This window comes from Vibrio sp. 10N.286.48.C11, assembly GCF_041469805.1.
GTDB lineage: Bacteria > Pseudomonadota > Gammaproteobacteria > Enterobacterales > Vibrionaceae > Vibrio > Vibrio crassostreae_C.
On sequence record NZ_JBFRLK010000011.1, the window covers coordinates 1 to 189,654 of the forward strand.

Below are 189,654 nucleotides of genomic sequence, written 5' to 3' on the forward strand. Positions count from 1 at the left end.
TCCTCCTACTCGATTCTGAAGTAAGGCGCAGGAACGTTTCACTCCGAGATGCGAGTACGCTGCGCTCCGGGATACGAAGAGCGAGTGCTAAAAACAAAAAAGGATTGACGCAATACGCCAATCCCTAAGTTTTTTTCGAAGACCGAATTTCAAATCTATTTATAAATGCACAGCATGTTCAAATAGCTATCCGTTAAGCTTGAAAGCTCTTCTGGCGTTTCTACACGTTTCGCTTGGATGAATAGCGAGTAGCAAATGCCGTGGAATAGATTCGCTAGATGTTTAGGGTCGTGATCGTCACAGACTTCGCCGCGTTCAATCGCTTTGCTAAACATGTTTTGTACTAACATTTGGTTAGTGCGGTTCGTTGTTACGAATAGCGGCCATACTTCATCACGAGTCGAAGCGCTCCATTCGAACCATACATTTAACCAATGGCTATCTTGAGCCACTAACGTCACCATTTCAGTCGCAATATTATGTAGGTTTTGTTTTGCGTGAATATCCAGATCGATATTGTCTGAAAGGAAGTTAGAGAATTGGCGTACAACGTGATTTAGTACTTCATCAACCAGATCTTCACGGGTTGGGAAGTAGTTAAATACCGTTGCGACAGACACCTGAGCGATGTCTGCAATATCAGCGTGTCCACCACGACCGATGCCGCGGCGAGAGAATACCTCAAGAGCGATTTCCATCAATTGAAGTTTTCTTTTTAAAGGTGAAAGCCTAGTTCTAGGTCTCTTAGATATTGAGTCCATTTTATTTTCCTTGCCAACGAAATTTTTATATTAATGATTTTATTATTATTTAAGCCAAGATGAGTGTAATGGTGCATATGCGAATGGTCAATCCTTTCAGCTTGTTTTATAGACAGTTACATCAAACTTGATACATAAAGCGTGATCAGCATTGATGTGAAAGGAGACGAGTATTGGATAAGGCACCAGCGCACATTTCGTGGAGAATCTGACAGTAAATTCGAACCATAAGGTGGTGTGGGTATTTGAGCAGTGCTAGACTTACGCACAAAATTGAGCGACACAACTGACGAAACTGTCAACATTCGTCGCAATCACCAAATAGAATGAGAGCAGTATGAAGCATACAGTTGAAGTCATGATCTCTGAGCAAGAAGTTCAGGATCGAGTGAACGAACTAGGCAAACAGATCACGGAACACTACAACGGTAGTGAAGATCTAGTTTTAGTTGGCTTATTGCGTGGATCTTTTGTCTTTATGGCAGATCTTGCTCGTGCTATCGATTTAACTCACCAAGTTGATTTCATGACCGCGTCTAGCTACGGCAACGGCATGGAAAGCTCACGTGATGTTCGTATTTTGAAAGATCTTGATGATGATATCCAAGGTAAAGACGTTCTACTTGTAGAGGATATTATCGATACAGGTAACACGCTGACTAAAGTAAAAGAGATTCTGAGCCTACGTGGTCCTAAGTCTATCGAAATTTGTACGCTATTAGACAAGCCTTCTCGCCGTGAAGTGACGGTAGATACTAAGTGGATTGGTTTTGAAATCCCTGACGAGTTTGTTGTTGGTGTTGGTATCGACTACGCACAAAAATATCGTCACCTACCGTACATCGGTAAGGTAGTACCTCAAGAGTAATCATTACGCTTGTGGTTTAGAAGTCATTAAAAAGCCCGCTTGATGCGGGCTTTTTGTATATATGACGGAATGGGTTAGCTTTGTTGACTAAGAAGAGGCGTCGTTAAGATCTTGTTTAATGCATCTAAGTGACTGTTCTCTAAAGTATCGTTACTTGAGCAACGTACGCCAAGGTCCTGTAGCTTGCCATCGCCAATACCATAAACCACACCATGGATTTCAACGTCTTGGCCACGCTCCCACGCATTTTGCATAATGGTTGAGTTACCTAGGTTATAAACCTGTTCTGCGACGTTAATTTCGCATAACTTGTCACCCCATTGCTCACGAGGAAGCCCCTCGATTTGCTTGCGGTATTTTAGGTAATTGTCACGGATGTGCAGTAACCAGTTGTTGATAAGACCAAGTTTAGGGTTATCAATCGCCGCGTTAACACCGCCACAACCGTAGTGACCACAGACAATAATGTGTTTCACTTTAAGCACATCTACTGCGTACTGAACAACAGATAGACAGTTTAGGTCTGTATGAACCACTTGGTTGGCCACGTTTCGGTGAACAAACAGTTCTCCAGAATATAAGCCAGTCAGGCGCTCGGCTGGAACTCGGCTATCTGAACAACCTATCCATAGAAAACCAGGGCTTTGACCCTCTTCAAGCGTTGTAAAATACTCAGGTCTTTCAGAGCGAATTTCTTCAGACCATTTGGAATTGTTCTCAAAAAGCTGTTTTATTTCTGGCATCTTGCTTCTTACATCCCTCAATTAAGATGCTTAACTATACACAATGTTACAAATTCAATCTCGTAAAAACTGCGTCAAAATGTACTCATCTGACGTGTTCTAGTACGGAAAATCATAAACTTAGCCCACTATCAATAATCCGGTTATAAGACATGAATAATGTGATTGAATTAACACTTTCTGAACACTTGATACATTTGCTAAAGTGATAAGGTTTGTCATTTCATCATCAGGAAGGTGTGTTTTGTTTGGAAGTCGTTTTACGGATATCAATCTCAAAGGGGATATGTTTGGCGGTGTAACTACAGCCATCATCTCGTTACCTTTAGCATTGGCATTTGGTGTTGCTTCTGGCGCGGGAGCTGAAGCTGGCTTGTGGGGCGCCATTATGGTTGGCCTATTTGCAGCATTGTTTGGCGGTTCGAGTAGTTTGATTTCTGAACCTACCGGCCCGATGACGGTGATCATGACTGCCGTAATGACGAGTATGGTTGCTAAATATCCTGAAACGGGTATGGCAATGACCTTTACTGTCGTGATGATGGCCGGTGCATTCCAGATATTACTTGGTACGTTAAAGCTAGGAAAATACGTCACTTTGATGCCATATAGCGTGATCTCCGGATTCATGTCGGGCATTGGCGTTATTCTGATTATCTTGCAGCTGTCTCCATTGTTAGGGCATGCCGCTCCATCCGGTGGTGTAATGGGCACGCTCTCTGCTTTACCTGATACGCTAGCAAACTTAAAAGTGAGTGAGCTATTTCTAGGTGCTCTGACACTCGGTATTCTTTTTGGCTTCCCCGCTAAGTATCGTAAGTATGTGCCTGCTCAACTGGTCGCGTTAGTGGCTGTAACGCTCTTGTCCGTCATTATTTTTGATACCGACTCTATTCGCCGTATTGGTGAAATCCCAGCTGGTTTACCTTCCCTCGTTATCCCTACGATCAGCGCTGAACAGTTTACTACTATGGTTATCGATGCCTTGGTGCTTGGTACATTAGGTTGTATTGATACGCTTTTGACCGCGGTTATCGGAGATTCATTGACTCGTAAAGAGCATGACTCAGACAAAGAGCTTCGTGGCCAAGGCATTGCCAATATGATCTCTGGCCTGTTTGGTGCACTACCTGGCGCGGGTGCCACTATGGGGACTGTAACCAATATTCAGGTGGGAGCGCGTTCTCCGCTTTCAGGTGTTATTCGAGCTTTAGTACTTGCGCTCGTGGTATTGGTTGCAGGTGGTTTAACAGAACCGATTCCTATGGCAGTGCTGGCTGGTATCGCGATGTATGTTGGTTTCAATATCCTAGATTGGAGCTTTATCCAGCGCGCGCACAAGGTTAGCTATGCCGGCATGGGCGTGATGTACGGCGTGATGCTATTGACTGTGTTTGTTGACTTGATTATTGCCGTTGGACTGGGTGTGTTTATCTCGAATATTCTGATTATTGAAAGATTAAGCCGAGAGCAAGCCAGACAAGTTAAGGCGATCAGTGATGGTGATGATGAAGACGATATCCCATTGACTGATAGCGAACGTCAGTTACTCGATAGTGCCAATGGTAAGGTGCTATTCTTCTACCTATCAGGGCCGATGATATTCAGCGTTTCAAAGGCGATTTCACGTCAGCACTCAAGTATCTCTGACTATGAAGCGATGATTCTAGACCTGACAGATGTGCCTATGATTGATGTCACTGTTGGCCTAGCGCTAGAGAATGCGATTAAAGATGCATTGGATGCGCAGTGTGAGGTGTATCTGCTGTGTCCTAATGAGAATACTCGTCAACAACTAGAGAAGTTCCACGTGATTGACCTAGTACCTGAATCCAACACTTATCGATTCAGATATGAAGCCCTGACGGCAGCAACAAGCTATGTCGACAGAGATGAGCATCAATTTGAGTCAGTTTAATTTTTCAGTAATAAGCTGATATGAATGACCTGATATGAATAAGCCATAGACGCTCACTTCAAGACTGATCATTAATGCCGTTAAGTGAATCACTTAGCGGCATTTTTATATTTATTGAACGTTGATTTAGTCTTCACGTAGCCAAGACGCTTATTTGTTTTCGAAAGAAACTCTCACACGATATTTGTATTAATCGTCAATCAACGATAAACTTGTTTGCAAAATGGCCGAGTTAACAAGTTTGGGTTAGTTTTCTGCTAGCTCGTTTTAAGCATTACTCTCTTCCTCAAGCTCGGTCGTCTACATCTTATCTATAGCAAATGGCAGTCTATCTCTATGTATGCATTAGAAATTGAGCAATTAAGAAAAACTTATGCTGGGGGCTTCGAGGCTCTTAAGGGCGTTAGTTTACAAGTAGAAAAAGGCGACTTTTACGCACTACTTGGTCCCAATGGTGCGGGTAAATCAACCACCATTGGTGTTATCTCTTCACTGGTAAATAAAACGTCAGGCAAGGTTAAAGTGTTCGGCTACGACATTGATACCGATCTGGAATTGGCGAAGCAGAACTTAGGCCTTGTGCCTCAAGAGTTTAACTTTAACCCGTTTGAAACCGTTGAACAGATCGTGCTGCAACAAGCGGGTTATTACGGCGTGCCAAAAGCATTAGCGAAAGAGCGAGCGAAAAAGTACCTATCTCAACTCGATCTGTGGGAAAAGCGTGGCGAACGCGCGCGTAACTTGTCTGGTGGTATGAAGCGTCGTTTGATGATCGCGCGTGCATTGATGCATGAACCTCATTTGTTGATCCTTGATGAACCGACAGCAGGCGTTGATATTGAACTACGTCGTTCAATGTGGGAATTCCTAAAAGAGATCAATGAGAAGCAGGGCATTACCATTATCTTGACCACGCACTACCTAGAAGAAGCAGAAATGCTGTGTCGCAACATTGGTATCATCAATCGCGGTGAGCTGATTGAGAACACAACAATGAAAGCGCTGTTGGGCAAATTGAGTGCTGAGACCTTTATTCTGGATCTGGAAGAGGGCACGACTGAACCTAAGCTTGAAGGCGTGAATAGCCAAGTGATGGTCAATGGCTCGCTAGAAATCGAAATCGACAAGAACCTAGGTTTGAATACCATCTTTGCTCAATTGAGCGAGCAACAGGTTAAAGTCCTCTCTATGCGTAACAAAGCAAACCGTCTAGAAGAGCTATTTGTGAGTATCGTCCGTGAGGGGAGTAAATAATATGTACAGCCTATATTGGACCGCTTTCTGCAGTTTGTTGACCAAAGAGATCAATCGCTTTACTCGTATCTGGGTGCAGACTCTGGTGCCGCCAGCGATTACCATGACGCTTTACTTCATCATCTTCGGTAACCTGATTGGTGCGCGTATTGGTGAAATGAACGGCTTTAGCTACATGGAATACATTGTTCCCGGTCTGATCATGATGTCGGTGATCACCAACTCATATTCCAACGTTGCTTCATCGTTCTTTAGTGCCAAGTTCCAGAAGAACATTGAAGAGCTGCTTGTAGCGCCTGTTCCTAACTACGTGATTATCGCCGGCTTCGTAATGGGTGGTGTGGTTCGTGGATTGTTAGTGGGTACCATAGTAACCTTCGTGTCGTTGTTCTTTGTCGACTTACAAGTTGACCATTGGGGCGTGATCATTGCGACGGTATTTTTAACGTCGGTAGTATTCGCTTTGGGTGGCTTGATTAACGCGGTATTCGCACGCACGTTTGATGATATCTCTATTATCCCAACCTTTATCTTAACGCCGCTGACGTACCTTGGTGGTGTGTTCTACTCGATCAGTCTATTGCCTGAATTCTGGCAAGGTGTATCGAAGTTGAACCCTATCGTGTACATGGTTAACGCGTTCAGATATGGCTTCTTGGGTGTGTCTGATGTGGGGATCGTGACGTCGTTTGGCGTACTAGGTGTGTTTATCGTGCTGTTGTATGGCATTGCACACTACCTAGTGACAAAGGGTATTGGCTTACGTAGCTAACCTTTGGTTCATCTAAGTAACAGGTAAAGAAAAAGGTCGATATAACATCGACCTTTTTTTTGTTTTGCGTTAAGAGCAGAAGCCGACTATTCAGTCGTTTCTTCTTTCACTTCTTCTTTGGTTTCCGTTACCAAATCGAGAACTTGGTTATCGATAAGACGCGTCTTACCTAGGAAAGCCGACATTAGAATCACTGCTTGAGTTGATTCTGAAGTGATCGCTTGCAGAGTTTTAGCATCACAAATGAAGATTTCGTCAGGTTGAAGATCTGCAGCGCGTAGCTGGTCAGTAGCATCTTCAATCACTGATGCGTAATCATCGCGACCACCACGAATAGCGCTGCTGATCCAGCGCATAGTACGCGCTAAAACGGGCGCTCGTTGGCGCTCGTCAATCGTTAGGTTGCTATTGCGAGAGCTCATTGCCAAACCATCCATTTCACGAACGGTCGCAACGCCGACAACTTCAATGTCTAATGCTAAATCAGTGGTCATCTGGCGAATAACAGCAAGTTGCTGAAAGTCTTTCTCGCCGAAGCATGCAAAGTCTGGCTGAACGATATTAAACAGTTTAGTGACAATGGTTGATACACCACGGAAGTGACCTGGACGAGAGGCACCTTCAAGCATGTGAGATATGCCAGGGACCTCAACAAACGTCTGCTTGTCTAATCCATCTGGGTACATCACCTCTGGCGTTGGTGTAAATACTAGCTCAACCCCTTCACCTGTTAGTTTGCTTAAATCTGCTTCTAACGTTCGAGGGTAGTTGTTTAGGTCGTCTGCACGGTCAAACTGCATTGGGTTTACAAAGATGCTTACCACAACGATGTCGGCCAGTTCACGAGCTTTCTTTACCAGAGTCAGGTGGCCTTCATGCAGGTTTCCCATTGTCGGTACAAAAGCAACCGTACGTCCATCACGCTTAAACTGTTTAATCTGCTCACGAAGAGCCGCTATTTCAGCAAAAGTTTGCATACTTACTCCTAAGCGATTGTATGAGCTTCATCAGGGAAGCGCGCGCTCTCTACTTCTTCTTTGTATAGAGCTACTGCCTTACGCATATCACCTGTTTCTGCTAGGAAGTTCTTAGAGAACTTCGGCATGTAGTTCGCAGAAATACCGAACATGTCATGCATAACCAAGATCTGACCATCGGTAACATTACCTGCGCCGATACCGATAACCGGTACGTGACAAGCTTCTGTAATTCGTTTTGCCAATGAAGCTGGCACACATTCAAGTAGAACGATTTGAGCGCCTGCGTTTTGCAGTGCTAACGCGTCAGCAACCATTTTGTCGGCTTGCTCGTCGTCACGACCTTGAATCTTGTAACCACCAAAAATGTTCACAGACTGGGGCGTCAAGCCTAAGTGTGCACATACTGGTACTGCACGTTCTGTTAGCATCTTCACAGTATCAACCAACCAGCTTCCGCCTTCGATTTTTACCATGTTCGCACCAGCACGCATCAAAGTCGCTGCGCTCTCACAAGCTTGTTCTGGCGTCGCGTAGCTCATGAAAGGCATGTCAGCCATAAGAAGACAATTTGGGCTACCAGCACGCACTGAGCGAGTATGGTAAGCAATGTCTTCAACGGTTACTGGTAATGTATCGTTATGGCCTTGTAAAACCATACCCAGTGAATCACCGACAAGCAGTACTGGCATTTCTTGGCTTTCGAATAATTGAGCAAAGCTCGCATCATAAGCTGTCGAAGTCGCAAATTTACGGCCTTCACGTTTGCATTTGATCAGGTCGTTAATGGTTACTTTTTTCATTGGTTTTCCTTAATGCGCTTGGCTATTGTTGCCAAACATTGAGCCCGTTCTTATCTACTATTTTCAGTAGTTCTGTCAGCTCAGTCCCATCAGGGAGTTGTAAACTTGGTGCGATTTCAGCAAGCGGGTAGAGTACAAACTCTCGTTCTTTCATTCCATAATGAGGAACGATTAAGCGCTCTGAATCGATCACCTCATTGCCGTATAGCACAATGTCGAGATCCAAGGTTCTTGGTCCCCAACGTTCGTCTTTACGGACACGCCCTTGCTCTAGTTCGATCTTTTGAGTGCAATCAAGCAGTTCAATTGGCGTTAATTCGGTTTGGATAGCGACTACCGCGTTGATGTAGTCTGGTTGATTTTGCGGTCCCATTGGAGTGCTACTATATAGCTGAGAGGTCGCAATAAACGTTGATCGCGGTAGGCTTTTTAGCGTTTCGATAGCCAAATTTGCTTGGCTAACTGGGTCGGCAAGGTTGCTGCCGACCGCAATGTAAGCAGTTATCATTCTGATTGCTTACTCTTTTTGTTTCGGTAAGTCTTACGGCGACGATGGCCTGACTTTGATGGTGCTGCAACGTCGTTAGCCATTGCTTGACGCATGTTACGACCTGCAGTCTGATAACGCTCCCACCATTTTGCTAACTCTTTGGTTTCGCCACCTTCAATCTCACCACGCATTTCTAGGAAATCGTAGCCTGCACGGAATTTGTTTAATTCCATTAGACGAACAGCGCGTTTACCGTTGCGACGAGGCAGTCGAAGTTGCAGTTGCCAAACTTCGCGAATGGTTGCTGTGTGACGACGAGGAATCGCAATAGACTTTACTTGCTGATCTAGAATGATGTTACTCGCTTCCATGATCGCATCGTAGTGTGCCATACCCTGTTCAGCGACAAGTTTGTCTGCCAGCTTGTTCATTGGGTACCAAAGCATCGCTGCGAACATGAATGCTGGGTTTACTCGCTTACCATCTTCGATGCGAAGGTCGGTTGAATCGAGAACCAAATCAAGCATCTGCTCTGTGTGTGAGTCGTAATCTTCAGTGAAGTGCTCCGCTACCGCTGGGAATATCTGTTGGAATAGATTGTACTCGCGCATCAAGTGATAGGTTTCTAAACCGTGACCTGATTGCAGTAATTTCAGAGACTCTTCGTAAAGGCGCGCTGCTGGGATATCTCTTAGAAGGTGAGCTAACTCTTCAATCGGGTCAGCCGTGTCTTCTTCGATGTCGAAATCCAGTTTAGCGGCGAAGCGCATTGCACGTAGCATACGTACTGGGTCTTCGCGGTAACGCGTTTCTGGATCGCCAATCAGGCGGATCAGTTTATCTTCTAAATCTTCTACACCACCCGCGTAATCGTGGATGCTGTAGTCTGCAATGTTGTAGTACATCGCGTTGATTGTGAAATCACGACGCTCTGCATCTTCATCAACACTGCCGTACACGTTATCGCGCAGCAGCATGCCTTCTTTCGATTGTGCAGAAACGTTTTTTGATGGTTCTTGGTGGTGACCACGGAAAGTTGCCACTTCAATGATGTCACGACCAAACATGATATGTGCCAAGCGGAAACGGCGACCGATAAGGCGACAGTTTCTGAAGAGGTGTTTGATCTGCTCTGGCGTTGCGTTGGTCGCAATATCAAAATCTTTTGGCTGAGAGCCTAATAAGATATCGCGCACACCACCACCGACTAGAAATGCGTCAAAACCCGCACCATTCAGGCGATATAGCACTTTTAGTGCGTTGTCGCTGATCTGCTTGCGTGAAATATTGTGCTCTTGACGAGTATAAATATTCAGAGCTAATTCGTGGAATCCGCGTTGTTCGCTTGGGGTATTGTCGTTTGTATTCATTAGTTTAGAACAAAGTAGGTATCGCCAACTTTGTTTTTCTCTTAGTCCAAAGTGGTAGTGCAGAGTTTAATTGCGGCTAATAATAGCTTAGCGCGAGCCATTTGAGAACATCGTCTGCTTAACCACATTGGTTGGTTATGGCATTTTTATGTGTCGTTTTTGCTATTTGCCGTGAGTTTCGAGCTAATTACAGTGCTCTTTTTGTAAACTATCAGGTAACTGACTGACGTTCCATTGCTGGCAGCCCCACAATAAAATCTCATCCATTGAAGCCTCACAAAGAGCCGTCGGGATATCAAAACCTAAGAATCGCATCGCGTTGAGTAACGTTGGTTTTGGGGTGTCGAGATCTATCGCGGTGGCATGGTTCTGTTTTGACAGTTTATTCCCCAAGCCATCGGTTGCCAATGGTAAGTGCAAGTAGCTCACTGTTTTTTGCTTGAGCGTCTTATACAAACTGATTTGTCGACCGGTGGGTTCTATCAGATCTGCGCCTCTTACGACTTCTGTTACTCCTTGTTCGATGTCATCAAGGACAACGGCCAAGTTATAGGCAAACAATCCATCTCTGCGTTTAATAATAAAATCTTCTACAGCTAGTGCTTTAGGGATTTGAATGGTGCCGTGGCGAACATCATCAAAGGATTCTACTGGAAAGTCCATGCACAAGCGCACCGCCTGTTCACCTGAATCGATTAGGCCTACATCTCGACAGTGACCATTGTAAAAGCCGCCCAAAGCCTTTATCTGCTTGCGGGTGCATTGGCAGTAGTAGGCTTGATTGTCAGCAACCCATTGATCGATTTGAGCTTGATACAAGTCATGACGTTGGCTTTGATAGACGACTTCACCATCCCAAAATAGATGGTAAGCCTCAAGCGTCTTAAGAATGAGGTCTGCAGCGCCGGCCATTTCTCTTGGCGGGTCGAGGTCTTCCATACGAACTAACCATTTTCCTTGGTTAGATTTCGCTTGAAAGTAGCTACCAAGAGCAGCAACAAGTGAGCCAAAATGAAGAGGACCTGACGGTGATGGTGCAAAGCGCCCGATATAATTCATGAGTGAACAACCTAATCTAAATGGTACCGCAGTAGCCGATTCTTAAGACGTTTGACAAGAGCTTTAATGCCTAGAACTAAGCTTCAATCTATAGAACAAGGTTTGATGTATAGAACTAAGGCTTAAAGCTGCTATTTACTATCAAGCGTGTGAAATACTTCGCTTGGATAACAAACAAAAAAGGGAGCCAAGGCTCCCTTTCTTTACATCTGCAAGAATTAACCTTGCATCTGTTTTTCTTTGATCTCTGCAAGTGTTTTACAGTCAATACAAAGATCAGCAGTTGGACGAGCTTCAAGGCGACGAATGCCAATCTCGATACCGCAAGAATCACAGAAGCCGAAATCGTCTTCTTCGATCTTGTCTAATGTCTTCTCAATTTTTTTGATAAGACGACGCTCACGGTCACGGTTACGTAACTCTAGGCTGAATTCTTCTTCTTGAGAAGCACGGTCAACTGGGTCTGGGAAATTCGCTGCTTCGTCCTGCATGTGGTGCACAGTACGATCAACTTCTTCCCTGAGCTGGTTGCGCCAAGCTGCTAAAATTTTTGTAAAATGTTCCGTTTGCTCAGGTGACATGTACTCTTCACCTGGCTTCTCTTGGTACGGTTCAACACCTGCGATGGCTAGGATGCCTAGCGCTTTTTTCTTAGATTCTGGCATACAGCATCTCCTATTTACACCTAGTCAACTGCAAAGCAGCTAATTTTAAGGCGGGTATCTATAGCAGAAAGAACGAATGGTGGCAAATACTCTTATTCAAACTTGCAATCAATGTGATTAGTTCAGCATCTTTGCCTAGCTATTGATAAATTCAACAGCTTGTTTTAGTTGTATTTGAGTACTGCTGAGCTCTGCTTTATAGCAAAGCACTTGAACTCCAGCGTCTTGTGCTTGTTTTAGTAATAACGAATATTTGGCGTCTATATGGTGTGCCGCAGACACTTTTTCAATACCTGAATGTAAAACAGTGAATAAAAGTACGGCTCTATTTCCAGATTCGACCATTTCTGTGAGTTCACGCAGATGTTTTTGGCCTCTGGTTGTGACCGCATCAGGGAAAAAACCTTGCCCTTTAGTTGACGTTTCTAGCTCGTCGAGCAAAGTGACGCTTTTCACTTCGATATAGCAAGGCGGCTTTTCGTTATCTTCAAGCAGAATATCAATGCGACTATTCTCACTGCCATATTTCACTTCGGTTCGTAACGCGTTATAACCTAAGAGTTCAACTATAGTCCCATTTTCAATTGCTTCCACTGCTAGCTGGTTTGCCCGCGCAGTATTTACACAAATACGATGACCTTTGTCTGTTTCTGAGATCTCCCAGCTGTTTGGGTACTTTCTCTTTGCATTATCGGAGGTTGAGTACCACACCGTATTGCCAGGAGTCGCACATCCTGTCATCGCTCCAGTGTTAGCGCAGTGAATAGTACGCTCGCTACCGTCAGGAAGTTGGATGTCAGTGAGGAAACGTTTATAGCGTTTAATAAGAGTCGCAGGCTCTAATGGCGGATTGAAGTGCATATTACTTATTTAGACAGGTAGGTTTTTATGTACAATGTTGCCAACATTACACCACAAGGTTCTCCCATTGCCACAACTGCCCATAGAAGCTGTGATGCCAGATCTGCTCGCTGGCGTAGAAACACACACTCAACTTATTCTAAAGGCCGCTCCCGGTGCGGGTAAGTCAACATTCTTCCCTTTACAGTTAGTTAAGACCAACGCCGTTCAAGGCAAAATCATCATGCTTGAACCGAGGCGTTTGGCTGCAAGGAATATTGCTACTTACTTAGCGAGCCAATTGGGAGAAAAGGTGGGAGAGAGCATTGGCTTTAGAGTTCGTGGTGAATCTAAAAGCAGCAGTACGACTCGCTTAGAGATTGTTACTGAAGGGATCATGACAAGAATGATCCAAACCGACCCTGAATTGACAGGGGTTGATATGGTGATCTTTGATGAATTTCACGAGCGCAGTATTCACGCCGATACCGCATTGGCGTTTAGCTTAGAGATCCAAGAGGCGTTGCGTGACGATCTGAAAGTGGTAGTGATGTCGGCAACTTTAGATCAACAAGCTCTGCAAACTTTGCTGCCGAATGCCAAATACGTTGAATCACAAGGTCGCACCTTTCCGGTCGATTTCCGTTATCAGCCTCTTAACGCAAATGAATATCTAGCCCCTAAAATGGCTAACGTGATTCGCTCTCTGATGGAGAAAGAGTCAGGCTCACTTCTGGCCTTTTTGCCGGGCGTTTCTGCGATTAAGCAGGTGGAATCTCAACTAGAACAATTCGCCAATGATATCGATGTGTGTCCTCTGTATGGGCAACTCAGCTTTTCTCAACAGCAGAAAGCGATCGCGCCATCAGAGAAAGGGCGTCGAAAGGTGGTGTTAGCGACCAATATTGCTGAGACTTCTTTGACGATTGAAGGTATTCGATTGGTGGTTGATTCTGGGCTTGAACGTGTGGCGAAGTTCGATCTGAAAACCGGTATTACTAAGCTTGAGCAAGTGAAAATCTCGCAATCTTCAGCTGAACAACGAGCGGGCCGTGCGGGACGAATTGAAGAGGGCTTGTGCGTTCGTTTGTACAGCGAAACGCAGCTGATGCAGCAACCAGCTATACCAGAACCTGAAATTCTTCATTCTGATTTGTCTTCGCTGGTGTCTGAATTGACGCAATGGGGCGCTGCGAGTGCTGATGAACTGCAATGGTTAGACGTTCCACCCAAAGCTTCTATCGGGCAAGCCAAGCAACTCTTACAGACTCTTGAATTGTTAGACGATAATGGTCAATTTACGGCATTAGGAAAACAGGTCCAACGTTTAGGTCTAGAGCCTCGTATTGCCAGCATGTTGGTTAAAGCGCAGCAAGGTAGTCCTGCTCTGTTGAATGTCGCGATTGTTGCTGCTGCTTTGCTGGAAGAGCCGGAGCGCAATGTGACGGATATTCAACACTCTTTGCATCGACTTAAGCAAAGAAAACATTCCAAAAATAGCGTTGTGATGCAGCGAGCGAAAAGTCTCGCGAGCAAACTCAATCATCACTTAGATTTGTCACAAGCTGACGAATCATTGCTACCATTAGTGCTTTGTTTTGCCTTCCCAGACCGGATTGCACAAGTGAGAAGCGCGACCAGCAGTGCTTTCCTTTTGGCGAATGGCCACGGTGCTGAGGTTCGTGATGATGATCCACTGGCGAACAATAACTATATCGTAGTGATTGATTTGATGCGCAGCACAGGGCGAGCCAGTCAGATTTTCTTAGCCACCGCGGTTGATATCGCACAGTTAGAAGCTGAATTTCCAAAACTGTTTGTGCGTTCCGATTACGCCGATTGGGATGAGAAACGTGGCCGTTTAGTTGCTGAGCAGCGTGTATCTCTGGGCAAGTTGATTATCAGCACCAAAGCTTTACCTGATCCCGATGCGAATCAGGCGAGCCAAGCGCTGCTCAATTATGTCGCTCGATGTGGGTTGGATCGCTTAAATTGGACAGCTTCGGCTAAGCAGTTGGTTGAGCGTGTACGCAGTGCAGAGCTTTGGATGCCTGAGCATGATTGGCCAGCGATGGACGATGCGAGTTTGATTGAACACCTTGATGAGTGGCTATCTCCCTATCTGAATGGCATTAAGTCGGCAAAAGGACTGTCTAGTGTTTCGATTGAGCAAGCATTGTCGGCTTATCTTGGTTGGCCTTTGAATCAAGAAATCGACCAATGGTTGCCAACGCACTATCTGATGCCAACAGGCAGCAAGAAGGCCATTCGTTATCAATATCAATCTGAACCAGTGATCTCAGTGCGAATGCAGGAAGTCTTTGGCGAACAAGACTCGCCATTGATCGCGCAAGGGCGTAAAAAAGTAGTGCTTGAGCTCCTTTCTCCAGCACAGCGACCACTACAAATTACTCAAGATTTAGCTGGCTTTTGGGCTGGCGCGTACAAAGAAGTACAAAAAGAGATGAAGGGCCGTTACCCAAAACATCCTTGGCCGGATGACCCTGCTAACCATGTAGCAACCACTAAAACCAAACGACAGTTGAATCGATGATGACCAAAATGTTAACGCCAAAAAAGGCACCACCTAAAAAAGCGCCAGCAAAGAAGTCACCAGCGACCAAAGCCAAGCCAAGAAAACCAAGAGCGGCTGCGAAAAAGACCAAACCTAAGGCTAAGAAATCTGGCAAAAGAGGTTGGTTGAAGATCCTATGGGGCATTTCTTGGAAAGCGGGCTTAGCGCTTGCGGCATTGCTGTTGTTCGTCGGTATTTATCTTGATTCTGTGGTCAAACAGCGCTTTGAAGGTCAGCTGTTTGATTTGCCAACCGTGGTTTATGCGCGAGTGCTAGACCTGTCTCCGGGAACTCCGGTGAGTTTGGTTCAGGTTAAGAATGAGCTCGATGTACTTAATTACCGTAAGGTGAACGCGCCTCGTCACCCAGGCGAATACTCTTCTTCTTCGACCAAGATTGAAATGATTCGTCGTCCGTTCGAGTTTGTTGATGGACCGGAAGCGGATCGTCATGTGATGCTGCACTTCAATGGTAACGAATTAACTCGCATTCAGTCGCTGGAGAAGAAAGGCGACATGGGCTACCTGCGTGTTGAACCGAAAATGCTTGGCATGCTTGAGAAAAGTAACGATGAGCAGCGCCTGTTCTTAAAACGCAATCAGTTCCCAGAAGTGATGGTTGATGCCTTACTGGCAACCGAAGACCGAAACTTCTATCAACACGATGGTGTGTCGCCACTGGCCATCGCTCGTGCAATGGTCGTTAACGTCAAAGCTGGGCGAACGGTACAAGGTGGTAGTACGCTGACACAACAGTTGGCAAAAAACCTGTTCCTGTCCAGTGAACGTACATTGTGGCGTAAGGTTCGTGAAGCCTACATTGCACTTATCTTAGACCATCGTTACAGCAAAGACCGTATCCTAGAGGCTTACTTAAATGAGGTTTATCTTGGACAGAATGGTGGGCAAGCGATTCATGGCTTCGGTTTAGCGTCTCGTTTGTATTTTGGTCAACCTATTCAAGAGCTGCGCATCGATCAGCTAGCACTGCTGGTGGGTATGGTGAAAGGACCGTCGTATTACAATCCGGTTCGCTATCCTGAGCGTGCTAAGACTCGACGCGATCTGGTTCTTCGCTTATTGATGCAACAAGACATCTTAACTCCGCGACAATACGAAGAGGCGGCGAGTCGTGATTTGGATATTCAAGACAACCCACGCATTGCTAGCCGTCAGCCCGCTTATTTCCAACAAGTAAACATTGAGCTTAAGAAGTATGTCGGCGATCGATTTGAGGCGAAAAAAGGGATTCGAGTCTTTACCTCTCTGGATCCGGTATCTCAAGACAAGTTAGAGAAGTCGATTGCTCGTAAGGTGCCTGATTTATCGAAAACCGCAGGTAATAAGCTGGAAGCAGCAGCTATTGCCGTGGATAGAAATACCGGTGAAATCCGGGCGATGGTCGGTGGTAAGCGTACTGGCTACGATGGCTTTAACCGTGCCTTGAACGCGAGTCGCCCAATTGGTTCTTTGGTCAAGCCTGCAATTTACTTAACCGCACTAGAGCAGCCTCAGAAGTACACGTTGGCGACAACATTGAAAGACACGCCACTGAGCTTGAAAGGCAGTAAAGGTAGCGTGTGGAGCCCGAGAAACTTCGATCGTAAGTTCCGTGGCGATGTGCCTTTGTATGTGGCGCTTTCTAAGTCTTACAACGTACCTACTGTTCGTTTAGGCATGCAATTAGGCATTGATAGTGTCTCGGATACGATTGGAAAACTGGGGGTCGATAAAAATGAGATTCGCCCAGTGCCGTCGATGTTTTTGGGTTCGTTCTCACTGACTCCGTTCCAAGTTGCGCAGATGTATCAAACCATTACCAATTCTGGGCGTATAGCACCTTTGTCTGCGCTTCGCTCAGTTGTTGATAACGATGGCGAGGTTCTGTATCAGTCGATCCCTCGTGTATCACAAAGCGTTGACCAGCAAGCCGCTTGGCTTACAACCTATGCAATGAAACGTGGCGTGTCGGAAGGCACGGGCCGTTTCCTACAAGGTCAGTTTGCATGGGCAGGGTTAGCTGGTAAAACTGGCACTAGTAATGACAGCCGAGACAGTTGGTTCGTGGGCGTAGATGGCCGTGAAGTGACGACCATCTGGCTAGGACGTGATGATAATAAGCCGACTAAGCTTACTGGTTCGAGTGGTGCGTTACGTGTTTATGCCGATTATCTCAAACAGAGAACACCCGAGCAGTTATTACTGCCTTGGCCGACAGGAATTGTCACCGCTAACTTTACTCGAACTTCTGAAGGGGCTTTAGAGTTTGATTGTGATGGTGCAGTTAAACTGCCACTTTGGGATGAGGGTGGAAACATTAAAAAGGGCTGTGAAAGTCAACCAAAACAGTGGCTAAAGAAGCTTTTTCAGTGGTAAAGTCGTAACAAGAAAGAATGACAAGGACAGTTAACATAATGATTTCTCGTTGGTTAGTGAGTGGCTTAGGTGTTGTCGGTACTGTGATCAGTTTTCAGCTGTTTGCATCCACCGCGACACAGATTGATCAATCTCAGCAGGCTGAACAAGCTCATAAAAGGCCAACCGTTGCTGTCGTTCTTGCTGGTGGTGGGGCAAAAGGTGCAGCTCACATTGGTGTGCTTAAAGCTCTAGAAGAGATGCAAATCCCGGTTGATTACATTACCGGTACCAGTATGGGCTCATACGTTGGTGGTCTTTATGCGACAGGGATGAGCGCAGACGAGATCGAGAGCTTTATTTATACGGTTGATTGGAATCGCGGTTATCGTGATCGCGTTAACCGTAGTGATCGCCGCGTACGTGACAAAGAATATGAAGACCGCTACCAACTGAACACCGATCTCGGCTTAGGTTGGGGCGAAATCAAAGCAAGGAAAGGGGTGGTGCAAGGCCAGAATATGTTGCGTATTCTGCGTGAGACCACGGGTAATCTATCCTCATTCGATTCTTTCGACCATCTTGCTATCCCATACCGTTCAGTCGCAACTGACATTATCGAACTTGAAGAGGTGGTCATCGATCATGGCCACCTTGTTGATGCCATGATGGCGAGTATGTCAGTTCCCGGCGCGCTTCCCCCTTATGACCTCGATGGTCGAATGCTGGTTGATGGTGGTGTCACCAATAACATGCCCGTCGACGTAGCCAGAGCGATGGGTGCAGACATCGTCATTGCGGTGGATATCAGTACCAACTACAAAGGCAAAGATGATTTCACGAATTTTCTAGCCGCAGCTGACCAACTCTCTAATTATCTTGTTCAACGCAGCACCCAAGAGCAAGCTGAAACTTTAACAGACGATGATGTCTTCCTGCGCCCAGATGTTGGGGAAATGGAGACGACAGAATTTGATAAAATGCCATCGGCTTTCCTCGCGGGCTATGAAGCTGCTAAGCAGCATACTGATGAACTTTCTAAGCTATCGCTCTCAAATGCCGATTATCAGCATTATATCGAGGACAAACAAAAAGCGCGCAGACAGCTAAAACACGGCGATAAGACCGTCGTTGACCGAGTTGTTATCAATAACAATACCCACTATTCCGATAAGCTGATCGAAAACCGTTTAAACCTTGATTCAGGTGAGATTCTGAAGACCAGTGAAATTGAATCTAAAGTACAAGACCTCTATGCGCTAGATAGATTCGAGTTGGTGACTTATGAATTTGACACGGTAGATGGCGAGGAGCAACTGCTGGTCGATGTGAACGAAAAATCTTGGGGGCCAAACTACCTCAACTTTCGATTCTTTCTTGAAGATGATTTCTCTACTACAAGCCAATACTCGCTCGGTGTCTCAGCCAACTTTACTGATATTAATAAGCATGGTGCAGAGCTAAGAACCAATATCGAGATGGGAACGGACAAGCGAATTGAAGCGGAACTTTACTCGCCATTCTTTTCGAGTCAAAAGCTGTTTACTTCGGCATCGGTTGTTTACAGCAAAGAGAACAGAAACCTACCCGCAGATATTGATGATATTGAAGAACCGACACTGGACGTAACGAAAGATTATCTCCCTATGACGTATAGTGAATATGTCGGTGAATTGGCATTAGGCTATCAACCAACCTTGTGGCAGGAGCTGACATTTGGTGTTCGTTATACAGATGGGGATGTTGAGGTTTCTTCGTTACCTTCATTGGGCAGTGGTGGCTACAAGCGTATTGGTGGCTTCATGGGTTACCGACTGGATACTTTGGATAATTTCAGCTTACCGACCAAGGGTTACTTTGTAGATTTAGAGTACCTCGTTTCTCATGATGATTTTGATAATGACAGCTCTCTTGGTGAATCGGATTTAACGTCTGAGAGTGATACGGTTTATGAGTTTTCGGCCAATTTCATGGCAGCAAAGAGTATTGAGAAGCATACTTTAGTCGCAAAGCTGGATTACGGTATTGTAGAGAGCAAAAATTCGATTTTCCCTATTGATCCCAAAGAGCTTGGTGGCTTCTTAAACCTGTCAGGTATTCCAAGGAATAGTATGATTGGTCAGAACTTGGCTTACACCAGCCTTATTTATCGTTATAAGTGGTTTGAAAATGACTTCGGCCTTTTTAAATCACCATTCTACGTGGGCGCATCCATTGAGCATGGTGGTGTCTGGTCGAACAATGATTTGAGTATTGATGAAGCGCCAATGTACACCGCGGGTTCTGTTTTCGCGGGTGTTGATTCTCCAATCGGGCCGATCATTTTAGCTTATGGCCGAACCGAAGATAATTTCGATTCGGTGTATCTGATTGTAGGTACGTCCTACAAATAATCATGCGCAGAGTCGCCATTTAAGTGCGTAATTAGGCAAAAATAGTGGGACTTTCGTCTTAACTTGCTATGTTGGTCAAAATGATAAGATTTTAATTTAACGTTAAATTTGCTATTCTACCGCCCACAGTTTGGCCTCTATGACGCCGCTCATCAATACAAATTGAATGACAAAAATGGCAATGGAGAGCCAAGTTTCCAAGGATGTTCACTTCTTTATTTTACTAACAATTATGAAGGGAAGAAGTGAACCGCAATGAGAGGAAAAAAGTCGTGCTTGAAGCCTACCGTAAACACGTCGAAGAACGTGCTGCCGAAGGAGTTGTTCCAAAACCACTAGATGCTGAGCAGGTAGCTGGCCTAGTTGAACTTCTGAAGAATCCACCTCAAGGTGAAGAAGAAATCATTCTTGACCTACTAGAAAATCGCATTCCACCGGGTGTAGATGAAGCTGCTTACGTAAAAGCTGGCTTCCTTACGGCTATCACTAAAGGTGAAGTAGCTTCGCCACTAGTAAGCAAAGCAAAAGCTGCAGAACTGCTTGGTACCATGCAAGGCGGTTACAACATCGAATCTCTAGTATCTCTACTAGACGATGCTGAGCTTGCTCCAATCGCTGTTAAAGCGCTATCTCATACTCTACTGATGTTCGATGCGTTCTATGACGTAGAAGAGAAAGCGAAAGCTGGCAATGCTGCTGCACAACAAGTACTTCAATCTTGGGCTGATGCTGAATGGTTTACAGCGAAAGATAAAGTAGCAGAAAAAATCACAGTAAAAGTATTTAAAGTCACTGGTGAAACGAACACCGATGACCTATCTCCAGCGCCTGATGCATGGTCACGTCCTGACATCCCAGTACACGCGAAAGCGATGCTGAAGATGGAACGTGATGGCATTACTCCTGATGAACAGGGTAGCGTTGGTCCAATCAAACAAATTGAAGAAATGCAAAAAGATGGCATTCCACTGGCTTACGTTGGTGATGTTGTTGGTACAGGTTCTTCACGTAAATCGGCAACAAACTCAGTACTTTGGTTCATGGGTGAAGATATCCCATTCGTACCAAACAAGCGTACTGGCGGTGTTTGTCTTGGTGGTAAAATTGCACCAATCTTCTACAACACAATGGAAGATTCAGGCGCACTACCCATTGAACTGAACGTACAAGACATGAACATGGGCGATATCATTGATATCTACCCGTACGAAGGTGTTGTTCACAAGAACGGTTCTGTGATCTCAAACTTTGAGCTAAGCAAAGTACTTCTTGATGAAGTGCGTGCTGGTGGCCGTATTCCACTGATCATCGGTCGTGGTCTAACGGGTCGTGCTCGTGACGCTCTAGGTCTAGCTGAAACGGATCTGTTTGCTAAACCAATCGATCCATCTGCATCTGATAAAGGCTACACGCTAGCTCAGAAGATGGTTGGTAAAGCATGTGGCGTTGAAGGTGTGCGTGCTGGTCAGTACTGTGAACCTAAAATGACGACAGTGGGTTCTCAAGATACGACCGGTCCTATGACTCGTGATGAGCTTAAAGATCTGGCGTGTCTTGGTTTCTCTGCAGACCTTGTAATGCAGTCTTTCTGTCACACATCGGCATACCCGAAACCTGTTGATGTAAACACTCACCATACGCTACCTGATTTCATCATGAATCGTGCGGGTGTTTCACTTCGTCCGGGTGATGGCGTTATCCACTCATGGCTAAACCGTATGCTTCTTCCTGATACTGTAGGTACAGGTGGTGACTCGCATACTCGTTTCCCTCTAGGTATTTCATTCCCTGCGGGTTCTGGCTTGGTAGCATTTGCTGCAGCAACAGGCGTTATGCCTCTTGATATGCCTGAATCTATCTTGGTTCGCTTTAAAGGTGAAATGCAACCGGGTATCACGCTACGTGACCTAGTACATGCCATTCCTCTTTACGGCATCAAGCAAGGCCTACTAACGGTAGAGAAAGCAGGTAAGATCAACGAATTCTCTGGTCGTGTACTAGAAATTGAAGGTGTTGAGCACTTATCTGTTGAGCAAGCATTTGAGCTTTCTGATGCATCTGCTGAGCGTTCTGCTGCAGGTTGTACCGTTAAGCTTTCTGAAGAGTCTATCTCTGAGTACTTGAACTCGAACATCGTGATGCTGAAGTGGATGATCGCTGAAGGTTACGGTGATGTTCGTACGATTGAGCGTCGTATTACAGCAATGGAAGAGTGGCTAGAGAACCCTGAGTTGCTATCTGCTGATTCAGATGCGGAATACGCGCACGTTATCGAGATTGATCTTGCTGACATCGATCAACCAATCCTATGTGCACCAAACGATCCAGATGATGCTCGTCTTCTTTCGGACGTTCAAGGTACTGAGATTCAAGAAGTGTTCATCGGTTCTTGTATGACGAACATCGGTCACTTCCGTGCTGCAGGTAAGATGCTAGAAGAGTTTAACGGCTCGCTAAATACTCGCCTATGGGTGGCTCCGCCAACGAAGATGGATAAAGACCAACTGACAGAAGAAGGCTACTACGGCATCTTCGGTCGTGCTGGGGTACGTATCGAAACTCCTGGCTGTTCACTATGTATGGGTAACCAAGCTCGTGTTGCTGATGCTTCGACGGTTATGTCGACGTCAACGCGTAATTTCCCGAACCGCTTAGGTAATGGCGCGAACGTTTATCTGGCTTCTGCTGAGCTTTCTGCTGTTGGCGCGATTCTAGGTCGCATCCCAACGAAAGAAGAGTACTTAGAGTACGCTGAGAAGATTAATGCAACCGCTGCTGATACATACCGTTACCTGAACTTCCATAAAATGGGTCAGTACACGGAAAAAGCAGACACGGTTATCTTCCAAGAACCAGCTTAGTTCCTCGTTATATTTGTAGCTGCAGCGTTGTTGACTGCGTACGTTCACCGGAGCGCCGGCCGCCTTAATTACATAGAGCTTCTATGCTCATAGGGATGAACGAACTTGTCGCCTAACTGCAACTCCAACTATTTAGAGGAACCCAAATGATAGAACGTCTACTTCGGTAGGCGTTTTTTTATGTCTGAAGACTGGACGACGAGCGACTCGATCTCTTGATGACTTCGCTATATACTCTCGCCTCATTTTTGCCACAACCCTTTTATTGAGTCTCTTTTTATTAGAGCTTTGGAGCCTTATGGAATTCGAATTTACTAGAAACACTCTAATGGGTGAATACTATGTGAAATGCAGCATGGGCCATGAGATTGTTGGCCGTTGGCTTCAAGAAGAGATCGGTAAAGATAAGCAAAAATTAGATCATGTGATGGCGTTGATTGAGCAATCTCGACAGGACTTGAGCAATGAAGTGACGTTGCTTGGCAAAGAGATTAGCCTTGCGATTAATGAAGACGAAGTAACGATTCAAGAAAACGTGTTAGCGCATGAGCAAGAGATGGAAGAGGGCAGTGAGTTCGACTTCTATAACTGTGAAAGCCAAGCAAGCTGTGGAATCGACGATTTCGAACTGCTCATCGAACGCTGGATGGATTTTTTAGGTTACTAGTCCTAAGACCTATTTGTTAGTCATTCAGAGCTTTGAAGGCTCCGTTGCCCAAAACTGGAGCAATAAGAGCATCGCGCATTAAGATAGTGAAAAGGCTGCACCATGTTGGTGCGGCCTTTTTCGTTATTACGACCTTATTATCTTCATCTTATTTAAAATCAAGCACTTAACTTTTTGGCACGCTACTTGGATTGTAATAAGAGAATTAACGGATTAAGTAAGAATTTAAGGAACGAATATGAAATTAATAAATGCCATTGTTAAGCCATTCAAATTAGACGATGTACGCGAAGCGCTCTCTGATGTGGGTATTGAAGGTATGACTGTTTCTGAAGTGAAAGGCTTTGGTCGTCAGAAGGGACACACTGAATTGTATCGTGGTGCAGAGTACCAAGTGGATTTCCTACCAAAGGTGAAGCTAGAGATTGCTACCCAAGCTGAGAATGTTGACCGAGTTGTTGAAGCGATTAGCCAAGCGGCACACACCGGAAAAATCGGCGACGGCAAAATTTTTGTGTATGACCTAAGCCAAGCCGTACGAATTCGTACTGGTGAAATGGATGCTGAAGCACTTTAAAGAATTACAAGGACTGGAGACTTTAATATGGAACTTACAACAACAGTAACGGAACTGCGTTACGCACTAGACACTTTTTTCTTCCTCATTTCAGGTGCGTTGGTAATGTGGATGGCAGCAGGCTTCGCGATGTTAGAAGCTGGCCTAGTTCGTTCAAAGAACACCACAGAAATTTTAACTAAGAACATCTGTTTGTACGCAATTGCTTGTACAGCTTTCTTAGTGGTTGGTTACAACATCATGTATGTCGACAACGGTGAAGGCGGTTGGTTGCCATCATTTGGTACTCTAATTGGTACACAAGGTGAAGGCGCAGATCACTCTCTAGAATCAGACTTCTTCTTCCAGGTAGTATTCGTTGCAACAGCAATGTCTGTAGTATCTGGTGCGGTTGCTGAGCGTATGAAGCTTTGGTCATTCCTAATCTTCTCTGTAGTACTAACAGCGTTCATTTACCCTGTTGAAGGTTATTGGACTTGGGGCGGTGGTTTCCTATCAGAAGCGGGTTTCAGTGACTTCGCAGGTTCAGGTATCGTACACATGGCTGGTGCAGCAGCAGCGTTAGCTGGTGTTCTACTACTCGGTGCTCGTAAAGGTAAATACGGTAAGAACGGTGAAATCTACCCGATTCCTGGTTCAAACATGCCACTTGCAACGCTAGGTACATTTATCCTTTGGTTCGGTTGGTTCGGTTTCAACGGCGGTTCTCAACTGATGGTTTCGGATTTTGAGAACGCAACAGCAGTAGGTCAAATCTTCCTTAACACCAACGCAGCAGCAGCAGCAGGCGCAATTGCAGCACTACTAGTATGTAAAACAACTTGGGGTAAAGCAGACCTAACAATGATTCTTAACGGCGCGTTAGCTGGCCTAGTAGCAATCACTGCAGACCCTCTATCACCATCACCTCTATTTGCTGTAGCGATTGGTTCGGTATCTGGTGCATTGGTTGTATTCAGCATCATCGCACTAGACAAAGCTAAGATTGATGATCCAGTAGGTGCTATCTCTGTACATGGTGTATGTGGTTTCTTCGGTCTAATGGCTGTGCCACTAAGCAACGCTGATGCAACGTTTGGTGCTCAGCTAATGGGTGCAGCAGTCATCTTTGCATGGGTATTCGGTGCTAGCCTAGCAGTATGGGCGGTGCTTAAAGCAACAATCGGTATCCGAGTAACGGAAGATGAAGAACTTGAAGGTATGGACATGCACGATTGTGGTGTCGGCGCTTACCCTGAGTTTGTATCAGTAAAATAATCAACAGTCGTCGCCTAATCTGAATGGGTTAGGTTGGACAAAGAAAGCCCCGCAACTCTTGTTGCGGGGCTTTGTTGTATTTACGGTTGCACAATATATAAACACGAACGTTGAAGTTAGGCTCATTGTTTAAGGGGAACGACAAGACACAAAGTTGAAATGGTTTGTTACAAAAGTGAGAGTTTGAATGGTCTGAGTAGACGGATTTTTTGTTGGTCGTCATTGTAATTATGTTAATGATGAATATAATAACGCAACTGATAGACATTATCATTTCGATATAAAGGATTTTACAATGAAGAAACTGCTAACACTTTCAGCTCTAGCGTGCGGTGTAATTGCCCCGACAGCAATGGCTGCGGAAGAAGTAAACGTATACTCTTACCGTCAACCTTTCCTTGTTGAGCCAATGTTCAAAGAGTTCACAAAAGAGACTGGTATTAAAGTAAACGTTAAGTTTGCTAAAAAAGGTTTAGCAGAGAAGTTAGCTCAAGAGGGTGAATACAGCCCAGCTGACGTTGTCTTAACTGTAGATATCAGCCGTCTATCTGAATTAACTAAACAAGGTCTAGTTCAATCTGTAGAGAGCGATGTACTTGAAAAGAACATCCCAGCTCAATACCAAGATACAGATAACGAGTGGTTCGCTCTAACAACTCGTACACGTAGCGTTTATTCTTCACGTGACCGTGTTGGTCGTCTAGGTGAAGAGTTCACTTACGAAGATCTAACTAAGCCTGAATTTAAAGGCAAAATCTGTACTCGTAGTGGTAAGCACCCATACAATGTTTCTCTAGTATCTTCGATGATTGCTCACAAAGGTGAAGCTGAAACGAAAGAATGGCTAGAAGGCGTAAAAGCAAACCTAGCACGTAAGCCTCAAGGTAACGACCGCGCACAAGTTAAAGCGATTAAAGAAGGTCTATGTGATGTTGCTCTTGGTAACAGCTACTACCTAGGTAAGATGGTTAATGATAAAGAGCAAAAAGCTTGGGCTGACTCTGTTTACATTAACTTCCCTAACCAAGAGACTACAGGTACTCACGTAAACATCTCTGGTATGGCAATGGCTAAATACTCTCCAAATGAAGAGAATGCCGTTAAGCTGATGGAATTCCTGTCTGGTAACACAGCACAAAGCATGTACGCAGAAGTGAACTACGAATACCCAGTGAAAGCAGACGTTAAACCTTCTGAGCTTGTTGCTTCATGGGGCGAGTTCAAAGCGGATACTATTTCTCTAGATGAAATTGCAAACCACCACGCGGCTGCAATCAAGCTATTAGACGAAGTTAAGTTCGATCTATAATTTATTACGGTAGGCTCCGGCCTAAGTAAAATGACAACCTCAAGTCGCCATTTTGGTTACTTGGGGTTGTTTGTTATTGGAAAATCACTTTTTGATACAAAGCACCCCGTTGATCCCTTGAGTTATTAGCATCTCACCTTGAAGTCATTAGAGTATATGGGTATAAATAACCCCACCATTAAAAGGACATGAGATGTATTTGCAAATGCATTTGTGTTTCATTAAGCCTCTTTGTAGTTAGGCGATGAAAGAAAAGAATTATTTATGGAACACCAGTAGCGGCATTATTGCTGTATTACTGGTTTTACCGATCTTAGCGATTTTTACGACGGCTGTTGGAGAAACAGATGAGCTATTTTCTCATCTGATGTCCACAGTAATGCCCACCTATGCTTACAATACGGTGGTTTTAGTCATGGGAACCTTATTCCTGTCTTTGGTTTTTGGTATTCCGTCTGCTTGGATTATGGCAATGTGCCGTGTTCCGGGAGAGTGGGTTTTGCAATGGGCGCTAGTACTGCCATTAGCAATGCCAGGCTATATTGTTGGGTATATATTCACCGATTGGTTCGACTTTGCTGGGCCTGTTCAAGTTCTACTGCGAGATCTTACTGGGTGGGGACCCGGTGAGTATTGGTTCCCGGATATTAGAACCTTATCTGGTGCTATTATTGTTCTGTCTCTCGTTCTCTATCCTTATGTTTACTTGCTGTGCCGCGCCGCATTTATGGAGCAAAACGTCTCCTTACTGCAATCCGCTCGGTTGCTAAAATGCTCACCTTGGGAAAGCTTTCGTCGTATCTCGTTGCCACTTGTTCGCCCATCAATGGCGGTAGGTCTATCGCTTGTTGCGATGGAAACTATCGGTGATTTTGGTACCGTGAGTTACTTTGCAGTCAACACTTTAACGACAGCGGTTTACGATACCTGGTTAGGTTATTCAAGTTTAACGGCTGCTGCGAAAATATCGGCAATTATGCTAGTTATCGTGATCTTGCTGTTGAGTTCAGAGCGCTACAGTCGTCGTAAACAGAAACTGTTCCAGAATCAATTCAGCAGTCGTGAAGACTTTCGTTACGACCTATCCGGTTGGAAGAAGTGGTTGGCACTGTTTTGGTGCTGGGGATTAGTGTGCGTTGCATTCTTATTCCCTCTGGGTCAGTTGATGATCTATGCCTACAAATACTTTGCACAAAGTTGGACGCCTGAATTCAGAGAGTATTCTGTTAACAGTCTTTATGTGTCAGTAATCGCGGCGATTATTGGCGTTATCATTGCGATGATTGTGAACTTTAATCAACGTGTCAGCCCGAGTAAGAAAAATCAGGCTTACATGCGTATTGCTTCGATGGGCTATGCTGTTCCAGGCACTGTGTTGGCGATTGGTGTGATGGTGCCTGTGTTGTTCATGGATCACTTAGTCAATGATATTGCCAAAGTGATGGAGTGGGGACGTCCGGGGCTGATTTTCTCTGGTTCCATGTTTGCTCTTATCTTTGCAATGGTGGTGCGTTTTTCTGCAGTGGCGATTGGCAGTATTGAAAGTAGCTTGAGTAAAGTATCTCCTTCATTGGATATGGCTTCTAAAACCATGGGTTGCAATACCAACCAGATGTTACGTCGTGTTCATTTACCTTTGATTAAACGCGGCGCGCTGATCGCCGGTTTACTGGTGTTTATCGAATCAATGAAAGAGTTGAATGCGGCCTTGCTGCTGCGTCCTTTCAACTTCGAAACATTGGCGACTTATGTTTATAACTATGCCTCAGATGAGCACCTAGAATTGGCGGCGATGCCTGCTGTATTATTGGTGTTGGTGGGTTTAATTCCTCTGATCATCGTAAACCGTTCCTTGGAGCAGAAAAACTAATGAGTTGTGCATTATCAATTAAAGATCTGACTTGTAAGTATGAGTCGCAAACCATTTTGGAAGCGCTCTCGTTAGAAGTTGAGCATGGTGAAATTGTTTGTCTTCTTGGTGCGAGTGGCTGCGGTAAAACGACCTTACTGAAGGCGATTGCGGGCTTACTTCCATTGAGTAGCGGTGTGATGAGTTTGAACTGTCAAACCATTGATGATGGCGAGAATTGGTTGCCACCAGAGCAGCGTAACATTGGTATGATTTTCCAAGATTACGCCCTGTTTCCGCACCTGACGGTAAACCAGAATGTCGGCTTTGGCTTGAAAGACCTTTCTGAGCAGCAAAAGAAAGACAAAGTTCAAGAGATGCTGGAGTTGGTTCACTTAGGTGAGTTCGGTGACCGCTACCCACATCAACTTTCAGGTGGTCAACAGCAGCGTGTCGCTATTGCCCGTTCTTTGGCGTACAAGCCAGACTTGCTACTGTTAGATGAACCATTCTCAAACATCGATACTCAGGTTCGTCATGAGCTGATTTCTCAGATTCGCAAGATTTTTAAGAAGCAGGGTGTTACAGCTATCTTCGTAACTCACAGCCGTGAAGAAGCGTTCGCATTTGCAGATAAAATGGCAGTAATGAACCATGGTGTGATTGAGCAGTATGGTTCGGCATCTGAGTTGTATTTCCATCCTTCAAGTAAGTTTGTTGCAGACTTTTTGGGTGGCGGTAGCTACCTCAATGCACAGCGTATTTCGGAGCATGAATTTGAAACCAGTTTGGGTATGGTTGAAGCCAAACCGCAAACGGAGATTGAGTTCGGCAATACATGTGAGCTTCTGCTAAGGCCCCAGCATATCCAAGCAAGTTACGAGCAAGATAGTGCTATTTCGGTGCTAGAACAGCAATTTATGGGTGATCACTGTCGTTATGTAATCGAAGCGCATGGTCAGAAGTTATTAGCAACCTCGTCAGAAGCACTTGAAGTGGGTATGCCGGTCAACGTAAAAGTCGATACCAAAGGCGTATTGGCTTTTTAAAGAGATATAACGCGATACTAATCGTTACAAGAATCGCGATAAAAAAGCCCAGCACTTTAATCAAAGTACTGGGCAAGAGTTCTTCACTTATAGGCTTTAACAAGGCAGTGATTTGTTAAGTCCCATACAAAACTGCTGCACTCTATAAGCCTATAGAGAGAGGAAGTCTTTCACTTTTTGAAGAACACGTTCTGCAGTGTCTTTATCTTCCATTTCTGCGAAGATTCGTAGTAACGGCTCTGTTCCTGAGAAGCGAGCAATGACCCAGCCGCCATTCTTGAAGTACACCTTGGCACCATCTTCATAGCTGACTCTTTCAATTTCGTATTCAAATTCAGGCAGTTGCTTCTCGACGTAGATCTTAGTGTAGAGCGCTTCTTTCTCTGAAGGTTTAAACTTATAATCGCCTTCTGCGGTGTAGGCATAGCCATATTTAGAGTAAATCTCATCAAGTAATTCAGACAGCTTCTTGCCTGTCACACTGATCATCTCAACCAGTAAGCTTGAAGCAAATACGCCATCCTTACCTTTGATATGACCACGAATGGTTAAACCCCCCGAACTTTCGCCGCCAATCAGAGAGTCATCGGCCTCCATTTGTGAGCTGATGTGCTTAAAGCCTACAGGAACCTCAAAGCTCTTCTCACCATGATCCGCCGCGACTTTATCCAGTAGATGTGTGGTTGCGATGTTACGAACGACAGAGCCCTTCCAACCTTTGTATTCCAGCAAGTAGTAGTAAAGTAGGAGTAGTACTTCGTTAGGGTGAATGAAGTGACCTTTCTCATCGATGATTCCCAAACGGTCGGCATCGCCATCAGTACCAATACCAATGTCATAGCCTTCTGCTGCAACTAAGTGCTTCAAGCGATAGAGCGTTGCTGCGCTAGGAGAAGGCATTAGGCCACCGAAGTCTGGGTTTTTACCATCGTTGATTACGTCGACATCACAACGACCGTTGATAAGAACCGTTTGCAGAGCGTTTTTCGCCACACCAAACATTGGGTCGATCAGCACGCGTAGATTCGCTTTCTTAATCGATTCAATATCGATGGCATTAATGATGGAATCAACAAAGGCGTTCATCGGGTTGATGATTTCGATCTCTTTGTCATTCAACGCTTGCTCGAAATCGACACGAATAATATCTTCGTTGGTCAGTGTTGCGATTTGCTGTTCGATCTTCTCTGTGATGATCTCATCAGCATCACGGCCACCTTCAATGAATACCTTGATGCCATTGTAATCGGCTGGGTTGTGAGAGGCGGTAATACACGCCGAGTAGGTGCATCCCATCTCTTTTGCTTGGAACATCACGATAGGTGTTGGAACAAACTTATCGATGAAGCTTACTTTGATGTTGTTCGCCGCAAGTACTTCTGCAAACCAACATGCGGCTTTATCGGAAAGGAAACGACGGTCATAGCCGATCACAAACCCATTCTTGGCTGCATCTTCGTTGTTAATGATGTTAGCGAGCGCTTGCGCTACCAAACGGACGTTTTCTCTAGTGAACTCTTCACCAATGAAAGCGCGCCAGCCACCTGTACCAAATTTAATCATTAGAAAATCCTTTTAGTCTCATTGTCTCAAGCCCGTAAAGACTTGAGACAAGAGCTGTTCGTTAAATTGCGTGACTAGCCTAGAACAACGACAACATCGTTCACGCTGCCTTCTGCTTGTACTGGGATTGCGCCTTCAACTGACTCACCATTGATAGTGATAGAGGCAACGCCTTTGCTTACTGCATTCGGGTTTTGCACTGTGATGTTGTAAGTTGCGCCACGCCATTGACGAGTAACCTCGAACTCTGGCCAATCAGTCGGGATACAAGGATCAACCGTTAAGCCTTCAAAGCCTGTACGAACACCAAGAATGAAGTTGGTTACCGCGAAGTAAGCCCAACCCGACGTACCCGTTAACCAAGGGTGGTTTGCACGGCCGTGGTCTTGGTGATCTTTACCCATGATGAACTGCACGTACGAGTATGGTTCTGCGTAACGTGTTTCAATCATGTCGTTTTGGTTGTACGGGTTCAGTGCGTCGTAGAATTTCATAGCACGGTCACCACGACCTAGTTTCGCTTCTGCTACCCAAGCCCATGGGTTAGGGTGAGAGAAGATTGCACCGTTCTCTTTTACACCTTGGTAAACGCGAGTTACGAAGCCGATATCATCGTTTGGTGTTGCGAATGAAGGAGAGTTTAGGTGTAGGCCGTATTCAGAGAATAGGTTCTCATCGACTGCGTCCATCGCTTTCTCACCGCGTTCTTGAGATACCGCACCAGATAGAACCGCGAGCGTGTTTGACTCAAGGTGCACACGACCTTCAGCTTGTTGTGCTGTACCGATCTTGTCGCCATTTTTAGTCAGACCACGGATGTACCAGCCACCTTCGTCATCCCAAAGATGCGTTTCACATGCTTCACGAACGTTAGCAGCCATTTCAGTGTATTTCGCAACGTCAGCATCGTTATTACGGAACTTAGCAAGATCTAGGAATTCTTGTAGCGCCCAGAAGTGTAGGAATGAAACCATTGATGATTCACCGCCACCTAGGTTCAAACAGTCATTCCAGTCAGCACGAAGGCCTTTACAAATACCCGTTTGACCCACGTATTCAGCAGAGAAGTTCAGTGCCGCTTTCATGTGTTCGTAAACTGTCGCGTCGCCACCGTCTGCGTATGGGATCACTTCATCAAAGAAGTCGTGCTCACCGGTTTCCATTACGTATTTGATAATGGTCGGAACGATCCATAGGTGGTCATCAGAACAGGTATCGTCAATGCCGTGGATCTTGTCGTCATCTGACGGTGTTGGAACAACTGTTGGTGATTTTGATGGCTCAACGTCGGCTTTCTCTGGATCGAACCAGTCAGGATCGAACAAGTGTAGACCGTAGCCCGCTTTCACTTGGCCGCGAAGCAGGTCGATAATACGTTTCTTGGTCATTTGTGGGTTGGCATGGGGTACTGAAATAGCATCTTGAGCCGTATCACGGTAACCAAGACCAGTACGACCGCCAACTTCGATGAATGATGCAAAGCGTGACCAAACCACACAGGTTTCCGCTTGGTATAGCGTCCACGTGTTGATCATTGTGTCTAAGCCTTCGTTTGGCGACTTAACTTGGAATTTGTTGCAACGCTCGTCCCAGTGATCTTTGATGCCTTGGAAAGCGGCGTCTACGTTTGCTGTGTCTTGGTACTTCTCACGTAGGCGTTCACCGTTGCCTTTACCGATACCGAGTACATACGCAAAGCGAACTTCTTCACCGGGTTGAATCGTAAATTGCTTGTGCAGAGAACCACAGTGGTTGTAACAAGTTTGAGCGCTGTTAGAACACTTACCGTTTTCAACCGCAATTGGATTTGCTTCATCACGGTACATACCAAGGAAGTTATCACGTTGGCCATCGTAGCTGTCTGGTGAGAAAGTTGAAGCTAGGTAGTAGAAGCCTTCAAAGTCGTTAGTGTTGTAGTACAGGTCGTATTCCAGAACACCTTCTTGGTAAGACGTGCCCGCAGAGTACAAAGACATCTGATGGTTTTGATTGTCTGATTGAATATGGCTGAAAGAGAACTCAACAAACGAGAAAGTGCTGATAGTACGTGGCTTGTCAGTGTTGTTCTTTAATACAACGTCCCAAACTTCTGCATCTTCACCCTTAGGTACGAATAGCGTCTTGGTTGCGGTAATGCCGCTGTATTCACATTTGAATTTTGAGTATGACAGGCCGTGACGAACTTCGTAGTTCGCTTCATCTAGGCTCTTTGCCACTGGTTGCCAAGAGATAGACCAGTAATCACCCGTCTCATCATCACGCAGGTAAACATAGTGTCCTGGGCGGTCAAAGGTGCCGTTTGGACGGAACTTAGTAACACGGTTGTATTCCGGAGAATTGTAGAACGAGTAACCGCCCGCATTGTGCGAAATCACGGTACAAAACTTTTCAGTACCTAGGTAGTTTGTCCAAGGTGCTGGTACATCAGGGCGAGTGATGACGTATTCGCGATTGTCGTTATCGAAATAGCCGTATTTCATTGTCATTTCCTTTTTAACAAACTGCATCTATGCAGCTAATTTTTAAATAGTGATGCTGAGTCGTATCTAACTGAGCACCTTAATTTGAGTCAGCAACCACTCGATATGAGTGTCGCTTTGGTTTGTTTTATTGAGCTTTCCAAGGGTTGCGATAATCAACATTGAGTTTGTCGAGTAATGGCAGATGCCCCTTTAGGCGAGATAGGTAATCTAGCCAGTTTCGGTTGTTTTTATGTGTCCAACATCCTTCAGCTAAAGCGCTAATTCTTGGGAATACCATGTAATCCATACGCTTTTGGTTGGTGACGATCTCACACCATAGAGCACACTGAATTCCGCGGATCCGCTTACGAATTGGGTCGGTGTCGGATATCTCAGCAAGCGCTTCGTAGGTATAAGCTTGTTCTAATGGGATAACGGCAGCCCAATCTACGCCCGGCTCTTCCGGTGCATAATCTTGGGTCATGTCGAGATAGGTAAATTGTGCAGGTTGCAATACCACATCAAAGCCTTGGCGAGCGCAATTGACAGCCGCTTCTTCACTGAGCCATGAATAGATGATGGTCTCTTTGCTCACCTTGTCGCCGTGCTGAGCTTCTTCCCAGCCCACCATGCGTTTGCCGAGTTGCTTAAGCTTATTCTCGGCATAGCGGAATAGGTGACCTTGTAGGTCTTTGCTGTCTTGGTACTGGTGTTCTTTCATCAACGCTTGAGCAGCAGGGCTGTTGCTCCACACTCCCGGTGGCACTTCGTCTGCACCCATGTGAATTAATTCGCTCGGGAACAGCTCTGCGACTTCTTCAATAACTGCATCTAGAAATTGGTAAGTGCCTGGTAAACCTGGGTTTAGGACGTTGTCGTTGTAGTGCTGAATGCTTTTGTATTGAGTAGTGTCAGCTTGCTCTACCAACATGTCAGGCAGTGATTTGATTGCGGCACGGCAGTGTCCCGGAATATCGATCTCTGGGATCACCGTGATGCTGCGTTGCTCTGCGTATTCAATGACTTCGCGAATCTGTCGTTGTGTGTAGAAGCCGCCATAGTTGTCCGCAATGTGGGTATATTGCGGCTCTAGTGCATGATCAGGGCCACGCCAAGCGCCAATTTCTGTTAGCTGTGGCAGGCTCTTTATCTCAATTCTCCAACCTTCATCGTCAGTTAGGTGCCAATGAAATACGTTGAACTTGTAGTGCGCCAGTTGATTGATTAAACGCTTCACTTGCTCTACTGAGTGGAAGTGACGAGCGCAGTCCAACATCATGCCGCGGTACTTAAAGCGCGGTTGGTCGGCTATCTTGCAACATGGTAGAGAGAAGTTCTCTGCGTCCAGTTGTTGAACTAGTTGAATCAAGCTTGCCACAGCGTGTGTAAAGCCCGACTGGCTGCCTGATTCAGCAATAATCTGTTGTGCAGTGATGGTCAGTTTGTATTCGGCTTCATCTAACGTCGGGTTGCTGCGAAATAGAATGTTGCCGCTTTCGTCTTTTGAAAGTTCAGCTGAAAGCGCGGTCGAAAGAGACAGCTCAAAGGTCGAGAGCAACTCTTGCTGGAACCAAGAGACTGCCTTATCAGCAAGATGAGATTGAACCTCAATTCTGCAGTCGTTATTTAGCGCGAAACTACTTTGCTGAAATTCGATCTGATTAGGCTGAGGAATCAATGCAATCTCAGCAGCGTTAACTTCAGGTATTTGATTGCGTTCACGGTATGGCGAAGCCAGTACTATGGGTGATATCGCGACAGGCAGTACCGATGTTTCTCCATCATTATGTGACTGGATAAAGGCATCGTTAAGGCCATCAGAATAGAAGCGGAATGGTGCGCTTTGAATACTGAATTCAAGGTAGTAATGGTTGTTGGCCTTTAACACTGACGAACTTGGTGTGAATGAGCAAAAGCTGCCAACTTGAGTCAGCTCTCCTTGCGATAAACTCTCTGGAAGGATGAAACGATCAAATGCAAAGTGCAGAGACCAATCTTTTACGTCGAGGTCACTTAAGTTATGTACCGTAAGGCCAAATCGGCAGTTATTTTTTTGTTCAGAAAGAACAGCTAAGTCGATGCGATAATTCATATAACTTCCCTGCTAAGCCTGTTGATACAAGTTGTGTTGTGGTTTTCCGGCAAACATCAATGCGCCTTCAATAGCGTCGAATTGAGGTTTAACGATCCATTGTTGTACTGGTGGTGATAGCCAGTTGAGAATACGCTCAGCGATACTTCCCATTAAGCACACCTTGTCAGCGCCTTTTCGATGCAGCGCTAAGACAAACATTTCGATATCAGCCGCGGTTTGCTTGAGCATATCGATAGCCAGTTCGTCACCTTCGTTAGCGAGTTGAAAAATAACTGGTGAGAATTGACCGTAATCCTTTGGAATAGCACCTTTTGACCATTCGACAATGGCATCCACATCATTATTAAAGTGATTCATCACATGTAGAGTCAGCGGGGTTTTGTTGCGAATACCGTCTTCTGCAAGCAAGACTTGTTGAATCAAACGTAAGCCCATGACTGCGCCGCCGCCTTGATCTGAAATCGGAAATTCACGACCGCCAACCACATATTGCTCACCGTCTTTTAGGAAGATACCGCAAGAACCCGTACCACCGATCATGATTGCGCCGTCTTGGCCATTGTGAGCACCAATGCAAGCGCCATAAGCGTCGGTATTTAGTGTCATGCTTGCGAAAGGGTGTGGTTGAGCCATGAAGTCGAACCATGCTGATTTTTGCTCAGCGCCAGCCAGCGCTAGGCCAACATGCATATTTGAAAAATGGTCTGAGTTGAGTTGCCCTTGTTGTGCCGCTTTTGTGATGGCATCAATAATTGAGCTCATCGCAACATCAACACCCAAAAGGATGTTGCCACTGCCACTTTTCGCTTCACCAATCAGTTTGCCTTGAGCGTCACGAATACGAGCACGACAAGAAGTACCACCACCATCAATACCGACGTAGTAAAGAGTCATGATTATTGCTCCTTACGCTGAGCTAAGAAGTTGAACTGTGCAGCGGTTGCTAATAAGAACCACGCACCATGAGGGATCCATTGCTCACCCCAGCGCCAGTTTTGAAGCATGTCATCTTTTTGTGCTGGTGGATTGAACGCAATGTCTTGTTCATCTTCAAAACCAGCTGTGATGCCATTACAGATACCGCCTTTCGCATTGAAGAACCCAAGCTGAGGTAGGTAGTCTGGGTTGTTATGGCCATGACCATCGAGCATGCACATGTGGTATGGGTTGAGGCCCAAGATCCAATCAAGGCTATTTTGTGAAAGCTGGATTAAGCGCTCTTGAAGTTCGCTATCTTTAATGTGCGGTTGAACTAGGTAAGCCATGGTTGCGAGTGAGCCAAGGCGTGCGTTCTCGCCTTGCCACCAGTAACCGGTTTCGTTCTGTTGAGCGACGAAGAAGGCATCACGTTTATCACCATCGACAGATTTAACGTATTGTCTTGGATAGCCAAATGGGTTGGTGACTTTGTCGGTGATGTTGATTTCGAACTGACAAGCTTGTTCAACAACTGTGCGCGCCTGTTCTTTTAATTCAGCATCGGTTTCATTGTCGATGTATTCACATAGTGCAATCACAGGAAGACCGGCTTCAGCTGCGTGAAAGTATGGACGAGAGCCATCAGAGTTTGCCGACCAGAAGTGCTCAAATGAATCATCGGATTGCTGACGAGAGATTAAACGAGTCGCCCAAGTTCTTGCTTCTGATAGGTATTGCTGGTCTTGTGTTACGCGATACAGCTCATTGGCTGCGAGTAGGGCGCAATACTCATCGATGATGTTCTCTTCACCATCGTTTAGATACTGGAGGTTGTACTCTTTTAGATGCCAGTAACCCTTAACCGCCATTTCAAGGTATGTGTGGCTCGAGTAGCTGCCAGAGATTTCAAGCTCAGAAGCTGCGGCTAATGCTGCGATAGCAACACCTGCACCTTGTCGGTAGCCCGCTTGTAAGTCCGTTGATTTATGACCTTCTTGAGTCGCATAAGCGCAGATATCGCGTTGGTTGATATCTTTGCTCCATTTGTCGAATACCGTCATATAGAAGTATCCGTCAGCGTCTTGCATACGCACTAAGAAGTCGGCACCGAACAGAGCCTCTTCCGTTAGACGAGTCATGGAGAATTTCGGGAAGTCTGGGTTATGGCTAGTCAAGCGTACGCTTTTTAGCATGTTCCAAACGACCATCGGAATTTGTTGTGGGTTTAGGTAGTTACCATAAGACAGGTGGCTAAAATATTTACTGACATCACCTGATGCGTCATACCATCCACCGTGGACATCGACGTATCGGTCGGTACCTAGAATTTGTGCTTGTCGATCTTTTTTGTCGAAAATACCGCCACAGCGTTGTGACTTCAAGTAATGAAGCACATCAGAAAACGTGTGGTTCATTAATAGGTTGCTACCAATCTCAAATACTTCTGAACGCAGGTTGTCAAAACGTAGGTAGTAGCGACCAGATTCAGTGACTGAACTGAAATCAATAGTGAAGAATTGCCCTTGATGCCAATTTGCTACGCGGCCTTGTTTAACCACATCAAAATTTCCGACAGTCATATGGTTGTCAGCACAGACGAGTAGAGCCGTAGTGCTTGATAGGCGAGCTTTCTTAGTTTGTAGGATAGCTTGCTTCGGGCCTGTGGACTCATAGCCAATATGGTTGGTCAATAACAGCATCAATATTCTCCGACAGTCCTAGTTTCTATTGGCTAGGTACTTGAATGTTTTGGATATAAATAGTTAGGGTCCGAAGACCCTAACTTGGGTTTTATTGCTTAGCTTTCGTGTAGGTAACAGCGCACAAAGTGGTTATCAGCGAGCTGCGTAACCCCTGGTAGCTGCTCTTTGCACTTATCCATTGCGTGAGTACATCTGCCTGCAAATGGGCAGCCTGCTGATACTGGTGTCCACAGAGGAATCTCACCTTTGTTGCCTGCAAGTTGCTCGTGGATCGACTTCTTAGGATCTGGAACGGCCGAAACAAGCAATTGGGTGTATGGGTGCTGAGGGTTAGCAATCACGTCATCGGTATCGCCCCATTCCACCATGTGTCCCACGTACATCACCGAAAGGTCTTCAGCGATGTAACGAGCGGTTGCGATATCGTGAGTGATGTAAAGCAGAGACATTTGCTTCTCGAACTTCATCTCTTCCATCAGGTTCAAAACACCGGCACGAATCGATACATCAAGCATTGAAGTTGGCTCATCGGCTAGTACAACTTCGGCACCTACCGCGATGTTGCGGGCTAGGTTGACACGTTGACGTTGGCCGCCAGACAGTTGGTGAGGGTACTTCTTCGCCGTCTCTTTTGGTGGGATCAGGCCCACTTGCTCTAAAAGATCGTAAACACGTTCTTCTAGCTCTTTCTTGTTGCCCGGAGATACTTTCTTGTGGATCAACAGTGGTCGAGCAATGTGGTGGAAGATATTGTGCGTTGGGTTCAATGAACCAAACGGGTCTTGCCATACCATCTGCACGCCTTCACGGTAGTGCATAAGATCTTTTCTGCTTGAGATCTCTTGGATATCACGACCTTTGTATTCGATCGTGCCGCCTGAAGGTGCGTACATTTTTGCGATCATTTTTGCGGTTGTTGATTTGCCTGAACCAGACTCACCAACCACTGCTAGGCCACGGCTTTTGTACATCTTGAATGACACGTCGTTAATCGCACGCATCATTGGGGTTTGAATGGTGGTACTGCTTATTGGGAAGTCTTTTACGACATTCTTGCCTTCTACCAATAATTGACCGAAATCTTTGCTCATAATTGTCTCCAGAATCCTTATTCGCTTTGCTTGTTTTTAGGCGGTCGAGCCGCCTTGTTCGTTATTCACGCAAGCTATAGCTTCCTTTGTACTATTGGGTCACCGTACAGGTGGCAGTTAGACAAATGTCCCGGGTCGATAGAACGCAGCTTGGTTGGCACCTTGGTACACTTTTCATGTACACGGTCACAACGAGCTTGGAAACGACACCCTTCAGGGATCTCTAACAGGTTCAGAGGGTTACCCGGAATACCTGCTAACTTTGTCTTTGGCCCTGTCAGTGGAGGGAAAGAATTTCCCAGCCCTTTGGTGTAAGGGTGGTAAGGGTTTTCTAGAATATCTTGAGAGTTAGCCACTTCGATTAGCTCACCTGAGTACATGATGCCGATGCGGTCAGAGAACTCGACCATCAATGACAAGTCATGGGTGATGAACAGAATTGAGAAGCCAAATTCTTCTTTTAGTGCATAGATCTTTTGTAGGATTTCGCGTTGCACAACCACATCAAGTGCGGTTGTCGGCTCATCCATAATGATCAGCTTTGGATTCAGTGCTAACGCGATAGCAATAACCAAGCGCTGACGCATGCCGCCAGAGAATTGGTGAGGATAGTCACTCAATCGGCTCGGGTGAATATCGACGATTTCAAGTAGACCTTCAGCACGCTGCTTAGCTTGCTCGCGAGTCATGTTGGTGTGACGCATGATTACGTCACAGAACTGCTCTTCCATCGGTAGTACTGGGTTGAGTGCGTTCATCGCGCTCTGGAATACCATCGACATCTCACTCCAACGGAACGACTGCATACGGTCATCACTGTATTCAAGGATGTTCTCACCGTTGAAGATAACCTCACCACCACTGATGTAAGCGGGCGGCTTATGAAGACGCATAAGAGAGAAAGCGACCGTTGATTTACCACAGCCAGATTCACCAGCTAGGCCGAAGACTTCACCTGGAGCGATGTCGAAACTTACGTTGTTACACGCACGAACATCGCCAGACTCTGTGATGTAATCCACGCATAAGTTGCGGATAGAAATTAGTGGTTCAGACATGATTATTTATCTCCGCTCCAAAGTGCATTTTGTGGTGGTAGTTCTGGTTCACGTTCTTCTTTGTCTTGAGCTGCTAGTTTCTTCCAACGCTTCATGCCTTTGTGAGAACGCAGTTGCGGGTTAGCAATTTCATCGACCGCGAAGTTAAGTAGAGCAAGGCCAGTTACAAGTAGTGTCAGTGCGATACAAGGAGCCAGCAGTTCCCACCAAGCGCCAATCAGCATTGATGAAGAGGTTTGAACGTTGTAAAGCATGATGCCCCAGCTGATTGTGTTCGGGTCACCAAGACCTAGGAACGAGATGGTTGCTTCCATCATGATTGCGTACATCACCGAACCGATGAAGCTTGCGCCAACGATAGAGATAAGGTTTGGCAGAATCTCTACGAAGATGATGCGGAATGAAGATTCACCCAAAACTTCAGCGGCTTTTACAAACTCTTTTTCACGCAGTGCTAAGGTTTGGGAGCGAACAACACGGGCACCCCAAGCCCAAGACATAAAGCCGATAACCAAGGTTATGGTGAGTGGCCCTGCCTCACCGATAAAGGCTGCTACTACGAACAGTAATGGGTATTGAGGGATTACCAGCATGATGTTCATTGCGGCTGTTAGAACGTCATCGACACGGCCACCGAAGTAACCTGCAGAAACACCAATAACAGTTGCGAGTAAACATACGGTTAGACCCGCACCAAAACCTACAGCAAGAGATACGCGTGCGCCGTATACCACTTGAGACCAAACGTCACGACCCATACGAGTTGTACCTAGTACGTGGTCTGCCTTTTTAGACATGATCAATGTACGACGGTCGTCTGCTAGATTTTGAGCAACCCAGCCATCAGGGTTAGTTTGTGCAGACTTCACCACGAAACCAGGATATTCGTGTGGGTTACCTGTACGCTTGTCTGGTACATGTTTGGTGATTAATGGAGCTGCAATCGCGCCAAGAATAAAAATACTTAGGATGATGACGCCTGTTAGGGCCATCGGGTTACGCCAAATGAGTTTTAAAAAGTCTTTCATGATTATTTACCACCCTTACGAAGACGAGGGTCAAGAACAACGTAAAGCATGTCTGCAACTAGGTTAAAGAACAGCATGAATAGCGTCATGATAAGCAGCTGACCTTGCAGTACTTGGTAGTCACGAGCGTTAATTGCGTTGAAAAGTACGCTGCCAAGACCTGGGTAGTTAAAGATGATTTCGATAATTAACTGACCGCCGATTGCCATACCTAGCGACATTGACAGGGCTGTCACACTAGGTAGCATCGCGTTACGAGCTGCGTAGTTGAATACCACTCGGTTTTCGCTCAGGCCTTTGCCTTTCGCCATGGTGATGTAGTCTTCGGCTAATAGGTTGATCATGTTGTTACGCATGTTTACTAGGAAGCCACCAATTTGAACAACAGAAGCACAGAACAGTGGTAAGAAGGCGTGGTAAGCGACATCTTTAATGAATGCCCAGCTTGTCCAATCAGGTATAGTACCAGCGGTGTAGGCATACCCTGTTGGGAACCACTTCAAGCCAATTGCAAAGGTAAATAGTGCAATCATCGCGATAACAACTTGAGGAACGGCTTGTAGAATCAGCATCCCTGGCGTTACGAAGGCATCGTACTTACTGCCGCGTTTCCACGCTGCGAAAATACCTAGGATTGAACCAATCGAGAAAGAAAGAATAACTGCGGTGCCGGCTAAGAAAAGCGACCAACCGAATGCTCCACCCAACAGTGTGTTTACAGAAAGTGGGTAGAATTGAATTGATGTACCAAGTTCCCAGCTAAGAATGTTCTTCATGTACGCCACGTATTGAACTAAGTAGCCACCATCAACGAAGCCTAATAGTTCTTTCATTGCAGCAATACGCTCTGGAGTAACTTGTACAGAAGCGTTCGCAAACATCATGGTAACTGGGTCACCAGGCATTGCTCTTGGAATAATAAAGTTTAACGTCGCAGCAACTAATAGCGCGACAAAATAAAATGACAAACGTCTTAAAAAATAACCCATAACTCACACCTTACTCACCCAGATTGTTTCCCTGTTTCTGGATTCAGGTCGCTCCTAGCGAAATTTGGAACGAAAAATCCCCTGACGACTAGCGCCATACTTTCAATTGAGAGTGTGGGGATTTTTATAAGCGGCGTAAGAGGTTACGCCGCAAGGATTGAACGATTACTTATTTAACTGGTTTTAGGTCCAGTACATGAAGTAGACGCTCTGGAATACCAGCCCAAATGTTTGGACGGCCTTTTGGATTTTCTTCGTTCCACCAACCAGTGAAGCGAGTTGTGTTGTATTGGTACATGTAAGCACCAGACATCACAGGGATTGTCACTTGGTCTGCAGCGATGATTTGCTGGATACCGTGTGCAATGTCTAGCTGCTCGTTCTTATCAGCTGTTTTGTAGAAGCTGTTTAGAAGACCATCTAGCTTGTCGTTTTTGTAGAAGTGCATTGCGAAACGAGGCATACCATCACCAGATTGTAGTGATGAGTTGTAAGCACTGTTCCAGTACGTGTATGGATCCGCACCGTGGAAGTAGTTTGTGTATGCTACGTCGTATGTACCTTCAAGCATTGCTTGGTTGTAAACAGAGAAGTCAGGTGTACGAGCTTTTGCTTTAATACCGATTTCGTTTAGCTGTTCTACCGCTAGTTGAACTGTGTTGTTGAAGTCAGTCCAGCCGTTTGGCGATTGAATCATTAGTTCGAAAGACTTGCCTGATGGAGTGTCAACAAAACCATCTTTGTTTACATCTTTGAAGCCAGCGTCAGCAAGAAGCTTCTTCGCGCCTTCAGCGTTGTAAGTGTTGAAGCCTTTGTACTTGTCATGAGTTTTTTCATCAGACCAAGCTTCAAACGCGTAGCCAAGACCCGATGCGAAATCGTTTACAGTACCGCCACCGTAGAATGCGATGTCGATGATAGTTTGACGGTCAAGAGCCATAGAGAAAGCACGACGGAAGTCAACGTTGCTCAATGCTTCATGCTTCGCAGCATCAGGGTGCTTGAAGTTAACGATGAATGCCTGTGTACCTGCTGGCGGGTACCAGTAGTGGTGTTTAGGGCTAGCTGCTGCGTATGTACGATCGATATCTGGAACGAAAGAAGACGTCCAGTCCATTTCACTGTTTACAACTTTACCTAGGAATTGGTCGTTGTTCGCAATTTGTGGAACACGTAGACAGTCAACATCTAGGTTGTCTGCATCCCAGTAGTTCGGGTTTGCACACTGGATGTATAGCTGCGCTGTAAACGTATCGATTTCTGTAAATGGACCAGAACCTACCGGGTTCTCATTGGTAAACGTTGATGGATCTTTAACGTCTTTCCAGATGTGCTTAGGTACTACAGGTACTTTAGCAATCTCGTAAGGTACGTTTGAGTTTGCTTCTGTTAGTGTGAACTTAACTTGGTTGTCGTTCAGTTTTTCTACAGAAGTTACCCAAGAGTTGATACCAGATTGGTCAAGCTCTGGCTTCTCTTTTACAAGGTTGAAAGAAAAAACAACATCATCAGCAGAGAAAGTTTCTCCGTCTGACCATTTAACACCCTTACGAATGTCGAAAACAACGCTCATCAGATCATCTGACATCTTGAAGTTTTCAGCTAGACGGAACACTGGAGTGTTACCGTGCATTTCGTTAAATACTACTAGCGGCTCATACATGAAGTCAGTTGTAGTATGTAGGTTAGTAGCACCAAGGTACGGGTTAAAGTTACGTACGAATGTAGTGTACTCTTTCGGGTGAACGGTCAGTTCACTGCGTTCTGCAGCGGTTGCTACTGATGCAAAACCTGTTGTAGCAGTTGCAATAATTGCTGTTGCTATTGCTGTTTTTTTTATATTGGCAAGCATAGCTGTTCCTTACTATTTGCTTTCATTTCACTAATGGATTGAATGTTATCTGTCGCTAAATTGTTTAGTAGATACACACTCTGGTTAAAGGCCTACCTCTTCTTCGTTGCTCCAGATTCATCGTTGATTCTGAGAAGTGGTAAGAGTGGCCTGTAGGCCTTTGGCAGGAGTAAGAAAACACCTTATCGATGAATTAATCAAACTCGTTTCCCGTCAAAAACGTTAAAAACACACAACCCCACGTCATTAACGTCAAAATAGGTTGCTTTGGTGGTTTTTCGTACGCAATTGTTAAAGTGATGTGACTCGCATTTGGTTTTGAGGTTCTTGCAGGTTGTAAGTGGCCACTAACTTTAAAGGCTTTTTATTATAATGCCTTACCCTACGTTGGTATAATTGTAGATCTCGGTCACTTGCCAGTTTTACGTTAAATTTCCCTAGAAAATTAAATCTGCCGTTCTGTTGTGACTCGCTTCTCAAACTGCAACAAAGAGTCAGATAACGGTCAGATATGATTGAGAATAGAACGAAAAGTACTGACGGTTACCAGCTCGCACTGTGAGTAATTAGCGTGAATTTCCCCTTGTTTAAAGGCGTAAAAAAAGTGCATTGCAAGCGTTGGGATTCTACTTTTTGTGATTATTAGGCGTACAAAAAAGCCCACGCTAGGTGGGCTCCATTATTCAAAGTATCGTGATGTTGGTTCAGGGTTTAACTGGTCAGTAGTTTCTGCAGTTTATCTCTTAGCATCTCAATGTGGGTTCTTTCTGGTGTCTGTTCTTTGCAGTGTTCCAGAATGAATTCGATTGAGCTCAGTACCGTTCGCCAGCGAGGCGTTTTCGGTAGGGTTTCTACGCGTAGGTATTTGTCTAGCGTTCGAGTTTGCAGCGTACTGCGGTCTAAGTAGACGCGCCACAAGCCACTCTTCTCGGCGAAAGCAAACTTGGTTTCACCAGTCACCGATTCCCAGTAGATGATGGCATTCGTCATCGCATCGACCAGTACCTCACGCATTAACTCTTGCTTGTTTTTACCTTCACCGGTTGCCTTGTCAGCAAGACGAGTAAATTCTCCGCCAAGCTCTTTCAGCTGCTGTAACTTATCTTTGTCGCCTTCAAAGGCATAACTAGAGAGAGCCTCAACCGCCGTTTCAAGGTTATTGATTCGGTTTGAGTTAACACCACCACCTACATTAAAGATATACATGGTGTCGAGCCCTGAGCCTTCAGGCAGCTTAAGGATGTCACTTGGTATGCGCTGACGTGTATCGTCTATATAGATATCAATATCACCGCAGTAGTGGGCTTGTTCTACCTTAAGGTATTTAGGTGCAATGATCTCGTCAGCCATTGAGCGTTTGAGTTGCTCCTGTCCGCGTCTGAATAGCTTCGCCGCGGCTTCGTTAGCAAAACGAATGCGTTGGTCATCGCGAATACAGATGATGGCTTCAGGTGCCGATTCTAGCTGCTCTAATAAGCGGCCTTGAGTTTCTAACAAGTTAGCTTCAACCATCGCTCTATGTTTGAGTTCGAGTTGCAGTTGATCGTTTTCAAGGCGTCTCTGTTCAGCTTTGCTTGCTGATAGATGTGCTGTAATTCGAGCCGCCAGTTCTTGTTTGTTGAACGGTTTAGACAAGTAGTCATTGGCACCCGCTTCGAAACCTCGAACACGGTCTTCTGCTTGGTTGAGTGCCGTTAGCATGATGATTGGCAACTGAGCATGATCGTATTGCTTTCTCAGTGCTTCACAAACCTGATAGCCGCTCATTCCTGGCATCATGATGTCGAGTAGAAGCAGCTCTGGCTTCTCTTTTTCAATCAGTTCAATGGTTTCAGGGCCATCACATGCAGTACGTACTCGATAACCTTCTAACTTCAAGAAGCTGTCTAATACTCGCAGGTTAACCGGCTCATCATCGGCGATAACCAATAACGGGCCATCTGGGTTTTCACTGATAACACTGTTTTCTTGTTGGCTGTTATCAATTAAATCAGGCGCTTGGAAGTGCGAGTAATGACCGGATTCGTTGTAACTGTCCAGCTCACCTTGAGTCGCTAGGGGCAGGGTAAAGCTAAACGTAGTGCCAAGCATTGGTTGGCTACTTACGTACAGTGAACCGCCCATTAGCTCGATCAACTGACGGCTGATCGATAGTCCAAGCCCTGCACCTTGGCGGTAGTTACTCGCATCTTGGCCTGCTTGAATCAATGGCTCAAAGATGTGCTCAAGGTACTCGGCCGGTATACCTTGGCCAGTATCGACAACTTGCACACGAATGTTGTCATCGATAACGCTGGCAGAGATAACAATTTTACCTTCTGAGGTGTACTTGATGGCATTGCCGACCAAGTTATACATCACTTGCTCAAGTCGTTGAGGATCCGATGAAACCAGACCTAAATCACTTGGGACTTGGTTAATAATACGGATTGGCTTATTGCCCAATAGGTGATGAGACAACTCTAGGACCAAGCTGGTGGCTGCCGACAAATCAACGGCTGATTTCTTAATATCTAAGCTGCCATAGCGCATCTTGTGATAATCAAGCAGATCATCAACCAAGGTCGCCAATCTCTGACCGCTATTGATGATGATATCCAACTGATATTTCTGATTAGCAGGAATAGGGCCGTTAGCTCCAGATATCAACGCTTCAGCGATACCCACCATGCCATGCAGTGGTGTTCTCAATTCATGTGAAGTAGTCGCTAAGAACTCATCTTTGAGTTTATTTGCCAGTTGTAACTCTTCGTTTTGCTTTTGAATGGTCTTAAGGTTGTCCTCAAGCTCATCGTTTTGGCTTTTGATGAGCTGCATTTTTTCACGAATAGATCGCTGCATTCTTTCGAAGCTCACCGCGAGTCGGCCTATCTCATCTTTGCGCTCGGTATTGATCATGGTTTCATCGAGATCACCCGCCGATACTTTTTCGGCAGCCCACGTCAGTTTAAGCAGTGGGGATGTGATGAAGTTAGACAGATAGTGCGATGCAACGACTACCAGAATGATCGCCGTTAGCATCACGATCACGAAGATCTTTTCTAACTGATGAATACGGGCAAACGCCTCTTTCTCTGGCAGCTCTACGACAAGAGCCCATGTTGCGTATTTCAGTTCAATTGGCGTATATGCCGCGATGATCGCTTGATCTAGGGTGTTGTCGAAGGTGCCAACCGCTGTTTCGCCAGCCAATGCTTTATCGACAACATCAAGGCTCAAGTTGATAGATTCTTGTGAATGAGCAAGGCTACGCGGCAGGTGATCATCACCTACAAGCAGCGTTTGAATATTCGAACTCTTGTTGAGATCCGCAATCAACTTAGTAATGCCGTTGATTGGTAGCCTAAACATCGCGTAACTGTGTAGGTAGCCTTGTTGAACGATAGGTGCGCCTAGCCATGCGGTCTGTTTGCCATTCTCGTCTTTAAAGTCAGAAACGATAACCGGCGTGTAATCTTCGTTAGATTTGCGTCGGTCGGTTACGTCTTTGGCTAGTCGTTGAAAGGTAATACCTAGGTTGGAGTCCTTGTATTTTCCTGTCAGCAGATTGGTGCCGTAATCGTCATTTTTAAAGACGGAATAAGCGACGTTACCGTTGATATCAACTAAGAGAATATCGTCAAAATCAGAGCGTTTAAGCAGTTCTAGGTAAGCATTATGGTAGCGCTTGTGGAGCAGGCGATAACGCTCGCTGCCAATAAAGCTGCTGGATTCAGGGAGGATCGACGTTTTGATTTGATCGCCAGAGCCTTGAATATAGCGCTGCTGTGCATTACTGCGTGCCTCGTCAATATCTAACCCCAATCGTTGAAATGCATTGATCAAACCATAAAATCGCCCGCCACTGGCATTGGCCAATTCTGAGCGAACAAAGCCCATCACTTGGGATTCTTGAGCTTGTAGGTAATCGACAATTTGCTGCTGCTTAGTATCACGAACCGAAACAAGGTGTGAGGTGCTTTGTTCCTGGAGATCCTGACTGTGCGATTGGAGGAAAAATATCGCGATAAGTGTCACAGGGGTAATACTGAGGACAAGAAATGCCAGCATTAGGGTATTTTGAAGGCGCTTAAACTTCTGCTTACGATAGAATCTAAACATAAATTGGGTACTACTTTCCTTTGATGTACTGCTAAAAGGGGCGAAAACAAGTACAGAGAATAGAATTAACGGGTTCCAATTTAACGAAATTAACGAGTTTTTTTACTTTGACAAGTAAGTGGTATTTAAAGCGTGTGCAAAAGCTCATTTTTATAGAGTTTTGACAAAAATATGAACAGACAGCGCAGATAATGACCCTGCGCTGTGCTAGAGAGGTTATTTGTTTGCGTGATAGATCGCGAATTTAGTGGTCTTATTTAGAGTCGCGCATTTTCCAAACGCTTGTTCAATAATTGGAATGTATTTTAAGAAACTATTCGCAACAATAATCATCTCACCAGAACGCTTCAAATGCTTAGGAGCCTGAGAAAGTAAGGTCTCAGTCGCGCTGTAGCTAGTGTCTAAACCTGAATGGAATGGTGGGTTACTGATGATGAACTGATAGTCTTCTGCAGTATCAGAATAGACATCGGATGCGAAGACTTTACCCGTTAAACCATTCGCTTCTAGCGTTGCTTGGCTTGATGCCACGGCAAATGCACTGATGTCGCACATTTCTAGCTCGATATCAGGATTACGAGATGCCATGACCGCGCCTAAGACGCCTGCACCACAACCAAAATCCAGTACCTTGCCTTTTAGTTTTGGCAGAGTATCCAACAGAAGTTGGCTACCGACATCGAATTGACCGTGACTGAAGACGCCAGGAAGGCTTTTTACCGTCAGAGGTTGTTCATCAATGTTAACCGTGTAGGTCTTAAACCAGTCTTGCAGGTTGAACGCTTGTGGTTGCTCGAAGCATTGACCCCAGTAGAAAGAGCAACGACGCGCTGAATCGTATTTAACAACTTTGCCGTAAGGAGCAAACATCTTCTCGATGCTTTTCACGCCTGAACGGTTTTCACCAACCACGACGATCTCGGTATCTTTACCTAGCTTGGCAAATAGCATCGCCAACAGAAATTCCGCTTCTGCTTTGGCTTTTGGCCAGTACAGCATCACTAAGTCGGCTTTGGTCTCTTCGGTAAACTCAGCCCCGTAAAAACGTTGGATGGTGTTGCAACCCTCCAGTTGACGGTAGTAGCTGTAATTAGAAGTAAACACAGAGACAGATTCACAATGCTTCGCTAACTCAACAGGGAACAAGTCTTCTGCCTCACCGGCAACTAAAACATGTTTGCCTTCAAAGTAGGCGAGTTGGCGTTGAGCAATCTGGCTTGGGGCAATATAAGCTGACATAGGACACTCTGTTGAATCGTTAGCAAAAAATGAGGGCGGATTTTCGCATAATCCGCCCAAAGCTTGAAGTGTTTAATACTCGTTCGCCAATCAAGTTGACGTCAAGTTCGTTAACTCTTGTCTTGCTGGTTTAAAAAGTCCTTAAACTCTTCATCGTAGATGTTGAATAGGACAATGGTAATCGCAAAAATCAATGGTCCGTAGATAAGACCAATTAGGCCAAACAGTTGAATACCACCCAATAGTGAGAAGAAGATCATCAGGGTATTCATGCCTGCACTGCCTTGCATTAGCAGCGGACGCAGAAGGTTATCAATTGAACCAACAATCGCTACACAGTAAACCGTTAGGAAAATCGCCCACGTGGTATCACCAGTTAGGAACAAGTAGGTTGCTGCTGGAATCCAGATTAATGCGGTACCCACAACTGGGATGAAAGAGGCAAAGCCCATCATAGTACCCCAGAATAGACCTGGGAAACCGGCAATCCACATACCTAAACCGCCGGCAAAACCTTGCGCGATTGCGGTTAAGAATGAGCCCATTACTGCTGATTTAGATACTTGTTCTATCTCTGTTAGAAGTTTGTCTTCTTGGCTACGAGACAGCGGCAGAATATGACGAACCACACTGATGATTTTGTCATGATCTCTTAATAAGAAGAACAAAACGAACAGCATCAAGAAGAAATCCATCAAGAAATTGGTTGCGTCACCTAAGATTTTGGCACTGATACCAACTAGCTTAGAACCAAAGCTGGTCGCAAACTCACCGACTTTTTGTGCGATGGCTTGGGGATCAATGTTGTCGAAAGGCAGGTAGTTATTCACAAATGACAGCGCTTTGACCACTAACGGGTGAGCAAACAGAGTCTGAATGCCACCGTGGGTCACCCATTGGTAAGTATTCTGAGAGAACAGAGAACCTTGCTGAACAATTGCTGCGAATACTGCCAATAAAGGGATAACAATAATGAAGGTCAGTATGATACAAGACAGCAAAGAGACGATGTTTTCTTTATTCGGGAGCTTTTTTTCAAGCCACTCATGGATTGGGAACATCAATAGTGAAATGATAAAGGCCATCACGATAGAGTTAACGTATGGCTCGATAAGCAAGTAACAAGCATAAGCCGCCGCGAGTAGGGCAATGATGATCACCCAGTGGCTGGAATTGATTTTGAGTTTTTCTGACACGGTAATGGTCTCTATATTTGCGTTCTGAGTTTATAATGGCTGCAAAACAGAGAGTTAGCAATGAGGAGTTTTGATAATGGGATGCTGTAATAAAGATAAGAAATGCCAAGACGAAGAACAGCAAACAAAAAAAGAGATCCCTTGGTTCAGAATGTTCCTTGGTACCTTGATGTTGTTGGTTTTTCTTTTCTGGGAACGTTAATCGCTTTTGGTTCAGCTTTAGCCTTAGTCGACGGCTAAATAAGCTGTCATATTTTTTGGCTGGTGAGCGCGATATATAAAAAGGGCTGCATTTAATGCAGCCCTAAATTCAATCGGTTAGCGACTTATAAAGTGCTTTCGATTATTTGCTTTCAGCAGCAATGATCGCAAGAGAGCGGTCAGCAGCTTCTAGTGTTGCATCAAGTTCTTTTGAACCATGAGCAAGAGAAGTAAAGCTTGCTTCGAATGCTGAAGGTGCAAGGTAAACACCGTGATCTAACATTAGGTGGAAGAAGCGCTTGAAGCGTTCTACATCACACTTAGTTACATCTTCGTAGCACGTCACAGTTTCTTGATCTGTGAAGAAGAAACCAAACATACCGCCAACTTGATGAACTAGCATCGGGATGCCGTGCTTGTCAGCAAGTTGCTTGAAGCCTTTTGCCAACTGCTTAGTTTTTGAAGCTAGACGCTTTTCGTTGCCTTCTTCTCGTAGAAGGTTCAAACATGCGTAGCCAGCAGCCATTGCAACAGGGTTACCTGAAAGCGTACCCGCTTGGTAAACAGGGCCAGTTGGTGCGATGTATTGCATCACGTCTTTACGACCACCGAAAGCACCGACAGGCATGCCGCCGCCAATCACTTTACCAAGACACGTTAGGTCTGGCTTGATGTTGTAGTAAGCCTGAGCACAACCTTCAGCAACGCGGAAACCTGTCATTACTTCATCAAAGATTAGCAATGCACCTTCTTGATCACAGATTTCACGTAGACCTTCGTGGAAGCCTTCTACAGGAGGGATACAGTTCATGTTACCCGCTACTGGCTCAACGATGATACAAGCGATCTCGCCTTTGTTTGCTGCGAAGATTTCACGTACTGAATCTAGATTGTTGAAGGTTGCTGTTAGCGTTAGTTTCGCAAAATCAGCCGGTACGCCTGGAGAGCTTGGTTGACCTAAAGTCAGTGCGCCAGAACCAGCTTTTACAAGTAGGCTGTCTGCGTGGCCGTGGTAGCAGCCTTCAAACTTAAGAATTTTGTCACGACCAGTGAAGCCACGAGCTAGACGAATCGCGCTCATTGTTGCTTCTGTACCTGAGCTCACCATACGTAGCTGTTCCATTGATGGAACCATCTCAGATACCAGTTCAGCCATTTTGATTTCAGTTTCGGTTGGAGCACCGAAGCTAAGGCCGCGTTGAGCTGCTGCAATAACTGCGTCACGAATAACCGCGTGGTTGTGACCAAGGATCATTGGACCCCAAGAGCCAACGTAATCGATATACGCTTTACCATCAGCATCAAAAATAAGTGGGCCATCAGCGCGTTCAACGAAGATTGGAGAACCACCTACGCCATTGAATGCACGAACTGGAGAGTTTACGCCACCAGGAATAGTTTGCTGTGCTTTTTCGTACAGCTCTGCTGATTTGGTCATTGATATATCCTCTTTTGACTGTCGGACCAATTGGCACGCATTGTACCTATCCCTAATCCAACTAGGAATGCTTTCGCCCAGATAATCACCCGAATCTGGTTGTTTTGTGTGGTTACACGTTTTAATTGTTAGATATTGGTGAGTTTACAGCAGTAAAAGGACCGATCCTGTGGTGAATACTTGAACGTTTCAGTCAGGTATTAGATAATCACCGGAATATAAGAAAATACTCAACAACTATGGTCTCGAATTAGATTTGTATCATGTTGTTTTTGACACAGGTAAGAGAGGTTGTCGTGAGCGAAGTAAATATCCCATTGTCTTTTTCTGATGCAGCAGCTACCCGCGTACAAACGCTAATTGCTGAAGAAGAAAACCCAGAACTAAAACTGCGTGTATACATTACAGGTGGTGGTTGTAGCGGTTTCCAATACGGCTTCACATTTGATGAAAAAGTAAATGATGGCGACACTACAATTGTAAACAGCGGTGTAACGCTGGTTGTTGATCCAATGAGCCTACAATACCTAATGGGCGGCATGGTTGATTACACTGAAGGCCTAGAAGGCGCACGCTTCTTTGTGAACAACCCGAACGCTACAACAACATGTGGTTGTGGCGCATCATTCAGCGTATAGCATGAGTTGAAAATAGCTTGAGCTCAAAGCTGTATTAGATACATTTCAAACGCCGAACTTATGTTCGGCGTTTTTGTTTTTACTTAGTAACTTATTACTTTTCAAAGCATTCCTCTCATTTTTAGTACACGGCATATTTTTTAAACTGTCGATAGCGTCCAACTTCGTTGAGGATTGGTCTGTTAAGGTTACCTTTGTGCATAAGGAAGTTGCACATCACGCTATTAAGCCAACTAGCGCGCCTGAATGACATCGGACAAAAGGATTTGTTATGCCCACTCTATTTTCTAACTCACCACTTTTTCAGAAATTGAAGCAGCCGTGGCTGGTTTCTCTGACTCTAGTCGTGTTGTTGTCGATCTGGCTTGGTTTAGGCGTAGGGCAAGCAGAAGAGTCACCTGAAAAAAAGGCAACAGAAATTCCGCTGGCTAAGGTTTCCTTTCAAACCTTCACCTCATCACCGACCTTTAAAACGATTGATCTCTATGGAAGAACGGCGCCCGATAGGCATGCTCGTCTAGGTGCAGAAGTCGCGGGTAAGATTGTCAGATTGAATGTTGTTAAGGGGGGGATGGTTAAAGCAGGACAAGCCATTGCCCAGATAGATAAGGGTGATTTAGAGATTCAACTAGAGCGAGCATCTGCGTTATATCGCTTGAAGCAGAAAGAGTTCAAAGCGGCGCAGTCACTGAAGAAAAGAGGACTGCAAGGTGAAATCGCCTACACCACAGCTGAGGCTTCATTAACAGAAGCAAAAGCCATGATGCGCAATGCGGAATTGGCTTTAAAGAATACTGTGATTACTTCGCCTTTTTCGGGTGTGGTTCAAGATTTGATGGTGGAGCTCGGTGATTTCGTTAGTGTTGGCGATCCTGTTGCTGGCGTGATTGACCTCGATCCTTTGGTTATTGAGGCGGATGTCAGTGAGCGTCATATCCAACATTTGCTAGTCAATCAATCTGCTTTGGTTCGTTTGTTAGGGCGAGAAGAAGCGGAAGGCCGTTTACGCTATGTTTCTCGTATCTCTTCTGTTGCTACTAATACCTTCCCAATCGAGATAGAAATCGATAACTCTAAAGGCCTATTACCAGCAGGTGTCAGTGCCGAAGTTAAACTCAACCTAGAAACAAGAGATGCAATAAAGATAACACCGGCGATGCTAGCATTGGATGAGGCGGGTAACCTAGGGGTCAAAACCTTGGTTTCAGTCGATGACTCACCAACGGTGAAGTTTGTAGGCATTCAGCTAGTAAAGGCCGAACAAGATGGAGTGTGGCTCACGGGGCTAGGTCAACGCGTCGATATCATCACAGTAGGCCAAGGGTTTGTGCGTGATGGTGATTCGGTGATTGCTGTTGAGCAAGTCGCTGAACTCTCTAACGTAACCGCAGAGTAGGAGATAACCGATGTATTCAATTATTGATGCAGCCTTGTCTCGTGCTCGAACAATGCTCTCCCTTTTAGCGTTAATCCTTGTAGCCGGTGTCGTCACCTATATCACGATACCTAAGGAATCGAGCCCAGACATTACCATCCCAATTATCTATGTTTCGGTCGGGCACCAAGGGATCTCGCCAACGGATGCAGAACGTTTATTGGTTCGACCTATTGAGCAAGAGCTGAGGTCGATTGAAGGCGTAAAAGAGATGACAGCAACCGCAGCAGAAGGGCATGCCTCTGTTGTGTTGGAGTTTAATGTTGGCGTCGATCTCACCAAAGCAATGGCCGATGTGCGTGACGCGGTTGATCTGGCTAAACCAAAACTACCAGAAGACAGTGACGAACCGACCGTAAATGAGGTGACGCTGGCTTCTGAGCAACCTGTTTTGTCTGTTGTGCTATTCGGTACCGTTCCTGAGCGCACCATAGTGCAAATTGCCCGAGAGCTTGGAGACAAATTAGAAAGCTATCGCCAAATCCTTGAAGTCGATATTGCGGGCGATCGCGCTGACATCGTCGAGATCATTGTCGATCCGTTATTGATGGAGAGCTACAGCTTAGATCAAGCGGATATCTATAATCTGATCGCTCTGAACAATCGAGTGGTGGCCGCAGGTTTTGTTGATACTGGCTACGGACGTTTTTCTGTCAAAGTCCCTTCGGTATTTAACTCCTTAAAAGACGTGCTTGAGTTGCCTATTAAAGTGGATGGCAAGCAGGTGGTCACTTTTGGCGATGTCGCTACGGTTCGTCGAGCGTTTCGAGATCCTGAAAGTTTTGCTCGTTTAGATGGCAAATCTGCGGTGGTGTTGGATATCAAGAAGCGTGCAGGTGAGAACATCATCGAAACCGTTGAGCTAGTCAAAGCGGTAATGGCTGGTGCTCAGCAGCAAGCGGAATGGCCAAATAACCTGTTGGTCAAATACACCTGGGATGAATCTAAAGATGTGAAGATCATGCTTAATGATCTGCAAAACAATATCTTATCCGCCATTATTCTGGTGGTGATCGTTATCATCGCGATTCTTGGTGTGCGTACCGCTTTGTTAGTGGGTATTTCCATTCCAGGCTCATTCCTAACCGGGTTATTGGTTCTTTCGGTGTTTGGCTTAACCGTCAACATCGTAGTGCTGTTCTCTCTGATTATGGCGGTGGGGATGCTAGTAGACGGTGCGATTGTGGTGACCGAATTTGCAGACAGGCGAATGCAAGAGGGTGAAGGGCGCAAAGCCGCTTACCGAGATGCAGCGAAACGGATGGCGTGGCCGATAACCGCATCGACTGCCACAACCTTAGCCGCATTTGCTCCGTTACTGTTTTGGCCTGATGTGACGGGCGAATTTATGAAGTTCTTACCACTAACTCTGATCGCGACTTTAACTGCATCATTGATCATGGCGTTGTTGTTTGTGCCCGTGCTGGGCGGTTTGATTGGCAAACCTCAATACGTATCGTCTAAAAGCCAAGCTCGAATGGTCGCACTGCATAATGGTGACTTTTCACAGGCTACTGGTTTAACCAAGGCTTACTACCACACGCTTTCTTTAGCGATTAAACACCCCTTTAAGATTTTGTTCAGTGCGGCACTGCTCGCGGTTGCAGTTGGTTTTACTTATTCAAAAGCGGGTCTAGGTGCAGAGTTCTTCCCAGAAGTTGATCCGCCATTCTTTAATGTCAAAGTTCGCTCGCATGGGGATCTGTCTATCCAAGAAAAGGATGACATCATGCGTGATATTGAACTGATGATGCTCAATCATGATGAGTTCGATACCGTTTACACGCGTACTGGTGGTGACGACCAGATTGGTTTGATCTCAATTACGCCTGTTGACTGGCAATATCGACGCAGCGTTAAGGCGATTATTGATGAGTTGAAGGTACAAACCGATCAATACGCTGGTGTTGAGATTGAATATAAGTTCCCTGATGCTGGGCCTCCGGTTGAAAATGACTTAGTGATTGAGCTGTCGGCAAGAACTCCAGAGCAGCTCAATCAGGCTGCAAAAATTGTGAGAGGTTGGGCTGATGGAAATAAAGCACTGACCAATATCAGCGATACTGCGAGTAAAGATGGCATCGATTGGAAGGTGGATATTCGCCGCGACGATGCTGCGCGCTTTGCAGCTGATGCGACCTTAGTGGGTAATACCGTTCAATTCGTGACTAATGGTCTCAAGATTGGTGATTATCTGCCCGATGACTCTTCAGAAGAGGTCGATATCTTGGTGCGCTACCCTAATGATAAGCGTGATATCGGGCGCTTCGACCAGCTTAGGGTGAAAACGCCAGCAGGTTTAGTACCTATTACTAATTTCGCTCAGATCGTTCCCGACCATAAGCAAGACACCATTAAACGCCTTGATGGCAAGCGTGTGGTGAACATCATGGCGGATATGGAAGAAGGGTATAACCTAGCTCTCGAACTACCAAAGATCGAACAAGCATTGAGTGAGCTAGGGCTGCCGAGTAGCGTGGAATTTCGCATCCGTGGTCAAAACGAAGAACAAGAAAACTCGTCAGCCTTTTTACAAAGTGCTTTCTTGGTTGCTTTGGCGGTAATGGCTTTGATTCTGATTACTCAGTTCAATAGCTTCTATCAAGCGTTTTTGATTCTGAGTGCTGTATTGTTTTCGACCGTTGGCGTGTTCGTTGGCTTACTGATCTTCCAACGTCCGTTTGGCATTGTGATGTCGGGAATTGGGGTAATAGCGCTCGCCGGCATAGTCGTGAACAACAACATCGTGTTGATTGATACTTATAATCAGCTCATCAAAAGAGGCTTGGACAAGCGAGATGCGATTCTAAGAACCGGTGTTCAGCGTTTAAGGCCAGTAATGCTCACGACGGTTACGACTATCTTAGGTTTAATGCCGATGGTGTTAGAGATGAACATCGACCTGATTAATCAAAAGATAGAGTTTGGCGCGCCAAGTACACAATGGTGGTCACAGCTTGCGACCGCTATTGCTGGTGGTTTGGCGTTTGCCACGGTGCTGACTTTAGTATTAACCCCTTGTTTGTTAATGCTTGGACGGAACAACAAACCTGAAAAACAGTAGCTAGTTGTGGTATGTGAGCATAAAAAAGAGCGCCTTGATGGGCGCTCTTTGCATTTTTCTATTTTGCAGTGAAGCTACAAACGCCTAGTTAGTCGCTAGTAACTGACCGTATCGCTCAAGGTTTCTTAATCGAATCTCTGAGTTGGCAATAAAGGTTGCTTTTGCTTTACCAGTTAACGACTTGGATTGAGGCAATTTCACGGTACGCGCATTTTTATGTACGCCATTAACCAAGAATTCATAATGTAAGTGCGGGCCAGTCACACGGCCTGTACCGCCCAAAGTACCAATGGTTTGGCCTTGTTTTACGCGCTGACCGGTTTTCACCATACGTCGCTTCATGTGCAGGTACTTGGTGATGTAGGTGTTGCTGTGGCGGATGAACACGTAGTTACCATTGAATTGGTTGTAACCTGACTTCTGAACAATACCGTCACCGGCTGCCCAGATAGGCGTGCCAACAGGGGCTGCGTAGTCAGTACCGCGGTGAGCTCGAATCTTACCGGTTACTGGGTGTCTCCTGGTAGGGTTAAAGTTCGATGTTACGCGACGAAAATCAATTGGTGAGCGCAAGAACGCCTTCTTCATCGCACGACCATTTTCATCGAAGTAGTTGCCGCTTTTATCATCCAATACCGCGGTAAATGAATCGCCTTGGTTTTTGAACACGGCTGCCATGATCTTACCGCGACCAACTACTTCACCTTCAACCACTTTCTCTTGGTATAAGATTTTGAAGCTGTCGTTCTTACGAATATCTAACGCAAAGTCGATATCCCAACCGAAGATGCCGGCCAGTTCCATAATTTGGTTTGCGGTTAAACCCGCGCTGACGCCAGCGTTCCAGAAGTTAGAGGTGATGTTGGCTTCGGCATAATTGTATTGGTATACCACTTCTTTTTTGTCGAAACTTGATGAGAAAGAATCGCCAGATTTAGTGATCTTGAAGCTTTCAAACGCACTAAGTTGTCGTTTTAACTGAATAAGGTCGTTGTTTTCATCAAAGCCGAACTGCAAGACATCACCAGGTCTTAGGTTAGACAGCTGCTTCTTAATATCATTATTGGTATTGAGTAGCGTGATCAGCAGACGGTATGAGAGGCCAATACGTTCAAATAAAACAGAGGTGCTTTCGCCAGAGCGAACGGTGTATTTCTCCCAATTGAGCACTGCCGTCGGTGGAGCGTCACTTGAGCTAATAAGTGCAGAGGCATTGATAGTCAGTGGGTAATGTTTTCCCACAACTAAAGCGCCCGAATCGTCACGTAAACTGTTGACGTCGGGGAGTAAGAAAATCGCGACGAAAATTATGGCACTAAAAAATGCGATAAAAGCCCGGTGCAAAATAGGAAGGCGTGCAAAAATAGACAACATGTTCCGGTTCGTTCTGTAAATATTATGAAAATCGACGACGGAATAGTGTAACTGGTTTCAAAATACATCGCTATTCAAGTAAGATGTCTAATTAATGTATTTTTGCCAAATCTGTGGGAGTGAACAAGAATGGCGAGTATTGAAGCTGCACTAGCCGAGATCAAACGTGGCGTAGAAGAACTGATTCCAGAAGACGAACTGATTGCAAAACTAAAAGAAGGTCGTCCTTTACGCATTAAGCTGGGTGCCGATCCAACAGCTCCAGATATCCACCTAGGCCATACGGTTATCTTTAACAAGCTTCGTGCTTTCCAAGAGCTTGGTCATGAAGTGACATTCCTTATCGGTGATTTCACTGCAATGGTTGGTGACCCATCAGGTAAAAACTCAACACGTCCACCGCTAAGCCGCGAAGACGTATTGAAGAATGCTGAAACTTACAAAGAGCAAGTCTTCAAGATTCTAGATCCTGCGAAGACGCAAATTCGTTTCAACTCTGAATGGCTATCTGAGCTTGGCGCTGAAGGCATGATTCGTCTTGCTTCTAACCAAACTGTTGCTCGTATGCTTGAGCGTGATGACTTCAAAAAGCGTTACGCTGGTGGTCAACCGATCGCAATCCACGAATTCATGTACCCACTTCTACAAGGTCACGACTCTGTTGCACTAGAGAGCGACGTTGAGCTTGGCGGTACTGACCAGAAGTTTAACCTTCTAATGGGTCGTGAACTGCAAAAAGCAGCAGGTCAAAAACCACAAGCGGTACTAATGATGCCACTACTTGTTGGTCTAGACGGTGTTAAGAAGATGTCTAAGTCTGCGCATAACTACATCGGTATTAGCGAAGCACCAAGCGAGATGTTTGGTAAGATCATGTCTATCTCTGACGATCTAATGTGGAGCTACTACGAGCTGCTGTCTTTCCGTCCTCTTGAAGAAGTTGCGGAACTGAAAGCTGGCGTTGATGCAGGTAAGAACCCGCGTGACGTTAAAGTGCTTCTTGCTAAAGAGATCATCGCTCGTTTCCACAGTGAAGCAGATGCTGAAGCCGCTGAGCAAGAGTTCGTTAACCGTTTTGCTAAGAACCAAGTTCCTGATGAAATGCCGGAGTTTGAATTCGAAGCAGGCCTGCCAATTGCGAACGTTCTAAAAGAAGCGGGTCTTGTAAACTCGACTTCTGATGCGATGCGTATGATCAAGCAAGGCGCTGCTAAGCTTGAAGGCGAGAAGATTGAAGACAGCAAATTCGTGCCTGAAGCAGGTACTGCCGTTTACCAAGTAGGTAAGCGTAAGTTTGCTCGTATTACTATTAAGTAATAATGCACATCAATAATTGAACCAAAGGCATCCACGGATGCCTTTTTTATTGACTTAAAATTGACGAAACTTTGAAACGCCTATTGCTACACTATGCGCGCTGTCAAATTGACAGTAATTCTGGAGATTTTTATGAACAATACCGACCATCCTCCTAGTTTGAATGGAGAAGAATAACCTGTCTCGGTATTGATCTATTGTCCTGCCGTTCAGGTAGGGTATCTTTGTTTTCCCCCGCATTCTTTTCCACACACTAGATTCTAACAAGTAGACACATCAGTAGCTTTCAGCTCTTGGTGCGCTTAGCTGTACGCTCTTGGTGTATTAGCTATAGGCTATTTGTTTTGATGGTCGTTACCTTTGCCAATCGGGAGATTCGCCATGACGGTAATGAACAACACTTTTTTATCTATTGAAGCTCTGTACTCAGAGCAAGACATCCAAGCTGTATCGAATGCATTTCAACAGTACGGACGTGAACAACAAATTAATCTTTTGAATCGAATGCCGCTCGAAGATGCGGTGCTAGTGCTGGGGCAATGCTCTTTGAGTACGATTCAGACTTTACTTAGTGAGCTAGAAGAGCAGGGCTTTGAGAAGCGCTCTCGACATCTAGCTCACCAACTAGGGCTGATCTACTCTGAGGTAGAACCTCAACAGGGTTACCTTTCGACTGGCGTCATGAGCCACGTCAGGCAGCGTATCGGTTGGATTATTGCGTTAGCACTATTGGGAATCGTCTCAGGGCTTATCATTGCTCAGTATGAAGACATTCTCAGTCAATTGGTACTTTTGGCTATCTACATGCCGGTAATTGCTGCTGCTGGTGGTAACACCGGAACACAAGCCGCGACTTTGGTTATCAGAGCCTTAGCCACAGGTGAGTTGAAAAAACGCCAATGGGCTAACGTTCTGTGGAAAGAGTTTAGAGTTGCTATTTGTTTAGCTCTAGCGATTGCCGTAGTGATGATTGGGCGTATTCTGCTATTCAGTGAAAACCAATCGACAGGTGGTTATGATATCAACATGATTGCGTTAGCGATTGCGGTAGCGCTGTTTATTCAGGTGACCATATCTACCGTACTCGGCGGAGGGTTACCGATAGTTGCTAGGCTATTTAAGCTTGATCCAGCGGTGTTAGTGAGCCCAGTACTTGCATCGATAGTGGATATCTCAGGAATGTGGATCTACTTCACTGTCGTGAACTCATTCCTAGGAATCGCTTAAAAGCTGATAAAAATAGCTAAATACATCTGAGAAATAAAATTGGCGCTGAAGATTGAAGGTCTTCAGCGCCATTTTTGTTATTAAAGTAGAAGTTTACACAGAGCTAAGCATTACTTAGATTTGCTTTGTGTTTGACTGAACTCGACCACATCTTTGTAGAAAGCACGTTCAAACTGGGTGATTGGTGCTTCCACTTGTTTGTCTGGATCTTGTTCTTCAGGGAAGTAATCACGAACAAATTGTACGAACAGAGAGTTCGGTTTTCCCGCTTTATCTAATCCGTATCCCGCCATGTTGTAACTGCCGTATAGAGAACCACTTTTGGCGATAATGTTGCCTTGAATCGGTGCTTTTCTCATGCTTTGACGGTATTTGAGCGTTCCATCAGTGCCTGATGTAGGCATAGCCTCAATCAGGTTGAGCTGTTGATCGTTTTCCCAGATATAACGAAGCACTTGAGCCATGGTCTGTGACCTCATTCGGTTATTTCTAGATAGCCCTGAACCATCGACGAGCTGCGCTTTACTGAGGTCAATATTAGCCTTGGTTAGCAAGACCTGCTTAATCGCTTCAGTACCGTTATTGAAACTGCCCGGTTGAACATAAAATGTGGCTCCTAGCGTTTTAGTTAGATTGTCTGCGATAAGGTTATCTGACTTCTTGAGCATGATATCTAGCAGTTCAGGAAGCTTTTCTGAGTTGTGACTAGCGACTAACGTGGTTTTGTCTGCTTTCGCTTTTTTACCAATAATCACATCACCTTTTACTCCGATTTTCAGTTCTTTGAGAAGCGATGTAACAACTTGATAAGTGTAAAGCTCTGGATTTTGAATCGCGAACTTGAGTGGCAGTGGCTTTTTACGTTCAACTAAGCAACCAGAGAGCTTGTAAGCGTTATCTGGTGTGGTGGTGAGCTCTAAGTCGCATTGTGTCGCCTTCTGCCCAGAGCGAGTTACCGTGGCGGCAGTGGTTGTCACGTCTATCGGGTAGTGAGCGGGAATATAAACGCGTGTCGCACCATTATCTTTTGTATAAATAGAGGCTTGTGCGCAGTTGCTGTCCAAGGTCATTGCACTAGAAGGCGCGCTGTAACAAACCCCTAGAATGTCCCAAGGCCACCCCACCGCTCGCTGATAGCCGGTATAAGCTGTGTTATCCAGATATAAATTGCCCTTGATGGTTCTGGATTGAGACTTAGCGTATTGAGTTAACAGGCTTTTTAGATGTTCTCGTTGTAGCGTTGGGTCACCGCTGAATGAGATCACAACATCTTCATTAGAACGAGCTATGTTGGTCGTGTAGTGAAAGTCATCCCCCAATTCCAACTTGGCTGCCAAAGCCGTAACCAGTTTTAAAGTGCTGGCTGGTGGATAAAAGCCATCAGTGTCGGTATTCATTCCATTTGAATTACCACTCAATGATTGCAGTATTAAGCTTGTACTACTGCCATCGGGCAGTTTATCAAGAGGGGCATATGCGAAAGCGGTAAGTGAGTAACTACCAAGTGATAAGCTACATAGAAGTAGAGTGGATAGAAGGCGCATAGAAGATTTCTTGGATGGCTGATGTTTTCAAGTATACAGATATAAAAAACGCCCGCTAGGTAGCGGGCGTTTTGATTCTCAATTAACTAATTAATCAATTAGGTAATCAGAATTAGAAGTCGTAACGTAGACCTAGAGCGATTTCGTCTTCAGCGTCTGCAGAGCTTGCTTTGCCGTTTTTCACTAGGTTTGTTGTACCGATCTTGTCGCCTTCAGAGATTAGGTTGAAGTTGTACGAGATGTAAGTACGGAAGTTAGGCTTGAAGTAATAAGTTGCATCAATTGCAACGTTATCTGCAGAAGTTTCACCGTCAGTTTCTGCGTTGTTGTACGTTAGAGTAAACGCTGTCTTATCTAGCGTGTATGCAGTTGCAAATTCGTAACCTGTGTAGTCTACAGATTTGTTGCTGTACTCAAAAACGTTACCTTGTGCATCTTCAAAAACTGCTTGTTTTTCACCATCAGTAAATACACCAGCGAAGTAGAAGTTGCTCATGCGGTAAGATGCAGAAAGCATGTATTCATTAGATTGATCTTGGTCTGCGTAACCAGCACCTAGCTTAACGCCAGAATCACCGATTGCGTAGATAGCAGATAGAGAGTAGCCATCTTTACCGTTGTCGTTGAACTCATCGTTAGCGTCAACATCACGGTCAGCGAAGCGGTAGCTTGCTTTTAAGCCTAGGTCTTGGAATTGACCTTTGTAAGAAAGCATGTTGTCTGAACGGTCAGCTACTGCGATTTTGTCTGCCGCTGAGTTACCGTGGTAAGACATGATATCGGTAAAGTCAGTGATAACGCCTAGCGCACCGTCGTTTTTGCCGTATGTAACTTCACCGAATGTACCGCCAATACCAGCGTATGTGTAACGGTTTGTGATGCTGTCGCTGTTGCTGTCTGTAGCACCACCGTTTTCAGCAGTTGTGAATTCGCCTTCGTAGAAACCAACGCCGTATAGGCCGTCTTGGATTTCAACTTTACCTAGGAAGTTTAGACGCACACGAGAGTTGTCTTGAGCTTTGCCATCTTTTAGAGATAGACGAGCTTCAGCACGACCACCGATTTCTAGAGAAGTGCCGTTTGAGCTGTATACAGAAGTACCGGCAATATCACCAGCTTGTTTACCGTCGGCTGCCACTGCGTTAGTAGCAAGAGCTGCAGCAGATACAGCAAGCGCGATCATAGTCTTGTTCATGTTATTATTTCCTAATTACTGTCCATAGAAGTTTTATTAAGGATTTGAACCCTTTTGTGTATTGCCTGTATTAATCAGGCTTCATAATCATGATTAGGACAGAAGTCTGAAAATGCCAGTGCAATCCATGGGTTACTTTTTACCTCTAAAGTTCCATGGTCAGTTAGTAAAATGATATAAAACTAAAAAATGAACACTGTTTTATTATATCTTTTTTGTTTAAGTGGTTGTTTTTGAATGTATTTTATAAAAGTGTGATCTGTGTTTATTTTGTTTGTTTTTTGTTTTTTTAGGTATTTAGCTCTCCACTTATTGATGGGGAGGTTATTATTCATTTTTGTGATGTCTGTAATTTAGACCTAGATAAAGCTTTTATAACGCAAAGTGGAATAAAGGTGATTTAGCCATAAAGTTTGTTTACACTAAGCCAAATCGTTTTGTTTCTATCACCCAATAAATACGTTGGGTGTATTTATGTTGGCCAAAGAAAGCTTTGGCATAGAGGTAAAAAATGGAAAAGGTTCCAATGACAGTACGTGGCGCTCAGCAGCTACGTGACGAATTAGATCGCCTACTTAAGCTACGCCCTGTTATCTCAGCAGCTATTGGTGAAGCACGTGAACTAGGTGACCTGAAAGAGAATGCTGAATACCACGCCGCTCGTGAAGAGCAGGGTATTTGTGAAGCTCAGATCCGTGATATTGAATATAAGCTATCACTGGCTCAGATCATCGATGTAACGCAAATGGATAATACGGGCAAGATTATCTTTGGTACGACAGTGACACTGATTGATGTGGATACCGATGATGAGTTCCGCTACCAAATCGTTTCAGAAGACGAAGCAGACATCAAAACGGGTCGCATTTCTGTGAAATCGCCAATTGCTCGCGGTCTTATCGGTAAAATGGAAGGCGACGAAGTCATGATCTCTACCCCTGGTGGTGACAAAGACTTCGAAATCGACAAAGTAGAATATATCTAATTGAATTTTCTTTGTTTCTGATAAGTAAAAAGGTCGCTAAATGCGACCTTTTTCGTTTCTCACGCTACACTAAAAGATAAGCGCTGTGGCTTCCTATTAGTGAAGTTAGCTTATATCAAACTCGCTTATTTACGTGGAATCTCGATTTTACGTGCTTCTGACTGGCGGAACAGTACTAGAACTTTACCGATAGTCTGTACTTTCTCAGCTTTAGTTTCACGTACAATTGCATCGATAATCAGTTGCTTAGTCTCACGGTCTTCTGATGCAACTTTAATCTTGATCAGTTCGTGGTGGTCTAGAGCTAATTCGATTTCCGCTAGAACAGCTTCAGTAAGTCCATTTGCGCCCATTAGCACAACAGGTTTTAAACTGTGAGCTAGGCCCTTTAGATGCTGCTTTTGTTTGGTACTTAGGTTCATTACGCGGCCAATTTTCTTTACTATTAGGGTTGAAAAAACCTATTTTAACGCCATCTAAAGCTGAAGACTATAATTTATTCAGCAATTAGTACTTTCCTCCAATTTAGGTATCCAATGAGCAAACAGAAACACTCGGCCAGTTCAGGCCGTTGGTTGAAGGAACACTTCGACGACAAGTACGCAAATGAAGCAAGAAAGAAAGGCTATCGTTCACGTGCTTATTTCAAAATGGAAGAGATTCAAACGAAAGATAAATTGCTGTCTCCTGGGATGACCATTGTGGATTTGGGTGCAGCACCTGGCGGTTGGTCTCAATATGCTGCTAAGATTGTTGGAGACAACGGACAAATCATTGCGTGTGACTTGTTACCAATGGATCCGATTGCTGGTGTTAGCTTTTTACAAGGCGATTTCCGCGAAGAAGCTGTGCTAGATGCCTTGTTGGAACGTATACAACCAAACATGGTTGATGTCGTGATGTCAGATATGGCACCTAATATAGCAGGCAACAATTCTGTGGATCAGCCAAGAGCTATGTATTTAGTTGAATTAGCTTTGGATATGTGTCGACAAGTTCTAGCTACCAATGGTAGTTTTGTTGTAAAAGTATTCCAAGGCGAAGGGTTTGACCAATACGTTAAGGACGTCCGTGAGATGTTTAAAACAGTAAAAGTTAGAAAACCCGACTCTTCTCGAGCTCGATCTCGTGAAGTGTTTATCGTAGCCACTGGTTACAAAGGTTAACGATTCTCTTCCAAGAGTGAGAGTTAACAACATGGCTACAGGTTACAAACTGTAGTACCCTACCTTTAATTACAATTAGTTATCGAGAGGCTTACACCTTGAGTGACATGGCAAAAAATTTAATTCTGTGGCTTGTTATCGCGGTAGTGTTGATGTCGGTATTCCAGAGCTTCGGCCCTGGGGAAAGTAACGGCAGAGCAGTAGATTACACCACGTTTGTACAGGAAGTTGGCCAAGGCCAGATTCAAGACGCACAGTTCAATAACAGCGAAATCACTTTCACACGTCGTGGTGGTGGTTCTAAGTATGTAACTTACATGCCTGTTTATGATCAAAAGCTACTTGATGACTTAATTAATCAAAACGTAAAAGTTCAGGGTACACCACCTGAAGAGCAGAGCCTGCTTGGCACTATCTTCATCTCATGGTTCCCAATGATCTTACTGATTGGTGTATGGATTTTCTTCATGCGTCAAATGCAAGGCGGCGGCGGCGGTAAAGGCGCGATGTCTTTCGGTAAGAGTAAAGCTCGAATGATGAGCGAAGAACAAATCAAAACCATGTTTGCGGATGTTGCTGGTTGTGACGAAGCAAAAGAAGACGTGAAAGAGCTTGTGGACTACCTTCGTGACCCAAGCCGCTTCCAAAAGCTAGGTGGTAAGATCCCGACAGGTATCCTGTTGGTTGGTCCTCCTGGTACGGGTAAAACATTGCTTGCAAAAGCGATTGCCGGTGAAGCGAAAGTACCGTTCTTTACTATCTCTGGTTCTGACTTCGTTGAAATGTTTGTTGGTGTTGGTGCATCTCGTGTGCGTGACATGTTCGAACAAGCGAAGAAAGCGGCACCTTGTATCATCTTTATCGATGAAATTGATGCTGTAGGTCGTCAACGTGGCGCTGGTGTTGGTGGTGGTCACGATGAACGTGAACAAACACTGAACCAAATGTTGGTTGAGATGGATGGTTTCGAAGGTAACGAAGGTATTATCGTTATCGCTGCGACTAACCGTCCAGACGTACTAGACCCTGCATTACTTCGTCCTGGTCGTTTTGACCGTCAAGTTGTGGTTGGTCTACCGGATGTACGTGGTCGTGAACAGATTCTTAAAGTACACATGCGTAAAGTGCCACTATCAGGTGATGTTGAACCGTCGCTGATCGCTCGTGGTACTCCAGGCTTCTCTGGTGCAGATCTTGCGAACCTTGTGAACGAAGCGGCGCTATTTGCTGCTCGTGGTAACAAGCGCAATGTATCTATGGTTGAGTTTGAACTTGCGAAAGACAAAATTATGATGGGTGCAGAGCGCCGTTCAATGGTTATGTCTGAAGAAGTGAAAGAGTCAACGGCTTACCACGAAGCGGGTCACGCAATTGTTGGTCGTTTGGTACCTGAACACGATCCAGTGTACAAGGTGTCAATCATTCCACGTGGTCGTGCGCTTGGTGTAACCATGTACTTGCCAGAGCAAGATCGTGTGAGCATGTCTCGCCAACATCTAGAGTCTATGATTTCTAGCCTGTACGGTGGTCGTCTTGCTGAAGAACTTATTTACGGTAAAGACAAAGTGTCAACTGGTGCGTCTAACGATATCGAACGTGCAACTGATATTGCTCGTAAGATGGTTACGCAGTGGGGCTTCTCTGAGAAATTGGGTCCTCTTCTTTACGCAGAAGAAGAAGGTGAAGTTTTCCTAGGTCGCGGCATGAGCCAAGCTAAGCACGTTTCTGATGACACGACTAAGCTTATCGATGAAGAGATTCGTATCCTTATCGACCGTAACTACGATAGAGCTAAGAAGATTCTTGAAGATAACATGGATATCATGCATTCGATGAAAGACGCTCTAATGAAGTTCGAAACGATCGATGCAGGTCAAATTGATGACTTGATGGAGCGTAAGCAAGAGATTCGTGATCCAGCTGGTTGGGGTGATCAGGTAAAAGCTGAACCTACAAAGGAAGAAGCAAAACCTGAAGCTAAGGCAGAAGAAGCTAAAGCGGAACCAAAAGCTGAAGAGTCGAAAGTTGAAGAAGTTAAATCTGAAACAGATGATGCTCAAAACAAAGATTCTTAATCGCTAAGTTATAAATTAAAACCCTGAGTACGCTCAGGGTTTTTCTGTTTCTAGCCCTAGATGTTTTTACCTTTAAGACCCACCTTCCATGATATTAAAAGCACATAATAAAACGCTCGTTTTAGACCGCCCACATGTGATGGGTATCCTCAATGTTACGCCTGACTCTTTCTCTGATGGCGGAAAATTCAATTCATTAGATAGTGCTCTACTGCAAGCAGAGCGAATGATTCAAGCTGGTGTTAGCATTATTGACATTGGTGGTGAGTCAACTCGCCCGGGAGCACCTGATGTACCTTTAGAAGAAGAGCTCGCTCGCGTTATTCCTGCCATTAAAGAAATTCGCGCTAAGTTTGATGTGTGGATCTCCATTGATACCAGTAAAGCTGAAGTGATGCGCCAAGCCGTTGAAGCGGGGGCTGATTTGATCAATGATGTGCGCGCACTACAAGAGCCCGGAGCTCTGGAAGCGGCCGCCGATGCTAATGTGCCAGTTTGCCTGATGCACATGAAAGGTCAGCCAAGAACCATGCAAGCTAACCCTAATTACGATGATGTCCTAATGGATGTTGAAGCGTTCTTAAAAGAAAGGGTGGAGGCTTGTGAGGCTGTTGGTATATCAAAAGATCAGCTGATTCTGGATCCTGGTTTTGGTTTTGGTAAAACCATTGAGCATAATTACCACCTATTAGCGCACCTTGAAAAGTTTCACAGGCTTGGGTTGCCAGTCTTAGCGGGGATGTCGAGAAAGTCGATGATCTTTAAGCTACTAGACAAAGCTCCAGCAGATTGCATGGTTGCTAGCGTCACTTGCGCTACCATCGCTGCAATCAAAGGCGCACAAATTATTCGCGTTCATGATGTTGAAGATACATTGGAAGCGATGAAGATAATCGAAGTGATGAATAACAATCACTAATCATAATTAAGGAAAATCAATATGTCTGATAAGAGACGTTACTTCGGCACAGATGGTGTACGTGGCAAAGTAGGCCAGTACCCGATTACACCTGATTTTGTTCTGAAGCTTGGCTGGGCTGCGGGTCGTGTTCTTGCGAAGCAAGGCACAAAGAAAGTCATCATTGGTAAAGATACTCGTATCTCTGGTTACATGCTTGAGTCAGCGCTAGAAGCTGGCCTTGCTGCTGCTGGTCTTCAGGCTACGTTTACTGGCCCAATGCCAACACCTGCTGTGGCTTACCTAACTCAAACCTTCCGCGCTGAAGCCGGTATTGTTATCTCTGCATCACACAACCCATACTACGATAACGGTATCAAGTTCTTCTCTTCTGAGGGAACAAAACTGCCGGACGATATCGAGTTGGCAATTGAAGCTGAATTGGATAAAGACATCGAATGTGTTGATTCATTTGAGCTTGGTAAAGCAGTACGTTTGAACGATGCGGCTGGCCGTTACATCGAGTTCTGTAAGAGCACATTCCCAAATCAGATGACGCTTGCAGGAATGAAAATTGTTGTCGATTGTGCACATGGTGCGACTTACCACATAGCTCCTGCCGTATTTAAAGAGCTGGGTGCTGAAGTTATTGCGATTGGTGTTGAGCCAAACGGTACTAATATCAACCACGAAGTCGGTGCGACAGATGTACGTGCTCTGCAAGCAAAAGTGGTTGAAGAAAAAGCGGCATTAGGTCTTGGCTTTGATGGTGATGGTGACCGTATCATCATGGTTGACGAGCTAGGTAACAAAGTTGATGGCGATCAAATCGCTTACATCATTGCTCGTGATGCACTGCGTCGCGGTGAGTTGAAAGGTGGCGTTGTTGGTACACTAATGACCAACCTTGGTATGGAAAATGGCCTTAAGCAGTTAGGTATTCCGTTTGTTCGTGCTGCTGTTGGTGACCGTTACGTAATGGAACAGCTTCTTGCTAAAGGCTGGAAGATCGGCGCTGAAAATTCGGGGCATGTTATCCTACTAGATAAAGTGACGACGGGTGATGCTATCGTTGCTGCTCTGCAAGTTTTGGCTTCAGTTGTTGATAGCGAAATGACACTGAATGAGTTGTCTCAGGGCATGACGTTGTACCCTCAAGTTCTAGAAAACGTTCGTTTCAGCGGAGATTCAAACCCACTAGAAGCCGAAGCGGTAAAAGCAGCGGTTGTTGAAGTAGAAGCAGAGCTTGGCGAGAAAGGCCGTGTACTATTACGCAAGTCTGGTACCGAGCCACTACTGCGTGTCATGGTTGAAGGCGAAGATGCAGAGCTTGTTCAAGCATCAGCGCTTAAGATTGCAGATGCAGTAAAAGCAAACTGCTAATTTAACCTTTTACTTAGCTGGCGCAGCGAATAGCGCTTGTGATTAGAAGTGGTTGACTTATATCACGGTCAAAAGATATAACGGTCAAAAGAGACATAAATGAGTTTTGTGTCGCTTTTGACCTTTTTTTGACCATTCACTTGGTAAAGGCTTATTTTTTAGCAAATTCTCCTTGTCAGCCATCGTCGCATTCGCTAGTATTGCTCGGCCTTCAGTTAGGAGGTCGCTAGCCTTGTTCTTAAAAATAGTTTTTTGAACGGCGCTGGCTCAACAATTAGGAACATAGGTGGAAAAATGTTTACAGTTCTACTTGTGATTTACCTGTTGGCAGCGCTTGGTGTAATTGGCCTAGTGTTGATTCAACAAGGTAAAGGCGCAGATATGGGAGCCTCTTTCGGTGCTGGCGCTTCAAACACTGTGTTTGGTGCTGGTGGCTCAGGAAATTTCCTTACCCGAATGACTGCAATTTTTGCAACTACATTTTTTATCCTTAGCTTAGTGCTTGGTAATATGTCTACACATAAAACTGAGTCACAATGGATTGACCCGACCCAAGGTCAGGTGATTCAACAAGCTGATGATGCAGTGAGTGAAGTTCCGGCGCAAGGCGACGAAATTCCACAATAATCTGTAAAGATTTGATGCCGAGATGGTGAAATTGGTAGACACGCTAGCATGAGGTGCTAGTGCCTTAGGGTGTGAGGGTTCGAGTCCCTCTCTCGGCACCATGTTTACAAACTTGTAAAACATCTTGTTGGGCGTATAATGCTCGCAAGTCGGACGCGGGATGGAGCAGTTTGGTAGCTCGTCGGGCTCATAACCCGAAGGTCGTCGGTTCAAATCCGGCTCCCGCAACCACATTTCAATGCTATTATATAGCTTGTATTGGTAGCAAGTTTGCACAGTGTGAACCTCACTGTGAGTTAGGTGCGATATCGAATGTGATGGCACTTAACATATAAGGGTCCAGCAACAAAAACCCCGGCTTATACGGGGTTTTTTGTTATCTAAGCATTTGTAAATGTATTTAGATAATGTTTGCTTGGAATTTAAATTGGGCTTTGAGCCCTTTTTTTGTTTCTGGAGTGGTTAAATGACTGGTTTAGAAAGACAACTTACTGAAATGCTTGACGCTCCAGTAGCAGCATCAGGTTATGAGTTAGTTGGATTAGAATTTATTCGTGCTGGTGAGCACTCAACGCTACGTATTTACATCGATTCACCAAACGGTATCAATGTAGATGATTGCGCTGAAGTTAGCCACCAAGTAAGTGCCGTAATGGACGTTGAAGATCCAATTTCAGTGGCTTATAACCTTGAAGTGTCTTCACCAGGTTTAGAGAGACCACTGTTCAAAGCAGAGCATTACCAACAATTTATTGGTCACGAGGTAAGCATCGTTTTGAAAATGGCTGTCGGCAACCGTCGTAAATGGAAAGGTGATATCCAATCTATCGAAGGCGAGACAGTGAAAGTATTGGTTGAAGGACAAGAAGAAGAATTCGTCCTGAGCAATATTGCGAAAGCTAACCTGATCCCTAAATTTTAGTTCTCCTAGAGAGAAGAGCTTAAGAGGCTAGATTAATGAACAAAGAAATTTTGGCGGTAGTAGAAGCTGTTTCAAATGAGAAAGCAGTTCCTCGTGAGCGTATTTTTGAAGCGCTTGAAATCGCGCTTGCAACGGCAACAAAAAAGAAAAGCGAACTAGAAATTGAAGTTCGTGTTGAAATTGACCGTAAAACGGGTGATTTCGAAACTTTCCGTCGTTGGGAAGCTGTTGAGGAAGTTGAATTCCCAACAAAAGAAATCTCTATTGAAGCTGCAAAGTACGATGACCCAGAGATCGAACTTGGCGGTTTCATTGAAGATGATATCGAATCAGTAACGTTTGACCGTATTACGACTCAAACGGCTAAGCAAGTTATCGTACAGAAAGTACGTGAAGCTGAACGCGCTCAAATCGTTGAGCAGTTCATCGATAACGAAGGCGAGCTAGTAACTGGCGCAGTTAAGAAAGTTAACCGTGACACTATTATTCTAGACCTAGGTAACAACGCTGAAGCGGTAATCCTTCGTGATGACCAACTTCCTCGTGAAAACTTCCGTCCAGGTGACCGTGTTCGTGGTCTTCTTTACGCAGTTAAACCAGAAGCTCGTGGTTTCCAGCTTTTCGTTACTCGTTCGAAGCCAGAAATGCTAGCTGAACTATTCCGTGTTGAAGTGCCTGAGATTGGTGAAGAGCTAATTGAACTTAAAGGTGCTGCACGTGACGCTGGTTCTCGTGCTAAAATCGCTGTGAAAACAAACGACAAACGTATTGACCCAGTTGGTGCGTGTGTTGGTATGCGTGGCGCACGTGTACAAGCTGTTTCTAACGATCTTGGTGGTGAGCGTATTGATATCGTTCTTTGGGATGATAACCCGGCTCAATTCGTAATCAACGCAATGGCTCCTGCTGATGTTGCTTCAATCATCGTTGATGAAGACGCACACTCTATGGATATCGCTGTTGAAGCGGATAACCTAGCACAAGCGATTGGCCGTAGCGGTCAAAACGTACGTCTAGCGTCTCAACTTACTGGTTGGGAACTGAACGTAATGACTGTTGCTGATCTTGAGAAGAAGCACCAAGAAGAAGCAGTTGCTTCTATTGAAAACTTCATGAAGCACCTAGACATTGAAGAAGACTTTGCTCAAATGCTTGTTGAAGAAGGCTTCTCTACGCTTGAAGAAGTAGCATACGTTCCTGTGAACGAGCTTCTTGAAGTCGACGGTCTAGACGAAGGTATCGTTGAAGAACTACGTAACCGCGCAAAAGACGCACTGACTACTCTAGCGCTAGCGAAAGAAGAAACTTTCGACGGTGTTGAGCCTGCTGAAGACTTACTTGCACTTGAAGGTCTTGAGCGTGAAATGGCTTACAAGCTAGCAGCAAAAGGCGTTGCGACACTGGAAGACCTAGCTGACCAAGGCGTTGATGAACTAGAAGGCATCGAAGACCTAACTGCAGAGCGTGCAGGCGAGCTAATTATGGCTGCGCGTAACATCTGTTGGTTCGGCGACGAAGAATAATTCAGCAAGGAGAGAAAGCGGTATGACACAATTAACAGTTAAAGCACTGAGTGAAGAGATTGGTACGCCAGTTGACCGCTTAATTGAACAACTTGCTGATGCAGGCATGAAGAAAGCAGGGTCGGATCAAGTGACTGATTCAGAGAAGCAAACATTGCTAACGCACCTTAAAAAGGAGCACGGCGATACTTCAGGCGAAACAGAACCGACTCGTTTAACTCTTCAACGCAAGACCCGCAGCACGCTAAGTGTTGCCGCTGGAGGCGGTAAGAGTAAGGATGTTCAAGTAGAGGTACGTAAAAAGCGTACTTACGTGAAGCGCAGCACTATTGAAGATGAAGCGAAACGTGAAGCTGAGGAAGTAGCTAATCGTGAAGCGGAAGAGAAAGCACAACGCGATGCTGAAGAGCAAGCGAAACGTGATGCTGCAGAGAAAGCACAGCGCGAAGCTGAAGAAAAAGTAACACGTGAAGCGGATGCAAAACGTGAAGCTGAAGAGAAGGCTCAACGCGCACAAGCTGAAAAGGCTAAAAAAGACATGAATTCAAAAAATGCAGACGCTAACGCACAAGCGAAAAAAGAAGCGGATGAACTTAAAGCTCGTCAAGAGCTAGAAGCAACTCGTAAAGCAGAAGCTGAAGCAGCTAAGCTTGTTGAAGAAGCTCGTAAGTTAGCAGAAGAGAACCAAGAACGTTGGTCTGAAGAAGAGAAGAAGAAGAAAGAGCAAGAGAAATCTGCGGATTACCATGTGACTACTTCTACTTACGCTCGTGAAGCTGAAGATGCGGCAGATAAGAAAGATGAGAAAGCACCTCGTCGTCGCAAGAAGAAAGCAGCTCCTGCTAACCAACCTGCAAACAACCGTGGTGGTCGTAACCAGCGTGGTCGTGGCGGTAAAGGTAAGCTTGCTAAACCAACTTCAATGCAGCAAGGCTTCGATAAGTCAGCAACTGTTGCTAAATCTGACGTTGCTATCGGCGAAACTATCGTTGTTTCTGAACTGGCTAGCAAAATGTCAGTTAAAGCAACTGAAGTTATCAAAGTAATGATGAAGATGGGCGCTATGGCGACTATCAACCAAGTGATCGACCAAGAAACAGCACAACTTGTTGCTGAAGAAATGGGTCACAAGGTAATCCTACGTAAAGAAAACGAACTTGAAGAAGCAGTACTAGCTGACCGTGATAGCGATGCTATCGCTGAAGGTCGTGCTCCTGTTGTTACTATCATGGGTCACGTTGACCACGGTAAAACTTCAACACTTGATTACATTCGTAAAGCACACGTTGCTTCTGGCGAAGCTGGCGGTATCACGCAGCACATTGGTGCTTACCACGTAGATACTGACAACGGTATGATCACTTTCCTTGATACTCCTGGACACGCGGCGTTTACAGCTATGCGTGCTCGTGGTGCTCAAGCGACAGATATCGTTGTACTTGTAGTTGCAGCAGACGATGGCGTAATGCCACAAACAATCGAAGCAATCCAGCACGCGAAAGCGGCAGGCGTTCCTCTGATTGTTGCTGTGAACAAGATCGATAAAGAGGGTGCAAACCCAGACAACGTTAAGAATGAGCTAGCTCAATACGACGTTATCCCTGAAGAATGGGGCGGTGAGAACATCTTCGTTCACATCTCTGCAAAACAGGGTACAAACATCGATGGTCTTCTAGAAGCAATCCTTCTTCAGTCTGAAGTTCTTGAACTTACAGCGGTTAAAGAAGGCATGGCGTCTGGTGTTGTTGTTGAATCTCGTCTTGATAAAGGTCGTGGTCCAGTTGCAACAGTACTAGTACAGTCTGGTACTCTAAACAAAGGCGATATCGTTCTTTGTGGTCAAGAGTACGGCCGTGTTCGTGCAATGCGTGATGAAAACGGTAAAGACATCGAAACTGCAGGTCCATCTATTCCTGTAGAAATTCTAGGTCTTTCTGGTGTTCCTTCGTCAGGCGATGAAGCGACTGTTGTACGTGATGAGCGTAAAGCACGTGAAGTTGCGAACTACCGTCAAGGTAAATTCCGTGATGTTAAACTAGCTCGCCAACAAAAAGCGAAACTAGAGAACATGTTCGCGAACATGACGGCTGGCGAAGTTGCTGAGCTTAACGTGGTACTTAAAGCTGACGTTCAAGGTTCTGTAGAAGCGATTGCTGACTCTCTACTGAAACTGTCAACTGACGAAGTGAAAGTGAACATCGTAGGTTCTGGTGTTGGTGGTATTACTGAAACTGATGCAACGCTTGCTGCAGCTTCTAACGCTATCATCCTTGGTTTCAACGTTCGTGCTGACGCAACTGCGCGTAACACGGTTCAGAACGAAAACCTAGATCTACGTTACTACTCAATCATTTACCAACTAATTGACGAAGTTAAACAGGCGATGGGCGGTATGCTTGCTCCTGAATTCCGTCAAGAGATCATTGGTCTTGCACAAGTTCGTGACGTATTTAAGTCGCCTAAACTTGGTGCAATCGCTGGTTGTATCGTGACTGAAGGTACGATTAAGCGTAGCAACCCAATCCGTGTACTTCGTGAAAACGTTGTTATCTACGAAGGTGAACTAGAGTCACTTCGTCGCTTTAAAGATGACGTTCAAGAAGTTAAGAACGGTTACGAGTGTGGTGTCGGCGTTAAGAACTACAACGACGTTCGCGTTGGTGACCAGATCGAAGTATTCGAAATCGTTGAGGTTAAACGTACTCTAGACTAATCAGTCTGTACGACTCGACATATTGACTAAGGTTACTAACATTACTAGTAAAGGTAATAAGTAATCGGTTGTTGAATACACCATGGGGGGCTGGTAATTACCAAGCCCCCCATCTTTCTAAGTGAGAAAAGAAAATGTCAAAAGAATTTAGCCGCACACAACGTGTGTCTCAGCAGCTTCAAAAAGAGCTTGCTCTTATCCTACAACGTGAAGTTCGTGACTCACGTATTGGTATGGTAACTATCTCAGACGTAGAAGTGTCTCGTGACCTTGCTTACGCAAAAGTGTTCGTGACTTTCCTGTGTGTTGGTGAGCAAACTCCTGAATCATGCCTTAAAGCTCTTAAAGAGCATGAAGTGCCAGTTCGTATGGCTCTTGGTAAGCGTATTCGCCACCGTCTAACGCCTGAAGTTCGTTTTACTTACGACAACACACTAGTAGAAGGCATGCGTATGTCTAACCTAGTAAGTGAAGTTCTGAACGATGATAAGCGTAAGCAAGAAGAAGCTGGCCGCACTGACGAAGCTCAGTCTAAGGGCGAAGAGTAATGGCTCGCCGTCGTAAAGGTCGCCCTATCAACGGGGTAATTCTATTAGATAAGCCGACTGGTATTTCGTCTAATGATGCACTGCAAAAAGTAAAGCGTATTTACTTTGCAGAGAAGGCAGGGCACACCGGTGCTCTGGATCCTCTTGCGACTGGCATGCTGCCAATTTGTCTTGGTGAAGCGACGAAGTTCTCTCAGTTTCTTCTAGATTCTGATAAGCGCTACGTTGTTATCGCTAAGCTTGGTGAGCGTACCAATACCTCTGACTCTGATGGTGAAGTGGTAGAGACACGTGATGTTAACGTGACTCAAGAACAGCTTGAGCGTTGCATTGCGAGCTTCAAGGGTGAAACCGATCAGATACCATCAATGTTTTCGGCATTGAAGTATCAAGGTAAGCCTTTGTACGAATACGCACGTGCAGGTATCGAGGTTCCTCGTGAGTCTCGTAAGATCGCTGTGTACTCTATTGAACTGCTTCGCTTTGAAGGTGATGAAGTTGAAATGGAAGTGCATTGTTCGAAAGGCACATACATCCGCACAATTACCGACGACCTTGGTGAAATGCTAGGTTGTGGTGCTCACGTGACCATGCTTCGTCGTACAGGTGTCGCAAAGTACCCATACGAGCGTATGGTGACTTTGGAGCAGTTAAACGAGATCCTAGAGCAAGCACAGGCGCAAGAAATTGCACCGAAAGAGCTGCTTGATCCACTGCTGATGCCAATGGACACTGCCGTTGAAGACTTACCAGAAGTAAACCTGAACGCGGAACTGACTGACCTAGTTCAGCACGGTATGCCAGTTCAGGTTGCTGGTGCGCCAACTGAAGGCACGGTTCGTATGACAAGTGGCGAAGAGAAGCTGTTTGTCGGCGTAGCTCAGATTGCTGAAGATGGCCGAGTTGCACCGAAGCGTTTGGTTGTTTTCAGAGATGAAGAGCCACAAGCGTAGCGCTTACATCGGATCTTAGCGCTGAGTCGTGAAAAGCGAGCAAATAAGATAGAAAGCGAACGCCTAATTTAGGTGGTTCGCTTTTTTCGTTTTTAATGGGTTCGATTGTTATTGCACCAACTGACAAACTTCCCTATAATCCTCGGCTCGCGTAGCGGCTGAATCAGAGATTGGCTGCTACAAATATAAACTTACTCTTATCAGGAGAGAATTATGTCTCTGAATGCAGAAACTAAAGCAGCAATCGTTGCAGAATACGCACAATCTGAAGGCGACACAGGTTCACCAGAAGTACAAGTAGCACTACTTACTGCTTCTATCAACCACCTACAAGGTCACTTCAAAGCGCACAAACACGATCACCACAGCCGTCGTGGTCTACTACGTATGGTTTCTAGCCGTCGTAAGCTTCTTGATTACTTGAAAGGCAAAAACCTTGCTCGTTACCAAGACCTAATCAAGCGTCTAGGCCTACGTCGCTAATAGCGATGTCTGCAAAGACAGTTTGAAGAAAAGGAGCATTTATGCTCCTTTTTTTGTGCCTGTAAGAAAATGCTAGGCTGGATGCTCAGAATATCATCTGGCTTTTTCTGATAGGAAATATATCTCCTAATAAAAATAGTTTATACTACGCCCGCCTATAGCGTTTTCAGCGTTTGGCAATCAACCTCTCAAGAGATTACAGTCACAGATGTCGGCCAATAGGTCGCGACTATTCAAAGGCGGATTTGGTCTTAATTCGGCGTATGAACACATACAAAGAGTCACCATCCTAAGTCCCTTTTCACTAGTCGCGATTGGTAATGTCTTGAGTCATTATTCACTTAATCTAAAGTCTGACTTTAGAGCTAAGGATATACAATGTTTGAAAAACCAGTTGTAAAATCGTTCCAGTACGGTAACCACACCGTTACTCTAGAAACGGGCGTAATTGCACGTCAAGCTACTGCTGCTGTAATGGCGACTATGGACGATACTTCAGTATTCGTTTCTGTTGTTGCTAAGAAAGAAGCAGTTGCAGGTCAAGACTTCTTCCCACTAACAGTAAACTACCAAGAGCGTACATACGCTGCGGGTAAAATCCCAGGTGGTTTCTTCAAGCGTGAAGGTCGTCCATCTGAAGGCGAAACACTAACAGCTCGTCTGATTGACCGTCCAATTCGTCCACTTTTCCCAAGTGCGTTTAAAAACGAAGTTCAAGTTATCGCTACGGTTGTTTCTATCAACCCTGACGTAAACCCAGACATGATCACTATGATCGCAACATCTGCTGCGCTTGCTATCTCTGGTGCTCCATTCAATGGTCCTATCGGTGCTGCACGTGTTGGTCACATCGACGGCGAACTTGTTCTTAACCCATCAAATACTGAGCTTGAAAACTCTAAACTAGACCTAGTTGTGTCTGGTACAGAAGGCGCAGTACTTATGGTTGAATCTGAAGCAGATAACCTATCTGAAGAAGAAATGCTTTCAGCTGTTGTTTACGGTCACGACCAACAACAAGTTGTAATCAAAGCAATCAACGAGTTTGCTGCTGAAGTTGCAACTCCATCTTGGAACTGGGAAGCACCAGCAGTTAACACTGAGCTTAAAGCTCAAGTTGCTGAACTTGCTGAAACTCGTCTATCTGACGCGTACCAGATCACTGAGAAAATGGCTCGTTACGAGCAAGTTGGCGTAATCAAGAACGACGTTGTTGAAGCTCTAATTGCACAAGACGAAAACCTAGATGAGCGCGAAATCCGCGGCATGCTTGGTTCTCTAGAGAAAAACGTAGTACGTAGCCGCATCATCGCTGGCAACCCACGTATCGATGGCCGTGAAAAAGACATGGTTCGTGCGCTAGACGTACGTACTGGTGTTCTTCCACGTACACACGGTTCTTCTCTATTCACTCGTGGTGAAACTCAAGCACTTGTTACTGCAACGCTTGGCACACAACGTGATGCTCAAATCATCGACAGCCTGATGGGTGAGAAGAAAGACAACTTCCTTCTACACTACAACTTCCCTCCATACTGTGTAGGTGAAACTGGTTTCGTTGGTTCTCCTAAGCGTCGTGAAATTGGTCACGGTAAGCTTGCTAAACGTGGTATCCAAGCAGTAATGCCTTCTGTTGAAGAATTCCCATACACAGTTCGTGTTGTATCGGAAATCACAGAATCTAACGGTTCTTCTTCAATGGCTTCTGTATGTGGTACATCTCTAGCTCTTATGGATGCTGGTGTTCCAATCAAAGCTTCTGTTGCGGGTATCGCAATGGGTCTTGTTAAAGAAGGCGACGACTTCGTTGTTCTTTCTGACATCCTTGGCGACGAAGATCACCTAGGTGACATGGACTTTAAAGTAGCAGGTACTAACGCTGGTATCACTGCACTTCAAATGGACATCAAGATCGAAGGTATCACTAAAGAGATCATGCAAATTGCACTTAACCAAGCGCAAGGTGCACGTAAGCACATCCTTTCTGTAATGGATGAAGCTATCTCTGGTGCTCGTGAAGATATCTCTGAATTCGCTCCACGTATCCACACAATGAAAATCAGCTCTGATAAGATCAAAGATGTTATCGGTAAAGGCGGCGCAGTTATCCGTGCTCTTTGTGAAGAAACTGGTACTACAATCGAAATCGAAGACGATGGCACAATCAAGATTGCTGCTACTGAAGGCGCAGCTGCTAAAGAAGCTATCCGTCGTATCGAAGAGATCACAGCTGAAGTTGAAGTTGGCCGCATTTACCAAGGTAAAGTTGCTCGTCTAGCTGACTTCGGTGCATTCGTTACTATCCTTCCAGGTAAAGATGGTCTAGTACACATCTCTCAAATCGCTGACAAGCGCGTTGAGAAAGTGTCTGACTACCTAACTGAAGGTCAAGAAGTTCCTGTTAAGGTTCTTGAAATTGACCGTCAAGGCCGTGTACGTCTAAGCATGAAAGAAGCAGTTGAAACGCCAGCTGAAGGCGAAGCACCTGCTGCTGAGTAATTCTCAGTGTGTCGATGGTGATATCGCTTTTTAGTGATTTCTAACCTATCGTCAACAAAGCATGTTATAAAGGGGAGCATATCGCTCCCCTTTTTTATTGCGGTCATAACAGGAGTAATTATTTGTGAAATGGTTTCAAACCGCGAGTATGTGTTTACTGCTTGTACTAACAGGTTGTGCGACAACATCAGATAACACCTCAAGTTGGGTTTATCCACCGATGGCTGTGCCACTGCAACCAAGCGTTCAGCAAGAAGTTCAAATTGCACGTCTTAGTCAGTTATTACAGCGCCCAGATTTGAACGATGAAGTTCGAGCTAAGATGCTGTTTGAACGTGGTAACTACTACGACAGTGTTGGCCTGCGTGATCTCGCGCGTCTCGACTTCAACCAATCTCTTTCATTGAACCCTGCTCAACCTGATATCTTCAATCTTTTGGGTGTTTACTTTACGCAGGTAGGGGAGTTTGATGCGGCTTATGAATCTTTTGATTCTACGTTAGAGCTTGATCCTGCAAACTCTTACGCAGAAAGGAACCGCTCTATCGCGCTTTACTATGGCGAGCGTTACGACTTAGCCAATGAAGAGATGATGAAGCACTATGCCGACGATCCTAGCGATCCGTTTCGCGCTCTGTGGTTGTACATCATTCAGCATGAGCTGACGCCAGAGCAGGCTAAGCTTGATTTGCAAAAACGTTACGAGAGCCGTGATGAGCAGTGGGGTTGGGTATTAGTCGCGATTATGCTTGATGACATTACTGAAGAGCAGGCTTTCAAGGCGATCTTAACCGGTACTCGTGACAACACGTTACTTGCGCAGCGTCTAACAGAGACGTACTTCTACCTTGCTAAGCGTTACCATATGAATGGTGATTACGCGAATGCTATCTCTTTGTACAAGTTGTCAGTCTCTTTTAACGTGTATGAATACGTAGAACATCGTTACTCTTTCTTAGAGTTAAGCCGTATCTTCACCACACTTAAAGCTGAGCACTTAGCGCAAGTTAAGCTGGCTGAGGCCGAAGAAGAAGCCAACGCTAAGTAAGCAACACATTTTGATTCCGAAAAGCCGCTGTCTGTCAGCGGTTTTTTTATGCTCCTTTTTTATGATCTTCATCTCGTTTTGATTGCTTTTTATTTAAACAACACTAAAATAGTTAGCCTTGCTAACTAAATGCTATTCTTTGATTAGGTGAGTATGCTGAACCAGAATTTAGAAAAGATTGAGCGCTTCGCCTCTAAGATATGGCGCACTCAGGTAAATGAAGATCCTATTTGCCAATTGAGCTTCAATGAATATGACTATTTGAAGGTCATTCAAGCCTCTCCTGAACCGATCCGATTGACAGATCTGGCGATTGAAATGCAAGTAACCAAGCCTTCAGCAACTACTATGGTTCAAAGGTTAGAGAGAAAAGGTCTCGTTGAGCGTAAAGCTTCGCTCGAAGATGCGAGGTCTAAGTTGGTCGTACTGACCAGCAAAGCGGAAGTCGGCTTGGAAGAAGAAAGTAAGATCTATCAGGTCATGGCACAGATACTGGAAAGCCGTTTGTCTGAGCAAGAATCTCAGCAGTTAAACCTATTATTAAATAAAGCTTTAAAGTAAATAATTTAGATATTTAGTTAGCCTTGTTAACTAATTTTTCGAGTCATATCTTGTTGATATGCGACTCACAAATGAAAGTAGAGTAAGAAATGAGTAACTCAATTAGTCGTCAATTTTGGCGATACACAATCCCTACCGTGGCGGCCATGTTGGTTAATGGCCTGTACCAAGTGGTGGATGGCATCTTCATTGGCCGCTATGTGGGGGCTGATGGACTTGCAGGTATCAATGTTGCGTGGCCTGTGATTGGTTCGATTCTTGGTATTGGTATGTTGGTGGGTGTGGGCACAGGTGCGCTTGTCTCGATTCGCCAAGGTGAAAAAGATACTCAAGGCGCTAAGCAGATCTTAGCAACGGGCTTAACCTTGTTGTTAGCGATAACGCCTATTGTCTCTGCATTGCTGTTCTTGTTTGCTGATAACTTCTTGCTTTGGCAGGGCGCTGAAGGGCGAGTGTATGAACTTGGTCTGCAGTACTTACACATTCTGATTGGTGCTAGTGTCTTCACGCTAGGTTCGATCGCGATGCCGTTTCTACTGCGTAACGATGACAGTCCGAACTTAGCGACGATACTGATGATCGTTGGTGCGGTGATTAATATCGTGCTCGATTACCTGTTTATCGCTCTCTATGGCTGGGAGTTGATGGGTGCAGCATTAGCAACAGCGATTGCCCAGTTTGTAGTAACGGCTCTCGGCTTGGCTTACTTCTTCTCGCGTCGAGCAAACCTACGTTTACGTTGGAATGAGTTGAGATTGAAGCTGGATGTGATTCCACAAATCTTCGCCATTGGTACATCAAGCTTCTTTATGTACGCTTATGGTTCGATGATGGTGGCGTTGCACAATGCGTTGTTCTCTCAATATGGCGACCAGTTGATGATTGGTGCTTACGCGATTTTGGGCTACATCGTGACGGTTTATTATCTCACGGCTGAAGGTATCGCCAACGGCATGCAACCATTGGTGAGCTACAACCATGGTGCGCGTAACCAAGCAAACATCCGCAAGCTACTTAAGATTGCGATGATGAGTTCGGTATTGATTGGTGTGGCGTTCGTGCTGCTTCTCAATGCGTTCCCACGTGAGTTTGTATCAGTATTTAACTCAGACGAACCTCAGTTGGTTGAGTACACCGTGTTGGGTATTCGCCTTCACATGTTTGCACTGGCGCTGGATGGCTTCTTGGTAGTCGCAGCTGCTTACTATCAAGCGGTGAACAAGGGCAGCAAGGCGATGTTTGTGACTATAGGTAATATGCTAATCCAACTGCCGTTCCTGTATATCATGCCTAAGTTGTATGGTGTGCCGGGGATCTGGATTGCGTACCCACTGTCTAACATCGCGCTAAGTGTGGTGGTGATGGTGATGCTCTACAAAGATATAAAGAAGCTCGATGCCTCACCGATGGAAACCGCGGCGGCATAGGTCGCGTTTCTTAAGTCGAATAAAATAGGTCTAGCGAATGCTAGACCTTTTTTGTATTTGTTACTGGTTAGTCCAATGCGAGGAACTAGATGTTCTTAACGTCTAAACCTGCAAGCTGATGCCAATACCCATTACATTGGCGGCTTTCAATCTTCATCGGTTTTTGACCTTGCTCGTTCGCTCTGAAGTTATTGATTTCAGAGAAGGTATCGATACCGAGAGGGCTTAAACGAACCACATCAACCAGGTCGTGCATGTTCGGTAAATCATTGACTAGGTTGTAGCAGTAGCCTGATTGCGTCTGAATACCGTTAAGGTTGAAGACTGATTGGCCTTCTTGGCTTTCTACTTGTAGCCCTGTTGGGTACTTGATACAGCAGGTTTCGCAATCGTCTTTAGCTTTGTTTTCAGCGCGAGCGGTAAAGCAGCGTGCTGAGTAAGCAAGCGGCAGGTAGCCGTGGCTAAACACTTCAACTTCGAACTTGTTACGAATATTTAGCTCTTCGCACTGGGTCATTACGTTGCTTAGCCATTCGCGAGAAAGCTCAACCGGCATACACCAACGCGTCATGCCTTGTTTCAAGAATAGGTTCAGGGTGCGTGCGTTGTAGGTGTTTACTGCCGGGCCAACCACGAAAGGTACTTTGCTTTCGCTGGCCAGTTGAATTGCAGACACATCATTGGCTTCGATCGCAAAGTCACCGTTATCGATGTACTTCTTCATGATGTTGACTTCGCTTGGTGCTTCTAGCAATGCCATGGTGGAAAGTACGACTTGCTTACCTGAAGCAGACAGCTCTTTAGCAATGTCCATCCAGTGTTTCGCTTTCATCTCACGACGCTTTGAACACACCGCTTCACCTAGGTAGATGATATCGGCAGAGCTTGATTTCGCTTGCTCATAGAAGCTTTCAACGTCTTGTTTTGGCCAAAAATAAAGTAGAGGGCCTAATGCGTATTTCATTGAGTTCTCCATTTGGCTCTATTGCCATTTACGGTGATAAGCGCCAAGCGTGGTTTGTGTACCTTCCGATACATTCGCCAGTGTCGCATTCCAAGCTTGTTCCACTTGGTATTGTTCTGGGTTCGCTAAGTAGCGATCGATAGCTGCACGCCACGTACGAGTGACTTGTTCAACATAAGCCGGGCTGCGTTGGCGACCTTCAATCTTCACTGAGGCAACGTTCGCCGCGAAAAGCTCAGGCAACATGGATAGCGTGTTGAGGCTGGTTGGCTCTTCAAGTGCGTGATAGCGCTTACGTTCACCATCGATATCTGCTTCAAAGCGGCCTTTACACAGCGTTGGGTAACCTGCGTTTTCACCTGCTTCATATTTATCGATAAGGATTTCGTTCAAGCGAGATTCGAGGCCAGTTTCTGTTTCTTGCCAGCGAACGTATTTCGCCGGAGAACAAGCACCAACAGTATTTGGTGATTCGCCTGTCATGTATGAAGAGAGGTAGCAACGGCCTTCTGCCATGATGCACAAGCTACCAAAAGCGAATACTTCAAGGTCAACGTCAGAAGTGATGTTACGAGAAAGCTGTTTGACCTGATGAATCGACAACACACGCGGTAGTACGACACGCTTAACGTTGAAGTTTTTATGGTAGAAGTCGATAGCCGCCGCATTGGTCGCAGATGCTTGCACTGATAGGTGCAGTTCTAGATCTGGATACTTATTTGCTGCGTACTCAAGCACCGCGATGTCTGCGATGATCAGCGCATCAACACCCAGAGCAGCGGCGTTGTCTACGGCATTAGTCCAACGGTCGAAGCCATTTGGGTGAGCAAACGTATTTAGGGCAACATGAATTTTCTTGTTGTGGTCATGCACATACTGCACAGCACGATCGAGCTTTTTACCCGCAAAGTTTAGGCCTGCAAAGTGTCGGGCATTGGTATCGTCTTTGAATCCGATATAGACAGCATCCGCACCACAATCAATAGCGGTTTTCAAAGCAGGTAAGTTACCCGCTGGGCATAAGAGTTCCATTTGCTCACTACCAGTAGAATTAAGTTGAAGCGAGCATTTTATGAAGAATTGTGAATGACGGAATTGATGTAAGGCAGGTTTAGATGGATAAATCTGCTTTTACTCCGTTTGAAGTACTGACGAGTGAACGTTTTACATGTTGGCTTGGTTTAAATATGAGGTACTTGATTAGTTCTTATGACGGCGGTTTTGGGCAAACAACTCTTCGACATCTTGTTTTGGTTGCGGACGGTAGAAGTGGAAGCCTTGAATCGAACTACAGTTGAGGTTCGATAATAGAGTCGCTTGCTCACTGGTTTCGACACCTTCAGCAACCACGGTCAAATCGAGAGATTTACCTAGGTTGATGATGTTTTCAATTACGGTGATTTGCTTTGGTAGGGTATCGATATCAGAGATGAAAGCACGGTCTATCTTAAGCTCATCAATTGGGAAGCGAGCAAGGTAAGACAGTGAAGAGTAACCTGTACCAAAATCATCAATGGAGAGAGCAAAGCCAAGTTTCTTGATGGCGTTAAGCATTTGGAGTGTGTGTTCACTATCACTCATCACCGCACTTTCCGTTAGCTCGAACGTAATCGCACTTGGATCAAGCTCGGTCGAACGTAGTAGCTTTTCCATGTAATCAATCAGCTTTGGGTTACCAAACTGTTCTGGTGAAAGGTTGATAGCCACTCGACCTGGAAGGATACCTTGCATCTTCCAGCGTTTAACCGTAGCAAACACTTCGCGCATTACCACTCGGCCAAGTTGTTCGATAAGACCAGCTCGCTCCGCTACAGGAATGAACGCAGCAGGACTGATATAACCTTCGACAGGATGCTTCCAACGTACCAGAGCTTCAGCGCCGTTGATGGTGAAATCACGGGCATTCACTTTTGGTTGATACCAAACCTCAAGTCCATTCTGTTGCAGCGCTTTTTGTAGCTCTATCTCAAGCCACAGTCGCATGCGCGCTTCTTTGTTCATCTGTTCGTTGAACTTGATCAGGCGGTTGCGACCACGATCTTTGGCTTCATACATTGCTGTGTCTGCATTTTGCAGCAAGATACGAGCATCAGTCCCATCTTGAGGAAAGCTCACGCTACCAATTGAGCAGGCTAAGCGTTTGCTAAAGTGGTGAAGATCGAAGGGTTGGTTGATAAGGGATATGATCTTTTCAGCGAGCATTTCAGGTGTTCGCTGATGTTCAGGTTCTGGCAAGATAATACCAAACTCATCCCCGCCTAAATGCCCAATCACGGCCTTACGAGGCAGTAAGCGTTTAAGGCGCGAAGCGACCTCTTTTATCACCTTGTCACCGATGTGATGACCAAGTGAGTCATTGATATTCTTGAAGTTATCAATGTCTAAGTAGAGCATCACCACCGGCGTATCGTTGTGAATGAACTGCTCAAGACGCTTAGTAAACCCAACTCGGTTGTAGAGCTTGGTCAGTGCATCGATGTAGGCATCTTCACTGTTTGCCGGTGTGTATTGTTTTGCGGTTTCTTGTGCGTCTTGGATAAGCACCAACTGAGTGTTGCTTCCAAGAACAGTGGTGGAGTCGATGTTGAGCTGAACCTTACGTTCAAAGCCGCATCGTGCACCCGTTAAGCAAACCAAACCAGACTCAGAAATAATAGAGCTGAGGTTATTATTGAAGACTGTTTTGGTTTGTTCATCGATAAATAGGCGTCCCAACTCTTCACCAATTAACTCTGTGGTTGAGTTAAAGCCAAGCAAGCGCGCTGCTGCTGGGTTAGATGACAAGATGTAGTCACTTTCAACGAGCAGTAATCCATCTGGAAGTAGTTGAGATAGTTTGTGGAATTTGGCTTCGGATTCTTCTAAAGAACGGACAAGTACTTGGTTTTCTGATGTGTCGAAGGCGTGAAAGACGATGTAGTCGGTTTTGTTGCCATTGGTAAGCGGAGATAGGCTGAAATGAAGGCTGGTATCGAGGTCTGTTTCGTTGAGGGTGACTTCGGCCTCAATCGTTTCGCCACTGAATGCACGCTCATAGTAAGGCTTGAGATGTTGGTAGAACTGTTCGCCCAATGTTTGGCGATCATTCATGCCTGCAAGCTCTGTTTGACTCAAACCAGCAATATCGCAGTAACGCTCATTCACCATAAAATAGTTATGTTGAGCATCAAGTACTGCAAAAAAGAACGGACTATTTGCAGTTAGCTGGGTAAACCAATGTTGTAGTTGTTGGGGAGGCATCAAAGTACTACCAATTCTCCAAGAGCTTGAATATTCACTATCGATAAATATTTATTACTTTTTGTGTGGCTATCGATATTTACCTGTGAGTGCAGCGATCCGCTGTAATTCTCATTACCTGAGTTACTATAACTGTGATTTTCAGGATATTAAAGGTCGAGTATCAAACAGAAGTTAATTTGATACATAACAGTAACTGAGATCTCAACATCATCTATGATGCATTCCATATTATTGACAAAGTTACGGATAAGTCACGTGATAAACAAGATTCGCACTCAACTAGTTCAAAATGCCGCATCAATTTTGCGATCTCCAGTCCAGTTATTGCCTAAAACAGTACAAAAAAGAGCCTTATTGGAGGCGCTTAAGAATGTATTCAAGGAAGCTTTAGAGGACGGTGACTTTGAGTTTTTAGAAGACAAATGGCTGAAAGTCTCAATAAAAGACATGGGGTTAAGTTGGTGTATTAGCTACAAAAATGAGCAACTGGTTGTAGCTGATAATGAGGTGGTTGAAGATGTAAGCTTTAGCGGCAATCTTAACGATCTTGTGTTGATTGCGGGACGTAAAGAAGACCCAGATACGCTTTTCTTCCAACGTCGACTGTCTATTGAAGGTGATACAGAGCTCGGTTTAGAGGTCAAAAACTTGATGGATAGCGTAGATTTGGACTTATTGCCGACTCCTATGAAAACTTTGTTAAATCAATTAGCTGATTTTGTGCAGAAGGGAGTACAATCCCCAGATACACAAAGTGAGGTAATGAATGCTTATTCGAACTGAAGCACCGGCAGATATACTTGTCATTGATCGTTTATTGAAATCTGTTTTTGAAACGGATGCAGAAGCTAATTTGGTTATGAGCTTGCGTGAGAATAGTCATTTAACGCTATCGCTGGTGGCTTGCTCCGACGAAGGCGAGGTGGTTGGTCACCTGATGTTTAGCCCAATTACCCTTAAAGGTGACGATCACAACTGGCAGGGGCTTGCACCACTTGCTGTGAAAGAAGAGTTCCGCAACCAAGGCATTGCTAAATCACTGGTTGAAGATGCTTTCTCTACTTTGGTTGATTTTGGTTACCCAGCCTGTGTCGTGCTTGGTGATCCTGCCTATTACGGTCGCTTTGGTTTCAAGGCTGCGAGTGAATTTGGTTTGAGCTGCACTTGGGATGTACCTGAAGGAGCTTTCCAAGCTATCGAGTTAGTTGAAGGTGCGCTTGCAGGGCATTCTGGTGAGATTGCTTACAGTCCTGAGTTCAACGACTTATAAGCTGATTTATCACGCAACAAGATACAAACTGATTTAGTCTAAATAAAGGAGCTTGATGCTCCTTTATTTTTTGTTAGTATCAGCCCTGCTCTAATAAGCGCTCTTTCAATAGAGGCAGCTTTCACAAAACTAGTTCTAAAAAACTTCTGGTTTCAATAAACTTTGGCTCCAATAAACTTAAGGTTACTACCGCTAGATATGTCACAAACACACGCGCAATACCTACATGAGATGGGCATTAGCCAATGGGAACTAAGTCACCCAGAGCGTTTAGCAGGTTATGAATCTGAATTGACTCCGCTCTCGAGCGATTGCAAGTTACTGTTGGTTTCGCCTGAAAAACCTCAGGAAGATCTCGCCGTGATGTTTGAGCGAGTACTCAAAAGTATCAAGCTCGACTTATCTCAGGCTTTACACCTTCAACCGCAACACTTGTCTACTGTGGATTTAGGTTCGGTTGAGTGGATATGGTTTGCTGGTTGTGAGTCGGCTCAAGAGCTGAAGGCTAAAACACTTCAATCGCCATTACTGTCTGACATTAACGGTAACAACCAACACCGCCGCGACTTATGGCAACAAATTTGTGCTTATGACTAATCAATTTTTACCGACTTCACAACAACACCTAGACGCCATTTGGAAGATAGAGCAGGCCGCGCATTCTCACCCTTGGTCTGAAAATATGATCCGAGATCTTGATAGCCGAGGCGCTTGTCATCATGTCCTTGAAGTTGATGGACAAGTGGTGGGCTATTTCTTCGCTCAAAATATTGTTGGTGAAGTGACGCTGCTTAATATTGCGGTAGACCCAAGCAAGCAAGGCAAAGGTTATGGTAAGGCACTAACTGAACATTTCCTTGATATATGTGAACAAGCTGATGCTGAAAGCGCTTGGCTGGAAGTTCGCGAAAGTAATGTGAACGCGTTTAATCTTTACGAAAAGGCAGGCTTCAACGAAGTTGATCGCCGTCGTAATTACTATCCAACTAAACAAGGCAACGAAGATGCCATCATTATGAGCTATCTTTTTATGTCTTTTAGCTAGTCATGTTACGTCTTTTCGCTAACTAGATAGCTAATCACAAAATTAGCCAAAAAATAGGGTGTAAACTGACCCTTTAGAAAGTGATACGCTTTCTGTATAATCCGCACACAGAATTCAAGGGCAAGTATTATCTACTTGCCCTTTTTACGCTTTAGATCAGCAAAGGGCGACTATGTCTTTCCAACAAGAAGTGAGCAAACGTAGAACGTTTGCGATTATCTCTCACCCGGATGCGGGTAAAACCACGATTACTGAAAAAGTTCTTTTATTCGGAAACGCGATTCAAAAAGCGGGTACCGTAAAAGGCCGTGGCTCTAACCAGCACGCTAAATCTGACTGGATGGAGATGGAAAAAGAACGTGGTATCTCGGTAACTACGTCGGTAATGCAATTCCCATACAATGATTGCCTAGTAAACCTACTCGATACTCCAGGACACGAAGATTTCTCGGAAGATACGTACCGTACGCTAACAGCGGTTGATTCTTGTTTGATGGTTATCGATGCTGCTAAAGGTGTCGAAGACCGTACTCGTAAGCTGATGGAAGTAACACGTCTGCGTGATACTCCAATCGTAACGTTTATGAACAAACTTGACCGTGATGTTCGTGACCCGATGGAAGTGCTTGATGAAGTGGAAAGCGAGCTAGGTATGGCCTGTGCTCCAATCTCATGGCCAATTGGTTGCGGTAAAGAGTTTAAAGGTGTTTACCACATTCACCGTGATGAAACGATCTTGTATGAATCTGGCCACGGCCACGAGATCCAAGAAGTTCGTATCATCAAAGGTCTAGATAACCCTGAGCTAGATGAAGCAGTAGGTGCTGATCTTGCGGAAAGCGTACGTGAAGAGCTAGAGCTTGTTATCGGTGCTTGTCCTGAGTTTGACCATGAATTATTCCTAGCGGGTGAACTAACGCCGGTTTACTTCGGTACTGCATTGGGTAACTTTGGTGTTGACCACATGCTTGATGGTCTAACGAAATGGGCTCCAGCACCTCAAACGCGTCAAGCGAACGAGCGTGATGTTGAAGCGACAGAAGAGAAGTTCTCTGGTTTCGTATTTAAGATCCAAGCAAACATGGACCCTAAACACCGTGACCGTATCGCATTCATGCGTATCGTTTCGGGTACTTACAACCAAGGTATGAAGATGAACCATGTTCGTACAGGCAAGAGTGTAAGTATCTCTGATGCGGTAACCTTTATGGCGGGTGACCGTGCACGTGCTGAAAAAGCATACGCGGGTGATATTATCGGTCTACATAACCACGGTACTATCCAGATTGGTGATACCTTCACTCAAGGTGAGAGCCTGAAGTTCGCTGGTATCCCTAACTTCGCACCTGAGCTATTCCGTCGTATTCGCCTGCGCGATCCACTTAAGCAGAAGCAACTTCTAAAAGGCTTAGTTCAGCTTTCAGAAGAGGGCGCAGTACAAGTATTCCGTCCTATGCAAAACAACGACCTGATCGTTGGTGCGGTTGGTGTGCTTCAGTTCGACGTGGTTGTAGCGCGCTTGAAAGCGGAATACAACGTAGAAGCTATCTACGAAGGTGTTAACGTTGCAACAGCTCGCTGGGTTGAATGTGATGACGCTAAGAAACTAGAAGAATTCAAACGTAAGAACCAATCTAACCTTGCGCTAGATGGCGGTGACAACCTGTCTTACATCGCACCAACTATGGTGAACTTGAACCTAGCTTCTGAACGTTTCCCTGAAGTTCAATTCCGAGCGACGCGCGAGCACTAATTTCTCCGCGATCTATTAGAGTTAAACAAAAACGTCTATTGTTCTGCAATAGGCGTTTTTTAATGCGTTTTATTTAAGGTTTAAAGGCTGAGACTTGAGGTAAGTATGTTGGGTTGGATAAAAACTTGGGTTAAAAGATACGATAAGTGGTGTGAAGAGCTTGGGTTAACGCCTGAGAACAAGCGCAGTTGTGTTGCTTATCGCCGTGATCCTCAAGGGCAGAAAGCTGAGAGTGGGAAAGATGACACAGCAAACAAGTGATTTTCCGCTATTTGATACACATTGCCACGCAGACTTTGAGGCGTTTGAGCAAGGTTTTACCCATGAGCTGAGCATTGAGGGATATATCAAAGAGGCAAAACAGGCTCAAGTTGAGAAGTTACTCATCCCTTCTATCGGTCAAAATAACTGGCATAAGCTTGAGAAAATTGCGCAATCTCACCCCAATGTTTACTACGCATTAGGCTTTCATCCTTACTTTTTAGAGCAAGCGGATGAGATGCAATTTGAAGAACTTCACCAACTACTCGCATCAAAAACACGTCAGTGTGTGGCCATTGGTGAGTGTGGGTTGGACTTTTTTGTGGATGTGGAACAGGAGAAACAAGAGCGCTTTTTCATCCAACAAATGGAACTTGCCAAGGCGTTTGAGCTGCCTTTAATCATCCATGAGAGGAAGTCTTATAACCGACTTATCGAGCTAATAAAGCAGCATAAGTTCACCTTAGGTGGTGTGATTCACGGCTTTTCAGGGAGTGAACAGCAAGCTTTAGCGTGGATCAAGCTCGGTTTCTATATTGGCGTCGGTGGAACGATAACTTACCCAAGAGCGCAAAAAACACGCACAACCATGGCAAAATTGCCCCTTGAATGTCTGGTATTGGAAACGGATGCTCCGGACATGCCCATGTATGGAAACCAAGGAAATGTTAATCATTCCAAATATTTAGTTACGATCTTAAATGAACTTTTTTTGCTTAGAAAAGAGCCAAAGCAATCGATTGCAGCGCAAATTTGGCAAAATAGCCATCGCGCATTCGGTATATGTGAATGAAATCGAAGGTTTTTGTTTATCGTTTGCGTAAATTGCACTGAGCTTGTGATTTGGGTCACATTTGCGTGTGAATGGTACATGAATCTTCTACGAAAGTGTGAGGACGGCATTACTTTATTAGTGGTCGCATGAGTATAATTGCCTCCGCTTTATAGCCCCATTTTGTAACACGCCAATAAATAACTAATAAGGAAGTCATAAACTATGAGCCTGTTTATGAGCCTAGTCGGAATGGTTGCACTGATCGCAATCGCAGTACTACTATCTGACAACCGCAAAGCTATTAATCTAAGAACAGTGGGTGGCGCTTTCGCTATCCAATTCGCACTTGGTGCATTCGTACTTTACATCCCTTGGGGTCGTGATCTACTTGCAGGTTTCTCTGCTGGTGTAGCAAACGTGATCGACTACGGTAAAGACGGTACTGGTTTCCTATTCGGCAGCCTAGTTAACTTCTCAGTTGACGGTATCGGTTTCATCTTTGCTTTCCAAGTACTACCAACTCTGATTTTCTTCTCTGCACTTATCTCTGTACTTTACTACATTGGTGTTATGCAAATTGTAATCAAAGTTCTTGGTGGTGGTCTTCAGAAAGCTCTAGGTACTTCTCGCGCCGAGTCTATGTCTGCAGCAGCAAACATCTTCGTTGGTCAAACTGAAGCACCTCTAGTTGTTCGTCCATTTGTTCCTAAAATGACTAACTCTGAACTATTCGCAGTAATGTGTGGTGGTTTGGCTTCTGTAGCTGGTGGTGTACTAGCAGGTTACGCATCTATGGGTGTACCTCTAGAGTACCTAGTTGCAGCGTCATTCATGGCAGCACCTGGTGGTCTACTATTCGCTAAAATCATCAAGCCTGAAACAGATACGCCAGACGACAACATCGCTGACGAAATGGACGGTGGCGATGACAAACCAGCTAACGTTATCGACGCAGCAGCAGGTGGCGCATCAGTTGGTCTACAACTAGCACTTAACGTTGGTGCAATGCTACTAGCATTCATCGGTCTAATTGCTCTAATCAACGGTATCCTAGGTGGCATCGGTGGTTGGTTCGGTATGGAAAACCTAACTCTAGAACTTCTTCTAGGTTGGATCTTCGCACCGCTAGCATTCATCATTGGTGTTCCATGGGAAGAAGCAACTATCGCTGGTTCTTTCATTGGTCAGAAGACAGTTGTTAACGAATTCGTTGCATACCTAAACTTCGTACCATACGTTGGTGAAAACGCTCAAGTTGTTGCAGCAACTGGTCAAGTGATGTCTGAGAAGACTCAAGCTATCATCGCATTCGCACTATGTGGTTTCGCAAACCTTTCTTCAATTGCGATTCTTCTAGGTGGTCTAGGTGGTATTGCACCAAGCCGTCGCCACGACATCGCACGTATGGGTGTTAAAGCGGTAATTGCTGGTACTCTATCTAACCTGATGGCAGCAACAATTGCTGGCTTCTTCCTGTCTTTCTAATTAGTTAGAAATCGATATATAGACGCCATAATAATATCGCCCCGTAGCAAGAAATTGCTGCGGGGCTTTTTTGTTTTTAGGCCTGCCGTTTTTAGTATATGCACGCGCTTATGCTTAGATTCGATGTAGGGTCTAGAATGTTTTTTTGAGATACAAACCGTTTGCGTTCTAAGGAGCACTACAATTTATTGATGGATACCTATAATGTATAAGCTAAAGGGATAGGATGTCTCTGTTGGCAAGAAAGTAACCTCGAAATCAACTCGAACGTTATTCTTCTGGGATTAAGCCAAAATTAGCGATACGCTATAGATGTTAGACACAACATGACTGATTTGTTGTGCCATAGACCAAACTGGTACTGTGCGGTGACAAGGATTGCAATTGGTAGCGAAAGTTATCAAGTCTTCAGGGAACCAAGTCCGTTCATTTGTGGCTACTGAGCATTACTAAAATATCCATCTATACTGGATGGAGGGCGAAGTAGTTAACTATTTGAATATATTGATCGGAGATAGAAATGAGCGATTTAAAAGCAGCAGCTCTACGTGCACTTAAACTTATGGACCTAACTACGCTAAATGACGACGATACTACTGAAAAAGTAGTGGCGCTTTGTCATGACGCGAAGACTGCAGTAGGCAACACCGCTGCAATCTGTATTTACCCTCGCTTTATCCCAGCAGCTAAGAAAGCGTTGCGTGAGCAAGGTACTCCAGAAGTACGCATTGCGACTGTAACTAACTTCCCTCATGGTAATGACGACATCGAAATTGCTGTTGCAGAAACAAAAGCAGCGGTAGCGTACGGCGCAGACGAAGTTGACGTAGTATTCCCATACCGTGCTCTTATTGCTGGCAACGAAGAAGTTGGCTTTGAGCTAGTTAAACAGTGTAAAGCAGCTTGTGGTGACATCACGCTTAAAGTGATCATCGAAACAGGTGAACTGAAAGAAGAAGCACTAATCAAGAAAGCTTCTCAAATCTGTATCGAAGCAGGTGCAGACTTCATCAAAACTTCAACAGGTAAAGTGCCAGTAAACGCGACTCCAGAGTACGCGCGCATGATGCTTGAAGTTATTCGTGACATGGGTGTTGCTAAAACAGTTGGTTTCAAACCAGCTGGTGGCGTACGTACTGCTGAAGATGCAGCACTATACCTAGCAATGGCTGATGAGCTACTAGGCGCTGAGTGGGCAGACAACATGCACTACCGTTTTGGTGCTTCAAGCCTACTAACTAACCTTCTTAATACATTAGAAGTGACAGACCAGACTGCTGATCCAGCAGCATACTAATTTACTCGTCATATTTGACACCGCAGCGTTGTTGACTGCGTAAGTTCCTCCTAATCACATAGAGCCTCTATGCTCATAGGAATGAACTCACTGGTCGCCTAACTGCAACGCCAAATATTTAGAGTATTGAACATAATAAGTCTGTTTGATGGAGTGGCGTCAAGCCACTCCATATTACCTCTTTTCCCTACAAACCATACTCACTAGAGTTTGGGAGGCACTAATGTATCTACCTCAAGAAATTATTCGCAGAAAACGTGACGGTGAAGTCCTAACAGCTGAAGAAATTAACTTCTTCATTCAAGGTGTGGCTAAGAACACGGTTTCTGAAGGCCAAATTGCCGCATTCGCAATGGCTATCTTTTTTAATGAAATGACGATGCCAGAACGTATCGCACTAACGTGTGCAATGCGTGATTCAGGCATGGTGATTGACTGGAGCCACATGAACTTTGATGGCCCAATCGTTGATAAACACTCTACTGGTGGTGTTGGCGACGTTACTTCTCTGATGCTTGGCCCAATGGTGGCAGCATGTGGCGGTTTCGTTCCAATGATCTCTGGTCGTGGTTTAGGCCACACTGGCGGTACGCTAGACAAGCTGGAATCTATTCCGGGTTACAACATTACACCAACCAACGATGTGTTCGGTGAAGTAACGAAAGATGCTGGCGTGGCTATCATCGGTCAAACAGGCGATCTAGCTCCTGCTGACAAGCGTGTTTACGCAACTCGTGATATCACAGCAACAGTCGATAACATCTCGCTGATCACGGCTTCAATCCTATCTAAGAAACTGGCTGCGGGCCTTGATTCTCTAGTGATGGATGTAAAAGTAGGTTCAGGCGCATTCATGCCGACTTACGAAGCATCTGAAGAGCTAGCGAAATCTATCGTTGCAGTAGCAAACGGTGCGGGTACTAAAACAACAGCAATCCTAACGGACATGAACCAAGTGCTGGCTTCTTCAGCGGGTAACGCAGTAGAAGTTCGTGAAGCGGTTCAGTTCCTAACGGGTGAATACCGTAACCCTCGCTTGTTAGAGATCACTCTAGCATCGTGTGCTGAAATGCTGGTGCTCGGTAACCTAGCTAAAGACTCAGACGAAGCGCGCGAAAAACTGATGGCAGTACTGGATAACGGTAAGGCAGCAGAGTGCTTCGGTAAAATGGTAGCGGGCCTTGGTGGTCCAGTTGATTTCGTAATGAACTACGATAACTACCTAGAAAAAGCAGACATTATTAAGCCAGTGTACGCGTTAGAAAGCGGTGTGGTATCAGCAATGGATACTCGTGCAATTGGTATGGCTGTGGTTGGTATGGGCGGCGGTCGTCGTGTAGCAACTGACAGCATTGATTACGCAGTCGGTTTTGATCACTTCATTCGCCTAGGTGAAGTAGCAAGTGAAGATAAGCCATTAGCAATGATTCATGCTCGTAACGAACAACAGTGGCAAGAAGCTGCAACAGCATTACAAAATGCAATCACTGTGGGCGGAGAATATACAGCAACGCCAGACGTTTACCGTCAGATTCGTTCTGAAGACGTGTAAATAACCGTTATCGGTATGCCTCGCGTATACCGATAAACAGAGTTCTGGTGCAAAGAGCAATAAGTTGGTGAAGAAAATGAAAAGAGCATTTATTTTAGTTTTAGATTCATTCGGTATCGGTGAAACAGCGGATGCAGACAAATTTGGTGATGTAGGTTCTGACACTATGGGCCACATCGCAGATCATTGTGACCAAGGTCTTGCAGACAATGCAGATCGTAAAGGTTCACTGACATTGCCAAACCTGTCTAAGCTAGGTCTAGCGATGGCTCACAAAGAGTCTACAGGTCGCTTTGCTCCTGGTATGGATGCAGACGCTGAGATCATTGGCGCTTACGGTCACGCTGCTGAGCTGTCTTCTGGTAAAGACACGCCATCAGGTCACTGGGAAATTGCGGGTGTTCCTGTACTGTTTGACTGGGGCTACTTCACCGACAAAGAGAACAGCTTTCCAAAAGAACTGACTGACCGCATCCTTGAGCGTGCAGGCCTGTCTGGTTTCTTAGGTAACTGCCACTCATCTGGCACGGAAATCCTAGATAACCTAGGTGAAGAGCATATGAAGACTGGCTTGCCTATCTTCTATACTTCTGCAGATTCTGTTTTCCAGATCGCTTGTCACGAAGAGACATTCGGCCTGCAAAACCTATTAGACCTTTGTCAGATTGCTCGTGAAGAGCTAGAAGACTACAACATTGGTCGTGTTATCGCTCGTCCGTTCATTGGCCCAGGTAAAGGTCAATTCGAACGTACTGGTAACCGTCGTGATCTTTCTGTTGAGCCACCTGCAGCCACCATTCTTCAGAAGTTGGTTGATGAGAAGGGCGGTAACGTTCACTCAATCGGCAAGATCTCTGATATCTACGCGGGTTGTGGCATCACTCAGAAAACCAAAGCAACAGGTATTCCTGCGCTATTTGAAGCAACCAAAGAAGCGATCAATGAAGCAGGCGACAACACTATCGTGTTCACTAACTTCGTTGATTTCGACTCAGCTTACGGCCACCGCCGTGATGTTGCTGGTTATGCAGCGGCACTTGAGTACTTCGATGGTCGCATCAATGAAATCATCGATATGATGAAAGAAGATGATGTGCTTATCCTAACGGCTGACCACGGTTGTGATCCAACATGGCCAGGTACAGACCATACTCGTGAGCACATCCCTGTGATTGTTTACGGTCAGAAGGTTCCAGCCGGTTCTTTAGGCCGTCGCGATACGTTCGCTGATATCGGTCAAAGCTTAGCGTCATACTTTGGTACATCGCCAATGGGACACGGTACAAGCTTTCTATAATAGTTAACGAAGAGAGAGGGAAACCTCTCTCTTCTTTTTTTGTTTTGAGATTAAGGATATTTTCAATGGCTACTCCACATATTAATGCTGAAATGGGTGATTTCGCTGACGTAGTTTTAATGCCAGGTGACCCGCTACGTGCTAAATACATCGCTGAAACCTTCTTAGAAGAAGTGGTTCAAGTGTGCGACGTTCGCAACATGTTTGGTTACACCGGTACTTACAAAGGTCGTAAGGTTTCGGTAATGGGACACGGTATGGGCATTCCATCTTGTTCTATTTACGCGACTGAGCTGATCAAAGACTTTGGTGTGAAGAAGATCATTCGTGTGGGCAGTTGTGGTGCAGTGAGCGAAGATATCAAAGTGCGTGATGTGGTGATCGGTATGGGCGCATGTACTGACTCTAAAGTGAACCGTATTCGCTTTAAAGATCATGACTTTGCGGCTATTGCGGATTACAAAATGGTGCGCGCGGCAGAAGATGCAGCCAAAGCTCTCGGTGTCGGCGTAAAAGTCGGTAACCTGTTCTCGGCTGAGCTGTTCTACACGCCAGATCCAGAGATGTTCGAAGTAATGGACAAATACGGCATTGTTGGCGTAGAGATGGAAGCGGCTGGCATCTATGGTGTATGTGCTGAATACGGCGCAAAAGCTCTAACGATCTGTACTGTTTCTGACCACATCAAGACTGGTGAGCAAACGACATCAGATGAACGTCAAACGACTTTCAACGACATGATGGTTATCGCACTAGACTCAGTGTTGCTTGGTGACCAAGAATAATCTTGATTTGTCTTAGCTTGATAAGTTAACAGATAACAAAAAGCCCCGTTGCTGCCTGAGCGTCGGGGCTTTTTATTGGATTGCTGTACTTATTCTGAGTCTAGTATTTATTGTCAGCCTAGTGTGTTTATGAGCTTACATTTTTCAATAGTAAGTTCTCACCAGACTTAGTTGGTCTTCTGCGAATCAGCATGATGAACAACACGCCACTCACAAACCCCATCAACACCATACCGATCATGTAGCGATCACTTTTACGGTAGTGGTGATCAGAAATCGCCGTCATCTTCCCGGTTTCAAAAGTCACTCGAATAAAGCCGATGATCGTCTTCTCTGGTGAATAAATAGGTTCAACTAATTGTTGTCTGCCGATACTTGCTGTTGAAAGTGGCGTATCTAAGCCAAGAACCTCACGTACCGAGAGGGCTTTTTCGCTCGAAGCCAGTCGAATACCCTCTGCATCATAGATGGTGGTATCGAACACCAGTCGGTCTTGAGATAGCTGGTTAGTCAGATCAAGCAATCGCTCTTGGTCTTGTTGCGTGATCATCTTGCTGGCTGAAAGTGATGCCTGAGAGATAAGCAGCTTGGTAAGAGTTTCCAACTGTTTTGCTTGGATCTTCTCGTTACCTTTACTGATCACGACCGTATTTTTAATCGTTACAACGAACATGGTAGCCAACAAAATGAGGGCTAGCATTCGTAAAGCGTTACGTATTGAGAACAATGATTCATTCATGTTTCACGAAGCCTGAAATAAACAAATGTTATGATTAAGACATATTGAGACTTGCGTTTTCAAATTGCAATAGGTTAACGTTTAGCATAGTTAATTAGGAATCATACACATGGACGCTCAGAAATATCTGCCGATAAAAAGGCATACGACATTATTAACTCGACTCCCCGAGACTCGTTTCGCTTCTCAACTCGCTAAATCCAAGGCCAATTGGATTGTGTTTGGTGAGTACCTATCTCCACAATCTTTCGATGACATCGACTTTTTCACTGGCACTTACAACACCATCCTCGATACGTGGAAGGTTGGGCATTATGAAGTGGCTTTGATGTCAGGCAATCTAACGCCAGCACACGAAGAAATCCTCCAAGCGCTAAAGCTTGATTATGCTTGCCTTAGCGAGGTCCCAGACTTATCTAAGCCAGGTTTGATCGTGATGGATATGGATTCCACAGCGATTCAAATTGAATGCATTGATGAGATTGCCAAGCTAGCTGGAGTGGGAGAGTTAGTCTCTGAAATCACAGAACGAGCGATGCAAGGCGAGCTCGACTTTGAACAGAGCCTGCGCCAACGAGTAGGAGCACTGAAAGGTGCGGATGAGTCGATATTAGAGCAAGTGCGTCAGTCATTGCCATTCATGCCAGACTTGGTCGGGCTGGTGAATACTCTAAGTAAGCTTGGCTGGAAAACAGCGATTGCATCAGGCGGTTTTACTTACTTCTCTGACTACCTGAAAGATACCCTTGATCTAGACCATGCTCAATCAAACACGCTTGAGATCGTTAACGGTAAGTTGACGGGTGAAGTCTTAGGCGATGTTGTTTCGGCGCAGACCAAAGCGGATATCTTGGTAGAGTTGGCTGAAGAGTACGAATTGGAACTACATAATACCGTTGCCGTTGGTGATGGTGCCAATGACTTGGTGATGATGGGCTCTGCAGGTTTAGGCATTGCCTACCACGCAAAACCAAAAGTAGAGCAGCAAGCTCAAACTGCTGTTCGTTACGCAGGTTTAGGTGGTGTGCTGTGTATCTTGTCGGGTGTATTGGCTAAGCAACAGAAGATCAGCTGGCAAGCGAAACCTTAGGGGCTCTACCTAAGTGCTATTGGCTATGTATCTTATTTAGCAATAGTGGCTCAGACACAAAAAAAGCAGGCTATCAGCCTGCTTTTTCAATTTTCATGCTTAAGTTAATACGCCACTCGAGGCTAGCGTGTTAGCTCCAATCGAATCAGCACTTCATCGGTAATGTCCTCTATCTCGCCATAACCGATAAACGCCGTCACCTCATTCTCTAGCTTCTTAGCTTGATGCATACTGATGCGTGAAAGCTCTTCTAAATCCGACTGGAATAAACTCGTTAGCGGATTAAAGATAGGTGCCGTGGTGACTCGCAATACATACACATCACCTAAGTGCTGCGCTTTCTTGATGAATAAGATGCGTTCCTTTGCTGAGGCGAAGTCTTTGACCAACTTGGTGTGTACCGAATGGATTTTGTCGCCAAACTTCACTGCAGCAATGTACACGTCATGATGCTTAGGCTCCGCACCTTCAATTCTTTTTAGTGGCTCAGCCAACAGTGAGTTGGTGTGACCCTTGAAGATTGGCTCGAGTGAGAACTTTTGGTTGTGACCAAGTTTAGCAAGTAACGTTAGATGCTTATTCAGTGGGAAATTCACACCAATGATCTTACAGCGCAGCGTTGAACTTGGCTTATCAATGAATATTGGGTTACTGACCATCTTGCTCAACAAAATGTTGTGCAGTGATTCGAGTAGCGAATGTGTTGGCAGTATCTCTTGCTTCTTAATCAGCTTACTTTGGTTTTGATCGATAAGCCCATTAAGGAAAGCGATGGTACGCATTGTCTTGGCGTTCTCGGCAATAACCAACTGCACGTTGCGACCATTCGGACTCACTCGAATTACGTGGTAAGGCACTGTGCTCAGTGGCAGGTTCTTGTCATAGAGCTGCAGTTCATTGAAGTTCACTAATACCGGATCATTAATCTTGAGTACCATTGGGTGTTCAAGGCTAATGCTCAGTCCACGCTTCGAAATATCTAAGGTGTGTCCGTTCGCCGCTGCGCCATCTTGTGATGTAAGTTGCAACGGTGACTTAAATTGGTATCTCGGCTCTTTACGACGAGTCTGAGAGTCAAAGTAGATGCTTTGAATATTGCCGACGACAGTACGCGGGTGACGGAAGCGGTTCAATTCACTGCTTGGAATGCGTGGCTTTTCACTCAGAAGATAGTCCGCCGCACTTTCGTGATCGCCAATCTCTTGCAAGATTCCGCAATGCGTCAGTTGAGCTGAGCTTTGAGCCAGCGTATCCGAGTGTTTAGCTAATGCTTGTCGCTCAGTGTCTGAAAGTTCGAAAACCGAGAACTTGAACGCCTTCCAACTTTTACGTTTGCCACCGATGTGCCAGAACAGCTGTCTTTGTTCACGAGAGGCTTCAGGCAGCATCATTGAATAGAACAAGGTCTTGTTTTGGTGTTCATGGGTAAAAGAGTAGATAACGTTACTGGTTCCCTTCACTCCTGGTTTCGCCAACAGGTTCATACGTTGCTCGTTGAACAGGGTACCCAGCGCTTGTTGATTTCGTTCGTCGTGCCAATATTGCCATAATGGATGGTTGTTATCCGTCAGTAGGGCAAGCTTTAGTTCGCTGCCGCTGAAAAACAGGGGTAGGTTACAAGTATGCTTTAGATAGGTATGTTCGATTCCTCGAGTACGAGTTCGAATAATCCTATCTTGATTCTCATGGCTGGTTTTCTTACTGGTGCTATTTAAAGACTCATCGAGTAAGCGAGCCACAATATTGTTGTCGCTTACCTTGATGGTTCTTAGAAATTTGACCGCGTTGTTCTCATAAGATTCGTCGATACCCAAAACACGAAATTCAACCGCTTGGTTAACATCGTTTTCTTGGGACTTTTCGATAAGCTCTGAGAACTTAACGCTGATGATCTCGCCGAGGTTGTATCGAAAGGCGCTCGGTACTTTGAACTTTGCACCCGACGGGGAGATATCAACCGTTACACCATGTAGGCTTTGCCCTTTCGATGTGGTGATCTCGACCTGCGAGCTAATCTTGAGTCTGTTCTCTTGGCGTTTTAAGTCGTAACCTAGGTTAATAGCTTCCGCTTCGTACGGGCTATTGGCGCTAGTAATGTCGTGGTTACCTTGAGAAGATGTTTTAACAACGCTCAGAGGCTGAGTTCGCGGAGTCATTACTAACTCCCATGCGCCTTCTGTGTAACCTTTAAACTTTTTCGTACCACGTTGATATGCGTTTAAAGCGATATCATCGAGCCAGTGCTTACGGCCGTCTAACGTGAACTGACGACATTCATTATCAATGCGCCCACGTAAATCAATGCTCTTTGTACACGGAGCCATGATACGATTCAGTTCCATTTTAACCAGCAGTTTTAGAGACGGAGATTCGCCTTCTGTCATTTGAGAAAGAAGGAATTCGAAATCTTCGGCGTGGTAGGCCGGGATAAGACGTTCTGCTACAGATAGAATTTCAGATTGCTGCATACTTTTCTTGTTAGAATGGACGGTGCATTTATGTTATCGACTAGTTTAAATCGATCTTTAAGTATAAGTGGTATGACTGCAACGTTTATTTTCACCCGTACGGTCAAATAAGTCACAAATTGACAACATCATTGTGTAACTGAGTAAATTATTGAGGTTTTATGGCTAAGGCAAAACGAGCTTATGTGTGTAATGACTGTGGTGCTGACTTTCCACGTTGGCAGGGGCAGTGCAACGCATGTGGTGCTTGGAACACGATTACAGAAGTTAGGTTAGCCGCTTCACCTCAAGTAGCGCGCAATGAAAGATTATCTGGTTATGCAGGTGCAGTAACAGAATCGAGCGTTCAGACATTATCTGAAATTAATCTACAAGAAGTACCACGCTTTAGTAGTGGCTTCAAAGAACTCGATCGCGTACTCGGTGGTGGTGTTGTCCCTGGGGCTGCGATCCTGATTGGTGGTAACCCGGGTGCCGGTAAATCAACGCTGCTATTACAAACCATGTGTCAGCTTTCTTCTCAATTACCGACTCTCTATGTAACCGGGGAAGAATCTCTGCAACAAGTCGCGATGCGTGCGTCTCGACTTGGATTGCCAAAAGAGCACCTAAAGATGCTCTCAGAAACGAACGTGGATAAGATTTGTCAGGTTGCAGAAAAAGAACAACCTAAGATCATGGTTATCGACTCGATCCAAGTTATGCACGTTGCGGATGTTCAATCTTCTCCGGGCAGTGTTGCACAGGTTCGTGAATCGGCAACCGCATTAACGCGCTACGCAAAACAGAATAACGTTGCTGTGTTCTTAGTTGGACACGTAACTAAAGACGGCACCTTAGCAGGGCCAAAAGTACTTGAGCACATTATTGACTGTTCTGTTTTATTAGATGGCGGAACCGATAGCCGTTTTAGAACGCTACGCAGCCACAAAAACCGTTTTGGTGCAGTGAATGAACTGGGTGTGTTTGCGATGACAGGCCAAGGGCTAAAAGAAGTCAGCAACCCATCCGCTATCTTCTTGTCTCGTGGTGAAGAAGAAACCTCGGGCAGTTCTGTCATGGTGGTGTGGGAAGGGACGCGTCCACTTCTTGTCGAAATCCAAGCGCTGGTGGATTATTCACAGCTGGCTAACCCACGTCGCGTCGCTGTCGGCCTAGAGCAAAACAGGCTTTCTTTGTTATTAGCGGTGCTGCATAAACACGGCGGCTTACAAATGGCTGACCAAGATGTGTTTGTGAATGTCGTCGGTGGTGTTAAAGTAACCGAAACCAGTGCTGATCTTGCGTTGGTGATGGCTCTACTTTCTAGTTTCAGAGACCGCGCATTACCAAAAGATGTGGTGGTATTTGGAGAAGTAGGCCTAGCGGGTGAGATTCGACCTGTACCGAGCGGACAAGAGCGTTTAAATGAAGCATTTAAACACGGCTTTAAGAAAGCGATTGTACCGGCGGCTAACATGCCTAAAGGTGGCATTCCAGGAATGCAGATCCACGGTGTGAAAAAATTATCGGAAGCAATTAATGCTTTTGATGAGTTGTAATTGAACTCACTTCAGCTACTCTATACAGCAGCAATTCAGCCTAACCTTAACGCCGATTAGGCTTTAGGTTAGCACTATAATTAACAATCATTTAGATTGTTACTACTGAGTGCCTTTTTCTATATGTTAGAAAAAGGCAAAGTTTTTTAGTCCCAAATGCATGCAAAGCTATCAGTCTTCACAGATTGTGATATACTCTGCGCGCATTTTATATCCTATTAACAGAGTAAGACAATGGCAGATTTATCGAAATACAGAAACATTGGTATTTTCGCGCACGTTGATGCGGGTAAAACAACTACCACTGAGCGTATCCTTAAGCTAACTGGTCAAATCCACAAGACTGGTGAAGTACATGATGGCGAATCAACGACTGACTTCATGGAACAGGAAGCTGAGCGCGGTATTACTATCCAATCAGCAGCTGTAAGCTGTTTTTGGAACGATCACCGTCTAAACGTTATCGATACTCCTGGACACGTTGACTTCACAGTTGAAGTATACCGTTCTCTTAAAGTTCTTGATGGCGGTATCGGTGTATTCTGTGGTTCTGGTGGTGTTGAACCTCAATCAGAAACTAACTGGCGCTACGCTAACGAATCAGAAGTATCTCGTCTGATCTTCGTTAACAAACTAGACCGTATGGGTGCAGACTTCTACAACGTTGTTGACCAAGTTAAAAACGTTCTAGGTGCAACTCCTCTAGTAATGGTTCTACCAATCGGCCGTGAAGACGAGTTCGTTGGTGTTGTAGACCTACTAAGCCGTAAAGCATACGTTTGGGATGACACTGGTCTTCCTGAAAACTACGAAATCAAAGATGTTCCAGCGGACATGGTTGATGACGTTGAGCAATACCGTGAAGAGCTAATCGAAACTGCTGTAGAGCAAGACGATGACCTAATGGAAGCTTACATGGAAGGTGAAGAGCCTTCTATTGAAGACGTTAAGCGTTGTATCCGTAAAGGTACTCGTGATATCGCATTCTTCCCAACGTTCTGTGGTTCTGCGTTCAAGAACAAAGGTATGCAACTTATCCTTGATGCTGTAGTAGATTACCTACCAGCACCAACTGAAGTTGACCCTCAGCCTCTAATGGATGAGAACGGTGAAGAAACTGGCGAACACGCTATCGTTTCTACAGATGAGACTTTCAAAGCGCTTGCATTCAAAATCATGGATGACCGCTTCGGTGCTCTAACTTTCGTTCGTATTTACTCTGGTAAACTGAACAAAGGTGACACGATTCTTAACTCATTCACTGGCAAGACTGAACGTGTTGGCCGTATGGTTGAGATGCAAGCTGATGACCGTAACGAACTAACTAGCGCACAAGCTGGTGACATCATTGCGATCGTTGGTATGAAGAACGTGCAAACTGGTCACACTCTATGTGATCCTAAGCACCAAGTAACGCTTGAGCCAATGGTATTCCCAACTCCAGTAATCTCAATCGCTGTATCTCCAAAAGATAAAGGCGGTTCTGAGAAAATGGGTATCGCTATCGGTAAAATGGTTGCAGAAGATCCATCTTTCCAAGTTGAGACTGACGAAGAGACTGGCGAAACTATCCTGAAAGGTATGGGTGAACTTCACCTAGACATCAAGGTAGATATCCTTAAGCGTACATACGGCGTTGACCTAACTGTAGGTGCTCCTCAAGTTGCTTACCGTGAAACTATCACTCAAGCAATTGAAGATAGCTACACGCACAAGAAGCAATCTGGTGGTTCTGGTCAATTCGGTAAGATCGATTACCGTATCAAACCAGGCGAAGCAGGTTCTGGCTTCAAGTTCAACTCTGTAGTTGTGGGCGGTAACGTTCCTAAAGAATTCTGGCCTGCAGTTGAGAAAGGCTTCGCATCTATGATGGAAAACGGCGTACTAGCTGGCTTCCCAACTCTAGACGTTGAAGTTGAACTTTTCGATGGTGGTTTCCACGCAGTCGATTCATCTGCTATCGCATTTGAAATCGCAGCGAAAGGCGCATTCCGTCAATCTATGCCTAAAGCTGGCGCGCAACTTCTTGAGCCAATCATGAACGTTGACGTGTTCACTCCAGACGATCACGTTGGTGATGTTATCGGTGACCTTAACCGTCGTCGTGGCATGATCAAAGATCAACAAGCTGGCGTTACTGGTGTTCGTATTAAAGCTGACGTACCTCTTTCTGAGATGTTCGGCTACATCGGTCACCTACGTACTATCACTTCTGGTCGTGGCCAATTCTCTATGGAATTCGCACAATACGCACCATGTCCAACTAACGTTGCTGACGAAGTGATTGCAAAAGTTAAAGCAGAAAAAGAAGCTGGTAAGTAATTAGCCCTTTTCTCAATTAGCTAAAAAAGCCCCGCAAGTGAAAGCTTGCGGGGCTTTTTATTTTCAACAAAACTAATTCTGCTCTCTTATCTTAAGTGCTTATATCCAAAAACTTAAAGTTACAGTGATGCATTAATTTCTTTTCATAGGATAGTGGTAGAGCCATATACGGTGTTCGTTAATATTTTTAGCTGTCCACTGACTAAACCGTAGGTTTCTTCATCACGTGTATCTATGGCATAGCTTTAACTTCAACCGTTATCGTATCTTGATATTTACCAGCTCTCGCAAAGTCTATGTTACCTAGCATTACTTCAAGGGGGAGCCCCCAACGCTTGGTTTCATCATTGTTTGAGAAGGTATAAACTGACTTCCGGTTTACCAAAGCATTATTAAATCGCAACGTATATGGGATCGAGATATTGGGTTCCGACTTCTGCTTTAACTCTCCATATTTTTGCTTTACAACTAACCTTACATTCGAGTTTGAAAGAAGATCAAAATCAGAACGGTAGGTGCGGTTAGATTCAAGATCACCAAGTTGGAAGCGATAACCTGAGCTCCCTGAACGTTGAACGTGTGGCGCATTTGGCACTGAGTTGAAAGCTACAAACGCTGGGACTTTGAGTTTAACTTTGGCATTTTTGGTCTCTTGCTTTCTATCTAAGGAAATAGAGGCTTCAAGAAGTCCGTTATAGTTACCAGATGCTGCTACTTTAGCTTCTGGTACCTTTATCCAAAACTTCGTCCTTTGGCTATTATCCAGAGGTAGTTGAAAACCTTTGCTAGGAAAGTGACTCAATTGACGGAAGTTCTTGTCCAGAATAGTAAGGGGCAAATTCGTTCCAATTGAACTTAAGTAGCTAGATTGTTTATTGTTGACCGATACTATGGCCATTGGGAATCGACAGTTCTGAATATCACGTGACAACTCTAAATAAACAGGAATATAAGCGCCTAAATCTCGCTTAAATTCAACATTGCTTCTGTCGATGTTTAGCATCCACTTGCCATTGCATTCGGCGGCCCAAATTGGTTGAGATAACATGGCTAAACCGAACACTGAGATCTTTAGAAAGTGTTTCATGGTTTATCCCTCTTTAATAAGTAAAGTTGGTAGATAAATCAGGTTGTCATTGATTTCTGGGACGTTCAATTTTGTTGGGCTAAAGCCATCTATGACGATGGTGTAGTTGCCCGGTGCAACGCCTTCCACAACGAACCTGCCTGATCGATTAGTGAAAAATTCATACGTTTTCTGTTGTCCAACCAACTGACCTTGGAAGAGCTTTAATGGTTTTTCTTGTCCGATCTCAATTTTACCAATGATGGTTTTCGATGCTGCCGATCCGATTTTTATTAGATGGCCTGTTTGTGATCCTGGCGTAATGCTGTACTCGTGGTCGCCAAAGTCATAACCTATCGGTGCGTCTGGCACATCAATGTAGATACTGGACAATTGGTGCCCTCCAGACAACTGAACGGCATTACTAATAGTATAGGTAGATATTGCTTCTGCAGGATCATCTGCAACCGCATTAATTTCTACATCAGCATCTAACGAGTTATGAACGGCAATAATTGCCACTGGACCATTGATGGGACGTGACCAAGCTAAGTTACCGTCAGCCAGGGTAAGCGCTGTACTTGCTCGTAAAGAAGCGGTTTGGTAGTTTGCTGAGTTATCAAATGCTAGGTGAGAAACCTTAGCATCTGTGATAAAACGGTTTGCCACATAATTACCCTCGAAAGAGTAAGTTTGAGAGTCGCTCTCGCCTTCAGCAGTCATCGCATAGCCATAACTGCCCGTATAGTCCTCTGATGGGCGTTGAAATTGAGCTCGATAGGTATCTGGTTCGTTGGAGTAGGATATATTTGCATTGTATTCTCCATTGTCAGAGTTCCAGTCCCAATCTGCTGAAAAAGTAAAACGGGTTTCGTCAATGTTTTCATTTGGGTTATCTTCTTTCTCTATACCAGCAGAGAGTGATATATTATAAAATTGCCAAGCAACTTCAGTAGAAGCCTGCCATTGCACTTCAGCCTCTTCAAAATCACGATAGTCACCGCTCAGGATTAAACTAAGGTTATCCGTAATACTGAAAACGTAGTTTGAAAAGACACGAAGTCCAGTACTCGCATCTGCAATCTGCCAGGGTAGTGCAAAATAATTATCCTGGTATTCACTACCAAGGCGAAAGTTTGGGGAGCCATAACTGTCTGTTCCCCATAGTTGATGGGAATAATCTAAGCTGTAGATGCTACCTGTATCGTTATTGGGCTTGTTGTTTTGTGCTGAAGCTCTAACGCCTAAATTCCCCCAATCAGAACCTATTGTTGCAATCACGCCTAGTTGCTGTCCTTCAGGGTGATACAAAGCGTTTGCACCGGCTGTTAAGGTATCGCTAATACCATAGTCATAATAACCAGAAGTTACCCATTGCTCGTCGTCATACTTAAAGTTGTTATCTTCAATCGTCGACGTTAAACCAGAGTAGAATCCAAAATCTGAAATACCTTCGCGTAACAAACGCGAGTTAAAGAACTGGCTATAAACGATGGTATCGGTTCGACCTGATTGATAACTAATATCCAACCGAACATCATTGGTACCAGAAACGAGAGGCAAGTCGTCTAGTGTATATCGACCTGGAGGTAAGCGAATTTCAGTGAGAAAAACGTCGTTAATATAGACTTCTATATCAGCACTCTCATTCAGTACCAGTGGTTGAGTTCCGCCATTTTGGATATTCCGGGTAGGTTGTAAGTCTTGGTACAAACGTTCAAAAGCAAGTCCACCGAGAGGTGTACTAGGAAGGTGTCCGGCACTTGCTTGGGTTACATCGCCAAAGGTAAGTCGAAAAGGGGTTGTCGGTTCATCGAAGAAAAGACGAGCTTCGCCACGATAGACGTCAGAGTTGATATCGTTACCACCAGTAACAAAACCGGAAATGTCAATATTAGCGCCTCGAACGCCGCCAATATTGGTTTTTAATAACCATTCACCAAGCCACGTTTGGGTGTCCTCTGTATTAGAGTCGTTAAACAAGGAGTAGTCAGTACTGGCATTTAATGTATTTTGCATTGTCCAAAAAGCGCTTTCTGAGTATTGGGCGGGTTCATATTTGCTACCAAACGAAAGCAAAAACTCAGCAGCAGCGGTTTCATCAATAACTAGGTTAATATTTTGATCGGAGGAATTGAAGGTTGCACTGATACCCATATGGTTCAGTTGTTCTATCGTAATGTACTCTTCGGAGAAATTTCGTAGCGCCACCAATGTCTCAGGGTTGATCAGCTTTTCAGTTGCCTGCACAAGCTGTTCTACGTTAATGGATCCAACAGTCATACCATCAGAATACGCATTTACTTCGCCGATAGTGTTTTCCCCCCAAGTTACTGGGAATGGGAACAACCAACTTTGCGCGAGCGCGGTTTGTATAACAGTAATGAGAGTGAGACATAAAATGAGATTTTTCATGAAAACCTCACTAGTCTATTGTTTTAACAGAAACTTTCTCTGGCTGCCCTAATTCACTTGGTAAGGTGTACTTGACGGTTGTTCCTGGCATTAAGTAAGCGCTTGTCTTTTTACTTAATACTTCCCAATCGACCGTTTTGTTTGCTTTGTCACCAGAGAAGCTGAACTCCATACCATTCATGTTCAGTACTCGTTTGCCATCGTTACGGATAGCAACCTGGCGATTTTGGAGTGTAGTAGTTGGAATTGATTTACTGGATGTGGGAGAGACAAAAACCAAAGTCGCAAACTCTAATAACATGGAAATAGAACTGTCGTCATCTTCCTCAATTTGATTTTCTAGTTCAATTTGCGAAAAGACGATACGGTAGGTGACGGTTTGTTTTATAGGTCCTGTTGGCATGTAACGTACGCGGAAAGTCTGAGATTTTTGCCCGTCAATTTTAGCTTGAGGTGGAAGGACGAGAAACTCATCTTCCGATGGTGTTAAAATTTCTTCGCCAGTAGAAAAATCAGTTTGATAGACATTTACTTCTAAGAGGATTGGTTCTTCTTCCACATTAGTCACTTTATACAAGCCTTGTGCATTTCGACCAACATCATCAAGTTCTAGATAGATTGGGCTGACTTCGTACGCGAAAAGGGCTGAGCTGAACAATAAAGAAAATAGAAGAGTTATAATCCTAGTCATTGATATTTCTCCATAAAATAAACTTGGCTCGAGAACCGAGCCAAGTTTCTTGCCTAAAAGACATTATCCATAAAGCGTCATTCGGTTATTAGCTTGCTGGACCTGCTGCAGCAAGACTCACTTTGATTTTACCTTTATATTTACCTGCTCGTGCAAAGCCTGAATCTTCAGGTTGTACATAAATTGGATGCTTGTTGATTTTGTTCACCAAGTGTTCGCCCAATGATGGAATTGGCGACGCCGTTACCTCCATGCCATGGTCGTTTTCGGTGTTCGCCACCGTATCTGAACCAATTTTCACTGCGTAGTTAATTTTTTCACTCATATTGTGCTTGGTTACGCCGTTTAGCTGGTAAGCTGTTACTGAAAACTCCAAATCAGTTCCGTAGTTACACCATGCACGCAAGTTACCTACCAAAACTTCCTTATTGTTGAAGCCATTGGACCATGAATCCTCGTGCACTTTGTTCGCTTTGCGTAGAACGTTATTCTTCACATCTTTCTTACCTATTCGCAGTAGACAGCGTTTTGGAACTCGGCCTTCAATTCGAATCGTTTTTTGGTCCGTGTTACTCAGTGTCGTAAAGTCCACAGCATTATTAAATTGAACCGCAGAAGCGCCAAAAGAAAGTGAAGCGGCTGCTACAGCAGTAGCAAGAAGTAACTTTTTCATAACTCAATCCCTCGTTAGTTAAGATGCATATCTGTGCATCGCCTCTAAAGACTACGAGGGAACGGTTAGTCAAACCTCATCACATGGAGTGAAAAATATCGTTTGCATAGGGTGAGTTTAGAATGAGTTTTGTCATAATTCATTTTTCTTTTGATTTAACCTTGTTGCTACCTAGTTAGCGCTTTTTACTTGAGCAAGAAGTTCATATCTCGATCGTAAGTTTAATTTACGAAGTAAGTTTGATGAGTGAGTTTTCACTGTATTGATACTGACGTGCTGCTGAGATGCAATCTGAGAGTTTGAAAGCCCCTTTAGCATCAATGTGCAGGTATCCCTTTCCTTTTTAGTTAACTCTTTGTAATTGATTATATTTTCGCAAGCTGATTCATAATTAGGCTCATTGCTTTGATAGGAAGAAACCAGCTTATTTAACACTGACCTTGGGAACCATATATCTTCTTGATAAACAGATAAAATTGCTTTCGATATAAACTCAAAGTGCTGACCGACTTGCCCTGAAAAGCCTTGCTCTAGCCATACTGTAGAGGTATTGTCATTCACATTGACTGCTAACCAAAATTCGTTTCGTTCATGTAGGATAAATCCGTATCTTTTGGGGCATGGCATTGTTTGAATATCAAATAAAACAACCGTTTCAGGTTCGAGTTTCGGTACTTGCACAAAGCATTGGGAATGAGTGATTTGCGCGCTAGGAATAGATACCGAAAGTAGGTCTTTTATCACCCTATAGTATGAATTATTGCGGGTAAGGACATGAATGTCTAACGCGAGTTCAGAATCAACTTCCATGATTGACCTCTCTATTTACTCATACACAAAATCTTTATTAATCGCTAGGTTAATGGGGAGTTATCCCACTGTCTCTGGTTCAATAATATTAGTATTGATTGAGCATTATTCAATGGAATGGATGTGCTATTTGTTTTAATTATTGATTTTCAAAGGAAAATAATAAAATTGAATGGAATGCGCACCAATGGGTTCATACTTTAGTACCGTAAATGGTGCGTTTGTTAAAGGTAGGGACTAGCTAGTTTTTAGTTGGATGTAGATTTGCTCTACCTTGGTACGTGCCCAATCTGTTTTACGCAAAAACTTTAAGCTCGATTTAATGCTTGGGTCTTTTTTAAAGCAGTTGATATTAACCATGTAACTCAACTCTTCCCAACCGTAATGTTCAACCAATTCAGTTAGCAGCTTTTGAAGCGTGATACCGTGAAGTGGGTTATTTGCTTGTGTCATGAGATTTACCCGTCATTTATTTGCTCTCAGTATATCAGCTTAGCCATCAGAGTTTCCCGACCATTTCAATGAGAAGTCGGTATCGACGATATTGAGCATTTCCCTTCCTTTGTTACCAAACTCACTGACCTGCGTTTCTATCCATTTGGAGAAGCGTTGAATCTTATCGCGATGAAAGTATCCCGGTGGCGCACATAAGAAATAGTTGTATTTTGGTCTTAGCGCTGTATGACCAATTCTAACTAGCTTCCCTTCTTGCAGGTATCGATACACCAAGCTGTGTTTGACTAAAGCGACTCCTTGAACAGAGAGTGCCCCTTCTAGTACAAAGTGAGAGCCATCAAACTGCAACGTGGTGTGACCGCCTTCAACGCCTACTTCATTAAGCCATATTGACCAATCCATGTCTGGCCATCGGTCTTCAATAAGTTCCGCTTTATGCAGATCGTCGATGTCATAGATACCATGTTTCTCTTGATAAATAGGGTGGCAAACCGGGTAAATGACCTCGTCCATCAACCAACGTGATTCGATGTTTGGGTAGTTACCATGACCATATCGAACACAGACATCGACAGCTGAGTCTTCAAAGGTAACCAGTTTGTTGGTCGGTTCTATTAACATAGATAAATCTGGGTGACGGTCGCGGAAGTCGCCAATTCTAGGCACTAACCAATGTTGTGCAAAAGAGGGTACGGTCGAAATCGATAACTGAGTGGGGTTGGGGTCTTGGTTTATTCGTCTTACTCCATCTTGAATATGAGCAAAGCCTTTCTTCGCTTGTAGATAGAGCACTTCACCTTCATGAGTTAATACTATTTTTCGGTGCTGGCGAATAAACAGGTCTGCGCCTAACCATTCTTCAAGTTGGCGAATTTGTTGGCTGACTGCTGCAGCCGTGACAAATAGCTTTTGTGCTGCGAGCTTGAAACTGCCAGTTTCAGCCGCCGTGTAAAAGTAATAGATCCCTTGGAATGGTGGGGTTCGTTCTCTCACATTAGTTTTCCTTAACTGAATGCCAGTATCGGTGTTGTTCGATTATCGAACAGGTTGTTTTCATAATAGCGATAAATACAAAGGGAATACAAGAGAGAGAACATGAAAGCAATAACCTGTTGGGTCGGAATATTTGTTACTCAGGTACTTAAAATCAATGATAATACTAAGGTGAGGAAGGGGGCTAAATCTAGACAAGTTGTTTGCTCTAAATCGTTAAGTCATCGAATGAAAAAGGATGTCGGTTTAGATTGCGAGAGTAGTGATGCTGCGGATTATACTAAGTACTTATAATGTGAGCTTACAAAAAAGGAGCCATAATGGCTCCCTCTCGATTTTAATTATTCTTCCCAAACCACCAATTTATCTTTCGGCCAGTTATGACCAACTTCATGGTATTTCTGCTCAAGGATATGTCGCTTGATTTTGAGAGTCGGGGTTAACACGCCATTCTCAATGCTCCATGGTTCCTTAATCATCAATACACCTTTGATCTTCTCGTGTGAACCAAGCTGCTCGTTCATTTTCTCGATAACGCGCTTTGTCGTTTTCTCATAGCGAGCTCGATCGAAATTAGGGAAGTCATGCGGTACCACAAGTAGGATTGGACCAGGTAGGCCAAGACCTATCAAACACATCATTTCTACGCGGCTGTACTCAAACAGTTTGTTTTCGATTGGTACAGGGGCAACAAACTTACCTTTAGCGGTTTTAAAGGTATCTTTCTTACGCCCACGAATCGTTAGGTAACCTTCACTATCGATATCACCGATATCACCGGTATGAAGCCAACCATCCGAGTTAAAAGACTCTTGGGTTGCAATATCATTCTTGTAGTAACCAGAGAATAAGCCTTTGCCTCGAACTAGAATCTCTTCATCTTCAGCTATTTTGAGTTCGATCCCTGGACCTGCATTACCAACCGTACCAATTTTATCGGCTCTGAATGGGTAGTTGAGCGTGCTGTAGGCGAAAGACTCTGTCATGCCCCATGCCTCGGTAATGTGCAGGCCAACACTCTCATACCATGCGAGTAGAGCGGGTGATACAGGTGCAGAACCACATCCAAGAACGCGAGCTTGGTCTAACCCTAAGCCATCAGCAAGTTTCTTCTTAATGATGTTGTTGATAAACGGAATCTTCAGTAAGAAGTTCAGTTTCTTCTGTGGCAATTTGTCTTGGATTCGCTGCTGGAACAGAGTCCATAAGCGAGGAACTGAAATAAACAGCGTAGGGCGATGCATTTTCACATCATCAATAAAGGTGTCTAAAGATTCAGGGAAAGCCGTAACCACGCCCCCCATTACTGAAGAACCAAAGATGTAAACGCGTTCTGTAATATGAGCAAGCGGTAGGTAAGAAAACAGGCGATCGCCAGGTTGGATCCCAATATGGTCAATCAACCTTTGAACAGACCAAGTAAACGCGCCGTAGGTGAGCATTGCGCCTTTTGGTAACCCTGATGTACCCGATGTATAAACAAGTGACATCAGCTTATCGTCGTGATGCTGAGGGCGTTTGGTTGATGGTTCATGTGTCTCAATGAGCTGCTCGAAAGTGTGTTGGCACTTCGCTGCGCTGTCGTATGGCAGTGAAATACTCACCAAGCTCGGGTTGTCATCAAGTACTTTTTGAGTGGCTTTAGGATCGTCAAGCTTACCCGCAATCACAATTTTACATTCACTGTGTTCAATACAGTACTGAATGGTATCTGCACCTGCTGTTGGAAAGATTGGGACGCTGACAAAATCTCCTAACATCATGGCAAGATCGCAGATGAACCACTCTGCACAGTTTTTCGATACGAGAGCGACTCGATCGCCAGGTTGGGCTCCGAGTCCTTCTAATGCTGACGCCAGTTTCAGTGCTTTGTCGGCTACTTCTTTATAAGTAAATTCGACAAATTGGCGGTTAATAATCTGTTTCAAATAGACTTCGTTTGGGCGTTCTTCTGCCCATTTTAAAATCATGTCATTGGGTGTAGGGAGAGCTGTTGCTTGTTCTTGGCTAAACTCGTTAGGCTGAATCATTGTCTAACTCCATGTTTTTCGCTAAGTTATTTTTGTTAAAATCATGTTAAATGTACCATGGTTTTTTCTTTTAGGGAGTAAAATTAGCGTTTTCTGTTATCTGTGCAGGCACGCCTGTAACTTGCTGGGGTTACACCTGTCCTTTTCTTAAAAATTCTCGAAAAATACGACACATCCTTGTATCCACATTGATAGGCAATTACAGCAATTTTTGACTCGGTATCCGCCTCAATCAACTTTTTAGCTAGTAGAACTCTTTTGTCACAAACAAAGTCTCTAAAGCTTACCCCAAAGTGTAGATGAAACTTTTTCGAAAAGTAGGTTGTTGAACAATGGCACTTCTCGGCGATCTCCGTTTCTCTGATTTCTTTGTTTATGTTATCCATAACATAGTTAACAACCTCAGAAGTAAACAATTTGGTAGGCAGTTGATTGTTGTTATTTATGTCTCTGTCGAGATCGAAGTGAGGTTCGAAGATATGCTGTGTTTTACGCTTAAGTTCTTCGAATGTACTGGTCAGATGATTGCTGTTTGTTTCTATAATGAAAAATATATTCTTATGATTTCGAACGATATTAGGTAACTGGTCCGAGCAAATAATGACTATTCGCTTGTTCAAGTTTTCACAAATAGATAATGCCATTGTAAGTAGTTGAAGTTTATCCGGTCTATTCAAGATGAAAAATACCAGTCTGACATCTAAGTTACTGATTATAGATATATCTTGCTTATAATTTTCAATGGGGAAGTAGTGGTTTATTTTATTAATAATAACAGCATTAAATTCACTGTCTTTATCTGATAATAAAGGTGTGACTACTTTCATATAAATACCAACTCTATTTTATATTCAACTTCGAGTTTAAAAATAGATAAATTAAGATGCGTAATAATTAGATTAGAAGTACCACAAAAAAGTGCAAGTGAATGGCAAAAAAATCCTAACCTAATATATCTCTCACCTCTAGATTTAGTTTACAGGTAAACAAAGCCTGATACGTAAATCAAGGAGAGGTTCTCATGGATAAGTTTTTGAATAATTGTAAAGAATTCATGAAAGATGAAGAAGGGTTGACCGTTATCGAGTATGTAATCGGTGCAGCTCTATTGGTTTTAGGCTTAACAACTGTATTTTCTGGTTTGGGGAATACTCTAGCAAATAAATTAAATAACATTGTTGCGAATGTTGGTACTACGGGTACTGGTACTGGTACAGGGGCTCAATGATATCTTATGGACATCAAGAGAATTAGAAGCCAAGCTGGATTGACTACGGTCGAATACGTGATCGGTGCTGCTTCACTTGTTCTTGCTGTTGGATTCGTTTTCTCTGGGATGGCAACAGCCTTACTCAGTAAGTTCCAGAGCATTATATCGAGTGTATAAATAGAAAATATGATTAATGAGCCTTCAGTTTTTTGGGCATTACTAATTGCAGTTTCGGTATACGATGTTGAGAAGCATCGTATACCAAACAAAATATTGGTTCTTTTTTTGTTTGTGTACTTCTTATCAATGTTTAATAGCAATTTCACTTTTGATGTTTTTTTAATGTCCTTGTTTGGGTTGGGGGCGTTTTTTTGTTTTGGGTTACTCTTATATTTTGTAAGAGCAATGTCTGCAGGAGATGTGAAGCTATTAGGTATTGTAGGGATGTATCTTGGGTGGGGACAATTACTTGATGCGTCGTACTTTATCTTACTTTCTTCTGGAGTGATCGGGACATTCTACTTGCTATATAACTTTTCCAACTCGAGCAGTCTTAGTATCAAAGGCTATTTTGAAAATAAGATGATTGCGCTTGGTGGTGTAGCCCCAGTACTAGATAAAAGTTCGATTTTACACGCTAGGTACTCAAATAAGGCGACGATGCCTTTTGCTCCTTCTGTTGTCATAGGGTTAGCGATGTATAGTTATTTTACTTAAAAATGTTGTTGGTTAGTTCTTATGGAGAGGAATAATAGATGGATATTATAAGGCGTACTGCTCCAACAACTTTGAAGCCTCAAATTTCAGCCCCAGCCGTTCCTACATCTATTGATATGTTGGGTGTTCCTGAAGTTGTTATAGAAAACCTTGTGTTGAAGCACCTGTCAGCCTATCCCAAGTCGGATGTTTTAGAGCTTTCTAACTATTTGTGTGTTGTGACACATATTGTTGAAAGTGCCTTGGCGGTGTTGAGAACAAAGTCATTGATTGAAGTTTTTCAACCAACCTCTAACCTTTCTCTCTCATCTGCATCTCATAGTCACGTTCGCTATTCCCTTTCTGAGAAAGGACTTGAAGAAGCTGATTTAGCTTTCAAGCGAGACGCATATTTAGGTCCTGCCCCCGTTTCGCTTACTCAATATAGTGATGTGGTAAAGCAGCAGGATCTAAGAGCAGAGCTAGTGACTCGGCCACATGTCGAAGCAGCACTGAATGATGTATATGGTGTCGACAAAATGATTTCGGTATTGGGGCCTGCAATCAATTCTGGACGTGCCTTGTTACTGTATGGGCATGCGGGGACGGGGAAAACATTTGTAGCTTCACGTATTGTCAATGCGCTGCATACGTCTGTTTTTATCCCTTATGCCGTTTATGCGCTTGGCAATATCATCAAGGTTTTCTCTGCACAACACCATAAACCTTTAGATAGAAACGGCAGTACCAAAGCTATCTCGCTAAAAGATCAATACGATAAGCGCTGGCTTAACTGTGAGAGACCGAATATCCAGGTCGGTGGTGAGCTCACCATGGATATGCTTGAGGTGAATCACTCAGAAAACAGTCGAGTCTGGTTAGCCCCGGTACAGATGATGGCAAACAATGGAATTTTCGTGATAGACGATCTTGGCCGTCAACCTATGCCTGTAGACACATTGCTGAATCGATGGATAGTGCCGATGGAGTACGCTTTTGATTATCTATCGCTGCCCAACGGTCAGCAAATTACGATGCCGTTTGTTTTAACTCTCGCCTTCTCTACCAACTTAAATCCAAAGAAGATCAGTGATCCCGCATTTTTGCGTCGTTTAGGTTACAAAATTGAATTTAAGCCTCTTATGCAGCGTGATTACGAAGCATTGTGGATGAATGTTGCCGCAGAGAAAGAGGTTGAACTTCAAGATGGTTTCTTTGAGCGTTTATCCCAAATGCACACTTTATACAAAGTGCCATTTTTCCCCTGCTTGCCGAAAGATCTGGTAGGTATAAGTAAAGATATTCTTTCGTTCGAGCAACTCCCGCCTGTTATCACATTCGATATTCTTTCCATGGCTTGGGAAGTTTATTTTACCTCTGATGGACATGAGGAATAACACATGAATAAGAGTCAAGTTTTCCTACTATTTTTACTGTCCGTAGTATTTGGTTTAGCTGCTGTTTTTTTCGCTAAACAATGGATGGAAAATCAAGTACAGCCAACAGTCGAAGTTGAAACTGTGGAGCGTCATCCAGTAGTTGTGGCCTCACAAGAGATTGAAGCTGGAACGATAATTGAAGAGCAGTTCCTAACCACGAAGTTAATGGAAGTTGATTGGATTAACGAGAATAACTACTCCGATGTTTCAGAACTCGTTGGCAAGGTGGTTGCGAATACCATTTATGCCGGAGAGGTTCTCCACAAAATGCGTTTTACTGTTCCTGGTGAAGGTTCAACATTAGCGGCATTGATCCCTGAGAATAAGAGAGCGGTAACGATCCGAGTTGATGACGTCATAGGTGTCGCTGGGTTCCTATTACCTGGGAATAAGGTCGATATTCTTAACACCGTTTCTTATAGCCAAAATTCAGCGTCGACTCGAACAGTATTGAAAGACATTAAGGTCTTGGCTGTAGACCAAACAGCTAAAACGAAAGAAAACAGTCCGATTATCGTGAGAGCTGTGACGTTAGAGGTTTCTCCCCAAGATGCTGAAAAATTACTGACTGCAAAGAGTAAGGGGAGTATCCAACTAACTTTGAGAAACCCACACGAAGTCGAGAAAAAAGTGGCTCGTCGATATGTACCTAGACCAAGTGTAACCATCATCAAAGGTACTCAAGCATCTAGTGTTCGCGTCAAGGATTGAGGTGAGATATGAAAATAATATTAACGTGTGTTTTGAGCCTAGTTTGTTTTTCTACATTGAGCTTTGCCGCTCTTCAAACTGGGAAAACCGTCACGGTTCCTCATCACAAATCAACGCATGTCGTTTTATCGGGTAAGGCTAGCAAGGTGTCACTTGGTGACCCTGATGTCCTTGATATTGTGATGCTTAAATCTAACGAGTTATTTTTGATAGGTAATAAATTAGGTGCTACCAACCTAATGGCTTGGGACGCTCGAGGACAGTTGATTGAGTCTATCAATATTGAGGTTACTCATGATCTTAATAGTTTAAAGGCGAAGTTATATGAGTTCCTTCCTGATGAAACTATCGAAGTACATAGTGCGCAAAACCGTTTGTTGCTGAGCGGTCAGGTGAGCAATCAACAGCAGATGAATGTCGCGATGAGAATTGCAGAAACTTACTCCTCCGGGCAAACCGCAGATGAGTCAAAAGAGAGTGGTAGTGAGCAAGCTGCGGCGACTGGGGTCATCAACTTAATGTCGATTGGTGGTGCTCAGCAAGTCATGCTAGAGGTCACTGTCGCTGAAGTGCAAAGAAGCTTAGTTCGAAAATTCGATGCTAACTTCCATTTCTTCCAAACCAGTGGTTCTGATTTTTCATGGGGAGCGTCTTCTGTGCCTGCTGGTGTATTGGGTGCAACGCCGATTTTTGATATTCCCACCTCAACAGATTATGGGATTTTAGGTTCTTTTATCGATAGCAATACATTGTTTACCTTTGCTTTGGATGTTGCAAAGCAGAATGGTGTAGCCAAAGTTTTGGCTGAGCCGAATCTAACCGCGTTAAGTGGTTCAAAAGCTGAATTTTTAGCGGGCGGTGAGTTCCCAATCCCTGTGCCTGATGAAGACGGCATCACCATTGAATACAAAGAATATGGTGTAGGGCTGAAATTCATCCCAACGGTTCTTAGTGATAAAAAAATCAACCTGAACTTGGCTGTTGATGTGAGTGAAATTGCGAATAGTAGCTCGCTAACGATTGATCCTGGTACTACCAACGCGACTTACTTCATTCCACCTATTACGCGTCGTAGTGCATCTTCAACTCTTGAGTTAGCAGATGGCCAGACTATCGGTATTGCAGGTTTACTGAGTGAGAATGTGAGAGATATCAGCAACAAGATGCCAGGCTTTGGTGATGTGCCGATTTTAGGGCAGCTTTTCAACAGCCAAGAGTATGTATCTGGCGAAACCGAACTGGTTATTCTTGTGACTCCAAGGCTTGCCAAGCCAATCGACCGCACGAAAGTGACATTACCAACAGATGCTTTCGTCGACCCTAATGACTTGGAATATTATTTGTTAGGCCGAAGCGCTTACATTGCTGAACCGTCTGAATCCACTTCAGAGCAATCTCAATCAGCACAGGCCGTATCGCCAACCGACGGCGGTAGTGAAGGCTCATTTGGTCATGATTTATAAGGAGATAGATATGATTAGAATAATGATGGTCTTTCTCGTGATGGTGCTAGTTGGCTGTGCTAATGATGCCCGTTTGGGACATTCAGTAGCACTAGTGAAAACAGAACAAACATATAACCCTAATGCGACCCAAGAGAATCTACTCGAAGTACCGGACGGTACAGGGGAGCGGATGCAGGCTGGTTACGACCGATATGTTGGCAGAGGTGAAAATGATCTGTCCGGAAGCAGTAGTAGCCAGATCCTAGAAGAGTTTAACTAAATCTGGAGGTACTCACATGTTGTATCGAGTATCACAAAGCCCCAAAAAGCAACAAGGCTTAGTCGTAGTCATGATTACAGCCGCTTTGTTGGTTTTTTTAGCTGTCTCAGCGTTAGCTGTCGATATAAACCATATGGTTGTGAATAAAACGCGGTTACAAAATGCAGTCGATTCTGCTGCGCTAGCTGCCGCAACTATTTTAGACAATAGTAAGGATAAAGATGCCGTAGATGCAGAGGTTGGCACCGCATTAAATGCTATGGCAGCCGCCACAGGTAATCATGAATTTGATTTTAGTACGGCTTCTGTAAACATTGATTATTCAAATGATCCTAAGGATTTTACAGGAACAGCAACGTTCGGTGCAGATGATGATGTCTATGTGCGTGTTCGTGTCGATTCCTTGGATATGGATGAGTTTTTCATTCAAATGTTTGGACTAGAAAAAACCGTTTCGGCGAGTGCGGTTGCTGGCCCTAGTTCTGGTCAGGTCGTTGTTAATAATGTTGTGCCAATTGGTGTGTGTATTGGTGATGGCACGTCGGATAATGATGTCTCACCAGAAGATGGGTACCATGATGTTACTGGTGAGGAAATAACCAGTGTTTTTGGTTATGAAGTTGGCACCGTTCATGCGTTAAAGGTCGGCGACAGTAGCTTATCTGAAATGGGGAACGGTAATTACCACCTTCTTGATTTTGGATCTGGTGGTAAAACGGTGAAAGAAGGTTTAGGGGGGGACTATAGTTATCCTGTTGCAATAGGTGACGATATAACCACCAAACCAGGAGGAACGGTTGGTCCTACCGGTGATGGCTTAAATACTCGATTTGGTGATTATGGTGGAGGATTATCGGCATCAGATTACCCCACTGATTATGTAACGACTGAGCCTACTAATGAGATTACGATCGATGCTAGTACGGGAGATATCGATTTTGACGGCAGTTATACCTATGCTCAATATGAATCAGCGACTAACACATGCATAGCTAATAATGGTTCTGGGTGTGCGGCTAATGGTGTTGCTTGGCGTCGTATATTACCTATACCTATGGTGGATTGTTCAGGTAAAAGTGGTGGTGCGACTGAATTTACGGTGAACAAAATTGGTTGTTTCTTCTTGCTACAAAAAGCGCCGACAAATAATTCAGGTACTCCAGCCGTATTTGGTGAATTTATTCACTCCTGCAGTGTGACAGGTGGGGCGGGTAGTACGACCTCTACAACAGAAGGGACTTATAGGATTGTTTTGTATAAGGACCCTGATAGTGGGGAGTCTTGATTATGAAACGGTTGAGAAAACGACAAAGCGGTTTTGCAGCTATCGAGGTGGTACTGGCCACACCCGTATTATTGTTCTTTATGGTATTGGTGCTTGAATTCGGAAATATATTGATTCATTACAATGTCATTTCAAAGTCAGTGCAAAATGGAGCGCGTTATGCGGTTAGTGAAGTTTATGGGACTGTTGGCGGCACAATAGCCCCTACGTCAGAAATTCAGAATGTAGTGGTCTATGGTCAAAATAGTGTGGGCACGGCGGTACTCTCTTCATTGACGACAGCAGATGTCACTGTCACTCAGCCATCTGGTGATAGCTATGTGCGAGTAAGTGTTACCTATGATTATGTTCCACATTTCTTGTCTATTCCCTTTTCGTCGGAGAGCTTTGCCATTCCATTAAGTGTGACTTCGGTTATGAGGGTGCTGTGATGAAAAGGCTAAAAGGGCGTATTAAAGGACTTGCCATCGTTGAATTTACATTAGTGTCATGGCTGATTTTTCTTTTGATTTTTTTAATCTTGGCATTTGGTGCTTATATATTTTCACTACAAATGGTCAGTGAAGCGACAAGGAAGGCGGCTAGACTGGCGACAGTATGCTATGTCTTAGATAGAGATAATATTGGTGCAATGGTGGTGGATGAGATCCCGCTGGTTGGGTTTTCTGGTGCTAATTTAGAGGTGGCTTACCTTGATGCGAGTGGAGGGGAGATAGCATCAGATTTCGAAGATAACTTCGATGATATTAAGTTTGTACGTGCCAGAGCGACTGGCTACGGCATTCAGTTGATTAGTAACCTAAGTTTCTTAGGTAACAATGGGTTTCTTGCTGCCCCTGCATTCGAAACAATTTTACCGGCTGAAAGTTTAGGGGTTGTTAGGGCAGATTCTGACATTAAGAATCGATGTCCCGAAGTCATCTAGTACAGGAGTTTGATGTATGGGGGAAGCAATTCAAATGACGCCTAATGAGGGTGACATTACGCGTTTGAGAACTAATTTAAAGGTCTGGTTAATATACAATACTGAGGCTTTTCATTCGCATATGAGCCACGAATTGAAGAAATGCCGAAACGTACATGTGACGGCTTTTTCTCTTGCGGCAATGAGTGAGGAGTACTTAAAAAGTGCGGATGTTCCAGAGCTTATTTTCGTTGAAGCTCACGGGAATTGGGCGCAAAAAATGGTTGAGCTGCAAGGGTATGATTTGTCTTTAGAAGACAAGGACTTGTCTTTAGTTGTGCTCGGTGATGAAAGTGATAATGGGTCACTAAAAATCGCACTGCGTTTAGGAGCTTCAGATTTTTTGTCTCACAATGTGACCCTATCTGACCTACTGCCACTCTTGAAGAAAACGGCCTCTGAAAAGCTTGAGAACTCCAGTTACGGAGAGTTTATTTTGTTTTTGAATACGAAAGGGGGGATGGGGGCGACAACTCTGGCTTTGAATACCGCTATTGAGATGGCCAGTCAGCATCCGAATGAAGTGCTTTTGCTCGATATTGATCTCCAATTTGGAGTAATTCCTGATTACTTAAATATTATTCCCACCTACAGCGTTTCTGATGCAATAAATAGCGCGAATGACCTAGATGAAATCTCCTTAGGTACTTTGGTCAATAAACATGAATCTGGTCTTCATGTTCTAAGCTTTAAACATGAAAACAATGCTGATGATTTCGAGCAGGCACAAAAAATAGGCAGACTGCTGCCTATATTGCGCCGTTTTTACCCTTATGTGGTGATCGACCTATCTAGAGGGTTAGATCATGTATTTGCATCTGCTATATCACCTGCAACGAAAGTGCTTCTGGTTTTACAGCAGAGTTTAGTGTCAGTAAAAAACACAAGTAGATTAATTAAGTCTCTGAAGTTTGAGTACGGCTTACAAAGCGACGCAATAGAGGTAATCCTTAACCGTTACGAAAAACGACATTCTATAAAGTTAAAAGACATTGAGCAGGCGGTGGGCAATCACGACATCCACCTGATGCCTAATGATTTTAAAGTGGCACTAGAGAGTGCCAATTTGGGGCAACCGTTAGTTCAGTCGAGAAAGAAAAGCTCAATTACTCGTTCTATCATCGATTTGTCTCACGTTCTTTCACCACCAGAGCGAGAAGAAAAAGGCTGGTTGAAAAAGTGGTTTTCATAACGGGTAGATGAATAGTGAACACGAGGGATTGTGATGTTCTTTAAACGAAAAAATGTAAATCCAGAGTTTGAAAAAAGAGTAGAACAGATTTCGCATGACTCAGAAGATACCAACCCTGTTGAGCGTTTATCCAGTGTTGATACGTCTAGTCAATCTCGCAGTTCTGAAGCGAATGTAGAAAAGGAAAAGGCGATTGATGAAGCTCGAAAAGTGTTAGAGCAAGAGTTATCAATCAAACACTTTTTTCATAAGCAACTGCTTGAGACCCTAGATTTAGGATTACTCTCCAGTTTGGAAAAAGAGCGGGCTAAGGTTGACTTGCATGAAGCCATTTTACAGTTGATGGCTGACGATGGTAGTCATGCGCTGAGTGCTGAAGGGCGAAAGCGGGTTATAAAGCAGATAGAAGATGAGGTGTTTGGTCTTGGGCCGTTGGAGCCTTTACTCGCTGACCAAACCGTTTCAGATATCTTGGTCAACGGTCCTAAAAGCGTTTATGTCGAGCGAAGAGGTAAACTTGAAAAGACGCCGTATACTTTTCTTGATGATCGCCACTTAAGAAATATCATTGACCGTATCGTAAGCCAGGTTGGTCGCCGAATCGATGAAGCATCACCTATGGTAGATGCGCGCTTGGTTGATGGCTCACGTGTGAACGCTATTATCCCTCCTCTCGCACTTGATGGCCCTTCTGTTTCTATCCGCCGTTTTGCTGTGGATCGCTTAACGATGGATAACCTTATTGACTACAATTCAGTTTCACCCCAAATGGCTAAGTTTGTTGAAGCTGCAGTAAAAGGCGAGCTCAATATATTGATTTCAGGTGGTACAGGTTCAGGAAAAACCACCACGTTAAACATATTCTCTGGCTTTATTCCACGTGATCAACGAATAATTACCATTGAGGATTCTGCGGAGCTTCAACTTCAACAACCTCATGTTATTCGATTGGAAACTCGCCCAGCAAACCTTGAAGGTAAAGGCGAAATCAGCCAGCGAGAACTCGTAAAAAATACCCTGCGTATGCGCCCCGACCGAATCGTGGTTGGTGAGGTTCGTGGTAGCGAAGCGGTTGATATGCTGGCTGCGATGAACACGGGCCATGATGGATCTCTTGCTACTATTCACGCGAATACCCCCCGTGATGCTTTGAGTCGTGTCGAAAACATGTTCTCGATGGCTGGGTGGAACATATCAACCAAAAACTTACGAGCTCAAATAGCTTCGGCTATCCACCTCGTCGTACAGATGGAACGACAAGAAGATGGTAAGCGTCGTATGGTGAGCATCCAAGAGATCAATGGTATGGAAGGTGAGGTGATTACGATGTCGGAAATTTTCCGTTTCCAACGTCAAGGTATTGATGAAGATGGCAATATTATCGGCTATTACACAGCAACGGGGGTAGTTCCTCAATATCATGACCAGTTAGTCAAACGTGGACTCGACCTGCCTTTCGAGCTCTTTACTGAGACTCACGGTTAAGGAGAGGTTATGGATAATGTAAGCGTTTCATTAGGTCTGTTATTCATTGCGGTGCTTTTTATCTCTCAAGCTTTGTTATTACCTGCTGCAGGGAAAAAAGCGAAGCATAAAGAGTTGTCTCGGCGTTTGAAGGAGGCGCAACGTAATATCGATGAAGAGAGTCTATCTTTATTAAAAGAACATTATAACAAAGAATTATCTCCTATAGACCGTAAGTTAATAGTTATTCCATACTTTGCTGGATTAAAAAAAATGTTGGAATTAGCTGGTTTTAAATTAGCATTGAGCCGGTTTTTACTTATTGTTTCTCTTTGTGGTGTCTTGCTCACATTGATATCAATAATGACCAATCAAGAATGGTTTATTAGTTTAGCAGCATTCATTTCTGTTTGGGTTATATCTTATCTGTATGTACAAAATCGAGTGGCTTATAGAATGGCTCGATTCGAAGAGCAACTTCCAGAGGCTTTAGATATTATCCGACGAGCACTGCAAGCAGGGCAACCGCTTGTTCAATCATTTAATGAAGTTGGTGAAGAACTTCCTGAACCTATCGGTGCTGAGTTTAAAAATACCTACAACTTACTTAATTACGGTTATGACTTACGTTTAGCTATTTTACAGATGGCAGAGCGAGTTCCCACCGTATCAATGTTGGCTTTTTCTAGTGCAGTAATGCTACAAAAAGAAACTGGGGGGAATCTATCAGAGAACCTGCAAAAGGTATCTGAAGTACTAAGAGCCCGCTTTAAGTTAGAAAGGAAAGTAAAAACGCTCTCTGCTGAAAGCCGTCTGTCAGCATGGATCTTAACCTTATCCCCTTTTGGTTTATTTTTTGCCTTAAAGGTAGCCAGTCCTGAATATATCGAGCCACTTTACAAAGATCCTCGCGGTCTATCGATGGTCAGTGTCGGTATTGTTCTCTTGGCGATCGGAGCCTTGTGGATTAAAAAGATCATCAGTATAGAGATTTAACTTATGGAATTATTAAATATTGAAGTCTGGAAGCAGATGTTAGCAGAGTTTGGGATCAGCTCTCAGGCTGTTATCTATGCGATGATTTTGCTCACTACTGTCTTATTAACATTGACTATTGGGTTCTTGTTTTTAGGTGCTAGATCTCCTTTAGATAAGAAGCTAAGACAAATATCTGAAGAGGGGAGTACTGGTGGTCGAAAACCTTATGATTTTTCTAATACGTTAGAATCATTAAGCCCCTTTATAAGTAAAGGTAATAAAAAGGACAATGAAACTTACTCAGAAAAGCTGATGCATGCTGGGTTCCATGAGAAGAGCTCGTTATCAGTTTTCTACGCGTTGAAGGTTTTATCTAGTTTAATAGGCATCGTCGCTGCTTTTATGGTCTATTACATATCGTTGGGTGGAGATTACAATAATTTACTCATCATGACTTGTGTTTTTCTCGGAACATTTACGCCAAATATTATTCTGAACAAGTTACAAAAAGAGCGTCAGAAAAAAATAAGAAATGGTGTCCCTGATGCGCTTGATCTTCTTGTTGTGTGTACCGAGTCTGGGCTTGGTTTTAATGCAGCCCTTGGACGTGTCGCATCTGAGATCTATGTCTCTCAGCCGGAACTTGCGGATGAACTAGAGACTGTGTTTGCTAAAATCCAAGCGGGTGTCACTATGCCTGATGCGCTTAGACAGCTTATCGAGCGAACCGGTTTAGTCGAATTGGAAGGGTTGGTTTCTTTGCTTTCTCATGCATCGAGAATGGGCGGTAGCTTAGCGCAAACGCTTCGTGATTATACTGAAGACTTTAGAGATAAACGTCAGCAAGCCGCTGAAGAAATTGCGGCGAAAATACCGACCAAAATGTTATTTCCTATGCTGATTTTTATTTGGCCTTGTTTTTTCATTGTTGCACTTGGCCCAGGACTACTTATCGTAATGGACGCATTGAGTGCGCCGGGAGCAAGTTTATGATGTTATACAATAAGTTCCTTCTACTTTTCCTACCAATACTACTACTCGGTTGTGCATCATCTGATGAGCCAACGAATCAATTTGATGCAGAACTGTATTCCGGTAAACCGATAGATACGTTAACGAATGATGACCCTCCTTTGAGTGAGAAAGAAGCGATCATGCGTGGTGATGTAGCATTAAGGGACAACAACATCGATCTAGCCTTGTATGAATACATCCGCTCTCTGTCTTTTCCTGAGCAAGAGTTTCACGACAAAACGCTGTTTACTATAGGTAAAATCCATTCATCTCGTGGCAACTCGGCGCTTGCCGAGAAAGCGTATTTGGCGGCCTTAGATTTCAATCCAGCACATACCGAGGTACTGGAGGAATTAGGCGTTTTGTATACGAAGCAGCGACGAACGGATGAAGGTCGAAGTTATTTCTTTAAAGCGATTAATGCCGACCAAGTTCGTTTGAAAAGCAGTGAAACGATTAAAAACCACCAAGCGTTAAGCCAAAGTGAAGTCGCTAGCTTGAAGGTTGACAGTATGTCTCCTGCATCAGCATATATGGGAATTGGTGTGTTGGAAGATGTCGACGGAAAGCATCAGATAGCTCAAGAGTACTTCAAAAAGTCACTGCAGATAGACAAAAACTCATTCAAAGCTCTGTTGAATATGGGCTACTCCCATTACATGTACGGCAATTACAAGGAAGCGTATCAGTACACGCGTTCAGCTCTAGAGTTAGAGCCAAATAGTGAGAAGGCCCAAAACAATCTAGCCCTCATTTATCTGGCTTCCGGTGATGTTAAGAAAGCCACTAATATGTTTATGCGACATATGGATACGCCTGAAGCGTTGAATAATGTAGGGTATTTCCTAATATTACAAGGTAAGCCGGATGAAGCCGTTCCTTACCTTCAGCAAGCAATAGACAAGAAACCATCGTATTACAGAGTTGCGAACGAAAACTTAAACAGAGCACTAGCGGAAGTGAGAGAGATGGAGCAATAGTCGTTTAAATTTTGGCTCAGTGAAAAGGATATTCATGTCGCCTAAAAGTGAGAGTTTTAATAAAGATATCATTGTTATCTCTGTCATTTGGCTAGTTTGTGCCACAGTGATCTTTATTTACAAGTGGGAGAGTGTTTCAGCTCTTAACCTGAATGATAATGACGACTATATGCGTTTCGTTCAATTTCAGGATTGGATGGCAACTGGACATTGGTACCTAGAGCCAATGAATAATTTTAATGCCGCTGATGGCATTGTTATTCATTGGTCTCGCTTTCCTGATTTAATCTTATCGCTCGTAGCTTTTCCATTGTTGTTTATCGTCGATGATAATCTTGCTTATACAATATCCATTTCTCTTGTCCCTCTGCTTTACTTGCTACTTTTTTCGCTGTCATGCTTTTACCTAGCTGACCACCTCTTCGGTGCCAAGTATCGCTTTATTAGTATGATGTTTGCGATTTCTTCGCCTTCAATTATCCATTTTTTACCCGGTTCTATTGATCATCATAATATTCAGCTGGTCTTCGCGGTCCTATTTCTAGCTTTAACGCCATTGAATCATGAGCAGTTGCGCCATGCGTGGCGTGTGTATGCGCAATCTATCTTGCTGTCTCTATCTTTATGGACTGGGCTTGATAATGTTTTGCTATTCATGTTTTTTTTCGCGATTTACACCGTGTATTACGGTCTTGTTCGCCATGAGTGGTTTGGCTATATCTCTAAGTTGTATGCGAGTTCCGCTCTGTTTGGGATTTGTGCGGTTTTATTAAATCGGCCTTACGATGAGTTTTTCGTTTTTAAGTACGACGAAATATCATTTGTTCTCATCATCCTTTTCTTCTGTGGCTGGCTTTTCGTTAATGTTTATCATCGGTTTATGAATGAAGATAACAGTCTACTGCAAAAGGTTTTTCTGTTCGTATTTCTAGCTGTTCTATTTTTAATCCCAGTGGCAGTGCTTTATCCATCACTCAGCAGTGCGTTGTTAATTGATTACCCTCCAATACTTAAAGTCTATTGGTTAGACCAAGTGACGGAAGCGAAATCGGTCGTTAGATATGTCGCAAGTCATGGTTTTTTCTCGATAGAGAATTACGCTTTGCTCGTGATTCCTGCCACTTTGTATCCACTTTTTAAGCGTAAAAATCACCACTGCGCAATTTTGTATCTCATCTTTATGTTCAATTTAGCCCTTGCGATCTTTTGGCAGATTAGAGTCATGAGGTTGTGTTTTGTGCTAGCGGCTCCCCTCCAAGCATACGTGATTCTTCAGTTAGCAGATTACATCCGTTCCTCCATCATAAAAGCAGCGGTTATTACTTCTGGAGCACCACTAGCGGTCGCCTTTGTCATTCTCGCGTTGTCGCCAACCGAAGAAATTACAACTACTCTTGATCAAAAGGAGCAATCTCTGAAGATTCATAAGGTGTTAAAAGATAACGATATAAATTCGCACACCATACTTTCAGGGATTGAAACGGGGGCTCCAGTGTTGGCAAAAACGGATAATCGAATTATTGCTGCTCCTTACCATCGAAATATTGTTGGGAACCAATTTCTTATTGAAGTAATGCTAGAGGAAGATCTGAGCTTAGCCGAACGGAAAATCATAGAGAAAAGCATCGATATCATTGTTATTGGCAATGATCCGCATTTGTTGATTTTAAAGGACTCGGCTAGCGAGGAGGCATTGATCAATAAGCTGTACAGCTCAGATACGCCAACTTGGTTAGATGTTGTGTACGACAATATTGAAAATGGGTACCGAGTGTTTCGAGTCAGGGAGAGCTCATGAAGAATCAAACCATAGCGGTGTTACTCCCGTGCTATAACGAAGCCGGAGCGGTTGGAAAAACGGTGGCTGACTTTCAACGTGCACTACCAAGTGCGACGGTTTATGTGTACGACAATAACTCTACTGATGGCACGGTCGAAGAGGCGCTGCAAGCTGGTGCTGTTGTTCGCCATGAGTATCGTCAGGGCAAAGGTGAAGTTGTGCGACGGATGTTCTCAGATATTGATGCTGATATTTATATTATGGCTGATGGTGATGATACCTACGACGCCTCCATTTGCCCTACACTGATTGAACAACTGGTTACTGAACAGCTCGATATGATCATTGGCAGTCGAGAGCGCTCTTCCGAGGCTTATCCTGCAGGACATATTTTGGGTAATAAGATGTTTTCGACTCTGATAAATAAAGGGTTCAATGCTCAATTGAATGACGTTTTCTCTGGCTATCGAGTGATGAGTCGCCGGTTTGTAAAAACGGTCCCTATTTTCAGTGACGGCTTTCAAATTGAGACGGAACTAACCGTGCATGCATTGCACCACAATATGTCGATCAAAGAAGTACCCACTCATTATCACTCAAGGCCTGAAGGCACGGCGAGTAAGCTGAATACATTGAGTGATGGGATCAAAATCCTCAACTTTATTTTGTTCCTGCTACGAGACGTAAAGCCGATGTTTTTTTTCGGTGTGTTGTCAGTGTTGCTTTGTTTTATTTCATTAGGATTAGGGATTCCCGTTATTATCGATTTTATTGATACCGGGCTCGTTGAAAGAGTCCCAACAGCTATTCTGTCTAGTTCAATTGCACTTATCGCGGTGATGTCTTTCTTTTGCGGCTTGATACTCGACAACGTGTCGCGCGGCAGACGAGAGATGAGGATCCTTTCAATATTAAGAAGTCACGATCACAAGCCATCTCAATAGGATTCAGGAATGAGAATAAACAAGGATGAAGACAAGGAGTGGCTCGATTATTTGTCCCGTTTCAGTGATGAATATGACGAGCGAGTCTACGAAAGCAGTACAACAGGCTATGTGATGAGGGCGGGTCATATAGCGTGTGAGAAGCCTTTCAGTAACAGAGATCATTTCTCGAAGGTGCTAGAAGTGGGTTCAGGAACGGGTGAACACTTGAGACATGTTCAGCATAGTTTTGACGAGTATACGGTCAGTGATGGCGATTCTGCCGCACTTGAAGTGGCAAAAAGGCAACTCAGTAACACCAGTACTTATGACAAGCTCGTTTTTAATGTAACGAATGCACGAGCGTTAGACTTTGAAAGCAACTGCTTTGATCGTGTTATTGCGACACATATATTGGAACACCTTTATGAGCCTCATCTTGTGATTAAAGAATGGCTTAGGGTATTAAAGCCGGGCGGCACTTTGTCCATTTTGATTCCTACAGACCCAGGTATTGCATGGAAGGTTGGTCGTTATATGACGACAAGAAAACTTGGAGTGAAAAAGGGGTGGAACTACGATTACATTATGGCGAGAGAACATGTTAATCCCTGCAATAATTTGATCGCCTTTTTAAAGTACTATCTCCCTGATAATAAACACTCTTTTTGGCCGTTAAGCCCAATCCCGCTAATTGATTGCAATTTGTTTTTTAACTTCCATGGAATCAAGCCTGCTAGTTAAAGGTTCGACGGCTCCTATCGTTCAGTCGTAAGCAAGAAGTTAGGTATTCACTAACTTCTTGCTTCGGTTAGATCTTTAGTTAACAAAGCCAGTAAGAGCGCCGAATAGCATAAACATGCCGACAAGCCCTACGATTGGCATCTTGACCGTTTTCAGTAGCCACACACCTATGATGATCAGAGCGAAGTCTAAACCGCCACTCACCGCACTTGTGAAGATTGGCTGATACAGAGCCGCAAGTAGTAACCCGACTACCGCTGCATTCACACCGGTAAGTGCACCAGCAACTAATGGTTTGCTTGCAATCGCCTGCCAGTTTTTCAATATACCGAGTAGCAATAAGAAGCCCGGTAAGAACACAGCAATCGTTGCGAGTAGTGCGCCTGTGATCGGTGCCGATGGCATCAATACATAACCTAAGTAAGTCGCAAGTGTAAACATAGGCCCTGGTACTGCCTGTGCTGCTGCATAACCTGTTAGGAAGGCATCTTGAGACAGTTGGTCACCAATACCATTTTGTAGCAACGGAAGTACCACGTGGCCGCCACCGAATACTAAGCTACCTGCTTGGTAGAACAGGCCAAACACTTCAATACCTTGAGAGTAAGCACTGAATAGAGGCAGACCAACCAGCAAAGCAACAAAAATCACCAGAGGCGTTACCGATATTTTTTGCGTTGAAGGTATCGTTTTGAGCTCTTGAGACGTCAAGAACTTACTGCCAACCATTGCTGCAAATAGAAGCACTAAAACTTGAGGCCAGATGCCTGGAATCAGTAGTAGTACAATCGCGGTAATCACACATAAGGCGGTCGCTATCTTCGATTGGCAAAAGTTCTTGTACATACCAAAGGTTGCATCAGCTACAACCACTACCGCTAATAACTTAAGCCCGTGAATGATTGAATTGAAAAGTGGATCTTCCAATAGCTGGTTGCTGACTAACGCCAATATCAGCATCAGAATCACAGATGGGGAAGTGAAGCCGACAAATGCAGCAATAGCACCTGTTAATCCACCTTTCTTGTAGCCGACCGCAAAGCCAACCTGACTTGAACCTGGGCCCGGTAGAAATTGACTAAGAACGACAATCTGCCCGTACTCTTCGTCGGACAACCAGTTCAGTTTCTCAACAATGGTTTTACGGAAGTAGCCAATGTGTGCCGCTGGTCCACCGAAGCTAATCCAGCCAAGCCAGAAAAAGGTTTTAAAAATTGAAAGCATGATCGATTCCAGATAAATGTTTAGCGTAATTTAGGTGGAGTTGAACTATGATTCAAATTAATTGTTTTAATTATAATTATGAATGATATGGGATTGATTTGTGGCTGATTTTAACTGGAAAGGGGTCGACCTTAACTTGTTGATTGCACTGCAGGCTTTGTATAAAACGAATAGCGTGAGTAAGGCTGCTGAGCGTTGTTATGTCAGCCAATCTGCGATGAGCCATAGCTTACAAAGGCTACGAAAGTTGTTTGATGACCCTTTGTTTGAGCGTGTAGGTAGCAAGATGGAGGCGACCGACCGAGCCATTGAACTATCAAGTACCGTGGACGCGCTACTGAATACCATCCAGTCTGAAGTTCTGTTATCTAAATCGTTTGATGCAGAGACTTATAAAGGGACTTGGAAGATTGGTCTCACTGATTATGCCGAGCAGATGTTCGCTCCAATATTGTTTGACCTGATTAAGCAATCCTCTCCTTATTCTCAAGTAGCGTTGTTCAATGTAAACCTGAGTAACTACCAGCAAGTCTTTGACGATGCCAAGCTTGATATGACGATAGGCAGCTTTGGTGAGGTACCAAAGCAATATCGAACAAAGCATTTGTATACGGAGCAACATGTTTGTTTACTTGATCAATCGGTTCTATCTATTGAGGAGCCGATGTCGCTAGAACAATTTGTTGCTGTCGAGCACGCGCTTGTTTCCCCTGCAGGGGCTTTAAAGACGGGAGTGGACACTCGTTTAGGTGAACTCGGCTTAAGCCGGAAAGTCGCGATATCTTCCAGTAACTTTTTAACTGTTAAACGACTCATTCGTGGCAGAGAACTATTGTGTATTGTCCCCAAGCTAGTCGCGCGCAAGGATATTGATAGTGAAGAAACCTTACTAGCTGTGAAGCCACCTATTGATGTTCCAGATTTTGATATCCAGCTTGTTTATAGAAAGGCAAAGCATTTAGATGATAAAAATAAACTACTTAGAAAGTTGATTACTAATGCGATCTCATCTGTGATTTCCGAATAGTTTATTGTGTCGGTTAATCGTCAAATTCATATGAATTAATTTTAGAAAAATCCGGTTTATTATAAGAACCCGACTATACTTAATTTACGACTCAAGGCAGTCGTAAAGAATAGGCTTTTTGATTTACCTAAGTAAAAAAATTGGTTATATCCTCATGATATAGCTTAAAAAACTACCAGGCTAAACGGACTTAGTTGGTCTTAAAGCGCTAGCTCCCCCTAGCGCTTTTTCTTTTATGTCGATTCTGGCAAAAGGGTCTGAATTCTTTTCAGCAGTTGCTCGATCTCTTGTTTTTCATAGTGAGCCGTCACCTTAGGTTGGCTACTTTCTCTTGGGAGTAATGCAGTTTCGATATGGTGCTGCAGTAAAGCATCTTGTGAGTTAGCGTTGAGCTTCTCTGCAAGTACCACAGCTTGTCGACCAATCGTGGTGAAGTCTTGTTTGATGGTGGTCAGTGGTGGATTAAAAAACGCACTGTCCTCGATGCCATCAAAGCCGACGACCGCAACCTTGTCAGGGACTGGAATCTGCAGTTCTTGCAGTGCGCGTAAAACCCCTAATGCCATTTGATCACTGGCGACCAACACAGCATCAAATGGGATTTGTTTCGCAACGGCGTCTCGAATGCCAAGGTAGCCACTTTCCGCTTGCCAGTTTCCTTGATGTTGAAACTGTACCTGACAGTTTGCATCTGATAGCACACCCAACCAACTCTGAAGACGGATTTGTGAGGCACTGGATTCGTTAGGCCCGCTGATCAACAAGTATTCAGAGCGACCATTTTCAATAAGATGCTGAGCCGCCAGCTTTGCGCCCTCGGCGTGATCGCCGCATATATAGTTAACTTGGCTGTTAGAAGGGACATCAATGAAGATGAGGTTCAAGTGTTGATATTGTTCTACCAGCAATTCGGCGTCTGCACTCTTTAAAGGCACATTGAGAATGATGCTGTCGACCTGTTGAGCCATCAGTTCACGAATAGCCTCGCGGGTGTTGGTGAGGTTCGGTTCGGATACTACAGAAAAAGCGGTGCCATACCCCATATCGTGAGCCTGCATTCGTACACCGTTAGCGATCATTGCGGCGCCATGCAGTGCCATATCGAGCGTCACTAACCCTATGCTGGTGGACTTGGAACGGCTGAGCATTTGAGCCCCTTTATTGGGCACATATCCAAGCTTCTTTATCGCAGCATTCACTTTGTTTCGAGTGGATTCTGCGACATCTTGCGAACCGTTCGTCACCCTTGATACTGTTTGAGTCGATACGCCAGCCAGCTTCGCCACATCTTTAAAAGTTACACTCATCACACCGTCCATCGAATATTCCCGTCGTTCGATGAGCTTATCCAATTTAGCGAAATGAAACTCTGCTCCCTTTCAAAAAAATGTCATTTGAAACATTAAATATGTTTCCGGAAACAGTCGATCTTGTGCAAATTTTAGCAACGAATAAGTGTTTTTAGATCACGTTATTTAGCCTTTTTAGTACTAATTTCAGTCTTCAAGTTCACTATTAATTTTAGTTTATGTTTACGAAAACAATATGAGATTGGCTATGAGCGAATTTATTCATCTAACAAGTAAAAACCACAGTTTGATCATCAAATCGGGCCGTACTCCAGAGGTTCTTCACTGGGGCGCAAAGATCGCCAGTATTGATGAAGATCTTTTGTTATCAACCGAGAGACCGATCTCTCAAGCACGCCTTGATGTCGATGTACCGCTTTCTCTTTGTCCTGAATTGGGTAGCGGTCATTTTAATGCGCCGGGAATAGAAGGGCATCGTGATGGTTTTGATTGGGCACCCGTTTTTAATACCGTCCGCGTGGAAGCTCAGGTTCAGCAAGCCACTTTTGTTCTAGAAGACACCGTGTCTAAGCTTGAATTGACGGTTGAAATTAAACTGGATTACGAATCGGATGTGGTTCAAAAGCGCATCACAGTAACCAACAAAGGGGGCAGTAAATACTATTTAAATAAGCTGTCATCAACGTTGCCGCTGCCAAACCACGCCAATGAATTGATGACGTTCCATGGTCGTTGGTGTCATGAGTTCCAAACGCAACGTCAGCGTTTTGAGCATGGTGGCTTCATGCAAGAGAACCGTCGCGGCCGTACTTCACATGAAAACTTCCCTGGCATGTTTGCAGGAACGCAAGGTTTCTCAGAACAGAATGGTTTGGTGTGGGGCTTCCATTTAGGTTGGAGTGGTAACCACCAAATGCGTGCTGATGTTCGCAGTGATGGCCGCCGCTTTGTACAAGCGGGAGAGTTATTGTTAGCGGGTGAATCGATTCTAGAACCAGAGGCTACTTACCAGACACCTTGGCTCTATGGCTGTTACAGCAACTCTGGTTTGAACGGTATTGCTCAACGTTTTCAGCAGTTTGTTCGTGACAACATTATTCAATTCCCTACCGATAAACCTCGCCCTGTGCACTTAAATACTTGGGAGGGCATCTACTTCGACCATAAACCGGAATACATCATGCAGATGGCAACCGAAGCCGGCGCAATGGGTGTTGAACGATTCATTATTGATGATGGTTGGTTTATTGGTCGTGATGGCGAACGAACGGCCTTAGGCGATTGGTATCTCGATGAAGTGAAATACCCAAATGGCTTAGAACCTGTGATTGAACACGTTAACCAACAGGGGATGGAGTTCGGGTTGTGGGTTGAACCTGAGATGGTCAGCCAAGACTCAAACCTATACCGTAACCATCCTGATTGGGTCCTAGGTTTGCAAGGTTATCATCAACCGTCTGGTCGTTGGCAGTATGTTTTAGACTTGCAGAATGAAGCGTGCTTTGACTACTTGTTCTCTCGCCTTGATACGCTTCTGACTACGTACAATATCGGCTACTTAAAGTGGGACATGAATCGTGAATTAGTTCAGCCGGGCCACCAAGGTAAGGCGGCGGTGCATGGTCAAACTGAAGCCTTGTATCGTCTCGTTGATCAACTGAATCAAGCACACCCTAAGGTCGAGATTGAATCTTGCTCATCAGGCGGTGGTCGCATTGATTTTGAAATCCTTAAAAGAACACATCGATTCTGGGCATCCGATTGTAACGATGCATTGGAACGACAAGCCATTCAAAAAGGCATGAGCTACTTCTTCCCACCAGAAGTTATGGGTGCGCACATTGGCCCTGCTGAGTGCCATTCAACCAATCGTCGTCACAGTATCAATATGCGTGGTGTCACCGCTTTGATGGGGCACATGGGCGTTGAACTTGACCCGGTTAAAGAGTCGCAACAAGAGAAGCAAGCTTTCTCTCACTACATCTCTCTGCATAAGCAGTTCCGCCATATTTTGCACTCAGGTCGTAGTTTCCGCATGGATCCCGCGGACAAAAACCAGAACATCTATGGGGTGCAGAATGATGATGAAATGCTGATCACCGTGTGTCAGTTGGCCATGCCTGAATACGCTCTGCCATCACCACTTCGTATTAGCTGCGTGGAAGACAGTGCGCTGTATCAAGTGAAGTTAGTGGAGATGCCACAAACCAGTTTCCAACTCATGAAGCAACGCCCTCAATGGTTAGATAAAACTCTGACTTTAAGCGGCGATAACCTCAAAGAGATTGGATTGACCTTACCTATTCTCGACCCAGAGTCTGCCTTGATTGTGCATCTAAAAAAGATGTGAATCTCTGACTCTGAGTACCCCTACAAATAAAAATCTAAATATAAAAATTATAATCGGCAGCGAGGTATTGCTGCCGCAATAACTCAACTTAAGGAAAACAAAATGTCTATTACCGTTCTGTTGTCATTTTTGTTATTTACTGGGTTTGTAGTCGCGTTTACCTACAACAAAGTGAAAAATGACAAAAACACCTCACAAGATGGTTTCTTTCTTGGCGGAAGAAGCTTAACCGGTGGCTTAATTGCCAGCTCACTTATCTTAACGAACTTGAGTGCCACCAGTTTCGTGGGCATGAGCGCACAATCTTACACCCACAACATGAGTGTCATGGGTTGGGAAGTGGCTTCTGGTGTCACCTTGGTGATTATTGCTTTAATGTTAGTTCCTCGTTATTTGAAACAAGGTATCACCACCATTCCTGATTTCTTAGAGAGCCGCTACGACATGTCGGTGAAGAAGTTTGTGACGTTACTTTTCTTGTGCCAATACGTGATCAACATTTTGCCTACCACACTTTACGCGGGCGCTGTTGTTTTGGGTGAAATCTTCGATGTTCAGGCCCTGCTAAATATTTCAGAGTTTAGTTCAATTGCACTGATTTCGGCGACGATTGGTCTACTTGGCTTCTTTTACGCGATTTATGGTGGCCTAAAGGCGGTTGTAATTGCAGATACCATTAATGGTGTAGGCTTGATTGTCGGCGGCATGATGATCCCTGTATTTGGTTTAATGGTGTTGGGCGAGGGGAGTTTCGGTGCTGGCTTAGATATTCTGCTTTATGCCGCGCCAGAGAAGCTCCAATCGGTGGGTACAGAAACCGATCCACTGCCGTTCTCAACATTGTTCACAGGTCTGCTTTTGGTGAACTTGTATTACTGGGGTACTGACCAATCTATCATTCAACGCGCATTGGGTGCTAAGAACCTGAAAGAAGGTCAGAAAGGTGTAATCCTTGCCGGTGCGATTAAGGTCATCTCTCCGCTGTTTTTGATCATTCCGGGTATCATTGCTTTCCATATGTTTGGCGCTGATGCGGGTAATCCAGACACCATGTACACCCGTTTAGTTAATGAAGTTTTGCCTAAGCCGCTAGTGGGCTTCTTCGTTGCGGTGATGTTTGGTGCGATTTTGAGTACCTTTAATGGTGTGTTGAACAGCTCAACGACTCTGTTTGCATTGAACGTGTATAAGCCGCTATTCGGACAAGGTAAAACCGATGAAGAGCTAGTGGGTAAAGGGCGTATTTTTGGTGTCGTGATTGCGATTATCTCGGTATGTATCGCACCATTCATCATGTACGCACCAGAAGGTTTGTTCCAATATCTACAAATGGTGGCAGGTTTCTTCAGTGTGCCAATCTTCACTATCGTGTTTGTCGGCTATATCTCTAAACGTGTACCAGCTGTAGCGGCGAAAGTGGCGTTGGTGGTGTTTGTAAGTTCTTACGCTGCAATGCAGTTGGTGTTCAAAACTCCGATTCACTTCCTACATCAATTAGCGATTCTGTTCGTGGTATGTACCGCGTTGATGTTCATCATTGGTTACTTTATGCCGCGTGAGTCTGAGTACGTGATGCCAGTCAATGAGAATATTGATGTGACACCTTGGGAGTTCCGTTTCGAGGCTTCGGCTATTATTCTTTACATGGTGCTTGGTGCTTACGTTATGTTCTCGGATGTGGGTTTTGTATCGGACGATCCAACCATCATGCAAGTTTATGGCGTGTGTGGCATTGTTATGTTGCTCGGTATTTTTGGACGACTAGCAAAGCGAAAGAAAGCACTTGCGACCGCGTAGATGAGTTCGGGTAATTAAAAACGAAAACGCCGCTCTTTGGAAATAGGAGCGGCGTTTTTCGATCTTGTGAAGATAAATGGAAGGCTAAAAAGTCTAAAAAGAGAATCGAGTCCATTTCTTAGCTCGCCAGCGATAGGCCATGATGATTCCACGGAACCACTCGTCCATCGCGATTGCCATCCAAGCACCCAATACGCCATAACCCCAATGCACGCCAAGCAAATAGCTCATGGCAACCCCAATGCCCCACATGCTGAGAATGCCCATTTTGATCGGGAATTTAATGTCGCCAGCAGCCTTTAGACAAGAGATAAAGATAAGGTTAAATACTCGTCCAGCTTCAAGAATGATGGAACCTGCAATCAGTGCCGCCGTTAGCGCAATGATCTCTGGATCTTGCGTGAACAGATCGAGAATTTCGAAACGGAACACATACACCATGCAGGTGATCGCGGTTGACGCGATAAAGCCAACCACAAAGTAACGTTGCACGCGCTTGGTAATCTCGTCGATCCAACCCTTACCAATGTAATAGCCTGTTTGGATTTGGCTGCCTTGACCAATTGCCAGTGCAAACGCAAAAGAGAGGCGAGCGATGTTTTGTGCGTAAGTAAACGCAGCCAGTGAAGACGTACCCATCTGCACTACAAAGAAGGTAATGCTGATCTGAGCCATGTTATAAGAGAGCACTTCTCCAGCGTTCATCGAGCCGATCTTCATGATTTTTTGATAGATGGCTTTCGGCACAGATTTAAACTGCTTCACTGGTAGATAAATCCCTTTGCTTCTGACCACACCAATCAAGATCAACATTCCGATTACTTGGCTAATGACGGTCGCGGTCGCAACCCCTTGCACGCCGTATACAGGCAAACCAAAAGGTTGATATAAGGCACAGTAGTTACCGAATACGTTGATGACACCTGCAATCATATTGATCACCATCGGTGACTTTGAATAGCCATGACTGCGCAAAATAGTGGTGAGAACCACACCTATGGTTACATTGAAGGTGAGAGCACCACTGATGAACAGGTATTCTTGCGCGTACTGTTCGACTTGAGGTTCGAGTTGATAAAGCGGGATAAAATATTCAGCAACAAGAACGGCAATCACACTCAGTAGCACACCGGCAATAATGGCCAGAATGATACTTGCTACACCCACGTGAGCGCTCTCTTGAGTGCGGGAAGCACCATTGTATTGCGCGATTAGAATACCCGTACCACTGCTGACCATGGTCGAGACAATGATCAGGAAAAAGGATATCTGAGAAATAACACCAACGGCAGACACGGCTTTGTCCGAGTATCCCGATAACATGAATACATCACTGGTGTTGAGTGCGGTTCTTAAAAGAACTTCGATAAAAATTGGCCAGGTGAGCGCAACGATTCCCATACGTTTGTTTAGGGTGGAATCAGCATTAGGCATTTAGGTTTTCTCAAAAAAGGGGTAGGCGACGCTATAGTTTAGCTATTATTTAGTAAACGACTATCAAATTAATGTCCGGAAGGCTAATAAGGATAAATAAAATTCGAATAAGTCTTCAGAATTCAATATTTCAGTGAGGGTGATGAAATTTTTGAATGGGATTTCATAGCAAGAGCACTCTTTGCTTTTTGTGAGTAAAAGCTTGCCTGTGTTAGCTGAGTACAACGAACAGAGTAAAAGGATCATGGTAGGCCAAATGGTCTAAGTGCTTGTTTTTCGCTTACGTTACTTCAGATATAAAAAAGGCACTCAGCGAGAAACTGAGTGCCAAAGTCTGAAATTTATGAGGTTAGATTTTCATTGAATTTCAGAAGACAGGTATAGGTTTTTACTTACTCTGCGTCAGTAAAGAAATCGTTGTATAACATGTATAGGTGGGCAGCACTCCAAGAGAAGTTTGGAGCACCTTGTTGTTCACCGTTTAGCGGGTTGTAGTTCTCACGGATAGGACCGTCTTGTACCAAGCCATCGGCGTGGTCGAAGAATGCGCCTGCCATTTCAATCGCATCGTCACGGTAGCCGTAGCTGTCCATACCTTTTAGGCCGAAGTAGAACTGGTCTACCCATACACGTCCACGCCAGTAAATATCTGGGCCAAATGCTGGGCTAGAAAGCGCTGCTGTGCCCAGTGGAACGTAGGTGTTGAACTCTGAGGTATCTTTCATCACAGAGACCACGGCATCAGCGTGAGCTTGTGTTGCTGCACCGTTGAACAGTGGTGACCAACCTTCAGGGCCTTTACCACGCTCGACAATCGGTTTGCCTGCGCAGCCATTGGCTAAAGGCTTGTCTTCAATACGAATGTCATAGAAGAAGTGAGTGCCTTCGTCGAACATACAGGTGTTGATGTAGTTCGATAGGTGCTCTGCTTTTTCACGGAACTCTTTCGCTTCTGCGTCTTTACCTAGAATGTCAGCCATTTCTGCTAGGTACTTGTTATCGCTGTACATGTAGCTTGCTTGGTCAACGGACTCTTGCAGCAATGAATAGCCAAGCAAAGTGCCGTCTTCAGCGCGGTTTTGAGCGAACTCAACATCCCAATCGCTGCGCTTACCACCGTTTGCAACGTATGCGTCTAGCTGGTCTTTATCAATGAAGCCAAATGCGGCTGCATCGTCACGGCCTGATTCCCAAGATGCAGCCGTTTGTGCGGGGCTCTCGATGTAATCGTAGTTGCCTTCTGCTACCACTTTATCCAGTGCTGCTTGTCCTACGACTGTTTCGTGCTTATCGCCACGAACCACGGTGAAGTACATTTCACCTTCAGGTGTGTTGTGTGCTTTGTCGCGTGCTGCGCCGTATTCTGGAACACCGTTGCCGTTGTTATCACGGTTGCGTAGCCACCAGTCGTGGTAAGCCACTAGCTTTGGATACATCTCTTCTAGCCAAGCTTCATCGCTGGTGGTCTTGTAGACTTCCATCACGGCCCATGCAGCTAGGCTTGGTTTGGTATTACGTTCGTTCCAGTTACCGCCGTCGCCGCCACGTTCTGGGCTTAGGTTGTAAGCCAATAGATCTGGCACGTAACCTTCATCCCAAGGGCGAACAGGATCGTCAGCTTGAATTTGGTAGGCAAACATCGCGCGGATGTTATCTTTCGCTACATCTGGGTTGAAGTGAGCCATTGCGTAGGCTTGCTTCCATGTGTCCCAAGGCCAAGTTTGGTTGCCCGAGAACCAACGCGCCGTCACGGATGGTGTCACAGAGTCAAACTCCATCGCACCTGCAGCGCCACGCCAGTTACCGTTTAGGGTTTCCATCGCTTTAACCGCAACACGCTCTTGCTCTGGTGTCGCGTTCGGGTTGGTTAAACCCATCTCAAGATAGCCTTCCCAACGTTCTGCTGATGCGGCTAAGAAGTCGGTAGGGTTTGCCATGATCTTTTTGATTTCAGGCTGTTCCGCTTGCGCTTCTTCTGCCGTTAGAACATGCGAGTATGTGGTGTAGATAGTCGTCGATGCTTCAATGTTTGCCGCTGAAGTAAACGCTAAACCATCAACCGTGGTTTTCGTTGGAATCGACTTGTGAACTTGGTATTCAGACTCACCAGAAGTCAGTAGATCCCATGTCGAACGAACCTTACCGAAGGTCACCTTTAGGCCATCGTCGGTTGCGACGATTTGACGGTCATACTCAGGGTAAGTTTCAGCGATTGTTTTGTCGGTTTGCGAAACGCCTTCTTTGGCGTGGGTCTTTTCTAGTAGTTCACCATCCCACACTAATTCAACCGGGGAATCAGTGGTGATTTTAGTTTCTAGTAGAGAGGTACGGTTTGAAGCAAAACGCATCGTCATTTCTACAGTCACATCGTCAGATTTTAGTGTCTGAACCAATGCGCCCGGTAGGCTGTAAGCTTCCATAGTGAAAGCCACTTTTTTGCCATCTTTGAACACGCTTAGGCGGTCGAAGTTATCAGCCATGAAGTTGATGTATTCTTCGGTAAGCAGTGCTGTACCTGGGAATCCGCCCATGCCTTCTGCACTGTCTGGCAGTAGGTGACCGTGCCATGCGCCTAGGTCGAAGAATGGGTTAAAGCGTTGGTGGTCATCGAAGTCGTAATCTCGCATGTATTCTGGCGAGCCAGTACGGTCGATAACGTTCTTAAACTCGTTGGCTTGCAGTTGCTCAGTATCAGAACTTGAGCCAGAGATGGAATTTGATGCACAACCAGTAACGACAAGGGCTGCACCGATAGCGAGAGCTGCGAATGATTTATTCAGTTTCATGATCAATTCCTGTTATTACCAGTAGAAGTATTGCATTGCGAACACCTGAGCGTCGCCGATTTCAGTGTCGCTGCCTACGCCAAAGCGGCTATCAAAAGCAGTCGCAAATGCGCCGTTGCCGTATTCGTACCAAACGCCAGCATTGATGTAAGAGGTGATCTCTTTGTCGCCATTGTCACCGTCAAAGTTTGCGTAGTTGTAGGCTGCTGATAGGTAAACGCCTTGTGCGGCTTCATACCATGCACTGGTTTGAATACCTGATTCGCTACCGAAAGACTCTTGGTTGCCTTTATCTGTATCGTGCCAAACACGAGTGGCGAAGTTTTTGTACTCAGCACCCAATAGCAATAGTTCACCACCATCGTTGTTACGAACTTCACCACCACCCATTAGGGTTAAGTCGTCGGTCATATCGTATTGAAGGTAACCATTGACCATGGCGTTCTTGTCTTTCCATTGGTCTGCAAAGTTATCGTACTTGCCGAAGTGAAGTAGGGCATCGTCTTCAGAGAAGTCAGACTCTGGCGCGAAAGAAACGCTGTAGCGAAGCTTGCCTTCTAGGTTTTGAATCTTCACACCAAGGTGCACGTCTCGCGTGTTTGAGATCGCGTAGCCGTATTCAACCGTAGGGTCACCCCACCATTGAACGTCATCTAATGAAGAGTCCATACGACCAATCATGAATTCTGTTTTGTTATCTGTGCGGTAGCCAGCGTAAAAGCGGTTGAAACCACCTTCAAAACCGCCCCAGCCGTGGCCCGTTGCCCAAGCATTGCCTTCGTCATCGGCTTGTACTGTCCAGCCCTCCATATAAGCAAGACCAAACCAATTACCGTGCTCGATAGCCAAGCCAGCTTCAATGTAAGTACCGTCTGCGTAGCGGCCTTTATCATCACCTTCGAGTGCCACGTGACCACCAAGGCCAAGCTCACCATAAAAGTTAAATAGGGTTTCAGTTTCTGTCTGAGGAGGCTGAGTATCACTGTGGTTTGCTGCGGACTCTTCCGCGTGGGCAGTGGTACTTAAGGCAGCAAGAATACAGCTTGTAATAAGAGTGTTTTTAGTAAAACTACTTTTCATTTTAATCACTTCTGTGTCGGGGTTATAAATGAAGGTTCGCAAGCAGTTCTGACTTCTAATATGGGGTGCTCTTCAAGGCGTATTGGTCAGGTTACTTACGATCGCAAAACCAATATTAATGATAATTTTGATGTTTAAAATTAATTAAGCTTAAAAGTGTGATCTATTTTTAGTAAATATTTACTTTGTTTTTATTTTGACTTTCAGTTGAATTTGCAGAGGTATGGCTAGGGTTGTAAGTATTCGGGAGGTGAATTGTTTGATGGGTGGTTAGATTGTTGGTTCGAATGTTTTGATTCTTGAATGGCTTTGATTTAATCGAGATGGTTAGTGGAAATGTACCGACAAATAAAAAGGCACTCACCAAATGTGAGTGCCTGAAGTTTAAGTCAGAGTGCCCGAAGTTTAAATCAGAGTGCAGGGTAAACTAAGCGTTCGCCGGTTCAGGTTTTGCTTCTAGTTTTTTCTCTTCTGGAGATAAGCTTTTTTCATATTTTCCGTACTTCCACCACGCGTAGCCAAGGAAGATAACAATCCCGCCCACGTTGTAGAAGATGATGGTCATGATGTCAGCACCTGTTGGGAAGGTTGACGCAAAGAAGCCAACAGTGAAAATGCCGATCAGAATCGAGACCACGGTAATGCCTGTCATACGTGAGCCCATTCTGAAATCACGAGGTAAGTGATCCAACTTCAAACGTAAATTAAGGTACGCGATCATGATGAATAGCGGTGGCAACATCGATGCTGCAGCTGTCATGTTGATAATGGTACTCATCAGATCTTGAACCGTATCGGACGCCAGTGTCGGAATGAACATCAGTGGAATCACAATCAAGAACTGAATCCAAGCCGCACGCTCTGGAACGCCTTGTTTGTTTAGAGCGACCGTTTTCTCACCGAAGATACCTTTAGGGATTTCAGAGAAGAAAATCTTAACGGGTGTTGCCGTCCACATCAGCAGAGAGCCCAGCATCGCCGTGAATGAAACCACACCAACGAAACGGTTCATCAAGATTTCAGACAGGCCAAAGTGTCTTGCTAGCCCTTCAAATACCTGAACTGAGCCGCCTGTGAATTTAAGCTCTTCACGCGAAACAAACACGTTTGCTAACACAGATCCTACCGAGTAAAGCGCACCGATGAAGATACCGGCAATGATGATGACTTTAACGAAAGACTTGTGACCGCCTTTGATGTCATTAACGTAAACCGCGACCGATTCTGCACCGCCTGCCGCCATGAAGATCCAAGTGATTACGCCAAGGAATGCCCAGTTGAAGCTTGGTGTCATGGCTTCAATGGTGATTGGGTCAGCTGGCTCGATACCGCCTACCAAAGCACCGCCAGATAACAAGATGTAAGACATCGTTAACAGCAGCATCAGTGAGGATGTTAGTGAAGTGATAGGGCCCAGTAGTTTCGCGCCGTTGTTCGAGATATGAGTCGCGACCGCAAACAAAATGGTACTCAGAATCGCGGTGGTCATTGGCGTGAATATGTACTCAAAGCCTAAGAACGCATACGACGCATAAGCGATGATTCTAGGCAGCAGAGATGTGAAGAAGAACAGGTTAACAAACCAGTAGGTGTAAGCTGAAATAAACGCCCAGCGGCCGCCTAGAGAGCTTTTAACCCAAGAGTAAACACCCGCTTCAGAGTCTTTATTCAGTGACACAAACTCTGCAACGATCAAACAAAATGGCACAAAGTAAAAGATGGTTGCTAGAAAGAACATCGGAGCCGAGGAAAGGCCGATCTCGATGTTGTTATTAATGATGTTATTGAAGCTGTATACCGCCGCGAAGGTCATAGACAGTAGGGCAAATTTGCCTATCGTACTGCGTTTATTTTCGGACATGATGTTCTCCGGTGAATCACGTTGATGATCGTTATAACTTGGTCCTAGAGAGGGAAGCTCTAGGCCGCACTTTTATTGTTATGTTGGTTTGGCAAACACCCGCTTTGTTTTGTCAGGGTTGACTCATTGTTGTTTTTATAGATTTACGATCGGACTTCTTTGGGATTTTTTTCTTTGGTATTTCAGTAAACTTATTACCAAAACAAAGAGTTAAAGATTAAGAAGTTCATTGAAGAGATTGCTTGTCTCATGAGCGACGATTTATAAGGCGTGTAGGGGCTTTTTTGTCGCTTTCTTTATATGAATCAGTTTGTCTCTTCAGCAAGAAGATTAAAGATTAAGCGGCGGGAAGTTAATCGAAATTGATCAAATATGTGACCTTGAGTAAATAAATTTAGTTAATGTTTTACCTTGGTTTTTATTTGAGTTTTATTACCTATTAATTGGTGTTTTTCGTGAACTGAAACCTTGACGGAACGCCGTTTTTATTTTTGGGGTTTTTGTTTTAATTATCTGATTTAAAACAAAAAAAGCGCCAATTAAGGCGCTTTTAACTAGATGTATAGATTCTGGATTACGACTGCTTAGCCGTTTCTAGCTTTGCTTCTTTACCTGCTTGCTTCTTTTCAAAGCGAGAGATCCACCACCATGCGATACCAGAGAATACCGCTGTCATGAAGACGTTGATTAAGAAGGCTTGAACAAGGTCAACACCTGTCGGGAATGCCGATGCTGTCATGCTCACAATGAAGATACCAATCAGTACCGATACTACTGCCATACCTTGAACTCGAGTACCCATGCGGAAATCACGCGGTGTGTCGTCGTGTTTCAAGCGGAATACAAAGTAGGCCACCATGATGAAGATTGGCGGTAGCATTGCGGTACCTGCTGTTAGATTGATTGCTGTATTCATCATGTCTTGTACAGATTCAGAGCCGAAGCCGTTCACCACAAGCATCACGAATACAAACGCGAACTGCCACCAAGCTGCACGTACTGGCACGCCGTGTTCGTTAAGCTCTGTTGTCTTCTCGCCGTAAACACCTTTAGGGATTTCAGAGAAGTGAATTTTTACTGGAGCTGCTGTCCACATCATCATCGAACCGAACATAGCAACGAATAGGATAATACCGACGAAGCGACCCGTTAGAGATTGTGAAATGTCGAAGTAGTTCGCCATACCTGTGAAGATTTCAACCATGCCGCCAGCGTAGGTCAGTTCATCACGAGCAACGAATACGTTTACTAGAAGAGAGCCCACTGCGTACATTGCGCCGATTGCGATACCTGCACCAATGATAACCTTGATGAAAGACTTGTGACCGCCCTTAACATCGTTTAGGTAAGCGGCTGCGGTTTCTGCACCACCGGCTGCTTGGAAGATCCAACACATGATACCTAGCGTTGCCCAGTTGATGGTCGGTGTCATTGCTTCAAGCGTGATTGGTTCTACTGGCTCATGGTTGCCGCCCAGTGCCATTAGTGCACCGATAACGTAGATTGCAAACAGAGCGAATACACCGTAGGCCACGATCTCGGCAATCTTACCTAGCCAGCTCGCGCCTTTGGTTGAGATGTGAGTTGCTGCAGCAAACAGAGCAATCGAGATAGCCGATGTGACGACTGGCGAGAAGGCGTATTCATAGCCCAACATCGCGTAAGACGCATAGGCGATTACGTTTGGTAGCAGGGATACAAACCAGAAAAGGTTTACGAACCAGTATAGGAAGGAACCTAGGTAGGCTGCTTTTGAGCCTAGCGGTTTTTTAAGCCAGTCGTACATGCCTGACTCGGAATTTTTATTTGCTGATACGAATTCAGCAATAATGAATACGAACGGAATGAAGTAAATAAGGGTCGCAAGCAAAAAGATAGGAGCGGAACTCAATCCCAATTCGATGTTGTTGTTTACAATGTTGCGAACGTTAAATACCGCTGCAAATGTCATGGAGAGTAGGGCAAATTTGCCTAACTTACCGCGTACAGATTCAGACATAGTGTCCTCCAAGGGTCACGTAATTATAGTCGTTATATCTTTAAGCTTCCTTGTAGGGAAGAAGCATAAAGGCGTTTGCAGTGTGGCTGAGTCTTAAACGGCAAGCCTCAGTCACACTGTGAATAGATCTTGTGGTTGCTATTTTCGGCTGTTTGGCTTCGGTAGCTTAATGTCGGTTACTTATTTAGCTTCCGTTACTTACTTATTAAGGAAGTAGCCGTCTTCAATGGTCACTTTCAGCACCACTTTGCGAACTCGGTTGTCACCGTGAAAGCGGTAAGCTTTGCTGTTGTCAAAGATCGCCACTTGGCCTTCAGCTAGCTCACGAGTTTCACCGTTCCCCATTAGGTGTTCGCGGTCGGTTTCATCGCTATAAGCTTGGATCTGCTCTAGCTCTGATTTCGCTGCGAATTCAACCGTTTCACGGCCTTCTAGGTAGTAGTGCACGTCGAAGTAACGACGATTACCGGTGAAGTTTTCTGTGTTACGAGCCACACCGTCTTCAATCATGTAAGCTAGTGAATCACCAATTGAATACATCACGCCATCTTTGATGTTTCCGATGTTTTCAATCGCTTCTACACAGCGTTGCCATTTACGACCATCGCGGTAGACGACTTTAAATTGTTCTAAGTTCTCTAAAACGATCATCGCTTATGCCTCGTTCAGTTGTGGTTGAGCTTTTGGTGCATTCACCGTAAAAAACTCATCGCCAAAGTTGTGATTGATTAGGTGCTGCGCATCGCAATCGCCTGCTTGGAATGGAATCAGAGTTAAACCGTAGCGGAACCCGTCCATGTAAACGCGGTAAGAATCGAGCACTTCGCTGCCCCAAGAGTTAGAGCCTAAGCCCATCACTTGGTGATCTAGGTTTAACGTGATGTAACCGCTTTTCTCTAGCTCAATGGTGTGTTGTGCTTGGTGCAGGTTTTGGTTGGTGTAGAACCATGCGCTGAAGTTGATTTCTTGCTGTGGTTTTACTGCAATACCATTACCCGCGCGGCTTGAAAGCGCAGCCCAACGAACGTGTTGGCGGTTGCCGTTGTTCTGTGGGAACGGGTAGTTCTCGAACATGTCTGCAACGGTTGATTGGTACACATCAATCATGTTGGCTTGCTTGCTGTCTTGGTAGTTCTCTTCAGGGCCGCGTCCGTAATATTGGACTTGGTCGAAGTCGCCGTTGATGCCCATATCAAAACCAATCACAGGAATTACATGAGGGTACTCACCGTAACGTTCGCCGCTTAGCTCAACGTTCAATTGGCCTTCAGCATTAACTTGGTAGCGATATTCACAACGCATGCCGAAATCGAATACTGGTGGAGCAATGATGCTGGTGGTGGTGATCTCTACCTTGCCATTTACCTGTTCAACGTTAACGCATTCAAGGTCAATGCTACGGAAGTGCTCCTGCATAATTTGCAAGTGTGCAGGCTCCCAGTAACCATCGTGCTCTTGTTTATGGTTATCGATCATTGGCTTGAAGAAGTTGATTCGTGGTTCTGACTTAATCATCTCTTCGCCATTGACCAACCATGACGTCAGCTTGCCGTTCACTTTCGAGAAGTTCAGTGCGAAGTTGTGGCCTTTGATTAGGTAAGCTAAACGAGACTCTTCCACATTCAGTGCTGTCGCATTGTTGTTAGTGAAGGCTTCTAGCTGTGCTGTGTTCTCTTTCACTTGGAATTGATACACCGCGATGTCGTGGTTCGCTTCGCTGTAAGGCGTACGAGAATCCTTGCGCACGGTAAAGTTCACAAACACTTCGCGCTCATCAAGTTGTGGCAAGTTAAGTGTCAGTTCACGGCTCGAGTTTTCTGCCAGTTCTTCAATCTTGATGTGTTGCACAGCAATGGTTTCACCTTCAGCACGGATTTCCGCAGTGATGGTGTAGTCATCGATGTTTGAGAACCAAAGTTTGTTGTCTACCGTGAAGGTGCCCGTTTGTGCATCGAAATCGCGAAGCTTCACTGGGGCAATCACTTGCTTGTACTCTTTCAAGCCAGGGCCTGGCGTTTGGTCTGGGTAGATCAAACCGTCCATGCAGAAGTTGTAGTTGTTCGGGTAGTCACCGTAGTCACCGCCGTATTTGTAGAACTCTGTGCCTGCTTCATCACGCGCTAGAATGCCGTGGTCACACCATTCCCAAACGTAGTGACCTTGAATTGCATCGTGCTTGTAGAACACGTTTTGGTATTCGGTTAAGCCACCTGGGCCATTACCCATTGCGTGTGCGTATTCACAGATAATGCGTGGTTTTTCGTGTGGGAATTCACCGAAGGCATTCATCAGTTGAGCACGTGAGTACATGGTTGAAATGATGTCGACCACTTCAGCATCGCGGTCTTCTTCATAGTGAACCAAGCGGGTGTCATCAATCGCTTTTGCCGCATCGTACATAGAGCGGATATTGCAGCCGTAGCCTGATTCGTTACCTAAAGACCACATGATGATAGAAGGGTGGTTCTTTTGAGCGTGGATATGACGTTCGATACGTTCAACAAACACCGCTTCCCATGCTGCATCGTTAGTGATGCGGCTTAGGTTGCCAACGTTAGCAAAGCCGTGAGTTTCGACATCGGTTTCACCCATCACGAACAGGCCGTAGATGTCACACAGTTCGTAGAAACGTGGGTCATTCGGGTAGTGCGCAGTACGTACTGAGTTGATGTTGTGTTGCTTCATCAACACCAAGTCTTTCTCAACGCGATCCATGCCCACAGCACGACCTTTCAGGTGGTCGTTGTCGTGACGGTTTACACCATGCAGCATCACGTATTTGTTGTTGATGTAGAACAGACCATCGCGAACTTTAATGTCTCGGAAACCAACGCGCTGTGGAATCACTTCTAGCACTTCGCCGTCTGTGTCTTTTAGCGTCAGCAACAGTTGGTAAAGGTATGGGTTTTCAGCATTCCATTGAACAGGGTTCACGACATCGATAGAGAATTGAGTGTTCGCATTGCCGCCAGTCTGTTGGTTAGGAACAGTTAAGTTATCTACTGAGCCTTGGGAGATAACTTGGCTGCCATCAAGCAATGCGTACTCAAGAGTTGCGTTAGTCGCTGCTGCTAGGTTTTCTAGAGCAACGTTGCACGAAAGGGTCGCGCTTTGGTAAGCGTCGTCAAAATCAGTACGAACCATTAGGTCTTGAACGTGAAGTTGTTCTTTACCAACAAGGTAAACATCACGGAAGATGCCGCCTGTCCACCACATGTCTTGGTCTTCAATGTAGGTGGAGTCTGCCCACTGCATCACGCGAATAGAAAGTAGGTTGTTGCCCGCTTTTACGTGGCTAGAGATATCGAATTCAGCGGTTAGGCGGCTGCCCTTGCTGAAACCAACGTACTCACCATTTACGTAAACTTCGAAGTAGGTCTCTACGCCATCGAATTTAATAATGGTTTGTTTCTCGTTCCAGCTGTCGCCAAGGAAGAACGAACGTTGGTATGCGCCTGTCGGGTTATCTGACGGTACGAAAGGTACATCAATTGGGAATGGGAAACCTTCATCTGTGTACTGAAGATCGCCGTGGCCTTCCATCTGCCACATATTTGGCACCGTAATGTGGCCCCAATCGCTCATCTCTTGAGAGTAAAACTCTTCAGGAACCAAGAGCGGGTTAGTGAAGTAGCTGAAATTCCATTGACCACTTAGTAGTTGGAAGTGGCTGCTTAGTTCACGTTGAAATGTTTTAGCGGTTTTTTCTGATGCGTATGAGAAGAAGTAAGCACGTGGTGCCATACGGTTCTCATGTAAGTTCAGGAAGTTTTCCCAGTTGTTCACGTTGCCTCTCTCTCGGTCTGAATGCAGTTTGCTGACCGACGTTCTTATGCGTAATTGGGTCGTAGTGAATACGAGTATTTTTGGATTGAGGTAATTATTAGTAAAAGTTTTACTAAATGAAAATGGTGAAAACGTTTTACTTTAACTTCATCACGTTTTTTATGGTCTTTTTACGGTGCTGTGTGATCCACTTAAAAGAATGCTATTGGCTGATTTATGTAGCAGATTAAAGAGGGGGATACGTGGAGATTGATGTATGTGACGGGCACAAAAAAGGCCACCTTCAACAAAGGTAGCCTTTATTTATCTACTTGATATATTTAATTATTTTGTTGTATCGCGCAGCTTGAGTTTGCTTGGTACATAGACACGTAGTGGGATGGTTCGGCCGTCGCGTACTTTCTCAATCAGCAGATTAACGCCTTGAATTCCCATCAATTCAGAGTGAATACGAACAGTTGATAAAGATGGGAAGGTAAATTTAGCTGTTGGGATGTCGTTTACACTGATCAGCGCAATATCTTCAGGGATGTTTAATCCGTGCTCATGAACTGCTCGTAAAACGCCAATTGCGATGGAATCTGACGCAATAAACATGGCTTTAGGGTAGTCGCCCGTCGCGAGCATCTGTTTTGCAAGCTTGTAACCTGATGAGCTAGAGAAGTCACCACGGTAGATGTCTTGCTCACTGACAACGTTCTTGAGGCCACCATATTCAGCAAAAGCGACTTCACGAATATCAGGGGTATTGACGTCGTCTTGGCCACCAATAAAGCCGATGCGCTCATAGCCTTGGTTGATAAAGAAGTTGGTGATCTCTTTGCTGATCAAAGCCAGGTCGATATCGACAGAGTCATAAGGTTCTGAGTGATCGGTAAAATCGACATAACAGATATTATCGCTCAGCTTTTTAGCTTGCTCGATAACCTCTGGTGTCATTCTACCCACCAACAAAACACCTGTGATTGGTGCTGAATTGATCTGTATTTTACTTTCATAACAGTTGGTTAGCTTAACTTCCATCTTTTCACATTGGGTTTCAATCCCGTGGCGAATCGATAGATAGTAAGGGTCGTTAACTTCCGCTTCTTGCTTGTAGTTATACAGTGCTAGGAAGTGATGGTTTTGTTTTTTACTGCTAACGGTTTTTCGTGAGCTGCTGGTTTTGTATTCCAACTTCTCTGCAATTTCAAAGATACGCCTTTTGGTCTCTTCCTTGACGCTTAATGTTGGATCTTCATTGAGAACCCTTGAAACTGTAGCCAATGATACATTCGCTTCAGTCGCGATATCTTTTAACGTTGCCATACTCACTTCCTGTTATTGGAACATTGCGCTGCTTTGAAATTGGTATTTAGTAAAAAAGCAATGCACCTCTTTATTCTACAGACCTATTGTAATCAAACTGGACGTCATTGCATTAACTTTTAGTAAAATAAATGCTCAACTCATCTGTGATGTCTCAAATCTAACTATCTATAATTATCTTATTAAAATTCAATGAATTAGAGGTTAACAGCTATGCGTTCTCTCTATGTCATGATCAGTTCCAATGATGAAATTCAGTGTAAACGTTTACACTTCGTGGTTTTGATCACAGAATTATAGTCAAAATGGCTGCTACTATTTCTGACATACGGTGCTACTGAGCTGAATATCAGTTCGAGTTAGCCCACGAATGACGACAAAGAGAGGTTGATTGTGAAAGTACTGGTTACGGGCGGCATGGGTTACATCGGAAGTCATACATGCATTCAAATGATACAGGCAGGTATGGAGCCGATCATTGTTGATAACCTTTGCAACAGCAAAGAGCTAGTGCTGAAACGAATCGAATCGTTAACTGGCAAGCGACCAACGTTTTATCTTGGCGACATTCGTGACCAATCTTTTCTAGATGGCGTGTTTTCAGAAAACGATATCCAAGCGGTGATTCACTTTGCTGGCCTGAAAGCGGTAGGGGAGTCGGTGGCTAAGCCTTTGGAGTACTACGATAACAACGTTAATGGTTCACTAGTGTTAGCTCGAAGCATGAAGAAAGCGGGCGTGAAAAGCATCGTATTTAGTTCTTCGGCTACCGTTTACGGTGATCCAGAAGTAGTGCCGATTACTGAAACTTCACCAACTGGCGCGACAACTAACCCTTATGGTCGCAGCAAATATATGGTGGAAGAGTGCTTGAGCGATCTGTTCAACGCGGAGAACGACTGGAGCGTCACTTTACTGCGTTACTTCAATCCAGTTGGCGCACATCCATCGGGCACTATGGGTGAAGACCCACAAGGTATCCCAAATAATTTAATGCCGTTTATTGCTCAAGTAGCCGTCGGTCGCCGTGAAAAACTGGCTGTTTTTGGAAACGATTACCCAACAGTCGATGGAACAGGCGTTCGTGACTATATTCATGTAATGGATTTAGCGGACGGTCACGTCGCAGCACTAAAAGTGGTTGGCGAGAAAGCGGGCTTACACATTTACAACCTAGGTACGGGCAAAGGCTCAAGTGTACTCGAGATGGTTGAAGCCTTCGCACAAGCATCGGGCAAACCGGTTCCTTATGAACTTTGCCCACGCCGCGCAGGTGACATTGCCGAATGTTGGGCAAGTACTGAAAAAGCAGAGCGCGAGCTTGGCTGGAAGGCGACGCGTAGCGTGATGGAGATGACGGCGGATACATGGAATTGGCAGTCGAATAACCCACAAGGTTACTAAAGAACTTTTAAGCTATTGAAAAAATAGAGATTCCAGATATCTCGTGCCTTTATTCTGGAATGACGGATGAGCATAAGGCTATGAAGTGGTGGCCTTTGCACAAATAGCACAACGAGATTACACGTCATTCCCTACAGCGAGGCACGAGCGTGATAGGGAATCTCCTTGTAGAAGAATTATTCATCTTGGTGAATTGACCAAGACACAAAATTTGAGAGCAATCTAAACATGTCAAAAGTTGAATTTAACCCAGTAGACCATCCGCACCGTCGTTATAACCCATTAACGGGTCAGTGGATCTTAGTATCACCGCACCGAGCAAAGCGTCCTTGGAGTGGCCAAGATGAAAAACCATCGACCGCGCAGCTTCCTGCGTACGAGAAAGAGTGTTTCTTGTGCCCAACCAATACGCGTATCTCGGGCGACGAAAACCCAGATTACGACGGCACTTACGTATTCAGTAATGATTTCGCGGCCTTGATGCCCGATTCGCCTGACGCTCCAGAGTCTGAAAACCCTCTATTCAAGACTCAAGGTGTTCGCGGGTTGAGCCGCGTGATCTGTTTTTCTCCGGACCACAGCAAAACGCTGCCAGAGTTACCAGTAAACAAGATTCGCGGTGTTATCGACACATGGAATGAACAGATTGAAGAGCTAGGTAAAGACTACCTATGGGTTCAAGCGTTTGAAAACAAAGGCGAGACCATGGGCTGTTCTCAGCCACACCCACACGGTCAGATCTGGGCAAACAGCTTTTTGCCCAACGAGATTGAACGCAAAGAGAAACTGTTAAAAGAGTACTTTGAACAACAAGGTTCGAATCTTTTAGTGGATTACGTTGAATCTGAAATGAAAGACGGCTCTCGCACTGTGGTTGAAACTGAACATTGGATCGCTGTGGTGCCTTATTGGGCTGCGTGGCCATTTGAAACCATGTTGCTACCAAAAACACACATCCGCCGTATGAGCGAACTGACTGACGAACAACGTGATGATCTAGCGCTTGCGATTAAGAAGCTGACTAGTCGTTACGACAACTTGTTCCAGTGCTCATTCCCTTACTCAATGGGCTGGCACTATGCGCCGTTCTTCGAAGAAGGTACGGACATCGATCACTGGCAACTGCATGCATTGTTCTACCCGCCGCTACTACGCAGCGCATCGGTTCGTAAGTTCATGGTGGGCTACGAAATGTTGGCTGAGTCTCAGCGTGATTTAACTGCAGAACAAGCGGCGCAGCGTCTTCGTGATTTGAGTGACGTTCACTATAAAGATCAGGAATAGCCTGTTTCGTAGATAACGAGTGAGATTCCTGATATCTCGTCCCTCGATTCTGGAATGACGGCAGGTGAAAGGCTGATGTTGTCATTCCCTACCGTGAGAGACGAATGAGATAGGGAATCTAAAAGAATTAAAGTGGTGCCGTGAAGGGGCCATAACCAATTGAACAAAGAGTTTAACCAGAGAGTTTACTTATGTCTGACCTAATCCAAAACGTGAAAGCATCTTTTGAGCAAGTCCTTGGTTACCAAGCGACTCATATTATCCAAGCACCAGGTCGTGTGAACCTGATCGGCGAGCACACTGACTACAACGATGGTTTTGTTCTACCGTGTGCCATTAACTACCAAACGGTAGTCGCCGCGGCTAAGCGTGACGACAACATTGTTCGCGTAGTATCAGTGGACTACGGTAATGCAGTCGATGAGTTCGATTTAACTCAAGAGATCACATTCCAACAAGACAAGATGTGGGCTAACTACATTCGTGGTGTGGTGAAGTGCTTAAAAGGTCGCGGCTTTGAATTTACAGGTGCAGACATCTCTGTAACGGGCAACGTGCCTCAAGGTGCAGGTTTAAGTTCTTCTGCGGCGCTGGAAGTGGTGATTGGTCAAACATTCAAGGTGCTTTATAACCTAGAGATCAGCCAAGCTGAAGTGGCGCTAAATGGTCAGCAGGCCGAAAACGAATTTGTGGGCTGTAACTGCGGCATCATGGACCAAATGATCTCTGCAGAAGGTCGCGCAAACCACGCGATGCTTTTGGATTGTCGTAGCCTAGAGACTCAAGCGGTTTCAATGCCAGAAGATATGGCTGTGGTTATCATTAACTCAAACAAGAAACGCGGCTTAGTCGACAGCGAATACAACACACGTCGTGAACAGTGTGAAGAAGCGGCGCGCATCTTTGGTGTTCCGGCACTTCGTGATGTGACCATTGAGCAATTCAAAGCGAAAGAGTCTGAATTGGATGAAATGGTCGCGAAACGTGCTCGTCACGTGATTACTGAAAATGACCGTACTGTTGAAGCGGCTCAAGCTCTACGCACTCATGATATGAAGCGTATGGGCGAGTTGATGGCTGAATCGCATGCATCAATGCGTGATGATTTTGAAATCACGGTGAAAGAGATTGATGCGCTGGTTGATATGGTCAAAGAAGTGATCGGTGAACAAGGTGGCGTGCGTATGACTGGCGGTGGTTTCGGTGGTTGTATTGTGGCATTGGTTCCACCTGCATTGGTTGATGAAATCAAAACAACCGTTGAGCAGAAATATCAAGCGGCGACGGGTCTAAAAGAATCTATTTATGTGTGCCAAGCGAAAGACGGAGCAGGCTTAGTTGAAGTAATCTAACGGCTTCGAGATTTAATATAGAGCTTACCAAGTAAAAAGATCATGGTAGGCCAAATGCTAAAGCCTTTACTTCAGGTAGAGGCTTTTTACTGGCACTAGAAGGAATTTAGAATGACACAAGAGCAAAACCTGCATCAATCCATGACGCAGACTCCTGCCTATGATGGCCAACCCGCTCAGTTAGTGACGCTATCAAATACGCATGGCATGCAAGTGACATTCATGGATATTGGTGCAACATGGTTGAGCTGTATCCTGCCAGTAAAAGGAAACAAAAGAGAAGTTTTGTTGGGTGTTAACTCAATGGAGAACTTCGATAAACAAGCCAGCTATATGGGCACAACTGTTGGCCGTTATGCTAACCGCATTGCTAATGGTCGTTTCAAAATTGATGGTCAGAATTACAAGCTGGAAACCAACCAAGCGGGCAATACCTTACATGGTGGCCCGAACGGGTTTGATAAACGCCGTTGGAATATTGCCGAGCAAACCGAAACGTCAGTGGTGTTTACTCTTGAGTCTCCTGATGGCGACCAAGGATTTCCGGGGAATTTGAATGTGTCGGTGCGTTATGACATCACCGAAGACAATCGAGTTTCCATTAATTACTCTGCAACCACAGACAAGCCGACTGTAGTCAACCTAACGAATCATGCGTACTTCAATCTACTTGGCGCTGAAGCTGGACACGATTGTTTGTCACACATTGTCAGTATCAATGCTAATCAGTTCTTACCGACCAATTCGGTGGGTATTCCGTTAGGTAACCTTAAATCAGTGAAATCGACCAGCTTTGACTTCAATCAGCCTATGATGATCTCAGAGCGTTTGTTGGGCGATGAACAGCAGAAAGCAGCAAAGGGTTACGACCACTCTTTCTTATTGGCTGATGGCTGCAAACGCACTCAATGCGCCGCGACCGTAACCTCACCGGATGCGCTCGTCACACTAAAAGTATTTTCAACCAAACCTGCGATGCAGCTATACACCGGAAACTGGCTTGGTGGCACACCAAACCGAAGTGGTGGCAGCTATGAAGACTACGCTGGTTTGGCGCTAGAAACCCAGTTCTTACCTGACTCTCCTAACCACCCAGAGTGGAAGCAGGACAGTTGTATTCTCAAGCCTGAACAAGAATATAACTACAGTACCTGTTACCAGTTTGAATTTTCGGGGGATTCTTCAAACTAGTACGCTCTAGCTCAAAGCGGTTACGTCAATATCTTTTGTTTGTGAATAGGACGATGTGAATTATCGCGTTGTTCTTGGGGGATGAGCAAAAGTGGCGCTCAACAAGAGTGCGGTTTATTAAGCGCGATTGTTGAGTATCTGAGTAAGGTAGGAAAGCCCTAACAGAAGCGATTCTGTTAGGGCTTTTTTTTGTTTATTGCTTGATGAGTCGACCAGAACCTAGACTTTCTCTACCGAATTACGGCGTACCAGAGTTGGAGAGAACATCATTGGTTCAGTTGAGGTGTTTTCACCTTTGGCTAAGTGCAACGCGAGTCGTGTCGCTTTCTCTGCCATCATCTGAATCGGGTAGCGAATAGTGGTGAGCTTTGGATGAACATAGCGGGCAATCAAACCATCATCGAAACCGATGATCGACATTTTGTCTGGCGCTTGAATACCGTTTTCATCAAGGACAGACAAAGCACCAGCCGCCATGTAATCGTTGTACGCCACAATGCCAGTGATTGGCAGTGACTTAGTCAGAAGGTTAGTCATGGCGTATTCGCCACCGTCACTGGTCGGCGCTGAGTATTCAATATAGCTGTCAGAGAGCGCTATTTTGTAATCTGAGAGTGCCGCTAAGTAACCTTGGATACGCTCATCGGCATCTTCAATGCTATGCGATGAGGCGATACAGGCAATGTTCTTATGGCCATGGCGGATCAGATATTCCGTCGCAAGATACGCACCTTTTTTGTTGTCTAAGAAAATACAGTGGTTGGCAATCTCAGCAATATAACGGTTGATCAGTACTAAGCCTTTGACCTCTTTTGCATAGGCAATCAGTTCTTCGTCGGTGAGGCCTTTAGAGTGGATCACCAGGGCGTCACAACGGCTGTTAATCAGCAATTCAATCGCTTGTCTCTCTTCTTCACGATCGTGCGAGCCATTACCGACAAGGATATGTTTTCCGTTCTCACGAGCGACATTGTCGACAGCCTTAACCAGCGTGCCAAAAAAGGGATCGGAGATGTCACCGACCAATACACCAACAGTGTTCGTGCTTTGGCTTACCAGCGCTCGAGCATTGGCATTCGGGCGATAGCCGAGTTTAGACATCGCTTTAGTTACAGACTCTACCGAGCTTGTACTCGCCTTGGGAGACTTGTTGATCACTCGAGATACGGTTGCAACAGAAACACCAGCTTCCTTTGCTACATCTTTAATTGTTGCCATTTTTAACCTCTATACATTGCTGCATCTATTTAACACCGACAATGATAGTAAGGCAACGAAACTCTCATTTTACTTCCAGTAATGAGATCTTTACCGCTTGTAATTATTAGGCTTAATGCTAGTGTAAACATTTACATTTTACTTAATTTTAGTAAATAATTTAATGAGTGAAAACAAATCAATATAGGAAGTGAGAAATGGATACTGTCTCTTATGGTGACTTTGCTAAGTTAGAAATGCGTGTGGGTAAGATCATTGAGGTTGTTCGTCATGAAAACGCCGACAAGCTGTACATCGTGCAAGTGGATGTTGGTGACAAGACGCTACAAACGGTGACCAGCCTAGTTCCTTACTACACAGAAGAGGAGTTGATGGGTAAGCAAGTTGTTGTTTTGTGCAATCTAGCGAAGGCGAAGATGAGAGGCCACACTTCTGAGTGCATGTTGCTATGTGCAGAAACGGAAGATGAATCTGAAAGTGTATTGCTAACCCCTGAACGTGCTATGCCAGCAGGTATTCGTGTCGTTTAAGCTCGCTTTAGGTTGGTGAGCCTATGTGTTCACCAACCTAAATCAACTAGCTGCGTACAGTTAGTATCAAGCCATCAATCACACTGTGATGGTGATCGGAAACCCCAGCAAGGTTGCCGTATTTAGGCTGGTGGCGATCATTTTCTAATGGGTGGTGCCAACCTTGTGTGTGTTTAACGAAGTGCGCCGCAAAGCTTTCAGACACCTCTAAACATCCTGCTAATACAGTATCGACGTAGGTTTGAACGATAGGGCTGTTTTCGCAAGGTGCTTCAATCTCGTCTTTGATGTAAACCCAGATCGGTTGATCCTGTTTGAATTCATCTTGGCTTTCTATCTGAGAGGCCTTTAATTCGATACGGTGATAACCACGCTCACGGCGATCAAACTCAGCCAGTGCAATATCATCCACCTCAAGCAACACACCATTCACTTGTCCTTCGCCGAGATTGACGATCAAAGGGGATAAGACATAGCTGTCATCGATCTTGCTCCAATGGCGAATCAAGCCATGAACAATCGCAGGGATCGCTTGCCCTGTCTGACCGGTAAGCTGACGTGAAGATGAGTTGATTAAACTGCCATAACCAAAAATATACATCGCATTCCTTGTCTGAGTTGTTCCATTTAAGTCTAGTCTTACTATATGTGGCGAGATACCAAAAGTCAGTAAGTTTCTATTTATACATGTATATGTCTTTATGACTCTTTTGGTTGTGTTTTTTTGACTTATTTATTGGCTATTGAATCTCGTGAGTCGCTGTTTTTACTGGTTTTATCTAATTGGCGCGTTTCATGCAATGTGATCTGCATATTGCATCGGATTTGATGCACACAAAATTTGGTTTAGGTAATACCTTGGCCGCTTATCTGAGAATTAGGAGCGAGTTTGTTAAATATCACAGATAAAAGTGTAGAAGACGCGATTCCAGCCTACCTGCGTTTAGGCTTTCGACCTTTCTTCTTTTTAGGCAGTCTCTATGCAGTGATCGCGATTGTCGCTTGGGTCATCATGTTCCAAAACGGTCAGCCTGAGATTTTAAAAGTTCCCGCACTGTGGTGGCACGTGCATGAGATGCTGTTTGGTTTCTCAATGGCGATAGTGGTCGGTTTTGTGTTAACGGCAGTACAAACCTGGACGGGTGTCAATGGCACCAAGCATTATCGATTAGCTGCGCTAGTCGGTTTGTGGCTCGCACCTCGTATTCTGTTTTGGACACCCGCTCCGTTATGGCTGATCTCGTCGGTTGAGGCGCTGTTCTTAATCTTCGCCGCCTACGAAATTGGTTTCCGAGTCGTGAAGTCGAAAGGCTGGAAGAATCTATTCTTTGTGCCACTGTTTATATTGGCTATCGTGGCGAACTTTGCTAGTTACGCGACCATTAAGGGGATGCCTCCATTCCCATCGTCTGCAGTTTGGCAGGCTATGTTGTGGTGGTTTACCTTGCTGTTATCAGTGATGGGTGGGCGAGTAATCCCATTCTTCACAGCGCGTCGTTTTGATTTCGAAAAAGCGCAGCCCTTGGTTTGGTTGGAATGGTTAGCCAATCTACCTTTGGTTGGCTTATTTGTGTTGAGCTTCTTCCCATTGACCTTTGCTCAAGTCGGCAATGAGTTGATGGTATTTGCAGGTGTGACACAGTTGGTGCGCTTTATCCGCTGGAAGCCTTGGACAACACTATCAGAACCCTTGGTGTGGTCGCTGCATGCGGCTTACCTATGTATCCCTCTCAGCTTGCTGTTACGCGGTTTGCTAGATAACCCGTTCGCGAGCCATAATATGCTGCACTTGTTTGCGATTGGTGGCTTGAGCGGTTTGATTCTGGCGATGATTACGCGCGTGACAATGGGACACACTGGTCGTGCGATTTACAAAGGACCAAGCATGGCGCTAGCCTTTTCAGCGATATTTATTGCCGCGCTGGTTCGTAGCTTAGGTGTGATTTTCTTCCCTGCTTACTTGTTTGAGATGGTTAACATCAGCGCGGGTTTATGGACATTGGCGTTTGGTCTGTTTATCTGGAAATTCGGCATGATGCTGTTAACACCACGAGTAGATGGCCATCCGGGCTAATTTAATCTCAGCCTATTGATTAATAAAGGGAAGCGTTGAGCTTCCCTTTTTTGATCGAAATAAACTGTTATGAACTTATTGAGTATTCGCTACCAAGTATTGGCGTACCTGTGTAATGAGGTCTTCTTTGGCATGAGGGGAGATGAAACTGGCTTCGATGGCATTAATACTGAACTGGGCTAATTCTTGATGAGTGACAGGATGAGCGTTGGCAACCGCTAGGAAGTTATCATTCATGTAGCCACCGAAGTAAGCGGGATCATCGGAATTGATGGTGACACAGAGTCCTTTTCTCAGCAACTCGACGATGTTGTGCTCTTGCATGGTATCAAATACCTTGAGCTTGGTGTTCGACAACGGGCAGACCGTCAGTGGTGTGCGTTTAGCGATTAACTGTTCCATCAGCTCTTCATCTTCAACACAGCGAACACCATGATCAATTCGAGTAATGCTTAATAAGCTCAGTGCATCGATAATATTTTGTGCGGGGCCTTCTTCTCCTGCGTGTGCGACAGTTAGGAACCCTTGGTTGAGCGCTTCTTGAAAGACATGCTTAAACTTATCTGGCGGATTCCCCTGTTCTGATGAATCTAGTCCAACGGCAATGATCTTATCTTTATAGGGGAGGGTTTGTTTGAGTGTTTCAAAAGCGCTGTCTTCATCGAGATGACGCAAAAAGCACATGATCAGTTGACTGCTTATCCTAAGTTCATGTGTAGCTTGGTCGAGTGCTTGAGTAATGCCAGTGATAATTGTGTCGAAAGCGACTCCTCGCTCGGTATGGGTTTGCGGGTCGAAGAAAATCTCAGTGTGAACCACATTGTCTTGTTGGCACCTTAGTAGATAAGCCCAAGTGAGGTCGTAAAAATCCTGTTCGTGGATCAGCACGTTTGCGCCTTGGTAATAGATGTCGAGAAAGGACTGAAGATTGTGGAATTGATAGGCGTCTCGTACTTGGTCAGGGTTCTCAAAGGGAATCGATACGTTATTACGTTTGGCGAGTTGGAACATCAACTCTGGCTCTAATGTGCCTTCTATATGTAAGTGCAGCTCAACCTTAGGTAAATTTTTGATGAAGCTATCCATAGCAACTCCTTAGCTATTTTAATTATGGGCGGAGTAGGTGAGATACTAGAGTCTATAAACCTGAGCAAGCAGGTATCTCTTTCATTTATCTCTGTTTGAGCATAGTTCATTTCATTGTTATCGATAAAATAGGATAGAAGTTGATGGTGAACCGAGAGTTATGAACCGATTGAAATTAGGCGCAAACGATTTGCAGCATTGGAGTGTGATCCGCTGCAAATATTTGCAGCAATATTCATTGATTTGTGCTCTAATACCGCGCTTACCAAGGGATGGTGTTAAAAGATGCTCACTTAGATGGAGTTATCAAAGTTGACCGATCCCTTAATGATCTCCCTTAGGAAAAAATAGAACATGTCTAAGAACAAAAAATTTGATATCCGCCTTACAGAAAAACGCAACGGTTGGTGTGCAGAGATTACTCGTCAAGTAACGTCTCGCAGCACTACAGTATCTAAGCGTGAGTCTGGTTTCGAAACTGAAGCTCTAGCACAAGAGTGGGCAGAGAAAGAGCTAGCATCTTTCATCGCTAACCAAGCTGAACGTAACGAGCGTAAATCAGAGCAACGTAAAGAGCGTGACGAACTACGTCACACTAAAGAGCTTAAAGCTGAGCAAGCACGTGAAGCGCGCGCTAAAGCTCGTGCAGAAGAGCAACAAGACGCTGAATAATTCAGTGCATGACTAATTTATAGATCCCTTAATTTTAAGATAAGGGATTTGTGAAAAAAAAGCCCCGATACAACTTTTTTCTTTCGAGTTAAAAGTGTTTTGGGGCTTTTTAGTTTGTGGAGTTCTGTTTTATTGTGTTTAAGAGCTCGGTTTGGCTTCTCGCTTTTAACGTCGAGCTCTTAAACTGTTAAGCATTGTCTGATCAGTTATTCAGTGCAGTTAGCCAATCGTCTTCTGCCACTTCTTCAATGTAGCTTTCTACTGATTGTCCTACTTCTTCATCGTCTTGCTTGAAGTAAGCGATGTGGAACACAGCATCACCTTCGTTGACCAAAGGCAGAGTTTGCTGACCAATCACGATACCGCCTTTGGTTGTGATCACTTGGCCTTCTTGGTGACCCAATGGAGAGCTGATGTAAGCAAGGGTTTGTCCTGCTTCAACCTGTTCGCCAAGTCTTACCATGTTACGCAAAATACCGTCTGATTCAGCGCGGATCCAGCTGGTGGATTTACTCAATACTGGCTCTGGTAACTTCTTACGGTTAGGGCGCAGCATGCCGATTTCTTTCATCACTTGATGCACGCCAAGGTAACCCGCACGAATCGCGAGGTGATCAAAACGCAGCGCTTCACCACCTTCGTAAGTTAATACAGGAATACCCAGTTTTTCCGCTTCGCTACGCAGTGAACCGTCGCGCAGTGGAGAATCAATAATCACGGGTGTTGCGAACGCTTTTGCGATGCGCAGTGTCTCAGGGTTCGATAGGTTTGCACGAATCTGTGGCAGATTGGTACGGTGAATCGCGCCCGTGTGTAGATCCAGAATGTAATCACAGTGCTTTGCCACGTTCTCAAAGAAGGTGTAAGCGATACGTGATGTTAACGATCCTTTCTCACTGCCAGGGAAGCAACGGTTTAGGTCACGACGGTCTGGTAGGTAACGAGATTTATGGATAAAGCCAAATACGTTAACGATAGGCACAACAATTAATGTCCCTTTCAGTTTCTTTGGATCAATCGCATTGGTCAGTTGTCGTGCAATCTCAACACCGTTTAGCTCATCGCCGTGGATAGCCGCATTTACCATCAGTGTTGGGCCTGCTTGGCGACCGTGAATAATTTCAATCGGGATCGAAAGTGGAGAATGCGTGTAAAGCTGAGCCGCTTGCAGTTCAATCTCCATTCGCTGTCCTGGCTGAACAGTATAACCAAGTAATTCGAATGGTTGATTAGGTTTTAGTCTTGCCATTTAGGTTGTTCTCAACATGGTGATAATTCGTTAACACGGAATGTAGCAATCGTTGATTTTTAGTACGAATCAATCGCTTTACGGTGACGACAAAAGTTTTTTATGAAGGGGCTTCTGAATTGGTTTCAGTTTTTTATCTGGCTAATTGAAGGGTGTTTAAAATTTTGAATTTTCTGACAATACATTAACTTAGAGCTGATATTTGTCATTCAGTTCGTTGGTATTATCCACCGCCATTTTTTGGCGGCCAAATTCAAATATTGAGATCAAAATGAAAAAAACAATTTCAAAAGTTGTAGCACTAGCGGTGGTATCTGTTGCTTTATCTGGCTGTGTTGGTAGCAACGCAGTAACGGGTTACCTAATGAAGTTCAACATCAAGGCTGTTGATAACCGTTACGCTCGTGGTGGTTTGAACATGCTATTTGCACCTGCATACGGTCTAACAGTTGCTGCCGATTACCTAGTATTCAACTCACTAGAGTTCTGGACTGGTAGCAACCCACTAACAGGTGCTCCGCACATCTTTGATACTAAGACTGATACTTACCTAGACATCAACCACCAACTTGATCCGTCTCTAACGGAAGCGCCAGTGGGTCCTATCACGAGTGCAGATGTGATCGAAAAAGGTCAAATGCAGCAGATTGATGAAAACACGATCCAAATGGACATTACTTACCAGTCTGGTGAGCGTGCGACGTTAATCGGTGTTCGTGATGGCGAGATGGTGACGTACTTCATCGATGGCGAAGTTGTGGCACAAACTTCAATTGATGAGCTAGAAAGCTACGCGGCTTCACGCGCTTAATTGTTTATTTAGTCACAAGTAGTAGCTACAAAGATTAGATACAAAAACAGGTACTCATTGAGTACCTGTTTTATTTTGTCTCAGATAAACGGTGTTTACTGTAAAACACCATTTACTGAACAAACATAGCTTATCGAATTAAGCTTTTTCTGGGATCGCTTCAAGCAATGCAACCATTTGGTTCCAGAATAGCTCAACGGTGTCGATCTTCACTTTCTCATCAGGAGAGTGCGGAAACTTGATGGTTGGGCCGAAAGAAACCATATCCATGTTCGGGTAAGGTTCTTTGAATAGACCACACTCAAGACCAGCATGGATAACCATGATGTTTGGCTTGTGACCGTAGATACCTTCGTACATGTCACGGAAGATATGCATGATTTCTGAATCTGCGTCTGGTTTCCAACCTGGGTAAGCACCAGAGAACGCGATGTTAGCGCCTGCTAGTTCAGCAACAGAGTGAAGCATGCTTTCTACTTGGCTACGACCTGAATCGATAAGAGAGCGGATCAGGCAAAGTACTGTGATTGAGTTCTCTTCTGTTGTGATAACACCTACGTTTAGAGACGTTTCCACAACACCTTCAATCTCGTCACTCATACGAATCACGCCGTTTGGACATGCGTTAAGTGCCGCGATAAAGCGAGCTTGGTCTGCTGACGCAAGTGCGCCCATTTCTACAGAAGCTTCTTCATTGAAAGTCACGATGCTGTCTTCTACTTTACCTAGCTCTGTTGAAAGCAGCTCAGTGTAGTAGTTGTATAGTGAAGCCAGTTTTTCTTGGTTTGCCGCAGGAACAGCAACCGTTACGAAACCTTCACGAGGGATCGCGTTACGAAGGCTACCACCTTTGAATTCGACGATGCGAAGGTCTAGCTCTTTTGCGTGACCCGCTAGGAAGCGAGCAAGCAGTTTGTTTGCGTTTGCACGACCTGTGTGGATGTCACAACCAGAGTGACCGCCTTTTAGGCCTTTTAGCGTTAGCTTACGTGTTACGAAGTCAGCTGGAATCGCATTACGAGCAATTTCAAATGTCATTGTGCCGTCGATACCGCCAGCACAACCCATGTACACTTCGCCTTCTTGCTCTGAATCGGTGTTAAGAAGGATATCGCCTTCTAACCAACCCGCTTCAAGACCGAAAGCACCAGTCATGCCTGCTTCTTCATCTACTGTTAGTAGAACTTCGATAGGGCCGTGCTGGATTTCGTTTGAAGCAAGAACCGCTAGGCAAGAAGCCATGCCCATGCCGTTATCAGCGCCAAGCGTTGTGCCTTTAGCTGTAACCCACTCACCATCAATGTATGGTTGAATTGGATCTTTAGCAAAGTCATGAACTGTGTCTTCGTTCTTTTGTGGAACCATATCGATGTGAGCTTGTAGCACTACACCTTTTTTGTTTTCCATACCCGCCGTTGCTGGCTTTTTGATGAATACGTTACCCGTTGGGTCACGACGTACATCTAGGCCTTGCTCTGTTGCCCAAGCAATAATGTATTGAGCAAGCTCTTCTTCATGCTTAGAAGGGTGTGGGATTGAGCAAATCTTATCGAAGAACTGCCAGATAGGGGCAGGGGATAATTTACTGATCTCAGAATGGAATTCAGACACGGATGACTCCTTTTTTATTTAATAACCATATATTTAGGTTTTGCATGGGGAAAAACCTAGAACAAAAATCTAAAATATGGGTCTGTTTTGATGGCAACAGCATACCACTTGAGCGTTTTGACGAGTAGCGGTTCTAAACCTCAAATAGCTCAAATTTTGAAAGCGATCTTGTCCATCTGATCACAGATAAGCGCCTTGATGCTTATAAATGGAGTAGGCAAACGTTTGTTTGATTCTATTTTGTAATTTTATTACAAAATAAGTTTGCAAAATAACCGTAAATGGCCAAAAATGTGACGTATAGCAAAAAATACTTGTAATCTTTTTTCTTTAGGGTATATTAATAACCAACTTCTGAGATGAAGAGTAAATGCTCAAAGGATGAGTCCGTTTTATCGCCTCCAAGGAACCGAGAAATCAAATTCGTTTTTTATTGATTTATTAAGGTGATAGTTATGAAAGGTTTACCATCTGCAATGTTCTGGATTAACAGCTCTGTTTACACTAGCAACTTTGCATACCCTACAAGCTTTGGTTACTAATACCGTAAGCATGTAACTCGAACAGTTTTGTTCACCCCTATATATTGGAATTCTTTTACAGCCCTTTTGGTTGACAGATTCTACCGCCACTCAGTTTTGAGTGGCGTTTTTTTTGCCTGCTACTTTTCCAAACCGCTTTCGCTTGTCACTTTCTTTGCTGTTCTGAGTGGTTGTTTTTTAAACGCCAAAATGTCAATTTGCGTCTTATTACTGATCCTGTTGAAAAATACACAACTCTTGTGGGTTTAAATTGAGAATATGATGGCTACATTCTCAATGGAAATAACCGATGGTTGAAAAAATAACCAAGTAATCTCATCGCCTTTATTTTACCTAATTAATTGTTTTTAATGGTTATTATTCTTGTTATTTCTCATTTGTAATCGCTTTGTTTCATACGGCATTCTGATAAATATCGATTAGAGCCTTAATTCTATCTGGAATTTGTTATTTGATAACTTTATAATCCACAGCCAATCGATTACGCAACCGTTTACTTTTTACCCTTATAGGATTCGATAATGTTCGAAAAGCTATTCAAACTCAGTGAAAATGGCACCAATGTGCGCACTGAAATCATCGCAGGTCTAACAACCTTCCTAACAATGGCTTACATCATTTTTGTAAACCCAATGATTCTAGCTGATGCTGGTATGGACCATGGCGCTGTATTTGTAGCAACCTGTTTAGCGGCTGCTATTGGCTGTTTCATCATGGGCTTTGTTGCTAACTACCCAATTGCTCAAGCTCCAGGCATGGGTTTGAACGCATTCTTTACCTACGCTGTTGTAATGGGTATGGGTTATACGTGGCAAGTTGCTCTGGCAGCGGTTTTCGTATCAGGCGTAATCTTCATCTTCTTAAGCATCTTTAAGATCCGTGAATGGATTATCAACTCGATCCCTATGTCTCTGCGTGTTGGTATCTCTGCAGGTATCGGTCTTTTCCTAGCGTTTATTGCGCTTAGCAATGCAGGCATCGTTGTTTCTAACCCAGCAACTAAAGTCTCACTGGGCGACATTACCGCGATTGCTCCTATCCTAGGCTCACTTGGTTTCTTCCTAACGATTGCTCTTGTTCACCGTGGCGTGAAAGGGGCAGTAATGATTGCGATTCTAGCTATCACAGCTCTTGGCATTGTTATTGGTGACGTTCAATACGGCGGCATCATGTCTACACCACCAAGCCTTGCTCCTACATTCATGCAGCTTGATTTCTCTGCTGTATTTGAAATCGGTATGATTTCAGTGGTATTCGCGTTCTTGTTCGTCGATTTGTTCGATACAGCGGGTACTCTGGTTGGTGTTGCAACGAAAGCAAACCTAATCAAAGAAGACGGCAAACTACCTCGCTTGAACAAAGCACTGCTTGCTGACTCTACAGCAACATCTATTGGTGCACTGCTAGGTACATCAAATACTACTTCTTATGTTGAGAGTGTTGCGGGTGTTGCTGAAGGCGGCCGTACCGGTCTAACGGCTGTTGTTGTTGGTATCTTATTCCTACTGGCTCTTTTCTTCTCGCCACTTGCAGGTATGATTCCGGCTTACGCAACATCAGGTGCACTTTTCTATGTAGCAATTCTGATGATGTCTGGCCTAGTTGGCATTGATTGGCGTGATCTTACGGAAGCAGCACCAGTCGTGGTAACATGTCTGCTTATGCCGCTGACGTACTCTATCGCTGAGGGTATCTCACTAGGTTTCATCGCTTACGCTGCAATTAAGCTGCTAAGTGGTAAAGGTCGCGACGTTTCACCTGCTGTGTGGGTAATGTCGGCTATCTTTATTCTTAAATACATTTTCGCTTAATCGTCTAGATTTCTGCTTAATCGCTGAAGAGGCTATGTTTGAAATAGCCTCTAATAACATGACAAAATTATTAGGTTTTATACTATGAGCAACAAATTCGTTATCACTTGGGACAACATGCAGACTTACTGCCGTCAACTTGCTGAAAAGCAAATGCCAGCAGAGCAGTGGAAAGGCATCTGGGCAGTAAGCCGTGGTGGTTTGGTTCCTGGTGCAATCTTGGCTCGTGAGCTAGGTATTCGTCACGTAGATACGATTTGTATTTCTAGCTACGACCACGATCACCAACGTGATATGACAGTAGTTAAAGCACCTGAAGGTGACGGCGAAGGCTTCCTAATCGTTGAAGACTTGGTTGATAGTGGTGACACTGCACGTAAGCTTCGCGAAATGTACCCTAAAGCGAAACTGATCGCTGTATGTGCAAAACCATCTGGCGCTGATTTGCTAGACGAGTACATTGTTGATATCGCTCAAGACACATGGATTGAGCAACCTTGGGATACTAGCCTAAGCTACGTAGAGCCAGTAAATCGCAAGTCAAAATAAGCGTAAACTTAGTTTTTTGAGAAATGACCCTTTATAGGGTCATTTTTTTTTATATTATTAGTGACAACCATTTCTTATTAAGTATCCCAATGTCTGAACCAGAAGAAACGAGCTCGAACCTTTCGGAAACTTTGTTTGTAAAGCACAAGCAAGCGAAAGAGACCTCAATGTTGACACAATACATGCCAAGCTCTGAAGCGCTATTGGATGAGAAACGTGAACAGCAAAACTCATCATGGTATCGAAACCTAAGACGTCTTCAGTGGGTATGGCAAGGCGTTAATCCAATAGAGCAGGAAGCGGTATTGGCTCGCATCGCGTCATCAGATAACTCTCGTACAACCGATGAGTGGCTTGATACGGTCATGGGTTACCGAAGTGGTAACTGGGCATACGAATGGACCAAGCTGGGTATGCAGCATCAAAATCGTTCTAATGAGAAGAATGGTGAAGAGATGGCTGAAGAGCTATTTTCCGCATCGTTGTGCTTCAGTATTGCGGGTTACCCACACCTCAAGAACGACAACTTGGCAGCTCAGGCTCAAGTGTTGGCCAACGCAGCGTATTCTGAAGCGATCAAGCACACTAAGTTGATCGTCAAGCAGATTGATATTCCATACCAAAACAAGAAGATCAAAGCGAACTTGCATCTAACCAAGACAGATAAACCACAACCAGTTGTGATTGTCAGCGCGGGTCTAGATAGCTTGCAAACCGATATGTGGCGCCTGTTTAGGGATTATTTAGCACCTAAGAACATTGCTATGTTAACGGTAGACATGCCATCAATAGGGCACAGTGCACATTGGCCGTTAACAGAAGACTCATCTTGTCTTCACCAAGCAGTGCTGAATGAATTGCCTAACATCCCATGGGTCGATCACCACAAAGTCGGCTTGTTTGGTTTCCGCTTCGGTGGCAATGCGATGGTGAGATTATCTTTCCTCGAGCAACATAAGATTAAAGCGTGTATTTCTTTAGGCGCGCCAATTCACGATATCTTTGTTCATGCAGACAAACTTAAGCAGATGCCTAAAATGCATCTAGATGTGTTGGCTTCGCGCCTTGGTAAAGGGGCGGTCGATATCAATAGCCTTTCTGGGCAGTTGATGGCGTGGTCACTCAAGGTACAAGGTTTGCTGTCAAACAGTAAAACCAGTGTTCCTATCTTGGCATTGGCTCTGGAAGGCGACCCGGTTTCACCGCCAATGGATAATCAACTGGTTGCTATTTACAGTGATTACGGAAAAGCGAAGAAAATCAAAGCTAAGTCAATTACACAAGGTTATGAGCAATCCCTCGAATTGGCGATAAAGTGGCTTGAGGATGAATTATTTAGATGACATTTCTCCTAAATTAGTTAAGCATGAAAAATGTACAAACTAAGTACCTGATACTCAGAGGTCATTTATAAAATCCAAATGCGTAGTTTCTACGTATAACAGTCTGAGTAACGTCATTCTTAACATTGAAAATGGAGATTCAATATGTCAGAAGTGACACAACAACCTACGCATTACCGCTTGTTGAATGTTTTAAAGGCGATCGGGCCTTACTTAAGGGAACCGCAATCAGAAGAAGGCCACTATATCTTTGATTGCTTGTCTGTATGTGTGAACGATAAAAAATCACCAGAAGAACGCGAGTTCTGGGGCTGGTGGCTGGAATTGGATAAGTCGGAAGAGGGATATTCGGCGAAGTACAATATCGGCAAGTACAACATCGATGGTAACTGGGATTCTTTGCCGTTACCTAAAAAGGCGGTCGCTGAGGTCTCTCGAACTCAAGAAGCCTTCCACAAGAAACTGGTTGATGAACTTCAAAGTAAGTTTGAAATCAGTATCCAATTAGACGAAGAGTCTGTCGAATTCGTCTAATTTTAAAGGTTACTCTTCTATATAAAGCAAAAAGGTGCGATTTCGCACCTTTTCTGCTTGTGAATTCCCCTTTTGATTGCTAAAACATCACCTCTTATTTGTTTTATTCATAAAAGACTTCATGACAACAAATCATCAAAGCGGGACAACAACACAGCGTAAAACTGTCGTTGTTAAACTGGGTACCAGTGTCTTAACTGGTGGAACATTGGCATTAGACCGCGCTCATATGGTTGAGCTGGTTCGTCAATGTGCTGAATTAAAAAAACAAGGCCACTCTGTGGTTATGGTTTCGTCTGGTGCAATTGCAGCAGGACGTGAGCACCTTGGTTACCCCGCACTTCCCAACTCAATGGCGAGCAAACAGTTGCTTGCGGCAGTTGGGCAAAGTCAGTTGATTCAAGTTTGGGAGTCTTTGTTTGCTATCTATGGCCTTAAGATTGGCCAGATGCTACTGACTCGTGCTGATCTCGATGATCGCGAGCGTTTTCTTAATGCACGTGACACGATCAACGCACTGGTTGAGCACGATATTATTCCGGTAGTAAACGAAAACGACGCAGTAGCAACCAACGAAATTAAAGTGGGCGACAATGATAACTTGTCGGCCTTAGTGGGTATTTTGTGCGGTGCTGATAAGCTTTTGCTACTAACAGACCAAAAAGGCCTGTTTACGGCTGACCCTCGTAAAGATCCAAATGCTGAGCTCATCAAAGAAGTGAAAACCATTGATGACACGCTGCGTAAGATCGCAGGTGGCAGCGGTACTACGTTGGGTACTGGCGGCATGGCGACAAAACTGCAGGCGGCTGACATTGCTCGTCGCGCAGGCATCGAAGTGATTATTGCTGCGGGCAGTGCTGAAAATGTGGTGTTTGATTCACTGAGTGATAACCCACAAGGCACACGTTTCTTGCCTTTAGCGGAAGCGCTTGAAAACCGTAAACGCTGGATTTTAGCGGGCCCTGCTTCAGCAGGTGACATCGTGGTTGACGACGGCGCAGTAAACGCAGTCAACACCAAAGGCAGCAGCTTGTTGGCGAAAGGGGTTGTTCGAGTTAAAGGCGAATTCTCTCGTGGTGAAGTTACCCAAGTCACAGACAGCAAAGGCAAAGTAATTGCGCGTGGTATCGCCAGTTATTCAAGCCAAGACCTAGCAAAAATTGCAGGCAAGCACAGTAAAGATATTGGCGACATCCTTGGATACGATTATGGGTCAGAAGTCATTCACCGTGACGACCTAGTTGTAATCCAAGAGTAGCTCGTGATGATAAGGTGAATCACCTTTTTGCATCCAAAGACAGACAGAATTTAGGGAGAGTTAAACGTGGATTTAACTAACATGGGTATCGCAGCAAAAGACGCTGCTTTCCACCTAGCGACCGCATCTACGGCGCAAAAGAATAAAGCATTGGCGATTATCGCTGATGAGCTAGAAGCAAACGCAACAACGATTTTAGAAGCGAACGCGAAAGACATCGAACTGGGTCGTGAAGCGGGTTTAACTGACGCACTGCTCGATCGTCTACTTCTTAACGAAGAGCGCTTAACCGGTATCGCTAACGATGTTCGTAACGTGATTAGCCTGAATGACCCAGTTGGCAGCGAAATTGACAGCAAAGTACTAGAAAACGGTATGTCACTGTCTCGCCGCCGCGTGCCACTTGGTGTGGTGGGTGTTATCTATGAAGCGCGTCCGAACGTAACCATCGATATTGCAGCTCTGTGCCTGAAGACAGGTAACGCAAGCATTCTACGTGGTGGTAAAGAGACGTTTTTCTCGAACATGGAACTGGTTAAGGTTATCCAGTCTGCATTAGAGAAAGCGGAGCTTCCAGCCGCTTCTGTTCAGTACATCGAGAAGCCTGATCGTGAACTCGTTTCTCAACTGCTTAAACTGGACGACTACGTGGATATGATCATTCCTCGTGGCGGCGCTGGTCTGCACAAGATGTGTAAAGAGAACAGCACCATCCCAGTAATCATCGGCGGCTTTGGTATCAGCCATATCTTCGTTGATGAAAGCGCTGAACTTGAGAAATCTGTCGATGTGGTCGAAAACTCAAAAGTTCAACGTCCATCGGCGTGTAACTCGTTAGATACACTGCTAGTGCATGAAGCGGTTGCTGAAGCTTTCCTAACTAAGCTGAAACAGCGTTTAGCCGGCAAGGTAACCTTAGTTGCTGATACCAGTGCAAAATCGCTGCTAGCGGGTTTTGAAGACCAACGTGATGCGGTTGAAGGCGACTTTGACACTGAATGGCTAAGCTACACGCTAGGCGTGAAAGTGGTAGCGGATGTGGCAGAAGCGATTGACCACATGCGTGTACACAACGCGAGTCATTCAGATGCGATCATGACCAATAGCTTAGAGAGCTCAGAGCGTTTCATTAACTCTGTTGGTTCTGCAGCGGTTTATGTGAATGCATCAACACGTTTCACTGATGGCGCACAGTTTGGTTTAGGTGCTGAAGTTGCCGTGTCTACTCAGAAATTGCATGCTCGCGGCCCAATGGGCTTAGAAGAGCTGACAAGCTACAAATGGGTAGGTAAAGCGAACTATTTAGTCCGCGGTTAACGCTGGTCGTTAATTTTACTCTTCAGCTCATTTTTGAAATGGCGGTCGAGTAGCAATAATCAATGAATCACCACACAAAAGGGCCTTAATTGGCCCTTTTTCTTTCCTAACGTTTGGCAATTCCGTTACACTGATATTCAATTATTTGGAGGTGATATGCATTGTCCTTTTTGTTCAGAGAACGACACTAAAGTAATCGATTCAAGACTGGTAGCCGATGGCCATCAGGTTCGTCGTCGCCGTCAATGCCTTGCATGTAGTGAACGTTTTACTACGTTCGAATCGGCAGAACTTGTGATGCCTAAAGTCATAAAGTCGAATGGAAACCGCGAACCATTTAATGAAGATAAAATGGTGGGTGGTGTACAGCGCGCCCTAGAAAAACGCCCAGTGAGTGCTGACGCGATTGAACTTGCGATCAGTACGATTAAGTCACAACTCCGTGCAACTGGTGAGCGTGAAGTACCAAGCGAGATGATTGGTAATCTTGTGATGGGCCAATTGAAAGAATTGGATAAAGTGGCGTACATTCGTTTTGCCTCTGTTTACCGCAGCTTTGAAGACATCCGAGAGTTTGGCGAAGAAATCGCTAAATTAGAGGATTAACTCCTCAATCATGTCAAACTTTACTCCCCTAGATTTTCAAATGATGTCGCGTGCTATTCAGTTAGCAAAACGCGGCATTTACACTACTGCGCCAAACCCTAATGTGGGTTGTGTCATTGTACAAACCGACGGTCAGATCGTTGGTGAAGGTTTTCATGCCAAAGCTGGCGAACCTCATGCTGAAGTACATGCCATGCGAATGGCAGGCGACAAAGCAAAAGGTGCGACGGCTTATGTCACGCTAGAGCCTTGTTCTCATTACGGTCGAACGCCGCCTTGTGCTGAAGGTTTGATTAAGGCTCAAGTAGCCAAAGTGATTTGTGCCATGCAGGACCCAAACCCAAAAGTCGCAGGTCGTGGTATCAAAATGCTACGCGATGCGGGTATTGAGGTTGAAATCGGTTTGCTAGAGCAAGACGCTCTCGACTTGAACCCTGCATTTATCAAGCGTATGCAAACTGGCATGCCATTCGTTCAGTTAAAGATGGCCGCTAGCCTTGATGGGCAAACGGCATTGGTAAATGGCCAAAGCCAGTGGATCACATCGCCAGAAGCACGTCGTGATGTTCAGAACTACCGAGCAAAATCAGGCGCTGTGTTGTCAACTAGCCAGACGGTGATTGAAGACAACGCGTCGTTGAATGTTCGTTGGGCAGAGTTGCCAAGCAGTATCAAAGGTCATTACGCTGAAGACGAGCTGCGTCAGCCGATTCGCGTGATTCTTGATCGTCAAAACCAACTGCGTCCTGAACTCAAGTTATTCCAGACTCCAACATCGGTGTTGAGAGTTGCCGAAGCATCTGCTGATATTGAAGTCGCAACCACAGATGCAGGTCAGCTCGATTTGCACGATCTGATGCGTCAATTACCTGCCAATCATATCGACCATATTTGGGTCGAAGCGGGCGCAACATTGGCAAAAAGCTTGATTGAAGAGCAGCTGGTGGATGAGCTAATCCTTTATTTAGCACCTAAACTTATGGGCAGTGACGGACGAGGTTTGATGGGTGCATTAGGGCTCACTTCAATGTCTGACGTTATTGACCTAGAAATTAAAGATGTTCGACAGGTTGGTGTGGATATTCGCATCGTTGCGAAACCCGTATTTCGAAACAGATAGTAACGAAACCACAGTGGAAATAGTTACTCCAACTACATACGTGTCGTTGACAACAAAAAGAGTTTTAAAATGTTTACAGGAATTGTAGAAGCCGTAGGTACATTGAGTGCAATCACTCCCCGCGGAGAAGACATCACCGTAACGGTTAATGTTGGGAAGCTTGATATGGCTGACGTTAAGTTAGGCGACAGCATCGCTACCAATGGTGTGTGTTTGACAGTTGTTGAATATAACGACCACAGCTACAGTGCAGATCTTTCGCTTGAGACCCTGAAAAAAACGGGTTTTGTCGATTACCAAGCGGGCGATAAAGTTAACCTTGAGAAAGCAATGTTACCAACCACGCGTTTCGGTGGACATATAGTGTCTGGTCACGTTGATGGCGTGGGTGAGATTGTTGAACGTAACCAAGTTGGCCGTGCGATTGAATTCTGGGTAGAAATGCCAGCAGAAATCTCAAAATACGTGGCTCAAAAAGGCTCAGTAACAGTTGATGGCATTAGCCTGACTGTGAACGATTTACGTAAGAACGCATTCAAGCTGACTATCGTTCCTCATACTTCTTCAGAAACCACCATCGACCAATTCAATGTCGGTCGTAAAGTGAATCTAGAAGTTGATGTATTAGCACGTTACATGGAGCGTTTACTGCAAGGTCAGCAACAAGAATCTGAGCCTGAATCTCGATTAACGATGGAATTCTTACAGCAGAATGGTTTTGCCTAACCGTTGATACAAAGTGCGTTAAGCGAGACTTTGTAAAGCGAAGCAATATCATCAGGTTTAAATAGTGTCGGTTCTAGGAAGCAGAACCATTTCAAAGGATATAGAACAATGCCAATTAGTACTCCTCAAGAAATTATTGAAGACATTCGCCTAGGAAAAATGGTTATCCTGATGGATGATGAAGATCGCGAAAATGAAGGCGATCTGATCATGGCAGCAGAACATGTGACGCCAGAAGCGATTAACTTCATGGCGATGTACGGCCGTGGTTTAATTTGTCTGACGCTAACCAAAGAGCGTTCAAACCGCATGGGTCTAGCGCCTATGGTTCAAGATAACAACGCACAGTACACCACTAACTTTACTGTTTCGATTGAAGCGGCAGAGGGCGTAACAACGGGTATCTCTGCATCAGACCGTGCAGTGACGGTTCAAGCTGCAGTGGCGAAAGATGCGAAAGCGGCTGACCTTGTTCAACCTGGTCATATTTTCCCACTGACAGCGCAAGATGGCGGTGTTCTAACACGCGCAGGTCACACGGAAGCAGGTTGTGATTTAGCTCGTCTAGCTGGCTGTGAGCCAGCATCGGTTATCGTTGAGATCCTAAACGACGACGGCACCATGGCTCGTCGTCCAGATCTTGAAGTGTTCGCAGAAAAGCATGACATCAAACTAGGCACAATTGCTGACTTGATCGAATACCGCAACAACACAGAAACAACGATTGAGCGCGTTGCCCAATGTCATTTGCCAACTGAGTTTGGTGATTTCGAGCTTGTGACTTACCGCGATACGATTGATAACCAGATCCACTATGCGATGCAAAAAGGCGACCTATCTGAAGGTGCTCCTTTGGTACGTGTTCACTTGCATGACACGTTCACTGATCTGCTTCATTCAGACCGTGGTACTGAGCGCAGCTGGTCGCTAGATAAAGCGATGAAGCGTATTGGCGACGAAGGCGGTGTGTTGGTTATTCTTGGTAACGAAGAGTCGTCTGATTCTTTGATTCACAAAGTGAAGACATTCGAAGCGCAAGACAAGAACGAGCAGCCAACTATGGCGAAGAAGCAGGGTACCTCGCGTCGTGTTGGTGTCGGTTCTCAGATTCTTCAAGATCTAGGCGTGCACGATATGCGTCTGCTTTCTTCAAGCTCTAAGCGTTACCACGCATTGGGTGGTTTTGGTCTTAACGTTGTTGAGTACGTTTGCGAATAAATCATGCGTCAGCGAGCAGACGTTTCTCCGTTTGTAGCGACATAATTTACCGATGATTTCAGTGGCTCTTTTGGTGATAAGTTTTGCCAAAAGGGCAAAGTAGCCAAGTTCGACTCAAAACGTGTTCAATACACAAACTTGGCTCCTCGCTGTTCCTATATGCTTGGGATCAGCGCTGCATTATCATCTTTACATTGCCGGTGTCTGTTCTTCTAAATTACCATTAGATATTGCTCACAGTTTTGTGCTAGAATCCGGCGATTCTCACTTGATGAAAATAGTTAAAGGAAGGCTTATGAAAGTGATCGAGGGTGGCTTCCCAGCGCCAAATGCAAAAATTGCTATCGTTATTGCTCGTTTCAACAGTTTTATTAACGAAAGTTTACTTTCTGGTGCAATCGATACTTTAAAGCGTCATGGACAAGTAAGCGAAGACAACATCACTGTTGTTCGTTGCCCTGGTGCAGTAGAACTTCCACTTGTAGCGCAGCGCGTTGCAAAAACAGGTAAGTTCGATGCGATTGTATCTCTTGGTACAGTAATCCGTGGCGGTACACCTCACTTTGACTATGTTTGTAGTGAATGTAATAAAGGTTTGGCACAAGTGTCTCTGGAATTTTCTCTTCCAGTAGCGTTTGGTGTTCTTACTGTTGATACGATCGATCAAGCTATTGAACGCGCAGGAACCAAGGCTGGTAATAAGGGTGCAGAAGCCGCACTTAGCGCACTTGAGATGATCAACGTTCTTTCTGAAATCGATTCCTAATGGGGGCCAGTGTGAAACCAGCCGCACGTCGTAACGCACGTCAATTTGCTCTACAAGCAATTTATTCTTGGCAAATTACTAAAGAAAATATTGCTACCGTTGAAGAACAGTTCTTATCTGGTGGTAAGTATGATGAAGAAGAGCATCATGCTGCAGAGCCTGCTCTTGCTATGCCAGAAACAGACGTTGCATACTTCCGCGACTTACTAACTGGTGTTGCTCTTAGCCACATGGAACTTGATAGCAAGCTTCGTCCATTCGTATCTCGCCCTATGCAAGATCTGGATTTGATGGAACTAGCGCTTCTACGTTTAGCTATGTACGAGATGACTCGTCGCGAAGATGTACCATACAAAGTGGTTATCAACGAAGCTATCGAGCTTGCAAAAGTATTTGCAGCAGAAGACAGCCATAAGTTTGTTAACGGTGTGCTTGATAAAGCTGCACCACACGTTCGTAAGAAATAAGACGTTCGTATATTGAATCTAAAGGTCAGCTTTTATGCTGGCCTTTTTTGTAACTAAATTTCTGTAATCTCCATGATTACGGCGATTTTTATGAGACTAAAGATAGGGCATGTGATGTCTGGCGAATTTAACCTGATTGAAAAATATTTTGTAAATCGACAACCACAACGTAAAGACGTTCTTCTAGCTGCTGGCGATGATTGTGCTTTGGTCAAAGCGCCGGGCAATGTTGAGATAGCGATCAGCACGGACACCTTAGTGGCTGGTACCCATTTCTTAGCTGAGGCGAATCCGGCTTGGGTGGCACACAAAGCGTTGGCTTCCAATATCAGTGACCTTGCTGCAATGGGCGCGACGCCTGCTTGGGTGTCTTTTGCTTTAACCATGCCTGAAATCGATGAAGAATGGCTTGCTCCCTTCTGTGACTCCTTTTTTAAACTCGCAGACTACTTTGGTATTCAGTTAATTGGTGGCGACACAACCAAAGGTCCACTAAGCCTGACACTGACGGTACAGGGCTTTGTTCCTGAAGGACGAGCGCTGCGCAGAGATGGCGCGAAAGTGGGCGACTGGATTTACGTAACAGGTAATCTAGGTGACAGCAAAGCTGGCTTAGAAGTGTTACTTAACCCTGAGCAGAACAGAGCGAAGCCCTATGCTGCTGAGCTTGAAGAGAGACATTATGTGAGCGCCCCACGAGTGTTAGCGGGTCAGGCTCTAGTGAACCTTGCTTCATCTGCGATTGATATCTCTGATGGCGTTATTGCTGATTTAAAACATATCCTTAAGCGTTCTCAAGTTGGCGCGAGTATTGATGTAAGCACGCTGCCTATCTCTCCAGAGTTACGTCAGTTCGCTCCTGATATCACTTCAGCTCAGCAGTATGCGTTGACCAGTGGTGAAGAGTACGAACTGTGCTTTACTGTACCAGAAGAGAATAAAGGGTCGCTGGAAAGTGCTTTGTCACGCACTGGTACAAAAGTCACCTGCATTGGCCAGATAAGACCTGTAGAATATTTTGAATTACACAATAATGGTGAACCACTAAGCTGGAACTTAACTGGTTACGATCACTTTAAGGTTAATTGATGACAAACCCACTTTCTCTTATTTCTCTTAAAAATCCTTGGCATTTCTTAGCAACGGGTTTTGGCAGTGGCTTATCGCCTATTATTCCCGGCACAATGGGCACGCTTGCGTCAATTCCGTTGTACCTATTGTTGGTTCAGCTACCGTTTCCTGCTTACGTTGCCGTGGTGGTGGTAAGCTGCATTATTGGTATTAAGATCTGCCAAGTAACGTCTGATGATATGGGCGTGCATGACCACGGTTCTATCGTTTGGGATGAGTTTGCGGGCTTTTGGATCACCATGAGCTTAGTGCCTATGCTGAATATCCCTGCCGATGACTGGAAATGGCTTCTGGCTGGTTTTGTGCTTTTCCGCTTCTTTGACATGGTAAAACCTTGGCCGATTGGTTGGCTAGATGCGCGAATTCACGGCGGCTTGGGTATCATGATTGACGATATTGTAGCGGGTATTATGGCGGCTATTTCGTTGTATGCCGTGGCACATTTCGCAGGTTGGTTAGTGTGAGTTAACTGAAGGGCTAAGGTTTAGTTGGCGATACACCAAACTAATTAGCAGATACTAAAAAGGTTGACCCTAGGGCCAACCTTTTTTGTTTGCGGAGCTTACGAGCTTACGTATTAAGCTACTTGGCAAGATAGTCAGTGATAGACTTCTCAATGCCTTTCGCGTCCAAACCAAGCTCTTCATGCAGTTCGCCTTGCGTACCTTGAGCAATGAACTTGTCTGGTAGGCCAAGGTTCAATACTGGCATCAGCAGTTTCTCTTGCATCAAGAACTCAATCACACCTGCGCCCGCACCACCTGCAATCGCATTCTCTTCGATAGTTACCAGTACATCGTGGTCAGCAGCAAGTTGTTTGATCAGAGCTTCATCGAGTGGTTTCACAAAGCGCATATCTGCAACTGTCGCATCGATGACGTCAGCGGCTTGAAGTGCACTCTCAAGGAAAGTACCAAAGCTTAAGATAGCGACTTTCGAGCCATCTTTTGTTTTTTCGCTTTCGCGAACGATACGACCTTTACCAATCTCAAGCGCGGTAAATTTATTTTGTATCTCAGTACCCATACCATTACCGCGAGGGTAACGAACGGCACTTGGACCTGTATGCTGGTGGCCAGTGTAAAGCATTTGGCGACATTCGTTTTCGTCGCTTGGCGCCATGATCACCATGTTTGGAATACAACGCATAAAGCTTAAGTCGAACGCACCTTGGTGTGTTTGACCATCAGCACCGACAAGACCTGCACGGTCAATAGCGAACATGACCGGTAAGTCCATGATAGCCACATCGTGGATCAGTTGATCGTAGCCACGTTGTAGGAACGTCGAGTAGATAGCGACAATCGGCTTATCACCCGCAATCGCCATACCCGTTGCTAGGGTCACAGCATGCTGCTCAGCAATTGCTACGTCGAAGTATTGTTCTGGGTACTCTTTCGAGAAACGCACCATGCCAGAACCTTCACGCATTGCAGGCGTGATCGCCATTAGCTTAGGATCTTGCGCCGCCATATCACACAGGAAGTCACCAAAAATCTTAGAGAAAGTTGGTTTAGAGCTGGTGCTCTTAGGCAGACTTGAGTGTGCTGGATCGAATTTCGGTACGCCGTGGTAACCGATTGGATCTTTCTCAGCTGGCTCGTAGCCTTTGCCTTTCTTAGTCATGATATGCAGGAACTGAGGGCCTTTAAGGTCTCTCATGTTCTTAAGCGTTTTAATCAGCTCATTGACATCGTGACCATCAATTGGGCCAATGTAGTTAAAGCCTAACTCTTCGAACATGGTGCCAGGGACAACCATGCCTTTTAGATGTTCTTCTGTACGACGAACCAGCTCTTTAATCGGCGGAACGCCTGATAGCACTTTCTTGCCGCCCTCACGAATTGACGTGTAAAGACTGCCAGAAAGAACTTGAGCTAGGTGGTTGTTTAGCGCACCTACGTTTTCAGAGATCGACATCTCGTTATCGTTCAGGATAACCAGCATGTCATTGTGAATATCGCCCGCGTGGTTCATGGCTTCAAATGCCATACCCGCAGTAATCGCGCCATCACCAATCACACTCACGACTTTACGGTTCTTGCCTTCTTTCTTCGAACTGATAGCCATACCAAGTGCAGCACTGATCGATGTTGAAGAGTGACCAACAGAAAGGGTGTCGTATTCACTCTCTTGACGCCATGGGAATGGGTGCAGTCCATCTTTTTGACGGATAGTCGACAAGCGGTCGCGACGACCTGTAAGAATTTTGTGCGGGTATGCTTGGTGACCAACATCCCAAACCAACTGGTCAAAAGGCGTGTTGTACACATAGTGCAGAGCAACAGTCAGCTCTACTGTACCTAAGCCTGACGCTAAGTGACCACTTGACTGGCTCACTGAGTTAAGAAGGTAGGTACGTAATTCATCACAAAGCTGTGTCAGCGTCTCTTTTGGAAGTAGACGCAAATCCTCTGGCTTATCAGCCAAAGCAAGAGTTGGGTACTTTGATATATCAAGAGTCATAGGTAATGCGCGCTTATTGTCTTAGTTCTTGCGCTCGATGACGTATCGGGCGAACTCTTCGAGTAACTGGGTATTGTATGGGATTGCAGCCAAAGCTTGAAGTGCTTCCTGTAGCAGAGTTTGCGCTTTTTCTTGAGCGCCCTCTAAACCTAGCAAAGAAGGGTAGGTGCTTTTGTTCAATTCTTGGTCAGAACCCTGTGGTTTACCCAAAGTTTCAGTATCGCCAGTGATATCTAAAATATCATCTTGAACCTGGAATGCTAATCCAATGGCATCGGCGTACTTGTCTAATTGAGGCATCACTTCAAACGCTTTTTCACCAGCAGTAAGCGCACCTAAACGAATCGCACATTTCATTAACGCGCCCGTTTTATTGCGGTGAACTTCTTCTAACTCTTCTAGCGTGACAGAGCGGTTTTCAGCTTCAATATCAAGTGCTTGTCCAATACACATACCTTGTGCACCAGAGGCTTCAGCTAGGCGTTGAATCATTCGAACGCGATTGCTTTCACCGTCAGCACTTAATGTACCTTCCGCAAGTATAGTAAACGCGAGAGTTTGTAGTGCATCGCCAGTTAAAATTGCCGTTGCTTCATCGTATTTGATGTGACAAGTCTGATGGCCACGACGCAGTTCATCATCGTCCATTGCTGGAAGGTCGTCGTGAATCAGAGAATAGGCATGAATACATTCGATTGCAGATGCTGGAGTGTCGAGTTCTTCAGCGGTGCAGCCGAGCATTTCCCCTGTAATGTAGACAAGAAATGGACGTGCGCGTTTACCGCCTAAAAGTAATCCATAACGCATCGCGTTGATAAGATTCTGATTTTGGTGTGGTAGGCGATCAAGCCAAAGGTTCAATTGCTCGTTATTACGTGCTTGATAAGACAATAAAGTCTCGATCATAGGGGATCTCATACAATTCGTTATTCAGGTTGTGGGTTAAAGTCACTCAGCTCTGCATTTTCATCATTTTGCAGTAGGATGCTAACACGTTGTTCAGCATCGTTTAGTTTACTTTGACCGGCACGAGCGAGGGAGATGCCTCGTTCGAATTTTTTCAGCGCATCATCTAAAGCTAGATCACCATTTTCTAGTTGATCAACCAAGCCATCAAGCTCTTCGATTGCTGCTTCAAAGCTCATATTTTCAGGTTTCTTAGTAGCCATAATAAATCTGCGTTTGGAAAGATGAACGAACGTTACCCTAGGCCGCTGAGATGGTCAAATGTAACCAAGAAATTTTGCTAGAAAGTTCGTTTTTAAGGGGCTTGAACGCACTTTGCTTGAATAACCTTAGCTTTATCGAGTTTATGCGCTACGTATAAGAGCAAAGTAAGCCAATAGTTGGGATTCAAAAACGAAAAGTGTGATACTTAGGCCAAGAATTTACTAAAAGATCTTATAGTCTTGCCGATACAAAGATTATCGTCGACATAGAGCTACAAAAAAGCATGAGGAGTGCTCAGTGGATTTAGCAACCCTAATAGGTTTGATTGGTGGATTTGCCTTTGTAATTATGGCAATGATCCTAGGTGGAAGCCTCGGGATGTTCTATGACACGACATCCATTTTGATCGTAGTTGGTGGCTCAACTTTTGTTGTTCTAATGAAGTTCACCATGGGACAGTTCTTTGGCGCGACTAAAATCGCAGGCAAAGCTTTTATGTTTAAAGCGGATGAGCCTGAAGATCTTATTGCGAAAGTTGTAGAGATGGCTGATACGGCTCGTAAAGGTGGTTTCTTAGCACTGGAAGAGATGGAAATTAACAACAGTTTCATGCAAAAGGGCATCGACCTATTGGTAGATGGCCATGACGGTGATGTGGTACGCGCTGCACTGCAAAAAGACATCGCATTAACCACAGAACGTCACGAACAGGGCGCGAAAGTGTTCTCTGCATTTGGTGATGTTGCCCCTGCAATGGGCATGATTGGTACCTTGGTTGGTCTGGTTGCCATGCTTTCGAACATGGATGATCCAAAAGCGATCGGTCCTGCGATGGCGGTAGCACTTTTAACCACTCTATATGGTGCGATTCTTTCGAACATGGTGTTCTTCCCAATTGCCGACAAGCTTGCGCTGCGTCGTGACCAAGAGACACTCAACCGTCGTTTGGTTATGGATGGCGTACTCGCGATTCAAGATGGTCAGAACCCACGAGTAATCGATGGTTACCTGAAGAGCTACCTAAACGAAGGTAAGCGTACGATTGATGGTGAACCTGCGTAAGAGGAGTTGAAGATGGATGAAGAAAATCCATGTAAATGTCCTCCTCCGGGGTTGCCTCAATGGATGGGGACATTTGCTGACTTGATGTCACTGCTGATGTGTTTCTTCGTACTGCTGCTCTCATTCTCTGAGATGGACGTACTGAAGTTCAAACAGATCGCTGGCTCGATGAAATTTGCGTTTGGTGTACAAAACCGCTTGGAAGTGAAAGATATTCCTAAAGGTACTAGCATCATTGCGCAAGAGTTTCGCCCTGGTCGCCCAGAGCCGACTCCTATCGATGTGATCATGCAGCAGACCATTGATATTACGCAGCAAACGCTTGAGTTTCATGAAGGTGAATCTGAGCGTGCTGGCGGTACCATGCGTGATCAAGGCAAGATGACCGGAGGCAAGTCGCCAGAGGTTTCGACTCACGACAATCAAAACTCTGAGTCAGACCAACAGCAACAACAAGCTGAAGATCAATCGCAAGAGATGGAAACCTTGATGGAAAGCATCAAGAAGGCGTTGGAGCGAGAGATAGACCAAGGCGCGATTGAAGTTGAAAACCTTGGCCAGCAGATTGTGATTCGAATTCGTGAGAAGGGTGCATTCCCATCGGGTTCTGCTTTCCTACAGCCTAAGTTCCGACCTTTGGTGAGACAGGTTGCTGAGTTGGTGAAAGATGTTCCGGGTATCGTTCGAATCTCAGGGCACACCGATAATCAACGTCTTGATTCCGAGCTTTATCGATCTAATTGGGACTTGTCATCACAGCGAGCAGTGTCTGTTGCTCAAGAGATGGAAAAGGTGCGTGGTTTCTCTCATCAACGCTTGAGAGTACGCGGCATGGCGGATACCGAGCCAGTCGAGCCGAACGATACTGAATGGCAACGTAGCCTCAACCGCCGCGTTGAAATCAGCATCATGCAGGGCGAGCCGCTTTACAGTGACGAAGTGCCTGTTATTAATGAATAGCCGATACGTGTACACACGGTAGCATGCAGATAGCATCGAAAGCCCAACCTTATAATGAGGTTGGGCTTTTTGTTGGTGCGCCGAG

The 189,654-nt window shown here is 44.7% G+C and carries 154 protein-coding genes and 2 tRNA genes; 97 read left to right on the plus strand and 59 right to left on the minus strand.

Annotated features, from left to right (window positions below; genetic code table 11):
• Positions 1-155: 155 nt before the first annotated feature.
• A complete protein-coding gene (locus AB4209_RS03495; RefSeq protein WP_019824386.1) occupies positions 156-761 on the minus strand; it encodes a LuxR/HapR/OpaR family quorum-sensing transcriptional regulator in 606 nt (201 codons plus the stop codon).
• Positions 762-1,098: 337 nt separating this feature from the next.
• Between AB4209_RS03495 and hpt the strand changes: the two genes are divergently transcribed.
• Positions 1,099-1,629, plus strand: coding sequence for a hypoxanthine phosphoribosyltransferase (hpt, locus tag AB4209_RS03500; protein ID WP_017059438.1), 531 nt, complete (start codon positions 1,099-1,101; stop codon positions 1,627-1,629).
• 74 nt (positions 1,630-1,703) lie between these two features.
• Here hpt and can read toward each other — a convergent pair whose 3' ends face one another.
• A complete protein-coding gene (gene can / locus AB4209_RS03505) occupies positions 1,704-2,372 on the minus strand; it encodes a carbonate dehydratase (protein ID WP_017063246.1) in 669 nt (222 codons plus the stop codon).
• A 286-nt stretch (positions 2,373-2,658) separates the two neighbouring features.
• Between can and AB4209_RS03510 the strand changes: the two genes are divergently transcribed.
• From AB4209_RS03510 to AB4209_RS03520, 3 genes are all read left to right on the plus strand, one after another.
• Positions 2,659-4,290 (plus strand): SulP family inorganic anion transporter, encoded by a 1,632-nt coding sequence (locus AB4209_RS03510; protein ID WP_017063247.1) that lies wholly within the window; start codon positions 2,659-2,661, stop codon positions 4,288-4,290.
• A 336-nt stretch (positions 4,291-4,626) separates the two neighbouring features.
• Entirely contained in the window at positions 4,627-5,544 is a 918-nt protein-coding gene (locus AB4209_RS03515; protein WP_017059435.1) for an ABC transporter ATP-binding protein, read from the plus strand.
• A 1-nt stretch (position 5,545) separates the two neighbouring features.
• A complete protein-coding gene (locus tag AB4209_RS03520; RefSeq protein ID WP_010435987.1) occupies positions 5,546-6,316 on the plus strand; it encodes an ABC transporter permease in 771 nt (256 codons plus the stop codon).
• Positions 6,317-6,402: 86 nt separating this feature from the next.
• Here AB4209_RS03520 and panC read toward each other — a convergent pair whose 3' ends face one another.
• The 7 genes from panC to sfsA form a co-directional block, all read right to left on the minus strand.
• The gene (panC, locus tag AB4209_RS03525; protein WP_017059434.1) at positions 6,403-7,293 is read right to left on the minus strand and encodes a pantoate--beta-alanine ligase; all 891 of its coding nucleotides are present in this window, start codon (positions 7,291-7,293) and stop codon (positions 6,403-6,405) included.
• Between the two features lie 8 nt (positions 7,294-7,301).
• The gene (panB, locus tag AB4209_RS03530; RefSeq protein WP_372054853.1) at positions 7,302-8,096 is read right to left on the minus strand and encodes a 3-methyl-2-oxobutanoate hydroxymethyltransferase; all 795 of its coding nucleotides are present in this window, start codon (positions 8,094-8,096) and stop codon (positions 7,302-7,304) included.
• Between the two features lie 22 nt (positions 8,097-8,118).
• Positions 8,119-8,604: a 2-amino-4-hydroxy-6-hydroxymethyldihydropteridine diphosphokinase gene (gene folK, locus AB4209_RS03535; protein WP_004735459.1), complete on the minus strand. Its 486-nt coding sequence runs from the start codon at positions 8,602-8,604 to the stop codon at positions 8,119-8,121.
• Complete coding sequence (gene pcnB, locus AB4209_RS03540) at positions 8,601-9,956, minus strand: polynucleotide adenylyltransferase PcnB (protein WP_372054855.1); 1,356 nt, start codon at positions 9,954-9,956, stop codon at positions 8,601-8,603. Before pcnB ends, folK begins: the two co-directional genes overlap by 4 nt.
• Positions 9,957-10,139: 183 nt before the next feature.
• Positions 10,140-11,015: a tRNA glutamyl-Q(34) synthetase GluQRS gene (gene gluQRS, locus AB4209_RS03545; protein ID WP_372054857.1), complete on the minus strand. Its 876-nt coding sequence runs from the start codon at positions 11,013-11,015 to the stop codon at positions 10,140-10,142.
• 218 nt (positions 11,016-11,233) lie between these two features.
• Positions 11,234-11,680: an RNA polymerase-binding protein DksA gene (gene dksA / locus AB4209_RS03550; RefSeq protein WP_004738189.1), complete on the minus strand. Its 447-nt coding sequence runs from the start codon at positions 11,678-11,680 to the stop codon at positions 11,234-11,236.
• A gap of 135 nt (positions 11,681-11,815) precedes the next feature.
• Positions 11,816-12,541 (minus strand): DNA/RNA nuclease SfsA, encoded by a 726-nt coding sequence (gene sfsA, locus AB4209_RS03555; RefSeq protein WP_102394608.1) that lies wholly within the window; start codon positions 12,539-12,541, stop codon positions 11,816-11,818.
• Positions 12,542-12,575: 34 nt separating this feature from the next.
• Here sfsA and hrpB point away from each other — a divergent pair, with 34 nt between their 5' ends.
• From hrpB to AB4209_RS03605, 10 genes are all read left to right on the plus strand, one after another.
• On the plus strand, positions 12,576-15,074 hold the full coding sequence (hrpB, locus tag AB4209_RS03560) for an ATP-dependent helicase HrpB (protein ID WP_372054859.1): 2,499 nt from the start codon (positions 12,576-12,578) through the stop codon (positions 15,072-15,074).
• Positions 15,071-17,470 (plus strand): penicillin-binding protein 1B, encoded by a 2,400-nt coding sequence (gene mrcB / locus AB4209_RS03565; protein WP_017063253.1) that lies wholly within the window; start codon positions 15,071-15,073, stop codon positions 17,468-17,470. The genes hrpB and mrcB overlap by 4 nt, the downstream gene beginning before the upstream one ends.
• Before the next feature lie 38 nt (positions 17,471-17,508).
• The gene (locus AB4209_RS03570; RefSeq protein ID WP_017059426.1) at positions 17,509-19,842 is read left to right on the plus strand and encodes a patatin-like phospholipase family protein; all 2,334 of its coding nucleotides are present in this window, start codon (positions 17,509-17,511) and stop codon (positions 19,840-19,842) included.
• A 272-nt stretch (positions 19,843-20,114) separates the two neighbouring features.
• Positions 20,115-22,703, plus strand: coding sequence for a bifunctional aconitate hydratase 2/2-methylisocitrate dehydratase (acnB, locus tag AB4209_RS03575; protein ID WP_017072021.1), 2,589 nt, complete (start codon positions 20,115-20,117; stop codon positions 22,701-22,703).
• Between the two features lie 298 nt (positions 22,704-23,001).
• Positions 23,002-23,370 carry a YacL family protein gene (locus AB4209_RS03580; RefSeq protein WP_019824378.1) on the plus strand — a complete coding sequence of 123 codons (369 nt, stop codon included), beginning with the start codon at positions 23,002-23,004 and terminating at the stop codon, positions 23,368-23,370.
• A gap of 238 nt (positions 23,371-23,608) precedes the next feature.
• The gene (glnK, locus tag AB4209_RS03585) at positions 23,609-23,947 is read left to right on the plus strand and encodes a P-II family nitrogen regulator (protein ID WP_004738200.1); all 339 of its coding nucleotides are present in this window, start codon (positions 23,609-23,611) and stop codon (positions 23,945-23,947) included.
• Between the two features lie 27 nt (positions 23,948-23,974).
• Positions 23,975-25,204, plus strand: a complete 1,230-nt coding sequence (locus tag AB4209_RS03590) for an ammonium transporter (RefSeq protein WP_017059420.1) — start codon at positions 23,975-23,977, stop codon at positions 25,202-25,204.
• 295 nt (positions 25,205-25,499) lie between these two features.
• On the plus strand, positions 25,500-26,513 hold the full coding sequence (locus tag AB4209_RS03595; protein ID WP_016790767.1) for a Fe(3+) ABC transporter substrate-binding protein: 1,014 nt from the start codon (positions 25,500-25,502) through the stop codon (positions 26,511-26,513).
• A gap of 244 nt (positions 26,514-26,757) precedes the next feature.
• On the plus strand, positions 26,758-28,383 hold the full coding sequence (locus AB4209_RS03600) for an ABC transporter permease (protein ID WP_372054862.1): 1,626 nt from the start codon (positions 26,758-26,760) through the stop codon (positions 28,381-28,383).
• On the plus strand, positions 28,383-29,411 hold the full coding sequence (locus AB4209_RS03605) for an ABC transporter ATP-binding protein (RefSeq protein ID WP_065584918.1): 1,029 nt from the start codon (positions 28,383-28,385) through the stop codon (positions 29,409-29,411). The genes AB4209_RS03600 and AB4209_RS03605 overlap by 1 nt, the downstream gene beginning before the upstream one ends.
• Positions 29,412-29,561: 150 nt before the next feature.
• Here AB4209_RS03605 and AB4209_RS03610 read toward each other — a convergent pair whose 3' ends face one another.
• From AB4209_RS03610 to hemL, 14 genes are all read right to left on the minus strand, one after another.
• Positions 29,562-30,974 (minus strand): phosphoglucomutase/phosphomannomutase family protein, encoded by a 1,413-nt coding sequence (locus tag AB4209_RS03610; protein WP_017072023.1) that lies wholly within the window; start codon positions 30,972-30,974, stop codon positions 29,562-29,564.
• Between the two features lie 74 nt (positions 30,975-31,048).
• The gene (locus tag AB4209_RS03615; protein ID WP_102319895.1) at positions 31,049-33,454 is read right to left on the minus strand and encodes a GH36-type glycosyl hydrolase domain-containing protein; all 2,406 of its coding nucleotides are present in this window, start codon (positions 33,452-33,454) and stop codon (positions 31,049-31,051) included.
• A 127-nt stretch (positions 33,455-33,581) separates the two neighbouring features.
• Positions 33,582-35,528, minus strand: coding sequence for a beta-N-acetylhexosaminidase (locus tag AB4209_RS03620; RefSeq protein ID WP_372054864.1), 1,947 nt, complete (start codon positions 35,526-35,528; stop codon positions 33,582-33,584).
• A gap of 12 nt (positions 35,529-35,540) precedes the next feature.
• A complete protein-coding gene (locus AB4209_RS03625; RefSeq protein WP_017066804.1) occupies positions 35,541-36,425 on the minus strand; it encodes an N-acetylglucosamine kinase in 885 nt (294 codons plus the stop codon).
• A gap of 2 nt (positions 36,426-36,427) precedes the next feature.
• Entirely contained in the window at positions 36,428-38,149 is a 1,722-nt protein-coding gene (locus AB4209_RS03630) for a glycoside hydrolase family 9 protein (RefSeq protein WP_372054866.1), read from the minus strand.
• 98 nt (positions 38,150-38,247) lie between these two features.
• Entirely contained in the window at positions 38,248-39,243 is a 996-nt protein-coding gene (locus tag AB4209_RS03635; protein ID WP_017059411.1) for an ABC transporter ATP-binding protein, read from the minus strand.
• Between the two features lie 74 nt (positions 39,244-39,317).
• Positions 39,318-40,301, minus strand: a complete 984-nt coding sequence (locus tag AB4209_RS03640; protein ID WP_017059410.1) for an ABC transporter ATP-binding protein — start codon at positions 40,299-40,301, stop codon at positions 39,318-39,320.
• A 2-nt stretch (positions 40,302-40,303) separates the two neighbouring features.
• On the minus strand, positions 40,304-41,329 hold the full coding sequence (locus AB4209_RS03645; RefSeq protein ID WP_017056648.1) for an ABC transporter permease: 1,026 nt from the start codon (positions 41,327-41,329) through the stop codon (positions 40,304-40,306).
• A gap of 2 nt (positions 41,330-41,331) precedes the next feature.
• Complete coding sequence (locus AB4209_RS03650; RefSeq protein ID WP_017059409.1) at positions 41,332-42,318, minus strand: ABC transporter permease; 987 nt, start codon at positions 42,316-42,318, stop codon at positions 41,332-41,334.
• Positions 42,319-42,487: 169 nt separating this feature from the next.
• The gene (locus tag AB4209_RS03655; protein ID WP_017056650.1) at positions 42,488-44,170 is read right to left on the minus strand and encodes an ABC transporter substrate-binding protein; all 1,683 of its coding nucleotides are present in this window, start codon (positions 44,168-44,170) and stop codon (positions 42,488-42,490) included.
• A gap of 711 nt (positions 44,171-44,881) precedes the next feature.
• On the minus strand, positions 44,882-48,271 hold the full coding sequence (locus AB4209_RS03660) for a response regulator (RefSeq protein ID WP_017059408.1): 3,390 nt from the start codon (positions 48,269-48,271) through the stop codon (positions 44,882-44,884).
• 216 nt (positions 48,272-48,487) lie between these two features.
• Positions 48,488-49,510: a 16S rRNA (guanine(1207)-N(2))-methyltransferase RsmC gene (gene rsmC / locus AB4209_RS03665; RefSeq protein ID WP_372054869.1), complete on the minus strand. Its 1,023-nt coding sequence runs from the start codon at positions 49,508-49,510 to the stop codon at positions 48,488-48,490.
• A 110-nt stretch (positions 49,511-49,620) separates the two neighbouring features.
• On the minus strand, positions 49,621-50,706 hold the full coding sequence (locus AB4209_RS03670; RefSeq protein WP_017066800.1) for an AI-2E family transporter: 1,086 nt from the start codon (positions 50,704-50,706) through the stop codon (positions 49,621-49,623).
• A gap of 343 nt (positions 50,707-51,049) precedes the next feature.
• Positions 51,050-52,345, minus strand: coding sequence for a glutamate-1-semialdehyde 2,1-aminomutase (gene hemL / locus AB4209_RS03675; RefSeq protein WP_010436060.1), 1,296 nt, complete (start codon positions 52,343-52,345; stop codon positions 51,050-51,052).
• 296 nt (positions 52,346-52,641) lie between these two features.
• Between hemL and erpA the strand changes: the two genes are divergently transcribed.
• The 3 genes from erpA (at position 52,642) to AB4209_RS03690 (ending at position 57,482) form a co-directional block, all read left to right on the plus strand.
• The gene (gene erpA / locus AB4209_RS03680; protein WP_004734539.1) at positions 52,642-52,983 is read left to right on the plus strand and encodes an iron-sulfur cluster insertion protein ErpA; all 342 of its coding nucleotides are present in this window, start codon (positions 52,642-52,644) and stop codon (positions 52,981-52,983) included.
• A gap of 271 nt (positions 52,984-53,254) precedes the next feature.
• Positions 53,255-54,379, plus strand: coding sequence for an efflux RND transporter periplasmic adaptor subunit (locus AB4209_RS03685; RefSeq protein WP_017059405.1), 1,125 nt, complete (start codon positions 53,255-53,257; stop codon positions 54,377-54,379).
• Between the two features lie 10 nt (positions 54,380-54,389).
• The gene (locus tag AB4209_RS03690) at positions 54,390-57,482 is read left to right on the plus strand and encodes an efflux RND transporter permease subunit (protein ID WP_017063268.1); all 3,093 of its coding nucleotides are present in this window, start codon (positions 54,390-54,392) and stop codon (positions 57,480-57,482) included.
• Between the two features lie 84 nt (positions 57,483-57,566).
• On the opposite strand, the gene AB4209_RS03695 is transcribed toward AB4209_RS03690, so the two are convergent.
• Positions 57,567-58,856 carry a peptidoglycan DD-metalloendopeptidase family protein gene (locus tag AB4209_RS03695; RefSeq protein ID WP_065584911.1) on the minus strand — a complete coding sequence of 430 codons (1,290 nt, stop codon included), beginning with the start codon at positions 58,854-58,856 and terminating at the stop codon, positions 57,567-57,569.
• Between the two features lie 129 nt (positions 58,857-58,985).
• Here AB4209_RS03695 and tyrS point away from each other — a divergent pair, with 129 nt between their 5' ends.
• Both tyrS and AB4209_RS03705 read left to right on the plus strand, forming a co-directional pair.
• Positions 58,986-60,173: a tyrosine--tRNA ligase gene (gene tyrS, locus AB4209_RS03700; RefSeq protein ID WP_017059402.1), complete on the plus strand. Its 1,188-nt coding sequence runs from the start codon at positions 58,986-58,988 to the stop codon at positions 60,171-60,173.
• Positions 60,174-60,554: 381 nt separating this feature from the next.
• Positions 60,555-61,400, plus strand: a complete 846-nt coding sequence (locus AB4209_RS03705; protein ID WP_017068902.1) for a magnesium transporter — start codon at positions 60,555-60,557, stop codon at positions 61,398-61,400.
• A 110-nt stretch (positions 61,401-61,510) separates the two neighbouring features.
• Here AB4209_RS03705 and dacB read toward each other — a convergent pair whose 3' ends face one another.
• Complete coding sequence (gene dacB / locus AB4209_RS03710; RefSeq protein WP_372054872.1) at positions 61,511-62,944, minus strand: serine-type D-Ala-D-Ala carboxypeptidase; 1,434 nt, start codon at positions 62,942-62,944, stop codon at positions 61,511-61,513.
• Positions 62,945-63,056: 112 nt separating this feature from the next.
• Complete coding sequence (locus tag AB4209_RS03715) at positions 63,057-64,139, minus strand: porin (RefSeq protein WP_372054874.1); 1,083 nt, start codon at positions 64,137-64,139, stop codon at positions 63,057-63,059.
• A 511-nt stretch (positions 64,140-64,650) separates the two neighbouring features.
• On the opposite strand from AB4209_RS03715, the gene greA reads away from it, so the two are divergent.
• Positions 64,651-65,124, plus strand: coding sequence for a transcription elongation factor GreA (gene greA / locus AB4209_RS03720; RefSeq protein ID WP_017059397.1), 474 nt, complete (start codon positions 64,651-64,653; stop codon positions 65,122-65,124).
• 125 nt (positions 65,125-65,249) lie between these two features.
• On the opposite strand, the gene yhbY is transcribed toward greA, so the two are convergent.
• Positions 65,250-65,546 carry a ribosome assembly RNA-binding protein YhbY gene (gene yhbY, locus AB4209_RS03725; protein WP_004738252.1) on the minus strand — a complete coding sequence of 99 codons (297 nt, stop codon included), beginning with the start codon at positions 65,544-65,546 and terminating at the stop codon, positions 65,250-65,252.
• Between the two features lie 114 nt (positions 65,547-65,660).
• Here yhbY and rlmE point away from each other — a divergent pair, with 114 nt between their 5' ends.
• From rlmE to AB4209_RS03810, 17 genes are all read left to right on the plus strand, one after another.
• On the plus strand, positions 65,661-66,290 hold the full coding sequence (gene rlmE, locus AB4209_RS03730; protein ID WP_017059396.1) for a 23S rRNA (uridine(2552)-2'-O)-methyltransferase RlmE: 630 nt from the start codon (positions 65,661-65,663) through the stop codon (positions 66,288-66,290).
• A gap of 107 nt (positions 66,291-66,397) precedes the next feature.
• Complete coding sequence (gene ftsH / locus AB4209_RS03735) at positions 66,398-68,365, plus strand: ATP-dependent zinc metalloprotease FtsH (RefSeq protein ID WP_017068905.1); 1,968 nt, start codon at positions 66,398-66,400, stop codon at positions 68,363-68,365.
• An 88-nt stretch (positions 68,366-68,453) separates the two neighbouring features.
• Positions 68,454-69,284 (plus strand): dihydropteroate synthase, encoded by an 831-nt coding sequence (gene folP, locus AB4209_RS03740; protein ID WP_372054876.1) that lies wholly within the window; start codon positions 68,454-68,456, stop codon positions 69,282-69,284.
• Between the two features lie 21 nt (positions 69,285-69,305).
• Positions 69,306-70,646: a phosphoglucosamine mutase gene (gene glmM, locus AB4209_RS03745; protein ID WP_017072092.1), complete on the plus strand. Its 1,341-nt coding sequence runs from the start codon at positions 69,306-69,308 to the stop codon at positions 70,644-70,646.
• A gap of 294 nt (positions 70,647-70,940) precedes the next feature.
• Complete coding sequence (gene secG / locus AB4209_RS03750; protein ID WP_017059392.1) at positions 70,941-71,273, plus strand: preprotein translocase subunit SecG; 333 nt, start codon at positions 70,941-70,943, stop codon at positions 71,271-71,273.
• A 16-nt stretch (positions 71,274-71,289) separates the two neighbouring features.
• Positions 71,290-71,374 (plus strand) — tRNA-Leu (locus AB4209_RS03755).
• Between the two features lie 53 nt (positions 71,375-71,427).
• Positions 71,428-71,504: transfer RNA gene (locus AB4209_RS03760), tRNA-Met, on the plus strand.
• Positions 71,505-71,739: 235 nt separating this feature from the next.
• On the plus strand, positions 71,740-72,195 hold the full coding sequence (gene rimP / locus AB4209_RS03765) for a ribosome maturation factor RimP (RefSeq protein WP_004738265.1): 456 nt from the start codon (positions 71,740-71,742) through the stop codon (positions 72,193-72,195).
• Between the two features lie 35 nt (positions 72,196-72,230).
• Positions 72,231-73,718 carry a transcription termination factor NusA gene (nusA, locus tag AB4209_RS03770; RefSeq protein ID WP_017059230.1) on the plus strand — a complete coding sequence of 496 codons (1,488 nt, stop codon included), beginning with the start codon at positions 72,231-72,233 and terminating at the stop codon, positions 73,716-73,718.
• Between the two features lie 22 nt (positions 73,719-73,740).
• The gene (gene infB / locus AB4209_RS03775; protein WP_017059231.1) at positions 73,741-76,431 is read left to right on the plus strand and encodes a translation initiation factor IF-2; all 2,691 of its coding nucleotides are present in this window, start codon (positions 73,741-73,743) and stop codon (positions 76,429-76,431) included.
• Positions 76,432-76,565: 134 nt separating this feature from the next.
• On the plus strand, positions 76,566-76,979 hold the full coding sequence (gene rbfA, locus AB4209_RS03780; protein ID WP_017059232.1) for a 30S ribosome-binding factor RbfA: 414 nt from the start codon (positions 76,566-76,568) through the stop codon (positions 76,977-76,979).
• Complete coding sequence (truB, locus tag AB4209_RS03785) at positions 76,979-77,932, plus strand: tRNA pseudouridine(55) synthase TruB (protein ID WP_372054878.1); 954 nt, start codon at positions 76,979-76,981, stop codon at positions 77,930-77,932. Before rbfA ends, truB begins: the two co-directional genes overlap by 1 nt.
• A 213-nt stretch (positions 77,933-78,145) precedes the next feature.
• Positions 78,146-78,415, plus strand: coding sequence for a 30S ribosomal protein S15 (gene rpsO, locus AB4209_RS03790; RefSeq protein WP_010436144.1), 270 nt, complete (start codon positions 78,146-78,148; stop codon positions 78,413-78,415).
• 378 nt (positions 78,416-78,793) lie between these two features.
• Positions 78,794-80,914, plus strand: a complete 2,121-nt coding sequence (gene pnp / locus AB4209_RS03795) for a polyribonucleotide nucleotidyltransferase (RefSeq protein ID WP_017059234.1) — start codon at positions 78,794-78,796, stop codon at positions 80,912-80,914.
• Positions 80,915-81,038: 124 nt separating this feature from the next.
• Positions 81,039-81,962, plus strand: a complete 924-nt coding sequence (nlpI, locus tag AB4209_RS03800) for a lipoprotein NlpI (RefSeq protein WP_137001914.1) — start codon at positions 81,039-81,041, stop codon at positions 81,960-81,962.
• A gap of 153 nt (positions 81,963-82,115) precedes the next feature.
• Positions 82,116-82,523 carry a MarR family winged helix-turn-helix transcriptional regulator gene (locus AB4209_RS03805; RefSeq protein ID WP_017056675.1) on the plus strand — a complete coding sequence of 136 codons (408 nt, stop codon included), beginning with the start codon at positions 82,116-82,118 and terminating at the stop codon, positions 82,521-82,523.
• Between the two features lie 89 nt (positions 82,524-82,612).
• Positions 82,613-83,950 (plus strand): MATE family efflux transporter, encoded by a 1,338-nt coding sequence (locus tag AB4209_RS03810; RefSeq protein WP_017063278.1) that lies wholly within the window; start codon positions 82,613-82,615, stop codon positions 83,948-83,950.
• Between the two features lie 85 nt (positions 83,951-84,035).
• On the opposite strand, the gene AB4209_RS03815 is transcribed toward AB4209_RS03810, so the two are convergent.
• The 3 genes from AB4209_RS03815 to AB4209_RS03830 form a co-directional block, all read right to left on the minus strand.
• Positions 84,036-84,914, minus strand: a complete 879-nt coding sequence (locus AB4209_RS03815) for a U32 family peptidase (protein ID WP_017059237.1) — start codon at positions 84,912-84,914, stop codon at positions 84,036-84,038.
• Positions 84,915-84,932: 18 nt separating this feature from the next.
• Positions 84,933-85,946 (minus strand): peptidase U32 family protein, encoded by a 1,014-nt coding sequence (locus tag AB4209_RS03820; protein WP_017059238.1) that lies wholly within the window; start codon positions 85,944-85,946, stop codon positions 84,933-84,935.
• A gap of 168 nt (positions 85,947-86,114) precedes the next feature.
• Entirely contained in the window at positions 86,115-88,154 is a 2,040-nt protein-coding gene (locus AB4209_RS03830; RefSeq protein ID WP_017068226.1) for a bifunctional diguanylate cyclase/phosphodiesterase, read from the minus strand.
• A gap of 216 nt (positions 88,155-88,370) precedes the next feature.
• Here AB4209_RS03830 and AB4209_RS03835 point away from each other — a divergent pair, with 216 nt between their 5' ends.
• The 12 genes from AB4209_RS03835 to deoD all read left to right on the plus strand — a co-directional run bounded on the left by AB4209_RS03835 (position 88,371) and on the right by deoD (position 99,677).
• Complete coding sequence (locus AB4209_RS03835) at positions 88,371-88,940, plus strand: SCP2 domain-containing protein (RefSeq protein ID WP_372054881.1); 570 nt, start codon at positions 88,371-88,373, stop codon at positions 88,938-88,940.
• Positions 88,924-89,427: a GNAT family N-acetyltransferase gene (locus AB4209_RS03840; RefSeq protein ID WP_017059241.1), complete on the plus strand. Its 504-nt coding sequence runs from the start codon at positions 88,924-88,926 to the stop codon at positions 89,425-89,427. Before AB4209_RS03835 ends, AB4209_RS03840 begins: the two co-directional genes overlap by 17 nt.
• Before the next feature lie 198 nt (positions 89,428-89,625).
• A complete protein-coding gene (locus tag AB4209_RS03845; RefSeq protein ID WP_017063280.1) occupies positions 89,626-90,024 on the plus strand; it encodes a DNA polymerase III subunit psi in 399 nt (132 codons plus the stop codon).
• Entirely contained in the window at positions 90,017-90,472 is a 456-nt protein-coding gene (gene rimI, locus AB4209_RS03850; protein WP_017059243.1) for a ribosomal protein S18-alanine N-acetyltransferase, read from the plus strand. Before AB4209_RS03845 ends, rimI begins: the two co-directional genes overlap by 8 nt.
• Before the next feature lie 172 nt (positions 90,473-90,644).
• Entirely contained in the window at positions 90,645-92,225 is a 1,581-nt protein-coding gene (gene prfC / locus AB4209_RS03855; protein WP_017059244.1) for a peptide chain release factor 3, read from the plus strand.
• A 105-nt stretch (positions 92,226-92,330) separates the two neighbouring features.
• Complete coding sequence (locus AB4209_RS03860; protein WP_372054883.1) at positions 92,331-92,486, plus strand: hypothetical protein; 156 nt, start codon at positions 92,331-92,333, stop codon at positions 92,484-92,486.
• A complete protein-coding gene (locus tag AB4209_RS03865; protein ID WP_372054885.1) occupies positions 92,467-93,279 on the plus strand; it encodes a TatD family hydrolase in 813 nt (270 codons plus the stop codon). The genes AB4209_RS03860 and AB4209_RS03865 overlap by 20 nt, the downstream gene beginning before the upstream one ends.
• 204 nt (positions 93,280-93,483) lie before the next feature.
• Complete coding sequence (locus tag AB4209_RS03870; protein ID WP_017058833.1) at positions 93,484-94,746, plus strand: NupC/NupG family nucleoside CNT transporter; 1,263 nt, start codon at positions 93,484-93,486, stop codon at positions 94,744-94,746.
• A 520-nt stretch (positions 94,747-95,266) separates the two neighbouring features.
• On the plus strand, positions 95,267-96,043 hold the full coding sequence (gene deoC, locus AB4209_RS03875; RefSeq protein ID WP_010436196.1) for a deoxyribose-phosphate aldolase: 777 nt from the start codon (positions 95,267-95,269) through the stop codon (positions 96,041-96,043).
• A 223-nt stretch (positions 96,044-96,266) separates the two neighbouring features.
• Entirely contained in the window at positions 96,267-97,595 is a 1,329-nt protein-coding gene (gene deoA / locus AB4209_RS03880; protein ID WP_017063283.1) for a thymidine phosphorylase, read from the plus strand.
• Positions 97,596-97,671: 76 nt separating this feature from the next.
• The gene (locus AB4209_RS03885; protein WP_017068223.1) at positions 97,672-98,892 is read left to right on the plus strand and encodes a phosphopentomutase; all 1,221 of its coding nucleotides are present in this window, start codon (positions 97,672-97,674) and stop codon (positions 98,890-98,892) included.
• Between the two features lie 65 nt (positions 98,893-98,957).
• A complete protein-coding gene (gene deoD, locus AB4209_RS03890) occupies positions 98,958-99,677 on the plus strand; it encodes a purine-nucleoside phosphorylase (RefSeq protein ID WP_017063285.1) in 720 nt (239 codons plus the stop codon).
• Positions 99,678-99,804: 127 nt separating this feature from the next.
• On the opposite strand, the gene AB4209_RS03895 is transcribed toward deoD, so the two are convergent.
• Positions 99,805-100,416 carry a YtjB family periplasmic protein gene (locus AB4209_RS03895; protein ID WP_076655999.1) on the minus strand — a complete coding sequence of 204 codons (612 nt, stop codon included), beginning with the start codon at positions 100,414-100,416 and terminating at the stop codon, positions 99,805-99,807.
• Between the two features lie 109 nt (positions 100,417-100,525).
• Between AB4209_RS03895 and serB the strand changes: the two genes are divergently transcribed.
• On the plus strand, positions 100,526-101,506 hold the full coding sequence (serB, locus tag AB4209_RS03900) for a phosphoserine phosphatase (protein ID WP_372054888.1): 981 nt from the start codon (positions 100,526-100,528) through the stop codon (positions 101,504-101,506).
• Between the two features lie 122 nt (positions 101,507-101,628).
• On the opposite strand, the gene AB4209_RS03905 is transcribed toward serB, so the two are convergent.
• Complete coding sequence (locus tag AB4209_RS03905) at positions 101,629-103,974, minus strand: PilZ domain-containing protein (protein WP_372054890.1); 2,346 nt, start codon at positions 103,972-103,974, stop codon at positions 101,629-101,631.
• A gap of 161 nt (positions 103,975-104,135) precedes the next feature.
• Here AB4209_RS03905 and radA point away from each other — a divergent pair, with 161 nt between their 5' ends.
• The gene (gene radA, locus AB4209_RS03910) at positions 104,136-105,515 is read left to right on the plus strand and encodes a DNA repair protein RadA (RefSeq protein ID WP_017058826.1); all 1,380 of its coding nucleotides are present in this window, start codon (positions 104,136-104,138) and stop codon (positions 105,513-105,515) included.
• Positions 105,516-105,749: 234 nt separating this feature from the next.
• On the plus strand, positions 105,750-107,837 hold the full coding sequence (gene fusA / locus AB4209_RS03915; protein WP_017058825.1) for an elongation factor G: 2,088 nt from the start codon (positions 105,750-105,752) through the stop codon (positions 107,835-107,837).
• A 232-nt stretch (positions 107,838-108,069) separates the two neighbouring features.
• Here the strand turns inward: fusA and AB4209_RS03920 are convergent, their stop codons facing one another.
• The 9 genes from AB4209_RS03920 to AB4209_RS03960 form a co-directional block, all read right to left on the minus strand.
• Positions 108,070-108,924, minus strand: a complete 855-nt coding sequence (locus AB4209_RS03920; protein ID WP_102319911.1) for a hypothetical protein — start codon at positions 108,922-108,924, stop codon at positions 108,070-108,072.
• A gap of 3 nt (positions 108,925-108,927) precedes the next feature.
• Positions 108,928-111,318, minus strand: a complete 2,391-nt coding sequence (locus AB4209_RS03925) for a fimbria/pilus outer membrane usher protein (RefSeq protein ID WP_372054892.1) — start codon at positions 111,316-111,318, stop codon at positions 108,928-108,930.
• Positions 111,319-111,328: 10 nt separating this feature from the next.
• Positions 111,329-112,009 carry a molecular chaperone gene (locus AB4209_RS03930; protein WP_102319913.1) on the minus strand — a complete coding sequence of 227 codons (681 nt, stop codon included), beginning with the start codon at positions 112,007-112,009 and terminating at the stop codon, positions 111,329-111,331.
• An 88-nt stretch (positions 112,010-112,097) separates the two neighbouring features.
• A complete protein-coding gene (locus AB4209_RS03935) occupies positions 112,098-112,682 on the minus strand; it encodes a hypothetical protein (RefSeq protein WP_372054894.1) in 585 nt (194 codons plus the stop codon).
• 171 nt (positions 112,683-112,853) lie between these two features.
• Complete coding sequence (locus AB4209_RS03940; protein WP_372054896.1) at positions 112,854-113,492, minus strand: response regulator transcription factor; 639 nt, start codon at positions 113,490-113,492, stop codon at positions 112,854-112,856.
• Positions 113,493-113,729: 237 nt separating this feature from the next.
• On the minus strand, positions 113,730-113,945 hold the full coding sequence (locus tag AB4209_RS03945; RefSeq protein WP_372054898.1) for a VF530 family DNA-binding protein: 216 nt from the start codon (positions 113,943-113,945) through the stop codon (positions 113,730-113,732).
• Positions 113,946-113,984: 39 nt separating this feature from the next.
• Positions 113,985-114,941 carry a LysR substrate-binding domain-containing protein gene (locus tag AB4209_RS03950; RefSeq protein WP_372054900.1) on the minus strand — a complete coding sequence of 319 codons (957 nt, stop codon included), beginning with the start codon at positions 114,939-114,941 and terminating at the stop codon, positions 113,985-113,987.
• A gap of 341 nt (positions 114,942-115,282) precedes the next feature.
• Positions 115,283-116,971, minus strand: a complete 1,689-nt coding sequence (locus AB4209_RS03955) for an AMP-binding protein (RefSeq protein WP_372054902.1) — start codon at positions 116,969-116,971, stop codon at positions 115,283-115,285.
• Positions 116,972-117,054: 83 nt separating this feature from the next.
• Positions 117,055-117,798 carry an AraC family transcriptional regulator gene (locus tag AB4209_RS03960; protein ID WP_048658138.1) on the minus strand — a complete coding sequence of 248 codons (744 nt, stop codon included), beginning with the start codon at positions 117,796-117,798 and terminating at the stop codon, positions 117,055-117,057.
• A 194-nt stretch (positions 117,799-117,992) separates the two neighbouring features.
• On the opposite strand from AB4209_RS03960, the gene AB4209_RS03965 reads away from it, so the two are divergent.
• Genes AB4209_RS03965 through AB4209_RS04050 form a run of 18 tightly spaced genes read left to right on the plus strand, consistent with a single transcriptional unit; the run spans position 117,993 to position 134,076 of the window.
• A complete protein-coding gene (locus AB4209_RS03965; RefSeq protein ID WP_372054904.1) occupies positions 117,993-118,199 on the plus strand; it encodes a Flp family type IVb pilin in 207 nt (68 codons plus the stop codon).
• 6 nt (positions 118,200-118,205) lie between these two features.
• Positions 118,206-118,358 (plus strand): hypothetical protein, encoded by a 153-nt coding sequence (locus AB4209_RS03970; RefSeq protein ID WP_171732471.1) that lies wholly within the window; start codon positions 118,206-118,208, stop codon positions 118,356-118,358.
• 9 nt (positions 118,359-118,367) lie between these two features.
• Positions 118,368-118,898 carry a prepilin peptidase gene (locus AB4209_RS03975; protein WP_372054906.1) on the plus strand — a complete coding sequence of 177 codons (531 nt, stop codon included), beginning with the start codon at positions 118,368-118,370 and terminating at the stop codon, positions 118,896-118,898.
• 38 nt (positions 118,899-118,936) lie between these two features.
• A complete protein-coding gene (locus tag AB4209_RS03980) occupies positions 118,937-120,274 on the plus strand; it encodes an AAA family ATPase (protein ID WP_372054908.1) in 1,338 nt (445 codons plus the stop codon).
• Between the two features lie 3 nt (positions 120,275-120,277).
• The gene (gene cpaB / locus AB4209_RS03985; protein ID WP_061032536.1) at positions 120,278-121,027 is read left to right on the plus strand and encodes a Flp pilus assembly protein CpaB; all 750 of its coding nucleotides are present in this window, start codon (positions 120,278-120,280) and stop codon (positions 121,025-121,027) included.
• 8 nt (positions 121,028-121,035) lie between these two features.
• Positions 121,036-122,490, plus strand: a complete 1,455-nt coding sequence (locus tag AB4209_RS03990; protein WP_061032537.1) for a type II and III secretion system protein family protein — start codon at positions 121,036-121,038, stop codon at positions 122,488-122,490.
• On the plus strand, positions 122,480-122,752 hold the full coding sequence (locus tag AB4209_RS03995) for a hypothetical protein (protein ID WP_061032538.1): 273 nt from the start codon (positions 122,480-122,482) through the stop codon (positions 122,750-122,752). Before AB4209_RS03990 ends, AB4209_RS03995 begins: the two co-directional genes overlap by 11 nt.
• A gap of 16 nt (positions 122,753-122,768) precedes the next feature.
• A complete protein-coding gene (locus AB4209_RS04000; RefSeq protein ID WP_171732474.1) occupies positions 122,769-124,037 on the plus strand; it encodes a Tad domain-containing protein in 1,269 nt (422 codons plus the stop codon).
• Positions 124,038-124,039: 2 nt separating this feature from the next.
• On the plus strand, positions 124,040-124,468 hold the full coding sequence (locus tag AB4209_RS04005) for a TadE/TadG family type IV pilus assembly protein (RefSeq protein WP_105057538.1): 429 nt from the start codon (positions 124,040-124,042) through the stop codon (positions 124,466-124,468).
• Positions 124,468-124,962 carry a TadE/TadG family type IV pilus assembly protein gene (locus tag AB4209_RS04010; protein WP_061032541.1) on the plus strand — a complete coding sequence of 165 codons (495 nt, stop codon included), beginning with the start codon at positions 124,468-124,470 and terminating at the stop codon, positions 124,960-124,962. Before AB4209_RS04005 ends, AB4209_RS04010 begins: the two co-directional genes overlap by 1 nt.
• A gap of 16 nt (positions 124,963-124,978) precedes the next feature.
• Complete coding sequence (locus tag AB4209_RS04015) at positions 124,979-126,193, plus strand: AAA family ATPase (RefSeq protein WP_372054911.1); 1,215 nt, start codon at positions 124,979-124,981, stop codon at positions 126,191-126,193.
• A gap of 33 nt (positions 126,194-126,226) precedes the next feature.
• Positions 126,227-127,678 carry a CpaF family protein gene (locus AB4209_RS04020; protein WP_171732476.1) on the plus strand — a complete coding sequence of 484 codons (1,452 nt, stop codon included), beginning with the start codon at positions 126,227-126,229 and terminating at the stop codon, positions 127,676-127,678.
• Positions 127,679-127,687: 9 nt separating this feature from the next.
• Complete coding sequence (locus AB4209_RS04025) at positions 127,688-128,653, plus strand: type II secretion system F family protein (protein ID WP_102319926.1); 966 nt, start codon at positions 127,688-127,690, stop codon at positions 128,651-128,653.
• 3 nt (positions 128,654-128,656) lie between these two features.
• The gene (locus AB4209_RS04030; protein WP_102319927.1) at positions 128,657-129,628 is read left to right on the plus strand and encodes a type II secretion system F family protein; all 972 of its coding nucleotides are present in this window, start codon (positions 128,657-128,659) and stop codon (positions 129,626-129,628) included.
• Positions 129,625-130,629 carry a lipopolysaccharide assembly protein LapB gene (locus AB4209_RS04035; protein ID WP_102319928.1) on the plus strand — a complete coding sequence of 335 codons (1,005 nt, stop codon included), beginning with the start codon at positions 129,625-129,627 and terminating at the stop codon, positions 130,627-130,629. Before AB4209_RS04030 ends, AB4209_RS04035 begins: the two co-directional genes overlap by 4 nt.
• Before the next feature lie 34 nt (positions 130,630-130,663).
• Positions 130,664-132,427, plus strand: coding sequence for a hypothetical protein (locus AB4209_RS04040; protein WP_102319929.1), 1,764 nt, complete (start codon positions 130,664-130,666; stop codon positions 132,425-132,427).
• Positions 132,424-133,353, plus strand: coding sequence for a glycosyltransferase family 2 protein (locus AB4209_RS04045; protein ID WP_102319930.1), 930 nt, complete (start codon positions 132,424-132,426; stop codon positions 133,351-133,353). Before AB4209_RS04040 ends, AB4209_RS04045 begins: the two co-directional genes overlap by 4 nt.
• Before the next feature lie 9 nt (positions 133,354-133,362).
• Positions 133,363-134,076, plus strand: coding sequence for a class I SAM-dependent methyltransferase (locus AB4209_RS04050; protein WP_102319931.1), 714 nt, complete (start codon positions 133,363-133,365; stop codon positions 134,074-134,076).
• A 75-nt stretch (positions 134,077-134,151) separates the two neighbouring features.
• Here AB4209_RS04050 and chrA read toward each other — a convergent pair whose 3' ends face one another.
• Complete coding sequence (gene chrA / locus AB4209_RS04055; RefSeq protein WP_372054914.1) at positions 134,152-135,300, minus strand: chromate efflux transporter; 1,149 nt, start codon at positions 135,298-135,300, stop codon at positions 134,152-134,154.
• A gap of 100 nt (positions 135,301-135,400) precedes the next feature.
• On the opposite strand from chrA, the gene AB4209_RS04060 reads away from it, so the two are divergent.
• Complete coding sequence (locus AB4209_RS04060; RefSeq protein ID WP_102319933.1) at positions 135,401-136,327, plus strand: LysR family transcriptional regulator; 927 nt, start codon at positions 135,401-135,403, stop codon at positions 136,325-136,327.
• A gap of 233 nt (positions 136,328-136,560) precedes the next feature.
• On the opposite strand, the gene AB4209_RS04065 is transcribed toward AB4209_RS04060, so the two are convergent.
• Positions 136,561-137,634 (minus strand): LacI family DNA-binding transcriptional regulator, encoded by a 1,074-nt coding sequence (locus AB4209_RS04065; RefSeq protein ID WP_372054916.1) that lies wholly within the window; start codon positions 137,632-137,634, stop codon positions 136,561-136,563.
• A gap of 250 nt (positions 137,635-137,884) precedes the next feature.
• Between AB4209_RS04065 and AB4209_RS04070 the strand changes: the two genes are divergently transcribed.
• The gene (locus AB4209_RS04070; RefSeq protein ID WP_102319934.1) at positions 137,885-139,987 is read left to right on the plus strand and encodes an alpha-galactosidase; all 2,103 of its coding nucleotides are present in this window, start codon (positions 137,885-137,887) and stop codon (positions 139,985-139,987) included.
• A gap of 102 nt (positions 139,988-140,089) precedes the next feature.
• Entirely contained in the window at positions 140,090-141,784 is a 1,695-nt protein-coding gene (locus AB4209_RS04075) for a solute:sodium symporter family transporter (RefSeq protein WP_102319935.1), read from the plus strand.
• 93 nt (positions 141,785-141,877) lie between these two features.
• Here the strand turns inward: AB4209_RS04075 and AB4209_RS04080 are convergent, their stop codons facing one another.
• The 8 genes from AB4209_RS04080 to ebgR form a co-directional block, all read right to left on the minus strand.
• Positions 141,878-143,218, minus strand: coding sequence for an MATE family efflux transporter (locus tag AB4209_RS04080; protein WP_017060807.1), 1,341 nt, complete (start codon positions 143,216-143,218; stop codon positions 141,878-141,880).
• 392 nt (positions 143,219-143,610) lie between these two features.
• Positions 143,611-146,004 (minus strand): alpha-glucosidase, encoded by a 2,394-nt coding sequence (gene ygjK, locus AB4209_RS04085; protein WP_102319936.1) that lies wholly within the window; start codon positions 146,002-146,004, stop codon positions 143,611-143,613.
• A 15-nt stretch (positions 146,005-146,019) separates the two neighbouring features.
• Positions 146,020-147,084 carry a protein YgjJ gene (gene ygjJ, locus AB4209_RS04090; protein ID WP_102319937.1) on the minus strand — a complete coding sequence of 355 codons (1,065 nt, stop codon included), beginning with the start codon at positions 147,082-147,084 and terminating at the stop codon, positions 146,020-146,022.
• A 427-nt stretch (positions 147,085-147,511) separates the two neighbouring features.
• A complete protein-coding gene (locus AB4209_RS04095; protein WP_017069519.1) occupies positions 147,512-148,945 on the minus strand; it encodes an amino acid permease in 1,434 nt (477 codons plus the stop codon).
• Between the two features lie 574 nt (positions 148,946-149,519).
• Positions 149,520-150,944, minus strand: coding sequence for an amino acid permease (locus AB4209_RS04100; protein ID WP_372054919.1), 1,425 nt, complete (start codon positions 150,942-150,944; stop codon positions 149,520-149,522).
• Between the two features lie 198 nt (positions 150,945-151,142).
• Positions 151,143-151,595, minus strand: a complete 453-nt coding sequence (locus tag AB4209_RS04105; protein ID WP_017069517.1) for a beta-galactosidase subunit beta — start codon at positions 151,593-151,595, stop codon at positions 151,143-151,145.
• A 3-nt stretch (positions 151,596-151,598) separates the two neighbouring features.
• Entirely contained in the window at positions 151,599-154,730 is a 3,132-nt protein-coding gene (gene ebgA / locus AB4209_RS04110; RefSeq protein WP_372054921.1) for a beta-galactosidase subunit alpha, read from the minus strand.
• Positions 154,731-155,054: 324 nt separating this feature from the next.
• Entirely contained in the window at positions 155,055-156,038 is a 984-nt protein-coding gene (gene ebgR / locus AB4209_RS04115; protein WP_017069515.1) for a transcriptional regulator EbgR, read from the minus strand.
• A gap of 393 nt (positions 156,039-156,431) precedes the next feature.
• Here ebgR and galE point away from each other — a divergent pair, with 393 nt between their 5' ends.
• The 4 genes from galE (at position 156,432) to galM (ending at position 161,269) form a co-directional block, all read left to right on the plus strand.
• Positions 156,432-157,442, plus strand: coding sequence for a UDP-glucose 4-epimerase GalE (galE, locus tag AB4209_RS04120; RefSeq protein ID WP_371720860.1), 1,011 nt, complete (start codon positions 156,432-156,434; stop codon positions 157,440-157,442).
• Between the two features lie 228 nt (positions 157,443-157,670).
• Positions 157,671-158,726, plus strand: a complete 1,056-nt coding sequence (locus AB4209_RS04125; RefSeq protein ID WP_065584017.1) for a UDP-glucose--hexose-1-phosphate uridylyltransferase — start codon at positions 157,671-157,673, stop codon at positions 158,724-158,726.
• Between the two features lie 191 nt (positions 158,727-158,917).
• The gene (gene galK, locus AB4209_RS04130) at positions 158,918-160,078 is read left to right on the plus strand and encodes a galactokinase (protein WP_017060799.1); all 1,161 of its coding nucleotides are present in this window, start codon (positions 158,918-158,920) and stop codon (positions 160,076-160,078) included.
• 111 nt (positions 160,079-160,189) lie between these two features.
• Entirely contained in the window at positions 160,190-161,269 is a 1,080-nt protein-coding gene (galM, locus tag AB4209_RS04135; RefSeq protein ID WP_372054924.1) for a galactose-1-epimerase, read from the plus strand.
• A 219-nt stretch (positions 161,270-161,488) separates the two neighbouring features.
• Here the strand turns inward: galM and AB4209_RS04140 are convergent, their stop codons facing one another.
• Positions 161,489-162,487, minus strand: coding sequence for a substrate-binding domain-containing protein (locus tag AB4209_RS04140; RefSeq protein WP_372054926.1), 999 nt, complete (start codon positions 162,485-162,487; stop codon positions 161,489-161,491).
• A 197-nt stretch (positions 162,488-162,684) separates the two neighbouring features.
• Between AB4209_RS04140 and AB4209_RS04145 the strand changes: the two genes are divergently transcribed.
• Positions 162,685-163,017: a tRNA-binding protein gene (locus AB4209_RS04145; protein WP_017060796.1), complete on the plus strand. Its 333-nt coding sequence runs from the start codon at positions 162,685-162,687 to the stop codon at positions 163,015-163,017.
• A 46-nt stretch (positions 163,018-163,063) separates the two neighbouring features.
• On the opposite strand, the gene AB4209_RS04150 is transcribed toward AB4209_RS04145, so the two are convergent.
• Positions 163,064-163,618: a gamma-glutamylcyclotransferase family protein gene (locus AB4209_RS04150; protein WP_017060795.1), complete on the minus strand. Its 555-nt coding sequence runs from the start codon at positions 163,616-163,618 to the stop codon at positions 163,064-163,066.
• Positions 163,619-163,906: 288 nt separating this feature from the next.
• On the opposite strand from AB4209_RS04150, the gene AB4209_RS04155 reads away from it, so the two are divergent.
• Positions 163,907-165,091, plus strand: coding sequence for an NnrS family protein (locus AB4209_RS04155; RefSeq protein WP_372054928.1), 1,185 nt, complete (start codon positions 163,907-163,909; stop codon positions 165,089-165,091).
• A gap of 75 nt (positions 165,092-165,166) precedes the next feature.
• On the opposite strand, the gene AB4209_RS04160 is transcribed toward AB4209_RS04155, so the two are convergent.
• Positions 165,167-166,177 (minus strand): adenosine deaminase, encoded by a 1,011-nt coding sequence (locus tag AB4209_RS04160; RefSeq protein ID WP_372054930.1) that lies wholly within the window; start codon positions 166,175-166,177, stop codon positions 165,167-165,169.
• A 354-nt stretch (positions 166,178-166,531) separates the two neighbouring features.
• Between AB4209_RS04160 and AB4209_RS04165 the strand changes: the two genes are divergently transcribed.
• A complete protein-coding gene (locus tag AB4209_RS04165) occupies positions 166,532-166,849 on the plus strand; it encodes a DUF3622 domain-containing protein (RefSeq protein ID WP_017069509.1) in 318 nt (105 codons plus the stop codon).
• 202 nt (positions 166,850-167,051) lie between these two features.
• On the opposite strand, the gene AB4209_RS04170 is transcribed toward AB4209_RS04165, so the two are convergent.
• Positions 167,052-168,098 carry a succinylglutamate desuccinylase/aspartoacylase family protein gene (locus AB4209_RS04170; RefSeq protein ID WP_017060792.1) on the minus strand — a complete coding sequence of 349 codons (1,047 nt, stop codon included), beginning with the start codon at positions 168,096-168,098 and terminating at the stop codon, positions 167,052-167,054.
• A 271-nt stretch (positions 168,099-168,369) separates the two neighbouring features.
• Here AB4209_RS04170 and AB4209_RS04175 point away from each other — a divergent pair, with 271 nt between their 5' ends.
• Entirely contained in the window at positions 168,370-168,909 is a 540-nt protein-coding gene (locus AB4209_RS04175; protein WP_017070352.1) for a DUF3332 domain-containing protein, read from the plus strand.
• Between the two features lie 138 nt (positions 168,910-169,047).
• Here AB4209_RS04175 and AB4209_RS04180 read toward each other — a convergent pair whose 3' ends face one another.
• The gene (locus tag AB4209_RS04180; RefSeq protein ID WP_372054932.1) at positions 169,048-170,520 is read right to left on the minus strand and encodes an aminoacyl-histidine dipeptidase; all 1,473 of its coding nucleotides are present in this window, start codon (positions 170,518-170,520) and stop codon (positions 169,048-169,050) included.
• 1,063 nt (positions 170,521-171,583) lie between these two features.
• Between AB4209_RS04180 and AB4209_RS04185 the strand changes: the two genes are divergently transcribed.
• From AB4209_RS04185 to pgpA, 14 genes are all read left to right on the plus strand, one after another.
• On the plus strand, positions 171,584-172,873 hold the full coding sequence (locus AB4209_RS04185) for an NCS2 family permease (RefSeq protein WP_017060789.1): 1,290 nt from the start codon (positions 171,584-171,586) through the stop codon (positions 172,871-172,873).
• 84 nt (positions 172,874-172,957) lie between these two features.
• A complete protein-coding gene (tet(34), locus tag AB4209_RS04190) occupies positions 172,958-173,422 on the plus strand; it encodes an oxytetracycline resistance phosphoribosyltransferase domain-containing protein Tet(34) (protein ID WP_009847475.1) in 465 nt (154 codons plus the stop codon).
• Positions 173,423-173,511: 89 nt separating this feature from the next.
• Positions 173,512-174,765, plus strand: coding sequence for an esterase FrsA (gene frsA / locus AB4209_RS04195; RefSeq protein WP_017060788.1), 1,254 nt, complete (start codon positions 173,512-173,514; stop codon positions 174,763-174,765).
• Between the two features lie 144 nt (positions 174,766-174,909).
• On the plus strand, positions 174,910-175,299 hold the full coding sequence (gene crl / locus AB4209_RS04200) for a sigma factor-binding protein Crl (RefSeq protein WP_017060787.1): 390 nt from the start codon (positions 174,910-174,912) through the stop codon (positions 175,297-175,299).
• A 76-nt stretch (positions 175,300-175,375) separates the two neighbouring features.
• Complete coding sequence (proB, locus tag AB4209_RS04205) at positions 175,376-176,560, plus strand: glutamate 5-kinase (protein WP_017084187.1); 1,185 nt, start codon at positions 175,376-175,378, stop codon at positions 176,558-176,560.
• A 66-nt stretch (positions 176,561-176,626) separates the two neighbouring features.
• Positions 176,627-177,877: a glutamate-5-semialdehyde dehydrogenase gene (locus tag AB4209_RS04210; RefSeq protein WP_372054934.1), complete on the plus strand. Its 1,251-nt coding sequence runs from the start codon at positions 176,627-176,629 to the stop codon at positions 177,875-177,877.
• Positions 177,878-178,033: 156 nt separating this feature from the next.
• Entirely contained in the window at positions 178,034-178,483 is a 450-nt protein-coding gene (gene nrdR / locus AB4209_RS04215) for a transcriptional regulator NrdR (protein WP_004734394.1), read from the plus strand.
• 40 nt (positions 178,484-178,523) lie between these two features.
• On the plus strand, positions 178,524-179,603 hold the full coding sequence (gene ribD / locus AB4209_RS04220; protein ID WP_372054936.1) for a bifunctional diaminohydroxyphosphoribosylaminopyrimidine deaminase/5-amino-6-(5-phosphoribosylamino)uracil reductase RibD: 1,080 nt from the start codon (positions 178,524-178,526) through the stop codon (positions 179,601-179,603).
• 69 nt (positions 179,604-179,672) lie between these two features.
• A complete protein-coding gene (locus tag AB4209_RS04225; RefSeq protein ID WP_010436361.1) occupies positions 179,673-180,329 on the plus strand; it encodes a riboflavin synthase in 657 nt (218 codons plus the stop codon).
• Positions 180,330-180,437: 108 nt separating this feature from the next.
• Complete coding sequence (gene ribBA / locus AB4209_RS04230) at positions 180,438-181,547, plus strand: bifunctional 3,4-dihydroxy-2-butanone-4-phosphate synthase/GTP cyclohydrolase II (protein ID WP_102398343.1); 1,110 nt, start codon at positions 180,438-180,440, stop codon at positions 181,545-181,547.
• Positions 181,548-181,842: 295 nt separating this feature from the next.
• On the plus strand, positions 181,843-182,313 hold the full coding sequence (gene ribE / locus AB4209_RS04235; protein WP_004734398.1) for a 6,7-dimethyl-8-ribityllumazine synthase: 471 nt from the start codon (positions 181,843-181,845) through the stop codon (positions 182,311-182,313).
• Complete coding sequence (gene nusB / locus AB4209_RS04240; protein WP_004734399.1) at positions 182,313-182,780, plus strand: transcription antitermination factor NusB; 468 nt, start codon at positions 182,313-182,315, stop codon at positions 182,778-182,780. Before ribE ends, nusB begins: the two co-directional genes overlap by 1 nt.
• A 114-nt stretch (positions 182,781-182,894) precedes the next feature.
• Positions 182,895-183,869 carry a thiamine-phosphate kinase gene (gene thiL / locus AB4209_RS04245; RefSeq protein ID WP_372054944.1) on the plus strand — a complete coding sequence of 325 codons (975 nt, stop codon included), beginning with the start codon at positions 182,895-182,897 and terminating at the stop codon, positions 183,867-183,869.
• Entirely contained in the window at positions 183,869-184,375 is a 507-nt protein-coding gene (gene pgpA / locus AB4209_RS04250; protein WP_372054938.1) for a phosphatidylglycerophosphatase A, read from the plus strand. The genes thiL and pgpA overlap by 1 nt, the downstream gene beginning before the upstream one ends.
• 118 nt (positions 184,376-184,493) lie before the next feature.
• Here the strand turns inward: pgpA and dxs are convergent, their stop codons facing one another.
• Genes dxs through xseB form a run of 3 tightly spaced genes read right to left on the minus strand, consistent with a single transcriptional unit; the run spans position 184,494 to position 187,546 of the window.
• Positions 184,494-186,377, minus strand: coding sequence for a 1-deoxy-D-xylulose-5-phosphate synthase (gene dxs / locus AB4209_RS04255; protein WP_017060781.1), 1,884 nt, complete (start codon positions 186,375-186,377; stop codon positions 184,494-184,496).
• 21 nt (positions 186,378-186,398) lie between these two features.
• Complete coding sequence (ispA, locus tag AB4209_RS04260) at positions 186,399-187,283, minus strand: (2E,6E)-farnesyl diphosphate synthase (RefSeq protein WP_371724331.1); 885 nt, start codon at positions 187,281-187,283, stop codon at positions 186,399-186,401.
• A 20-nt stretch (positions 187,284-187,303) separates the two neighbouring features.
• Complete coding sequence (gene xseB, locus AB4209_RS04265; RefSeq protein WP_004734405.1) at positions 187,304-187,546, minus strand: exodeoxyribonuclease VII small subunit; 243 nt, start codon at positions 187,544-187,546, stop codon at positions 187,304-187,306.
• A 298-nt stretch (positions 187,547-187,844) separates the two neighbouring features.
• Between xseB and pomA the strand changes: the two genes are divergently transcribed.
• Positions 187,845-188,609, plus strand: coding sequence for a flagellar motor protein PomA (gene pomA / locus AB4209_RS04270; protein ID WP_372054940.1), 765 nt, complete (start codon positions 187,845-187,847; stop codon positions 188,607-188,609).
• Between the two features lie 12 nt (positions 188,610-188,621).
• Entirely contained in the window at positions 188,622-189,569 is a 948-nt protein-coding gene (locus AB4209_RS04275; RefSeq protein WP_372054942.1) for a flagellar motor protein MotB, read from the plus strand.
• Positions 189,570-189,654 lie beyond the last annotated feature (85 nt).

Excerpts from the sequence above, each read along its gene's own strand:
- deoA (WP_017063283.1), top strand. The coding sequence starts at position 96,267 with ATGTATCTACCTCAAGAAATTATTCGCAGAAAACGTGACGGTGAAGTC.
- AB4209_RS03660 (WP_017059408.1), bottom strand. The coding sequence starts at position 48,271 with ATGTTTAGATTCTATCGTAAGCAGAAGTTTAAGCGCCTTCAAAATACC.
- AB4209_RS03600 (WP_372054862.1), top strand. The coding sequence starts at position 26,758 with ATGAAAGAAAAGAATTATTTATGGAACACCAGTAGCGGCATTATTGCT.
- AB4209_RS03620 (WP_372054864.1), bottom strand. The coding sequence starts at position 35,528 with ATGAATTATCGCATCGACTTAGCTGTTCTTTCTGAACAAAAAAATAAC.
- dacB (WP_372054872.1), bottom strand. The coding sequence starts at position 62,944 with ATGCGCCTTCTATCCACTCTACTTCTATGTAGCTTATCACTTGGTAGT.
- deoD (WP_017063285.1), top strand. The coding sequence starts at position 98,958 with ATGGCTACTCCACATATTAATGCTGAAATGGGTGATTTCGCTGACGTA.
- AB4209_RS04040 (WP_102319929.1), top strand. The coding sequence starts at position 130,664 with ATGTCGCCTAAAAGTGAGAGTTTTAATAAAGATATCATTGTTATCTCT.
- serB (WP_372054888.1), top strand. The coding sequence starts at position 100,526 with ATGGACGCTCAGAAATATCTGCCGATAAAAAGGCATACGACATTATTA.
- yhbY (WP_004738252.1), bottom strand. The coding sequence starts at position 65,546 with ATGAACCTAAGTACCAAACAAAAGCAGCATCTAAAGGGCCTAGCTCAC.
- galM (WP_372054924.1), top strand. The coding sequence starts at position 160,190 with ATGACACAAGAGCAAAACCTGCATCAATCCATGACGCAGACTCCTGCC.
- AB4209_RS03510 (WP_017063247.1), top strand. The coding sequence starts at position 2,659 with ATGTTTGGCGGTGTAACTACAGCCATCATCTCGTTACCTTTAGCATTG.
- truB (WP_372054878.1), top strand. The coding sequence starts at position 76,979 with ATGGCTCGCCGTCGTAAAGGTCGCCCTATCAACGGGGTAATTCTATTA.
- AB4209_RS04275 (WP_372054942.1), top strand. The coding sequence starts at position 188,622 with ATGGATGAAGAAAATCCATGTAAATGTCCTCCTCCGGGGTTGCCTCAA.
- AB4209_RS04150 (WP_017060795.1), bottom strand. The coding sequence starts at position 163,618 with ATGTATATTTTTGGTTATGGCAGTTTAATCAACTCATCTTCACGTCAG.
- AB4209_RS03635 (WP_017059411.1), bottom strand. The coding sequence starts at position 39,243 with ATGAGCAAAGATTTCGGTCAATTATTGGTAGAAGGCAAGAATGTCGTA.
- AB4209_RS04225 (WP_010436361.1), top strand. The coding sequence starts at position 179,673 with ATGTTTACAGGAATTGTAGAAGCCGTAGGTACATTGAGTGCAATCACT.
- rlmE (WP_017059396.1), top strand. The coding sequence starts at position 65,661 with ATGAGCAAACAGAAACACTCGGCCAGTTCAGGCCGTTGGTTGAAGGAA.
- dksA (WP_004738189.1), bottom strand. The coding sequence starts at position 11,680 with ATGCCAGAATCTAAGAAAAAAGCGCTAGGCATCCTAGCCATCGCAGGT.
- AB4209_RS03815 (WP_017059237.1), bottom strand. The coding sequence starts at position 84,914 with ATGAAATACGCATTAGGCCCTCTACTTTATTTTTGGCCAAAACAAGAC.
- AB4209_RS03615 (WP_102319895.1), bottom strand. The coding sequence starts at position 33,454 with ATGAAATACGGCTATTTCGATAACGACAATCGCGAATACGTCATCACT.
- AB4209_RS04175 (WP_017070352.1), top strand. The coding sequence starts at position 168,370 with ATGAAAAAAACAATTTCAAAAGTTGTAGCACTAGCGGTGGTATCTGTT.
- ribBA (WP_102398343.1), top strand. The coding sequence starts at position 180,438 with ATGCCAATTAGTACTCCTCAAGAAATTATTGAAGACATTCGCCTAGGA.
- AB4209_RS03835 (WP_372054881.1), top strand. The coding sequence starts at position 88,371 with ATGATGCATTCCATATTATTGACAAAGTTACGGATAAGTCACGTGATA.
- AB4209_RS03610 (WP_017072023.1), bottom strand. The coding sequence starts at position 30,974 with ATGATTAAATTTGGTACAGGTGGCTGGCGCGCTTTCATTGGTGAAGAG.
- AB4209_RS04005 (WP_105057538.1), top strand. The coding sequence starts at position 124,040 with ATGAAACGGTTGAGAAAACGACAAAGCGGTTTTGCAGCTATCGAGGTG.
- AB4209_RS03650 (WP_017059409.1), bottom strand. The coding sequence starts at position 42,318 with ATGGGTTATTTTTTAAGACGTTTGTCATTTTATTTTGTCGCGCTATTA.
- AB4209_RS04000 (WP_171732474.1), top strand. The coding sequence starts at position 122,769 with ATGTTGTATCGAGTATCACAAAGCCCCAAAAAGCAACAAGGCTTAGTC.
- crl (WP_017060787.1), top strand. The coding sequence starts at position 174,910 with ATGTCAGAAGTGACACAACAACCTACGCATTACCGCTTGTTGAATGTT.
- AB4209_RS04070 (WP_102319934.1), top strand. The coding sequence starts at position 137,885 with ATGAGCGAATTTATTCATCTAACAAGTAAAAACCACAGTTTGATCATC.
- panC (WP_017059434.1), bottom strand. The coding sequence starts at position 7,293 with ATGCAAACTTTTGCTGAAATAGCGGCTCTTCGTGAGCAGATTAAACAG.
- rbfA (WP_017059232.1), top strand. The coding sequence starts at position 76,566 with ATGTCAAAAGAATTTAGCCGCACACAACGTGTGTCTCAGCAGCTTCAA.
- AB4209_RS04035 (WP_102319928.1), top strand. The coding sequence starts at position 129,625 with ATGATGTTATACAATAAGTTCCTTCTACTTTTCCTACCAATACTACTA.
- AB4209_RS03685 (WP_017059405.1), top strand. The coding sequence starts at position 53,255 with ATGCCCACTCTATTTTCTAACTCACCACTTTTTCAGAAATTGAAGCAG.
- pcnB (WP_372054855.1), bottom strand. The coding sequence starts at position 9,956 with ATGAATACAAACGACAATACCCCAAGCGAACAACGCGGATTCCACGAA.
- folK (WP_004735459.1), bottom strand. The coding sequence starts at position 8,604 with ATGATAACTGCTTACATTGCGGTCGGCAGCAACCTTGCCGACCCAGTT.
- AB4209_RS03605 (WP_065584918.1), top strand. The coding sequence starts at position 28,383 with ATGAGTTGTGCATTATCAATTAAAGATCTGACTTGTAAGTATGAGTCG.
- chrA (WP_372054914.1), bottom strand. The coding sequence starts at position 135,300 with ATGCTTTCAATTTTTAAAACCTTTTTCTGGCTTGGCTGGATTAGCTTC.
- AB4209_RS03515 (WP_017059435.1), top strand. The coding sequence starts at position 4,627 with ATGTATGCATTAGAAATTGAGCAATTAAGAAAAACTTATGCTGGGGGC.
- fusA (WP_017058825.1), top strand. The coding sequence starts at position 105,750 with ATGGCAGATTTATCGAAATACAGAAACATTGGTATTTTCGCGCACGTT.
- tyrS (WP_017059402.1), top strand. The coding sequence starts at position 58,986 with ATGGCGAGTATTGAAGCTGCACTAGCCGAGATCAAACGTGGCGTAGAA.
- AB4209_RS03495 (WP_019824386.1), bottom strand. The coding sequence starts at position 761 with ATGGACTCAATATCTAAGAGACCTAGAACTAGGCTTTCACCTTTAAAA.
- AB4209_RS03970 (WP_171732471.1), top strand. The coding sequence starts at position 118,206 with ATGGACATCAAGAGAATTAGAAGCCAAGCTGGATTGACTACGGTCGAA.
- pnp (WP_017059234.1), top strand. The coding sequence starts at position 78,794 with ATGTTTGAAAAACCAGTTGTAAAATCGTTCCAGTACGGTAACCACACC.
- AB4209_RS03955 (WP_372054902.1), bottom strand. The coding sequence starts at position 116,971 with ATGATTCAGCCTAACGAGTTTAGCCAAGAACAAGCAACAGCTCTCCCT.
- gluQRS (WP_372054857.1), bottom strand. The coding sequence starts at position 11,015 with ATGAATTATATCGGGCGCTTTGCACCATCACCGTCAGGTCCTCTTCAT.
- AB4209_RS03520 (WP_010435987.1), top strand. The coding sequence starts at position 5,546 with ATGTACAGCCTATATTGGACCGCTTTCTGCAGTTTGTTGACCAAAGAG.
- secG (WP_017059392.1), top strand. The coding sequence starts at position 70,941 with ATGTTTACAGTTCTACTTGTGATTTACCTGTTGGCAGCGCTTGGTGTA.
- AB4209_RS04170 (WP_017060792.1), bottom strand. The coding sequence starts at position 168,098 with ATGGCAAGACTAAAACCTAATCAACCATTCGAATTACTTGGTTATACT.
- xseB (WP_004734405.1), bottom strand. The coding sequence starts at position 187,546 with ATGGCTACTAAGAAACCTGAAAATATGAGCTTTGAAGCAGCAATCGAA.
- AB4209_RS03965 (WP_372054904.1), top strand. The coding sequence starts at position 117,993 with ATGGATAAGTTTTTGAATAATTGTAAAGAATTCATGAAAGATGAAGAA.
- ribD (WP_372054936.1), top strand. The coding sequence starts at position 178,524 with ATGATGTCGCGTGCTATTCAGTTAGCAAAACGCGGCATTTACACTACT.
- rimI (WP_017059243.1), top strand. The coding sequence starts at position 90,017 with ATGACTAATCAATTTTTACCGACTTCACAACAACACCTAGACGCCATT.
- AB4209_RS04030 (WP_102319927.1), top strand. The coding sequence starts at position 128,657 with ATGGAATTATTAAATATTGAAGTCTGGAAGCAGATGTTAGCAGAGTTT.
- greA (WP_017059397.1), top strand. The coding sequence starts at position 64,651 with ATGGAAAAGGTTCCAATGACAGTACGTGGCGCTCAGCAGCTACGTGAC.
- glnK (WP_004738200.1), top strand. The coding sequence starts at position 23,609 with ATGAAATTAATAAATGCCATTGTTAAGCCATTCAAATTAGACGATGTA.
- can (WP_017063246.1), bottom strand. The coding sequence starts at position 2,372 with ATGCCAGAAATAAAACAGCTTTTTGAGAACAATTCCAAATGGTCTGAA.
- AB4209_RS03820 (WP_017059238.1), bottom strand. The coding sequence starts at position 85,946 with ATGGAACTCTTATGCCCAGCGGGTAACTTACCTGCTTTGAAAACCGCT.
- AB4209_RS03945 (WP_372054898.1), bottom strand. The coding sequence starts at position 113,945 with ATGACACAAGCAAATAACCCACTTCACGGTATCACGCTTCAAAAGCTG.
- ftsH (WP_017068905.1), top strand. The coding sequence starts at position 66,398 with ATGGCAAAAAATTTAATTCTGTGGCTTGTTATCGCGGTAGTGTTGATG.
- AB4209_RS03975 (WP_372054906.1), top strand. The coding sequence starts at position 118,368 with ATGATTAATGAGCCTTCAGTTTTTTGGGCATTACTAATTGCAGTTTCG.
- folP (WP_372054876.1), top strand. The coding sequence starts at position 68,454 with ATGATATTAAAAGCACATAATAAAACGCTCGTTTTAGACCGCCCACAT.
- AB4209_RS03625 (WP_017066804.1), bottom strand. The coding sequence starts at position 36,425 with ATGACTCTTTACTACGTCGGTATTGATGGTGGTGGTACTTCTTGTCGT.
- AB4209_RS04125 (WP_065584017.1), top strand. The coding sequence starts at position 157,671 with ATGTCAAAAGTTGAATTTAACCCAGTAGACCATCCGCACCGTCGTTAT.
- AB4209_RS03845 (WP_017063280.1), top strand. The coding sequence starts at position 89,626 with ATGTCACAAACACACGCGCAATACCTACATGAGATGGGCATTAGCCAA.
- AB4209_RS03595 (WP_016790767.1), top strand. The coding sequence starts at position 25,500 with ATGAAGAAACTGCTAACACTTTCAGCTCTAGCGTGCGGTGTAATTGCC.
- prfC (WP_017059244.1), top strand. The coding sequence starts at position 90,645 with ATGTCTTTCCAACAAGAAGTGAGCAAACGTAGAACGTTTGCGATTATC.
- nrdR (WP_004734394.1), top strand. The coding sequence starts at position 178,034 with ATGCATTGTCCTTTTTGTTCAGAGAACGACACTAAAGTAATCGATTCA.
- AB4209_RS04015 (WP_372054911.1), top strand. The coding sequence starts at position 124,979 with ATGGGGGAAGCAATTCAAATGACGCCTAATGAGGGTGACATTACGCGT.
- AB4209_RS03830 (WP_017068226.1), bottom strand. The coding sequence starts at position 88,154 with ATGCCTCCCCAACAACTACAACATTGGTTTACCCAGCTAACTGCAAAT.
- AB4209_RS04050 (WP_102319931.1), top strand. The coding sequence starts at position 133,363 with ATGAGAATAAACAAGGATGAAGACAAGGAGTGGCTCGATTATTTGTCC.
- AB4209_RS03640 (WP_017059410.1), bottom strand. The coding sequence starts at position 40,301 with ATGTCTGAACCACTAATTTCTATCCGCAACTTATGCGTGGATTACATC.
- AB4209_RS03570 (WP_017059426.1), top strand. The coding sequence starts at position 17,509 with ATGATTTCTCGTTGGTTAGTGAGTGGCTTAGGTGTTGTCGGTACTGTG.
- AB4209_RS03990 (WP_061032537.1), top strand. The coding sequence starts at position 121,036 with ATGAAAATAATATTAACGTGTGTTTTGAGCCTAGTTTGTTTTTCTACA.
- AB4209_RS03980 (WP_372054908.1), top strand. The coding sequence starts at position 118,937 with ATGGATATTATAAGGCGTACTGCTCCAACAACTTTGAAGCCTCAAATT.
- AB4209_RS03655 (WP_017056650.1), bottom strand. The coding sequence starts at position 44,170 with ATGCTTGCCAATATAAAAAAAACAGCAATAGCAACAGCAATTATTGCA.
- AB4209_RS04095 (WP_017069519.1), bottom strand. The coding sequence starts at position 148,945 with ATGTCCGAAAATAAACGCAGTACGATAGGCAAATTTGCCCTACTGTCT.
- radA (WP_017058826.1), top strand. The coding sequence starts at position 104,136 with ATGGCTAAGGCAAAACGAGCTTATGTGTGTAATGACTGTGGTGCTGAC.
- rsmC (WP_372054869.1), bottom strand. The coding sequence starts at position 49,510 with ATGTCAGCTTATATTGCCCCAAGCCAGATTGCTCAACGCCAACTCGCC.
- AB4209_RS03810 (WP_017063278.1), top strand. The coding sequence starts at position 82,613 with ATGAGTAACTCAATTAGTCGTCAATTTTGGCGATACACAATCCCTACC.
- infB (WP_017059231.1), top strand. The coding sequence starts at position 73,741 with ATGACACAATTAACAGTTAAAGCACTGAGTGAAGAGATTGGTACGCCA.
- AB4209_RS03805 (WP_017056675.1), top strand. The coding sequence starts at position 82,116 with ATGCTGAACCAGAATTTAGAAAAGATTGAGCGCTTCGCCTCTAAGATA.
- AB4209_RS03645 (WP_017056648.1), bottom strand. The coding sequence starts at position 41,329 with ATGAAAGACTTTTTAAAACTCATTTGGCGTAACCCGATGGCCCTAACA.
- AB4209_RS04010 (WP_061032541.1), top strand. The coding sequence starts at position 124,468 with ATGAAAAGGCTAAAAGGGCGTATTAAAGGACTTGCCATCGTTGAATTT.
- panB (WP_372054853.1), bottom strand. The coding sequence starts at position 8,096 with ATGAAAAAAGTAACCATTAACGACCTGATCAAATGCAAACGTGAAGGC.
- AB4209_RS04075 (WP_102319935.1), top strand. The coding sequence starts at position 140,090 with ATGTCTATTACCGTTCTGTTGTCATTTTTGTTATTTACTGGGTTTGTA.
- AB4209_RS03925 (WP_372054892.1), bottom strand. The coding sequence starts at position 111,318 with ATGAAAAATCTCATTTTATGTCTCACTCTCATTACTGTTATACAAACC.
- ribE (WP_004734398.1), top strand. The coding sequence starts at position 181,843 with ATGAAAGTGATCGAGGGTGGCTTCCCAGCGCCAAATGCAAAAATTGCT.
- AB4209_RS03690 (WP_017063268.1), top strand. The coding sequence starts at position 54,390 with ATGTATTCAATTATTGATGCAGCCTTGTCTCGTGCTCGAACAATGCTC.
- AB4209_RS04185 (WP_017060789.1), top strand. The coding sequence starts at position 171,584 with ATGTTCGAAAAGCTATTCAAACTCAGTGAAAATGGCACCAATGTGCGC.
- galK (WP_017060799.1), top strand. The coding sequence starts at position 158,918 with ATGTCTGACCTAATCCAAAACGTGAAAGCATCTTTTGAGCAAGTCCTT.
- AB4209_RS04020 (WP_171732476.1), top strand. The coding sequence starts at position 126,227 with ATGTTCTTTAAACGAAAAAATGTAAATCCAGAGTTTGAAAAAAGAGTA.
- hpt (WP_017059438.1), top strand. The coding sequence starts at position 1,099 with ATGAAGCATACAGTTGAAGTCATGATCTCTGAGCAAGAAGTTCAGGAT.
- AB4209_RS04045 (WP_102319930.1), top strand. The coding sequence starts at position 132,424 with ATGAAGAATCAAACCATAGCGGTGTTACTCCCGTGCTATAACGAAGCC.
- AB4209_RS03885 (WP_017068223.1), top strand. The coding sequence starts at position 97,672 with ATGAAAAGAGCATTTATTTTAGTTTTAGATTCATTCGGTATCGGTGAA.
- rimP (WP_004738265.1), top strand. The coding sequence starts at position 71,740 with ATGACTGGTTTAGAAAGACAACTTACTGAAATGCTTGACGCTCCAGTA.
- rpsO (WP_010436144.1), top strand. The coding sequence starts at position 78,146 with ATGTCTCTGAATGCAGAAACTAAAGCAGCAATCGTTGCAGAATACGCA.
- AB4209_RS03960 (WP_048658138.1), bottom strand. The coding sequence starts at position 117,798 with ATGAAAGTAGTCACACCTTTATTATCAGATAAAGACAGTGAATTTAAT.
- AB4209_RS03905 (WP_372054890.1), bottom strand. The coding sequence starts at position 103,974 with ATGCAGCAATCTGAAATTCTATCTGTAGCAGAACGTCTTATCCCGGCC.
- ebgR (WP_017069515.1), bottom strand. The coding sequence starts at position 156,038 with ATGGCAACGTTAAAAGATATCGCGACTGAAGCGAATGTATCATTGGCT.
- AB4209_RS04065 (WP_372054916.1), bottom strand. The coding sequence starts at position 137,634 with ATGAGTGTAACTTTTAAAGATGTGGCGAAGCTGGCTGGCGTATCGACT.
- ygjK (WP_102319936.1), bottom strand. The coding sequence starts at position 146,004 with ATGAAACTGAATAAATCATTCGCAGCTCTCGCTATCGGTGCAGCCCTT.
- AB4209_RS03920 (WP_102319911.1), bottom strand. The coding sequence starts at position 108,924 with ATGAAACACTTTCTAAAGATCTCAGTGTTCGGTTTAGCCATGTTATCT.
- AB4209_RS03695 (WP_065584911.1), bottom strand. The coding sequence starts at position 58,856 with ATGTTGTCTATTTTTGCACGCCTTCCTATTTTGCACCGGGCTTTTATC.
- mrcB (WP_017063253.1), top strand. The coding sequence starts at position 15,071 with ATGATGACCAAAATGTTAACGCCAAAAAAGGCACCACCTAAAAAAGCG.
- AB4209_RS03940 (WP_372054896.1), bottom strand. The coding sequence starts at position 113,492 with ATGGAAGTTGATTCTGAACTCGCGTTAGACATTCATGTCCTTACCCGC.
- dxs (WP_017060781.1), bottom strand. The coding sequence starts at position 186,377 with ATGACTCTTGATATATCAAAGTACCCAACTCTTGCTTTGGCTGATAAG.
- nusA (WP_017059230.1), top strand. The coding sequence starts at position 72,231 with ATGAACAAAGAAATTTTGGCGGTAGTAGAAGCTGTTTCAAATGAGAAA.
- ygjJ (WP_102319937.1), bottom strand. The coding sequence starts at position 147,084 with ATGAAAAGTAGTTTTACTAAAAACACTCTTATTACAAGCTGTATTCTT.
- AB4209_RS03995 (WP_061032538.1), top strand. The coding sequence starts at position 122,480 with ATGATTTATAAGGAGATAGATATGATTAGAATAATGATGGTCTTTCTC.
- AB4209_RS04160 (WP_372054930.1), bottom strand. The coding sequence starts at position 166,177 with ATGGATAGCTTCATCAAAAATTTACCTAAGGTTGAGCTGCACTTACAT.
- cpaB (WP_061032536.1), top strand. The coding sequence starts at position 120,278 with ATGAATAAGAGTCAAGTTTTCCTACTATTTTTACTGTCCGTAGTATTT.
- thiL (WP_372054944.1), top strand. The coding sequence starts at position 182,895 with ATGTCTGGCGAATTTAACCTGATTGAAAAATATTTTGTAAATCGACAA.
- AB4209_RS03590 (WP_017059420.1), top strand. The coding sequence starts at position 23,975 with ATGGAACTTACAACAACAGTAACGGAACTGCGTTACGCACTAGACACT.
- AB4209_RS03580 (WP_019824378.1), top strand. The coding sequence starts at position 23,002 with ATGGAATTCGAATTTACTAGAAACACTCTAATGGGTGAATACTATGTG.
- AB4209_RS04165 (WP_017069509.1), top strand. The coding sequence starts at position 166,532 with ATGTCTAAGAACAAAAAATTTGATATCCGCCTTACAGAAAAACGCAAC.
- AB4209_RS04145 (WP_017060796.1), top strand. The coding sequence starts at position 162,685 with ATGGATACTGTCTCTTATGGTGACTTTGCTAAGTTAGAAATGCGTGTG.
- AB4209_RS03840 (WP_017059241.1), top strand. The coding sequence starts at position 88,924 with ATGCTTATTCGAACTGAAGCACCGGCAGATATACTTGTCATTGATCGT.
- AB4209_RS04080 (WP_017060807.1), bottom strand. The coding sequence starts at position 143,218 with ATGCCTAATGCTGATTCCACCCTAAACAAACGTATGGGAATCGTTGCG.
- AB4209_RS03860 (WP_372054883.1), top strand. The coding sequence starts at position 92,331 with ATGTTGGGTTGGATAAAAACTTGGGTTAAAAGATACGATAAGTGGTGT.
- glmM (WP_017072092.1), top strand. The coding sequence starts at position 69,306 with ATGTCTGATAAGAGACGTTACTTCGGCACAGATGGTGTACGTGGCAAA.
- nusB (WP_004734399.1), top strand. The coding sequence starts at position 182,313 with ATGGGGGCCAGTGTGAAACCAGCCGCACGTCGTAACGCACGTCAATTT.
- deoC (WP_010436196.1), top strand. The coding sequence starts at position 95,267 with ATGAGCGATTTAAAAGCAGCAGCTCTACGTGCACTTAAACTTATGGAC.
- AB4209_RS03930 (WP_102319913.1), bottom strand. The coding sequence starts at position 112,009 with ATGACTAGGATTATAACTCTTCTATTTTCTTTATTGTTCAGCTCAGCC.
- AB4209_RS03870 (WP_017058833.1), top strand. The coding sequence starts at position 93,484 with ATGAGCCTGTTTATGAGCCTAGTCGGAATGGTTGCACTGATCGCAATC.
- AB4209_RS04140 (WP_372054926.1), bottom strand. The coding sequence starts at position 162,487 with ATGGCAACAATTAAAGATGTAGCAAAGGAAGCTGGTGTTTCTGTTGCA.
- AB4209_RS03630 (WP_372054866.1), bottom strand. The coding sequence starts at position 38,149 with ATGCTGTTATTGACCAACCATATTGGCTATGAGTCCACAGGCCCGAAG.
- ispA (WP_371724331.1), bottom strand. The coding sequence starts at position 187,283 with ATGATCGAGACTTTATTGTCTTATCAAGCACGTAATAACGAGCAATTG.
- hemL (WP_010436060.1), bottom strand. The coding sequence starts at position 52,345 with ATGACCAAATCAGCAGAGCTGTACGAAAAAGCACAGCAAACTATTCCT.
- AB4209_RS04105 (WP_017069517.1), bottom strand. The coding sequence starts at position 151,595 with ATGATCGTTTTAGAGAACTTAGAACAATTTAAAGTCGTCTACCGCGAT.
- AB4209_RS04025 (WP_102319926.1), top strand. The coding sequence starts at position 127,688 with ATGGATAATGTAAGCGTTTCATTAGGTCTGTTATTCATTGCGGTGCTT.
- AB4209_RS03715 (WP_372054874.1), bottom strand. The coding sequence starts at position 64,139 with ATGAACAAGACTATGATCGCGCTTGCTGTATCTGCTGCAGCTCTTGCT.
- frsA (WP_017060788.1), top strand. The coding sequence starts at position 173,512 with ATGTCTGAACCAGAAGAAACGAGCTCGAACCTTTCGGAAACTTTGTTT.
- AB4209_RS03935 (WP_372054894.1), bottom strand. The coding sequence starts at position 112,682 with ATGAAAAAGTTACTTCTTGCTACTGCTGTAGCAGCCGCTTCACTTTCT.
- AB4209_RS03705 (WP_017068902.1), top strand. The coding sequence starts at position 60,555 with ATGACGGTAATGAACAACACTTTTTTATCTATTGAAGCTCTGTACTCA.
- sfsA (WP_102394608.1), bottom strand. The coding sequence starts at position 12,541 with ATGCACTTCAATCCGCCATTAGAGCCTGCGACTCTTATTAAACGCTAT.
- AB4209_RS04100 (WP_372054919.1), bottom strand. The coding sequence starts at position 150,944 with ATGTCTGAATCTGTACGCGGTAAGTTAGGCAAATTTGCCCTACTCTCC.
- pgpA (WP_372054938.1), top strand. The coding sequence starts at position 183,869 with ATGACAAACCCACTTTCTCTTATTTCTCTTAAAAATCCTTGGCATTTC.
- AB4209_RS03865 (WP_372054885.1), top strand. The coding sequence starts at position 92,467 with ATGACACAGCAAACAAGTGATTTTCCGCTATTTGATACACATTGCCAC.
- hrpB (WP_372054859.1), top strand. The coding sequence starts at position 12,576 with ATGTTGCCAACATTACACCACAAGGTTCTCCCATTGCCACAACTGCCC.
- AB4209_RS03895 (WP_076655999.1), bottom strand. The coding sequence starts at position 100,416 with ATGAATGAATCATTGTTCTCAATACGTAACGCTTTACGAATGCTAGCC.